Below are 168,204 nucleotides of genomic sequence, written 5' to 3' on the forward strand. Positions count from 1 at the left end.
ACGGCAACCCGTCGATGAGCGTCCTGCAGGCAGGACGGCTCGCGCTGTGCGACGCCGGAGCCGAGACTATCAACAACTATTGCTCGGACAACACGCGCACAATGCCTGTAAGCGGCACCTTCACACAGCGTCAGCTGGAGATATACAGCATAGTCGAGGTGTGCCATGACCACGTGCTGGAGGTGGCGAAGCCTGGAGTGAAATACTTCGACGTCCATCTTGCAGTGTGCCGCCTGATGACCGAACGCCTGAAAGAGCTCGGACTGATGAAAGGCGACACCGATGAGGCGGTGGCAGCAGGCGCGCATGCCATGTTCCTGCCGCACGGACTGGGACACATGATGGGCATGGACGTGCACGACATGGAGGGTCTCGGTCAGACAAACGTGGGCTTCGACGAGGAGACACGACCCAATCTTGAGCAGTTCGGGACAAACGCCCTGCGCATGGGACGACGCCTTCAGAAGGGCTTCGTGGTCACCGACGAGCCGGGAATATACTTCATCCCCGCGCTCATAGACGAATGGAAAGCCGACGGACACTGCAAGGAGTTCATCAACTTCGACCTGCTCGAGACCTACAAGGACTTCGGAGGAATACGCATCGAGGACGATATCCTCATAACAGAAGACGGATGCCGCTTCATCGGAGAGAAGAGAATACCTTATCATCCGAAAGATGTCGAGGCTTTCATGCAGAACAATCAATAAAAAACAAACCACATAACAACACACTATGAAGAAGATTATGACACTTGCGTTCCTCGCCATGGTGGCCATGGGAGTGAGCGCCCAGGACAAGAAAGAGAACAGTAACAAGCCTGTTTTCACCGTTGTCAAGGAGAATCCGATTACAAGTATCAAGGACCAAAGCCGCAGTGGAACATGCTGGGACTACTCTACGCTTGCCTTCTTTGAGAGCGAAATACTCAAGGCAACGGGCAAGACATACGACCTCTGCGAGTCTTTCGTGGCTAACAAGAACTACATGGAGCGTGCCATTCAGGTGGTAAGACTGCACGGCGACTGCCAGTTCTCACAGGGAGGATCGGCATACGACGTCTATCATGTGCTGAAAACATACGGCATCTGCCCCGAAGACGCGATGCCGTTCCCTGGTTCTCTCTACGGCGACTCGCTTAACAACTTCAACGAGTTCTTCTCTCTGATGGAACCGTATGTAGCCGCCGTTTCGAGGAGCAAGGCTAAGAAGATATCCGGACAGTGGAAGGTCGGACTGCAGGGCATACTCGACGCTTATCTCGGAAAATGCCCGGAGAGCTTCACATATGAGGGAAAGACATACACTCCGAAGTCGTTTGCGGCAAGCCTCGGACTCGACTGGAACAACTATGTCACCGTAACAAGCTACACACACCATCCTTTCTACACCAAGTTCCCGGTTGAGGTACAGGACAACTGGCGCAACCCGGGTTCATGGAACCTGCCCATCGACGACATGGCACGCATCATCGACAACGCCGTGATGAACGGTTACACAGTGGCATGGGGCGGTGACGTGAGCGAGGAAGGATTCACACGCTCTGGTCTCGCCTACTCTTACGACACCGACGCTATGCAGAGCTATGCAGGCAGCGACATGGCACGCTGGCTCAAACTGTCGTCTTCGAAGAGGACAAACATCATCGACTCGCTCGGATGCAAGGTTCCGGAGCTCACTCCGACACAGGAGAAGCGTCAGGAACGCTTTGACAACTGGGAGCTGACAGACGACCACGGAATGCTCATCTTCGGTATCGCGAAGGACCAGAACGGCAAGGAATACTACATGGTGAAGAACTCATGGGGTGAAGCCGGTGACTATAAAGGCATATGGTATATGTCGAAGAACTTCATCGTTGCCAACACAATGGACTACATGGTGAACATCAACGCCATACCTAAGGACATCCGCAAGAAGATGGAGGATGCTGTGAAGAAAGCCGGCATTGGTGAATAAAACCGCACGGCAGACGCTTACAGGACTGCGGAGCAGGGAAACGCACACACCGGCACATTCCGGATGGAATGGAAGGTGAGGCGGAACGGACCTGCCCCGCAGCCTTTTTTATACATGCCTGACCGAATAAGGCAATCTGAAAACATGGTCTCATCGCACTCGCTGGCACTGTTTTTGAATAAAACAGGCTGCGCTCGGCAATATGAAAGCAAGCTTTCATTGCCCTCGCTTGCACTGTTTTTTTTACAAAAACGCATTATCCATACAATGATTTCCATTTTTATTTTGTAACTTTACGGGCAGTTTGTGCGTGTCAATCCGCACATTCGCCTCATGCAGAATAAAAAAACTAAACTATATAATGCTTTTCAAATGGAATTACAAACCACCGACATCCGAAGAGATAAAGGCGGCTGAAGAGTTAGGAGAAAAGCTTAACATAAGTCCGATTCTTGCCGGTCTGCTCATAAAACGCGGCATAACGACCGAGTCGGCAGCCAAACGCTTCTTTCATCCGCAACTGTCTGACCTCATAAATCCCTTTCTGATGAAAGACATGGATGTCGCTGTCGACAGACTGAACGACGCCATGGGAAGGAAAGAACGCATAATGGTGTACGGCGACTACGACGTCGACGGATGCACGGCAGTGGCATTGGTGTACCGCTTTCTGCTTCAGTTCTACTCCAACATAGAATATTACATACCCGACAGATACGATGAAGGATACGGCTTAAGCAAGAAAGGCATAGACTATGCGCATGCAAACAACGTGAAGCTTATCATAATACTCGACTGCGGAATAAAGGCAGCCGAGGAGATAGCTTATGCCAAATCGCTCGGCATAGACTTCATAATATGCGACCATCACGTGCCCGACGAGGACATGCCGCAGGCAGTTGCCATCCTCAACCCTAAGCGCAGCGACGACACCTATCCCTTCAAGCATCTGTGCGGATGCGGCATCGGATTCAAGTTCATGCAGGCTTTCGCCAAGAACAACGGCATTCCGTTCTCACGGCTCATGCCGCTGCTCGACCTGTGTGCGGTAAGCATAGCAGCCGACATAGTGCCGGTGACCGACGAGAACCGCATACTCGCCTATCACGGACTGAAGATTCTCAACCAGAACCCGAGCACCGGACTGAAGGCGATAATAGACATCTGCGGACTGAACAACCGCGAGATAGCCATGAGCGACATCGTTTTCAAGATAGGACCGCGCATCAACGCGTCGGGAAGAATAGAGAACGGACGTGAGAGCGTAGACCTTCTTGTGGAGAAAGAGTTCTCGCACGCGCTGGAGAAAGCAAAGCACATAGACTGCTACAACGAACAACGCAAGGACATAGACAAGCAAATGACCGAGGAGGCAAACCAGATAGTGGCTCGCCTGGAAAGCCAGCGTCACCGCTCGTCCATCGTCCTTTACGACGAGAACTGGAAGAAGGGAGTCATCGGCATCGTAGCCTCGCGCCTCACGGAAATATATTTCAGACCCACAGTTGTGCTCACGCGCGACGGCGATCTTGCAACAGGCTCGGCACGGAGCGTCACGGGCTTCGACGTATATTCGGCTATAAAAAGCTGCCGCGACATTCTTCTCAACTTCGGCGGACACACATATGCCGCCGGACTGACACTGAAGTGGGACGACATACCCGAGTTCAGGAAACGGTTCCAGAAATACGTCGACAACCACATACAGCCCGAACAGACAGAGGCGATGCTCAACATCGACACCGTGATAGACTTCAAGGACATCACCAAAAGACTGCACAACGACCTTAAGAAGTTCTCACCCTTCGGTCCGTGCAACCCGAAACCAATCTTCTGCACGGTGGGAGTGTACGACTACGGTACGAGTAAGGTGGTGGGAAGGGAGCAGGAACACATCAAGCTTGAGCTTGTAGACTCCAAGTCGAGCAACGTTGTCAACGGCATAGCATTCGGTCAGAGCGCATCGGCAAGGTACATAAAGTCGAAGCGCAGTTTCGACATCGCCTACACACTCGAGGACAACGTATTCAAGAAAAACATGGTTCAGCTGCAGATAGAGGACATACGTCCGGCGGAAGAAGAGGATAACGTACAGGCGGAACAGCACACGTTCTAAAACAACATCACAAAACCCGACCTTCGTGAGCAACGGCTCTGACAGATACACAAGGATACTCCGGCAATACTGGGGGCACTCAGCGTTCAGGGGAATACAGCGTGACATAATAGAAAGCATCGGCAGCGGACACGACACTCTCGGACTGATGCCGACCGGAGGAGGCAAGTCGATAACCTTTCAGGTACCGGCTCTTGCCGCCGAAGGGGTGTGCATTGTCATCACCCCACTCATCGCGCTGATGAAAGACCAGGTGTACAACCTGCGCCGCCGCGGCATACTGGCTGCCGCAATATACTCGGGCATGACGCGCCACGAGATATTGCGCACGCTCGAGAACTGCATACTCGGAAGCACCAAGGTGCTTTACGTCTCTCCGGAACGCATTGCCTCAGAGCTGTTCAAGACAAAGCTGCGCCACATGAAGGTGAGTTTCATTACCGTGGACGAGGCTCACTGCATCAGCCAGTGGGGATATGACTTCAGACCGTCATACCTCCACATTGCCGACATCAGGCAGATAAAACCTGAGGCACCGCTGCTCGCCCTCACAGCAACGGCTACAAGACAGGTCGCCGACGACATTCAGGAGAAGCTGAAGTTCAAGGACGGCAACATGTTCCGCATGAGTTTCGAGCGCAAGAACCTTGCCTACATCGTGCGGCATGCCACAGACAAGCGCGGCGAGATGCTGCATATACTGCGCAGCGTGAGGGGAAGCGCCATAGTGTATGTGAGGAGCCGGAAGCGCGCCTCGGAGATAAGCGGGTGGCTGGAGGAGAACGGCGTGGAGGCGACATTCTATCATGCGGGGCTCGAACACTCAGTGAAGGACGAGCGGCAGAAACTGTGGCACGACGACGTGAAGCGCGTCATGGTGGCTACAAACGCCTTCGGCATGGGCATAGACAAGCCTGACGTGCGCGTGGTGATACACTTCGACTGCCCCAGCTCGCTCGAGGCTTACTTCCAGGAAGCGGGACGTGCCGGGCGCGACGGGATGAAGTCGTATGCCGTGATGCTCTATAACGGCAGCGACGACACCAAACTCCAGAAGCGCATAGCCGACGAGTTTCCGGAGAAGGAATACATCCGCAGCGTGTACGACCATCTCGCCGGATTCTTCCAGATTGCCGTGAACAACGGCTGCGGACACACATTCATGTTCGACATAAGGAAATTCTGCCGCACATACAAGCTCTTCCCGGTACAGACCGACGCCGCGCTGAAGATACTCGAACGTGCCGGATACATAGAATACAACACCGACCCGAACTCCGACCCGCGCATTGTCTTCCTCATTTCGCGCGACCACCTTTACATGCTCAACGAGCTCTCGCCGCTTGAGGACAGGCTCATAACCACCCTGCTGAGAAACTACGGCTCGCTGTTCATCGACTACACTTACATCGACGAGGACATGATAGCCGCGCAGGCAGGACTCACAAGCCAGCAGATATACCTCCTGCTGAAAGGGCTCACGCAGAAACGCATACTCCACTTCGTGCCGCGGAGCAAGACGCCTTTCATCACTTATACGCGCGACAGGGTGGACGGCGAGGACCTCATCATAACCCGCGACGTGTACGAAGACCGAAAGGAACAGTTCGCAAAAAGGATAAACACCGTAATAGGATATGCCACCAACGACAACGTATGCCGTAGCAGGCAGCTGCTGAGATACTTCGACGAGCCGCGCTCGACAGACTGCGGACAGTGCGACGTGTGCCTGGCGCACAAGAGGATGCCCGACACCGAGCGTCTGCTCAGGGATGCGAGGGACATGATAACCGCACTTCTCGACGACAGAAAGAGGCATCACCTCACCGAACTGCTCTCGCTCCGGCTGCCCTCTGACGCTCTCGACACGGCTCTTGAACAGCTTATAGCCGAGGAGACGATACACGTTGAGAGCAGTTATGTGTATATAGAAGACTGACACCGCGGCTTTGCATAAATATACGGAAACACACCTTGCGTCATGAATAAATATTCACCGTAACCTGAAAATACCGCCGTTTTTCTGTCCTGACGACTCTTCGGGCGCAAATACGCGAGTTTTCAGCGTTTCACATACATCATTGACAATCAGGCATTTGCATCATCCCGACAATCCGTACCGCCCATTCCGCCTCGCCAAAGAGCCTCTTTCGCATCCCCAAAGAGCCTCTTCCGCACCCTCAAAAAGCCTCTTTCACACCTCCAAAAAGCCTCTTTCACCCCCTCAAAAAGCCCATCCCATCCTCTCAAAAAACCTCTCCCGCGCCTCCAACCCCCGTCCCGCGTCCTCAAAAAGCCTTTTCCACACTCCCACCCCCTCACTTTCTCACCCTCTCACCCTTTCTCACTTCCTCCCCCTCTCACTCTTTCCCGTTTTTCGTTGTCAATATTTTTTACTTCCGGAATGAATAAATATACATTTCAAGCAGGTTAAACCCGAACAGAATATAAGGCTTCCATTCTCATTTCGTACTGCTGTCATCCGGATTGTATTCGGCTTTACAGAAGATGTAGAGGGCTACACCGGGAAAAAGCAGGAGACAATATGACGGCAGCGGTACGGAAGAATAATGAAGAGCTGACAATAAATCTTAAAGGTACAACCGGCGTTCTGATGACATATCTGGGTTAAAACCGGAATACGACACGGCGGAAGCGGTAAGGGAAAAGCATTGGCAGACGACAGTCAGACAGCAAGACAGCCACGGCGGCTGACGGCATGTAAGAGTTTAACCCCTACATGCTGCAGAACAGACTCACGAAGAACGGCACACTCATGTCCACAAGCATGCCGTGCAGGATGGCTACAGGCATCACCTCCTTGCCCGAACAGCGCGTGATGGAAGGCAGCAGCACATCCATCGAGTTAACCCCTGCGGCAGAGATGGGAGCAAGCTTTCCGAAGTAGCGGCGTATGAGAGGAGCCGCCACAAGCGACATCATCTCGCGCATGATGTTGCTCAGCAGGGCTATCGTACCGAGCTCGGTGGCTATCTGCATACCCACCGACGGTTCCTTGAACTGTGTTATCAGTATTGACGAAAGCGAATAGTAGGCGAACCCGCTGCCCACAGCCATGCAGTCGAACACGCTCCAGCGGCTCAGCAGAAGACTCGCGGCGGCAGAGAAAAGCAGCGTGCCCGTGATGGTGGCGACAGGCACAAGCAATATCTTCGGGCTGACATGTCTCAGGCTCTCACGCAGTTCCTTGTTGCCGCCGATGCCCATTCCCACCTGCAGCATGAGCGCATAGAGTATGCAGAGAGATATGCCGTGTATGTCGGCGTCTATCTCAAGATACGCTCCGGCGACACATCCGGCGACGAACATAGCCACAACAGACATACTATTTTTCATTCTTCTCACCTCCTTTCCTGAAAAACAGTCGCGTCACAACGCGCGCTGCGATGACGCTTCCGCTCATTCCGAGTATGGCAAGGACGGCTGCCTGCCATCCGAAACGTCCAAGATTTGATGTTATCACACTGTTTGAGCCTACTGAAAGACCAAGCACGAAGAGCAGCACGAAGATGGTTATGGAGGTGCTCTTCTCTATCTTCTCCAGTCTCTTTCCGTCGCGCAGGAAATGCCCTATAAGCATACCTGCCAACATGGTGAATACTATGCTGAACATGATTTGTGTTTTCTGTTTTGATAAAAATATATGTATAGGATGCCGACAACGGCGCGGCGCACCGGTCAAAGTGGCGGCGCCATAAAGTGTCATGCCTCATCCTGGCGGCACGACTCAATCATATGAAAAGACGGGAAGAAGAATCAGATGAATCCGCTGAACCAATGGACATGCACGGTATGACTGATGTCGGTGCCTCTGTAAAGCCCGCCGTCACGCCGCTTTCCACATATTATATATAATGTATAGTTCATCGGATATCTCTTTTTTTATATTTTCAGATTTCGCAATCGGACGTAAAGAAAACTTGCTTTTACTTTCCCGAGTGCAGTTTTTATTTCGCAAAGCTTATGCAAGCGAGAGGAATAAGAACTTGTTCTTATATTCCCGAGTGCAGATAAGCTTATGCAAAGCTAATGCAAACGAGAGGAAAGAAAACTTGCTTTCACTTTCCCGAGTGCAGATTAGCTTATGCAAAGCTAATGCAAACGAGAGGAAAGAAAGCTTGCTTTGACTTTCCCGAGCGCAGATAAGCTTATGCAAAGCTAATGCAAACGAGCGGAAAGAAAGCTTGCTTTTACTTTCCCGAGTGCAGATAAGCTTATACAAAGCTAATGCAAACGAGCGCAGTGAGAGCTTGCTCTTACACTGCCGAGTGCAGTTTAGCTTATGCAAAGGTAACCATTTTATGCATATTTCACAAATAAATATACAAAAACCATGCCATTAAGGTATATTATCACATGGCGGATATTTGTATAATTGACCCATAAGAAGTAATTTTGTACGTCTTTTCACAACTACGCCATGAGCCGGTTATACGACAAAGGAAATCTCACCGAAGGCGGCATCACCGTCACAATGCTCCGTTTCGCGCTGCCGCTGATGCTCGGCAACCTGCTGCAACAGTGCTACAACATAGCCGACACACTCATCGTGGGGCGTGTCCTCGGACCCGACGCGCTGGCTGCCGTAGGCTCGTCGTATGCCCTCATCGTCTTTGTCACGTCCGTATTCATAGGTCTGTGCATGGGCTGCAGCGCGCTATTCTCCATACACTACGGTGCCCGCGACCTGAAGGCATTGCGCCGCAGCGTGTACTCGTCGATGCTCATCATAGGCGGAACGACGCTCACCCTCAACGCGGCGGCACTCATTTTCCTCAATCCCATAATCCGTCTCATGCAGACACCAGCCGAGGTGGAGCGGCTCACATACGACTATCTGTTCGTCACCTTTTGCGGAATGGTGCCCGTGTGCGTGTACAATTTCTACGCTTTCCTGCTGCGGGCGATAGGCAACTCCGTCGTTCCGCTGGTGTTCCTCGGTGTCTCAGTGGTGCTCAACATCGCGCTCGACCTCACTCTCATCCTCTCGATGGGCATGGGAGTGGAAGGTGCCGCGCTTGCCACGGTGGCGGCACAGACCGTCGCGGCAGCCGGACTGTGCCTTTACACACGCCGGCGCTATCCGGAGCTTAACCTCACACGAGCCGACTGCAAGACCGACATGGAGTCGCTCAGGCGCGTCTCCTCATGGTCGTTTCTCACATGCCTGCAACAGTCTGTCATGAATTTCGGCATACTGATGGTGCAGGGTCTGGTCAACAGTTTCGGCACATCGGTGATGGCAGCGTTCGCCGCCGCGGTGAAGATAGACTCGTTCGCCTACATGCCCGTGCAGGATTTCGGCAACGCCTTCTCAACGTTCATCGCGCAGAACTTTGGCGCCGGGCGCGCCGGACGCATAAGGCGCGGCATCCGCAGTGCCGTCATCGTCACCACACTCTTCTCACTTGCCGTATCGGCACTGGTGTTCTGGCTGTCTCCATGGCTCATGTCGCTGTTCGTGTCTGAGGCTGAAAGCGGGATAATAGCAATCGGTGTGGAGTATCTCCGCATCGAAGGCAGCTTCTATGTAGGCATCGGCTGGCTGTTCCTTCTCTACGGACTCTACCGCGCCGTCGCCCTGCCCTCGATGTCGGTCGTACTCACCGTGGTGTCGCTCGGCACCCGCGTGGCTCTGGCATACGCTCTTGCCGCCATCCCGTCGGTGGGATACACCGGCATATGGTGGTCGGTGCCGATAGGCTGGGCACTGGCTGACATCATCGGACTGTGGTATTACCGTCGGCGGCGCGACACGCTGATGAGTTTCGGAGGATGCCGCATGACCGCTCCGCAATGATCATGGCATAGCGTTGACACAATACATATAAAACATCACTTCATGTTTTTTAAGACACGGCACATGGCAAGTCTTGAAAATATTGCTTATCTTTGAAAAACAGACAGGCACATGTCAAGCGCACAAGACATACGCCTGCACATTGGCATAACAGCGGCTGTGGCATACAGCGGAAACGTCACACGGAGACAGACATTATAATATTGTACAGGAAAAGAAAGGAGACAATCACAATGCTGGCATATACTTACATCGGAAAAGGGCACTTCGCACTGACTGAAAAACCCGTGCCCGAACTGCAGGACCCGCGCGACGCCATCGTGAGGGTGACGCTCGGGAGCATCTGCACGAGCGACCTGCACATAAAGCACGGCAGTGTTCCGCGCGCCTTACCGGGCATCACCGTAGGTCATGAGATGGTGGGCATAGTGGAAAAGACAGGCGCGGAGGTGACGAACGTCAGACCGGGCGACCGCGTGACAGTGAATGTGGAGACCTTCTGCGGCGAATGTATCTTCTGCCGTAAGGGCTACGTGAACAACTGCGAGGACCCCGACGGAGGCTGGGCTCTCGGTTGCCGCATCGACGGAGGGCAGGCTGAGTATGTCCGTGTGCCGCATGCCGGACAGGGACTCAACCGCATACCCGACGGCGTAAGCGACGAACAGGCTCTCTTCACGGGCGACATCCTCGCCACAGGATACTGGGCTGCGCGCATATCGGAGATTGATCCGGACGACACTGTGCTCATCATCGGAGCCGGACCGACGGGCATCTGCACCCTGCTGTGCGTCATGCTGAAGAGCCCGCGACGCATCATCGTGTGCGAGAAATCGCAGGAGCGCGCCGCCTTCGTGCGCAGCCATTATCCCGGAGTGGTTGTCACCGGTCCGGAAAACTGCGCCGCTGTCGTGTCGGAAAACAGTCTCCACGGTGGCGCGGATGTGGTGATTGAGGTGGCGGGGAGCGATGACACGTTCCGCATGGCGTGGCAGTGCGCGCGTCCGAACGCCATCGTCACGGTGGTGGCGCTTTACGACAGTCCGCAGACATTGCCCCTTCCGGACATGTACGGAAAGAATCTCACGTTCAAGACCGGCGGTGTCGACGGCTGCGACTGTGAGGAGATACTGCGCCTTATAGCCGAAGGCAAGATAGACACGACACCGCTCATCACCCACAGGTTCGGTCTCTCGCAGATAGATGAGGCTTACCGCGTGTTCGAGAACCGCCTTGACGGGGTGATAAAGGTAGCCATAAGCAACGACACTCAGACGGGTGTCACAACACCATAAGTACGTTTCGCGACGCCAATGACGGCATCCGCAGCCTGCTGACGCGCCCTACTGGGACACCGGCTCAGCCTCTTCCGCCGCCTTATAATAACGACAACATACATGCAGGACATCATGTCGGTAATGATGTCCTGCATTTTTTATTTTATATACAGCCCCGCCTGAAACAGCGTTTTTCCCATACCTGACAGCCAACACAGACCTTATTCCCAATCAGCCATCGGCATACAGCGCACGCCAAACTTACGATTTGTCATTCAATTTGGATATTTTATTACAATCAGAAAGTCGTTCCCGTCATATGAGAAAGCAACTGTAAGACAGCCGAATTATATTTTCCAAAAGTCAGAATAAATATTATTTCAATTTCATTTATTATTAATTTTGCATCAGAAACGATACAAAAAGACAGATATTATTATATTTTAGTTTCATAAAGACATACAAACCAAGACTCAGGAAACAACATATGCAATAACTTAAAAGGCAAAAGTATGATGAACAACCGTTTAAAAGAGACTACAGTCCTGCTGTTATCATTTATTGCGACCGTGCAGACGGCACACGCACAGGACAGACCCGAAGTATCAGTAGGTGCCGACATAGTGAGCGGATACATCTGGCGCGGTCAGGAACTTGGCGGTTTCAGTGTCCAGCCATCGGCTTCGCTGTCATGGAAAGGACTGTCTCTTTCCGCATGGGGTTCGGCAAGTCTTGAGAGCGAATACGCCAAAGAGTTCGACCTTACACTCGGTTATGCCACAGGAGGATTCAGCATTTCGCTGACCGACTATAGCTTCAGCAAAGGCACAAACTTCAAGAGCGGAAGCATGATAGAAGGCAAATATTTCCATTACGGCAGCCGTTCTACGCTCCATGTGTTTGAGGCACAGGTCGGCTACGACTTCGATGTGGTGGCTGTAAACTGGCATACCAACATCGGAGGGAACGACGGCAGACGCTCAAACGGCAAGAGAGCATACTCCTCCTACGTCTCCGCCACGGCTCCGTTCAGGCTCGGCGGCATAGACTGGAACGCCACAATAGGTGTCACGCCATGGGAGACGACCTTCTACAACAACGGCTGTGACGGTTTCGAAGTGTCCGAGCTAAGCCTCGGGGCGTCCAAGACCATCCGCGTGACCGACAGTTTCGGTCTGCCGCTGTCGGCAAAGGCGATATGGAATCCCGCTACCGAGAACGCATACTTCACCGTGGGTCTGAGTCTGTGAAACTCAATAACGATATCCGGCAACACATCCATACATTATATAATAATATAAAAAGACACATCATTATGAAGAAAATTGAAGCAATCATCCGCCGCACCCGGTTTGACGACGTGAAGGAAGCGCTGCTTGAGGCGGACATTGAATGGTTCTCATACTATGAAGTAAGAGGTGTGGGAAAGACACGAGAGGCGCGCATCTACCGCGGAGTGGCATACGACACAAGCTCCATTGAGCGCATCCTCATATCCATTGTCGTGAGAGAGAAAAACGTGGAGAAGACCATTCAGGCGGTCATGAAGGCGGCATATACGGGCGAGATAGGCGACGGACGCATATTCGTCATACCCGTGGAAGACGCCATACGCATACGCACGGGAGAGCGTGGCGACATCGCGCTCTACAACGCCGAGCACGAGAAATAGCGGCAGACGAGAGAGAAGAAAGCATAAGACAACAACAATAATAAAGTGAACGATATTATGACAACAGCAATACCACTCAATTCAGGAAACACTGCATGGATCATCATGGCGACCGTTCTTGTTCTGATGATGACCATTCCGGGCATCGCCCTGTTCTATGGCGGACTCGTGAGAAGGAAAAACATGCTCAGCGTTATAATGCAGAGCCTCTCCATAGTAGCCGTTATCAGCATCATATGGGTTGTCTTCGGCTACAGCCTCGCGTTCGGATCAGGATTCGACGGAAACCTTTTCCGCTATGGCATAGGCGGATTCGACAAGGTGATGCTCAAAGGAATAAGCCTCGACACCATCACTACGGGCGGCATACCCGAACTGCTCTTCGTCATGTTCCAGTGCATGTTCGCCGTCATAACGCCCACCCTCATCCTCGGAGCGTTCGCCGAGCGCGTGAAGTTCTCGGGCTTCCTGATGTTCACAATACTGTGGAGCGTGTTCGTATACATGCCGATGGCGCACTGGGTATGGGGCGGAGGATTCCTCATGGAGATGGGAGCCATCGACTTCGCGGGCGGTACCGTGGTGCACATCAACGCCGGAGTGTCGGCTCTTGTGATGGCTCTGCTCGTGGGACGCCGCAATGACTACCGACCGGGAAAGCCCATCACGCCCCACAACATACCGTTCGTGTTCATCGGAACGGCACTTCTCTGGCTCGGATGGTTCGGTTTCAACGCCGGCAGCGGACTCGCAGCCGACGGACTGGCAGCCAACGCTTTCCTCGTGACACACATAGCGACGTGCGTCGCGGCAGTCTCGTGGATGACTGTAGACTGGATTGTCAACAGGAAGCCCACCACCGTAGGGGCGTGCACCGGAGCAGTCGCCGGACTTGTGGCGATAACACCCGCCGCCGGCACGGCAGACATTCCGGGAGCCATATGCATCGGACTCGTCGCCTCACTCGTATGCTTCTGGATGGTGGCTGTGGTGAAACCGAAGTTCGGATATGACGACGCTCTCGACGCATTCGGCGTTCACGGCATGGGCGGAATGGTCGGTTCGGTGCTCACGGGGGTGTTCGCCACGAGAGCCGTGACGGGTGACGACGGTGTCCAGGGCGCGCTCTACGGCGACTGGCACCAGCTCTGGGTGCAGACAGCCACGACCCTCATATCAGTCGTCTTCAGCGCGGTGATGACGTTCGTCATATTCCGTATCACCGACGCAGTGTGCGGTATAAGGGTCATGAGACGCGTCGAGGAGGAAGGACTCGATGTCTACGAGCACGGTGAGGCGGCGTACGACATGTAGTATGCAGCACACAATATGATGGCAATTAATTTGGAACATCTGCTTATAAGCAGCTTATTGCAAAACAAGATAAATAACAACAACCAACAAAAACAACACAACAATTATGTCGAGTTTAAGATTCAGAGTAGTTGAAAAGGCTTTTCAGACCAAAGCCAGGGAATTTCCAATACCGGAGGAAAGACCGAGTGAGTATTTCGGAAAATACGTGTTCAACCGCGAGAAGATGTTCAAATATCTCCCGGGCGACGTGTTCGCCAAGCTCGTGGACGTGATAGACAACGGCGCGGCACTCGATAGCGGCATCGCCGACGAGGTGGCGTCGGGCATGAAACGGTGGGCTATGGAGCTCGGAGCGACCCACTACACCCACTGGTTCCAGCCTCTCACGGAGGGCACGGCAGAGAAACATGACGCCTTCGTGGAGCACAACGGCAAGGGCGGAATGATGGAGGAGTTCTCCGGAAAACTGCTCGTGCAGCAGGAGCCCGACGCCTCGTCGTTCCCCAACGGAGGCATACGCAACACGTTCGAGGCGCGCGGCTACAGCGCGTGGGACCCTTCGTCGCCCGTCTTCGTGGTGGACGACACGCTCTGCATACCCACCATATTCATATCATACACAGGCGAGTCGCTCGACTACAAGACGCCTCTTCTGAAGGCTCTCCGCGCTATGAACAAGGCGGCGGTGGACGTATGCCATTACTTCGACCCCTCAGTGAAGAAGGTGTTTTCCTATCTCGGATGGGAGCAGGAGTATTTTCTGGTGGACGAGGGACTCTATGCGGCGCGCCCTGACCTGCTTCTCACCGGACGGACGCTCATGGGGCATGAGGCGTCGAAGAACCAGCAGCTCGAGGATCATTACTTCGGCGCCATCCCGATACGTGTCGCCGCGTTCATGAAAGACCTCGAGATACAGGCTCTCGAACTGGGAATACCGGTGAAGACACGCCACAACGAGGTGGCACCGAACCAGTTTGAGCTTGCCCCGATATACGAGGAGTGCAATCTGGCGGTGGACCACAACATGCTCATAATGTCGCTCATGCGCAAGGTGGCGCGCGCCCACGGCTTCAGAGTGCTGCTCCACGAAAAGCCCTTCAAGGGCATAAACGGCTCCGGAAAGCACAACAACTGGTCGCTCGGGACTGACAACGGCACCGCCCTCATGGCTCCGGGAAAGACGGCTGAGGAAAACCTGCGCTTCATCACCTTCATCGTCAACACGCTTATGGCTGTCTACCGTCACAACGGACTGCTCAAGGCGAGCATCATGAGCGCCACAAACGCCCACCGTCTGGGAGCCAACGAGGCGCCGCCAGCCATCATCTCGTCGTTTCTCGGCACACAGCTCAGTCAGGTGCTCGACCATCTTGAGGTGAGCACCGACGAGGACATGGGTGTTCTGGTAGGCAAGCACGGCATGAAGCTCGACATCCCACAGATACCCGAACTGCTCATCGACAACACCGACCGCAACCGTACGTCGCCCTTCGCCTTCACAGGCAACAGGTTCGAATTCCGCGCCGTAGGGTCGGAAGCCAACTGTGCCAGCGCGATGATCGCGCTCAACACCGCCATGGCAGAGCAGCTCACCGACTTCAAACGCGACGTGGACGAGGCGATGTCTGACGACGTATCGAAGGAGACAGCCATCCTTCAGGTGCTCAGAAAATACATAAAGACATGCAAGCCCATACGTTTCGACGGCAACGGATACAGCGAGGAGTGGAAGGCGGAAGCCGCCAGACGCGGGCTCGACTGCGAGACATCATGCCCCGTGATATTCGACAACTACCTCTCGGAAAGCAGCGTCAGGATGTTCACCTCCACAGGCGTGATGACCAAAGTGGAGCTGGAGGCGCGCAACGAGGTGAAATGGGAGACCTACACCAAGAAGATACAGATAGAGGCGCGGGTGCTCGGCGACCTTGCCATGAACCACATCGTGCCCGTAGCCACGCACTACCAGAGCATGCTCATCAACAATGTCTACAGACTGAAAGAGCTGTTCGACGCCTCTGAGGCTGAGGGAATGTCGGCTGAAAACATCTCTCTCATCCGTGAGATTGCCGAACGCACGGCATACATAAAGAAGCATGTGGACGACATGGTGGAGGCTCGCAAGGTGGCGAACAGAATTGACAACGTGCGCGAGAAAGCCATAGCCTATCACGACACCATCGCTCCGATGCTCGAGCAGATACGCTACCACATAGACAAACTGGAGCTTATCGTGGACGACCAGATGTGGACTCTGCCCAAATACAGAGAGTTGTTATTTATCCGGTAAATAAAGATTCCTTCATTGTTAGTTATTCAACAAGTGATTCCGGGCTGCCGCGAGGCAGTCCGGTTTTTCTTTTCCGTCAGTCCGTTCCGCCTGTCGCGGTATGTAAATGAAATCCTTTTCTTCATACACCGACACGCTTTCAGAATGCCATACACTCATCCGCACACCGCTGTACGCCCTCCGTTCCTCATCCGCACACCCGTCCTCATCCTGTTTGAAGCCTTGTCATGAACGAACCCTCCGCGTATTCCGTAAAACAGGAAAGTGACATTGTTTTAAAAAACATAGAACAATAAAGAACCATGACAGCCGGTCATCACACAACAGACATGCTCCGGAAAATGCATAAACATTCATTTTCATGGTAAAAAAATTTGACAACGGAAAACTGGAAAAGGGGAGATGGGGAGAGAGTGAGGAGGGGGTGAGAAGGTGAGAAAGTGAGGGGGTGTGAGTGTGGGAAAGGCTTTTTGAGGACACGGGACGGGGTTTGGAGGCGCGGGAAAGGGTTTTTGGTGGTTCGGAAGAGGGTTTTTGAGGGGATGGGATGGGCTCTTTGGGGGTGTGAAAGAGGCTCTTTGAGGGTGCGGGAGAGGCTCTTTGGAGAGGCGGAATGGGCGGTACGGATTATTGGGATGATGCAAATGGCTGATTGTCAATGACGTATGCAAAACGCTGAAAACTCGCGTATTTGTGCCCGAAGAGGCATGAGGACAGAAAAACGGCGGTATTTTCAAGTTACGGTGAATATTTATTCACGACGCCACGGTGTGTTCCGTATATTTATGCAGAATCTCTTTCTCCGCCCGCACACGTCAGTTTACAGAAAAAGTCCTGTCCGAGCCGCACCGGAACATACCTCCGATGACAGTCACGTACAGGACAGACAACTATTGATGTATCACAAAATAAACAATCAGCCGTGCGGAGGCTGACCTCTAATAAGCATCCTCATGCACGCCGCTCACGGCTCTTCCGCTCGGCTCGTTTACGCCTGCGAACGAGTCGTCCCACGCAAGAGCCTCAGCCGTGGAGCACGCCACGCTCGGCACGCTGGGCACGCTGCGGGCGGCACTCTCGCTCGGAAAATACTCCTCGAATATGCTGCGGTAGTAGTATTCCTCCTTGTTCATCGGAGTGTTTACGGGGAAACGCTCCGCCGCGCGCGCCATCTGCCCGTCGCTCACAGCCTTCGACGTGACGTCCTTCAGCGTGTCTATCCAGCTGTAGCCCACCCCGTCGCTGAACTGTTCCTTCTGTCTCCACGCCACACTTTCGGGCAGCAGGTCGCAGAAAGCGTCTCTCACAATCTTCTTCTCAATGGTTTTGCCGGGGCACATCTTCACCGAAGGGTTGAGCCGCATAGCCGTGTCGAGAAACTCCTTGTCAAGAAACGGCACCCTGCCCTCCACTCCCCACGCCGACAGAGCCTTGTTGGCGCGCAGGCAGTCATACAGATACAGCTTCGAGAGCTTGCGCACCGTCTCCTCGTGGAAAGCCCGTGCGTCGGGTGCCTTATGGAAATAGAGGTATCCGCCGAACACCTCGTCGGCTCCCTCTCCGCTAAGCACCATCTTTATGCCCATGCTCTTTATCACCCTCGCGAGCAGATACATGGGGGTGGATGCGCGCACAGTGGTGACGTCGTATGTCTCGATGTAGTATATCACATCGCGCAAGGCGTCAAGCCCTTCCTCTATTGTGTAGTTTATCTCATGGTGCACCGTGCCTATGTGAAGAGCCACTTCGCGCGCCTTCTCAAGGTCGGGCGAGCCCTTCAGTCCCACCGCGAAGCTGTGCAGCTGCGGCCACCATGCTGCGTTGCGCCCGCCCGTCTCTATGCGGCGCGCGGCGTATTTCTTTGCCAGAGCCGATATCACCGAGCTGTCGAGACCACCCGAGAGCAGCACACCGTAGGGCACGTCGCTCATCAGCTGCCGCCTCACCGCACTGTCGAGAGCCTCGCGCAGGTCGGCGGTCTGCCTTGCGGCGGCATCCTCCCCTGGCGCGACGCGCGTATGGTTCACCGCCTCCGGAGTGTAGGTGAGCCTCACATTGTCATATTCCGTCCACTCTCTCCTGTACCAGCGTCTCATCTTCCCCTCGCGGCTCCAGTAATAGTGTCCGGGCAGGAAGGGCTCGTAGCTCTCGCACACACCCTCGAGAGCCTTCAGCTCACTGGCGCAGCAGACGCGCCCCTCGCTGTCTTTGCCGATGTAAAGCGGTATCACCCCGATGGCGTCGCGTGCGATGAGATACTCGTCCCTCTCCTCATCATAGAGCGCGAAAGCGAATATTCCGTTCAGTTCCTCGATGAAGTCCACGCCCTTGTCGCGGTAGAGCGCGAGTATCACCTCACAGTCGCTGCCCGTGCCGAAAGCGTATTTTCCGGCATAGCGCGCGCGTATCTCGCGGTGGTTGTATATCTCCCCGTTCACTGCGAGAATCTGTTTTCTGTCGGGAGAGAACAGCGGCTGTCCTCCGCTTTGCGGGTCGACTATCGACAACCGTTCATGACACAGTATGGCAGACCGTCCGCAGTAAATGCCGCTCCAGTCAGGTCCGCGGTGCCTTATCTTCCTCGACATGCCGAGAGCCTTTGTCCTCAGCGCGCCCACGTCGCCCTTTATATCAAATATGGCAGTTATTCCACACATACGCTATAGCTTTTTAAGATAATTGTCTATGTCCTGAGCGGCTTTCCGTCCGCCCGCTATGCATCTCACCACGAGGCTTGCTCCGGTAGCCGCGTCGCCCGCAACGAACACGTTGTCGGCATATTCGGGATGCTGCGGTCTGAGGAATCCCATTGCCAGAAGCACCATGTCGGCGTCTATCATTTCCTTCTTGCCCGTGGGTCTCATCACCGGGCGTCCGCCGTCGGAGGCAGGAGTCCACTCCACCTCCTCCACTTCCACACCGCTCACCCGTCCGTCCTCCGTCCCGACGAAGCGTGTCGAGGCAAGACACCAGCGGCGTTCGCAGCCCTCCTCGTGGCTCGAGCTGGTCTTCAGCACCTGCTGCCACTGCGGCCATGGAGTAGCCGGATTATATCCGACAGGCGGTTTCGGCATTATCTCTATCTGCATCACCGACACCGCACCCTGCCTGTTGCTCGTGCCGATGCAGTCGCTGCCCGTGTCGCCTCCGCCTATCACGAGCACCCGTTTGCCCTTGGCACTGATGTGGCTGTCGCCCTCGAAGGTCTGTCCGGCAAGCACCCTGTTCTGCTGCGAGAGCATCTCCAGTGCGAAGTGTATGCCTTTCAGCTCGCGCCCGGGAATGTCAAGGTCGCGCGCCTGCGGCGTTCCTGTGCACAGACACCATGCGTCGAAGCCGTCAGGAAGGTTCTGGGGGTCTATCGGAGTGTTCACACAGAACCTCACGCCCTCGGCTTCCATGATGCCGATGCGGCGGTCGATGACAGCCTTGTTGAGCTTGAAGTTGGGTATGCCGAAGCGCAACAGTCCGCCCACATACTCATCCTTCTCAAACACCGTCACCTCATAGCCCATGGCGTTGAGGCGGTTTGCGGCGGCAAGCCCTGCCGGTCCGGAGCCCACTATGCCCACCTTCATGCCGTTGCGCCCATACTTGTGCGGCTGCACATATCCTTCCCTGAACGCCGCCTCTATTATGGCAGCCTCGTCCTCCCTTATCGTCACGGGGGCGTCGATTGCCAGTTTGAGCACGCAACTCTTCTCGCAGAGCGCCGGACAGATGCGTCCGGTGAACTCGGGAAAGTCGTTTGTGGCAGTCAGTATCTCGTAAGCCTCGCGCCACTTGCCCTTATACAGTGCGTCCTGAAACTCCGGAGGACGGTTGCCCAAGGGGCACGCCCAATGGCAGAAAGGCACTCCGCAGTCCATGCAGCGCGACGCCTGCAGCTTGCGTTCACTCGTGTTCAACGTCTGTTCCACCTCACCGTAGTCGCTTATCCTGTCGTGCACCGGACGGTAGCCCGCCTCCTGCCGTGGTATGGTGAGAAATGCTTTAGGGTTTCCCATATATGTTTCTGTGATAATGTTCTGACTCTGTTTAATAATCTCTCTGCACGTCCGCTATCTTCTGTTGCAGCTTCCGCATCTGCTCTTCGGCAAGTACGCGCTTGTATTCGATAGGTGTCACCTGTATGAACTCGTCGGCATAGCGGTTCCAGTCGTCAAGCATGGTGCGCGCCAAGGGTGAGCATGTGTACAGATAATGCTGTCTGATGAGCTCGTGAAGCTCCTTTCTTGCAGTGGAACTCTCGAGCAGCGACAACTCCACCATCTCCATATTGCAGAAGTAGTCGAACGTGCGGTCGCGGTCCCAGACGTATGCCACGCCGCCGCTCATGCCCGCGGCGAAGTTGCGTCCGGTCTTTCCGAGCACCACGACCCTGCCTCCCGTCATGTACTCGCAGCAGTGGTCGCCCACGCCTTCCACCACTGCCACGGCGCCGGAGTTGCGCACCGCGAACCTCTCGCCCACGCAACCGTTGATGTAGACCTGTCCTCCCGTGGCTCCGTAGAGCAGCGTGTTGCCTGCGATGGTGTTCTTTCCGGCGTCGAAGTTCGACCTTATGGGCGGACGAACAGATATGAGTCCGCCGCTCAGACCCTTGCCCAGATAGTCGTTCGCCTCACCTTCGAGGCGGAAACTTATGCCGTGCTCGAGGAACGCCCCGAAGCTCTGACCCGCCGAGCCTTTGAATCTGACGTTGATGGAATGCTCGGGCAGTCCGTCGTTGCCGTATCTCGCGGCGACCGCTCCCGACAGCATCGCGCCGACAGAACGGTCGGTGTTGGCGATGGCATAGTCGAGCGACACCTCCCTGCCGTTCTCTATGGCGTCGCGCGCTGCGGCAATCATGCCGACGTCCATCACGCTGCCGATGTCGTGCCGCTGCTCTCCCGTGTGGCGGATGGCTGCTCCGTTGTCAACCATATGCAGCATACGGCTAAAGTCGAGCAGCGAAGCCCTGCCGTGTCCTTCGGTGTTCTTCAGCACGATAAGGTCTGTCCTGCCCACTATGTCGTCGAGTCTGGTGAATCCCATCTGCGCAAGATACTCCCTCACTTCCTGCGCGAGGAACCTGAAATAGTTCACGACGAACTTGTAATGACCGCGGAAATGCGCGCGCAGACGTTCGTCCTGAGTAGCCACTCCCACCGGACACATGTTGGTGTGACACTTCCTCATCATCACACAACCGAGCACAATGAGCACCGAAGTGCCGAATCCGAACTCGTCGGCACCGAGCAACGCCATGCTTATAATGTCGCGTCCGGTCTTCAGCTGACCGTCCGCCTGCAGGCGCACCTGCCCGCGCAGACCGTTGAGGACGAGCGTCTGCTGTGTCTCGCTGAGCCCTATCTCCGGCGGAACACCGGCATAGCGCATCGACGAAGCGGGCGAGGCACCCGTTCCACCCTCCGCTCCTGAGATGACGATGAGGTCAGCCTTCGCCTTGGCAACGCCCGCCGCGATGGTCCCCACTCCGCTTTCCGCCACGAGCTTCACGCTTATCCGTGCCTTGGGATTGACATTCTTAAGGTCGAAAATGAGCTGCGCGAGGTCCTCGATGGAGTATATGTCGTGATGGGGAGGCGGAGATATGAGCGAGATACCGGGTATGGAGTGGCGCGTACGGGCTATTACCTCGTCCACCTTGAAGCCTGGCAGCTGTCCTCCCTCACCCGGTTTGGCTCCCTGCGCCACCTTTATCTGTATCTCGTCGGCATTGACAAGATATTCGGCAGTCACTCCGAAACGTCCCGACGCCACCTGTTTTGTCCTGCTGTTGAGCGATATGCCGTCCGACGAACCGTGAAAACGGCTGCTGTCCTCGCCTCCCTCGCCGGTGTTGCTGCGCGTTCCCAGCTCGTTCATAGCAAGCGCGAGAGCCTCGTGAGCCTCCTTGCTGATGGCTCCGAACGACATAGCTCCGGTCACGAAACGGCGCACTATGTCCTCCACAGGCTCCACACGGTCTATCGGGATGGGACTGGTCTTGAAGTCGAAGAAGTCGCGGAGGAATATCTCACCGTCCTTCCGGTCGGCAAGAGAAGTGAACTCCTTGAACTTCTTATAGCTCCCCAACCTCGTGGCGAGCTGCAAGGCGGAGATGGTCTCAGGGTTCCAGGCATGCCTCACCCCGTCCTTACGATAGGAGAAAAGTCCGATGTGAGGCAGCAGTCCCGACACAGCGGCAGAGCCGAACCCGTCGTTGTGGAACGCCGCATAGTCGCGCGCTATCTCCTCCAAGCCTATTCCGCCGATGGTGGAGACATCCGTTCCGAAGCAGTCGTGCAGCAGTTCGGCTCCCACTCCCACCGCTTCGAATATCTTGGCGCCGCGATAAGAGCGGATGGTACTTATGCCCATCTTGCTCATTATCTTGTATAATCCCTTGCAGAGAGCCTTGACATAGTTCTTCTCAGCAGTGTCGTAGTCGAGCTGTATGGCGTTGCTTCTCACCAGAGAGTCGGTCACCGCGAACGCCATATAAGGATTGATGGCACTCGCCCCGTAGCCAAGCAACAGGGCGGCATGCATAACCTCGCGTATCTCACCGCTCTCCACGATGAGCGCGGTCTGCACTCTCTTCTGCACGGATATGAGGTGATGGTGCACGGCACTCACCGCAAGGAGCGACGGGATGGCTGCATGCGAGGCGTCCACAGCGCGGTCGGAGAGTATGATATAGTTAGCCCCCTCGTCCACCGACGCCTCCGCCTGGCGGCACAGACTGCCGAGCGCGGCGTGCAGGGAGGCTTTTCCGCCAGCCGGACTGAATACAGCCGACAGCTTCACGGTGTTGAATCCCTTGTAGCGTATGTTGCAGAGGATGTCGAGCTGGGTGTTTGTGAGCACGGGGTGAGGCAGTCTCACCATCTTGCAGTGCGACTCGTCGGGCAGCAGGATGTTCATGCCCACCGCACCGATGTACTCCGTGAGCGACATAACAAGCTCCTCGCGGATGGGGTCAATGGGCGGATTGGTGACCTGGGCGAACTGCTGCCGGAAGTAGTTGAAGAGCAGTTGGGGACGGTCGGACAGCACTGCGAGCGGCGTGTCGTTGCCCATGGAGGCAGTCGGCTCGGAGCCGTTGACACACATAGGCTGTATGACAAGCTCCACATCTTCGCGCGTATATCCGAATGCCCTCAGCTTTCTTGCGTAGTCGTCCACGCTGTTCTGCGCCTTGCGTCCGCTGCGCAGGGCGTCCAGCTCAATGCGGTTGGCTGACAGCCACTGCCTGTAGGGCTTCATAGAAGCCAGACTCTCCTTCAGTTCCCCGTCGTAGTATATCCTGCCCTCCTGTGTGTCCACGAGCAGAATCTTGCCCGGCTGGAGGCGTCCTTTCTCCTTTATGTCGCCCGGCTCGAAGCCTATGACGCCAGCCTCGCTCGCCACAACCATCATGCCGTTGCGCGTTATGAGATAGCGGGCGGGGCGCAGACCGTTGCGGTCGAGCATGCCACCGGCATAGCGACCGTCGCTGAAGAGGAGCGCCGCCGGACCGTCCCACGGCTCCATGAGGATGGAGTGGTACTCGTAGAACGCCTTCAGGTCCTCGCTGATCGGGTTCTTGTCGTTGAACGACTCGGGTATGAGCATCGCCATGGCATGGGGCAGACTGAGTCCCGACATGACGAAGAACTCAAGCACATTGTCGAGCGAGGCACTGTCGCTCATGCCCGGCTGTATGACGGGACGTATGCCTCTGACATCGCCCAGAGCCGGAGTGGAGAGCACACTCTCGCGCGCCTCCATCCACGCGCGGTTGCCCCTGATGGTGTTTATCTCGCCGTTGTGCGCGAGCAGACGGAACGGTTGGGCAAGGCTCCACGTGGGAAACGTGTTGGTGCTGAAGCGCGAGTGCACCACGGCTATGCCGCTCGTGAAATAAGGTTGGGTGAGGTCGGGGAAATATTCGCGCACCTGCACCGACGAGAGCATGCCCTTGTAGACGATGTTCTTGCTCGAGAGCGACACGATGTAGAAGTCCTTGTGCGTGATGCGACGCTCGATGCGCTTGCGTATGATGTACAGGGTGCGGTCGAAGGTGGCAGTGTCCGCCGCCCCCGTTATGAACACCTGCCTGATGTCCGGCTCCGTGGCGAGCGCGTCCTTGCCGAGCACCGACGAGTTGACGGGCACGCTGCGGAGGTGCATCAGAGTGAGTCCCTCGCGCTCAATCTCCTCTATCATTATGCTGAGCATGCCCGCCTGAAGGTCCGGGTCTTTGGGAAGGAACACCAGACCCGTGCCGTACTTGCCCTTCTCCGGCACAGGAATGCCTTGCAGGAGAATGAACTCGTGGGGTATCTGAAGCATGATGCCGGCACCGTCGCCGGTCTTGTTGTCAGCACCCTCGGCACCCCGGTGCTTCATGTTCTCGAGCACCTTGAGAGCCGAGTCCACCAGTTCGTGCGACTTGTTACCGTGTATGTCCACTATCATACCCACTCCGCACGCATCGTGTTCGTGTGATGCGTCATATAATCCGGTTCTTTCCGACATTGTCATATTATCAAAAGTTATCGTTTTACCCTATAATTCTTTCCTTGTGAAATATATTTATCACAAATCATTTACTTTGTCCTGCAAAAGTAATAATTTCCTTTCAGAATGACAGGAAAGACCATACTGATAATCAAAAAAAATAAAGCCATCTTACGATTTATAACATAGCAGCCATCCAAGGCACCGATATCACAATATATGTAAGCATAAAACCGGTATTTTATAACATATTGTAAATCGCGCGATATTTATATAATAAAAATGCCGGAAAAACGCTCCGGTTACGTTTATTCTGCCATAAAAGACTCCGGAACCGACGGCATGGCATGACGGGAAACAGCCTGTGCGCAAGCGTAAGCGTCAAAACGCACCGCCCGGGAATCCCATGCAGACACGACGGCAAGTGGATGAAACAGGGCGATGAAGGGGTTTGGTATTGGCGTAGAAACAAACATTGGGGAGGAACAACGGTGGAACGTCAACTCCGCGAGAACGGCGTGGAAGCGTGCAGGAGCAGTTCCCGGCGCAAATACGCGAGTTTTGCACGGTTTGGGTATCTCTCTGTCTGCCAGCCATTTATGCGATACAATCAAATAAAAAAGGATTTATCCTCGTGCGGAAAAGCCCATTCGGGCAGACGGAAGAGCCTTTTTGACACCACAGGAAAGGCTTTTCCGGATGCCGACAGAGCCTCTTCCGTACACCGGAAAAGCGGGTTTCGCCCGTCGGAAAACCTTTTTCAGGCTCATCATACGAAAGAAGCGGAGATATAGAACAACAGAAACGGTATCGCCTCCGGATAGACTCCGCGATGCCATTTCTGTTTTACAGCTTTCAGACTGTCAAAATTTTTTACTTCAGCCACAGCTTGTCCATCCATGCGAAGCAACTGCGGCGGCATGGCGGAAAGGCAACGTACCGTCCGCAGGCTGACCTGCATCAGAGTCCGCGCGCCGTCACCTCCTCCACTATCTCACGCGCCACGGCGGCTATGACGGCTGCATTGACAGCGTCGGTCTCGGCGGAATCTTTTATGAAGACGGTGATGTAGCAGTTGCGTCCCGACGGCATGCGCACCACGGCGACATCGTTGTCACCGGTCTTTATGCCTGCTATGCGGTCGGAGCTGCCCGTCTTGTGGGCTACATGAAGGCTTTCAGGCACTCCTGCGCGTATCTTGTCAGCACCCGTCACGGTGGCTGCCATCATGCTCCGCAGAGGCGCGTAGAGCGGTGTGGAGCCTTCGAAAATGATTTTCATGAGCCGTGTCATAGCCTCCGGGGTGCTCCAGTTGTCGTAGCAGCGGGTGATGTCGCGGTGCATGGCGTCCTCATCGTGCATCAGGCGGAAGCCGTCCACACCGAGCGAGCGCACATAACGGTCGACCTGCCCTATTCCGCCCGCCATGCGTATGAGTATGTCGCAGGCGTTGTTGTCGCTTTCCGCCACGCTGTATCTCATCAGTCCGGCAAGCGTGATGTCGACGTCTCCCGACGGACGGGCGTCCCTCAGCGGACTGTAAGTGTTCTCGCGCAGCATGGCTCTCTCAACATGCACCACGGTGTCGAGGCTTGTACCGCTTGCCGACATGTCGGCAAGCACCTTCATGGCGACATGTACCTTGAACACGCTCATGAGCGGAAAGCGCACCCGCGCGTTCCTTACATAACTGAAGTCACCGCATTCAGCCGACACTCCGACGGTCATCCGCCTGCCCGAAAGGATGGAGTCAATGCGCTCCGCGAGGGATGACGGCATGCCGGCACACCACAGACGGCAAGGCAGGAGTGTGACGGCGAAGAGGAAAAACAGACGTGTAAGATTTATCATATGTACCTTAATTCCGCAACACTATTATAAATTAAACTTTTTAAGTACCTGAGCAACAAAAAGTTGCTCAGGATTTTGCCATGTCGAAGAATTCACTTATCTTAGTGTTGCAAAAAATAAACAAGAAAATCCGACGATAGACATGGCAAAAATACAAATTAAATCTGAGAAACTCACTCCTTTTGGAGGAATATTTTCTATCATGGAGCAATTTGACTCCACATTGTCATCAGTAATCGNTAATGCTTACGCAGACATTTTTCAGACTGATTTTGGATAACGCCTACAACTTATGGGTATGATACTGCGTATTGCCTCAAGTCGCATTGTGGGGTAAGGGAATATTGAGGGTTGCAGTGGGGATTTCTACCTCAATTTATCTGCTAATTCAGTAAGAGAGGACATGTACACGCAAGAAGGACGTTGAAGGGCTTAGTTGAGGATTTGAGGATGTATATAAATATGGTGCAAAGATAATGCAAATGAGAGGAAAAGAAAGCCTGCTTTCAATTTCCCGAATGCAGCTTAGCTTATGCAAAGATAATGCAAGGCGAGTGCAACAGCAAGTCGTAAAAACGAAGTTTTGCCGGACTTGATACTGCCGAGCCGAAGCTTATCTTATGCAAAGATAATGCAAATGAGAGGAAAAGAAAGCATATTACAGAGGATAAATACAATGGCGCCAGCCTGTAGAGACGCAAAATCTTGCGTCTCACGAGGAAGGTATTGCAAGGTGAGGACACTGTTACGTGCTGTCCTTCAATGCGGTTTTCAATCGGGAGACGCAAGATTTTGCGTCTCTACTTTTGGGGCGCGAGTATTATATATATGATTTAACGATACATAAAAACTATGGCGCGAGCCTGTAATGACGCAAAATCTTGCGTCTCACGATTAATCCATTGCAAGGTGCGGACACTGTTACGTGTTGTCCTTCAATGCGGTTTTTAATCGGGAGACGCAAGATTTTGCGTCTCTACTCAGGCTCGCGCCATGATAATCACAAGCATGTCACAGTGCGTCAGTCGTCATATTCCTTATGCAGGAGCGTCCCCGCAGCGCTTATGACATACTGCACCTCCATGCGGGCGGTCTCTATCTCAATGGTGTAAATGGTGTCGGAAGGTTTCTCCTTGACCTCCATCTCCATGTTCACCTTACGGAAGTCCTTATCAGCCTCGAGCGTGGCGCGCACAGCCTGCGGCAGGGCGTCGTAGCTGTAAAGGTCGTACTCGGTCTCCACCCATTCGCTTCTGCCGTTGAACTTCACCTCCTTTATCAGTCCGTCGTGCTTTATCTTTATCTCCAGCAGACCGTCGTCATACTCCTTTCCTATCACTACCGCACCGTTGTATTTCTGTTCGATGAATGTCAGGAGGTCTTCGGCAACGGGCACCTTACCGTTCTCTCCGCCGGAGATGTCAGGATTCTGCGGACGGTCGATGAACGTTCCGTCGGCACTGATGTACACGTCGGTCTCGTCATCCCACGCGCTCCGTATGCGCTCAAGCTCAAAACAGTAGTAGTGGTTTGTGGCAGACAGGAACTCCTCGGCGTCGTCCACGCGCCACTCTCCGGTGCTGTACTTGCCGGTGAGGGCACTGAGCACCACCTCAGGAACGAGTCTGGCGTAGTTTCGTCCTAAGTCGGTCTTGGTGTAGACCCACTGTCCTGACGAGTCGAACACCGCCTCATACTTCAGTCCTCCGTGCACGAACTCTATCTCTGTGGAGTTGTGCTCGCGCTCCATATCCACCATGCGGGCTCCCGGATAGTTTTGTGTGAGCCATGCGCTGATGGCGTCAGACGGTGTCTGCGGCAAGTAGTCGTGATAGTCGTTGTCCTTCTCCACGTCGGCAATTTCCTTCACGAGTATGCCGTCGGCGGTGTAGTAGAGATCCATCTCGGTCTCGACGCCCGACTCCTTTTTCTCCACCTGTATCACATAGAGAGCCTCGGCGTTTCCAGGTCTTTGCAGATAGTCCACCTCATCGTCGGTCATCCACGGTGACTTGGAATAGTCGCTTGCCTCGAAAGCGGTCTTCACGGCATCGGGAATCATGGCGTAAGGCATCTCTATCTCGGTCATGTTCCACTTTCCTGTGCCCCATTCAAACCATGCCGTATGGTCTTTGGCAGCGGCTTTCTGTCCGTTTGTGGTGAAGCTGGCAACGGCATACGAGTTGTATTTCTTAGCCCACGTGACGTTCGTGGCGTCCGGATATTTCTGCTCAAACTCAGCCAACACAGCCTTGGGCACCTGACTCTCGCTCAGACGTCCGTCGTCAAAAGAATCATTGTTGTCACACGATAACATGATGAACATCGCCATCATGAGTGTCAGAATAGTGAATCTTCCTTTCATACGCATAAGTTTTTATTTTTACGTTATTATTATTCTGTTATGCCGCAAAATTATTACACGATTCTGAAAAGAATCTGAAATCCGCACCAGAATTCATTATTTTTATTTCAAATAGGATAATATATAATCATATAAAAGGTGGTACATCCCCCTTATTCCGACCGCGCGGACCAGTAGAGACGTAAAATTTTGCGTCTCACAAGGGAGAATTGCGATGACGGAGGGGATGATATTGATATAATATATTGGTGTGGGTGGGTCGGGAGACGCAAGATTTTGCGTCTCTACTTTTGGGGCGAGAGTATTATATATATGATTTTACAGATACATAAAAACGATGGCGCCAGCCTGTAGAGACGCAAAATCTTGCGTCTCACGAGGGAGAATTGAGCTGACAGAGGGGATGATATTGTGATTATATATTGGTATGGGCAGGACGGGAGACGCAAGATTTTGCGTCTCTACTTTTGGGGCGAGAGTATTATATATATGATTTTACCGATACATAAAAACGATGGCGCCAGCCTGTAGAGACGCAAAATCTTGCGTCTCACGATTAATCCATTGCAAGGTGCGGACACTGTTGCGTGCTGTCCTTCAATGCGATTTTTAATCGGGAGACGCAAGATTTTGCGTCTCTACTGAGGAAGAATGCGATGAAGGAAGGGAGGATGTTGATATAATATATTGGTATGGGTGGGTCGGGAGACGCAAAATTTTGCGTCTCTACTGGGGAAAACAAACAATATTAATTTGATTTTATCCATAACAGGAACGGAAACCGATATACACCAACCGGGCGTTGAAAGCACCATGGACATGCCGCCATAGACTATGCGATATATAAAAGTCCGGCAACCGGGAACCGGTGCCGGACCGTTTTTTACTGCCGTTATGAAAAATTGAACAGCAATGAAAAAACAAAGCAAACTATCTACAAATAATTATTTATCATGTCTTCCGCCGACTGACTCCCGGCATATCACAACCCGGAACATCACCACAGACTGTTGAGCTGATACCGGAACAGCCGACAATGAAGGCTGTTGAGCCAAGACTTATTATGCTCAAGACCTATATAAACGGAATAATGGACATCACCGTACGGTTTTGTACAGATTATTTCGGGAACTGGAATCCGCCGTCCTTAGAGTCTTCTGCTTTCGCTGAAACCCATATAACGTTCGACGGAATATTAAGACTGCCCTTCATTTTCCCTGTAAAATTACTATAATCAACGCCTATAATATCCTTCATATATAAATCTACCGACATCACACGTTCACTTGTGCAGCTCTCAGAAAAGGAATAAGCTATTATGGCAGACATATTAATCGGAGAGCTGTCCGCCGCATATTTATAACGACTACCAGGCTTTAGCTCATCTTTTTTGTAATACATTCTCAAACCTGTTGTGGAAAAAGCTCCTATATTATTACCGTAATAAGATAATCCAGGAAGCATATTATAAGTAGTTTCACTTCCAAACATATATATCGCACTAAGGTCATAACTTGCCTTTGGAGGTATGGATATAATACGCTGTGCATAAGTTGTTGTACTGCCACCGTTTGTACTGCCGCCTCCAACATTCACGCCTCCGGCAAGCTGACCTACCGTTCCACCTATACCCAAGGCATTGGCTACGCTACCAAGATTCACACCTGCGCCAGACGAAGAAGATGAAGTTGATGTAGTGGAAGAAGGCACATAATAACAAATAGACTTACCCATTCGTACGAAGAAACTATTGCCGAGGTCTACATATACCGTGCGGTCTGACTTGTTTTCAATCCGTACCGATATAGCGGGACCTTGTAATCCATACGCAAAAGTTTCTCCAATAGGATTAAATACATCCGGTTTGTTCTTAACTGAATACATTGTTCCGCGTACAAAACTTATCCTTATGTTACCGTCATCCAGCACAGAACCGTCTTTCACTCCCCAACTCAGCAATGCCCATTTAGCATCCTTATCCTCCTCACCTTCTTCCGGCTGATACGCTATCTCCGCATTCACCTGAGCCAACGCCTCCTCGTTGGCTTTCCTCGCGGCATCGTCCAAATCCGTCACCTTCACCATCACCGGACCCTCTCCCGCCGGTTCGGCTGCCGCCGGAGCCTGCTTTGCCGCCGGCTGCGCGTCCTCATACAGGTTCAACGTGGAGCCGTCCTGACGCTTCACCATCAGCACCTTGTCCTTCTCCATGCGCTTGATGTCGGCATCGGTCTTATTCTCCGTGTTGTAGAAAACATACTTGTCGCTCACTTCCACATTCCATCCTTGGAGCACGTCACCGTCCTTCGTGATGATCTTATCCTGTGCCACGGCAGGCATGAAAGCCATGAATGCCGCAAAGACAGTTGAGACCAGAATCTTGAAATCGTTCATATTATAATCGTTTTATATTGTCCCTGCAATCTGCTGACGGACATATGACTGCCCGACAACACGGGTAACATGAAAAAGGAATGCCCGAGTATCACCTCTGCCTGCACGAGTTTTTATTTTTCCATAGTGAATGCAAGCCGACAGTGACGTCAGACATTCCATATCAGGAAAGTCTCGCCATGAGAGGCGGATGAGAATACCGTCTCTGCGTATGTCCGCATACCTGATGCCGTTACGCGCTCCATACATGCCTGCGCAGCCGCTTCGGAGAAACGGCGGAGTCGCGTGAGACGCACGGCATCTGTATGCGCAAAGTTAGGAAAACAAAAGAAAAAATGCAACCACGGTCGGAGCGAACGTGCACCGTACGCGCTCCAACCGTGCCCGAACGGGAGAAAAACGTGACTATGCGGTAATTAAAAAACACCAGGAAAATAATCAAGGATTAACGCACACAATAGTCATAAGCCATACAGCCTGCCGCACTGTGCCGCCGAAGAGCCGCACCTGCTTCTCACAGCAGCTTCAGAGCCTCCTTTATCTCCGAATAGTGGCGGCGGCTCGCCATTATCTCAAGATTGTTGAACGGCGGGAAGAGCACACACCTGAGCGTGGTGTACTCCACCGATGCGAGGTAGTCGATGTTGAGAATACAGTTGGAGCTCACCTTCACAAACGTACTGCTCATAGCGAGTATTTCCTTCGCCTTGGTGGTGCGGCGCAGACGGTGCTCCTCCATGCTGGTAAGCACAATGACCCAGCAACGGCTCTCGTCATAGCGGAAAAAGAGAATCTCGCGACGCCGGAGCAGCATGAGACGGTCTACGGTCTGCACGGCGAAGCGGTCGCCAGAGACAACGTCGGGTGTCTGCGGTTGTGCCACACCTCTGCCGCTGCGCCTGTCGTCCCTCACACGCTCTATTATGGCGCGCAGCTCTTCGGTGGTATATGGTTTGAGAAGATAGTCGAACGCCGAGGCGCGCAGCGCGTCGATAAGGTACTTGTCGTATGCCGTGTAGAACACCACGTGCATGTTGCTGCCCATGAGAGGTCTCATCTCCTTCATCAGCTCTATGCCGCTCGTGCCCGGCATCTCCACGTCAACGAAAATAATATCGGGCTGATGGCGCATTATGCTGCGCCTCGCCTTCCCGACACTTGTCTGTGTGTCGGCAACGACAATGTCGTCGTAAGCCAGCAGGTCAGCCTCCAAGGCACGTATGGCTCCTGGTTCGTCATCGATGATGACGGCTGACATCACTTTGTTGTTCATAGGTCTTTTTATGTGTTATAGGTTGAACTGATAGCTATAAGGTATGTATATTGTGACGAGAGTGCCACGCTCTCCCGCATCCGAAAGGTTGCGTATGTCGAACCGCATCTTCACGGTGTTTCTCGCGTTGAGCATCTCCACCGTGCGGTAGAGCATCTTCAGACCGTTTCCAGTGCCGCGTTCCGAGTTGCTGTGCGCGCCGGGATTGTATCCGCATCCGTTGTCGCGGATGCTCACAAGCGCTCCCCTGTCCCTGCCGTCGATGCTCACCGTTATCTCCCCACAGCCTTCCATGCCGTCGAAGGCGTACTTCAAGGCGTTCTCAACGGGAATCTGTATGCACATAGTGGGCACGAGGATGCCCGTGTCCACAGTCTCGTCCACATGCCAAGAGACATGCGGCGTCACCGGATTGGTCTGCTCACGGAGACTCACGAAGTCCTTAACAACCTCCATCTCCTCGGCAAGTGTCATCGCCATCTTGTCTGATGCGAGCAGGTTTGAGCGCAACACCTTCACGAAGAGCTGCATCTTATGCGACAGTTCCTCATACTGCCTCATAGCCGGCATGATGGCGTTGAGCACGTTGAGCGTGAAATGCGGTGATATGCGGTTCTTCACATTGTCCATGCGAAGCCTTGTAACCAGAGCGAGCTGACGGGCATATATGCGCTCGTTCTTGCGCCGCACGTATACGAACACCAGCACCGCCCCGAGCACGACAATGAGGAGCAGGGCGACGATGAAGACGATGGTGGTGTGCTGTTCGGACAGCTGCACGTTCTTTCCGGCTATGAGTATGTCACGCTTCAGGAGCGTTGTGTCCTGCCGGTAGCGGTAGTCTATCTCCGCGATGCTGTTCATGTGTCGCTCGTTGCGTATCGAGTCGTTGTATTTCTCCACCATTTCCCTGTACATGTAAGCCTTGCGCCAGTCGCCCTGACGCTCGTAATACTCCATCAGACGCTTGTTGTGAAGATACATGTAAGAAGGTCCCACGCGCTCGGGATTGTAAGGCTTTGACAGATACCTGCCCGCCTCGTCGAGCCTGTGCTCGTTGAGTGCGAGCGCAGCCTGCAGGCTGTTGAGATAGAACATGGCGTCCTCGTTTGCCTGCGGAGCCTGAGCGAAATGCGCATACGACTTGTCCAGATAGAAGTGAGCGGAATCGTAACGTCCCAGTAGAGTGTATATCTCACCGATGTTGGCCTCCGTAAGCGCGTCGAGCGACGGTTGGCTGAACTTCCGGACTATGTCGTATGCCTTCATGAAGCACTCCAATGCCTCTGTGTAACGTTCCTCGAAGTAGTAGCAGTTGCCCTTGGAGTTAAGGAAGTAATACTCCTCATACTCCAGCCTTTCCTCCGGATTGCGCTCCGCCATGTCGAAGTAATGATGTGCCTGAGAGAAGTTATGCATGTCCGCATACACCTGTGCCAGACCGACATATATGCTGAACCTCACCTTCTCCGAGCCCAGCGAGTCAGCCACCCACAATGCTTTGCGGTAGTAACGTGCCGCACTGTCCCAGTCGCCTTTCTGTCTGTACTCGTCCGCAAGGTTTATGCAGATGTTCTCAAGCTCGCGCCGGTCGGAGGTGCGGTAGAGCGCGTCGTAGGCGTGATGAAGGCATGCTATGGACGAGTCGCGCATGTTCATGCCCAGCAACAGCGCGCGACGATGATTCCAGCACATGGCTTCCAGAGCCTCACACCCCTCGTGCGAACGGGCATAAGCCATCACCTTGCGGTTGATACTGACGGCATCCGGGGTGTTCCCCATAAGGTGGCGGCAGTATCCGGCAAACAGTTCCAGCCTGTAATACGACATACTGTCGGTCAGTCCTTTCTGTGCTTCGCGGAACCGTTTCTCCATCAGGTCAGGATTGGTATATACAGAATCGAAACGCGATATGAGCAGTGTGTCTATGCGTTCCCGCTCCGCAGTCACACCGGTCTGTCCGGCATGTCCGCACGACAGCATTCCGAGAAGCGTCATGCACATGCCTATGATTGTCTTGGAGTATCTCTTTTGTCTTTCCATACACGGTTCAAGGGTTTTCCCTTTTCTATTTATGGTTTGCTTACATCAGGCGGAGGAGCGCGGCGAATGTAGCATATCACCACGCTTAAAATGTTTCCCTCCATTAAAATAATAGTACAAATATACAACAAAAAATCGGAAAAATACAAACCAAACGTACTTCATCGCCTTTTTTTAAAGGCATCCGACACATGAAAACTCAAAATTAAGCCATATTATTACAGATTATACACGAAAATCGTTCATATAAATCCGCGCCAGCATAAATGCAAGAACAACATATGAAATATGCGCGCCGTTCACACCATATTATATATATAGCATGATGTAATAATATATATGGTATGATGTAATAATATATATGGTATAATGTAATAATATATATGGCATGATGTAAAGCCTAAGACGGCTCATCGGAAAACGGAGATTCATGGCGCGGAACCGTGCGTTCCGCGAGATGGAAAAGCACTGACGGGCAGGATGATGTTGTGATTATGTATTGGTATGGGGTGGTCGGGAGACGCAAGATTTTGCGTCTCTACAGGGTGGGCGGCACTATGACGGACGGGGAAAACACCTGGAATGAGGCGCGGTATGGCATTCATGGCATGAATATGAAATAAAAAAAGCGTCACAACCAAGCCTTAATGAAAAACAGGCATGGTTGTGACGGATTGTAGAATGAGAAGTATTATGCTCAGAGCTCCTCGTTCTCAGGACGGAGCTTGCGCACAGTTTCGGCAGCGCGCCACATTTCCTTCTCACGCATAGCCTTCAGTTCGGCATTGAGTTTCTCACGATAGTCGGGCTGCGAGTTGCTGTCGATGGATATCTGCGCCTCGTTGCCTGTCTTCACGGAAAGGTAAAGCCACTCCATGACAGGCTTTATAGCGTCGCGGAAACGGGGTGCCCAGTCGAGCGCGCCACGTTGTGCGGTGGTGGAGCAATTGGCGTACATCCAGTCCATTCCCTTAGCCGCGAAGAGCGGCATGAGGCTCTGGGTGAGTTCCTCCACAGTCTCGTTGAAAGCCTCCGACGGTGAATGTCCGTGCTCGCGCAGCACCTCATACTGCGCCTCGAGCAGTCCTTCGATGGCACCCATGAGCGATCCGCGCTCACCGGTAAGGTCGCTTGTAGCCTCGCGCTGGAACGTTGTCTTGAACAGATAGCCCGCGCCTATGCCTATGCCGAAGGCTATAGCCTTGTCCTCAGCCCTGCCCGACGCATCCTGATATACGGCATACGAGCAGTTCAGTCCGCGTCCCTCGAGGAACATAGAGCGCAGCGACGTGCCCGAGCCTTTGGGCGCAACCATCATCACATCGACATCATCAGGCGGCACAACGCCCGTGCGGTCGTTCCACGTGATGGCGAATCCGTGCGAGTAATAAAGAGTCTTGCCAGCCGTGAGATAAGGTTTCACCTTAGGCCAGACGGCTATCTGCCCTGCGTCGGAGAGAAGCATGCATATTATCGTACCCTTGTCGGCAGCCTCCTCTATGGAGAACAGCGTTTTACCGGGGACCCATCCGTCCTCCACAGCCTTGTCGTATGTCTTGCCCTGACGCTGCCCCACAATCACGTTGAATCCGTTGTCGCGCAGGTTGCATGCCTGTCCGGGACCCTGAATGCCATAGCCCAGAACCGCTATGGTCTCGTTCTTGAGCACTTCGCGTGCCTTTTCCAATGAAAACTCTTTGCTGGTGACAACTGTTTCCAACACGCCACCGAAATTCAATTCTGCCATATATTCAACTTGTTTTTATGCAACCCGAAGGCCACGGTTTATTATATTATTTAATCAAACGGGGGTGGCAAATATAGCAATTTATAAGCTATCAGCCAAATATTCTGTCACTTTTTCACAAATTTAATCTTACAACGGCATGTCTCCGACTCCTTTTCCGCGTCGTCGGAGAGCCTTGTCACGCGCACGCAATACTCACTTTCACCGGTCTGTTCAAGATAAATGTTGAGCCGGTCGCCCATGTATGCCTCCGCAACATAGGCAATGTCGATGCGGCGTATGTCGTTGCTGCGATACCACCCAATGTCCCACAGGTCGAGGATATGCTCTATATATTTCACGCTGTTGAAGTGTCCGTTCACGTCAACGTCGCTGTAGCGAGCCTCGATGGTACGCACCGGCTCAGCCACGGCGTCCATTTTCACGCGCGATGGCGGCTCTATGGGGCACGGCGTCACATCGTCGACATACCCTACAATGAGTCCGTCGCGCACAGCCATTATGTCAACCGGCTGCCGCGTCACGGTGTCGATCATCGCCCATATGCTCCTTCCATATCCGCACAGCCGTCCGCCGCTGTCCCTCACGACATAGTTGCGGCTTGTGAAATAGCGTTTCACACTCTCCACCCATGTGCTTACGGTGATGGTGTCGTAAGCCTCCGGCATGCGCTCCATCTCCATCACGAGGCGCGAGAGCACCCATGTGCGGTGTAAAGGATTGAGACAGTTCATGCCGAATCCCCTGTCGTTGGAGTGGAAGTCGGCTGCATTGAGCAGACTGTTTCCCAGATGTCCGAGGAACATACGGTGTGAGAAATCGCAGTGGAAAGGCTCCACCAGAAAATCATAATTACCTATCTTACTCTTCATTTCCATTGTCGTCGTTGTATTTCTGCCTGTGAAGATAGTCAGCCGCAGGCTCGTCGAAGCTCCTTGTCACGGCTATCCTGCCCGAGCGGCTGTATTGCAGCAGACATCCGAACTTGCTCAGACAATAATAAAGGTCGGTGACATCCTCGGTCAGTCCGGCATACTGCACGGTGCTGTAAGTAGGGTTCACCTCCATCATACGCGCCCCGTGCCTCCGTATGGTGCGCGATATCTCCGGATTGTCGAGCAGTTTCGGAGTGGATATCTTGTAGAGTCCCACCTCATGGATGAACAGTTCGTCGTCGCGGTAGAAGTCAGCCTTCACCACGTCTATCTTCTTCTCGATGAGCTTTGTTATCTTCTGTATCTGCTCCTCGTCGCTCCACGCCGTGATGGTGTACTTGTGTATGTCGCGTATGCTCGACGCCGACACGTTGAGACTCTCTATGTTTATCTGGCAGCGCGTGAACACAGAGGTTATCTGATTGAGTATTCCGGCGAGGTTCTCAGAATAAACAAGCAATGTATATAAGTTTTTCTCCATTTCCTTCCTGTTGATAGTTATTTTATTTCAAGGAGCATCTCGTCGACGCTGCAGCCCGGCGGCGTCATCGGCAGGACATTGTCCTCCTCCCTCACGGCGCACTCGAGCACGTAAGGTCCGGGCGTCGAGAGCATGCGTGCGACAGCGTCGTGCAGCGCGTCACGCTCCGTAACGACGGCGTAAGGGATGCCATATCCCCGGCAGACGTGCTCGTAAGAGGGGTTGAGCATGTGTGTGAAGGAGTATCGTCTGTTGAAAAACATGTACTGCCACTGGCGCACATTGCCCAGAAAACTGTTGTTGAGCAGTATTATCTTAACGGGTGCCTGCTGTTCCATTATGGTGCCGAGCTCCTGTATGCTCATCTGGAATCCGCCGTCGCCTGTGAAAAGACACACCGTGCGATGAGGCGTCCCGAACGTCGCCCCCACAGCCGCCGGCAGTCCGAACCCCATAGTGCCGAGTCCGCCGCTGGTGACGACGCTCCGCTTGGAGTTGTATCTGAAGTAACGGCACGAGAACATCTGGTTCTGCCCCACATCGTTCACGAGCACCGCGTCGCCGCCTGTCGCCTCAGCCACGGCATTGACCACCTCGCCCATAAGCAGCGGACCGTCGTGCGGATGTATGGCAGGCTGTATGACACGGGCGTCCTCCTCGTCGGCGAGCGGGCGGAAACTGTCTATCCACTCACGGTGACTGTTCTTCTCGAGCAGCCTTGTCACGGCAGGCAGCGACATCTTGCAGTCGCCCAGAACCGCCACATCGGTCTTCACGTTCTTGTCTATCTCGGCGTTGTCGATGTCGAAATGTATTATCTTAGCCTGTCGGGCATAGGTGTCGAGACGCCCCGTCACGCGGTCGCTGAACCTCATTCCGATGGCAATGAGCACGTCGCACTGCTGCTCCTTGACGTTTGGCGCATAGCTGCCGTGCATGCCGAGCATGCCCATATTGAGCGGATGGCCCGACGGCAAAGCCGAGAGTCCGAGCAGCGTGCGCGCCGCCGGTATGTCGGCTTTCTCAAGAAACTCCACCAGCTCGTTATGCGCGCCGCCCAGCTCGACGCCCTGTCCCACGAGGGCGAGCGGCCGGCGGGCAGAGTTGATGAGTGCGGCGGCACGCGCCACAGCCCCGTCGTCGAGCTTGGGGTAAGGCTCATAGCTGCGCACTGACGTCACCTTGACCGGCTTCCACTCCGTTGTTCCCACCTGCGCGTTCTTCGGGAAGTCGAGCACCACAGGTCCGGGACGTCCCGAACGGGCTATGTAGAACGCCTGACTCACAGCCCACGCAATGTCCTCGGGGCGTCTTATCTGATAGCTCCATTTGGATATAGGCTGCGCTATGCCCACGAGGTCGACCTCCTGAAAGGCGTCCGTGCCGAGCGCGCTTACGCCCACCTGTCCCGCTATGACCACTATGGGAGTGGAGTCCATCATGGCGTCAGCCACTCCGGTGAGAGTGTTCGTGGCGCCGGGACCGCTCGTGACCAGACACACGCCCACCTCACCGCTCACGCGGGCATATCCCTCCGCGGCATGGGCAGCCCCCTGCTCGTGGCGCACGAGCACATGGTTGAAGGCATGTCTGTCGCCTACTGTATAATCGTAAAGAGCGTCGAAAACCGGCATTATGGCTCCGCCGGGATAGCCGAAGATGGTTTTCACCCCCTCGTTCTGCAGCGAGCGCATGAGCGCCTCCGCTCCTGTTATAATTTCCTTTGACATTTATATTCCTTTTTACTGAGCCGCGCGGAGTGTGATGGAAACGGCTTCCGTCCGCCAGCCCATTGTTTCTAATCTATCAATCTCACTCCTCCCTTGTCCGCCGAGCTTACGCTCCGTGCGTATGCCTTCAGCGCGCGGCTCACCTCGCGGGTGCGTCTCAATGGTCTCTGCGGGCGCGCCTGCAGCACGGCATCGGTGAGGCGCACGTTTATGGAGCGCGAAGGTATGTCGATGTCGATGATGTCACCGTCCATAATCTTGCCTATGTTGCCCCCTGCGGCAGCCTCAGGCGATATGTGTCCGATGCTCAGTCCGCTTGTCCCTCCGGAGAACCTGCCGTCGGTGATGAGCGCGCATTCCTTGCCGAGATGCATGCTCTTGATGTATGACGTGGGATAGAGCATCTCCTGCATGCCCGGTCCGCCCTTCGGTCCCTCGTGTGTGATGACCACGCAGTCGCCCTTTCTCACCTTTCCACCCAGTATGGCGTCGCACGCCTCTTCCTGCGAGTCGAACACCCGCGCCGGACCGCTGAACTTCCACAGCGAAGGGTCCACGCCGGCAGTCTTCACCACACATCCGTCCTGCGCGATGTTGCCGAAGAGCACCGCAAGCCCCCCGTCCTTGGTGTAGGCGTGCTCCAGAGAGCGTATGCATCCTGAGACGCGGTCGGTGTCGAGCGTCTCCCACTCGCTGTCCTGACTACCCATGACGGTGGAGAACCGCCTGCCGGGCGCGCTGCGGTAGATGCGCAGAGCCTCAGCATCGGCATCACCGCGAGTGATGTCATATTTCGCCATCGCTCCGGCGAGCGTCATTCCGTCGACGCGCCTCACCGAGGAGTCGACCAGTCCGCCCTTGTCCAGCTCGTTCATTATGCCGAGTATGCCTCCCGCACGGTTGCACTCCTGCACGCTGTACTTCTGAGTGTTGGGCGCGAGCATGCAAAGGCAGGGCACCTTACGGCTTAGACGGTCGATGTCTTTCATGCTGAAGTCCACCCCAGCCTCGTTTGCCACGGCAAGCAGATGGAGCACGGTGTTGGTGCTTCCGCCCATTGCTATGTCGAGAGTCATGGCGTTGAGGAAAGCCGCACGTGTGGCGATGCTCCGCGGCAATACGCCCTCGTCGCCGTCCTCATAGTATGCCAGCGCGTTTCTCACGATGAGACGGGCAGCGTCGCGGAACAGTCTGACGCGGTTGGCATGCGTCGCGAGAACCGTGCCGTTGCCCGGCAGGGCGAGTCCTATCGCCTCCGTGAGCGAGTTCATGGAGTTGGCGGTGAACATGCCCGAGCAGCTTCCGCATCCCGGACAGGCGCACTCCTCTATACGGCTCATCTCCTCGTCGCTCACCGAAGGGTCGGCACCCTTCACCATGGCAGTGATGAGGTCGGCGTTCTCACCGCGCCACCGTCCTGCCTCCATCGGTCCTCCGGAGCAGAAGACGGTGGGAATGTTGAGCCTCATGGCAGCCATGAGCATGCCCGGTGTCACCTTGTCACAGTTGGATATGCATATCATGGCGTCAGCCTTATGCGCGTTCACCATATACTCCACGGAGTCGGCGATGATGTCGCGCGACGGAAGCGAATAGAGCATACCGTCGTGTCCCATGGCAATGCCGTCGTCGATGGCTATGGTGTTGAACTCGGCGGCATAGCAGCCCATGCTTTCTATCTCTTTCTTCACTATCTGTCCGATTTCGTGCAGATGCGTATGTCCCGGCACAAACTGTGTGAACGAGTTCACCACAGCTATCACGGGCTTTCCGAACTGCTCCCGCCTCATGCCGGCGGCGACCCACAGTGCCCTGGCTCCCGCCATGCGCCTGCCCTCTGTACATACTGAGCTTCTCAACTTGTGTTTCATATCTGTTCTCCCTTCCTGCCACATGCCGCGCTACGCGGAAATCTCCGATGCGGCGGCACGGCTATAAAATAAAAATGACGGACACATCCGTGAGCCTCACCACTCCGGCATGCCGGACGGTATGCCATATCACGGACGGTCCGGTTGCAAAGGTAGTCAGTTTTTGTGTAAAGAACAAACAAACCGTCATTATTTATTCTGCAAAACAATCAAATTAACAACAAAATGACGTAAAATATTACAATCAAGAAGAAAATAACGCACATTCGAAGGTTTTTTGTGCAATATACCGACCGGCTGAATAGCACACATGTGCCTCCTGCGGCGCTCCTCAGACAGCCCGTCGAAGGGCACGCACGTATATTGGCACGCCTTGATCCGAACAGGTCATCATACCGCCAGAGCAACCGTTCTGAACTGACTGCCAACCGCTCATTCCTCTTCCGCAACGCTGACGCAGCTTCTATCGCCAGCAAAAAGACGGCGGAAACGCATATTTATGCACTGTGCGGAAGTAAAATATTTTGACAACCGTTTTTCAAGAAACAGCTTACGGAAAACCGCCGTACACCGCTCCATACCCCCATAATGACGTTACGGACACCCCGAAAAACACTGCCGGAGCAACAGCGGAGCACGTTCGGAAAGCCCGAACATGCCTTACGGCACCCCAGGAAAGCCCGTCCGGCACCATGACAAAGACCGTATCGCACCGCCAAACAGCCTCTTCCGCAAGTCAATAAAGCCCGTTCGGTGACACGGAAAAGGCGCGACAATCTGACCATACCACGTAAACGGCTGTATATCAAAGCATTGCGAAAACCGCTTAAAACCCGCGTATTTCCGGCAGGAAATGCTTTTGAACGAAAACACACGATTCTCGCGAGGTTGACAACATATAAATATGCATACACATGACAATATCCGCATATTTATGCAAAAGCGGCGATTTGCCGTCAGCAGTATCACATGCCGGTGACAGACATACGGGTTTTGTCTTTAAACCTCAATCGGTCAATAGAACGCTGAATATACATCCAAGGTTTATCGTCAGCCCTTCATCCTTCTTCCGCACTGCTGCCGCCATCCTGTCTTTCGCTTTTTCACAGTGCAGCCCGCCACATATTCAATAAAGCTGAAGACAATCCGGCTGACAGCAGTATGAGTTATGAAGGGATGTCTAATGACCTGTTCGGGTAAAAAAGATGCGGCATACCACATTCAGATAAAGCAGGAAACCATATGATGGCAGCAGCACGGAAGATGTTATCGTTTCTTGTCAACAAACACCATGGCGTTACGCTCGTCGGCAATGATGCTTATATAACGGTCGTACTCACGCAGCACGTCTGCCGTAATCTCCTCTTTGCTGAGATACTGTATGTCATTTCCCGCGCGTCCGTCGGTATAATAGGTGACGGGGACATACTGCATACCGTCATCGACATCTGGTGTGTTGTCCTCATCTATGAGATAATCGGATATGCGCTGCTTCTCTGTAGTGACGCCATAACGGAAATTGCGTATGCGCTCATGAGGGATGTTCAGCTCTATGGAAAGCGGTCCTTTCCTGCCTCTGAGTATGTCTGCCTGTATGCCATACTTCGAGAACTCAGTCTGAAGTTCGCTGAACGCCGGCTCCACATTGTCTCTGAAGAAACGCTTTATGTCGCTTTTCTTATGGAAGGTGACAATCTGCCGCAGGCGCAGCTGCCAGTTCTCACCGTTCCATGTCCTGCTTCCGTAAGGCATGTGGGCGGAATTGTAGAGTCCGTCGGTGCGCAAAGCCTTGAACAGGCACAGACAGAGCACAAGCATAATCAAGCCGAATGGCAAGGCGGAGATGAGCGTCATGGTCTGAAGCGACTTCAGTCCGCCGGCATAGATGAGCGCCATCGTGATGATTGCCATCAACGCTCCCCAGAACACGTTCTGCCATTTGGGCGAGTGAGGATGATTGGATGTGGAGATGCTGTTCATGACAAGGATGCCCGAATCAGCCGATGTGACAAAGAAGATGGCAATCATCGCTACAGCCAGCACGCAAATTGCCTTAGCCATGGGGAAGCTCTCGAAGAAGGAGAACAGCAGGATGTCGGGATTGTCCACGAGCCTGCTCAACGCTCCGCCCACAACATTCCGGTCCATCCAGATGGCTCCGTTGCCGAACACAGTCATCCAAAGAAAGATGAACAATGACGGCACCAGCAGCACCGCCAGCACATACTCGCGGATGGTACGCCCCTTTGATATGCGGGCGATGAACAGACCCACGAACGGCGCCCAGCTTATCCACCACGCCCAGAACATCACAGTCCAGTTGGTGAACCATCCTCTGCCCGCCTTCTCGAAGGCGAAGGTGTTGAACGTGAGGGTGGCGAAATTCTCTATGTAATTGCCCACTCCCTCAAGGAAAGCGCTCAGGAGAAACGTGGTGGGACCAAGAAACAGCACGAAAAGCAGCATCACTATAGCCGCACCGATATTTATCTCGCTGAGCCGTTTCACCCCTTTGTTCACTCCGGCAACGGCAGAGCTTATCGCCAGCGCGCTGACAACGATGATGATGGCGCACTGGAAAAGGAAGTCGGAATGGCGCAGCAAGCCCAGATGAACAAGTCCGGCATTGAGCTGCATGACTCCGAAGCCCATCGAGGTGGATATTCCGAAGAACGTGCTTACCAGCGCGAAGATGTCGACAACGTCGCCTATCCAACCGTGTATCCTGTCACCCAGAATGGGATAAAGCCCGCTGCGGATGCTGAGAGGCAGTTTATAGCGGAATGAGAAATATGCAAGGACAAGCCCCATCACGGCAAATATCGCCCAAGCATGTATTCCCCAATGGAAGAATGTGGCGAGCTGCGCGTCCTTGGCATGGTTCGCAATCTCGGGAAGAGCGGGATATACATAGTGTGACATGGGCTCGGCAACACCGAAATACATCAGTCCTATGCCCATGCCTGCGGCAAAGAGCATGGATATCCATGAGAAGAAGGAGTACTGTGGCTCGGAGTTGTCTGCCCCAAGACGTATATTCCCCATCTTGCTGAACGTCAGAACAAGCAGAGAGATGACAAAAAACGACACCAGAAGTATATAGACCCAGCTCATGTGTCTGTATACGCTGTCCTGTATGTTTGTCAATGCCGTGTTGACCGTATCAGGGAAAAAAGCCGCCACCAGCGATAAAATGATAAGTACAAGCAGCCCGGGATAGGCTACATTTTTTGCAAATGTTGTTTTTGTATTAAGTGTATTCATCATGTCTGAAATATATTATCTTAAATAAAGAATGCAGCAGAATGAGCCGCATATCATACATGCAAAACAATGAAAGAACCCGAATGCGTTTCTTTCACACTGAATGCAAATATACAAAAAACATTTCAAAACAGACGGTTTAAGTGCATATAAAATGAAATAACATACTATATATAACAATATATGTGACACATAGAAAAACCGAAAGCATGAAAAGGAGCATGGCGTAATGACGTGTATTCATCTCCAAAAGTCATACATAATCCTGTTCGGGAGAAAAAGACATACCCTGCTATACGCCATAAAAGCCACGCTCATGGCACAGACGTCAGACGTGGCGCAATGTGGGGAAGCGGCGCAAAAGCACACATTCCTTTTCCATAAAGTAATTTTTCAGACACGTCAGCCCGGATTGCGAGACAGCGGCATGAATGAAACGGCATGCAAGGCGCGACGATGTGCGACGGCTGAACACGAACAGCCCGCCACACTACCGGCGACTCTTTTCCTTGGCGGGGAAGAGTCTGGCTTTCAGCCACGACCTTACAGGCAGGTCGTACAACTTGTATGCAGCCCATGCATTTGCCACTGCCATAACATAAACACACACAGCCACAGCCACATGTGTAGACAGCGGCGCGTCGGGATGATAATAAACCCACGACTTCTGAAGATATACCAGCGGGAAATGGGTGATGTAAAGCGGATAGGACAACTCTCCGAAAAACCGGCATACGGCAGAAGAGCGACCTGTAATGCGGCTTCCCGCTCCCACGGATACAATAAAGGGGAACAGCAGCAATATGACAACAGCCTCATAAACTCCGTTCATCCATAAACTGTCCGTACCTCCCACACGCAGCATCACGAGGACTGCGGCTATCAGTGCCGAGCACAGCCAGAAGCCTCCTCTCACCTTTATGAGCCTGTTTGCGCGAGAGAGAAGCAGTCCGGCAAAGAACGGATAAAGCAGTCGGGTGCTGCCTATAAGGAGCTGGTCCGGCGACAGACTCCATCCGCCTATCACAGTGAAAGCCTCAGCCGTGCGGTTTTCCCACACTCCCAGCCAGTCTACATTGAGACAAAGAAGCAGCGTCATCACACCGAAAAGCCACCACACATACCGTGAGCCAAAGTTTTGTAAACCTGCGTATGACAAGCGCATAAAGAATATTGGCAAGATACTCCCATTGCAAAGACCACACCGGTCCGTTCAGCGGATTGGTCTCAGCCCATCCGCGTATGTCCCACGAAGCGGGCATGGGAACGATGGTGCAGCACCACAGGAAGACAAGTATCAGCATCCACCATGGAGTCTGGTCGACAAGAGGGAACTTATCCTGACATCCCGTGAAATAAAACATAAGCGCACCGAAGGCGCAACCGTAAACAACCATAGGATGCAGTCTTATGACACGACGCTTGAAGAAGCTCCATACAGTCATCCTGTCCCAGCGGTCGTCATAGGCATATCCGATGACAAAACCTGAAAGAACGAAGAAGAAATTCACAGCGAGATAGCCATGGTTTATAATCTGACCGGCAGCGGCGAACGCATCATCGGCGACACATGCGAGAAGTTCAAGGCAGGGGAAATATGGCTGATTGTTCCCGGTATGCCGCACCAGTGGATATTCAATCCAGACGACACCGACAGCGAGGGCAACATAGAGAACATCACAATAATATATCCCGCAGACCTGCCCGAACGGCTCGCACGGCTCTTCCCCGAATATAATGTGCTTGCAGAGCGGTACGGACGCATGGACAAATCGGTCATGTTCGGCAACAAAGACAGTGAATTTATAGGCGCATGCCTAAGAAGAATGGAGGATGAGACTGCGGCTGAAAGAATGAGCACACTGATATTTCTGCTGACCGCAATACTGAAAAGCAGAGACCTCACATATGCCCGTCACCATCTGAAAGACTCGTCACCGGCAGAGAAAGCCAAGCAAATAAAGACTTTCATTAACTGTAACTTCCCGAAGGACATCACCATTGACATGATTGCCGCGCACATGAAGATGAACCGCAGCATTGTCTGCTCGACATTCAAGCGGCATACCGGCACAACCATCATCAGCTATCTCACAAAACGAAGAGTGCGTGAGGCGTGCGACCTGCTGATGTCTAAGAAATACACCGTGGCGGAATGCTGCTACAAAAGCGGATTCAACGATGTGCCGCACTTCAACAGGGTGTTCAGGAAAATGACAGGAATGACACCTAACCAGTTCAGAAAACAGAACGGCGTGAAAGGAAAACGAGACATGAACGATTCATGATTACGTCGAAACGCATCACAGTTCAGACTGATACCGCACGCTTGTCAGACTGCCTGTCTTCTGCTTTTACATTGGCGGACAACACCGGGATAAGTTCACCCACGCTCCGTCCTGCCCGGCAAAAGGGAGGAAAGCGTACGTGCGACCTTGAGTATATACAATGCAAAAACCGTGGTGGCGACCGCCATCGTTTTCTCAAAAACATATCCGGTACGGCATGAATGCAGAGCATGTGAGGAAATTAAGGACAATAGCGAAAGGATTGGGATGATTCAAACAATAAGTCATCATAAGAATATCAGTATCCAATCACAATAGTTCAAAATAAAACAAGCACAAAAGAATAAAGCAAACAAGCGCAGAAACACAAAGCGTTCCGGCGCAAAAACACAAAACAACGACGGTATGTATAGATAACAACCATTATCTTGGAGAGAAATGTTTCATAAAATGAGATACTTATACAGAATAGCAGATAAAATACTGCAAGAACATCTGGAAACGTTTGGAGTTGTACTGATAGAAGGTCCAAAATGAACCGGCAAAACGACAACAGTTGAGTAACAAGCCAAAAACGTGATTAAGTTACAGGATTCTGACAAAGCCCATGAATACCTGACAAAGGCGACAACCAATACTTCGTTATTTTTGAAAGGAGGTTTTGTTTCCAGACCCAGTAATGGTAGCTTGAAGCGAACAGTTTTATGATAAACTTTTTCATTATTTATATGTTTCTGCATTACATATATTCATCAAGTTTTTATTTCACCTCTGCCGACCCAATAACGACAGTTTACTGCCATTATTTTCTTTAATGTCAGTCGTATGCTGTTTTTAAGACAGAATTATTTACGTCTATTAATTCAGAACAAATCTGCCTATTTGTTTCCGGGCAGTACATGCAGGCATTTCCTATATTATTAAATTCATTACATCAAATACCGTAAAGAACCTGTTCGTTTTTACCGCATAGCGCGCTATACAGAAAAACAAAATAAGATTGGCATATAGCAACAAAAAAAAGAACGAGTGATAGAGATAATATCCCGCCTTAGTCTGTCTGCGCTCAACGAGGGCGACACATCTTACCGGGAATATACGCTTAAGCAGACGTCTGATAATCTCAACACTCACCACTACAGCTATTATCGGTGTTAACCAACCTATTTTAAGTGTTATATATAAAAGAAGTCCGCCTGCAAACAGGTCCAGATTCATACCCGTTAAGGTTAACACTAAAGCAATATTATAATATGTATCAATATGCGGGCTATGATTTCTTTTCTGTACCCTCAGCCAATAGTGATAATGTGCTGCTATTATATTTATGATAAACCTTTTCATTATATTTAATATCTGTATTATATATCCTCCCTGCTTTTATACATGAGTCTCTACATTTTTGCCGCAAGACGACATAAGTAGAATAACAAGAATAGGTTACCGTATTCTAATACAATGAATATTGTGTGATATATATAATATTCTGTCTTTGTGAGCCGTCGTTCGGCAAGGTCTATCCTTTTCACAGGAAACATCCGTTTAAGAAGGAGATAGTTGACCTCTATACCTACAAACGGTGCTATGAATATAGCCCACCCACCTATCTTAACAACTATAAAATAGAAAAGATGTCCACCTGTAAGTATATCTAAATTCGTTTCCAATAAAGTAAACGTAAAGGATATGAATAAGAAGGTTCTAGAATATGCATCCTCTCTCTTTTTTTCCAGAATACCCAATAATGATAACGTGAGGCGAACAGTTTTATGATAAACCTTTTCATTATTTATATGTTTCTGTATTACATATATTCCTCTATTTTTTCGGCTATCTTTTCTGATACGTAATCTACCGTGCCGCTCATGTCGAGAATGGTGAAAACAACCGTTCCTCCCGGACCTAAAACGGTTGCACTTACTGTAATCGCAGTATTTACGATGTTCTTAGGTGACGGATCATTCAAAGTCCGTGCTGCTGACAATGCAACTCCCGTTATACCACATCCTTTAAATGCTGCTTTTGTGAACCGAATATATCCTTGAGCAGTCTTCCCCATCTCACACCCTTTTATCATATCGAAAAGATATTTCTTTACCGAGAAATTGAGCGTGAATCCGTTCACTGCATCAGTCACCGTGTTCACGGCATCTTCATATGCTCCATAAAGATTACGATAGATTGAAGATGCGTCATCGAAAAAGGATATGACATTGTTGTTTGCGGAACTGCAGTTATTTGTGCTGCTATAATAAATGTTCCACTCCGGCATGAAATATCCCATCCCCATGACATATCCTCCCGTCCATGGGTGGTTGAGGTCTGCCATCATTCCCCAAAACTCCTCCTTAGTATACGGATCATTGAACGTGCCGCTGCCGCAGCCTACCAGTTCTCTCTGCTCTCCGTCGGACAGGACAACATAGCTCTGCCGCAGTCCAATGAGATTCATACGTGTTATCTTCTTTTTTTTCAACATTTTTCTTGTGTTTATTTCTTACGTTCAGTAAATATTATCGGTACTTTATATATCACATTCACCGGTGTGCCGTTGAGTGTGCCGGGGAAACTGAGACATAGTTTCCGGATTTATCTGGATTCGTTCTTACTGTCTCATTGTCCATGGCAACACGCTGCATTTTCAGAGTCCCGCATCCGTACGCAGTAATGACGAACACGGGCAATACAAATAAATTTCTCATAATCATAATATAATTTTATAAAGGTAGTCTGTTTTTTATAAAATACATGCCTGCGGCGGCAAGTTTCTGATTCACATTGCTTATATCATAAAAACAATCCATCATCTTCTTATTTACATAATTGATATACTTGTCTGTATCTGTTTTATATAACGACATGTCATACAGAATGTTCCACCATCCGTAATCATACCATAAATCGAGCGCATTGATGTTGCCTTCCACCCGTTTCTTTTCATTTAACACAATGCCATAACGATTGTCCGGATTTAATTTCTCGAAAGTTACAAGGTCACAATACCTGTATCTCTTGTTTGAAACCGACTGTTCCATACCCAAATCACACAGGTGTCTTATTTCTCCTGTCTTTGCTGTGAATGAGCTGTCTGTAGCGCATAACATGTTGCAGACAAACACAATGGAATTGATGAAAGACAGATGAAGTGCCGTATTGCTGTCATGGCATTTCTCCAGATTGTCTTTTACCAATGAGATTAAATCATCTGCACAGCCGACATCTAAACCTTCCGGATAAAACCTCAATCTGTATGACAGGTATATTCCTGGTGAGAACAGCGGAGCAGGATAATTGTCTTCTATAAGGAATTTATCCGGCATGTCTCTCAACAGAACAGCATCAACATGCCCCAATATGTCCTCTCCCTCCGGTTCGACAAAACCGTCGTGCAGCAGACTCACAATGCCACATCCTATTCCTGCCACTCCATCAGTCACACTTGGAGACATTGACGGGTTAAGACTCATGAACACTTCGTCAAGCAGGACGGATGCTGTTTTTGCATAATACTCACAACCCGTATACCTCGAACAATTATAGAAAAACAGACATAGCCCCATTTTCCCATCAAACAGACCCACCTTTTCCGTGTTATCATAATTCGCCATTACTGTATTGGCAATTCTCATCAACAGTGTGCTTTGCATTTTCCTCCGACTGTAATTTCTTTTCAAAGCTCCAATATCTCCGGTTTGAGAAACTTCATTTTCCGCATGCCTTATAGTCTATGGCATTTATGAATAAGTTGATTAACTCATTAACGTGATAGTCGAAAGAGAACCGCATACGGTTTGCCAGCATGTTTGCCGTGAGCGTACGGTGAGTTATCTCATCCTTAAGACTGGCAAGCAACTCGTCATAGTCATCATAGAACAATGCAGCTCCAGCTGCCCCCACAACCTCGTTCACGGCAAGCACATGTCCTTTGTTACGTGGTATGATGACAGGCAATCCGGCTGCGGCATAGGTACATACACGTGCCGGAATGTTGAAGTCGTCCCATGTGGTATGCAACATATTACCATTATTGTAGCTCTTGGCACAATGAAGCCATCCCGCGTCATATTTTGACAGCTCTTCCGTCCAGCGGTCGGACGCCACATGAGGATGGACATGGAAATGATGAGGAGCGATGCGATAACGGCTGATATTCTCACGCTCACGGTCGTCAAAGTAGTTCTCGGTATAGAGATGCACGTGTATGTCATGCTTCGCAAGCCACGCCAGCTGTGACCCGGAGATGCCAATCATTCGTCCGGTCACTACAGTGTGTATGCATCCGTCGGTGTCTGACAGTTTCGGTGAGAAACAGTCTTTGAAAATATCTTTCTTCGGCAGGTCTCCGTCCATACACAGCGTGGGTGCGGACGAAGGCGGAAGAAACTGAGAGAACCATCTTTTCACAGGCTCGTTGAGGAATATGCGCCCTGAGGCATTGTGGTAAAGCCACATGAGTTTCTCGAAGTTGCCCTGACGTAATGCGAGATGAGGACCTTCCTTAAAATGCCACACGAAAGGAATATCCCGGCACTGCCGCATCACCGACCACACAAAAGGAACGCTTCCGAAGTTGAGCATGGCATAGATAATGTCCGGCTTTATCTGACGTACTCTCTCAAGCCATCCGTCTTCAGGTATGTCCTCAACATGCCCGAACGGCAACGGTCCTACTGTAGAGAAAGAAAACACCGGTGATGTGTCCCACAGACCATAGAGTTTATGTCCTGCCTCTTCCAGAGCATATATGCGTTCAGGATTGTACGCAAGTTCGCCTACAAGAAGTATTTTCAAGGGACGCTCACAAAGCACGCATTCCTTTCTGTAGCGGGAATAGAAAGAACCTTCGTCAATGAACTTCTGTTTTGAGACTTTCATGCGGATGGGATTCTTCACCTTATAATAAAGGCGATATTTGTTAAGCCCACCGCCATAACGTTCGCCTGTGATTTTGTGCCGTTGGTGCGGGTGTTGTGTCCAAAAACATGTTATCTCATCAGTACGACCGAATGCGCCTTCTCCGGACACACGTCCCCAGAACATCTGGTATAGATCCTCGGTGACATATTCGTCACGCGTAAGCCATCTGTGAGCAGTTTTTCTGTGAGCAGTCTGAACAAGTTGCAGGCAATTGCCCCGGCGGAGTCCCTTGCTCTCCACATCCGGACTATAGAACAGAGAGTCGCGTGATTCGTATCTTACACCCGAATACACAAGGAACAGCTCATCATTGCCGGAAAAGGCACGGCTGAGACTTTCGAGATGGTTGTCAAAATAGAAATCATCTGAAGGCAGATAGGCTATATGATCGTAGCGCGCCACATCGAGTCCCTGATTCAAGGCATGTCCGAGTCCGGTATTATATGCGTTGCGGATGTACCTCACACGCCTGTCATTCATATAGTCGGTGATAAACGTCTCAGTCTCATCCGTGGAGCCGTCGTTTACTATTATCAGTTCCCAGTTTGTGTATGTCTGTTTGAACAGGCTGTCTATAGCCCTGCGTATGAACCATGACTGATTGAATGTCGGCATTATTACCGAGAAAGAAATCCGTGTTTCCATATTCATCTTGTGCTTATTTATCAATATTAAATTTATGCTACTGTATCATCAAGAATATAACACACTTGTTATGTCAAGAAACTCACGTATCATTTCCACTACAGTCCTGTTTCCGGCAATTCTTGATTTTATGGAGCGTACAGAAGACTCACCTACTCCCATGAAGTCGGAGATTCTCTTCGTACAGAATCACATACTGCTAAGAATGAGAAACATCTCCGAACTCGACCTCCTGATGTCATATACATGACGTATTCCTGTCATATGTTCAAAAAACGCAAACAATGCAGAACGTTGTCCTTCATTGAGCTCGCTCATTCGGTCTATTCTACCTTGAGCAATATTCACATAGACACGGAATCCGTCTATTATCGCATTTTCTATTTTTGTCATGACATGTTAAGTTTACTTATCAGATAAAAGCTTTAACCACAATCGGTCATTAGAACGTATATATTTGAATAAATCCTTATTTCACATACTCTCCAGTCCACTCGACATTAACGCACAACCAAACCGGAGTCCAATGACCGATTGGGGGTTAAACAGATGTTCCAAATTAATTACCATCATATTGTGTGATGTTCAGAAGATACAGATAACATATGTTTATTTTATAATATCAGTTAAATTTGAACAGCTACTTAATAGTTCAGTCATCCATCTTGTCTGACTGCGACGCAACAAGCTCATAATAATGTCCCTTACGTTCCATGAGCGAATCGTGATTGCCTACTTCCACGATGTGACCGTGATCCATCACGACAATCTGGTCAGCATTTCTTATGGTGCTCAGCCTGTGGGCTATGACAACTACAGTGCGATTCTCGAAAGCCGAGCCCAAAGCATCAACGATTTTTCTCTCGTTAATGGTGTCAAGAGAGTTTGTAGCCTCGTCGAGAAAAAGAAACTGTGGATTTCGATAGAGGGCACGAGCTATGAGCAGACGCTGTTTCTGTCCTCCGCTCAGTCCGCGTCCGCGCTCTCCTATCAGTGTATCAAAACCTTTTGGCATGGAATTTATCTCATCCTCTATCTGCGCTGTGCGACAGCATGTGAGCAAGCGTTCTTTGTCAATACGTTCATCATCAAGCACGATGTTGTTCAGTATAGTATCGCTGAATATTTTCCCGTCCTGCATCACAACTCCACAAAGGTTTCTCCACTGTCTCAGGTTTATTGCCATTACGTTCATGCCACCCATCTTTATGTCACCGAACGATGGCTTGTATAGTCTTACAAGCAGCTTAAGCAGAGTTGATTTGCCGCTACCACTGCCTCCAACGATGGCGGTCACCTTGTTTTCGGGAATTGTAAGATAGATGTGGTTGAGCACAAAAGGAGAGTTCATCGTGTACTGGAACATGACATTCTCCAGTGTAATGTCCCGGCTTTGCGGCAGTACAGTTGACGACCCCACAGAAAGAAACTCTTCCTCATCGTCGAGCTGACGAATCTCGTTCATGCGGAGGAAAGATATTTTGGCGTACTGCGCCGAAACCACGAAGTTGATGAACTGTACCAACGGTCCGTTCAGCATTCCTATGATAAACTGGGTGGATATCATCACTCCGAAAGTTATCTGTCCGTCTATAACGGCTGTGGCGCAGAAAAACACTATCGCCATGTTCTTTATGCTGTCTATAAACTGTGCTCCAAGATTCTGCATGTTGTTCACAGTAAGCACCCGTTTGTTTACATGATAAAGCCCCGCCTGGATCTCTTCCCATTTCCACCGCCGCGAACGCTCATAATTATATATCTTTATATCCTGTATTGCCGATACCGTCTCCACCCAATAGCTCTGGTTACGGGATATAAGCTCGAAATACTGCCAGTCGAGCTTTTTTCTTATCTTAAGGAAGAGCAGTACCCAAGCCACATATAACACAGAGCCACTGAGGAATATGAAGAATATGACATAGTTGTACACAAGAAGTATTATGGAGAACACAACAAATGTAAGCGACGAGAATACAAGGGCGAGAGAGTTGTTCATTATGAAACTCCTGATGCGCTCGTGATCCTGTGCACGCTGTAGGATGTCTCCAATCAGCTTGTTCTCGAAAAACGTCACCGGCAGTTTCATGAGTTTTATGAGATAATCTGAAATGAGAGCAATGTTAACGCGGGCAGTTATATGCATGAGAATCCAGTCTCTGAGAACATTGAAAATCATGATGCTCACAAGAATGCAGATATTCCCGACAAGCACCATGTTGATGAAATTGACGTCTGACGTACTTATTCCCACATCAATTACCGCCTTGGAAATAAAGGGCAGAATACCCTGCAGCAGGGTGACAAAAAGCATGATCATGAATACCAGCGCGAAGTTGTTTCTGTAAGGAACAAAATAGCGCATGATACTTACGAAACTGTTTTTCTGCTGTTCGCGCTCTTCCCTGGACGTATTGAAGTCTGCTGTAGGCTCAACGGCAAGCAGCACACCCATGCCACCGTCCTTCTCATACCATCCGTCGGCAAACTCTCGCACATTGTAACGCACATGACCTTTTGTGGGATCTGACACCCACACATGTCTTTTGTCAGCCTTATATACCACAACAAAATGGTTGCCGTGCCAGAATATTATGGCTGGGAAGGGAACTTTTTCCACCAAATCGTCCACTCCGCACTTTATGGCGAGACTGTGCAGTCCTATGCTCTCCGCACCTGTTCCGAGGTCAAGCAGCGAAACACCCTCTTTTGTCAGCCCGCACCTGTCGCGCAGATATTGCAGGGAGTAGTATCTGCCGAAATACTTGGCAACCATTTTAAGGCATGCCGGTCCGCAGTCCTGCGAATCCATCTGATATTCTATAGGAAACCTTCTGAACGCCATCACTTCACCGTTTTGGATTTAAGGTTATCAAATAATCTTTCTATGAGTCTTTTCTTTTTTGTTATCACATCGACAATACCTTTAGCCTCGAACTTGATGTCGAGTCTTTTCCCGTAGTTCGTAACTGTTCCGTCGGGAAACCTTATTGTTACGAGATAAGTCTCCACGTTGCCATCCTTGGACGACATCTTGTTGGTTATCGCCGAAACGCTCTCAACCCTTCCTTTGATGTAGCCGTACTCGTTATATGGGAAATCGTTAAGCTTTATATTGGCTTCCTGTCCAGTCTCAATCTTCCCGGCTCCTCCCGCCGGAACATACGCCTCACCCATGACATCGTTTTTATCAGGAATAACAGAGAACGCCTCCTGTCCGGACTGCACAAATGTGTTCTCATGCCAGAATCCAAGGTATTCCACGCGTCCGGTGATTGGAGACGCAAGGAGATATTTTTCTTTCCATTGTCTTATGTCACTTCTCAGGTTGTTGTAACGTGTGAGAAGTTCGGCATGAGCCTGCTGCAAATCGTCAGCCTGCTGTATGTCTATCTTGGCAAGTTCAGTTCTGTTCCGGCTTATGTCAGACAGCTTGGCAAGGCGCGTGCTCCTCAGTCCGCACTCCGCCTCAAGCTGCGACAGGAGATTGCCATATTGGCTATCATACTCCATCTCGCTTATGGCGTTGCGACTCTTCAACAGACTGTCTTTGGAAGTTCTCTTCCTTACTATTTCTATTATCCGTCCCTTTAAGTCAAGTTCCACATCAAGATTCACAGCTACTTTACTGTCAGCATCTATCTGTTTTTTAAGCGAGCTACGCATATTGTCATAGTTTGATGTGTTCAGCACAAGCTCATATTGTTTTAGTGCAAGAAGAAAATTGTTGTATGACGCGCTAAGGTCCCCAAGTCCCGGACAATCGGGCACCTGCGAACTGTTGATGTGTTGAAGTCTCTTTTCTGTGAATCTCTCAAGTTTAATTACATCTTCAAGTATTGCACCGTTCTCTATATATGCCAGAACCGTGCCTCCGTCCACAGGCATACGGTTGCGCACCAGAAGATGAAGTCTTCCTGAACTGCCCGCTACGAGTCTCACAGGAGCGTTTCCGGAGGTGAGCGATATCTGACCGCTCACGGTATCGGGATATTCTATCACAAAACCGAGAGCCAACACCACACCCATCAGCACTGTCACCACAAGAGCTGTCCATGCAGCCCATCGCGTGGGCATACGTTCCACTATATCATGTACCTCTTCCGACCGTTTTTCTATTTCTTCTTTCTCCATACGATATTTTTCTGATATATAAGAAACATGCTGCCCTCATCCGTTACACAAGCACTGCCTCTAAATCCCTGTCACCAACGAAATCATAAAGCGTAGCATGCCGGAGGCTGAAATATTGCGTATAAAGAGTGTTCATCGAGTCGTAGTATTTCTGCATGGCAGACATCTGTGCACTGTATGCGTTGAACAGTTCATATACGGATATTCTGCCAAGCCCGAACTTCTCCACCGAGAGCCCATATTGCTTTTGCGATAGCATATAAACCCTTTCTGCTGTGTCGAGAGTTTTTCTGGCGTGGTTGTAGTCATCGGCAAGTGTCTTTATTTCGTTTTCAAATTCCGCTTCTGCCTGTTCTAACTCAATCATCTCCGCATTATAACTGTTATCCGCCATACGCCTTTTGTTGTGGTTTATGCCCCATTGAAATGCAGGAATGGTAAGAGTGATGCCTACGGTCTGTCTGCGCTCAGGGTTTCGGTAGGCGCCTGAAAATGTAGGCGCATACTGGTTGAGACCATAGCTCAAAGATATGTTTCCGTTGAACCGTGTCTCCATCCTTTTCTCGTAACGTTCCAACTCTGCCTGTCTTTTTCTAAGCTCACCGTTCAGAGCCTGCGGATTGTTTTTCCTTATCAGTGTTGTCACGCTGAGCGGTTCAATGTATAAAGGCAATGAAGCAGCATGAGGACGTTCAACACAGATGCTGTCAACGCCCAGTTCTGTGCACAGGCTGCGCAGAGCCACAAGACGTTCCTGTGCGGCACTCTCAAGCATCATCCTCGTGTCGAGCTGCTGTAGTTCTATCTGATTGTAGTCATATGGCGTTATGTAACCGTTGTCGAGTTTCAGTCGCGCCATCGTGAGGAGGGTATCTCCTTTGCCTACATTACTAAGTGCGGTCTCATATCGTAATTGTCCGTACCACGCAGTCATATAGAGCGTCACGACCTTCTGTTGTTCCTCAGAAAGCGATGTGCACAGAACCTTACGTGCCAAAGCATTCTGAAGATGCATTATAGACCTGTTAAGACGGTATCTCTTCACGTTTCCTCGTAAAGGCTGGCTGTAGCTGAGGTATAGAGGTGATGTGTTGTAGCTGTTGCGGTTGCCAGAGAACTCACGCAGAAAACTTATGCTGCTGCTTGCCATAAGCGTACCTCCAGTGATTCCAATCTTCTGTATCACAGACATTTCTCCGGAGCTTGTGTTGGCGTTGTCCTTCACATATGAGTAAGAACCGGTCACAGGATCCTGCAGCAGACGCAGGGAGTTGTTGAAACTGATGGGGTTGAGGCTGAAGCTGAGCATCGGCAGGAAACTCTTCCTGTAGTTCTCGAAGTCAAGGTAGCTGTTCTCATAGTTCAGGCGCAACACTTTTGCCCTCGGCGAACGCAAGGCGTAAATGTTGACGGCGTCCTCTATGGATATAGCGCAAAGACATTGGCAGAAACAACATCCTGACAACACCAGAGCAAACAACATATATCTTTGCTTAGTCATAAAATAATTATTTTTACGAATAGTCTTTAGGTTTGTTGTTATTACACATCCTTCATGTTTTCGTTTATAGGCATATATCACCGCGAAGCCAGATATTCATTGAGATGTCGCAATCCCATAGAGACGCAATATTTTGCGTCTCCACCTTGTCTGGCAGTAGTGGGCTTATGACAGAAAGCCGTGCTTGCATGATGTTTCCTCATTGTCATTAATATATTTTGACGTCCGGTTAGATGAACCTCACAACCTTCGGTAAGTCTTTATATCATCCATAGTATGAATCTCTTTGATTATTTTGGTCTTCAAAAAACATATTTTCTTATAATGTTTTTCTAAAGTCACTTAAAGCGGAACATGCCCTTTACATCGTCAAGATACTTGTTGAAGCGTTCCGCGCCATCGTCTGTCATGAAGAATAAGAGCTATATGTCGTCACCGTGTCTGCCGGTCATCACACAACGGGCGTTGGTATATTTGCCTTCATATACCTTTTCCCGCAAGTCGAGCGGTATCCATGCAAGGAAGTCTGAGTTGAACATGCTTCGTGCCTTTGACGAAGGGAGGAACGTCATCATGCTAACAAGGTTGTCCGACTCCCATTCTTTTTCCACAGAGGTTGACGCTACATATCCGCCCCTCAGCACGGTCTTCAGTTCCCACAGATTCTCTTCTGTAGGCATTTTCATCTTTACGGTTCTGTCGTCATCTGTCATCTTTTCTCCTTTCTCGTCATACATCATAGGTATCATCGGACTGACATACATGCATACCCTACACTTACGGTCTTTGCTGTCCATAGACAGCATCACCCTTGGCAGGGCACGGCTTGTGTCCGCCTCGAATATCTTATGATATTTACCTTTCTGTCTGATGTCGAATCTGTCGTTAGGAGTGAATGTCATACCATACTTTTCCATCAGATCGTCAAACGCACTTTCCTCCTGTGCGAATGCCGGAATCGCGGCAAGAAACGTCAAAGCCGCGAATACAAAACCTTTTAATTTAATAGCCATAAGCACTGTGTTTTCTATTATTTACTTTCAGAATATAACCACGGCCAGAGCCACCATCACCTTCAAGATAACTTCTTTTGATTTTAGAATGTGCTCCTGTTTGAGGATCAAAAACCTCAAAATAATCTAGAGTGAATTTTTCTATGATAACTGCATGCATAGAATATCCATCGCCAGTCCATCCTGGTACATCATTAGGGTCAAATACAAGGACTCTAGTTGTAGAACCTGAATTGTCAGAAAAAAAATCTTTCGTAAAATTACTCAGTTCTGCCATACTGCCCTTAAACTCATAGTTGTTTTCATCAAAGGAAGTTCCATAATAAGCTTGTGCCAGCTTCATTGCCGCCTCCGCACCATAGTCTTGCCCATTACTGTTTATATACGCCAGACATCTCCATACGCAGTCTTTGTCATCATAGCCGCCATAATAGAGTTTCTGTTCCTCAAGGCTTACGACGGTCATCGCTTCCGCCAGTTCTGCCAATGAAAACTTTTTGTTTCTCATAAAATCAATTTTTTATTTAGTGAATTACATATTCTATTAGTTTTTACCATTACGCAGCAGACACAATCCCAATCCCGCCAGACGACTGTTGGCATTGTCAATATCATAGAACATGTCGAAACACACGTTTTTTATGAAGACATCTATGACATCATTGTCAATATAATCGAAAACATCCATACCATAAAGAAACATTTCCCAACTGTCTTTATACGCCATCTCCATATTGAATATGACTGGCTGTATGTCTGGTTTGGAAAGCAAATCCTTGCTGTAGCATAAATTTTCCTGAAACAAGTTTGCTATATGCCGCAGTATGACAATGTCTTTTTCGAGATAATGTCTTTTTCCGAAGTTGCCCGACAATATATCAAAACATTTATTTATAATATTCTCAATATCTCTATCATAATCAGACAAATCTGAACGCATCATGCTGAATGTATAAATTATAGAAAGGGTGACGCCTGTATCGAGTCTTTTGTCCTGTCCCTTCATCATCTTGTCAAGTAACGCCGATGTTCCGGTTATCAACATACTGTATAATGATGCTTCAGGCTTGAATTCTTCGCAATTCATCCTGTGATAAAGATACATACCCGGCTGATAAAGCCGTAGACCTCCCTGCCTACAATTTCTTGCAAATGCCTCAGGAAACCTTAATACAGTATTGTCTGACATTCCCATTTCAGAAGGGTCTGAATGTCTGTATTCAGAAAGCATGGCAGTACCCAGCGAAATACTTCCAAGCATATCCATTGTCTCAGGCGAACGATACAACTTTATGTTTTTCATAACGTCCGACATTAACTCCGAAGCAATGTCCGAATATACAGAACAACCGGAATATGAGCCGTATTCATACAAGAACAAAGCTACTCCTGTCTTGCCATCAATGAGGCTGTCATCTACGGTATTGTCAAGATTGGCAACGATTGTATTGGCAAGTCTCATGAGTATGTTTTTCATACTGTATGTCGCTATCTGCATCATTTATATAACCTTATATATTTTCGTATATGGACTATCATACATTGAAACGCCCCATATAAATGAGGTTGATCCGCTTTATATGATTGCGTGTATTTATCTTGTATAAGATATGTGGCGGCTCGGCAGTATCAAGTCTGGAAAACAGCGTTTTACCGCCTTGCTTTATGTTTGTTTAAGTTGTATTATCGATGCAAAGATACTTTTTTTTTTACATACTATACAATAGTCTCTAAAATAAGCGTTGCATATTGCGATGCATACCAGAAAAGATATGATAATGATTGTCAATATATTACTTTAAATATATAGAGTTTAAAAAAGCTATAAATGCAACGTTTTTTTTATGTGTCACAAACAATTTTATAAATATTATTATGTCATTATACCGCATGTCTCTACGTATAAAGTAGTATTTTTCAATATTATCACTTTATTTTGTCATTCCGTCGTCAAGCATATCTTGACAATGACACTAAGTAGCATGTTCTAAATTAACGTGAGTTCGATGAAATAAGAACAATGCTTATTGTGTTTTCCTAATCCTTTGTATCTGTATATGTGTTTCTTTGGAAACAAACGGTAAACAGTCAAACCACCTAAGAAATGACGATGAAGTTGTGAACCGGACAATGCCTTGAAAACTCTATCTGAGTGAGAGACTTGAACGTACATTTTCCCATCACCGCCTAAAAAACCGGAAGATGTCATACGCCATACAAAATAATTCCGTACCTTTGTAATAAGTGAACACGACGATTATCGTCTGTAATTCTTTATGATTAAGAACGTTTTCGATAAGCCAGATGAACAGAGTCAAGCTCGCTTGAACTATGTCATGGCGAGAAAAGGTGCGCGCAAGCGAACGATAATGACACAATAAATTCAGTCAACAACAAAGTTCACATACTGATATATTTCATCAGACTCACGTCAAACCATACAAATATATGCGACAATTAAGATTATTAACAACAGTGCTGTTCTGTCTCTGCTTTATTGCAGAGACGGATGCCCAGACGCCTGATGACAGTGAGGATGTTGTAACAGTGAGGATTGACTCCATCATCTATCCTCGCATAAAAATGAAAGAGGAGGAAGAACAAATATCAAGAAGCGATACTGTGTACGCTTACATGTACAACATATATTATCACTACTATAAGAATGGAGAAAAGACATGGCTGACAAACAATGTCTTGGGAAATGACGGCTCAAGTGCAGATGAGGTACGGTTCGATGTGTCAGACAGTGATTTCACCGGATATATGACGTTTGATGATGTAATGCGCGGGCTGAGATATGTTGTGGCAGATGCCAACAAGCGGTACGGCATAAGGAAAAGATTCCAGATATGGGTAAATACACTTGACTTCGGAGAGGAAAGTGTTGAGCTCTGCCGTATATATGACAAGAAGCGTCATAAGATAAGACATGATTTTTCTTTATTCAAAAGAGTCTTTCTCGAGAGCGGGATATTCAGGAGCATAAAGGATATGATGAAAGAGTATGGGATGGAGTTCGAGGATTGCGGGCATTCCGATTTTGCGCGATGGAATTATTTGAGTCCTGACGCTTATGTCAGGTCTTACGGATATAAGGGTGATAAGGAGACGCTTCCCGAGAAGATGATTTATTCATGGGACTATATAATAGAATTTGTAGAAAGGAAATAGGTTCCGGCTTTAATGAACGTTTTCGATAAGCCATATGGACAAGACGAAGACTGCTTCAGGCTTGCCTTGGAGAGAAAAAGAAGGATGCAATCCAACGTTTATATACCGGCATCATGACAATTAGAATAACAAAAGATATGCGACAAGTAAGATTTTTAATGATATTACTCTACCTCCTCGTTGTTGCAGAGACGTATGCCCGTACATCGGACGACAATGTGCAGGCAATATCGGTGAAGATTGACTCAACGTATTATGACCGTATTCATAAGGATGTATTTAACAAAATGACAGACTATTCCTTTTATAAATATGGGAAAAAGACAGGCAATACGGTTGAGGTATATACAGCCGACGAGGACGGTCTGGCTCATTCTATACGAATAGACTGCAAGGACGAGAATCTTGAGACCCTCGGCTGCTACATGTCCTTAGAGGACATGATGAGCGGACTGAAGTGTGTCATGGACGACATCTCAAAGAGGTATGGCATATACAAGGAACTTATAGTGAAGATAAACACGTTGGATTTCGGGGACGGGAGCGTGGACATTTGTCGGCAGTATGATAGGAAAACGGGCAAAAAAGGGACAGGCATCCATTCCGTATTCTCAAAAGTATGCCTTAAAAGCAAGCTCGTCAGAAGCCTGAGAGAACTGATGGCACAATACGGAAAAGAACATGCCACAGACCATCCTTTTGTCTCCGACGGCTTTACGTACAACACACTTGATTATGTAAGCCCGGAGATTTATACACAATTCTATAAATATGAAGGCAGCAAGGATGAGCTTCCCGAAAAAATGTTTTATTCCACAGACCTGTTAATGGTGTTCTGTGATAAGGAGAAGTAAAGGTAAGGATTCGCTTTTGTGCACCTTCTCGCCATGGCAAGCCTGGAGCATTATTCGTCTTGTTCATCTGGCTTATAGAATAAAAAAAATCCGCATCCCGGACGGCAGATGCGCGCGGGATGCGGAGACATAACGATATTGTCGTGAGACGAAAATATCAGGAATTCTTATGATTGATGCAGATGCCTTTCTGATACCACTCGTAGAGCCTGTGGATGCCTTCGTCTATCTCCACCTTATGATGCCATCCGAGGTTGTGGAGCTTGGTGACATCAGTCAGCTTGCGCGGAGTGCCGTCAGGTTTGGAAGCATCCCAACGCAGTTCGCCATGGAAGCCGATTTCCGCCACGACCTTCTCTGCCACCTCACGTATGGACAGTTCCTTACCTGTTCCCACATTGATGTGGCAGTTGCGTATCTCCTTGTCACCGGGCTTGTATGTATCCTTGAAGTCAACATTCAGAAGCACGTGCACACTGGCGTCCGCCATCTCCTCACTCCAAAGGAACTCACGCATCGGACTGCCGGTGCCCCAAAGAGTCACAGCCTCAGGCGTTATGCCGTATTTGGCAAGCGTGGCAAGAATCTCATCATCTGAACGGCTGCCATCCACACCCTCTACCGGACGCAGGCTGATGTCCTTACGCACAGCATCCCAGTTGTCTTCGTTGAGGCATTTTGCAAGATACACCTTGCGGATCATGGCAGGGAGCACATGACTGTTCTCCAGATGGAAGTTGTCGTTAGGACCATATAGGTTGGTCGGCATCACTGCTATGTAATTGCAGCCATACTGCAGCGAGAAACTCTCACACATCTTCAGACCGGCAATCTTTGCTATGGCGTAAGGCTCGTTGGTGTATTCCAGTTCGGAGGTGAGCAACGCCTCCTCCTTCATCGGCTGCGGAGCCATGCGCGGATAGATGCATGTGCTGCCGAGGAAGAGCAGCTTCTTCACCCCGTGACGGTAGCTCTCGCCTATGACATTCTGCTGTATCTGCAGGTTCTGATAGATGAAGTCTGCGCGATAGTTAAGATTTGCCATTATGCCGCCTACATGGGCAGCCGCCAGCACAACGGCGTCGGGCTGTTCCTCGTCGAAGAAACGTTTTACTGCGAGCGGGTCGAGCAGGTCGAGCTCCTTATGCGATTTTCCTACAAGATTGGTATACCCTCTGCCCATGAGATTGTTCCATATGGCAGAGCCCACCAGACCATGATGTCCGGCTACATAAATCTTACTGTTTTTATCCAACATCTTATTATATAATTGTAAAAACGTCAAGTAGCTGTTCAATATCAATCGATATTATGAAATTAATCAGATGTTATCTATATCTTTGCCGTCATCCTGTGCGCACAATGTCACACAATATGACGGCAATTAATTTAGAACATCCACTTATTTCACAATACCTTTCTCCAGATACTCGGCAAGGTTTGTCTTCACCTGTTCGCCGGCACGCTCCACAGCCACCTTTGCCATGTCGGCATCCACCATAATCTTTACAAGCTGCTCGAAGGTGGTCTTCGACGGGTTCCAGCCCAGTTCCTTCTTTGCCTTGGACGGGTCGCCCCACAGATTGACGACATCAGTAGGACGGTAGAAGTCTTTCGACACCTCCACGAGCACACGTCCGGTAGCCTTGTCGATGCCTTTCTCGTCCTCACCCTCGCCTACAAACTCGAGCTCTATGCCAACATGTTTGAACGCGAGATAACAGAACTCGCGTACGGAGTGCTGCACACCGGTGGCGATGACAAAATCCTCCGGCTTATCCTGCTGCAGTATGAGCCACATACACTCCACATAATCCTTGGCATAACCCCAGTCGCGCAACGAAGAGAGGTTTCCAAGATACAGCTTGTCCTGCTTGCCCTGCGCGATGCGCGCTGCGGCAAGTGTGATCTTTCGTGTGACGAATGTCTCTCCGCGACGCTCACTCTCGTGGTTGAACAGTATGCCGGAGCAGCAGTACATGTTGTAAGCCTCGCGATACTCCTTCACAATCCAGAAACCGTACAGCTTTGCAACGGCATACGGACTGTAAGGATGGAACGGAGTGTTCTCGTTCTGCGGAACCTCCTCCACCTTGCCGTAAAGTTCGGATGTGGACGCCTGATAGATGCGGCAACTGTCTGCAAGCCCACACTGGCGCACAGCCTCAAGCACACGGAGCACGCCCGTGGCGTCGACGTCAGCCGTGAACTCAGGCGAGTCGAAGCTCACCTGCACATGGCTCTGCGCGGCAAGGTTGTATATCTCAGTAGGTCTCACTCTGCCTACAACCTGAATCATGCTCATCGAATCGCTCAGGTCGGCATAGTGCAGATGGAAGTGCGGACGTCCCTCAAGATGGGCTATACGCTCACGAAAATCCACAGACGAGCGGCGGATGGTGCCGTGCACATCATATCCCTTGTCCAGCAAGAACTCAGCGAGGAACGAGCCGTCCTGCCCTGTGATACCTGTTATCAACGCTACTTTTCTTTCCATAAAAATAAGTTTATAAGTTTTATTGTTTATAATTCCAATCTATCTATAATATATGACGTCTGTTTGTTTCCTCTTGTCAGTGCTACTGGCATGGTTTGTCTGTTCTTATCATTACGACGCATGCCTTTATCTATACCACCGCGCATCCTATGGTGAGAATCTCACAGTCGGTCACAGCCTCCATCTCATGTGCGGTACCGGCAGGCACGCTCACAAATCCGTCGGCACCGAACACCTCTGTATCCTCCCCCACAGTGATGCGTATGCTTCCACGCCTTACAAGAAAAAACTCGTCCATCGTAGGATGGCTGTGCCTCTCAGCCCTCTCTCCCTTTACTAACGATGTAACCGCAATCTGAGTGACCGGCGACGACACGTCCCCGTTACTCACCAACACCCGCTTCATGCCACAGCCATGGGAGGTGGACTGAGGCGCGATGGAGTTCAAATCAGCTTTTCTCACAAATATATTTTTATAAATATCCGCAAATGTCCCTTACGCCCGACAACCGTTGGCAGACACCTTTTTGCGTTAACATTTTTATGTTAATCGTGACCACTAATGCAGAGTTGTCCAACCGTCTGATTTCCAGCGCGTTGTCAAACGTGCTTTTCGAGCGTCCGAAAAAGCCCGTTCCAGCTCACAATACAGGCTGTTTCACCGTTCAAAACAGCCCGTTCCAAGTCACCGGATGGCACATGCCGATAACCGGACGATTGATAACGTTTTTTAGTCGCATATTTGCAAGTATGAGCGGAAAGCGGATATTCGTATATATTTTTCTTTCTGCGGTCTCACGCTTTGGTGTGCCGCAACCGCCATCCGTTCCAATACTTACGATAGAAAAAGAAAAAAATCCGGTATGTTATTTCAGAGAAATATTCCTCCGTATAATTGCGCAACAGTCTCATGTTGTATCGCTCACGGCGGAAGAAACTGCCCAACGGGCTGTCTGCCTGACGTATCGCCTTCAGGGCATCATTATACATTCCGAAGTTTCCGCCTTTCAATATATTGTCCAACAACATCCTTCCGGCTTTCGCGTCAGGTGCGGCAATCATAAATCTATCATCCATGTTCAGCACGGTCTTCAACACATACATAACCGCACCGGCAAACTTTGTCATATGAAAGTCGCGCAGCCTGCCCGTCACCGCCTCACGGTCAAGCGTCCTACAGCCGCGCGTCAACAGATAATAATAATCGACAATCTGCCTCAGCCCCACGCCTTCCTCCAGAAAATGATGCATTATGTGTCCGAGCAAGGCTATGACATTAAGGTCATCTGTCGGTGCGGTTATCATCCCCTGCCCGTCAGGCAGTTCAACATTATGCTCCATCTGTCTCGGAGTCTCCTGCCTCCAGTATTGCATCATCTTTCTGTTGCGCCACGGATTAAGCAGAAAAGTCGGAAAGAAATGCACTTCTATGAGCGGATCCTTCACCATACGGAAATCTATATGATGATAGCTCACAGTCTCAAGCGGCGATATGCCGCGTATGTATTTTATTATTTTTTCGCGTCCGCCTTCAAGCCATATATCAATGTCACCACCCTGCCGTCTGAGCGGATGCGGATAATATGCCGCGACACCCACGCCCTTGAATATGCACGAGCGGAAGCCCGCCTTTGCAAAACGGCGCTGCACACCCATTGCCTGCATATTCTGACGGCGGCTCATCTGTTCAATACGAACAACAGTCATTGCCCAGCGCATCGCCAGCGAACGTGGAGGTCTCTGCTCCGCATCAAGCCTGTCAATGCCATCGGCACACACGCCTATCAGAGTCTGACGTGCCGCCATGTCATACAAAGCCTGCCATTCTTCCGCAGTAGGCACGACAGAGAGTCTGCTACGTGTGCCTACCGCCACCTGCAACAGTTCGAAAAAAATCCCGGTCACTTCCACTTTGCCGATATGAACTGCGGAACCTTCCATAACATTTTTTCCACCTTGGTAATTTGCGGACATTTGAAATGATGCGACGAATACACTCTGATGTCCTCGTCCCACATTTTTTTCCTCTTGGCGTTATCGGTGCTCAGTCCGCCCATACGCATCCTGACGACATAACGTCTCATGTAGTGTACTTTCAAATCGTTCTCCAAAAGGTAGCGCACCAGCAAGTCTGTGTCTGCCGCAATCTTATAACTCTCGTCATAAAGCCCGAGACGCATCATCACATCGCGTCGGATGTAGCACGTAGGATGCAGCGGCAACCAACCGTGGCGCACTTTCCACTTAGAGTATCTGCCGCCAATCCAATTGCGCACCACCTTATTTATATCATTCTCATCAACATAGATTCCATCGGCATATACGAAATCAGCACCTGTGCGTTCAAACGCCTCCATGACATCAGACACGACATGTTCATCATAAACAAAGTCGTCAGAATGGACAAGCCCTATCACGTCTCCTGTCGCCGCACGTATCCCCTTGTTTATCGCCTCATACATGCCATGGTCCGGTTCGCTTATTATCCTTCCGATGCGTCCTCTGTATTCGTTTATCACATCCAACGAGCCGTCTGTAGAGGCTCCATCCACAACAATATACTCCGTATTGTCATAATCCTGAGCCAGCACGCTTTCTATCGCTCCGCGTATCGTGGCATTGCGGTTATAACATGAAGTGATTATAGAAATTCTCATAGCCTGATAAAAACCAATGTTATTCCTTTATAATTCGTTTTCTTATACATACAGCAGGATTACCCTGATAAATCCCGTTCTCAGACAAATCCTTCGTGGCAACACTACCGACAGTCAATATTGCCTGTGTATGAACTGTGACCCCGGGACAGACCGTTGCCTGAGCGCCAATCCAAGCACCATCCTCAACACTTATCGGTGCATTGCGGTAAGGCATTGACGTCACGGTATAATCATGATTGCCTGTAAGAAGCATAGCTCCTTGTGATATACACACATTGTTTCCAATTACCACATAGTCCAGATTATCTATCCAACAATGCTCGCCAAGCCAACAGTTGTCACCTAAGGTAAGTTTCCAAGGAAACTTCACCGTAACATTATTCTTTATAATAAGCCCCCGCCCTATCTTAGCTCCGAAAGCACGGAGCAGAAAAATCTTTATCCCCATAAACGGATTCCAGGAAGCACGTACAAACATTGCACTTACGAAAAACCATAAGGCCTGCTTCATGCCCCCTGCTCCTTTATCGAAGTTTCCAGTTGTGAATGAAGCCAAATTAACTTTTTCCATAACTTTAGAATGAATAAAAACATGTAGATTATCTCCGCAACTTATCATACATCCTCACCATATCCTCTGCCATCTTCATTGAGGAATACTTATTCTCGACAAGTTTCCTTCCATTACGTCCCATGCGTTCGAGCTCATCGTCTGTCAGCGCGATAAAATTGCGTAATGCAGCCGTAAGCGCGTCTGCGCCAATCTCTGTCCACCATCCACAGCCAGCGGTCTCAAGTTCTTGCCACGGAGCGCCTTTTGTTGTGATGACAGGGGTTCCGCAAGCAAGAGACTCAGCCACCACAATGCCGAAATTCTCATTGTGAGTCGGCAACACAAACACGTCTGCATGTCTGAACAGTTCCCATTTACTGTCGCCGTATACTCCACCGACAAACTTAATCATATGCTCAACTCCGAGACAGACGGCAAGTTGACGCAATTCATTTATATAACTCTCATCACCCTCACCGGCGACTTTAACACAATAGCCATCCAGCTCATCCTTAAGAGAAGCAACCGCCTCAACAAGAAAGTTTATGCCTTTCTTCACATGGACTCTCGAAAGAAACAGAATCTCCCTGTTACGTCTCCACGAGCGTTTCATATCGACTTTGTCCACGTCAATGCCGTTGGCAATCACCTCTATCTTGTCGTTGTAGCCCAAGCGTAACAGATTGTCTTTCTCGCTGTCAGCGGTAGCATGTATACTGTCAGCCCTGAGCACAGCACGTTTCTGATAAAGCAACAGTGCCGGCAGCTTGCGCGTCCAATAATGACGAGACATTATCCATGGTTCAAGCATACCGTGAGGCGAGAGCACTACCTTCACGCCCATCTGCTGCGCCCACTTCTGCGCGAAGGCACATCCGGGCATCCAACAGCAGTTCACGTGAACCACATCCGGACCTATCTTTGCAATCATCAACTGCCATTCCCGTTTCATCCTCCCGGAGAAGAACGGACTGATATAATGAATGCGGCAATTGTCCAACGTTACAGGATTGTCCGACTCATGGCTAACCACGTGCAGCTCCACCAGTTTTCCAAGCTTGTCGGCAAGCAGCTGCATATAAGCCGTGGTGCCTCCGGAAGCCCTGTCTATACTGGGAATATAATGTATTATTTTCATTCTACACCTTATGTTATAACTGTTCCACAACAGAATAAGCCTTCTCCGCCATCTGTGCTGGCATGAGATGCGTCCTCACAAGTTCTTTCGCATTCTCTCCGAGCCTTCGTATCTCAGATTGTCCGATACCGCTTATAACAGATATGCATTCATCCATATCTTCGAATATCATTCCGTTATGAGAATTCCTTATATAACTGTATTCCACACACTGCTTGGTATGTTCACTTCTTCTGAACGTGAAAACAGGCAGTCCGTAAGCCATAGCCTCAACAATAGAGAGTCCCACCCATCCTGGCTGGAAATATATGTCGGCTATGGCAAACAGTTCACGCTTCACATTCGTGTCATACACTGCGCCGAAGTCATATACGTTATCAAACATGCTGAAATCCGGTTTGTTCTTTCCTGCACCTATTATTATAAATCCGAACTCTCTGCTGTCTAACCGTCGCATAGCCTCAACCAACAAATCCGTGCGGCGGTAGTTGGATTCAAAACGGGCACAGAAAATCAGTATCGTTTTCTCTTTTATGCCATATTTATCCTTCAGTGCTAACTTGTCACCATTATATGCCAACATATCGCTGACGCCCGACAAGGTGTTGTCAAGTGCCGCCATCTTTTTATTCGGAAACACCTTGCGCCATTGCTCCAACTCCTTCTGCATATACAGCCACACACCGTCAGCCAATGCCATCTGCCATCGTAGTTTCCAGTCGGGTTTGTGCTCTTCCTCTAAATAACGTTTCACTGAGATTCCCTGTCCCCACAATATTATCTTTTTTCGATGCAGAAACTTCGTGAGCAACAGCAGCCACGTAGTGATGTGTGCAAAGTGCAGCATCAGCACGATTACATCATACCTTTTGTCAAACAGCATCCTCGGGTCATAAAACAGAAAGCCCTTTACCTGTCTGTTCGGAATAAATCTCAGTTTTTCAGTATTTATCTTAAAGCCGTTCTTACGGGTTTCATCAAACGAGTTGTATACATATACATCCATCGTCTCACACTTCTGTCCCAGCAATTCGAAAAACTCCTCCCGATAATGAGGTACCTCCGGCTGCAATATGGCAACACGTTTCTTTTTCATATCCTGATTATTCTCTTTTTATCTTTACAGTTTCCTTGCCGGCTGCTTAAGATATTCATCATACATCTTCACCAACTGCGTTGCCATAAATCTCTGCCCCGCCTCGTTAAAATGAATCTTGTCATGATACATATTCTCCTTCTCTCCGGCTTTCAGTCCTTCCACAAGTCTCACCCCATGAGCCTCAGCCCACTCTATTATCATCTGCCCCATCTCGTTATAACTCCCGGCCTTTACCTCGTCCTGCTCAGCATGAAGATAAATAGCCATCGGAATGTTTTTCTCCCGTGAAATCTCCAGCAACTGGTCAAAACCTTTGTCAAACAAAGCAGACTTCTGTCTCACAGTATTCTTGAATTCAATATTCTTAACCACCTGTTGGTCGGGATCAAGCTTCACTTTTGTTCTCCACAACCACACCTTTATCCTCAATAAAACATATCTGTCGATAAGCTCAGCCCACGCCAGTTTATACTGTCTGTCGGGATATGTCGGCACAACGCCAACCACCGGAACGTGTGTCATCACGTCGAATGCATCATGGCTGCTGCACACCAGAATCATTGCGCTGGCACCAAAAGTTCCATTCTCCTTCAGGTAAGCAGCACAATTGTCCGGTCCCCAGCTTCCGGCTGAGATATTCAGCATCTGCGTACCCGTCGCCTCGGAGAACAATGTCGAGGCAAGCAAGTCCTGATCCATCCACGTACCACCGAATATCACAGAGTCGCCAAGTCCCAACACCCTCACCTTAGTAGAGTCCGGCTCATCGTTGCGCTGCGAATAAGAATTATAATATATATGCGCCCCAAATCTATGTCTGTCCTGATTGGGCTGTGCTATATATTCATATTTGTCACTTTCACGATAAAGTAGGGCGTCACAAAAGCCGAAAGCGAAACGAAGTATAAATTCTATACAAAAGATAATAAATAAAAATATATAAATAAATAGTGATATTTTTTTCATATATCTATTTTAGAAATTGAACATACTTCTAAGCCTATGCAATATAATAGCAAATGAAACATTATAAATTTTAAATTATCACTGTCTTACCAACATATTTAATATCTTCTTTATATAATGTTGAAAAGCAAAAAGACATCCAACTAAAAATGGAGATTTTAATAAAACACATATATAAAATAATTTATAATAAAAATTATCACTTGACCAATCATGAACTTTACATGATTCAATAAACTCTCTATTTTGTAAAAAAGATTTTATCCTCCTCACTTTCTTCAAAAATGATAGAGGGCATCCTTTTTTAAACATATTCCATATATACTGCCAAATTAAATAATACTGGATTTCTATACGTTCATGTTTTATTTGTATCTCATCTATATTACTTTTACGTTTAATTTCATCTTTGAGATCCAAAAAAACATTCCAACTATCTTCAATATTTTTATGATATCTGCTCATTGCACTTCCATATGATGCAATATATACATATCCCGTTCTAGGTATAAATTGTATATTTTTTGCAGATAAAAAAGCTTTCATTTTAAATATCCTATCTTCATTCATTGTAAATCTTGTATCAAATAAGATATTATTCTTTTTAAGAAAGCTTGTATTAAACAATGTATGCCATGGGGCATTCCCTACCTGATTGGCAATTTGTATATAATATTCTGTACCAACTATATTTTGTAATTTTATATTTTGTTCTTTTAAAATATTATAACTTTTATTACCATTAATACTTATTTGAGTGAATCCACCTTCTATGATTTCACTATCTGGAGTGATTGCATCTACAAAATATTGTAAATGCTCTTTTTCCAATCTATCATCTGCATCCACAAAGCACAACCAACGCCCATTTGCACTATTTATACCTAAATTTCTTGCATTACTTACTCCAGCCTGCTTAGTTTTTATTAATCTTATTCTTTTGTCTTTTAAAACATATTTATTTATTATATCAAGTTGTGATATTTGATTCTCACCATTACTAACTAATATAAGTTCCCAATCGGTATATGTTTGCGCACACACATCTAATAAAATGTTCTCCAAATATTCAGCAGCATTATAGCATGGTATTATAATTGATATCATATATATTATTATTTATGTTTGCTATATTAATTATGATGAAAAATAACATACCATTATCATCATTCATACAAATGATTATCTATAAATATCAACTATATTTTTATTAATATATGACAATATTTCTTTATAAAATTGCTTGAAACTTTCTCTTACAAAAAATATATATTCTTTTTAAAAAGCTGCCACTTCTCCATGAGCCCCAACAATAATGCACACCTATAGTATTTTTTGTCTTTTTAATTTGCAAACCATGTTTTAATATCGGGGGATTAAAGTACTCACGTGGAATAATTGTTACATCATCCTTATATTTATCCTTATTCTTTATATAAAATTCTGTTAGAGCTTCAGGACCAGTAACCCACTCCACCCTATTTTCATGTAGGTGTAATAATTCTTCTTTTTTAAATATACATTCTATAAAATCTTTATAAAAGGCGCCATTAGGAGCAGATCCCAAAACTGCATTTCCAAGTTTATATTCATCTGCAGAATTACGGCTTTCCATTAGCAACTGGTTTTTCTCAAGCATCCAGTCTGGAATTTCTTTTATTAATTTATAATCAGTATCAAAATAAAATCCTCCATAAACATAAAGATATATTAATCTGGCAATATCTGCTTTAGCAACACCTTTTGATATTGAAGAAAATACATTATAATATTCAGGGAAATATGTCTTTACCAATCTATCATTATCATCATCATCATGAAACATATAAGTCCATCCCTTTAATTTATTCTGCATTCTTCTTACGAGCACATTTTCTTCCCAAGAAATGTCTTTCGTTCGCGCAGTCTGATGTATTATTTTTGGTATCATATTCTGTGGGTGATATTAATTATACTATATTAGTATGTAACCTTTTTATAATCCTATCCATTATTTATTATAAGCCACATTTATTGGCAACATCAATTGTGGATATCTCTTACTTAAAGTTTTATGCTCTATCATAATTCCAACACTCAACCATATAACCAGACACATATACCATCCAGCCTGGAACATATAACCTTCAATAATTGAGTGAATGGACATAAAGATAAAGCCTGCATATATAAGTATCATGTCAGGATTGTTGCCTATCTTCTTCGGCATCATAATAGCGGCAATCCAAATTAATATGACAATAATAAAGCCTACTATTCCAGCCTGTGCCAGTACTGATATGAAACTTCCACCTGATTCATTTCTTCCTACTTGCTTATTATCACCTACTCCATGAGCAGCAAACCCAACTCCAAAAATCGGAGAAGACCGGAATTCTTCCATTCTTTGTGACCATAATGCATCTCTTGATGTATTTTCAACAGTAATTTCCAAACCATTCTTTTTATTTAACATCGCATCCGCATTATCTATTAACACCGGTGCAAAACATAATGCTGTGCAGCCTATTATAATAAGGTTCCGTATTAATGTAGTTACTTTTCTCGATTGCATCTTTATTATAAGCAACGAGCATGCCAGTGACAAGAAGAATGCAGAACGAGACGCTGAAATTATCGTTATATAAAGACTTACCAATATCATTGTATAACATATTATTTTTAATATTCTGTTCTGCAATGACTTACGGAAAGCCATACTCACAAAGAACAACGTACTCATAGCACCCGCACAACTTGTCCACATAGCAAAATTTGCAAAACCGGAGAATTCTCCGATTATACCCATAGCCTGCATATATTCATCTATATATATTTGATTTATACCGGTAATTTTTGCATAAAAATTTGCAAGTGTTGCTAGTCCGAAGCCCAAAAATATGCAATTAAATAATTTTATCTTATACTGATGCCATCCTAATGAATTTGAAGGCATTGACATATATAGAATTATTGTAAACAGCACCAATCTTAAATCCAATACCATATTGATGGTACTCGATAACCATAAAAACACACAAAATGCTATAAAAAGATTCCCATTTTTATGCATTGGTCTTTTATATCTGAATTCCTTAAATAGAATCATCAAAAAAGACAAATAATATACAAACTGAGGAAACCATTTTGGAAACAAATTGGTAAAGATAAAAAATACCGTTATCAATTCATAACTGTTCTTAGTAAGATATTGCCTAAAAATTTTTATCATATATTATTGTCTATTTTATCATTCACTATATTCTTTTTCTATAAAATCATTATTAAAAGGCTGCATATTTCAGTTTTTCTCATGCTTAAACACAAACATAAGACAATTCCAGATCAAATAAAGTTATTTAATTCTACCTGGAGATGAATTTAATGATTGCATCAATTTATAAATTGTAATGACATTTTTAGGAAAGATAGAAAATAAATATCCCTCAATCTTATATTTCAGAATTCTACTATTTAGTAGATTCTTGAATAAATATTTGTTTTCAAACAATAATCTGTTTATGTTCTTTTGTTCAGTCTTATCCATTTTAAATGTATTAAACAAAATTACATTAATATTCATTGCGATATAATCGCACATATTTTGTATTACTTCGTTTTCTTTTATTATCTCACTTTTAAAAGTATCAATATACTTTATAACACTTAACATGTCGTAAGCCCTTTTCGGATTTATTTTTCGTGTTGTTGATGTAGGATTTAAATACACATAATAACAAACCTTTGAGATTGCACCGATCCTTGATGCATTATAAAATAATCGTGGATAAAATTCCGTATCTTCATGGAAGATCCGTTCTTTAAATTTCAAATTATAATCCAGTAAATATTTTTTTTCCCATATTGCATAGGTCGGAGAAATAAAAAATCTTTTATCTGTTAAGACTTCTTTACCTGTTAAAATTTTATCCTCATCAAAATCACACCATTTCCCCATATGTGTTCTATAACATGTTGCGTGCGCAACCAAGACTCCTGTCAATGAAAAATTTTCCAGTCTGTTTAAAATTAATGAAAGGCAATCCTCTTCAATCCAATCATCAGAATCAACAAACCATATGTATTTACCCTGCGCCTTTGACAACCCATTATTTCTTGCAGCACCTTGCGCGGCATTATCTTGGTAATAATATTTTATACAATCATATTTCGCTTGTAATCTATTTATTATCTGCTTTGTATTATCTGTAGAACCATCATCTACGACAATTATCTCATACTTCTCCTGTGATAAATCCTGATTAATGCACGACATCAAGCATTTTTCTATGTATTTCTCAGAATTATATGCCGGAATTATTATTGATATATCTATCATCTTATTTTTTCTTATATATTATCATACATGGATTGCCTTTTACAAAGGAGTTTTCTGGAATATCTTCCGTAACTAAGCTATTCGCACTGATTGTAACATTATTTCCTATTTTTATTGCACCGGCAATTACTGCTCCTGTATATATTCTCACATTGTCCACAATAACAGGTTTACCTTTCTTTCCCCATCCAACCGTTACATTCTGATTAAAGCAAAAATTTTTACCAATCCTTTCTGCAACAATAATTGAAGAAAAGCCATGTTCAACTCTTAAACCTCCACCGATATTCTTTGTATGAATATAACATGTTCTTTCTCTTCTTAAAAATAAATTCAAAAAATGTCTTACAGCAAAAGGTAATCGATAATAAAAAATATTACGGTATTCCTTTTTCTTTAATTGTAAGACAAAAGTACTTACTGATACATCACCAGAAAAACTTTGCAGATCTTCATTTATTTCTGGGATTATTCTTCTATAATAAATGAAGCATATTATATGTGGGAAGCTTATAAACCAAAATAACGCATTCATCATAACTTTAATATAAAGTCCGCCAATTTCTTTTGTAATACCATCTTACGGTATCCCAATGTCTTTTTCTTTGGATTAGTAACATCCCGAAGGGTTTGTCCTTTAGCTTTTGGATTCCAGCTTTGAGCCACACGATGAATACAAACCACATCTTTCATAGAAGTATATCCCGGCTGGTCAAACCACTGATATGGATACACATGCACCCCGTTGCTCAGCACCTGCAACTTGTTCACACTATTACGCGAATCGAATCCATAATTCTCCGCCAGTCTCATTTGCACCATAGGTATTATTGTCATGTCATAGCGCAGTTCCTGAGGCAGTTTCTCATTATGCGAACGTATAAAATGCCTATGTTCATAATATTCAAGACACTCCTTTATAAAAGGATGTTCCTTCTCCGCCCCAAAACAATGAGACGTCAATGTAACAAAATCCTCCTTACCCGGCTCATGGTGTACATAATACTCACGTCCTATAAACATTCCGTCATTCAGGAATGGATCAAACGATTTGAACATATCAATGTCTGTATCGAGCCATATTCCGCCATAATGATATACAGCATATAGTCTTACGAAATCTGCGGCAAACGCCCATTTCCTTACACTCACAGCCTCGTTTGCGAACATATTATTACATTCCGCCAGCTTTTTGGCGTCCCATAACATAAACTCATAATCCGGCAAGACCTTTTTCCATGTGTCCATACACTCTTTCAGAAACTCCGGATATGGCTCGCCGCTAAACCATGAATAATGTATAAGTTTCGGTATCATAATTAAAATACTTTATTCCAATCCTTTGAATTTAAGATAGGTTCTATTAAGAACGAAATATAACGTAATATTAAAGAATGCAATACGCATATTGATATTTCCAGGGAAATAAAAACCAGCATTCTTATACTTTCTAATCACATTGCAAAATCTTGAATGAAAAATTTTCTTATCAAGATTCAATACGTGCCACGCATAGTACAACAACCGTTTAACAAATATATTAATCTTACTATCAATCCATGGTTCAATAGATATTTGTTCCTTTTTTATCCTTTCCAACCAATGATCAAGAACTACGAACGAGTCATCTATACCGTTTCTATACGAATTAGCATTACGTACAGCCGAGTCTTTCCTTATTATGTAATTATATAAATTCACATTCAACTGTATTGGTTTCTTAACATAGAGCTGATACAAGTACATAAATTCAAGGTCCTCCGCCATACGCAAGCCTTCAGAAAATCTCAGATTATGACGTTCTATCATCTCACGTTTATACCATACACACCAATGTGTATATATCACATATTTAATGAAGAAATCATTTTTCTCCTCACCTATAACATCACCAGTCTTTATTATTTGCCTGTTTCCGGTCTCCTCTTCGATACGCGTATGTCCAAATTGTACGTAATCGCTGTCACACCTTTTAATCTTATCAATACAATTATTTATTTCATTCCCAGTAATAAAATCATCTCCATCTACGAACCATATCCATTCTCCTCGCGCGACATCCAGGCCTGCATTACGAGCCGTTGAAACACCACCGTTCTTCTTATGTATCACCTGTACACGTTCATCTTTCTCTGCATATTCATCACACATTGCAGGGCAACCATCAGGACTTCCATCATCTACAAGTATCAGTTCCCAATCGCCTTTCTGAAAGATGATGCTTTCAATACATTCCCTAAGATATTTTTCAACTTTATAAACGGAAACTATGATTGATATATAGGGATAATTCATATTTATACAATTCTATTAATTCTTAGAATAATACATTATTAGGTTCCTCTATTATATTTATATCTTTACGTAAGGTCGTTTTACGTTCTACTTTATACAAACCCATTCTTTCCAAAAAAAATTTCAACTTCTGTTTCTTAGATAGATATTGTACCTTATGAATCAACTTTAATTCCGGCCACGGTGTCATCGCTATATACTTATAATAAAGCATCTTATAAGGATTAATACATTCATGGTGCCAAGGCTTTTGCGGCATACAGAAATGAATAATCGCAGGAGTTTTGCAAGCCTCTATTATCTCCGGATAATACTTCCTATCCAAATATAGCCACTCCTCTGTATATAAATAATATTCAAGTAGGTTATATTTAAACGGCAACATCTTTATCTGGCCGTGATATATCATATTAATAAGATCCTGATCGTGATTCTTCAACTTATCAGATTCTTTTCTTGCAATACTTATCGATTTTTCAAAAATATTATCCTGTCGCCATCTTTCTAAATTAATCAACAACACACCTGCATTAACATAACCATCAGACATAGGATAATTCAATCTGTTATATAAACGTATACTATCATTTATTCTATCTCTCACCCCAGCACAAGCATAACCAGATATATCGACATCCCATAAATCTTTTAACGACCGGTTTACAATGACATCGCAATCTAAATATAAGATTTTTTTAATATCAGGAAGTAAAGATGGCATTGCAAGACGGAAATATGTTGAAATGTTTATATATGCATCCTTTATAGGAAAATCTTTAAATGTAGAAATATCAATCTTATAAAAGATAACAGATATATCTTTATACGAAGACAACCAACCTTGTAATTTCTGTTTATTTTCATTAGTTATATTATCAGACAACAAATGAAACGTTATCTTCTCATTCTGGTTGTTATATATTATAGAGGCAATAACTACAGAACAATATTGAACATAATTATTGTCTAAACAAAAAGCTATATGCATATCTATATTTTTAATTTGTTCCTTTTAAAAAAGGAAAATATTCCATATACCTTTCTTGCAATCTTAACACTATATAGCATACACTTATAAAGTGCAGATCCTTCTTCAGCATGTGAGCACAACTCCTTCAACTCATTATCCCCCAAAGAATATTTCAACATACGTTTAGAAAAATATTCATTATATATTTTTAAACGTTCTTCTTTAACCTTATCTAAATTTTTACGTGACATGCCCTCGTCATTAAAAATACTAACAACTAATGGCAAATATTTATATGTTGCATCATGAAATACAATCTCATATAATTCTTGTTCCCAATCGGAAGCGATCCGAAGATCCTCTCTATATGGCCGTCGTTTCAATAATTCAGTTTTAATAAATGTTGACTGATGGCTTAACGCATACCTGATTATAATATAACAAGATAGAATTTTAGGTGCTCCCCAAAATTTTTTATGCCCATTATTATCTACACATATAGTATCACCTGATACAAAATCCGCATCATTTAAATATCTTTCAGCCTTTTCCAACACGTATTTGTCAGCAAAGTAATCTCCTGAATTTAAAAAAATACAATAATCTCCATTTGCGAATGCAATACCTTTATTCATTGCATTAAAGACTCCGGTATCTTTTTCGCTAACATATTTAGATATTATATTTCTATATTGCTCTATAATATTTTGGCTTCCGTCGTTAGAATATCCATCAATAACTATATATTCATAATTATTGTATGTTTGTTCCCGTACACTTTGTAAAGTCTTTTTTAAACCGTCTTTATTATTATAATTAATTGTTATAATTGATAATTTCATAATCTTTATATGGTATCCTTAATTATATATTACTTCTTTATTATTCGATTAATGTATTTAGATATTTTTATAAAAATAAATCCATATAAGATAGTACAATGAACGTATACTATAATCCTCATCAACAATTCCATATTATAGGAATCCGTGAGTTTTGATAATGTAATATAAGTTAAACCATTACTTAAAAACAACTCATAAGAATAAATTCCTAAATATGCCAAGAAACTGTTTATCCTTTTACTTACAATAGGTCGTTCACCTAGTACATTTAATCCAATTATTAGTAAAGCAGGACATATAGATGCTGATAAAAAATAAGGTGATCCACAATACTCTATTGCTACATTCCAGAATAATAAGGATATAATAAGTACTTTATTTAAAGTGTATTTATATTTATATCCTTGATATAATAGAATACCAAAAACAAATATTGGAATTCTAGAAACAAAACAATTATGATACCACTCAATCTTTATATATTTCAATATAAATAAAGTGATAGTAAAGTACGCAAAAAAAAGATATGTTTGGATATTTCTTGGATATCTTATATAATACAGGGAAAAACAAATAAAAGTAAACCAATGCTGAGACATACCAATTAGGTTCTTTACCTGTATTTACCCAAAAAGATAACGTTGTTAAACTATAAAAAAATTGCTTCAATGAATAATCACCATCTAGAATAAATCTATTACAAATAAAAATAATTATTAAACTAAACCAATACAAAGGAATAATTCTAATTATTCTATGATAATAAAAAGTTTTTATATTATATTTTTCATACGAAAAACAAAGTCCAAATCCACTTAAAATTAAAAATATATCAACACCTATATACCAATGTCCAAATATACGCAAAGGATTATTCCATTGAGGCCAACAGCATAAATGATATAATAATACCATTAAAATGGCTATCCCCATTAACTCTTTTCTTCTATCAATTATTGTATTATATATTTTTTCCATAGCTGTTAATTATTCTCATTTTAAAAAGGAAGTAAACCCAGCGAATAGTTCTTATTGGACAATATTTAAAGAGCTTCATAAGATCCTTTATCTTATCTTTAATTTTTTTGCGACTTTTAAATAATTCTATGGAATAATTATAAATATATTTCTTTATTATCTTTTTATCAATATTTGGATAGTTCTCAAGAATACATATATATTGATCTGGATATTTCTCTAATCTCTTTAAGAAAAATTTTGGATTTCTTGATATTCCACTCTCATGAACTCTATAAACTGTGGTATAATCACTCATTCCCCTTACTTTGCCCATTGCTGATGCATTTAAGTATAATTTAATATCTCCACTTATAAACCTTTGTTCACCTTTGATTTTATAATTAATTATTTCTTTTCTATATACAATTGATGCTGTAGGTACAATCCATGTGTTTATTAATTCGTTACCGGTATATTCTCTATCTTCAGTTTTATCAAAATGAAATTTAGTATTAAAATCCGTTTCATATATAACTTTAGCACGCGTAAAACACATCATATAGTCAGTATGACTTTCCATAAAATCAACCTGTCTTTGTAATTTATACGAATCTATCCAATAATCATCTCCTTCACAAACAGCAATATATTTACCTTTACAAGCCTCATTCATTATCTTTTGAATAGCTCCATTATGCTTTGAATATTGATTTTCCGTTTCAAATATCGGTTTTATGATGTCAGGATATTTCTCTGCATACTCTCTTATTATTGCAGCAGTACCATCCGTTGATGCATCATCATGAACAATAGCCTCAAACCTGAAATTTGTTTTTTGCATCACAAATCCTTCCAAAGCGTCACGAATATACTTTTCATGATTATATGTTATACATCTTATACTGACTATTATTGGTCTTGTATCCTTTTCTTCATTAACATTCATAACTAAAACGAGAATTTTATTTTACGAATAATTTCTTATCCAAGATATTAAATAACGGTTTTTCAACAAACCGCTGCCTAAACAAATCAAAGCCAATACAAATAATAAAAATCACAGTAACACTTATTAATGCATGTAGCACTGCATAATCGGTTGCGAACCATCCGACATTGTCCAACAGGTCCCGCCACAGCCACTGCCGCATTGTGTCGCTGTTTGCGTGAATCAACAGGACGCCGAACATGCATGAGGCGACAGTATTGATAAAGCGGCTGTTCCTTATCGGTAAATCCTTGAAATACATAAACAGGCATACAGATGTGATAACGGCCATAATATGGTTAGAGTCCGCAACCAGAATGAACTCCCGCCCCGGAGTATCAGTCATTGTAGAGAAAACCAGGACACTTGCCGCAGAAATTACAATTGATATTAAGGACATCCAACCCCATCTGATTTTCAGATTACCATATTCCAGACCATACATCCTGATGTAAGAAGATATAAAGTAAAGAATGCAAAACCACGTGACATAATTCATCGTAACGCGTATTCTTAATGTCGTTCCCAATACAGTATAAATGAACAGACACAAACCGATAAGGGCCAGATGTCTTTTCCTGTCCAGATTATGTACAAGCGCATTCAGAAAAGGTATGCACAGATAGAACAGCAAAAAGCATGATGTAAAACCGTCTGCAACACTTTTTATAGGCCAAAACATCTCATATAATACGTTTAATCCGAAGAATCTATAACCTGTCAGGACAAATACTGCATTAATCAATATGTTATAGAATTCTATTTGGAGAAGCAGCTTCAGGAATTTTCTCAACGTTATTTGTGACTTACACATGAAATACCCCGTAATAAGAACGAAACAGTTGATGCCCGTCTTGCCCCACATTCCAAACAGATAGAAAAAACATACCTTAAACGACAATTCATTACTGGGGGGGGGGGTGAGATTCTCAATTACTGGAAGTAAACCTGAGTTCACAAGATAATGATGTGACACGATAAACAGCATCACAATTATCCTATACAGTTCAATATTGGAATTACGTGCTTTATTCTTTATCATTTAATTTCTTTAAAATACGCGCAGGACTACCAACCATAACACAACCCGGTTCTACACTTTTTGTCAACAATGCACCAGCTCCTATAAAAGAATTTTTTCCTATTACGTCAACTTTCCCAGATATTGAAATAGAACCGATTCCCATAAATACGAAATCATCCACTTTAGTATAAGCTCCAATATGTGAATTAAAAGCCAAATAGCAATGGTTTCCTATATGAGAAGAGTGAGTTAAACTTGTATTGTAAGATAATACAGTATCATCTCCTATAGAAGTATCTGGATGAACTACTGAATTTATATGTACGATAACTCCAACTCCTAATTTAGCACGACTGGAAACAGTTGCTGTAGGATGTATCAATGTTGGTATTGTTCCTTTTGCATGTAATATTTTATAAAAAAGCTCACTTCTTATTTTATTATCTCCCTGACTTAATGCAAAGTTCATATTCTCCAATGATTTTAAAGAGAACAAATCATCAAATGATCCCAAGATCTTATAACCATAATAAATTTCACCGGTTCGTTCACGATTATAGTGATACAGCCCTTTTATGTGATATCCACAAGCCTCAGCTAAATCTATATAAACAACAGTATTGTGTCCGACTCCCAATATATATATATATTTCATTATTATTTAATTATAGTTAACAAAACTCGCTCTATATCCATACTATCCAACGCATGGTGCATCGGCAGACAAATAACTGTCTCCGCCATTCTGTGCGCATTCGGAAGATTCTCCGGTCTTGCACTCTCCAATCCGCGATATGTAGAGAACTCGCTGATGAGCGGATAAAAGTAGCGTCTTCCAAGTACATTACGTTCTTTCATCTTGAAATAAAGCTCGTCACGCGTCATACCGTATTTCTCTGCATCAACAAATATCGGGAAATAAGAATAGTTGTGCTTCACTCCCGGCATATCGTCAAAGAATGTTATGCCTTCCACCGGACGCAGAGCCTCACGGTATTTTATCGCCACCTTATGGCGTGCCTCTATCGCCGCATCCACCTGACGGAGGTTGAGCAGACCATAAGCCGAACGCACCTCATCCATCTTGCTATTGATGCCCGGGCCTACCACCGTAACCTCGTTTGCAAACCCGAAGTTTTTCAGATAGTCTATACGCTTTTTTGTCTCCGCGTCATGCATAACCAACGCACCGCCCTCAACCGTGTTATACACTTTCGTTGCATGAAAACTAAGTGTAGACAAATCTCCCGCATTAAGCACACTCTCTCCGTCAACTTCCACACCGAAAGCGTGCGCTGCGTCGTATATCACTTTCAGTCCGTAAGTGTCGGCTATCTCCTTTATGCGTTTTGTATTGCATGGCTTACCATACACATGCACCGGCATTATAGCCGTTGTTTTCGGTGTGATGGCCGCCTCAATCCTGTCCGGGTCAATATTACCTGTCGCAGGATCAATGTCAACAAACACCGGTTTTATACCATTCCACCACAGACTGTGTGTCGTTGCCACAAAACTGTATGGCGTTGTTATCACCTCACCCGTTATGCGCAGCCCCTGTAAAGCTGTTATAAGCGGAAGCGTTCCGTTTGTGAAAAGGCTTATATATGGAACTTTCAGATAGGTTGCAAGCTCTCTTTCCAGCTGCTTGTGAAACGTGCCGTTGTTAGTAATCCACTTGCTTGCCCATATTTCCTTAAGCATCGCATTGAATTCGTCAAGATCCGGCAACAAGGGTGATGTCACCGTAATAGTTTTGTTATCCATAACAGTATGTTTTTATTTTTGTCGTTGTCCTTTTATTATTTGCTTCTTTTCAACATGTATTTCACATCTTCCAACTCACTGAACTTGAACAGCATTGCTCCACCTAAGTAAACAACAGCACCGACTGCTCCGCCAACTATTATCTGTGCAAACATGTTTGGTATGGCATGTGTCATAAGAAGAACCACGCCAAACATAACTAGTCCTAATCCGACTATCGGCAGAAGGTCTCCCATTTGCCTGAAATATCCCACATTTATAAGCTTGCCTGTGTAATATGTGTTTATAATCAAAGATATAAGAGAAGCTACCACACTTCCGCAACAGAACACAACCAATCCATGGGGTAATGTAAACACAAGAATTGACAGTCCTACTATTTTCTTTATAATTTCAAGTCGTAAAAACAGATCAGACCGTCCCTTCACCTGAAGGAGATTGAGGTTTATTGCATGAACCGGATACCACATTAGCTGAAAGCATATTATCTGGAGCAGTACCACGCACGCTTCCCACTTAGCTGTGACAAGCGTTATGACCAAAGGATGTGCCAATGCCGAAAGCATCATCATTATAGGGAACACAACAAACGCCGTAGCTTTCAACATTTTTCGGTAATTGTGCGCCAGTCTCTCGTTGTCATCCTGTATCTTGCTCAACACAGGGAATGTTACATTCTGTATAACTCCTGTCACATTCTGTGATGGCATCTGGGCATACCCCTGCGCCCTGTTGTAAACACCGAGATCAGCCGGACTGTAGAATTTTCCAATAAACACAGGTGCTATATTCTGATACAATGTCTCAAGCAAACCCGACGCCATAATTTTATTGCCATAATCCCACAGATACTTGAAAGACTTTTTAGACCATCCGGTCTTTGGCAACCATCTGACAGCGTACCAATTGAGTATAAGTCCTAAAAAACTTGCAAGAACTCCGGAAACGACAAGTGCCCACAACCCATATCCCATGAAAGCCATCCCTATACCTACACAAGCTGAAAAAACTCTTGTTATTATAGATATTTTTGTCGGTGTCTTAAAATCAAGCCTTCTTTTCATGATGACAGACTGGGGTGTGCTCAAAGGTCCCCACAAAAAACTGAGAGCTGTGAAACGGATAAGAGGTACAAGAACAGGTGTATTATAAAAATCTGCTATCAACGGAGCTGTTAAGAACAGAACAACATACAAGAAAACTCCTACTGCTATACTATAATAAAATGATGTTGACAAATCTTCCTCCGTCAAATCTTTCTTGCGTACAAGCGCATCAGCCAGTCCCGCATTCTGAAGAATAAGTGCCACTGCCATAAATACCGCCGGAAGTGCCGTTATTCCATAGTCGCTCGGTGACAGCAGACGTGCCATGACAATGCCCACACAGAACTGCATGCCATAATTCGCAAATTGATTGAAAAAGCTCCAGTAAAGTCCTTTCTTTGTCTGTTGTTTTAAATTCCCTGTATTTGATTCACTCATTCTCTCCTCTTTTTCATAATATAATCCCACGCCGATACCGGCAATTGGATTTTATCCGGCATTTTTCTAAATCGCTTTACACCTATTTATCTTAATGTTTTCCGTACTTGAATACCGTCAAAACAAGTCCTATATATAAATCATAGTTTCGTCAACTACAAATTACATACCACTAAAGGAATCTTCAAACATTTATTTTTTTATCATATTCCATATTCACCGGTGTCACAATATGCATTGTCTTCTATAACTTTATTCACGCATTTCGATATTGTCATATTTATAAGCATGTCCGACAGATTCAGTTTGTCATGGCTTGAGAAAAATACAGGACTGCCAAGTCTGATAAAGCCTTCCGTTCTCTCGCAGCCTGTCTTCATTCCATAAGCGACTTTGTTATGCCATGAAGAAATTGCATAGCAAGCATGGAGCGGCTCGTTCCTGTATCTCCCACTATAGATATGGTCAGTGGACGCACGTCTGAAGTCTCCTCTCCTTTGCCTTGATAAGTTACTGTCTGCAACTGGAGTCCGCCATACAGAAGTTCGTCAAGACCGTTTATACCAGTCCTTACCTTCCCGTTATTATAATGTATTCTTATGTCATTCTCCATTCTCCAAACTAATGTCCTGTACAACAATATTATGCCATAACATTAAGCAAGGCTTCTCTGCTACGTCTCTTGTCACACTCTTCGGTAACTCTTCAAGAAAACATCACATAGTATTAAAGAAAATCTTTCTTACTTATAAGTCCGACTTCCAATCTGAGCTTTCTCCTCTGAAATTCACAGATTTCTTCTCACATGCATTCCGAAAAATGTTGTCCACATCTTTCTTATGGCTTATCTTCTGCCATCTCATCCGCCGCAACGGGCTGTGGAATATCCGTCAGCGACCTATGCAATAATACTCAAAGCCGTTTTGCCTGAGTTCCTCGGCGTCGTAGATGTTGCGGCCGTCGATGATAAGTGGTGTCTTCATCGACTTTGCCACCACGCCCCAGCTGGGCAGGCGGAACTGCTTCCATTCTGTGAGCATGAGCAGGGCGTCGGCATCGAGCACTGCGTCATACATGTCACCTGCATAATACACCTTATCACCTATACGGCGGCGACATTCATTCATGGCGACAGGGTCGTATACGCGGACGGTACATCCTGCCTCGAGCAGCAGACCGATGGTGACGAGCGATGTTGCCTCACGCATGTCGTCGGTCTCGGGCTTGAAGGCGAGTCCCCACATGGCGATGGTCTTACCTTTGAGGTCACCGCCGTAGCGTTTTGAGAGTTTGTTGAAAAGCACGCGCTTCTGGTTCTCGTTCACTTCCTCCACAGCCTTCAGCACACTCATGTTATATCCGTTCTTCTCGGCAGTCTTGATAAGTGCCTTCACATCCTTGGGGAAGCACGAACCTCCGTAGCCACAGCCGGGATAGAGGAATTTGCTGCCGATACGGGCGTCGGAGCCTATGCCCTTGCGCACCATATTGACGTCCGCGCCCACCAGCTCACACAGGTTAGCGATATCGTTCATAAAGCTGATGCGCGTGGCGAGCATTGAGTTGGCGGCATATTTTATCATCTCGGCGGAAGGAATGTCGGTGAATATCACACGGAAGTTGTTGAGCATGAACGGACGGTAGAGCTTCACCATAAGTTCCTTTGCCTTCTCCGACTCCACACCCACAACTACTCTGTCCGGACTCATGAAGTCCTTGATTGCTGCTCCCTCTTTCAGAAACTCCGGATTGCTTGCAACATCAAACGGCACGTCCACTCCGCGCTTGTCCAGTTCCTCGCGTATGGCAGCCTTCACCTTCTGCGCCGTACCCACAGGAACGGTCGACTTTGTGACAAGCACCGTATATTTCTTTATGTTCTGACCGAACTCGCGTGCCACGGCAAGCACATACTGCAGATCGGCGCTGCCGTCTTCGTCAGGAGGAGTACCAACGGCACTGAACACTATATCGACATTGTCAAGACAACTGGTGAGATCGGTGGTGAAGTTGAGACGTCCCTCACGATGATTGCGCAGCACCATCTCGTCAAGTCCCGGCTCATATATCGGCACCTGACCGTTCTTCAGTGAGTTTATTTTCTCCTCGTTCACGTCCACACAAGTAACGTTAACTCCCATCTCCGCGAAGCATGTGCCGGACACCAGTCCGACATAACCAGTACCTACAATTGCTATATTCATAAATCTATGTTTGTTTTGTTTTTTTTATCTTATGTTTTTATCCCAAGCAGATGTTCTAAATTAATTGCCGTCATATTGTGTGCTGTCCAAGAGCCGCATTTCAAAGTCCGAAGAGCGGGTGTATCGGGCTACACGACCGAGGAGACTTTTGTATGAAGCCCTGAACAACGCATAGTATGATGACAAAGATATATATGACATATGAATGATTTTATAATATCTGTTAACTTTGAACAGCTGCTTATTCATTTATTATCTCGATAAGACTCGGATGCACCTTGGTCATCGCCACAGCTATCACTCCCTGAATAGCCACCACCACACATTTCGACCTCTTGCCCGGCACACGCACGAGCACGCCTTCCTGTCCGGCGAACGGCCCGCCCACCACGCGCACCGCATCACCGCACGACAGATTCACCGCCTCGGGCGACAGCCACTCAAGCTGTTCTTCGTCTGTGCTGCTCACGGCGATGAACTGCTGCATCTGACGTTCGGGCACGACAATAGGCTCGCGGCGCAAACCGGAGTCACGGATGATGAAATGAAGGTAGGGCAGATTTTTCTTCAGCGTAGTTATCCTGTCTTTTGTCGTCCTTACAAACAGCAGATCTCGTATCACGGGGACAAGCTGCGGGGCTGTGCGCCGCGACCTTCCGCGACGGACATAATGCATGGGTATGAACGTCCGCAGACCTTCATCGGCAAGAGCCGTCTGAGCCATGAGATTACGTCCATACGTGGCACGCATGGCAAACCATTGCTCGTCTTCTATTATTTCGGACATTTAATTAAACTAAATTTAAACGACAAGACACGCCTCTGGGGCATTGAAAACCTTATAATGTATTGGTTTTCAATTACTTATAATATAAAGAACATAAATAAGAGACTCTCAGCAGACTTGTCAAGACCTGCCTTTACAGTCATAGTCTCCTATCCGTTGGCAAAATTACGAATTTTATTTGAAAAATAAAAGCATTTCTCATGACAATAAACAATTTTAATCTGAAACATCATGATTTGTCATAAACATGTAACGTCGCACCATCACATCGTCATAATCCCGATACAGGCATTCCACCACCGAAACCGCCTCTTCACCTCATTGGCTGCCCTTCGCTCCTCTTCCACAATGCCTCCGTCATCTTGTATTCTGCCTTTTATCCATGCAGTTCGTCACATCCTGTACAAAACTGTCAACCAACATGTCTGACAACAGCACCGAACAAGTATGAGATATTATGACCTGCGCGGGGCAATATGCCCTTGCCGGATGCATATGTTTTCATGTTCTTACATTCATGGTTGTCTCTTCCGGAACTTTAAAAATATCGCATATTACACGAGAATACTACACTTTAGAATGACAATACATACCATTCGCGAAAATAAATGACACTAAATCCGCTTATAACATTTCATTTACGATTTCATAAAAAAGCAGCTACGGGTCTGTCTTACACCGAAATTCCTGACATAAAACCATTATGCGCGCCACGGCTCACGCACCGTCTGTATGTGTCTCGGCAGCCGTCGCACCGTCCTTCCCCGGCACAGTCTTATCCGAATATTCCTTCCGTTCAGTGTCCGCTGACGGTTCGTCACCGAGAAAGCGGCGTATGTCGTCCATCATCCGTCCGCACGGTGCTGATGACGTAAAGGCAATGTTCTTCTTCAACATCAGCTCAACGTCAGCCACACTGCCAGAGTAGCACGACAGTTCGTTGTTCCTCTGAGTGGGATGAACGCTCTGCCGCGATATCTCGTTCTCACGCTCACGCACCAGCATATTGCATATTTTCTTCAGCATAGGCACCACCACCTTGTCGAAAAGATGGTGTCCCTGTACATACAGATAAGTGGTTTCCGGTGTCACACCGAGACGCTTTATGTCGTCCTTCACCTCCTGCCAGCTTTTTTTAGCCGACGGATAATGCCGCTGCAACTGCGTCACCCGGCGTGCCACCTTGCGCCTTAGATTGCGCAGCGAGCCCTCCGTATCATAGGGATTGAAGTGTCCCGTCTCTATCACATGCAGGAAGTCGCTTATTGTGAACTCCGTGTAATGCGGTGTGCGGTAGAACCATACGCTCCACACGAAGAGCGGGAAGATGGCGAGAGAGTACTCGCGGAAGTAGCTCACGAAGTCGAATATGGCGTGGTCGTTGAGCGTCACACCTACACACACGTCATGAAGCGACGGCGCATAACACTGCAGGTTCTCTATCGAATAGGCATATGTATGGAATATGTACGGACTGTCTATTATCGTCTCCGACATAGGCGTGGCACGCTGTATAAGGTAGTCGTAGTCGGCATCCACGCAGGCTATCATGTCTCGTCCCACCTTACCGTTAAGCAGACTCATCAGAGCAGCCTTCTTTCCACGTTCAAGATGCGGTACGCGCGAGGGCAGCATCACCTCGAAATAGCGGGTGGAGTCTTCAAACCGCGACAATACCGACCGCCAGAAAAACACGTCATCGTAGCTTTCCACATATGCCACTATGCGGCGGCGCGCCTTTTTTGAGGTCATGCGGTTGGCTGCCTCGAAGTAGCCAGACGACAGGTTGTCTTTCAGTCTTTTACTCATAGGGGCGCATTTATAAGGTTATCATAATGTGATGTCCGTCACCTCGGTCACACGGTCAGCCCATCCGTTCATTATCACGGCAGGGCTGTGCGTGGCAAGAATTATCTGCACGTTCGGGTTAAGTTCCAGAACAATATCTATGAGACGCTTCTGCCACTCGAAGTGAAGGCTCACCTCAGGCTCGTCCATGAACAGCACATAACTGCGGTTGTCCTCCACCAGGACTGTGAGCATTATGGCGAGCATCTGCTTCTCGCCACTCGACAGCTGGTAGGGCAGCAGGGTCTCACCTATCTGTGTAAATAGAATCTCGTTCTCCGTGCGTATTATCTTCTTGCCGGTCGCCTCGAACAGGTCGTCGATAAGGTCCTGGAAGCGTTTCTTAGGAGCCGATATTTCCCGCGCCTTTTCAGCCGCGTCGGGGCTGCCGCTCTGCAAAACGGATATTATCCTGTTGCCTATGTTCACCTGATAATCAAGATATTTGCGCTGCAAATGATATATCAGCAGGTCCAGTTCCGTGGCGAGCGGCGTTATACTTGCGTTTATCGCGCTCATTGCCTCCACGTTCACAAGCGGGCGGTCCACCGACCTTATGAGGTCATAGCGTATCCATTTGGCATCCTCCGGCACCACCTTTAGCCTCACACCCTTCAGCATATGGTTGGCGAACTCGCCTCCTGCCACAAGTCCTCGCACCACCTTATTAAGTATAGTGCTCTTCCCCACTCCGTTTATTCCGCTGAGTATGTTCACCTGACGGTCGAGATTCCACACCACATGATGTTTCCCGCTCCATAGCGAGTCAATCTCTATCTGTTCAATGTAATCGGCGTATTTCATATTAGTAGCGTTTTTAGACCGGCGGAAGACTGCGTCGATAACGTGCGGCAGTGCCGGTGATGGTTTCAACTTTTCTTATACAAAGATATTGCAAGGTGAGAGCAACGGCAAGGAGGGAAAACGCAGTTTTACCGGACTTGACACTGCCGAACCGAAGCATATCTTATACAAAGATATTGCAAACGAGCGGAATGAGAGCTTGCTCTCAAATTCCCGAGTGCAGCATATCTTATACAAAGATATTGCAAGGCGAGAGCAACGGCAAGGAGGGAAAACGCAGTTTTACCGCACTTGACACTGCCGAACCGAAGCATATCTTATACAAAGATATTGCAAACGAGAGGAAAGAAAGCCTGCTTTCAATTTCCCGAGTGCAGCATATCTTATACAAAGATATTGCAAGGCGAGAGCAACGGCAAGGAGGGAAAACGCAGTTTTACCGCACTTGACACTGCCGAACCGAAGCATATCTTATACAAAGATATTGCAAACGAGCGGAATGAGAGCTTGCTCTCAAATTCCCGAGTGCAGCATATCTTATACAAAGATATGAAATTAATCCATCACGGTATCTTTTTTTGACATTAAAAAATTTGAATAACACTTATTAGGCATAGAATTCATAAAAACAGCCTTTCTGACAATATATACATCCATGGCTATGAAATGTCTGAATTCCATCCACACATCCATATACGACGCACCATGCCATCTGTAGATTGGCGGATATAATATATAGGACGACATTATCTTTCTTTTTTTACGCATTAGATAATTGGATCTTTCTATTTTTCTTAACTTTGCACACCATTAAGGCAGAAACAATAAAAAATATAGTATTATGGATAACAACAAAGCTCTGACGGCTCATCTAAGCATGCTGGGAGCATGCGTCATGTGGGGACTGATGGCTCCCATCGGAAAGACGGCAATGATGAACGGCATCGACGGCATCAATCTCGTGTCGTTCCGCATCATGGGAGGCGCGGCACTGTTCTGGACGGCCTCGCTCTTCGCAAAGAAAGAACACGTGCCGCTGAAGGACGGTCTGCTGATGATTGCGGCAGGACTCTTCGCGCTGGTGTTCAACCAATGCTGCTTCACCATCGGACTGGGTATGACCTCTCCGTCCAACGCAAGCATCATAACTACGTCGTCGCCGATATTCGCACTCATACTCGCGGCAATCATACTGAAAGAACCTGTGACATGGAAAAAGGCATGCGGAGTGGCTCTGGGATGCTGCGGAGCTGTGATGCTGATAATGACAAGCGCGTCGGAAGGCAATGCCAAGGTGGGCAACATATGGGGAGACGTGCTTTGCATAACGGCACAGTTCTCGTTCGCACTGTACCTTACGCTGTTCAACAGACTCATAAAGCGATACAGCGTATTCACCATCAACAAGTGGATATTCCTCTGGTCGGCAGTACTTATAATGCCTTTCTCGGCAGGACACATCGTAAGCACACCGTGGTCTGCTGTGGCAGCAAAGGCATGGTTGTCGGCAGGCTACGTGGTGTTCTTCGGCACGTTCGTTGCCTATCTGCTCACGATGGTGGCGCAGAGGGTGCTCCGCCCTACGGTGGTGAGCACATACAACTATGTCCAGCCGATGGTAGCTGTGAGCGTGAGCCTGCTCACCGGCATGGCTGTACTTAAACCCATGCAGTGCCTGGCAATGGTTCTGGTGTTCTGTGGGGTTTGGCTCGTCATAAAGTCCAAATCAAGACACGACATCATCAAAGCCGGAGAAAGAGTGGAAAAATGCCTCAATAAGTAGGAATAATACATGTGGCAGTATGGCTGGCGTTATCATATTTTTTTTGTAAATTAGCACCCGGATAACAAAAACTACAGAATTATGAAAAAAATAGCAAATAGACTTACCGACCTCGTAGGAGGCACACCGCTGCTCGAGCTCAACCGTTTCGCGAAAGAAATGGGACTGGAGCAGCCTATAATAGCAAAACTGGAATATTTCAACCCGGGCGGAAGCGTGAAGGACCGCATAGCTCTTGCAATGATAAACCAGGCGGAGAAGGACGGCATCCTCTCTCCCGGAGCGACAATAATTGAACCGACAAGCGGCAACACAGGCGTAGGACTGGCTTTCGTGTCGGCTGTGAAGGGCTACCGGCTCATCCTCACAATGCCTGAGACAATGAGCATAGAGCGTCGCAAGCTTGTAAGCGCATATGGGGCGCAGGTGGTGCTCACACCGGCGGCAGAGGGCATGAAGGGTGCCATAAAGGAGGCTGAACGGCTGCGCGACAGCACAGAAGGCGCGGTGATTCTGCAACAGTTCTGCAACAAGGCAAACCCGGAGGCACACTACAACACTACAGGGCCGGAGATATGGAACGACACTGAGGGACATGTGGACGTGTTTGTCGCCGGAGTGGGCACGGGCGGTACCATATCGGGCGTGGGCAGATACCTTAAAAGCAAGAACCCCGCCATACGCATAGTGGCGGCAGAACCGGCGTCATCTCCGGTGTTGAGCGGCGGCAAACCCGGACCGCACGCCATACAGGGCATAGGTGCGGGATTCGTGCCTCAGGTGTTCGACCGCAGCGTTGTGGACGAAGTCATCACCGTGACTGACGAAGACGCAAAGTCCACTGCACGCCTGCTGGCTCAGCGCGAAGGCTTGCTCACAGGCATATCGTCGGGCGCGGCGGCATGGGCAGCGGCATCATTGGCACGCCGTGAGGACATGCGTGGCAAGACAATAGTGGTTCTTCTGCCCGACACAGGTGAGCGTTATCTCTCCACAGGAGTGTTCGGATGAGCACTTCAGTGCTAAATCTGACTCACCGCACCGATTGCGCTGATATGACACACGCAGCTCGCGGTGAATAAGAAAAAGATACGCAGTCAGTAGACATATGCATTATGTCCGTCATACTGCATGACAGGGTTCATGCAATGCTTTTCATTCCTTTATACAAAAGAAACGCCGGAGACGTCTGCACCCATATGTGAGGCAGCACGACTCCGGCGTTTATTATGGCGCAGCATACAAACGTGAAAGATACTCCACACACATGTGGGGAGGTAATGGATGAGAGGCATCCGTATTTCACGCCCATAACAGCAGACCGACGGACATAAAAAAATCCCTGCAGTCCCGAAAGACTACAAGGAAACACCCCTGTGGGCGTTGACGGATTCGAACCGCCGACCCTCTGCTTGTAAGGCAGATGCTCTAAACCAGCTGAGCTAAACGCCCTTGCTTCTTCTAAGCGATTGCAAAGGTAGGACTTTTATTTTATTCCACCAAATTTCGGAGATAATATTTTCAAAAAAATTGGTTCATTCTCACTTCTGCATCACATCACATATTGTCCGACATGGTTATTAAACCTGAACCAGCCTCCATGACGTCATAAATACGAACATATATCAAGGTGTTTTTTTACTATCTTATGTATAAATGCCGTAATACAGTGTTCCACCATTACTCAATTTGATTTTATATACTTAAAAAAGAAATGTAAGGAATCTGACTTACAGACACACGGAATACGGATGAAGCTTAATGTTCAATCCCAGATAAACACGTAGATATATGAAAATGATAATCAATAACATAAATAGCGCACAACTTACTCGGGAGACTCAAGATTTTGAGTCTCTACATGGCATACGCCGTCATTAATATTATTGGATACATACAAAAATATTATCCGTTATCACCAAAGTAGAGACGCAAAATCTTGCGTTTCACAAGCAAAACATCATACACGTTCATCAGCAGTCGAAACATTTGCTGACTGTCTTCCGACTCCTTCATTTCTCTCATGCAGCAATACCGCTATCCGGAGTCGCATCTTTGTCCGATACAGTCCGATATATCATTTACAAAACCCTGTAAACAACCAGTCAGACCATAGTGAGGAATAATATCAAGGTATAAACACCTATTCAATATTAGAACATGTCACACCCAACCACATATTCCGAATCGCTCCCCACAACTCCACTACACTACTGTCACCATATTGCCATAGACCTTTTCATTACGCATCCGACATAATATGAGACTAAAGCAGAAGCAAACATGCCTGACAACAGAATACATAAGGATGAATCACACGGAGTGAGTTGAATAATAAAAAAAGGACGTACCTCACGGTACGTCCCCTAAACAATTTATTAATAAATAGATATATTAGTCTTTAACCTGTACAGTTGCACGACGGTTGTAAGAAATCGGTGACAGGTCGTTTACACCACCCTTGGCAGCAGTAGATACGTTGTCACGGCTCATACCCATCTTAACGAGTTCGTTAGCAACTGTTTCAGCACGCTTCTCAGACAGCCACTGGTTGTAGTCTGGCTTACCTGTTGCGCTGTCAGCATAACCTGTTACGAGAAGGCTTGCACCATTCTCCTTAGCATACTTGGCAAGAGCCTCAACATTTACGAGATCCTTCTTTGAAGCGATCTTGTACTTGTTGATGTTGAAGAATACAGAAACCGGAGTGTTGATGAATTCCTTAACAGCCTTCGGAGTCTCGTCCTTCTTCTCTGCAAGAAGCTTCTTCAGACGTGCGTTCTCAGCGTTAGCGTCGTTGAGCTGTGCGTTGAGGGCGTCAATCTGAGCCTGTGAGAGAGCCTTGATAGCGTCTACATCAGGTACCTTGTTCCATGTAGCCTTGCCGAGGTTTACTGTAAGACCTACTTCAGCATAGAGGCTGTTGTCATGGCTGTCCCATCCGCGCTCACCGTTGTTAACGATATTTGTACTCATGAAGTCGTTCTCGTAGCGGTTCCAGCCAAGCTCGAGGTTGATGGCAACCTTACGGCTTACATAGAACTGATTCAAAAGACCGACACTCAGAGCCATTGCGTAAGTCTTGGCATCGCAGTTACGTGCGAATCCGGCACCTGCGAAAGGAACTACGTTCCATACACGGTCAGGATTGTAACCGCAAAGCATATTGCTCAGATTGAAGAGCACCTGCTCCTGAGCATTCCAGTACTTGAAGCTCTGGTCGTTAGCCTTACCCCAGATACCGGAAACCTTTGTACGGAGACCGATGCCCGGTGTGAACCATTTACCGATGGCGATTGAAGCCTGCGGATTTGAACGGAAGCTCTTGAACGGGCTTCTTGAAAGACCAAGTCCGTGCTCTGCTGATGTATAGAAAGCAGACCACTGGGCACCACCCTGAATGAACCAGTTGCTCCAGAATGAGTTTGTAGCAACGCTGTGCTTAAGCACAGGGTCAGCGTCCTGAGCCATTGATGTCATAGAGACGCCGGCAAAAGCCAAAACAATCAATAATTTTTTCATAACCTATATTTAATTAAATAAAAAATATCATACCAACGGACGCCGCAGCATCCGTTATGTGTACAAAGTTAGCAATAAAATCTTTACAGCAACACTTTTTAGCTAAAAATATTGCTTTAAGCATGAAAAAAAAGCTTAAATCAATTAAAATGGCACATAAAATTGCTGTTATCATGCAAACAGATGCTCTATTTCAGTCCCTTTAAGTATGCTTAATATCTTCTTGCCGTCGGGCGTATAGTTGAAGTTTGAGCACACAAAAAGAGCGTTTATTATGTTCTCCATCTCCTCATTACTAAGCACTTGTCCGTAGACAACCGCCGCATTGCGCGCAAGACCGGAGGCTATAATACGGCTCACTTCGTCCACATCGCCCGACGGGTTTTCGGTCGCCGTACTGACGATGTCGCGCACAAGATTCACATAATTGAGTCCGTCAATGCCGGAAGGCACAGAGTTTATGGCGTAAGAACCGTTTCCCAGATCGGTGAGCTCGAACCCGAGCGCGCCCATCTGTGGCATCATCTTGCCAAGAACATTGTTCTCCGCCACAGAGAAATGCACCACCTCGGGGAACAGCACCTTCTGGGGGAACGACTTGTTATCGCGCAGAAGCGACATGTACTTCTCATAAAGGATGCGCTCATGAGCCCTGTGCTGGTCGATAATCATCAGTCCCGACTTGACGGCGGTCATTATATAGCGTCCCTTATACTGATAATGTGCCGGTGACTTCTCGGCAATATCTCCTGCCGCCGGAGCAGGGTCCACACTGCCGGAATCCGGTTCGTCGTCAAACAGTCCGGCAGGATCATCGTCCTGCACAGGCTTGAGTCCGTCATAGAGCTGCTCCCATCCGGCAGGGGCGGCAGACCTTCTCGGTGACGGCGTTGACTCAAACGGATTGTATGAAGGGTTGTACTCCACTTTAGGCATTGGCAGGTCACCCTCGCCGTCAAACACCGGGATGTCGGGACGGTCCTGAGTATCGAAGTCGATTGCTGTGACATCATTGAACATTCCCACACAATCTTTCACCGCAGCAGTGAGAATCTGCCATATCGCCTGTTCGTTGTCAAACTTTATCTCAGTCTTCGTGGGATGTATGTTCACATCTATATTCTCCGCCGGAACCTCGAAATAAATGAAATACGGAACCTGCTCGCCTGCCGGGACAAGCCGTTCGAAAGCCGACATGACAGCCTTGTGGAAGTAAGGATGCTTCATGTAGCGGTCGTTGACAAAGAAATACTGATGCACGCCTTTCTTGCGGGCAGACTCCGGTTTGCCCACAAAACCGTGTATCTTGCATAACGACGTGTCGACGTCGACAGGCAGAAGACTCTGGTTTATTCTCTTTCCGAACACGTCGACGATACGCTGCCTCAACCCTCCGGGCTTCAGATTGAACAGTTCAGTGCCGTTGCTGTGAAGCGAGAACGCCACCGACGGGTTCACAAGCACGATACGCTCGAAAGACGCGATGATGTTGTTCAGCTCGGTGGTGTTCGACTTCAGGAACTTGCGGCGTGCCGGTACGTTATAGAAAAGGTTGTCCACCATGAAATTGCTTCCCACCGGACACGAGCACGGCTGCTGACTGTCGTAACGCGAGCCGGACACCGACAGATGAGTGCCCACCTCGTCCTCCTGCCTGCGTGTCTTCAGCTCAACATGCGCCACAGCCGCTATGGAGGCGAGAGCCTCGCCGCGGAAGCCCATGGTATGGAGCGAGAAAAGATCCGCCGCACTGCGTATCTTCGACGTGGCATGCCGTTCGAACGACATGCGCGCATCGGTCTCGGACATGCCCTTGCCGTCGTCTATCACCTGAATGGACGTGCGTCCGGCATCCGTCACCAGCACATTGACATGCGTGGCTCCCGCATCTATGGCATTCTCCACAAGCTCCTTGACGACGCTTGCGGGTCTCTGGATCACCTCACCGGCTGCAATCTGGTTGGCGACTGAGTCCGGCAGCAATTGAATGACATCACTCATATCAGAAATTTATGATAAAACTGATTAACGCAATAAACAATATAATAAGGAAAAGGAGAAGCATCAACAGTCCGGAGAAACCATGGCGCGCATACGGTCCTGACGTACGCATGATGTGAAAAGCGCCGTCCCGCCGCGCACCGTCCTTATCATGACGCGCCTCTCCGCGCTTTTCCGCCGACATACTCTCAGCCGCGCGCCGCTCGATATCGCGCAGACGCTCCCTCCTCTCGTCTATATATATAAAGGTGTGGGAGAAACGCCGTGGTCTGATGTTACGGAAGAGACTCATCGCTCACCGCCTCCTCCCCTGCCGCGCAGACGCTGGAGCGGAGCCTGCTGACGCTCCACTATCTTGAGCTTCTCATCCTCACTCTTTCCGCGCCAGTTGAACACGTCTGCCGGATTAACCGGACGTATCTCCTCAAACCACGCAAACTCCGGAAGCTTATATCGTTCCGGAGGAATCTGCGTCATGGGATATATGGTGCCGACAGCCTTCGGAGCCCATATCTTCTCGAGCTTCCGCTCTGCCGTCATGAACAGGCGCATGGTGTCGGTCTCTATATAATTGAGGTTGGAAAGAGTACTGTCATTGTCGTCGGAGATGTAATAGACCGACTTCACGTTGCCCGTCGACACCAGACGCCGCAACGCGCCGTCGGTGAAAAAGGCGTCCATGACGCGCGACGACACCTGGTCGTAATGGTTCTCCTTATCCACCAGCTCCACCGAAAGAGCCTGTCCGATGACCCGCGCGAGCCTTACGGTGCTGTCGTTCATGTAAACCTCTATTCTCTCTCCGAGCAACTGCCTGTTTGCGTTCCACACTATCGGGTCGTGATACATAGTGAGGCACGAGTCAGCAGAATTGAACACGAGCGAGTCGCACACCGCCTGGACGTCCGTCCGATAGACGCGCACCTTGCGGAATCCGTGCACCTTGCGGTAGACAGAGTCCGTATTAATATTATATGTATATATCTTCAGCGAGTCAGAATGCATGTAAAGCGTGTCGGGCTTCTGCGAGAAGTCCTTCAGCAAGACGTTATCCGTGGCATATCCGTAGCCCGTCTTCTCGTTGTAGAACAGGCGGTCGCATATCAGCTCGTTCTTGTTGAGCGTGTCGGTATACACCACATTGCCGAAGCCCTCGTTTATTCCCGTCTCGCTGTTGTGATAAAGACTGTCTCCGGTGATGGTCTTTTCCTTGTCGGTGATGGTGGAGCGGCTGAAGAAGCGCGCCTGGTCTGTCTCGGTGTTGAGATAAGCGTTCTCGGTGTTGATGACGCTTCCGTCCGACGTTATGCGCGAAGGACCTGTCACATGAGCCACAGACTGCTCTGTGTCGAAGTAGAGCGAGTCGGTCGTTATGACCTGTTTGTCACTCAGCATACGCACGTTATAGAAAAACGCCGCCTGCTTTGTGGCAGTATTGTATTCGCCCCAGTCAGCCACAAGCTTGTCTCCGCCGTCCACCAGCTCACCGCCTTCAAAGAAGTAAGCATAGCTGTAAAGACGGTCGTAATTGAGGCTGTCGGTGTAGAGCGTGCGCCCACGGTGCTTCATCACCACGTTGCGCCTCGCCATCATCATCTGCTCCATGCCGTCGTATTCGGCATAGTCGCACGTGAGCGAGAGGGTGTCGCCCTGCCTGAACCTCACATGTCCGAACGCCTGCATGGCATTGTTCTCCTGAAAGAAATAGGCGCTGTCGCACCACAGATTGGCTCCCTTATGTCTGAAATGCACCTTTCCCTTGGCTATCTGCGCGTGCGGATTGAGTCCGTAGGCGTCATATTTCAGTTCGTCGGCATGCACGAGATACACCCGCTCGTCGTCTGCGGCACGCTTCCCCTTTGTCCTTGGTACTACCGAAGATGCCACGAGACAAAGTCCAAACAGGCATAGAACCAACAACAAGATGATTCTATGCCCGTCCTTAAATAGGAATTTTATATTATTATACGTCATCTGACCCAACCTTCGTATTCGAAATCGCAGTTCTTGTATTTGTCGTTCATCCTGACGTATGTTTTACTTATTTTGTCGACAACCCAGTCATGCAGGAACTTGTCGCGTTCCTTCTGCAACACCACGTTCTTCATCACCTGATAGTCTTCGGTGATGGTCGCACGGTGCGACTCGGTGCGGCTCTTGAGCTTGATGATGGCACACACCGTCTTGCCATTGCTGTTGAGCATCTCGAAAGCGTTCGATATCTCGCCCACCTTCAGTTTCTCCACTTCGCGCGCCACCTCCGTGGGAAGGTCCTGCATACGGAAACGTGAGGTGCGTCCCTCAATGGATATGTAAGACATCACACCGTTGTTGTTGCGCGTATCCTTGTCGTCGGAAACGAAAGTGGCAGCCTGCTCGAAGGTGTATTTGCCTCCGCGTATCTCTCCGGCAAGCGAGTCGAGCTTATGGGTCATCTCCTTCAAGGCAGCCTCCGACACCTTCGGCTTGCGCAGGATGTGACGCACCTTTATCTTGTCGCCGCGCTTGTCGATGAGCTGTATGATGTGAAAACCGTATTCTGACTCCACTATCTTCGACACCTTCTTGGGGTCGGTGAGGTTGAACGCCACGTTGGCGAACGCCGGGTCGAGATATCCGCGTCCGATGTAATCCATCTCACCGCCCTGCCGAGCGGAACCCTCATCCTCTGAATAGAGGCGTGCCAGTGTGGCGAAAGTTGTCTCCCCGCTCATCACACGTTCCGTGTAAGAGCGCAGGTCATCCTTCACGCGGTTTATCTCCGCCTGCTCTATTTTCGGCTGCTTGGTGATGATCTCCACCTCAACCTCGGTCGGCACGAGAGGCAGACTGTCGGCAGGCAGGTCGCGGAAATAGCGGCGCACGTCGGCAGGAGTGACGGCGATGTCCTTCACAAGCTCCTTTTTCATCTGGTTGATGCGCAGGCTGTTCTTGAACTCGTCGTGCAGTTCCTGACGCATCTGGGCGATGGTCGCCTTGCGGTATTCCTCCAGTTTCTCGCGCGAGCCGGCAAACTGAATCCAGCGGTTTATCTGTGCCTCGACTTCCCTTGCCACGTCCGACTCCGACACCTCTATGGAGTCGAGCTCAGCCTGATGCAGGAACAGTTTCTGCACGGCGAGCTGCTCGGGTATGGCGCAGTCGGGATTGCCGTGCCACTTCATACCTTCCGCCTCTCCCTGAAGACGCATCATCTCAACATCAGACTTCAGAATGGGTTCGTCGCCCACTATCCATATCACCTCATCGGCTATGCTGCTCTCCGGTATCTCCACGTTACGGGCTGTCGCCACTGAGTCGTTTCCGGCATCGCCGCGCGCTACCGTTCCTGCCGTGACGCTCACGCCGGACAGGAACACCGCTGCCAGCACGCCGGTATAGATGTTAGTCAGTTTTCTCATTTCATTCTTTTTGTTTAATATATCGGCAACGCCACGTGTCAGTGTCTGTTGACTGTGGCGAGCACATCCTTGTTCACGGTCACGGCATATTTGCGTCTCAGTTCCGCAACCCACTGTTTCTCGAGCTGCTCCTGATAGTCTGCCACCACGAGCTCGCGCACGTCCTCATACGACTTCGGCGACTTCAGACGCTTGCCGTATACGGCTGGTATGGGATACTCGGAGGGCGGGGTGACGGTCGTGTCAGCCTTGAACACCATCTTGTCCACAAGAGCGTTGTCTCCTTTCTTGAAGATTCCCTTAACCACCCTCACACGTATGATGCTGTCGTTGAACGTCCGCCGCAGCGTGTCAGCCCAGTTTTTGAAGTCCACCTTCTTTATAGCGTCCTTCACGGCGTCGATGTCCGAAGCGTCTTTCACGAAATATGCGATTCCCTTGTAGCGCGGTTCGTCCCAACGGTATTTCTTCCTGTTCTTCTTGAACCAGCGTTCCAGTCCTTTCTCGTCAGCAGCCGCCTTCTCCCATACGGTGCGGTTGCTTATCTCATAAAGAAGCAGTCCGTCGTGATACTCGCGTATGAGATTCTTCAGGTCAGGGTCTGCCGCCTCCATCTCCGCCGCCCTGCGGTCGAGAAGTTCGTCGGGAGTGACGGGCGGCACCGACGCCTTTGCTATGGAGTCGATGTTCTGTGTGATGATGCGCTCGCGCACTCCGCGCTGGTCGATGAACCGCAGTATGTCGGCATGCACCGAGTCGTAGGGGAAGAACATGCCCTTGTCCTCAAGCAGCACGATGTGATATCCTGCCGGAGAGAGGAACGGTTTGCTCATCTCACCCTTCTTCAGCGAATACACCACGTCCTCAAACTCCTTCAGCGTCTGTCCCTTCTGCAGCCACGGCAGGCGTCCTCCATTCACTGCCGAGCGGTGGTCGTCTGAGCACTTGCGCGCCAGCGAGGCGAAGTCGGCGCCTCCCTTGAGGGCGTTGTATATCGAGTCGATGCGTTCCTTAGCCTTCTCCTGCGCGCCGGCAGGAGCGTTCTGTCTCAGTCCGACGAGAATGTGGGCGGGCTTCACAAGTCCTCCCAAGGAGTCAACGCGGGTCTGCGTTGCCTTATACACGTTCCACGCCTCCTTCTCTATGTCGGCGTCGCTGATGAACGACGGACGTATCTGCTGGTTGCGGTAAAGCAGGAACTCCGACCTGAAATTCTTCGTTGTGTCGATGCCTGCGTCTATGGCTGCCTGCACCTTCAGCTTGTAGTTGATGAACAGTTCGGCATATTCGTCCACACTCTTCTTGTCGACCACGGTCTCCGAATTGTTCTTGTTGTATGAATATTCAAACTCAGAGCGCGTCACCGGCTGTCCGTTTATGGTCATCACCACCGGGTCGTTCTGGGCGTTTGCGACGCTTCCGGAAAGAAGCGCCGCAAGCATCAGCATGCTGAATCTCATCATTCTCCAGTTGTTTGTTCTTAATGCCATCCGTTCCTTCGGTTTATTCAGGACGCGAATAGTTGGGAGCCTCGCTCGTAATCATGATGTCGTGAGGATGGCTCTCCTGCACTCCAGCGTTGGTGATGCGTGTGAAACGTGCGTTGTGCAGTTCGTCTATGCTGTGCGCTCCACAGTAGCCCATGCCTGAGCGCAAGCCTCCCACGAGTTGGTATATCACCTCCTGCACGGTGCCTTTGTAGGGCACACGTCCGGCTATTCCCTCCGGCACGAGCTTCTTCACGTCCTTCGTGCCCGCCTGGAAGTAGCGGTCCTTCGAGCCGTTCTCCATAGCCTCGAGCGATCCCATGCCGCGATAGCTCTTGAACTTACGACCGTTGAAGATGATGGTGTCGCCCGGACTCTCCTCTGTTCCGGCAACGAGCGAACCAATCATCACGCACGTTCCGCCTGCCGCTATAGCCTTTACAACATCGCCCGAGTAGCGCAGTCCGCCGTCGGCGATGAGAGGAACGCCTGTGCCCTGAAGGGCTGTGTAGACGTCGTATATGGCACTCAGCTGCGGCACTCCCACTCCTGCCACCACACGTGTGGTGCAGATGGAGCCCGGACCGATGCCCACCTTCACCGCGTCGGCGCCGTTGTCTGCCAGCATCTTCGCGGCGGCTCCAGTGGCTACATTGCCCACCACGATGTCCACACCGGGGAATGAAGCCTTCGCCTCTACAAGTTTCTCTATCACATATTTTGAGTGTCCGTGTGCGGTGTCTATCACGATGGCGTCGGCGCCAGCCTCCACAAGAGCCTGCATGCGGTCGAGCGTATCTGCCGTGACACCCACTCCGGCTGCCACGCGCAGGCGTCCCTTGTCGTCCTTGCATGCCATTGGCTTGTCCTTGGCCTTTGTTATGTCCTTGTAAGTGATGAGTCCCACCAGACGGTTGTCCTTGTCAACCACCGGCAGTTTCTCTATCTTGTTTTCCTGAAGAATCTGCGCTGCGGCACTGAGGTCGGTCTGCAGATGTGTGGTAACAAGATTCTCGGTTGTCATCACGTCGTCGATGAGCTTGTCGAGATGGCGTTCGAAGCGCAGGTCACGGTTTGTCACGATACCCACAAGATGCTTCTCCTCATCCACCACAGGTATTCCTCCGATGTGGTACTCAGCCATTATGTCGAGCGCGTCCTTCACCGTGCGTCCGCAGCGGATGGTGACAGGGTCGTAGATCATACCGTTCTCGGCTCGCTTCACGATGGCTACCTGACGTGCCTGTTCGTCTATCGACATGTTCTTATGTATCACGCCGATACCGCCCTCGCGCGCTATGGCTATCGCCATTGCCGACTCCGTCACAGTGTCCATGGCTGCTGTGACAAACGGAACGTTGAGCCGTATGTTACGTGAGAAACTGGTTTTCAAATCCACCGTCTTCGGTAAAACCTCTGAATAAGCCGGAATAAGAAGGACGTCATCGAAAGTCAGACCGTCCATTACAATTTTATCTGCAACAAATGATGACATATAATACATTGAAAATTTATTGCGTGCAAATTTAGCACAATTTTTTCACATTATAGATAACCGCACAACCTTTTCGCTCGCACGTTAACACTATTTATCCGAATGCACGCGCAGGCAGGCTCAATGACGGAGGGAGGCAGCGGTGTAAGGCGGCGCGCGCATGACAGTATGCGGCATGGCATGATAGGGATGGCACGCCATGACACGGCGGACGGGACGATAAGGATGAATAAAAGCTTGATTTTATTTTGACAATTAACATTTACGAAATAGAACGGAACAGCTACGTCTAACATCCCGTAACGCCGTATGCTGTCAACGGCACAGACTCCTCACAGCACGGAAGAGGCTTTATCACCGTGCGGAAAAGGCTCTTCCATCGTTCCGAAAGCACCGTTCCGCACAACGGAAGAGTGTTTTCCGGCAGCGTTTTTTGGCATTTCTGCGCCCAGCATTGGCACGTTTGTCTCCATGAACAAGGCTTTCCTGATGCACACACAAGGCGTCCGGACATCCAATACCTTATGATTCAAGCCATTGACTTTGCACATTCATTTTCACGATATTTGCAGGCAAAGACATTATTTTTCAGAAAACAGGCAGCCATGACGGGTTGGGCGGTATGCGATTAACACAATTAACAATCGTTCACACATACACAATCCGACTGTACACCACCCTTCCGGACACGGCTCACCCAACCGTCAGTTGCCCATTTCCGACATGAACTTTATCCGCACGAGGCGTATGTCGGTCTCCGTGCTGTCGTCACCGAGCTCCTCGAGCGCAGTCTCAATGTCGTCGGTCTCGCTTTCGCGGAAATACTCGTATATCTCATCTATGTGGTCGGCGTCCATCACATCGTCGAGGAAATAGTCTATGTTGAGCTTCGTGCCGCTGTATACGATAGCCTCAATCTCGTCGAGCAGCTCATCGAAATCGAGCCCCTGGGTCGACGCGATGTCGTCAAGAGGTATCTTGCGGTCAATGCTCTGTATTATCTTCACCTTGAGTATGGACTTCTTAGCCACCGTCCTCACGCGCAGTTCCTCGGGTCTTTCTATCTCGTTCTCCTCACAATGACGCTTTATGAGCTCACAGAACTCGCGCCCGTAACGCTTCGCCTTGCCTATGCCCACACCCTGTATGTTCTGCAGTTCCTCTATGGTGACGGGATACATCGTTGCCATCTGCTCGAGCGACACGTCCTGGAAAATGACATATCCGGGCAGTCCCATCTTCTTAGCCACCTTCTTGCGCAGGTCCTTCAGCATGACATACAGCTCCGGATCGAGCGCGGCTCCGGTACGGTCACCGCCTTCCTCGTCGTAGTTCTCGTTGAAGTCGTTGTCCTCGACAATCATGAACGACACCGGATTCTTTATGAACTTGCGCCCCTCTGCCGTTATGCGCAGCGCGCCGTAGTTCTCCACCTCCTTGTCGAGATAGCCCGCGATGAGTGCCTGGCGTATCACAGCGTTCCATATCTTCGGGTCTTCATCCTCGCCTGAACCGAACTCTTCCAGCCTGTCGTGCTTGTGTGACACAATCTCGTCGGTGGCTCTTCCCTTCACGAAGTCTGTGATATATGCCTGCTGGAACGGTTCCTTCATGGCTACGACAGACTTGAGCACGATGAGCAGAGCCTCCTTCCCCTCGCGCCGCTCCTTAGGATGCAGGCAGTTGTCGCAGTTGCCGCAGTTGTCCTCCTTGTACTCCTCGCCGAAGTAGTGCAGCAGCAGCTTGCGGCGGCATACCGACGATTCGGCATATGCGGCGGTCTCCTGCAACAGCTGGCGTCCTATGTCCTGTTCAGCCACAGGCTTTCCCTCCATGAACTTCTCAAGCTTCTGCAGGTCCTGATAGGCATAGAAGGCTATGCACAGTCCCTCTCCACCGTCGCGTCCGGCGCGTCCCGTCTCCTGATAATATCCCTCGAGGCTTTTCGGTATGTCGTAGTGTATGACGAACCGCACGTCCGGTTTGTCGATGCCCATACCGAAGGCTATGGTCGCGACAATGACGTCTATGCGCTCCATAAGGAAGTCGTCCTGTGTCTGAGAGCGTGTCGCCGAGTCGAGACCGGCATGATAAGGAGCCGCCTTTATCTCGTTTGCCTGAAGCACGGCAGCCAGTTCCTCCACCTTCTTCCGCGATATGCAATACACGATACCGCTCTTCCCGGCGTTGTGTTTTATGAATTTTATTATCTGTCTGTCTATGTCCTTGGTCTTCTGCCTTACCTCGTAATAGAGGTTGGGACGGTTGAACGAGCTCCTGAACTCGCGCGCGTCCGTTATGCCGAGGCTTTTCTTTATGTCTGTCCTCACCTTGTCGGTGGCGGTGGCGGTAAGCGCGATGACCGGAGCCGAGCCTATCTTGGATATTGTGGGTCGTATGTTGCGGTATTCGGGACGGAAGTCGTGTCCCCACTCCGATATGCAGTGAGCCTCGTCTATGGCGTAGAAAGAAATCTTCATCGACCTGAAAAACTCCATGTTGTCCTCTTTGTTCAGCGACTCCGGAGCCACGTAGAGCAGCTTGGTCCTGCCGCTGTGCACGTCGTCCACCACCTGCTGCAACGCCGCCTTGTTGAGCGACGAGTTCAGATAGTGCGCCACTCCGCTCTCCTCACTGAGTCCGTTGACCACGTCCACCTGGTTTTTCATCAACGCGATGAGCGGCGACACGACAATTGCCGTGCCCTCCATGATGAGCGACGGGAGCTGATAGCACAGGCTCTTTCCGCCACCCGTGGGCATGAGCACGAACGTGTCGTTGCCGTCGAGCAGGTTACGTATGATGGCTTCCTGGTCTCCCTTGAACTTGTCGAAGCCGAAATAGCGTTTCAGTTCCTTATTAAGATTTCCTTTATATGTCATAGAGTTTATTTAGAATGAAAGGTTGAGAGCTGTCGTGCATAGCTCTAAGCAACAGACGGTCATCATGCGCGGCAATCCGGTTCAGGCTACGACCGGTCCGCGCAGATGCGATTTGTCAAGCTGGCTCCTGGCATAGTCAAGAGTCACCTCAAACGTTTTCACGCGCTTGGAGGGCACCTCGAACATGGCGTCGGTCATGACCGACTCCACAATGGAGCGCAGTCCGCGCGCACCAAGCTTGTATTCCACAGCCTTGTCCACGATGAAGTCGAGAGCCTCCTCGGTAAAGTGGAGCTTTATGCCGTCCATCTCAAACAGCTTGCAATACTGCTTCACGATGGAGTTCTTCGGCTCGACGAGTATCCGGCGAAGCGCGGCGCGGTCGAGCGGGTCAAGGTATGTGAGCACCGGCAGGCGTCCGATGATCTCCGGTATTAGCCCGAACGACTTGAGGTCCTGTGGAAGAATGTATTTCATTATGTTCTCCTTGTCTATCCTGTGTGCGTTGCGCACGGTGTTGAATCCCACCATTCCGGTGTTCATCCTCTGCGCTATCTTGCGCTCTATGCCGTCGAACGCGCCGCCGCAGATGAAGAGTATGTTGTGCGTGTCGACGTGTATGTAGTCCTGGTCGGGATGTTTGCGTCCGCCCTTTGGCGGTACGTTCACCATCGTTCCCTCAAGGAGCTTGAGCAGTCCCTGCTGCACGCCCTCTCCGCTTACGTCGCGCGTGATGCTCGGATTGTCGCTCTTGCGCGCTATCTTGTCTATCTCGTCGATGAAGACGATGCCGCGCTCCGCCGCCGCGAGGTTGTAGTCGGCTACCTGAAGCAGCCTGCTCAGGATGCTCTCAACGTCCTCTCCCACATAGCCAGCCTCCGTGAAGACCGTCGCGTCGACAATGGTGAAGGGCACATCGAGCAGCTTTGCTATGGTGCGCGCCATGAGGGTCTTTCCCGTGCCGGTGCTTCCCACCATTATGATGTTGCTCTTTTCTATCTCCACACCGCCGTCGTCCTTCGGCTGCTGAAGCCTTTTGTAGTGATTGTATACGGCAACCGAGAGATAGCGTTTGGCTTCGTCCTGACCTATGATGTACTGGTCGAGGAAGTCCTTTATCTCCTTCGGCTTCGGCACTTTCTTTATCTTGAACTTGTCATCGGCTGCGGCAGGAGAGCCGTCCTTGTCGAGTAGTCCTGTAGACTCCACTATCTTGTATGCCGATACGGCGCAATCCTCACATATGAAACCGTTAAGACCGGTTATCAGCAGTCTGACATCCTTCTCGCCTCTACCGCAGAAGCTGCATGTTTTCTTGGGCATTATGTGTCTCTATGTCTTTATATATATGTATTGTTTTTATGATTCACGGTGTGCGCGGGTGCGGCTGCCAGCCGCCCGCATACCGTTTATTTGTCGGCGGAACTCTTGCGTTTCATCACCGCGTCAATCATTCCGTACTCCTTGGCTTCGGCAGCTGTCATCCAGTAGTTGCGGTCGCTGTCCTGCCATACCTTCTCGAAAGGAGTGTGGGAGTGTTCGGAGATGATGGTGTAGAGCTCTTTCTTGAACTTCTGTATCTCACGCGCCTCAATCTCGATGTCGGACGCCTGTCCCTGCACACCGCCCAAAGGCTGGTGTATCATCACGCGGCTGTGGGTGAGAGCAGTGCGCTTGCCTTCCTTACCGGCTACGAGTAGGACCGCCGCCATCGACGCCGCCATGCCCGTACACATTGTCGCCACGTCGCTCTCAACAAACTGCATGGTGTCGTAAATGCCCAGACCTGCAGTGACACTTCCGCCCGGAGAGTTGATGTAGATGTTTATATCCATCGAGCTGTCCACCGAGTCGAGGTAAAGGAGCTGCGCCTGCAGCACGTTGGCTGTATAGTCGTTGATTTCCGTTCCGAGGAATATTATTCTGTCCGCCATGAGCCTTGAGAAGACGTCGAGCTGCGTCACGTTGAGCTGTCTTTCCTCAAGAATATACGGATTGAGATATCCCGACTGCGCCCTCAACACCTCGTCGAGGGTCATGCCGTTCATTCCGAGATGACGGGTGGCATATTTTCTAAAATCGTTCATACTAATGACAATAATATATTTATTACATTCAAAATAACCGTTAACAAATATACAGAGAAAGAGGTTGCCGACTCTTTTCCGCAATATATCTTACACAAAGATAGCAAAAAAAGTCGACAACCTCTTAAAAAAGAAGTTTTTTTTCAAATTTATTTATTTCATCAGCTCGTTGAATTCATCGAGGGTGACTGTCTTCTCGTCGAGAGTGACAACGCCCTTGAGTGCCTGCACGAGCTTGTTCTCAACCGCGCTGTCGACGAAACCTGCCGCGCTGTCGCGCTTCTTCAGCATCTCACCGGCATAGTTGTCGAGATATTCGTCAGGCACATTGTTCATGCCATACTGTGCGAACTGCATGCGCGCAGCCTCCTTTGCGGCTGCCTTCACGTCGGCATCCTCCACCTTGATGTTGTTAGCAGCCACGAGCTGCTCCTTTATAAGATGCCATTTGAGCTGCCTGATGCTCTCGTCGTAGTTCTTCTCGACATATTCCTCGCCCTTGTCCTTATTGTTAAGGAGCATCACACGTTTGAGGAGAGCGTCGGGGAATGTGAGTTCGCCCACAGCGTCCTCGGCATACTTGCGCACGTCGATAAGGAACTTGTAGTCGCTGTTTGCCTGAAGCTGCGGCTTGAGATCCTCGGCTATCCTGGCGCGGAACTCTTCCTCGCTCTTCACTGCGTCCTTGCCGAACACGTGGTCGAACATCTCCTGGTTCACCTCAGCCTTCTTGAAGCGGCTTATCTCTATCACCTGATAGCTGAAATCGGAATCCATCGACTTCACAGCCTCGCGGTCTATCTTGAGCAGGCTTGCCACCTCGGCGTCGTTGTCCGGATAAGCCTTGCGCGGGTTGAAGGCGATGATGTCGCCCGGTTTTGCGTTGTCGAACAGCTTCTTCTGGTCTTCCACCTTAATATATTCGGGCATCATCACGGCTCCGTCCACCGTTATTCCGCCTTCCTTTGTGTTGCCGTCAGCGTCCAGCTCACGCAGGTCGCCCTTCAGCATGTCGCGCTGCTCGCCGTCGTAAGAGTCTGCCTTCTCATAGCTTCCCAGCTGACTTGCGAACATATCCACCTGCTGGTCGATGAGCTTGTCGTCCGCCTTGATGTTGTAGTAAGCGAGCTTGGTGTCGCCGTTGAGCTCTATCTTGAACTCAGGAGCCACAGCTATGTCGAACATGAAAGTGTACGGTCCGTCCTTCTCTATGTCCACCGGCTCCTGCTTTTCAGAAGGAAGGGGCTCTCCGAGCATCTGTATCTTGTTGTCCTTTATATAAGTATAAATCTTCTCTCCCACGAACTTGTTAAGAGTGTCCATCTTCACAGATGCGCCGAACTGCTTTTTAATAAGTCCCATCGGCACCATACCCGGACGGAAGCCCGGGAAGTTCGCTTTCTTACGGTAGTCTTTCAAAGTCTTCTCTACATCGTCCTTGAAATCTGCTTCTTCGACAGTGACGGTCATGAGACCGTTTACTTTGTCGGGATTCTCAAATAAAATATTCATTTCTGATTTGGTTTTCTTATATTTATTTACTGTTTATTATTCGTTTTGAAAGTGCAAAATTACTCATTATTAATGTAATAACCTAACATAAGAATGAAAATTTTGAAATTTTACCACTTGTCGGAGCCACCGCAGCAAGCCTCCCTGCGGCATGGCGGCGGCGGTTGTCAGGACGGCAGGACAGCCTCCTCCGGAGGGCATGACAGCCCGTGCGGGCGGAGCGTGTCATAGGGTGAGCTGCTCCACGACGCTTCCGTCGAGCCTGCGCACGCTCATCACTCCGTCGTCGTAAAGGGCGAACGTGGGTTCGCGTCCTTCCTTCGGGAAGGTGACAGAGCCTGTGTTGCACACCACACAGCCCTCGCGGCGCGTGAGTTTCCACAGATGTGTGTGTCCGTAGACAAACACACCGTTGCGCAAGACAGGCATATTGTCCTCATTATATATGTGTCCGTGGGTGATGAATATGCGTCTGCCGCCGTCCGTCACCACGGCATAGTCTGCCATGATGGGAAACTTCAGCAGCATCTGGTCTACCTCCGAGTCGCAGTTTCCCCTCACTGCCACGATGTCATCGCGCATGGAGTTGAGCCTCGCAGCCACCGCTGCGGGGTCTATGTCGTCGGGAATGCGGTTGCGGGGACCATAGTTTATTATGTCGCCGAGCAGCAGAAGCATGTCGCAGCGGGCGTCGGTGTAGAAGTCGAGGGCACGCCGCAGACTGCCTATCGAGCCGTGGATGTCTGAGAGAAACATGTATTTCATAAGTCCGTACGTATTGTCATCCGTTGTTCTGCGCGGCGTTCTCCCTTGCCCTGCGCTCCTCGTCGATGAGCTGGAAGTTCTTTTTCTTCAGCTCGAAACTGTTGCTCAGATACTTCTCGCGCACCACCTTGTTTGCCGCCAGCTCCTCGGGCGCGCCCTGAAAGAGTATCTTTCCTTCGAAGAGAAGATAGGCGCGGTCGGTGATGTTGAGCGTCTCGTGCACGTTGTGGTCGGTTATCAGGATGCCGATGTTGCGGTATTTCAGCCGCCACACTATGTGCTGTATGTCCTCGACGGCAATGGGGTCGACACCGGCGAAAGGCTCGTCGAGCATTATGAACTTGGGGTCGATGGCAAGACAGCGCGCTATCTCCGTGCGGCGACGCTCTCCTCCAGACAGCTGGTCGCCCTTGTTCTTGCGCACCTTATTGAGCCGGAACTCGCTTATAAGGCTCTCGAGTTTCTCCAGCTGACGCGCCCTCGGCTGTCCGGTCATCTCGAGCACGGAGAGGATATTGTCCTCCACGCTCATCTTTCTGAACACGCTCGCCTCCTGAGGAAGGTATCCCACACCCGCGCGGGCACGCTTATAGACGGGATAGTCTGTTATGTCCTTATCGTCGAGATAGATGTGTCCGGCGTTCGGCACGATGAGTCCGGTGGTCATATAGAATGATGTTGTCTTTCCGGCTCCGTTGGGTCCGAGCAGTCCCACAATCTCTCCCTGCCTCACGTTTATCGACACATCGTTCACAACCGTGCGCTTGCCGTAGCGTTTCACGAGTCCTTCAGTGCGCAGCACCATACTGTGTGTGGCGGCGGCACCGGCATTGTTGTCTGTTCCGTTCATATGCTTTATTATATCGGTTACAAAGTTATATGTTTTTATTTTTCCGTGCAAACTGTGTTTCAGGCTTTTTCACACGGCGGCGGAAAGGCACTGTCCGCGCACGGCGGCGCATGTCCTGAACGGGCGGCACAGACTGGCGCGGAAGCCTGCACTGCGGAGAAGCGGCGTGCCGGAAACCGGAAGACGTTAACATACGTTCACTTTAGAGGGTTCAAATTTAACATACCGTTTTTCACAATCCGCATAGTCGTCACGCCATGAAACGCTCCGGAAGAGCCTCTTCCGCACCGGTGGCAAGCCGTCGTCACACCCGTCCGACCGCAGAAGAGGCTTTCCTGTCATGCGTAAAAGCCTCTTCCGGCGTGCAGGAAAGCCCGTTCCGTCTGCCCGAAAAGCCCATATCGGAAGGCGGAACAGGCTTTTCCGTAAGACCGCCAAGACGGGACAGCGGGATGGAAGAACGCAAACGAATGTATATCAACGCATTACGCAAAACCAGAAATTACGCGATATTCAGGACGGAAATCCCGCCCGCACATTCTGACGCGCTGTTTTCGCTACAAGCGCGACGGATATTTAACATTCCGCCTCCGCTTTTTCCGTTTTTTTATATTTTCATTTATATGCCTCAGCCACGCCTTTTCCGGCACACACAGGCACAGCTCCGGATGTCCCAGTATGAAATAAACATAAAACTTCAAAGCTTTTGGCAGTTTTTAATCTTTTATTACTACTTTTGCAAGCGTACAGTCACAGACATATCAAAAAAGCACAATATGTTGATTACAAAATATCTGACAACACTCGGACGCTACCTGATGCTCATGGGACGGTCGTTCGCCCGCCCTGAGCGCATGCGCATGTTCCTCAAGCAGTACGTCAAGGAGATGTCGTCGCTGGGCGTGAACTCCATCGGCATCGTGCTGCTCATATCGTTCTTCATAGGAGCGGTGATATGCATACAGATGAAGCTCAACATCCAGAGCCCGTGGATGCCGAGGTGGGTATCGGGCTATACCACGCGCGAGATACTGCTCCTCGAGTTCTCCTCGTCCATAATGTGTCTCATCCTTGCGGGCAAGGTGGGCTCGAACATCGCGTCAGAGCTCGGCACCATGCGTGTGACACAGCAGATTGACGCGCTCGAGATAATGGGCGTAAACTCGGCTAACTATCTCATCATGCCTAAGATTCTCGCCCTCGTGACAATCATGCCGTTCCTCGTGATATTCTCTTCCGCCACCGGCATTCTGGGCGCTTACGGCACCGCATACATCGGTCACATACTGCCGCCCGACGACCTCACGCTCGGACTTCAGCACGCTTTCAACCCGTGGTTTGTGTGGATGAGCATCATAAAAAGCCTTTTCTTCGCGTTCATCATATCGAGCGTGTCGTCCTTCTTCGGCTATACGGTGGAGGGAGGATCGGTGGAAGTGGGAAAGGCAAGCACCGACGCGGTGGTGAGCTCGAGCGTGCTCATCCTCTTCTCCGACGTGTTCCTCACACAGCTGCTGTCATGAGCAGGCACTGCGGGGGACTTTTCACAGGAACATTACGGGGCATGACGCAAGACAACATAACTATAACTGAAAAGGAAAATGATTGAAATACAGCATCTATATAAATCGTTCGACGGTAAGGAAGTGCTGAAAGACATAAACGCGGTGTTTGATGACGGAAAGACAAACCTCATCATAGGACAGAGCGGAAGCGGCAAGACGGTACTGATGAAATGTCTCGTCGGACTGCTCACACCCACAAGCGGGAGTGTGCTGTATGACCACCGCGACTTCGTGGCTCTGAGCAAAGAGGAGCGCGTGAGCATGCGCCGCGAGATGGGAATGATATTCCAAAGCGCAGCCCTCTTCGACTCTCTCACAGTGCTGGAGAACGTCATGTTCCCGCTCGACATGTTCTCCACGATGAACTACCGCGAGAGAGTGAGACGCGCACAGGAATGTCTCGACCGCGTGAACCTCGCCGACGCACAGAACAAATATCCCGGAGAGATATCGGGAGGAATGCAGAAGCGTGTGGCGATAGCACGGGCGATAGTGCTCAACCCGAAGTATCTGTTCTGCGACGAGCCCAATTCCGGACTCGACCCGCGCACGTCTCTCGTGATAGACTCGCTGCTGAGCGGCATCACCAAAGACTTCAACATCACGACAATCATCAACACTCACGACATGAACTCCGTGATGGGAATAGGCGAGAACATCATCTTCATATATCAGGGCAACAAGGAATGGCAGGGAACAAAGGACGACGTGATGGCTTCAACAAACGAGAAGCTCAACGACCTTGTGTTTGCTTCCGACCTGTTCAGGAAGGTGAAGGACGTGGAAATGGAAAAGGCTGAGGAACAGAAGCAGGACTGACAGCACGTCACAAGGATAAGGAATGGTGACACATTAGTGTTAAAGACATAGAGACAGAGCACAAAAAAGACCGTCACCGGTTGTCACAACCAATGACGGACATCGTGTTTCTATGGTTTCAGAATATTGAATACCTTTGTGGATGTCGCCCTCCGGGCAATCGGCGCAGGCATCGTCATATGCCATTATGCGCGACAGCTACGGACAGGCGGCATTTTTTATTCATGTTATCGAGAGATCAGTTCTGCCTTGAATGTTTCGTTGAACACATCCACAGTGATGCGGTATGTCCCTTCCTTGCTTATTGTCCATTTGGTGTCCTTACCGTTTGTCCTCACCAGACGGGTGCCGAGAGGGTCTTCTCCCTGCGCGAACGGATGAATCTCCTTCATCCCCCAGTTTCTCAGACCCATTATCTTGAAGCTCGACGGTTCCTCCACGTCATTATGGGTACGCAGCTCGCCCGTCCACGTCCACACCATCTCGTTGTCCGGACTCTGCGTCATCGGCTCCACCTTGAAGGCGTCCCATCCGGCGGCAGTGGCTCCGCCGCCCACGTAAGCCTCCTCCCACGGCACGAAAAGCTCGCCCGTGAGCATCTTGCCGTCGGCACTGACACGGAAGCGGTAGCGGTCTTCGGCGAACGGAACGACCCACGACGCCTTGTCGGCATCAGCCGTAAGCACCGTTCCTATGCCCTTGTTTACGATATATGAGTCCTCATACGCCGGAGCGATGTATTTTGTTCCGTCACCCGGCTTCTCCGCCGTCATTATTCTGAGTTCCCCGTTTTTCAGCGCACCGGCGAACCTGAAGTCGCCGTCAGGAGTCTTCTGCAGCATGCGGGTTCCCTCCGGCACCGCGCTTCCTGTTATCCACAGGCTCTGATAAGTCTGCGCCTTGACTGTGTGTCCGAACAGTATAGACAATATGAATATGATGCTTAAATGTCTCATTTCCTTCTGTTTTTTGTTTTACAGTTCATTGTTTCTTCACGTCACGGCTTATTTTCCGACACTCACCTTCACCACCGTCTTCCTGTCGCATGGTATGCCCGTGAGGTTTATGCTCACAGTGCGCGTAGCCTTGTCGTACGTCCACTTCGAGCCGTCGAGCCTCTTTCCGTCAAGGCTAACAGCCTTGGGAGCGGAAGCGGCGAGCAGTCTGACGGTGTAGTCGCGTTTCTCCGGCATTCCCGGGAACGACCCCTCACGCGCGTTGATGGTAAGAGTTATGCTTCCGGAGGTGCGTTTCTGGTCGAACCTTGTGTTGGTGAACAGTCCCGACTTGTATCCTTCGGTGTTGTTCTCGTCCTCATACAGCGTGGACGAACCGTCCGCTCCGGGCACGACTTTAAGTATTATGCGGTCCGGACGACTGTTAAGGTTCATCACGTTCTCATAGTTCACGATGATGCTTCCGGCTTTATAGAAATACGGAATCTCGGTCTGTGTGTAGGAGTCGGTAAACTCCCTGTCGCCCTCAACCACCTTGTTGCGGCACACGTCGAACCATTTTCCTTCAGGAAGCCATATCTTCCGGTCGGTCTTCCCGTTTTTCCCGGCAGTCAGAACAGGCGCGACGAGAATGTCGTCACCGAACATGTACTCGTCCTCACAGCGGTATGCGTTGTTCTCCTCAGGATGGTCATAATACAGCGGACGGCATATCGACACACCGGTGTCGTAAGCCTGGCGCGCGGCAGTGTATATGTAAGGCATCAGCTCGTATCTCAGCTTGACCGTCTGGAGCAGATCCTTGAAGTTGGGATACTTCCATATGCGCATCTCTATCTTAGGGTCGTTCGTGGCGTGAGTCCTGAACAGCGGTGAGAACACGCCGTACTGCATCCACCTGAGATACAGCTCCGGATCGTTGTTGCCGTGCTGATGGCCGCCGAGGTCGTGTCCCCAGTAGCCGAAACATACGTTTGCCGCAGTCGCGGTGAAATACGGCTGGAAGGCGAGTGTGGGGAAAGTGGAGAACGAGTCGCCCGAGAATCCTATAGGATAACGGTGGCTTCCGAGTCCTCCCCAACGGTGGAATATGAGCGGACGGAGTTCGGGATGGGTTATCCTCATGTCGTTGTAGAACACGTGGTTGCACCAGAACGTCTCGCTGAGTCCGTCCATGCGCGGGTTGGTAAGGTTCTGCTGCCAGTCCAGCCACCAGAAGTCCACCCCGTCCTTCTCCCTGTGATGTATGATGTCCTTGAACATGTTCTTGTAGAAAAGAGGATTCTCCAGCTGCCATGGCACAACCTTTGCGGTCGCCGGATCCATGCCCATGTCCTTCGCGAGGAGGCTGAAGTTCTCCTCATCGCTGTCCACTCCGTCGGCAGGATGCAGGTTCATCGACACCTTCAGTCCCTGTCCGTGCATCCATCTGAGCAGTCCCTGCGGGTCGGGAATAAGCTCCTTGTTCCATGTCCAGCCCGTCCAGCCCTCCGTATGCCAGTCCATATCCAGAATCATAACATCTATAGGAATGTGGTTTTTCTTTATGTCTGTGACGATATCCACGAAGTCCTGCTGCGAGTAACGCTGATACTTGCTGTACCAGTATCCGAGAACGAAGAGCGGCGGCATGGGTTGTTTCCCGCCGATAAGGGTGTAGTCGTGCAACGCTTTCCTGTATTCATGCCCGTAACCGAGGAAATACCAGTCCACAGCCGTCTTGTCCACGAGGGGCGCAACCCACGGCATTCCGTTCACATTACCGTCGAACGCGAACGTGCGGCTGCCGTCGCCTCTGCGCGCGGAGTACGATTCGTCGATGACAGACCATCCTGCGCGCGAGAGCAGACCGTTCTCGAGCTCGGACCGTTTTGAGTCTCCTATGCATCCGTCAAGTGTCCTCGTAGTGCCTTTAAGGTTGAGTGCGTCGTCCTTTCCGGGATACCACACCACCTTTCTGCCGTTCAGTTTGAACGTGATTGAGAGCGCGTCGGGGTTCTTGTCGGCAGCGTTTATCTCCGCGTTCTTGCGGTATCGCAGTTCGAGAGCGTCCGTGCTGATGTACAGAAAGGTGTCGTCCTCACGCTTGCTGTACGAAGGCACGGGCAGACGACGGTTGACAACAGCGAATGTGGCACGGTCTTCAAACTTCCGTTCCTTGCTGTACTGGATACGTATCATCTGCGGTGTGAGCACCGTGAAGCGCGCGCAGCCCGACTCTACCACAGCCTTCGGGTCAGCCTTGGGCTCATAGTTGTCCTGCGCTCCTGCCGCAATGGCAAGACAGACAAAATACAGTAACAATAAAATCTTCTTCATATCTCCTTTACATATAATATAATGTATACTATAAAAAAAACATTGTGAATTTTCAAGGCACAGATTTTATTCGCATCACTGACACCGTCTCGCGGCATGGTTTGCCGCTCCGGCATGCCTCAAATCATGCCGGAGCGAAAACAGGACATTTATTTCACGAGTATCTTACGTACCGTTCCGTCGGTCATCCTCACCACATTCACGCCTTTCCGGAGTATCTGCAACCTGACGCCAGAGAGCGTCCACATGCTTTCCACATCAGCTCCGACAGTGTCCTTGACGCTGTCTATGGCGTCAGTGACGGGTTCGTTGACATATTCCTTGCCGTCGAAGAACACCACCTTGTGCGTCTTGTCGAGCACCGGATGAGCATCCTCACCGAGAGTCTGGAAGAAAACGGCGTCCTCACTCTGCCTTCCGTTGAGCAGATAGCACAGTTCTCCGTTCTCCAACTGGGTGGAAGTGACGCCATTGACCTGCTTTCCGTCGAGCTCGTAACAGTTGACGAACGCTGTCTTGTTGCCCCGTGCGAACGTGTTGGAAGCGTCAGGCGACTCAAGCACAATCTCACCGGCGTTGTAGCAGTTTTCCACTTTAGCCCTGTCGCCGAGCCATCCTGACAGTCCGGCACTCTCACGCTGAGCCGTTATGACACCCGTGTTGTAACAGTCGGATATGTATACGAGAGCCTTCTGTTGGTCGTTCACACCAAGTATTCCGCCCGCGTTGGCACCGGTGACAGTGACGTCAGCCTCGTTGCCGCAGCCCGAAATCTCAAGAAGTCCATTGTTTACGACGGTCCCGACAATGCCTGCCGCCCATGCCTTTGCATAGATATAGCACGACGCATCCATAACAACGTTTCTTATCTTTGCGCCTCCGTTCACGACACCGAAGAGTCCTTTGTTGCCCTCCAGACCATTCTCTACAGTAAGATTGAGTATGCGGTGCCCGTTGCCTTCGAACACTCCGGCATAAGGATAATCAGATGTTCCGATGCCGGGATAAGCATAGATGCCGCTCATATCGATGTCCGCGCCGAGCGTGATAGCCACCGTGCGGCTCACATTTCCCTTAGCCATGCCGTCGGCGACAGCCATAAGCTGCTCTCCTGTTGTGATGAGGCGCGCGCCGCAGTTGCGGCATACACCGTCGGCATAGTCGTGCTCAGGCACTGTGACAGAAGTCCCGTCGTTTGTGAATGTGGCGTCCGCGCCTAAAGTCCTGTCGCAGTTGACGTCTCCAGCCACACTTACCGTCTTATGACCGGTGAACGGAAGCGGAACGGCATCCTCACCGAGAGTCTGCGTCCAAGGCGAGCCGCATGAGCTGAACGCATTGAGCAGATAGCACAGCTCACCCGAGGCGGCAGACTGTTCCTTGCCGAGCAGTGTGGCGTCGCCGCTCTCCAGGAACGGTGTCCAGTAATAACAGTTGTCATACTGCACCCCGTTGCGCGCGAAGACATCACAATTTCCCGTCGTGGAAAAGTTGAGATTGCTTACCACATAAACATTCTGAAGCAGTATCTCCTTCGCTCCGTGGGCATATCCTATGATGCCCGCGCTTCCGTCACTCTGCGGCGCGTCAATCTTTCCGGCATATCCGCAGTTGCGGAAAACGATATTGTCATGAGTGTTGGACGCCAGTCCTCCGTGTGTCGCGTCACCCGAATAAGAAGATGTGATGTTGACCGTGCTCACGCAGTTCTCTATGAGCGAGGAGCCCCTTGAGGCACTCAGGATGCCACCAGCATAACGTGCCGTGGTGCTGACAGAGCCTGTTATAAGAAGATTGCGTATTGCCGCACCGTTTATGAAACGGAACAGAGCCACGTTGTCCTTGTCCGTGTCGTAGGCTATTTTTATGCTGTGCTCCCTGCCGTCGAATGTTCCAGAGTACGGCACATTCTCCACCTCGCCTATCATAACACCCTTTGCCGTATAGCCGCTGAAGTCAATGTCCGCCGTGAGATATGCTCCGGCAGCGGCGTCCACCTTGTTAGCGTATGCCGCAAACCAATAGAGCTGCTGCGGTGTGGAGACGGCATACAGCCCGTCGGCATCCGCTTTCATGAAGTCAGTGTCGACCGATCCGCACACCGAGCATACGCCGTCCACAAAATCGTGAGGCTCGCGCACAGACACATTCTCGTTAGAGTAGCCCTTCGCCTCGCCCGCCGGAGTGCCGTCGCAATTGAGGTTTCCCACGAGATAAACAGTGCCGTGCGTGCTGAAAGGCACCGGCTGGAGATCCTCGCCGAGCGTCTGATACCATATATTGTCGTTGCCGTGGTTGTTCATGAGATATGCCGCGGCACCGCTTCTGAAATCCTCCCCGCTTATCTTGGTGCCCTGATAGCCGTATATGTCATACAGTTCTGACGACGTGCACGTGTTGCGGTAGAGCGACTTTGTGCCGTCCATGCCGGTGACGTTGCCCGAGTTGAAGCAGTTCTTTATGACCGATCCGCCGCCTACCCAGCCCGAAATGGCTGCGCTCTCACGTCCTCCGTCAATCTGTCCGGCATTATAACAGTTGGTGATATTGAAGTTACAGCTTCCCAGATAGCTCACTCCGATGATTCCGGCGGCATTGGCACCGCTGGCATATACAGCCGCCTCGTTGCCGCAGTTCTCTATCGTCACCGTGCCGCCGCCCACCGAGCCGCCTGCTATACCGGCACAAAAATCCTTGCCTGCGACCGAAGAAGAGGCGTCCACTATCACATTCTTTATATAAGCACCGTTTGAAACCACACCGAAAAGCCCCACGTAGCTCTTTGCAGGAGAGTCGATTGTGAGGTTGCGCACATAGTTGCAGCCGCCGTCAAAGACACCGCTGAAAGGCACGTCGCCGCTTCCGATGGGTGAGAACCCGATGCCCGTCATGTCAACATCCCGGGTCATCACACCTTTGATATTGCCGTTGCCCTCAGCCACGAGGCGCGAGAACTCCGCGAGATCGGCTCCGGAGGAAATCTGGTAAACACCGTCCTTGATGTCTATAGCCGACGCATGGGACGCACCGCCAAGCCACAGTGCCGTCAACGCAATGCAAACAGATAAATGTCTTATCATACGTTTCAGTTTTTAAATTTAGGTTTAAATGATATTGCAATCGTACCATGCAAAAATAGGAAAAAACCATACAATAATATAGTTACGGCTCATTTGTATAACGATTTTATCAGTTGTATAAACAAAGGACAACTGATAATCAACGACTTACAAAACCGGATGTAACGCTTTTGTATTACCGTTAAAAAGCCCGTATGACGCCTGTCAGAGCCACGTACGGGCTCCGACAATGTGTTTTTCACGCTTTCCGGCGGTGTCGCGGCGACCTTTCCGTCATCCAGCCGCCGACATTCAGATTGCCATGATTGCCGGTTCGAACTTGCTGTTGTCGAGCAACGAGCGGTTTTTCACGCGCGTCTTGTATGTGTTCACCGTATGCACCGAATAGTTGAGGAAGTTGGCTATGCGCTCGCTGTCGCTTATTCCGAGACGTATGAGAGCGAATATGCGCATCTCCGAAGTGAGCGAGTTCTTGCGCGGCACGGTGCGGTATTTCTCCTCGAAGAGCATGTTGTACTTTTCTATGAAGTCGGGGAAGAGCTTCAGAAACGCCGCGTCGAACGCCGCATACATGCTGTCGCGCTCAGCATCGAGCACCGTACTGCCGATGATGTCGCGCAGTCCGCCATACTGATGTGCCGCTATTCGGTGGTCGAGTGTGGTGAAAAGCTTCTGCAGTCTCTGCAAAAGCTCGGAATTGGCACAGAAAGACGAGCCTATGTACTCGTTCTTTATCTTGTTTGCCTCGGTGAGCTGGCGGTTCACCTCCCGCAGTTGTGCCAGGTTGTCGCTTATGGTGTTGCGTGCCTGAAGAATCTTGGCGTTCTTGCGTCTGACAGACCACACCGCCGCCAGCGACACGGCGAGCAGCACCACGAAAAGCCCCGCGGCGAGCATAAAACTGTTGCGCTGGCTGCGCACAGCCTCATAGCGGTCCTGCTCTATGAGCGGAAGTATGGCACCGAGGTCTATCTTGCGCTGGCGAGAGTCGTAGAAAGTGATGTCATCCAATGCGAGATGTATGTAGCGGCTCGCGCGGTCGTAGTCGTCCTTATAGATGAGACTGGCGAGCTGGTAGAGCGCCGTTATCTCACGGGTGCACGAGATGTTGTCGCAGATAGCCGACTTCGCGAAGTACACCTTTGTGCTGTCCGTCTGCCCTGTCCCGCTGAACGCCCACGCCACTACGGCATAGGTCATAGCCTTACTGTGGATGTCCGCATCGCCGTATTTCTGGAATTCGCGGAACGCATCGACGCATCCGGCAAACTGTCTGGTGCGCATACGCTGCGTGCAGAGGTTCATCCAGTAGTCGGCGGTGTTTTTCGGAGTGAGCATCACCATCGTGTCGACATACGCAATGCTCTTCTGCCTGTACTTGTCGCAGTATGACGTGCCTGCGGCATAGTTGGCATACTCCTGCCACATCTTGGCGTACAGCCCGTAATACTGTCTCTTCAGCCTCGCGTCAAGCCGTTCCGGACTCACCGCCCCGAGCGTGTGCTGCGCCTCATTCATGATGCCTGCCGATATCTGACAGAAAGCGAGGGCAAACCGCGCCTCCGCCTCAATGCCGTAACTGCCTGTCTTTCCAGCCGTGTCCATGCACCGCCCGGCGTATATCATAGCCGAGTCATTGCGGTAGGACTTGTATTCCTCGAACAGACGGTATAAAATCTTGTATTGTCCGAGAGGGTCGGACACGGAGTCGAGCGAGCGGCGCAGACGTGCTATGCGCTGCTTTTTGGCATTCTCATAATTGTCTTTGCTCTCCAGACTCTTGTCCAACTGCCGCAGCCAGTACTCCACATTGTCGGAAGCACTTGCGTAAAAAGAAGGAAGAACTATTGTCAGTAGTATAATTGTCAGGGCTCTCATAGTGTGTCATTGTTTTTGTCCGCCCAACACCGTATATGCCTGATGCCGGTCTGTCAAGACTCCATCATGCCACGCCGACCGGCTTTCACACGCTTCGTCCACAGCATGCGTCACGCCGCAACGGCACTTCCTGCGGCATGTCAGGACTGCTACCACGGCAGACCACAGGCATCGTATGTCCGTGACAGTGCATGCGGAAGGAAACAAAAACCTCCGTCTGTATTACGGACACGGATTGGATTATACAAAGATACATATTTTTTGAAAATACATACCGCACGATTATATTTTTTTTAAAGACTTTATCACATTCTCGGGATGGCTTTACTCAATAATCCGATACATTACGGATACTGTCCGAAGCACATCATACATTTATTATATATTAAGTTAATGCCGTCATGATTTTAACATTCCGGTTTTCCCACATCCGTGTGACAATGACACAGGAAAGACACCGTAGGAAAGCCTCAACATGCGGTAAAGTAAGCCGCGAGCAGCCTGATAAAGGTGGAGAAAGAGGGGTATAGCGAACAAAAAGCGTTTTTTTCTGCCATCAGAGAGGCTTTCCCACTGTGCGGAAGAGACTCTTCGGGAGCACGGAAAAGCCTCTTTCGCGATGCCAAAGAGCCTGTTCCGCAAAGCGGCAAAGCACGTTCCGCGCGTCAGCAGAGCACAACCGGCTGGACATCAACGTCTTGCATAAAAGCCGCAAAAGCCGTCCACAGCCTGATAAAAAACATTTTCCGGCGTGCAGTCATGGTTATGACGGCGTATGACACAGCCGTTGCGTGACTATAGTTGAGAATAAGCAATTATACGGAAGCCATAATCATATTGCATGACTATTATAAAGTATGTGGCGTGCATAACAAACCGCATCTCACGGAAGGTGCGGCACGGCATATGAAAAAACGAGAGACGAGACACCGGCAAGGCGCATGAGGCGCGGTGCAGGCAGACAGGCAGGGCGTGATGAAGGACTTTGCCACGAGACAAAACAAGGAACGCCGCGTACGGACAGACTACTCCCGAGGACACATCTCAGAAACTGCCGTCCGTACCCGAAGGCGGAGGTATGACCGAAGGCGAGGGTGCCGGAGGCAGGTCGGGCATGATGGTGGGGTTGCGCGGCGGCTGTTTGCCGAAGACAGCCCTGTCCAGCACATCCTTCACAAGCCATCCCACCGGCAGCCTCACCACCACCCCGCGCCCGAAGTTTATAGCAGGCGTGACAATGGGGACGGTGGTCCAGCGGCGCAGATAGGGGTCGTACACACGCTCCACGCCAAGGTCTATGCCAAGCGTCTCGCCCATATAGCTGACATATCCTCCGTATGCCGAGCTGCCTATATAAGGCATTGCAGCCATGGAAACGAACGGTGAGCTGTTGTAGAATCTGCCGAAGACGGTGAGCGAGAGATGCTCGTTGAAGGAGTAGGTGGCAGATGCGCTGACGCCATAGACAGTCTGCAGCCCACGGGTGAGCAGGTAGCGGTCGGCTGTGACGCCTGCCGTGAGCATGAGGTTGCCCACAGTGTGCACCGCCTGCAAGGATGCTTTCTGCCGCGAGAGCAGTCCGGGCATCGTGACGCGGCTGCCGCTTCCCGCGAGCGCACCGCCCTTCCAGCGCATCAGGTCGCCGCCGGAAGAGTAGTCGTAGAAGAAAATGTCGCGTGAGAAATCCGCGCCCGTGCGCGGCAGGGCGGAAGGATAACCGTCCGCAGAAATGCCGGAGGCGACGCGCCGCATGAGTGTGTCGGCTATGGCGTCGGGCTGACGTCGCACCTCGCCGGGAAGCGTGGTGAACGGCTTGCGCGACACAGAAGTGCCGCCGGAATAAGGCTCAGAGCCAGGCGATAAATCCCTGACACCGGTTCCGACATTCGGTTTCCTCACCGGCTCCTGCGCCAGCGCGGCATTCACAGTGACGCACAGCGCAGCAGCAAACAATATGTTTCCGAGCCTTCCCATAAGCTTCCTAAAATATGTCTATCTCATCATCCACACACCCTTATGCTCCACCATAGGCACGACAATCTCCTCCTTGGTGCTGTCGCCGTAGCACAACAGGAGGTAGGCACTGCCCACATGGCGCGCCGTATCGGCTGACGCGCGCAACAGGCGCACTGAGGCTATGCCCCCGCGTTCCTCGCGCTGCTGCGCCGCGAACATCTTGGCGTTGGCTATGAGCTGCTCGCGATAGGAGCCGGGGATGCTGTCGGGACGGTAGAATCCGTCGACATAGGCATCGTATTTCTCCTCCGCGAGCCAGTCGTAATAGAGTTTTGCCGCATTGCCTGCAATCTCCCCGGCATGCGGCTCATGAGCCGAGCATCCGCACAACACGGCTGCCGTCATTGCCGCGAATATAAAAAAACCGCGCATACTGACCATTTGTTTTACAGCGTTATACCTTGACAACCGTCACTTCTGCCTTATGAAAACGTTTATCGGACAACCGTGCATAGGCCAGTTCTCGCGTATCTTGTTCTCGAGGAAGCGGCGGTAAGGCTCCTTGACATACTGCGGCAGGTTGGCGTAGAACACAAACGAGGGTATCTGAGTGTTGGGCAGCTGCGTGCAGTATTTTATCTTTATGTACTTGCCCTTTACCGATGGCGGCGGATAAGCCTCGATGAGAGGCAGCATCACCTCGTTGAGCTTTGCCGTGCCCACCTTCGACTTGCGGTTGAGATAGACGTTCTTAGCCATCTCAAGCACCTTGAATATGCGCTGCTTGGTGAGCGCCGAGGCGAAAATGATGGGGAAATCGACAAACGGAGCCATGCGTTCGCGTATGGCGTTCTCGAATGTCTTTATGACCACCTGGTCCTTGTTCTCCACCAGGTCCCACTTGTTGACCACGACGACAAGCGACTTGTTATTGCGCTGGATGAGCTGGAAGATGTTCATGTCCTGCGACTCTATGCCACGGGTGGCGTCGATCATGAGTATGCATACGTCCGAATACTCTATCGCGCGTATGGAACGCATCACCGAATAGAACTCAAGGTCCTCGGTCACCTTGTTCTTGCGGCGTATTCCGGCAGTGTCGACAAGGTAGAAGTCGAAGCCGAACTTGTCGTAGCGCGTGTATATGCTGTCGCGCGTGGTGCCCGCAATCTCGGTGACGATGTTACGGTCCTCGCCTATGAAGGCGTTTATCAGACTGCTCTTTCCGGCGTTTGGACGCCCCACGACAGCGAAGCGCGGGATGCCGTCCTCGAGAATCTCCGACTTGTCTGACGGCAGCTTTGAGAGCACGAGGTCGAGCAGGTCGCCCGTTCCGCTGCCCGTAGCTGAGCTGATGCACTGCGGGTCGCCCAGTCCGAGCGAGTAGAACTCGGCGGCGTCGTATATCTGGCTGTTGTTGTCGGTCTTGTTAGCCACGAGTATGACAGGGCGTTTCGTGCGTCGCAGGATGGATGCCACGTCCTCGTCCCAGTCGGTGAGTCCGGTAGTCACGTCAACGAGGAAAAGTATGAGGTCGGCTTCCTCCGTCGCCACAAGCACCTGCCGGCGGATGGCGTCCTCGAAGATGTCGTCCGAGTTGACCACCCATCCTCCGGTGTCGACGACCGAGAACTCACGTCCGTTCCAGTCGCACTTGCCATACTGTCGGTCGCGCGTTGTGCCGGCAGTGTCGCTCACTATGGCGCTGCGCGTCTTGGTAAGTCTGTTGAAAAGCGTCGATTTGCCTACATTGGGGCGTCCGACTATTGCTACTAAATTTGCCATATATCTGGTGTTTTTAATTTCAATGATAATATAAACGAGCAAGAATAATGCCTGTCTTCAGTTCTCGGAGTGCAGCCTATATTATACAATCATAATGTAATGTCGGGCAATGGCGCATACATCATACTTGTCTCAGTGCCGCATCCTCCGCCCAACCGGCATGCCTTATCCCGGATTATAGCCGAAGTTATCAAGCTCGCGCTTTGAGTTGCGCCAGTCTTTGTCAACCTTGACGAATATCTCCAGCCACACATTCTTGCCGAAGAACTTCTCCAAAGCCTTGCGGCTCTCGGTGCTGACCTTCTTCAGCGCGACTCCCTGATGACCTATGATGATGCCTTTCTGCGACTCGCGCTCTACATATATCACGGCTCCTATGCGTATGAGGCTGTCGGTCTCCTTGAACGACTCCACCCTCACCTCGACAGAATAGGGAATCTCCTTTGAATAGTAAAGCAGTATTTTCTCGCGCACTATCTCGCTCACGAAGAAGCGTGCGGGCTTGTCCGTGAGCTGGTCCTTGTCGAAATAAGGCGGCGAGTCGGGCAGAAGTTCCTTGACACGCTTCATGAGCATGTCGATGCCGAACTTGTTCTTGGCCGATATGGGCAGTATCTCGGCGGACGGCAGCAGACCGTGCCACTTCTCCACAAGGGCAACGAGGCTCTTGTTGTCGGTCTGGTCTATCTTGTTGATGAGCAGCAGCACGGGTATGGTCATCTTGGCAACCTTCTCGAGAAAGTCGCTGTTCTTCTCCGGATTCTCCACCACATCGGTGACATAGAGCAGCACGTCGGCGTCCTGAAGAGCCGACTCCGAGAAAGCGAGCATCGACTCCTGAAGCTTGTAGTTGGGCTTCAGCACGCCCGGAGTGTCTGAGAACACTATCTGCGCATCGTCGGTATTGACGATGCCCATGATGCGGTGGCGCGTGGTCTGCGCCTTGAATGTGGCGATGGAAATGCGCTCGCCGACAAGCTGATTCATCAGAGTGGACTTGCCGACGTTTGGATTTCCCACAATATTTACAAAACCTGCTTTGTGCATAAAATATATTTATGAGGAACAGGATAATGCAGACGGGCGGAAATAAAACTTGTTTTCTGCCTCCCGCGTGCTGTTTATCCGGGGACAAAGATACGTAAAAAATTCCGCACGGACAACATTACCAGTAAAGAATAAACGTAAAACGGAACGTACAATAAACTATGCGCGGGCACGTTAATTACATATAACAAGTAAACGATATGCGCTATGAGAAAACTATGTTTCATGCTTTTCACCGTCGCCGTGATGCTGTGCTCGTGCAGCAGCGAACCGCATCCTGCCGACCCGGAGGCGTACAAGGCACTGCAGGAACTGAAGGAGAAATATCTCGGACTGATTTACGGCGAGTGGCGGAACGAGATGCCTTACGACGACGAAGGCTCGAAGTGGCAGGTCAGCCTGAGGCTTGACGAAGACAACTCGTACGTACTCACCTACTCTATCGCCACTTACGGCAGTGACGGAGGACAGACTGTCGCCCGCAAGGACGTCACCAAAGGGACATGGTATCTGAGCGTGGTGCGCGACGACAACGACGGACTGCGTGAGGTGCTTGTGCTCAACGAGCTTCAGGAGAACGGCATTGTGAGTAGGCTTGTGGACTTCAGAGACGTTGACAACGACGTGCTTCACATAGACCTGTATCCTTTCAGCGAGCTAAGAAGAGCTGAATGACGGCTCAAAAAAGTCAATATTCGGCATAAAAAACGTATTTTTCACAATTTTGTATTATATTTGCAACTGAATCAATATAATATAAATAATGACTCACAATTTATTGAAAGGTAAGCGCGGCATCATTTTCGGCGCGCTTAACGAAGACTCCATAGCATGGAAAGTGGCTGTGAAAGCCGTTGAAGAAGGAGCCGCCATCACCCTGAGCAACACTCCGATGGCACTCCGCATGGGTACGCTCGACGAACTGAGCAAGAAACTCAACGCGCCCGTAGTGGCAGCAGACGCCACCAGCGTTGAGGATTTGGAAAAGGTGTTCACCGAATCGGTGAGACTCCTCGGAGGCAAGATAGACTTTGTGCTGCACTCCATCGGAATGAGCCCCAACGTGCGCAAACGCCGCACATATGACGACCTGGACTACGGTTATCTGCAGAAGACGCTCGACATATCGGCAATATCGTTCCACAAGATGCTTCAGGTTGCGAAGAAACAGGACGCCATAGCCGAATACGGATCGGTGGTGGCACTTACCTATGTGGCATCGCAGCGCACATTCTTCGGATATAACGACATGGCGGACGCGAAGAGTATGCTCGAGAGCATAGCACGCAGCTTCGGCTACATCTACGGCCGTGAGAAGAACGTACGCATCAACACCATATCCCAGTCGCCCACTCCCACTACAGCGGGAAAAGGCATCAAGGACATGGACAACCTCATGGACTTCTCCGACAAGATGTCTCCTCTGGGCAACGCATCGGCAGAAGAGTGCGCGAACTACTGTGTGATGATGTTCTCCGACTTCACCCGCAAGGTGACAATGCAGAATCTCTTCCACGACGGAGGGTTCTCCTCGATGGGCATGAGCCTTAGAGCCATGAACCAGTATGCGAAGGACATGGAACCGTATGAGGACGAGAACGGAAAGATAGTCTACGGATAAACGGCAGCGGAAACGCTGTATGGCAACAGACAAAAACGGCACCACGCATTATCGTGGTGCCGTTTTGTCTTTTCATATAAATATACGTCCGCATGGAAAAGTGCGCATGCGCGTCCGGCGCAAGATGGGTTTCCATATACTGACGGTACTCCTACCGGGCGACATACTTGCGTCCTCCCTGAATAACAACGCCTTTATAACCGTCACCGACACGCTGTCCGCACAGATTGTAGCGTGAGTCCATGCCGTCGTGAAAATCTGTAACGACTTCGGAAAGGTCCGTGCTTCCGGGCAGCGAATAGGTGTATACCTCATAAAAACCGCCCACCTTGGTGCCTGACGGCGACGACATCGTGACACTCACCTTGTCCTTACCGGCAGTAATGTCGCGAGGAATGCTGTACGTACGGAAGAAATAACGCCCCGGAGAATTGTGCAACAGCCGCTCGTCAGCAATCTTCTCGCCGTCCACGATGATGTCGAACGTACGGACATCCCATTCGTCTCCCCAATAAAGGAACATTATGCTATTGTCGCGGTCGGGACTTACAGCCATGTCGAAACTGATGCCGTCCATTCCCTTTCCGTCGACCCACGTGCGTCCGCGAGCCTCACCCGTCTCGCCGTTGCTCTTATAATTGTGCCTGGCTTTCTCGTCGCCCACCGGCAGGAAGAAGTCCTCCACATGTCCGCCGACAGCCATCTCGCTTGTACGGACGGTGCGCACGCCATACAGTCCGCCCACAATGTTGCCGGGCAACGACTGCATCCTGAACGTCACACGCCTCTTTCCCTTGGTGAGATTGAACGGAACGGGATGATGCATCTCATAATACCGGTTAGGCATGAAGTTGTCCACATGGTCGTAAGAGAACTTCTCGCCGTCGGCGTAAATGTCAAACTCACGGTTTCCTCCGTCGCTTCCCCAGTGCCTGAGCACCAGTTCGCAGGGATGGTCCGGGTCGACCTCCATCGTATAGGAAATCCATCCGTCAAGCGCGTCGCGCCATCCCAGACCGTTGTCACTGCGCATGCCCTCACCTTGCATGTCGTGGGCACGCTCCGACTCCTCGTCGCACACCACTACCTTGTCGATATATACCTGCTCGTCGGCTATAGTCTCCGTGTCTGACGGAATCCACACCTTCATCTCGCCATTGCCACGATAGGAGCGCGCGAAATAAGGAATGAGCTTTACAGTAGCATCCTCCACAGCGGCACCCTCACCGTCTGCCACCACCTTCTTGCCTTTACAGCTTATCATGCGGAAGTCGGCGAACAGGCTCTGCGACGGAGTCTCCACGGTGAAAGACGCTCCTTCGGGCACTGCCAGATTATTAACGGCACCTCCGTTATCGGCGAACTCCGCGCAATAGACAAGCGGTCCGCGCTCCACAGCAAGCAATCCGGCATTGGTCTCGATGTTATCATGCGACCTCACCTGATGCACGTCCATCGGAAAACCGACCACAATCTTGTCTCCGGCTTTCCATCCGCGGCTTATGACAGCATATCCGTCCTCCACAGCATAGTCGAGAGTCTCGCCGTTGACCGTTATCGACGGTTTGGCTGACGGTGCTTCCAGATATTGATAAAGGTCTGAGTCCACCGGTCTGCCGACAGCCCATCCCGGTATGCGAATCTTCATTTCGAGCTGCGGTGCGGTTATTCTGTCCACCGTGAATTCCACACGTCCCTCCCACGGATAGTCTGTGTTCTGGGTCAGAACCACGTCGCCGTCCTCTAAAGATATCTCACTTTCCGAACCGACAAACAGATTCACATAGAGAGTGTTTCCACGTGTGGCGTACACATATCCGGGCATCGAGGGGATGAGACGAGAGAGATTAGTAGGACAGCAAGACGTTCCGAACCACTCGCTGCGCTCCTGTCCGCGGCTGCTTGTCTCAAGACGGTTGGGATAGAAGAAATGATCGCCCTCGATGGAAATGCCGTCCAACACATTATTATATATAAGACGCTCCACGAAATCGAAATATCTGGCATCGCCATACATGCGGAACATACGCAGTCCGAACATGCATCCGGCAACTGAAGCGCATGTCTCGCAATAGGCAGTGGCATTAGGCAGCTCATAGTTCTCGCCGAAAGCCTCGTTCTCATCACGCGCTCCCAGTCCGCCGGTGATGTACAGTTTCTTGCTGACAATGTTCTCATAGATGGCGTCCACAGCCTTACGGTAGTCCTCATCTCCCGCATACCGCGCCCAGTCTGCCATGCCCGAATAAAAATACATAGCCCTTACGGCATGCCCGACAGCCTCACGCTGCTCCACCGCAGGCAGATGGTTCTGCCAGTATTTGCCGTTAACACGCAGGTCTGAAGAGCCGGGATCAAACGTGCGCGAGCCTCTGCAGTCGAGGAAGAACTTGCATTCATCAAGATACTTCCGGTCTCCCGTCACCTCGTAAAGACGCACGAGAGCCATCTCGATAACGGCATGTCCGGGAGCTTCCTTTATACCGTTTTCATTGAACACCTCACATATGAGGTCCGCGCTGCGTATAGCCGCATTGAGCAGTTTGTCCTTTCCCGTCGCCTGATAGTATGCCACGCCAGCCTCGATAAGCTCTCCCATATCGAACGTCTCATGGCTAAGGTTCCAGTCGTTCTTCCATTTCTCACCGCCCATCCATTCATGGAGAGGATTGCCTATGGTCCAGTTTGTGAAAAGATAGCCGTCAGGTTCCTGCGCCGAACAGATGACATCGATCACTCCGTCGACATATTTCTCGAGCTCCTCGTCACGTTCCACATTAAGCAGATAGGACGCCCCCTCTATCACCTTATATACTTCGGCATCGTCATAAGTAGTGCCCGACTGATAAGATACATCTCCCTTTCTCACCTCTCCGGAAAGAATCTTCCCCGCAAGACGGAAGTTCTCTATCTGTCCGGCATCGGTACACTTCTGAAAAGCATAACGTATGGTGCGCTTTCTGAGCACGTCCAGACGCTGGCGCCAGAACTTGTCGTTGACATGCACCTTGGTAAACGAGACCGGTTTTATGTCTTCCGCAGCACTAATGCAAGCACATGAGACCATAAAACACACAATAACAAACAACCGACGCATTCCAATCATACTGTCCTTTTTATTTTTCAAACTGACGTAATTATAAAAAACCATATATACTTATTCTGTTATAAACATCCTGTATCACTCACATTATCACTTTCCTGCCGTCTTCCTTTATATAAATTCCGCGCTGCGGAGAGGACACTCTCTGTCCTGAGACATTGTAATAGACACTGTCCCCGCCATCATCCGACGTAATGCCTCTTATATCATCAAGCACGTCACAGGACACTTCAAGCACCGTATAGCTCCTCGCTTCAAGCGTCATCCGCATGCCATCCGGCTTACTTTCGCGCGGGACAATCTTCTCCGGCTCGTGCGGAGTGTTCGTGTCTGTAAGGTCTCCGTAAAGAGACAGTCTCCTGATATTGACTGTCTTGCCGGCGTTCCGCATGTCTATCTCGACCGGTATGTCAGCAGAAGAAGTGTTCACAATGTGCATTACTACGGTGCGACCGTCCTCACTGCGTGTCGCTGTCATATTGATGTTGCGGTTTCTGCACGCACTTCTTATAAGAAGCGGCTGGTGATGTGAGGCAGCCATCTGCTGCGCGTAATACGGAGGCTGGCACCATGACATGTGGCTGTTGAAGAATATCTGCCCCTGATTCCATTCGTTGTCGTTCTGCAGATAAGGCTGCAAAGCGTTGGCGGGACTGTCGAGCTGCACGAATCCGTCCATCCTTCTGACGGTGTTGAGAACAATGGCATGGCTTAGCGCACGGTGCATATTGTGAGTATTGCCGTTCTCTTCAAGTATGGCACATTTCATTGTTGTCTGCGGATTCCAGCCGAGGAACATGCTCCGCATGGTCTTCAGCTCGGTCTCGACCGCACGCGCCTGGTCTGTCTCATCCGTCCATGGATGGTAGTCCCACAACGCCGCCTTACCGTCAAGAGCCCTGAACACATATTCCATAAGCTCCGGTTCGTCCTGCCGCCACCACGCCGCGTTTATGAACTGAAGCTCCGGATAAAGAGGACGTATGGCATTGTAGAAGGCGAGAAACCTCTCCACGTAATGCTCATATGCGGCAAACGACTCGTCACCGATGTTTTCCTCGTTTCCTATCTCGATATATTTCACACCGTAAGGTTTGAGCTCCTCCAGCAAGGCGAGGACATCCTGAGGGTCGTCTTCGATATTTATGCTGAACGTGGGTTCCGTTCCTATCTTACGCGCAAAGTCCACAAACTCGATTATTCCGAATCCGTTCGTACTGTAGCGATACCAGTGTCCCTTGTATGGAGGACGTTTGTCGCGCGGTCCCATCATGTTTTTCACTCTGTATTCCGGAGCGTTTATCATTGTCCCTCCGTATCTAAGGAAAGTAAGCCGCTCGTTAATGAAGTCCTGAGTAAGGTCAGCTCTGTAAGGATAACTTTCAGTATGGAGCACCGCCATGTCCACCCACATGGAGCCTTCCCCGCCAAGTGCCACGACGAAACGTGCGTTGTTGTCGGTCGCATCAGGTGTCATCCCGAAATCGAACCGTTTCCACTCCGTGCCGAGTCCGCTTATCTCCTTACGGCAATATTCCACACTTCCGTCCGCACTCTGCAATGCCACGTAAGCCGTCTCCGCATCACCTTTCAGATATACGTATCCTGACATACGCTCCCCGGCAGTTATTCCGATGCCCCACTTGTTCAGTCCGAAATTGCATATGCCGTCATCCTCGGAGCCGCTGACCTTCTGTGAGTACGTGCCGTTGAACGCCTGAGTGCCGTCGTGAGTGTAAACGCCGTCACCGACTGGCATCCACATGCCGCTGACACCAGTCGGAACGCTTCTCAGAGCGACCGTCTCACCATTGAGACTGATATTGCGGAAGCTCGCCGGACCGTCGAAAGTACGCAGTCCAACCTTGCCTTTCATCAGCGGACTGTGCTCATCCACATACTCATATACGTTCTTACCGTTGAGCCAAACGGAAAATGTGTTTCCTGAGAAATTGACCCGCAGCCTGTTCCAGTCAGATGAATCGAACGACAGCTGTACGTTTTCTATCGGCTGCCAGTCATGGTCGTGCTTTCCGATAACAAGCGCGTGGTCGTCCGCATCAAGACTTATCTCATATCCTCTGAAAGCGTCCGCACCGTCGTCCGCATCCGATACGCCTATTATAAAACCCGAAATGGAACGCTCACCGTCCATCCTCACGTCAGCCTCAACCGACCCTTCCTGCATGTCGCGGCTCTGATATACCGCCTTGGCAAATGCTGAAGTATATGTCCTCATGACGTTATCCTCAACCGTCCAGCAATCATCATAACGTCTGAAATTCTCGACATCGTCAGCCATCGCCATGAATTCTATCTTACTGCCGTCTACCTGCAGATTCCTGAAACTTGCCGAACCGCCATAGCTTCTCAACCCCACATATCCGCCTTCCAATGGATTTGACGAGTCCTCATAATCGTATATCCTGTCGCCGTTAAGGAAAACCGAGAGCCTGCCTCCGTCAAAATCCACACGCAGCCTGTTCCATTCCTCGGGGCTAACAGTCAGAGGCACCTCCGCCACAGGCTGCCAGTTGTTCTCATGCTTGCCCACAACGAGCCTGCGCTCCGCAGCATTTACGCTCACCTCATAGCCGTTGAAAGCGTCGGCTCCGTCCGCAGCACCGCTCACGTTGATGATGAAGCCCGCGATGGCAGACGCTCCGTCAACACGCATGTCCACCTCCACAGAGGCGTCATTCAGACTGCGCTCCTGCCAGACAATCTTCCCGAAACCGTCTGTGTCAAGCCTCAGCACACCGTCCTCCACAAACCATGGGGTGTCGTAAGACGCAAAACCGCTTACCGAAGAGAACGCGGGCTCCTCAAAACTCTCACCGAATATGCGCTGGTCATACAGTCCGCCGTATATCTCATGATTCACATCCTCGGCTCCGGCACCGTATATCAGTTTGGGAACAGAGCCTTCAATACGGGACGCGTCCACCGTGATGACGGTCTGTGCAGGCAACTTCAAAGTGGCTGTAAACGCCAACAAAGCAACAATAATATTCTTCATAAAGCTGTCTGGTTTTTGATTCTGTTATGAAAGTAACGGTTAATAATAACTCCAATCGCACCACAAATATAGCGGAAATATTCCATACTGATACGAACTGGTATGGTTTTTAATTTTTTATAACATTCTTATTATCAACCGGAATTATAATTACAATGTCTTATTTAAGCAAATTAAACAATGTGAATAAGTCCGCTTTACAGAATATTATACGTATATTTGCACACGACAAGATATGTGTATAACATATAATAAAGAAAGAATGATACAGAACGAATCCAAATACAAGCTGGTGGTAAACCATGTGATAGACGGCATAAACAGCGGTGAGATAAACAAAGGCGACCGTCTGCCGTCAATCAACGAGTACCGCCACATGTTCAATCTGTCACGCGACACGGTGTTCGCAGGTATAAAAGAGCTCAAGGCACACGGCATAATATCGTCCGCACCGGGCGTAGGCTACTTCGTGAGCAACGTGCGTCTGAACCTCAGACAGAACATTTTTCTGCTCTTCAATGAGATGAACTCATTCAAGCAGGAGCTGTACAACGCCTTCATGTCGGGTCTCGACAAAGACGACAAGGTGGACCTGCAGTTCCACAACTACAACAGGCGCGTGTTCGAGACACTTCTCCGCGAGGCAAACGGGAAATACACCACATACGTGCTCATGCCAGGCAAGTTTCAGGGACTGGCTCCGCTGCTCGACAGCCTCAACGGCAGAGTGTTCCTGCTCGACCATTACCACAATGAGCTTCGGGGACGCTACTCCGGTGTAGGACAGAACTTTGAGGACGACACATACAACGCCCTTGTCTCGGAACTGCCTCGCCTGCGCAGATACAAACGCATATGCATGATACAGAGCGAGGCTAAAGAGCCATACGAACGGTTCACCGGACTTCAGAGATTCGCACGCGAGAACGGTTTTGAATGCAGATACATGAACGGATTCAACGGCAAGCACATCACCATGGCAGACCTGTTCATAATAGCAAACGACACCGATCTTGTCAAAGTACTGAAACAGGCGGCGCGGCAGAACATGGAGCCGGGACGCGAATTCGGCATCATATCCTACAACGACACCACGCTCAAGGAGATTCTTGCCGGCGGCATAGCGACACTGTCGACAGACTTCAGGAAAATGGGAAAGACAATGGCGTCGCTTCTCAAACGCAAGGAGATAGTGAACATAGACAACGACTGGAACCTGACAATACGCAAATCGCTGTGACATAAGCATGAGTATATCCCTCAATGACCATTGTCCGGCACTGCCGTCCGCATCATTCTCCGCCGTGAGAGACACCCATCCGTGTAGGGAAAGCATCAGTCCGGACACAAAGAAAAAACGTGTGCACGGTATCACACCATACACACGTTCATAAAGTGTTTAATCTATGATTCACTAAAATTATCTTGCCTCAGCGACCTTGTCGCCGTCGTAAGCCCACTTATAGAATGACGCTCCGTGAACGAAACCGGCTCCGAACGCCGTGAATATCACATTGTCGCCTTTCTTGAGCTGCTTCTCGAAATCCCACAGAGCAAGCGGAATAGTGGCTGCACTCGTATTGCCGTAGTGCTGAATGTTCACCATAACCTTCTCCATAGGTATTCCCACACGTTTTGTCACAGCCTCGATGATGCGCATGTTCGCCTCATGAGGGATGACCCATTTCACGTCGTCGGCAGTCAGGTTGTTGTTCTCCATCACTTTGAGCACGTCGTCGCCCATGTTGGTCACGGCATAGCGGAACACCGTGCGACCCTCCTGATACAGGTAGTGCAGACGATGGTTCACAGTGAAATGAGAAGCGGGACAAACCGAGCCTCCGGCTTTCATGTGAAGGAACGGCAGTCCGAGCCCGTCGGTACGGAAGAAAGTGTTCTGCACACCTACGTTCTCCTCCTCCGTCGCCTCAACGAGTACGGCACCCGCACCGTCTCCGAAGAGCACACAGGTGGTGCGGTCGCGATAGTCGACGAGCGACGACATCTTGTCCGCTCCGATGACAATCACTTTCCTGTAGCGTCCGCACTGAATCATCGATGCCGCCTGGTCGAGTCCGTAAAGGAATCCGCAGCACGCAGCCTCGAGGTCGAACGCGAATGCGTTCTTAAGTCCCAGCTTACCCAGAACGATAGATGCCGTTGACGGGAACTTATAGTCAGGCGTTGTGGTGCACACAATGATGGCATCGATGCTGTCCGGATCTGTCCCGGTCTTTTTGAGCAGCTGCTTGGCAGCCTTGCGCGCCAGATAGCTTGTTCCCAGTCCTTCCTCCGTGAGGATGTGACGTTCCTTTATACCGACGCGAGTCATTATCCACTCGTCGCTCGTGTCAACCATGCGCGAAAGTTCCTCGTTGTTGAGGACATAATCGGGCACGTATCCTCCGATGCCGGTGATTATCGCGTTGATCTTTCCCATCTATTATTCAGCAACTTCCTTTACGATAGCCACCTTGCCTCTGTAATATCCGCAAGTCGGGCATACTGTATGATAAACATAATAAGCGCCGCAGTTGGGGCATACTGCCAGTGTCGGTGCCACTGCCTTATCATGGGTTCTTCTTTTAAGTGTACGAGTCTTTGACTGTCTTCTTTTAGGATGTGCCATTTTCTTTTAATCTTTAATTATTGTTTTTAATTTTTCCAGTTCACTCCAGCGCGGATCCACCGCCTTGACGCCGTCCTCCTCGCTGCTTCGGGCAGCCGAGTGCTCTTCGAGAGCCTTTATCATGACAGGATTGCATTTGCCAGGTGCATGCACGTGTCTGACGGGAACGGCAAGAGCAATGAATTCGTATATGAGCCACGCCACGTCGAGAACGCCTTCGTTCTCATCCACTATGACGAGGTTTTCGTCTTCCGAACATTCCTCACCAAACTTAGCCACGATGTGTCTTTGCGCCTCAACAGGCTGTTCCATATCATCAAGGCACAGGTCGCATGCTACTGTAACCGTGCCTGAAATGGAGAAGTCCAGCTCGTAATGAACGGACGAGCGACGCACGTCAAGACGCACATGCACATTGCCTCCGCCTACTTCCGAACCGCCAACGGCACTGAAGTAAGCATCGCCGAGGTCATACTGAAACGTCGTGACACCGGTCTCCAACCCTTTCAAATCTATTTTAAAAGACTCCAAGCTGAACATCGGGCTATAAGGATAGTCTGTGCAGACACTGCCGGAACTGTGAAACAGCATGCCTCACGGGCACGTCGGGCGATGTCTGCCTTTGGGATGCAAAGTTACAAATTATTTTCATACCAGCATATAAAAAAGCGAAAAATCATGTTATTTAAGTATCTGACACCGATAACGGGCCGTGTTTGCCGCTCCTTTTCGCACACTTGGGCAGAAACGTGCAACCAAAACCGGCCGCCCGAACGTCAAAAACAGCCAAACGGTAATGACGCGCCGGCAGGAGCATCCCCCACCCTGCGTGCGCACGTATTTGCAAATTTCCGTTAACATCCATTCACATTCCGTACACTGGATTTAACACATTATTTTCCCGATTACAGAGAAATTCCGTACGCCGGTCGCTCTCCGGAAAGCCCGTTCCGTACATTCCGCATAGCGACACCGCGCTGACGGTCTTGCGAAAGAGCCCGTTTCACGCTCTGATATTAACTGTTTTAGGGCCTGATATGCACCATATCACCACCTGAAACGGCCCGTATCGGAGTGCAATAAAGGCTCTTTCGCAGGACGAAGAAAATACCATCGGAATATCATCTCCGGTAAATCACTATCTGTCAACAACTTACAAAGACTCGTCATTTTTACGATTTTCCGCACAAAATCCTGTCACGGACGATTTCACGAGAATTTTACGCAAATTTCTCGATGAAAATTTAACTTTTCCGACCGTGCTTTTTGTTTTTTTATATCTCTGCGGATGGTCTGACGGAGAATGTCCACCCGTGCCGTCGCTGTCACTCACCGGCCGCACATCATGAACAGAAATGAGAGCCGTATGAAGCCATACGGATAATTTAAATTAAAAAACATATCATCCTTTTGCGCAAGTTGTTGTATTTCATTACCTTTGTATAATACACAAGACTGCGGGCGGAAAGACACAGAACAGAACACCATTCCGCCAAGATGCACGCATCTTTTCATGCCGATAAAAGGAAACCAACATACTAACCCTCAAAAACAATAATGCCAACATGAAACCAGAACCTATCAGAAAAAGACGGACGGCAATGCTCGCCGCGCTGTTAGCAGGCGCGCTGTGCGCGTTCGGACAAGCAACGACAGACTACAACGAACTGCCCAACCCCACCGCAACAGACGCCAAGGCATGGAGCGCGGTGAAGAAAGTCACCGCAGGATGGGGCGACACCGACACCCGTTACAACAAGGAACTGCCCGCAAAGGCCACCGCCGGGAGCATCAGTCTCACGGCATGGCGGGGCGAGAAAGTGTCGGCGCAGCTCGCCGTGAGCACGCCGGAGAAACTTTCCGCGCTCACCTTCGAGGCAGGCGACCTCACCGGCTCAGCCTCAACAATAAGCAAGGCGAACGTACGGACGGCCTTCGTGAGATATGTCATGGCGGACGAACTGCAGAAGGACGGACAGAACACGTGCGGCGGACGCAATCAGGATGAGTACAGACATTTTCTCGTGGCCGACCCGATAGACCATATTACGCGTCAACTCGACATGGAGCCCAACACCACCCGCTGCGGATGGGTGAGCATAAGCGTGCCGCAGAATGCCAAGGCAGGCACATATCGCGGCACCGTAGAGGTGAAGGCCGACGGCAAAACGATAGCGTCACTGCGCCTCAACCTGAAGGTGACTAACCGTACACTGCCTTCAGCCAAAGACTGGAAATTCCACTTAGACCTATGGCAGAATCCTTACGCCGTGGTCCGTTACTACAACGTGGAGCCGTTCAGCGACGAGCACTTCAGACTCATGCGCCCGATAATGCAGCTCTACGCCGACGCCGGCGGCAAGGCCATCACCGTGCCGATGATGCACCGTCCGTGGAACGGACAGACCTACGACGCCTTCCCGAGCATGATAACGTGGATGAAGAAGGCCGACGGCACATGGGCGTTCGACTACACGGCGTTCGACAAATGGGTGGAGTTCATGATGAGTCTCGGCGTGAAAAAACAGATAAGCTGCTACTCCATGATTCCGTGGAAGCTCTCTTTCTCTTACCTCGATCAGGCCACCAACTCGTTCAAAGCCATCGACGCCAATCCCGGCGACAAGGCCTACGAACAGCTGTGGACGGAGATGCTTCGCTCGTTCGCCGCTCATCTGAAAGAGAAGGGATGGTTCGACATCACCCACATAGCCATGGACGAACGCCAGCTGAAGGACATGCTCGCAACGCTCGAGGTGATACGCAAGGCAGACAGCGGCTTCAAGGTGGCGCTCGCAGGCTCATATCACAAGGAACTTGAGGACAAACTTGACGACTACTGCGTGATAATAAACGAGAAATTCCCTGCCGAAACCGTAGCCAGCCGCCGCGCCGCAGGCATGAACACCACGTTCTACACATGCTGCACACCGCCACGCCCCAACACCTTCATACAGAGTCCGCCGGCAGAGTCGGAGTGGCTGGCATGGCACAGCGCAAAGGAAGACCTCGACGGATATCTGCGCTGGGCGTTCAACAGCTGGACCGCAAGTCCGCTCACCGATGCATGCTTCACCGCATGGCCGGCCGGCGACCCGTTCCTTGTCTATCCCGACGGCCGCAGTTCCATAAGGTTTGAGCGTATGGCAGAGGGCATACAGCAGTATGAGAAAGTGCGCCTGCTGAAGGAGGAAGCCCGCAGCAAAGGCAACAAGTCGATGCTGAAGAAGATAGAAAACATACTGTCGGCGTTCGACGAGAAACTGCTTGACCAGACAACGGCCACCGAAGCCGTGAACAGGGCGAAGGCTGCCATAAACAGACTATGACGCCGCCGGCACACTGCGACAATATGCGAAGACCGTGGCACTGAGGTTCTCAGCCCGTGCCACGGTCTTCTTCGTTATACATTCCGCAGCGATATGCATGCCGCCACCGTGCCGCAGCCATGCCCGTATCGCGCAGAATAAATATTATGACCTACTATGATGAAACGTAAAATCCATCTGTCCGTCCCATACGCCGTGCGCCGGAGACAGACAGATGTTGCAGGGTTCCGATCAACGGAATTGCGGATTATTCGCCTGTTGTTTTCTTTTTAAGAAATATATTCACTGTGTTCTCACCCGAGGTGCCGCCTTTATTCACCACCACCGACTCTATGTCGTTCGGCAAAAGGGCTTCAACCTCTTCCTTTGTCACGGTCTTGCCGTCAATCATATAGGTGGGTTCTTTCTCCATATTGTAAACCTCGACAGTCGTTGGTTTCTTTCCATCACTGCTCAACTTGACAATTCTCATATCCTTCACGTCACCCACTGTCACAGGATTGCCCTTCTGGTGTATCGTAATAGTATTCACCTTGCCTGCTGTTGCCTTATTTTCTGAAGATGCGGAAGAAGCAGAAGACTCACCGGCAGACTTTTTCATGGTCACCACAATTACTCCATTCTTCGCCTTATCACCATATATCTTAGTAGCAGAATCATCCTTAAGTACAGTCACCGAATTTATTTTTGACGCGTCAAGACCATTCAACTCGTTCATGTTTGTCTCACGGCCATCAATCACCACAAGCACATCGTCTGAGACAGACTTTGCTTCCACTCTTACAGATTGTTTCACTGAGTCAGCCGGCACAGCCATTTTTCCGGTGGCGGAAACCTTCACCGATGTCATATTCTCACTCTTTGCGTCTGCCTTCACAATCATTGCGCCGGCTTCAGACACAACCTTGTCACTCTCCAGTGCCACCTCACCGGCCATCTTTGTGGCTGCCGGAGTGGCGAAAACAAGCACTGACACTGCCGCCAAAGGAAGCACTGCGGCTGCCTTGACACGGTTCCACGGATTTGATTTTTTCATTTTCATCATAGTTATACGTTTTTTTAAGTTGGTTTGGTTCAGATTGTTTGCCATGGCGAACAGGCGTTCGCCCACTGCCTTGCGTATGAGAAGGAGCTGATAGCCGGATGCATCGACACCCCGGCGGAGCACAGCCTCATCCGCCTCATATTCGTGAACGTCGCGCAGTTCGGCACGCAACAGCCACGCCGCCGGCGAGAACCAGCAGAACATTATTATGGTGTTACACAGAGCTATATCGACGGAATGGAGGCGGGACACGTGTGCCTGCTCGTGTATCACTATCTCCCGGGCTCCCGCCGCGTAGTCTTTCTCACTGATGACTATGCGCCGGAACCAGCTGAAAGGAGCTCTGTCGCCGGGCACTACGGTCACCATCGCACCGCAGGTCTCACACCGCCGGCCGCCACGTAGAAGCATCGTAAGGCGCAACAGCGACACCACCGAGCGCAACAGAAGCAGCGCGAAACCGGCCATCCACACCAGCGTGAGCACTTGCACGAGCGTCAGCCCCGCCCCGTCGCCCTCCGCTTCGACCACAATCTGTACGAAGGCGGCTTCGGCAAGGGCGATGGTCTGATGGACGGGAGCAGGTGTCTCCAGCGTGATGTGCATGAGAGGCAGCAGGAGAGCGGCTGCCTGCATCGTGAGCAGCACACCGCGGTTGAAGGCATGAAAGCTCTCGCGGCTGAGCAGCAGTTTGTATGTCAGATAGAATATGGTCTGAAAAACTGCCACCTTTATTATATATACGAAGAACATTCCCATTGTGATAGTGTTTACAGGTTAGCTTTGTCTGAATGTCTGACGGGCGCACGGCAACGGCCTGCACGCCATGGAGAGAGCGTATAATGGCGTGGAATTATTTGTCCTTCACCATGTCTATTAGTTTCTTCAGGTCTTCCACGGTGAGGTCTTCCTCCTTCACGAGCGACGACACAGCGTCGAGATAGGAATTGCCGAAGAACTTGCTGATGACGTTTTTAAGCGATCCGCGGCTGTACTCATCGCGGCTCACCGTGGCGAAATACTGGAAACAGCGTGCCGACAGAGCGCGGTGCGACAGGAAACCTTTCTCCTCAAGTATGCGCACGAGCGTCGAAAGAGTATTCACATGCGGCTTCGGGTCGTCATAACAACTTTGAAGTTCGCGTATCTGCATGTCGCCGCGACTCCAGTAATGATTCATTATCTCTTCTTCCTTGTTTGTAAGTGTCTTCATAACGGTTTCTGTTTTTTACAATGGCAAAGTAACTAAAACTTTTAGTTGAGTGCAAGAAAAGAGAGTTAATAAAACTAAAACGGTTAGTTATTTAACTAATTCTCTTAGTCAATAAAGACTTTACTGTATGTCGACGGCTTAACTTTTCATTAACCACACGTATGCGGCGGGATGTCATACCGTGACATACAAAAACAAAAAAACAGGTGCCGCACGATGCTGTCATTTCGATAAAGAGAAATGACAGCCATGCGACACCTTATTATATATATACCCCGAACCCCATAAGACCGTCAAAACAGCCATTTCGTCCTGCCGTTGACCCATCACAGTCCTTCGCTGTTTACAATATCATCCTGTCCCGTTATTATCTCTGATGCAGCCCTCCGCATCTTCTACAGAACCGTAAAAACAGCCTGTGTGAAATCATCATGAAGCACGTATGAGGTCTGACGGCGGATTCAGGCAAGACAGTTCACAATACCACCTTGCAGCTCTTATTGCCTATTTTCACGACAAACACGCCCTTTCCCAAATCAGGAAGCGTCGTCAGTGCCGTTCCGTCGCCTTTCAACGAGCATACTACCTGTCCGGAAATGTCAGTAACCAGAATCCGCATTCCTTCCGGTATTCCCTTTAATACAAGGCGTCCGTTGTCAACAGAGACACTGCCATCAGCGGCAACACCGTCTATTCCGGTCAGACCGTCATCGGCTTTGACGACACAACTTGCCATATAACCTCCGTCAACCGTCGTCACATACACAATTGCAGAACCGTATCCCGAGCAAAGCACCCTACCGTTACTTACAATAGCGACAGACTCATCTGAAGAGCTCCAGTTCAATTCCTTGTTTGTGGCATCGGCAGGCTGTACGCTCGCGACGAGCTGTTCAGCGTCCCCTATCTTACTGAATGAGAGTTCAGACTTACTTAATGAGACACCGGTCACAGGCTGGTTTACGGTCACCACACAGAAGTCGCTGATGCCCTCATCCTCGCTTGTGGCACGGATAACAGTCTGTCCGGCTTTCACACCTGTCACTACACCCTTGCCGTTTACGTCCGCCACATCCGGATTGTCAGAACTCCATACAATGCTCTTATTGTCCGCATCATAAGGAAGGATTGTCGCCGTGAGCTGTATGTCATCCCCTGTATCCACTGTCACACTCCTGTTGTCCATCCTCAATTCTGTCACAGGCTGATAAACACGCACCCTGCATTCAGCGGTATAGCCGCCGTCAACGGCAGTGACAGTTATGACAGCCTCACCTTTTGACTTTCCGCTGACCACTCCTTCCTCATCAACAGAAGCAACACTCCCGTCACTGCTGCTCCACACAAGCCTTCCGTCAGTCTTTCCCTCAGGCTGAGCGACAGCAGCAAGCGTCAGTCTGCCGCCTTTCCTCACCCTTGCCTGCTCTGTCTCAAGGCGAATTCCCACGGTGTGTTCATAAACATCAAACTCGCAGACATCGGTATACCCGCCGTCTTCTGTCGTAGCCTGTATTCTCGCCTTCCCGTATGATTTCAGCACTACGAAGCCCTCATCATCCAGTGCAGCCACACGTTCGTCCAACGACTTGAGCGTGTAATTCCTGTTCAGTGCGTTTTCGGGAACTATCGCTACATCAGGTTTGAATCTGTCTCCAACATACATACATTCCTCAGGCTTGCCTATAGAGACGCCTTTCACCGGTATCTCCTCTATTATGGTGGCGTATTTCCAATATTCAGCCTTTTCATAGTTTGACTTTGAGCCTTGCGGCACATGCACCACACAACCGCTGAGTTCCCTGCCTCCACTATACCTCCTGATGAATTCCGGAGGCACCGCGCTTTCCATGAAGAAATGTATATGCTTGTCCGACTCAATCTGTTCTCTGTTTCCATACCTGTCACTCTCATTGTCTATGACGGTCAATCCCGCAGGTATATGAATGACGGTTCCCTCTTTCCTTATAAGAAACGAACTTGTATACCATACCTTCATTCCGGACGGGAGTCTTATGGTGTCACACTTCAGATATAAATCCCTGAAAGCGGTACGGGCGATTCCCTCTATCGCGTCAGTAAGATTAATGTCTATCTCATCTGTAGTCTCACCATACCTCTCTTCCCGTTTCATAAAAGCGTTACGCGGAAGATATCTCACAGTGGAAGGCAAATGAATCTTCTTTACTGATAATGCGGAGTATGTATCAAGTGTGTCCACGCCCTCCCGCAAATACAGATAATTGGCAAGAAAATGATTCTGGCGATAGAGAGTAAAGCTCTTGTAAGAAGGTCCTCCCAACACCAGCGTGTCTATGACATTGTTCCCTGGCTCGTCAAAGCCCGACGGACCGCTCCTATAAAAATTATTTATCACCTCCGCATTCACAGGCAAGGACAGGTAGGTGCCTTGCTTCTGCTCTTGGAAATAAAACCCATAGCTCACCTCGTTGTCCTTCACTCCTCCGCCCGACACGATATTGGCGTCAGACAAATCCACATGGACAAGACTCTTGTTCTTCATCATCCCTTTCACGAAAGCAAGGTCCGTACCGTTGATATAGCCTGTCACCTTAAGGCTCTTCAGCGACACCTGGTCTGTGTAAGCTATCTTGCTCGACAGCCAGCCGGGCATCTGATTGTCCACAGTCATGGCTTCCGACTGCGCCGAGACACCGATACTGCAGAGCGACAGCATGATTAAAACAATATATTCCCTCATATATCATTAATTTAATACGCCTATAAACTCCCGGATTCGGCATTATAACATAATACGGAAAATAACAGGTTACACAATAAAAAAGACGTGGGAGTCTAAACTTCATGCTTATCCCAGTCTCAGGCCTTCGCATTGCCTCCACAGAAGGATAAGCAACGCAGCCAGCCCACGTCATGACATATCATACTAATACATCCCATCATGACCTGCATGACGGGATGGTGTACAATACACCCCACGCAGACGCTTCCGTTGCCATATCTTCTTCTGTGTCAAGTTTGCGAAGTTTGAGACTAGAAGATAACGCTCGTAAACGTCATTTTATCAGTAAAACCACCCGCCAGCCCATAAGAGCCGGCTGTAATCGGAAGCAAAGATAGCGATTTTTTATTTATCCTCAAAATAAAACAAAGCATCTCACGCGCATAACGTCAAAAACATTATGGCATATGGAAAAAGGCGATACGGGATGGCTGTAATCGCCGTTGATGCAGGCATAAACATCCGACCAGCCACATCATCACGCCTGACGCAGAGTAAGACTGTGGCGGGGAAGCAAGGAGACAACGTGCCCACACAGAAGTAGAGACGCAAAATCTTGCGTCTCACGAGGAAAAAAATGCATTTATAATCACCGAATCATTACACACGTTTATGGTGATGGAGAGGACGGGAGACGCAAGATTTTGCGTCTCTACAAGGCGGACGCCATTGGGATGGAAGGATGGGATATGGGGGATGACGAATAAACAACGCGACACACAAACAGGCATGAGCTGGGATGCCGCATGGCGCACTAAAATCCGTGACGTGCCGTGTCTGCCATAATGCGGGCGTCATCTCCGCCTCTTGCCCAGCTCTATGCGGAACGTCGTGCCGCGTCCAGGCTCCGAGCTTTTCACGAATATGCGACCGTGATGATACTCCTCCACGATGCGTTTGGCGAGCGAAAGCCCGAGTCCCCAGCCCCGTTTCTTGGTGGTGAAACCCGGTCGGAACACGTTGCCGATGTTTTTCTTGGGTATGCCCTTGCCCGTGTCGCTCACCTCGATGGCGGTGCGTCCCGGTCCGTCGGAGACGGTTATGGTGATGCTTCCCTCACCGCTCATGGCGTCGACAGCGTTCTTGCAGAGGTTTTCTATCACCCACTCGAAGAGCGAGGCGTTGATGTCCACCGTGACATCTGTATCGGGGAAGCGGCACTCAATGCTTATCTTCGTTGACGTGCGGCGGTTCATGTAGCTCACCACATTACTCATTACGTCGCGCAGGTCGGTGGGAACGAGCTCCGGCAGCGACCCTATCTTTGAGAAGCGGTCGGCTATCAGCTGCAGACGGCTTATGTCGTTGTACATCTCAGGGATGAGTTCGTCCTCCGGATAAGTCTCCTTCAGCACCTCCACCCATGCCATGAGGCTCGATATGGGCGTGCCGAGCTGATGGGCTGTCTCCTTGGAGAGCCCCACCCACACCTTGTTCTGCTCAGCCTTCTTCGACGTGAGCAGTGCGAAGATGGCTATCACCACGAATATCATCACCACCCCAAGCTGCACGTAGGGATAGGACGACAGGCGGCGCAGCATCACCGAGTCGTCGTAGCACACATACACGTAGTCGGACGGGACATTGTCAGACAGCGCCACCTTTATCACCTTGTCGGAGCTGAGCAGGCGCAGTCCCTCCGCCCTGACATAGGCGAGCGTGTCGGCATAAGTGTCGCATGAGCTGATGCTGAGGTTGCGGAATGTCTGCACGTTGCGGCTCTCGTCCATCACGATGACGGGTATGGTGGTGTTGCCGTTGAGCACCTTGAGCACGAGGTTGAGGTCGGCGTCGCTGTCGGCGTTGCTGAATGTGCGCATCGCCTCCGCCCACGTCTCCATCTTCTTGTGCTCCTCCGCCGAGAGGTCGCGTATGAGAAAATGTGACACGAGCAGCGATGCCACTGCTATGATGACGGCTGCCAACACAAGCAGAATCTTCACACGGCGTATCTGGTCTGTCCATTGCATACTGATATGATAACGAGATTACGCGCGGTTTATTGCCTCGACAGGCTCCGCAGGGGACTATGGAGAAAGACGTACTTACGATTTTTCTTGACTTTATTTTGACAAAATATTTTCGCGAAAGAGATGTAAATGAATGTTAAATCGGGCATAATGATGGCTATTTAGGCCATACCGGTCTTATGATATACCCCGTAACATAGTCCGAAAATATACATCCCGCGTTCTGATATTGCCCATTTCGCGGTGCGATAAAGCCTATTTCAGGGGACGAAAAGCACCATTTCGCACTCCAATATAGGCCATTTCGCAGGCCGAAATGGTGCTTTTTGCAAAACGAAAAAATGTCCTTTAAACATAAATCATTGATATTCAACGCCTTATAAAAAAAACTCTCATAATTCGCGTATTTGCGCCCGAGGAAGAGTCTGTCCGCAAATACGCGCTTATTTTTCGGGGTATATCAGTAAACTAAGACGTAAAAATCAAAAACCGCTTACAATTTGAAAGTTGCCCGTATCGTTTTCTTTTCGGCATAAGTAAACAACGCTCATCCGTAAGCAAAAGCCACGGTCAGGATGTCTTCCCACCGTCATATCACAGCCATCCGCTTTCAAAAAAATCAAAAAAAATGATGCTCCGCATGTCACAAATACGAAATTGCTGCGTAATATAAATAAAACGCGAAGCAGAATTAAAAACATATATATTATGAAAATGAAGACTTTGGCATTGACAATTCTTATCTCGACATTAGGCATGACATCATGCAGCGGTGCCAACAAAACCACAACGGATAATCATCTTACTACCGTGACTGAGCCGACGGCTAATGATGATGTGGAAAAGACACTGAAATTCAGTAACTTCGACGGAATAAAGTCGGATGTGGATATAGAAATACACTACGCACAGGACGCAAAATACAGTGTTAAGGTGAGCGCGCCACAAGACCTGCTTGCCAACACCGACATATCGATGAACGGTTCTACCATCACGCTTAAAGCAAAAGACGGCAACCGACAGAGCCACCCGAATATCATAATGGACAACGGTCAGATATATTATCTGAACGGCGACGCCAACAGCAAAATCAAGATGTATGTCACGGCTCCTCAGATAAGAATGCTGAATAACGATGGAGGCGGCATGGAATTCTACGCAGTACACATGGACAACGATGAACTGGCAATAAACACTACCGGCTTATTCAAGATGAACGTGCAGAGCATTAAATGTACGGGTGAGAACGGTATGAGCGTAAGCAACACAGGAAGCTTCACGGCGGAGGTGCCGACAGTGGACGCGAAACAGTTGTCACTGGACAACACGGGAACTTTGCTGTTCAACGGCAAAAGCATAAACGGTTCGCTGTATATAGACAATTCGGGACAGACAACGTTCTCTGGCGACGTGAAAGGTGCTGATTTCACACTCGACAACAGCGGAATGTGCAAACTCAGCAGCACGTTCGTACTGACAAACGAATATGATTTTGACAACAGCGGATTGGCTTCCGGCGATGGAGACATCACGGCAAAGACCATCAACATATCGAGTTCCGGACAGGAACAGCGCTACGGTGCGTTTAAAGCAGACCGTATGTCGATAGACATCAGCGGCAACAGCAAATATCAGATAAGTTTCACCGGCGGAGACGTTTTCCTCGACTGCAGCGGCGTCGGCAACTTCAATCTTTCTCTCGACTGCCGTAGCATCGACGTTGACTCAGGCGGATTAATCGACGTGACGCTCTCTGGCACGGCCGACAAGACGTCGTTCGAAGGTTCCGGTTCATCGCATCTGAACACTTCCAAACTTAACAAGTTCTGACCGTCACCCCACTACCGCCGACAGACAACGGTGACGACGCACAGCCACAACGCCAAGACAGCGTGCTTTCTTTCGTCCATCCGTCCGCCGGTCATAGCTTTATCACAAAAAACAATGCCCCGCATATCACAAACACGACGACGATGCGTTATATAAACGACAATACTTCGCTATCGGTGACCGTAGATTTATATCTTTCTGATTTCAGGTAAAATGACGATAGAACCATCTCAGCCGATTGCCGGACTTACATACTTTTACAATTCGTCTGACCACGTCAAATCAATTATATTCACATATTATGAAAAGATTTTTTTTTGCCTTTTTACTTACCTTCGTACTTACCGGTATGTCTTTCGCCGGTGATTTCTCAAAACATCGCGGCGTCTGGGCCTCAAACGATGCCGAAGCTGTCATAACAGACAGTGTATGTATGTTCTTCGAGAAGACTCCAGCGGGTTTGAGAGCGTTTCTCAACGTTCCTACGCAAGACATATACAGCTGCACCACTTACAGGGATTCGGCATTTGTAGTTGAGACGGCCGCGCCTCTCGTACTCACCGATGGGGTTAAGATTGTTAACGGAGTAACCGTCAAGACTCTGCGTATCGGAGACAAGGTGATGTCTAAAGTGGAGGAGTTAGAGACCTGCAAACCTTATGAAAAATCCCGCGCAACAAGCAAGTCTGACGTAGGCAAGTGTTTACAGGAATGGAGGCTCGGTGCCAAGTTCGGAAAAGACGGCGATATCTTTATGTGTGAGGTCAATACCAACCGCCACATGTTTATCTATCTGATTAATCCTAACATGACATATATCCGGGCAGCAGCAACGGCGAACAACGATAACGGCACATTGTTTTTTCAGAACATCCGTATGATGCGCAACAATAATACCGGAGGACTGACATCGTATATGGCATCTGATAATTATAATATCGCCGCAGACAATCTGCAGATTGACAACAGCAAATTCAATCCTAATGCCTGCGTATTCAATCCTGACGGAGGAATATATTGGTCACTCATCTCGTTTACGGCAGACCAGATTAAGATAAACGGTTGCGGCGAGACTTATTATGTAAACCGTATTGATCAGTTTGAAGAATACTTTAAGTATGTCCCATACGAAACAGCGCACATACAACAATAGTCTGTCCTTGGTATAAAGGGCTTCACCGTGCCTTCGCTGATTGGCAAAAGCTGTATTTCCATTCGACAGACAACCGGCCCGATGAGCATCTCGCGTAAAAGCATATCTCCATAAAAGTCCAATCCGGAAGGGCAACGGTTTCCGCTTATCACCGGCATTACAAGCCTCAACGAACCACCGGACTCACGTTAAATAAAATACGAAACAAGATTAAATTACATATTATGAAAATTAAAACTTTGGCATTGTCCATCCTTATCACCACTTTATGCATGGCTTCATGCAGCAGTGCACGCAATAGCACTACCGACAACGACATGACGGTCGTGGCAGGACTGTCCGGCAAAGGCGAGGTGGAAAAGACCCTGAACCTGGGCAAATTCAACGGCATAGAGTCGTCCGTGATTGTGGACATACACTATACGCAGGGCTCTAAACGCAACGTGAGGATGCGCACGAGCAAGGAACAGATTGACAGATACGACATATCGGTGAACGGTTCGACTCTCGTTCTGAAAAAGAAAGACATCAAGTCCGGCTCCGGCAGAGGCTCCAAGGAGGATAAAATCACACTGTATGTCACTGCCCCGGATATAAACTTCATAGATAACCGCGGCATAATGAAGTTTTACACTAAGCTGATCGGCAGTGGCGGACTGCAGATAAGAAACAAGGGAATACTCGATATGAACATTCAGAACGCGCACGGCAAAGGCAGCAGCACACTGAGCATAGACAACAGCGGAAGGATGACGGCAGAGATGCAGGCGGTGGACGTAAGACTGTTCTCGCTGGACAACAAGGGCATGCTGACATTCAGAAGCACCGGCATAACAGGAAGTCTGAAACTGGACAACTCCGGACAGCTGACATTCTCAGGCAATGTTGAGGGCTCTACAGCCGAACTGGAAAACAAAGGGGTGTGCAACTTGACAAGCGCGTTCAACCTTACCGACGACTATTCATTCAGCAATGGCGGACAAATGAGCATGTCAGGCGACGTGAAAGGCACGTCGGCAACACTGAAAAACACGGGTGTGTACAGGATGGAAGGTTCGTTCAGACTGAACGGTGACTATACTTACGACAACTCCGGACAGGCGGACAACAACGGTGATGTGACGGCAAAGACCATCAGTATGTCCAATTCAGGAATGGACAGCAGGGATGGTAGTCTGAAAGCAGACCAACTGACAATGAGCGTAAACGGCCAAAGCAACTACAAGATGAGTTTCACCGGTGGCGACGCAAAGCTCAAATGCAGTGGTATGGGAGAATTCAGACTCGCACTCGACTGCCGTAGCATAGAGGTGAACTCGAACGGACAGATAAACATAGAGCTCTCGGGTACGGCCGACAAGACATCGTTCGACGGCTCCGGAATATCGCATCTGAAAACATCCAGGCTTAACAAGTTCTGACCGTCTCCCCACTCCTGCCGGCAGATAAAGGTGGCAACGCGCAGCCGCGACGTGCAAGACTACGTGAGCAAGTCCGCACACAGATAAGCCATGATAGCGAAAGAATCCGCCCACTGAACCCATACGGCATATCGAAACCGCCGGAACAGCGTGTTTCCTTCCGCCCGTCCATCCGTCGGTCACCGCTTTTTCACAAAAAGCAATGCCCCAAGTGTCACAAAAACGACGCTGATGCGTAATATAAATAAAACATGAAACAAAATTAAAAACACATATTATGAAAACTAAAACTTTGGCTCTGACAATTATTATCTCTATATTATGCCTTACTTCTTGCAGCGGTGTGAGCAAGAACACGACGGATAATGACATGACAGTCATGGCCGGAATGACGGACAATAACGAGGTGGAAAAGACTCTGAACCTTGGCAAATTCAGCGGTATAAAATCGGAAGTGAGCCTGGACATACACTACACGCAGGGCTCAAAACGCAGCGTAAGGATAAGCGCAAGACAGGATGTGATCGACCAGACAGACATATCGGTGATGGATGGTGTCCTCGTCCTGAAAAAGAAAAATGACGACCCGGAGTATAAGAACAACAACGAGAAGAATAAAATCACGATGTATCTCACGGCTCCGGATATAAATTCTCTGGAAAACAGCGGCATAATGGGATTTTATACGGGGACATTCAACAGCGACGGACTGCTGATAAGAAACAAAGGTATATTAAACCTGAAGACACAGGACATACACGCCAACGGCGCGAACGGAATGCAGATACACAACAGCGGAAAGCTTAATGCAGACGTGCCGACGATAAACACGACGCTCATGTTGGTGGACAACAACGGCATAATGAGCTTAAATAACAGCGACATAAAGGGCGGAAGCCTGACAATAGACAATTCAGGAAAGATTGACTTGTCGGCAAACGTGGAAGGAAGTTCGGCAAAACTGAAGAACAGCGGAATAAGCAGAATGGAAGGTTCGTTAGCTCTGACCGGCGATTATGACTGCACCAACAGCGGGAAACTGACCATAGAAGGCGGCGTGAAAGGCGCGACGGCAGAACTGAAGAACAGCGGAATATACAAGATGGAGGGTTCGTTCAGCCTGACCGACGCTTATACTTATACCAACAGCGGCAGGTCTGACATCACCGGAAACGTGACGGCACGCACCATAAGCATGAAAAACTCGGGCATTGACGACAAGCATGGCGCGCTGAAGGCCGATCAATTGACCATGAGGACAAACGGAAGGAGCAATTACGACATGAGCTTCAAGGGCGGCGACGCACAGGTAAACTGCAGCGGTGTAGGCAACTTCGTCATGGCACTCGAATGTCGCAGCATCGAGATAAAATCGAGCGGAAGAATAAAAGTAACGCTGTCGGGAACGGCAGACAAGACAACTTTCGACGGATCGGGAGTGTCGCACATCGACACATCCAAGCTGAACAAGTTCTGACCACAGGTCTGACGACAGACAGAGACAACAATGGCGGACGACAGTCGTGCGCACGGCTGCAACGAGTTACGCACAGAGAGAAAACAACACTGAGAGATACATGACAACGGAAGAATTCGAAAACGAGGCCGAACTGGTGCGCCCCATACTTGTGGCAACAGCCGCACACATGCTGGGCAGCGACAGCGAGGCCGAGGATGCGGCACAGGAGACGCTTGCGAAACTGTGGGGCATGCGCGGCGAGCTGCGCAGTCCGATGGCGGCTCTGGCACGCGCCGTTGTCAGAAACCTTTGTGTTGACACCATAAGGAGACGCCACGCGGTGATTGTTCCGCTGTCTGACAAACAGCGCAATATGGCTGAGACGGTGACAGACAACGACCCTTTCAGTCACGTGATGAAGGTCATCGACCTGCTGCCGGAGGCACAGCAGATAGTAATCAGGCTGCGGCACATCGACGGAATGAGCACCGCAGACATAGCACAACTTACAGGAACGAGCGAGGCCGCCGTGCGCAAGACGCTCAGCAGGGCTCGTATGGCAGTGAGGAAACATTATCTTGAGGACATCAGAAATGAACAATAAGAAGACAAAAGAAATAGAACGGCTCGTGGAACGCTTCTTCGACGGCGAGACAACCACGGAGGAAGAGGCACGGCTATACAAGGTGTTCAGACGCAAAAGGCTGCCCAACAGCCTGGAACGTATGCGCCCGGTGATGGAGGCTTTCAGCTCGATGAGCGAAGAGAAGCCGCAGCGGGCAAAGACAGTGAGCATAGTGCGGCGTGCGCTTATGGGCGCGGCGGCCATGCTGGCACTGATTGTGGGAATAGCCATCTATTCGAACTATCACGAGGAACAGTCGCTGGCGCGCATATACGGAGGCAGCTACGTCATAGAGAACGGCTGGCGCATAGACGACCTGAGCGCCATACAGGACGACATAGAGCGGGCCCTGGCCGACTCGCGCCGCATAGAACAGCACGCCGAGCACAACGTCATAGACCGTGCCGAGCAGGATGTACTCGACAACATATCGGACCCTGACATGCGCGACGAGGTGGAAAAAATGTTGAACGAATAAATAAGCACAGATATGGACATACGCAGAATTATCATAACGGCGGTGATACTTGTCACGTCAATGGTGAATGTAGCGGCGCAGAACAGGATAGACGAGATGATAGAGAACTACTCGTCGCGGGGCACAAGCAGATTTACCTCGGCCGTGGAACGCGATCCTAAGACACGCAAGGTGCTGAAGGTGGTGAATGTGCTTGAGCTGAACCAAATGGGAATAAACGAATTCATCAACGTGTTCAGAGGCGAATCGAAGAAAGGAAACTTCACCGAGAAACGCACGGAAGGCAGTCTGACACTCATGCTTACGGTGCGCGGCGAACGGCAGAACCGCATATACATGATGCACTGCACCGACCCCTACACGCCATACAGGAAAAATACGCACTATGGTCAGGCTAAGATAACGGTCATCATAAAATACGGATGATTGTCACCCGTGGGCGAAACAATCGACGACCAAAGACATACAATAAACAAAAAGCTCCTGATTTGTACCTGAGAGCAGTCCGCACAGCGGTGACGCACGGCGGGAAAAAGCGACAGGCCACATGAATATATACATGGAAAAATAACAGAGGAGGCGATGGACATCATCGCATCCTTTTTTCGTTTATTCCCGACCGTCAGTCTAAAGTCCTGTGAATTACGCTATATTGCAAAGCCGTCCGTCGGGCGTAATTGCCGAAAGCGTGGCGGGACTGGCCATGATACAGTGTCGGACGGGATGGCGCATAGAGTGCGTCATACGTAAACCGCCAACCATATGGCGCAGTGTTTGTCGCAGCTTGAGTGCATGCGCGCCACCTGCTCCGGTGCTCATGTGGCAACGACAAATGAAAAAAGCCTTCGCCTTACGGCCGATGGCGGAGTATCATGCGGCTCCGGTGTCAGCCGTAAGGCGAAGGAAAGATAAGGCATTCATGGTCTTACACGGCTTTTACGCCATGTATCATACGACTCATTTCTGCACTCTCGTGTATGTCTTTTTGTCCGGACCAACGCCCGTTATGGTGAGTTTCTTCCAGTGGGGAGGCAGCACCGAGGGCAGCTGGCGTATTCCCCTGTCGGTTATCTCCAGTCCGCAGAAACCGTTGATCACAGCCTGGAGCATTCCGCCTGCGCCTGTGGTGAAGTAAGGATTGGTTCCGCCGGCACCCTCGGAGATGACACCGAAGGGAGGCAGTTTGTTGGGGCGGTAGCTCTGGACGAACATCTCGTAAGCCTTCTGAGGCTGCATAAGACGGGCAAACTGCACGGCGAAGATGGAGAACGACATCGCCGGACCGTTCTTGTCTATACGGCTTTCGTAGTAAGAAAGGTTTTTCCTGATGTCGCGCTCATCCGTAACAAGATGCAGAGGATAGGCAAGAAGGTTGACGTCGACCTGTTTTATGCCGCGCCCGTCATAGCCTTCGTGCTCCTTGATGACCCCGTCCTCGAAACGCGGAATGCGTATCTTGCCTGCCACCTCGCTCCATATCCGTGGACATTTCATGCCGCAAAGCTCCGCAGCCTTACATGCGTTTTTCAGCGAGATGACCGCCACGCCGTTGGTGAAGGCGTTGTCGTCCACACCCATGGCATATTCGTCCGCGCACACTACGTTGTCTATCGAGTATGTGCCGTCGGCGTTACGTGTGGCGCGGCTTATCCAGAAGTCGGCTATTTCCTTTATGAGCGGATAGCCTTTCTGCTCAAGCCATTTCCTGTCCTGCGTCATGCAGTAGTAGTTCCATGCCGCAATGCCTATGTCGCCGGTTATGTGGTGCTCGAACGGACCGGTGAGCGCCCACGTCGGGCAGGCTTCCTCGCCTGCGTCATCGCTCTCCCATGGGAACATCACTCCCATATATCCGTTTGCCTCCGCCTTCTTGCGGGCGGCAGCGAGACGGTCGAAACGGTAGTCAATCATCGACTTTGCCATACCCTGATTGAGGAACAGCAGCGGAGGATACATCCATATCTCAGCATCCCAGAATATGTGTCCGTTGTATCCCTGTGACGACAGCCCGAACGGGGGAATGCTGAGACGGCTGCCAGCACGCACAGAAGAGTAAAGATTGTAGAGGGCGAGACGCACGCTTGTCTGTGCCTCGTCGTCTCCGTCTATGATGATGTCGCTCTTCCACATCTCGTTCCACTGAGCCTCATGTGCGCTCACAAGCCGGCTGATACCGTTGTAGACACCGTATATTACCTGACGGTTTGACTCGTTGCACGGGTCGATGAAATCGCGGTCTGTGCATATGGAGCCTATCAGACAGAAGCTGAATGTGTCGCCTGCTGACAGATGTCTGTATATCTCCGCACTGTTTTGGGAGGTCAACACACTCGCACCGCTGTTCTTGGGAAGAACGAATGCCGACGACGCCGACACCTCGTTGTCTCTGTATAATGAAAAGGCATGGGTGCGCATGATCTGCAACGCGGTGCCCTCAACGTTGATGCTCTGCACCTCTGTGAGAGGCTGCCTGTACTCATCCGGCACCACCGGGACGTTGCGTACGTCAAGAACAATGTCGTCAAGAGCTTCTACGCATACATTTATAAGTCCGGCATAAGGCATGTTCCGCAAGGCGCGGACCTCATATCTCACCTTCGCCTTCTTCATATAAGAGAATGACGTGCGGTGGACAGCGTCTCTCATGCTGAGCGTCTGGGTCCAGTCATCCACGTCGTTAAGCGCGACATTTCTGCCGTCGATGTACATCTGCATCTGGAAAGGATTGATGCCGCGCAGCACGCGGCTTACTCCGTTCCTGCCGTCAGCATCGAACACATGGTTCAGGAAAACGTCTCTCACCGCAAAAGGCTCGCGCCACGGCAGTATGCCGATGCGCCCGTTGGCGACCACCGCGCCGTAATAATCACCTCCTTTTTCGGATGTCGAGATTTCCCATCCGGTTTTGTTGTCCGCAAAAGTCAGGACAATCCTACTGAAAAGAAACAGTAATAATAGTGTCTTTTTCATTACATTAAATTATTTGACATTAACTTTTATGCTTCAGCGCGCACTTACCGGCTTATGGCAAACGAATATCACGACACACCGGAAACGCACTGCCGCCTGACAGCAGCACGGAATAAGAATGGAAGTCAGATGTTATTCGGGCTGAACGAAAGTCAGACCACACCATGATTTCGTGCCAATGACGTGTAAAACCGTTATCAGCCTTATGATTACCGATTTAGGTCCAGCAGTTCATCATCGGCAAAAGTAAATAAAAATAACAATATCCTAAAGCTTATAAATATAAATAATGTCAAATAAGACCGATAACGCAAATTATTCATACAGACGTTACTCTGACGCCCATATCAGCGGATAAGGGTAAGACGGAACGGCATCAGAGCTCCGGAGACGTCCTTTCACCTGCCTGACGGGGCTTCATCCGTATCACACGATGATGAGTGACAGAGGGATATGTAGCCTTCCTGATCGTATGCCTTACGCTCATGATGAATCATATCTATCAGCCGCTGCAATTCACAGACATCGGTCCTTATGTCCTTGAAACGTTGGTACTGCCCGTCATATCTCTTGGAAGAGCCTGTTCTGAGGCGACTTCCGATGTCGCCGGGAATAAGGAACGAGGAACGTTGCTTGCCGAGATACTGCTGAAAGTCGAAGAGAAAAATGCTTATACCAGCCAAATCGAAATCGCCGAAGTGGACATAATGGTTCGGTATGGAGCAGAGCCATCTTCTCAGGTCGGATGACTGCGGATATCTGGACACGAAGAGCACTTTAGAGGGAAGCCCGTGCGCATGAAGGTATTTCTCAAAGAATGTCCTCTGCCGACGTATCATCCGGAAATTCTCCATATTCTCAATACCCATCACGACCACGTCCTCCGGTATGGCGAACCGCTCCCATTCGGAGACAAACAGGAAACTGCCTTCCTGAGGATTTACCGTAAAAGGCTTTCCGCAAAGGGAGCACTCCACCGGCTCATAGCTGTTCACAGGGAATCCCGGGCATGACCGCACGGCGACAAGCTTGGAGTTTCCTGTCACGGAAGCCATTGAGGCACGCGAACCGGAAGCCCCGACATCAAGCATACGGTAGCTCTCGTCACGGTCTGTAAGAAATCTTTCCAGAGCCACGACATCGCGTGCGCGATATGATTTACGTGACCCTCGGGATGTGACCAGAAGCAGTCCCTCAGCCAGAAGCTCGTCGCGCAGCCTGCCGTCAAGCTTTGAGTCTGCCACCTGGCCGCCTGCCATCAGAGTCTTTACGGATGCATTTATAGTCATGATACCTATACTGTTTTTATGCGTTTCAACAATTTCTCCACCCTTGTCTTGACTCCGTGTTTACTCAGCAGATAGGTGTAACGGTAGTCGTAAGGATTGTATGACGTCGGCGAACTGTTGATGAGATAGATGTTCCTTGAGTTGGCGAACTGAAGGATTCCCTTGATGTTGTCGGGATGAAGACGCCCTATCTCGTCCATCATGCAGTGTACGATGAAGTCGCCGCTGCGCCGTGCAGCCTTTTTCTTGAACACATTGATGAGCATGATGTTTACCATTGCCTTCACAAGAATGTCTGTTCCGTCAGACCCTACATTGTTGATGCGCTCCACCCAACCGGTGTCGTTGTCGTTCTCCCTCACTCGGAACTGAAGCCGGAAGGCGTCACTCAAGGAGACGGACGGGCGGTTGGGCTCGTTCTGCAACTGATGGGAGAGACTCTTCAGATAGTCCACGACCTTACGGTTGACCTCATCACGATTGTCACCGGAGAAAAGATTCAGCTCGCCGATGGACAGAGCGTTTTCCACCGCATAGTCGTGTATGGACATGAGAAGCTGCATGAGCTTGTCTGACGACTCGTTAGCACGGAGCTCTATGCTCCTGATTACGCCCGCGAAATTCTTCTCAACGAAATCGCGGTTGATGTCGAGTATCACCCCGTCCACGTCAGACCTGCGTTTCATAAGCGAGCCTATCTCAGCTGAGATGCGTCCGAGAATATCCTTATAATGTTCGCTGGTGCGCCTGCGGAACTCTTCTATTTTGTTGTTGTCCATGAACTCCTGCAAATCGACGGCAATCTGCAGATAGTCGTTGTCGGTCACAGGCATTGTGTTGAAATGGAACGCATTCTGAGGCTTGAAATTACGGTTGAAGCTGACGACGGTTTCTTTAAGTGTGCCGATTGACTCACGCTTCTGGTTGACAGTGCCTCTGAGGCGGCTTATGAGCTGCTGGCATGACATGTCGGTAGCCAGCATGCTGCCGTCGGAAAGGAACTCATCGGGCACCAGACGCTCGTTCTCCACTATCTGGCGGTAGGCATCGAGTCCGTTTTTCCTGTCATTCAGCTCCTTGAGAACAGCTCTATGGCGTTCCTCCATTTCCCTGTACTTTTTCACTATACGTGCACGTCTGTCCTCATATCGCTGGCGCAAGAGGGACAGCCGCGTGCCTATAGCCTTGACCGTCTTTTTGATTTCAGGCTCTTTGGAGAAAAGGTTTTTCTCGGCGTCACGGTATCTGATGACTGTCGGACGCTCCCTCTCAATCTTTTCCAACAGCGAATTCAGTTCGTCCAATGTCCTGCGATACTGTTCGAGAAGAGCGGTGTCGACGCCTTTACCGGCAAGTTCAGCATTCTGCTGTTCGTCAAGCTGATTCTTCTGAGTGTCGAACTCCTTGTTGCGTTCCGCCGCCTCAGTCTGTTGTGACTCCTTGAACCGGCGCAGCTCCTCATTGAGAGCCTTTGACGACTTGTTGAATACGGAGTCGAGTTCTTTAAGCTCTTTTTTATGCTTTGCCTCGTTTTTGGCACGGGCATCCTTCTCTGACTGCACCTTCAGCAATGCCTCGTTGAATGAGCGTTCCCTGATTTCCTTCTCATCAGCGATGAGCTTCTGCTCTTCCATCTCCAGCTTATGCCGTAGGTTTTGCAGATTCTGCCGTTCTGTCGGAATCTGTCCCTCTCTCACTCTCAAGGCGGTCGTCTCCTGACGGAGCGGATTGAGCTGGGAGGTATACTTCTTTGTGAGTTTGGACGTTTCGTCCTGAAGGTTCTTGTCTGATTGGTCGAGCCGGATGCCAATCTGCCTGTCCTGTTCTTCCAGTTCCTTTTTCTCCGCCCTGTAATCGTCAGGCGTGCGATGGACAGAAGCGATGTTGTCCAGGTTAAGCCTTACACCGAACAGGCTGTCGGATGCCGCGTCAGACTGAGGCTCCATGCCTTGCGCATACAGGATGCGCTCAACGTCAACAACCTTGCCTATAGTGTTCTCCCAGCCTTCCTTGTTCTCGCAAAGCCAGTTGTATAAAGAGCCGTCCAGACGGGAAAGCAACTCTCCGATCTTCGCAATTTGCTCACGGATATGCCTGCGGTCAGCCTCAAGCCGCTCCTTATCGCGCTGAAAGGCTTGCCTCATCTCATACTCTTTCATCTCATACTCTGCTGAAATACGGTCTATCTGGCTTTTCACAGATTTCTGTTCTAAGGCTATGGTCTTCTCCGTGGAGTCCAACTGCATAAGCTGTTCATCCACATGCTTCATCTCATCAGCCAGAGGACGCCACTTACGGAGTTCCTTCAGCGCACTGTCAGCCCTGTTCTGCTCAGCGATAAGATTCTGCAGACGTTCGTCAGACTCACGCCGCCAGCCATCAAACTCTTCCGTGACAATATTCCTATTCTTTGTACGTTCCTCTTCAAGAACGTCGCGTTTTTTCTGAATCTCGGACAATCTATGACAGTAAGCCTCCTTCTGAGCGTTCTCAAACGACCGTCGCGCATTCTCCAGTTTGCCTCTTGCGACGTTATACTTCTCCTCTATCGTCTCATGGGTTTTCAACAATCCGTCCAACAATGTGCGTGTGTCTTTCTCTTCCTGTCTGACGGTTGTCTCCCTGTCTGCAAGGGCGAGCATAGCGTCTATGCCTTCAGCCTCGAACATCTTCCTTGTCTGTAATATCTCCTTCAGTTTGCTTCTGTTGGCACCGAGTTCCTGATTGAGCGAGTCTTTCTCCTTTTCATATTCTTCCGTAAGCTCTTCCTCGCGTTTGCGCTCCTTACTGATGTCGGTCCTGATTTTATCTGCCTCGATTTCCAAAAGAGGTATGCGTTGTCCGCTATAGTCCATCGCATGGTTCAGCATACGCCATTCATCAGACATCTGCCGGTCGAGCGCGACAATCTTACGGCCCTGTTCCGCTATGGCCATCGCCTGTCGGCGCACCGGATAGACACCGTCCCGAGTCTGACGGAACCAACAGTCAATCTCATCATACTCACGTTCGAAGTCGGTGACAAGCCGACGGTAGGTCTGCAAGTCAATCGGCAGTTCCTCGTCGGTCATCGACTGTATGATTGTATTCTTCACAAAGTCTGCGTCCAACTTCGTATTGAGGAACACATTCTGGATGCTTCGCGGAATGTTCTGATAATGCGAGCTCGTCACCAATGCATAGCGCGCATATTTGCCGTCATGCGTGTTGCCGAATATAATATCCTTGAACATCACTCCCGACTCCACCCTCGCCGAGACAGAGATGTTCTTGTCTATGCGTTCCCTTATCTTCACCCAGTCGCCCAGTACTTTGTTTTCGTCGGTAACAAGCCATTCGCGCCGGTATGGAGCATCGATGAAACGCCATGAAGCGCGCCCCTGATATCTGCTGACCAATATGGTGTATGCCCCATTGTCACGCGCCACCTCATAGAGGATGTAGGAGTTGGACTGCCGGAAATAGAATTCGTCAAACGGCTTCTGACCATGCTGTATGCCCAAGCGATGCTTGTCGGCATTGTAGAAAAACAGCAATGCCCTCAATATGGTGCTTTTGCCTACGCCCTGCGTTCCGGTGAAATGCACATTGCCGTCTACGGAAATCTCCGCATAAGGAATGTTGGCGCTATTTATAAAAACAATCTTATTCAGGCACTTCATCTTCGTTAGCTATTTGAATGATTTCAACCAATTCCTCAACATAACGGAACGCCGAGGTGACCTTAAAGGTCTCGTCAAGCTCGCTTACACACTCTGCGAAGCCCATATTCTGCATTTCCTGAAGCAGCTTGCCGACTATCTCTATATTAGAGCCGGCTCCGTACTTACGGAAAAGATGGTTAGCCTTTTCCTTCAGTTCGATATCCAGACTGATCTGTTCTATCAGATGACTCTTGCGGAACTGGTATCCGGCGGTGCACGACTGGTTGTAACACTTAAGGAAATCCAGATAGTCGAGCCACTTGGAGAAGCTTTCCAGCTTTTGCTCTATGGTCTGCCTGCTCTCTCCTATGCGAGAGAAATAGAAATAGCCATTCCCCGATTCGAGTTGCAGACCTATCTCACGGAAGTAATCAGCGTAGTCCTCCAGATTCTCCTCAATGTCATCATACAGATGTCGGACAGTGGAGTCTGCGCTGTCTACCGAAAGAAACTCTCCACGGCTTAAGCGGTCGTATATCCTTTTAGTATTATTTCGCATATATTATAGGGTATTCGATATCTTGATAAACGGCATATTCGCCGGTCATCCTGCATTCGTCCGGATGTAAGATGACCAACTGACAAAAAAGGAACGCATAGTCTTCAATGCTGCGTATGGTCTTATAGTCATATCTCAAAATAAACTCAAACAGATTGTATCCTGAAGCCAGAAATGCGTTCCAAACCTCTGTGGAATCCATCTCTTTCAGCTGTAGTACGTGCTCCTTTAAATCGTCCTCCGTCAGAGGAGCGGCTTCGGTCCTTGTGGTTTTATGCATTCCGTTGCGTCTGGCTATCCTGTTCAGCAACGCTACGACCTGCTCATTCTCTCTCAGCATTTCTAAAGACAGACGTATCTTGTTGTACTGGCGGGATTCCATCCATATATGATTTCTCTCTTCCAGCACGTGAACGAGATTGGTATCGGTCTTTWTTAGCAGTTGGTCCTGCAGATATTTCAACTTCCGTATTTTTATGTAAAGCTTGTTCTGACGGTCAATCTGATTGATATAGGATATGATCTGGCGGTCAATCTCCATCAGCGCATGATAGGCTTCGACGAAATCATGTCTCACGTCGCTGCATGTCTTAGCCATGTGCGGGTCGTTTGCCATGATGAAAAAGGCATGCTCATTGTCCATCAGCTTTTCACACTCGCCTATCATTTCGCGGATGCCATGGCTCTTCTCATCCAGATTCTGCAGTTTCTTCTTTTTGATGATATAGTTAGGTTCCTGCTTGTATGTATTGTCCATATTGCGTTTCAGGTCCACCACATTCTTCAATGTCCTGAATCCGGTCTTTTTCAAAAGCTGTCTGACATTGTCCTGATAGCCTGCCTTACGGTTGGGATTGGACTCCTGCAGGAAATATCCTATGTTTTCCTTCAAAGTATTGACGCATTCCTGAACACTCAGAACACTTATCTCTTCGTTAACATTCAGCACCTCTTCAAAAAAGTTAAGGTAGTCGCTCTCAATCTCCAACGTACTGCCTGCCTCTACAAGCACACCATAGTCGACAAGTTTTCTGAGTCGGGCTTCACTCCCTCCCACAAGCTCCAAGGCAAGCCCAACCGGAAACTTCATGAGTTTTCGCTTTTCAAACATCTCACTCAACAGTCGTTGCTCTCGTGAGAGTGTCTTGGTCAGTTCTTCTATACTCCTAAAATGTGTCAGGACATCCATATGTTAAAAAAGGCTCTTCGGATATACATCATCCCGCGTCCTATCAACAATATCAGCATCCGCTGGTTCCGGCAACTTATTATCAGATAAGTTATATTTGAACGGTTGTCATAACGTAAATCATACATTTATATTATATCATCATCTTTATATGCAGTTAGCTTACCTATAACAATTCTGTTCTCTGGATGTTATTAGTTATCAGATACGGACAAACATCTGCCGGACTCATTCCGACCGCGAATTCAGGATCATTGTTTTTCATATCCTGTCTTGTTATTAGAATACAATATTACTATTTTTTATTCAAATAAGCAATATATATTTTACAAAATGTATGAATCCTGTCTGTTTTATATTAGAACCAGTCGTATTGACTGGGAGCATAAGTATGGAAGTGAATGACGCACCAAATGTAAGACCGGATATAACGTTTCTATTGAACAGAAACAAAGAATCATTCCGTGTTTGTCGTGTAATACGACACGAAATAAGACCTGTATGTCACCGCAAAACACCCGTTTCCGACATGACAAAAAAAGAGGGACGTCTCTCGGCTCACTGCCGGAAACGTCCCTCATGTGAAAAAAGGCGGCTGCCTACTCTCCCGCATTGCATTGCAGTACCATCGGCGATGACGGGCTTAACTTCTCTGTTCGGGATGGGAAGAGGTGGAACACCGTCGCTATCACCACCATAAATTTCTTTTCCGAATGTCCGGACTCCACCGGACAACGTATGGCATGACATCCTCATACAAGCAAAACCTGAACAACTCAAGGAATAAGCCCATACACGGAAAGTTTCGGGCAATTAGTAGCGCTCGGCTTTGACGTCACCGTCTTTACACCTGCGCCCTATCGACGTCATCGTCTCTGACGACCCTCAAAGGAGTTCTAATCTTGCGGAGGGCTTCGCGCTTAGATGCTTTCAGCGCTTATCCCGGCCAGACACGGATACCCGGCGGTGCCCCTGGCGGAACAACCGGCAAACCGGAGGTCTGTCCATCACGGTCCTCTCGTACTAGTGACGGAGCCGCGCAAAACTCCAACGCCCACGATAGATAGAGACC

The 168,204-nt window shown here is 49.4% G+C and carries 122 protein-coding genes, 1 tRNA gene and 2 rRNA genes (1 of these 125 only partly in view); 32 read left to right on the forward strand and 93 right to left on the reverse strand.

What is annotated here, in order from left to right:
* From BN4609_RS08215 to BN4609_RS08230, 4 genes are all read left to right on the forward strand, one after another.
* On the forward strand, positions 1-710 hold the 3' portion of the coding sequence (locus BN4609_RS08215; protein ID WP_068856109.1) for an aminopeptidase P family protein. 694 nt of this gene lie to the left of the window's left edge; the window shows 710 of its 1,404 coding nt (coding positions 695-1,404); its start codon lies off the left edge, out of view; it ends in the stop codon at positions 708-710.
* 25 nt (positions 711-735) lie between these two features.
* Positions 736-1,959, forward strand: coding sequence for a C1 family peptidase (locus tag BN4609_RS08220; RefSeq protein WP_068856111.1), 1,224 nt, complete (start codon positions 736-738; stop codon positions 1,957-1,959).
* Between the two features lie 361 nt (positions 1,960-2,320).
* Positions 2,321-4,075, forward strand: a complete 1,755-nt coding sequence (gene recJ, locus BN4609_RS08225) for a single-stranded-DNA-specific exonuclease RecJ (protein WP_068856113.1) — start codon at positions 2,321-2,323, stop codon at positions 4,073-4,075.
* A 25-nt stretch (positions 4,076-4,100) separates the two neighbouring features.
* Entirely contained in the window at positions 4,101-6,014 is a 1,914-nt protein-coding gene (locus BN4609_RS08230; RefSeq protein ID WP_068856115.1) for a RecQ family ATP-dependent DNA helicase, read from the forward strand.
* Between the two features lie 797 nt (positions 6,015-6,811).
* On the opposite strand, the gene BN4609_RS08240 is transcribed toward BN4609_RS08230, so the two are convergent.
* Positions 6,812-7,432 (reverse strand): LysO family transporter, encoded by a 621-nt coding sequence (locus BN4609_RS08240; protein WP_068856119.1) that lies wholly within the window; start codon positions 7,430-7,432, stop codon positions 6,812-6,814.
* Positions 7,422-7,709, reverse strand: coding sequence for a LysO family transporter (locus BN4609_RS08245; RefSeq protein WP_068856120.1), 288 nt, complete (start codon positions 7,707-7,709; stop codon positions 7,422-7,424). Before BN4609_RS08245 ends, BN4609_RS08240 begins: the two co-directional genes overlap by 11 nt.
* Before the next feature lie 807 nt (positions 7,710-8,516).
* On the opposite strand from BN4609_RS08245, the gene BN4609_RS08250 reads away from it, so the two are divergent.
* The 6 genes from BN4609_RS08250 (at position 8,517) to BN4609_RS08275 (ending at position 16,455) form a co-directional block, all read left to right on the forward strand.
* Positions 8,517-9,896 (forward strand): MATE family efflux transporter, encoded by a 1,380-nt coding sequence (locus BN4609_RS08250; RefSeq protein WP_068856121.1) that lies wholly within the window; start codon positions 8,517-8,519, stop codon positions 9,894-9,896.
* A 233-nt stretch (positions 9,897-10,129) separates the two neighbouring features.
* Complete coding sequence (locus BN4609_RS08255; protein WP_068856374.1) at positions 10,130-11,191, forward strand: alcohol dehydrogenase; 1,062 nt, start codon at positions 10,130-10,132, stop codon at positions 11,189-11,191.
* A gap of 497 nt (positions 11,192-11,688) precedes the next feature.
* A complete protein-coding gene (locus BN4609_RS08260) occupies positions 11,689-12,423 on the forward strand; it encodes a hypothetical protein (RefSeq protein ID WP_068856375.1) in 735 nt (244 codons plus the stop codon).
* Between the two features lie 65 nt (positions 12,424-12,488).
* Positions 12,489-12,845: a P-II family nitrogen regulator gene (locus tag BN4609_RS08265; RefSeq protein WP_021992590.1), complete on the forward strand. Its 357-nt coding sequence runs from the start codon at positions 12,489-12,491 to the stop codon at positions 12,843-12,845.
* A gap of 57 nt (positions 12,846-12,902) precedes the next feature.
* On the forward strand, positions 12,903-14,159 hold the full coding sequence (locus BN4609_RS08270) for an ammonium transporter (RefSeq protein ID WP_068856122.1): 1,257 nt from the start codon (positions 12,903-12,905) through the stop codon (positions 14,157-14,159).
* Positions 14,160-14,265: 106 nt separating this feature from the next.
* Positions 14,266-16,455: a glutamine synthetase III family protein gene (locus BN4609_RS08275; RefSeq protein ID WP_068856124.1), complete on the forward strand. Its 2,190-nt coding sequence runs from the start codon at positions 14,266-14,268 to the stop codon at positions 16,453-16,455.
* 938 nt (positions 16,456-17,393) lie between these two features.
* Here BN4609_RS08275 and asnB read toward each other — a convergent pair.
* From asnB to BN4609_RS17180, 16 genes are all read right to left on the reverse strand, one after another.
* Entirely contained in the window at positions 17,394-19,112 is a 1,719-nt protein-coding gene (asnB, locus tag BN4609_RS08285; RefSeq protein ID WP_068856128.1) for an asparagine synthase B, read from the reverse strand.
* A 3-nt stretch (positions 19,113-19,115) separates the two neighbouring features.
* Positions 19,116-20,462, reverse strand: a complete 1,347-nt coding sequence (locus BN4609_RS08290; protein ID WP_068856130.1) for a glutamate synthase subunit beta — start codon at positions 20,460-20,462, stop codon at positions 19,116-19,118.
* Positions 20,463-20,493: 31 nt separating this feature from the next.
* Positions 20,494-24,972, reverse strand: a complete 4,479-nt coding sequence (gltB, locus tag BN4609_RS08295; RefSeq protein ID WP_068856132.1) for a glutamate synthase large subunit — start codon at positions 24,970-24,972, stop codon at positions 20,494-20,496.
* Between the two features lie 936 nt (positions 24,973-25,908).
* Positions 25,909-26,799: a class A beta-lactamase gene (gene bla / locus BN4609_RS08305; RefSeq protein ID WP_068856136.1), complete on the reverse strand. Its 891-nt coding sequence runs from the start codon at positions 26,797-26,799 to the stop codon at positions 25,909-25,911.
* A 1,021-nt stretch (positions 26,800-27,820) separates the two neighbouring features.
* On the reverse strand, positions 27,821-29,164 hold the full coding sequence (locus tag BN4609_RS08310; RefSeq protein WP_164071613.1) for a PepSY-like domain-containing protein: 1,344 nt from the start codon (positions 29,162-29,164) through the stop codon (positions 27,821-27,823).
* A gap of 1,119 nt (positions 29,165-30,283) precedes the next feature.
* Positions 30,284-31,558, reverse strand: a complete 1,275-nt coding sequence (locus tag BN4609_RS08315) for a hypothetical protein (protein WP_068856140.1) — start codon at positions 31,556-31,558, stop codon at positions 30,284-30,286.
* A gap of 514 nt (positions 31,559-32,072) precedes the next feature.
* Complete coding sequence (locus BN4609_RS08320; RefSeq protein WP_068856142.1) at positions 32,073-32,831, reverse strand: LytR/AlgR family response regulator transcription factor; 759 nt, start codon at positions 32,829-32,831, stop codon at positions 32,073-32,075.
* A 15-nt stretch (positions 32,832-32,846) separates the two neighbouring features.
* On the reverse strand, positions 32,847-34,874 hold the full coding sequence (locus tag BN4609_RS08325; RefSeq protein WP_068856152.1) for a tetratricopeptide repeat protein: 2,028 nt from the start codon (positions 34,872-34,874) through the stop codon (positions 32,847-32,849).
* 697 nt (positions 34,875-35,571) lie between these two features.
* A complete protein-coding gene (gene ilvC / locus BN4609_RS08335) occupies positions 35,572-36,621 on the reverse strand; it encodes a ketol-acid reductoisomerase (protein ID WP_021992525.1) in 1,050 nt (349 codons plus the stop codon).
* A 107-nt stretch (positions 36,622-36,728) separates the two neighbouring features.
* Complete coding sequence (locus BN4609_RS08340; RefSeq protein WP_068856156.1) at positions 36,729-37,499, reverse strand: acyl-[acyl-carrier-protein] thioesterase; 771 nt, start codon at positions 37,497-37,499, stop codon at positions 36,729-36,731.
* The gene (gene ilvN / locus BN4609_RS08345; RefSeq protein ID WP_021992527.1) at positions 37,483-38,037 is read right to left on the reverse strand and encodes an acetolactate synthase small subunit; all 555 of its coding nucleotides are present in this window, start codon (positions 38,035-38,037) and stop codon (positions 37,483-37,485) included. Before ilvN ends, BN4609_RS08340 begins: the two co-directional genes overlap by 17 nt.
* Before the next feature lie 17 nt (positions 38,038-38,054).
* Complete coding sequence (gene ilvB, locus BN4609_RS08350) at positions 38,055-39,767, reverse strand: biosynthetic-type acetolactate synthase large subunit (RefSeq protein ID WP_068856158.1); 1,713 nt, start codon at positions 39,765-39,767, stop codon at positions 38,055-38,057.
* A 68-nt stretch (positions 39,768-39,835) separates the two neighbouring features.
* Positions 39,836-41,638, reverse strand: coding sequence for a dihydroxy-acid dehydratase (gene ilvD, locus BN4609_RS08355; protein ID WP_068856159.1), 1,803 nt, complete (start codon positions 41,636-41,638; stop codon positions 39,836-39,838).
* Between the two features lie 1,266 nt (positions 41,639-42,904).
* Positions 42,905-44,905 carry a BCCT family transporter gene (locus BN4609_RS08365; protein WP_068856163.1) on the reverse strand — a complete coding sequence of 667 codons (2,001 nt, stop codon included), beginning with the start codon at positions 44,903-44,905 and terminating at the stop codon, positions 42,905-42,907.
* A 487-nt stretch (positions 44,906-45,392) separates the two neighbouring features.
* On the reverse strand, positions 45,393-46,022 hold the full coding sequence (locus BN4609_RS17175; RefSeq protein WP_306455823.1) for an acyltransferase family protein: 630 nt from the start codon (positions 46,020-46,022) through the stop codon (positions 45,393-45,395).
* On the reverse strand, positions 45,940-46,413 hold the full coding sequence (locus tag BN4609_RS17180) for an acyltransferase family protein (protein ID WP_068856167.1): 474 nt from the start codon (positions 46,411-46,413) through the stop codon (positions 45,940-45,942). Before BN4609_RS17180 ends, BN4609_RS17175 begins: the two co-directional genes overlap by 83 nt.
* A gap of 12 nt (positions 46,414-46,425) precedes the next feature.
* Here BN4609_RS17180 and BN4609_RS08380 point away from each other — a divergent pair, with 12 nt between their 5' ends.
* The 3 genes from BN4609_RS08380 to BN4609_RS16515 all read left to right on the forward strand — a co-directional run bounded on the left by BN4609_RS08380 (position 46,426) and on the right by BN4609_RS16515 (position 48,845).
* A complete protein-coding gene (locus tag BN4609_RS08380; protein WP_068856169.1) occupies positions 46,426-47,190 on the forward strand; it encodes an AraC family transcriptional regulator in 765 nt (254 codons plus the stop codon).
* A gap of 1,029 nt (positions 47,191-48,219) precedes the next feature.
* Positions 48,220-48,348 carry a hypothetical protein gene (locus BN4609_RS17080; protein ID WP_262503283.1) on the forward strand — a complete coding sequence of 43 codons (129 nt, stop codon included), beginning with the start codon at positions 48,220-48,222 and terminating at the stop codon, positions 48,346-48,348.
* 311 nt (positions 48,349-48,659) lie between these two features.
* Positions 48,660-48,845, forward strand: a complete 186-nt coding sequence (locus BN4609_RS16515) for a hypothetical protein (RefSeq protein ID WP_164071614.1) — start codon at positions 48,660-48,662, stop codon at positions 48,843-48,845.
* 149 nt (positions 48,846-48,994) lie between these two features.
* On the opposite strand, the gene BN4609_RS08400 is transcribed toward BN4609_RS16515, so the two are convergent.
* The 3 genes from BN4609_RS08400 to BN4609_RS08410 all read right to left on the reverse strand — a co-directional run bounded on the left by BN4609_RS08400 (position 48,995) and on the right by BN4609_RS08410 (position 52,758).
* Complete coding sequence (locus BN4609_RS08400; RefSeq protein WP_068856179.1) at positions 48,995-49,669, reverse strand: hypothetical protein; 675 nt, start codon at positions 49,667-49,669, stop codon at positions 48,995-48,997.
* A gap of 238 nt (positions 49,670-49,907) precedes the next feature.
* Positions 49,908-50,819: a hypothetical protein gene (locus tag BN4609_RS08405; protein ID WP_164071615.1), complete on the reverse strand. Its 912-nt coding sequence runs from the start codon at positions 50,817-50,819 to the stop codon at positions 49,908-49,910.
* 73 nt (positions 50,820-50,892) lie between these two features.
* Positions 50,893-52,758 (reverse strand): glycosyltransferase family 2 protein, encoded by a 1,866-nt coding sequence (locus tag BN4609_RS08410; protein WP_241033229.1) that lies wholly within the window; start codon positions 52,756-52,758, stop codon positions 50,893-50,895.
* A 64-nt stretch (positions 52,759-52,822) separates the two neighbouring features.
* On the opposite strand from BN4609_RS08410, the gene BN4609_RS16520 reads away from it, so the two are divergent.
* Positions 52,823-53,002, forward strand: coding sequence for a hypothetical protein (locus BN4609_RS16520; protein WP_164071616.1), 180 nt, complete (start codon positions 52,823-52,825; stop codon positions 53,000-53,002).
* Positions 53,003-53,404: 402 nt separating this feature from the next.
* On the opposite strand, the gene BN4609_RS08420 is transcribed toward BN4609_RS16520, so the two are convergent.
* The 6 genes from BN4609_RS08420 to BN4609_RS08445 form a co-directional block, all read right to left on the reverse strand.
* Entirely contained in the window at positions 53,405-55,597 is a 2,193-nt protein-coding gene (locus BN4609_RS08420; protein WP_068856185.1) for a peptidase domain-containing ABC transporter, read from the reverse strand.
* Positions 55,597-56,886 (reverse strand): HlyD family secretion protein, encoded by a 1,290-nt coding sequence (locus tag BN4609_RS08425; protein WP_241033230.1) that lies wholly within the window; start codon positions 56,884-56,886, stop codon positions 55,597-55,599. Before BN4609_RS08425 ends, BN4609_RS08420 begins: the two co-directional genes overlap by 1 nt.
* 43 nt (positions 56,887-56,929) lie before the next feature.
* A complete protein-coding gene (locus BN4609_RS08430; RefSeq protein ID WP_084791434.1) occupies positions 56,930-58,387 on the reverse strand; it encodes a TolC family protein in 1,458 nt (485 codons plus the stop codon).
* Between the two features lie 422 nt (positions 58,388-58,809).
* A complete protein-coding gene (locus tag BN4609_RS08435; protein ID WP_068856192.1) occupies positions 58,810-59,400 on the reverse strand; it encodes a hypothetical protein in 591 nt (196 codons plus the stop codon).
* Positions 59,390-59,908, reverse strand: a complete 519-nt coding sequence (locus BN4609_RS08440; protein WP_068856194.1) for a hypothetical protein — start codon at positions 59,906-59,908, stop codon at positions 59,390-59,392. Before BN4609_RS08440 ends, BN4609_RS08435 begins: the two co-directional genes overlap by 11 nt.
* Positions 59,909-59,944: 36 nt before the next feature.
* Positions 59,945-60,877, reverse strand: a complete 933-nt coding sequence (locus BN4609_RS08445; protein ID WP_164071617.1) for a hypothetical protein — start codon at positions 60,875-60,877, stop codon at positions 59,945-59,947.
* Between the two features lie 971 nt (positions 60,878-61,848).
* On the opposite strand from BN4609_RS08445, the gene BN4609_RS08450 reads away from it, so the two are divergent.
* Complete coding sequence (locus tag BN4609_RS08450) at positions 61,849-62,574, forward strand: hypothetical protein (protein ID WP_164071618.1); 726 nt, start codon at positions 61,849-61,851, stop codon at positions 62,572-62,574.
* A 158-nt stretch (positions 62,575-62,732) separates the two neighbouring features.
* Entirely contained in the window at positions 62,733-63,428 is a 696-nt protein-coding gene (locus BN4609_RS08455; RefSeq protein WP_068856200.1) for a hypothetical protein, read from the forward strand.
* Positions 63,429-63,585: 157 nt separating this feature from the next.
* On the opposite strand, the gene BN4609_RS08460 is transcribed toward BN4609_RS08455, so the two are convergent.
* From BN4609_RS08460 to BN4609_RS08595, 29 genes are all read right to left on the reverse strand, one after another.
* Positions 63,586-64,686 carry a GDP-L-fucose synthase family protein gene (locus BN4609_RS08460; RefSeq protein WP_068856202.1) on the reverse strand — a complete coding sequence of 367 codons (1,101 nt, stop codon included), beginning with the start codon at positions 64,684-64,686 and terminating at the stop codon, positions 63,586-63,588.
* Between the two features lie 144 nt (positions 64,687-64,830).
* Positions 64,831-65,925: a GDP-mannose 4,6-dehydratase gene (gene gmd, locus BN4609_RS08465; RefSeq protein WP_068856204.1), complete on the reverse strand. Its 1,095-nt coding sequence runs from the start codon at positions 65,923-65,925 to the stop codon at positions 64,831-64,833.
* A 130-nt stretch (positions 65,926-66,055) separates the two neighbouring features.
* On the reverse strand, positions 66,056-66,388 hold the full coding sequence (locus tag BN4609_RS08470; RefSeq protein WP_164071619.1) for a cupin domain-containing protein: 333 nt from the start codon (positions 66,386-66,388) through the stop codon (positions 66,056-66,058).
* 332 nt (positions 66,389-66,720) lie between these two features.
* Entirely contained in the window at positions 66,721-67,866 is a 1,146-nt protein-coding gene (locus BN4609_RS08475) for a nucleotidyltransferase domain-containing protein (RefSeq protein ID WP_068856208.1), read from the reverse strand.
* Complete coding sequence (locus BN4609_RS08480) at positions 67,827-68,582, reverse strand: glycosyltransferase family 2 protein (RefSeq protein WP_068856210.1); 756 nt, start codon at positions 68,580-68,582, stop codon at positions 67,827-67,829. Before BN4609_RS08480 ends, BN4609_RS08475 begins: the two co-directional genes overlap by 40 nt.
* Before the next feature lie 19 nt (positions 68,583-68,601).
* Positions 68,602-69,156, reverse strand: a complete 555-nt coding sequence (locus tag BN4609_RS08485) for a WcaF family extracellular polysaccharide biosynthesis acetyltransferase (protein WP_068856377.1) — start codon at positions 69,154-69,156, stop codon at positions 68,602-68,604.
* 28 nt (positions 69,157-69,184) lie between these two features.
* Positions 69,185-70,276, reverse strand: a complete 1,092-nt coding sequence (locus BN4609_RS08490; protein ID WP_068856212.1) for a glycosyltransferase — start codon at positions 70,274-70,276, stop codon at positions 69,185-69,187.
* Positions 70,277-70,289: 13 nt separating this feature from the next.
* Entirely contained in the window at positions 70,290-71,372 is a 1,083-nt protein-coding gene (locus BN4609_RS08495) for a glycosyltransferase family 4 protein (protein ID WP_068856214.1), read from the reverse strand.
* A gap of 24 nt (positions 71,373-71,396) precedes the next feature.
* On the reverse strand, positions 71,397-72,341 hold the full coding sequence (locus BN4609_RS08500) for an SGNH/GDSL hydrolase family protein (RefSeq protein ID WP_068856216.1): 945 nt from the start codon (positions 72,339-72,341) through the stop codon (positions 71,397-71,399).
* Positions 72,342-72,419: 78 nt separating this feature from the next.
* On the reverse strand, positions 72,420-73,448 hold the full coding sequence (locus BN4609_RS08505; RefSeq protein ID WP_068856218.1) for a glycosyltransferase family 2 protein: 1,029 nt from the start codon (positions 73,446-73,448) through the stop codon (positions 72,420-72,422).
* Between the two features lie 124 nt (positions 73,449-73,572).
* Entirely contained in the window at positions 73,573-74,271 is a 699-nt protein-coding gene (locus BN4609_RS08510; RefSeq protein WP_068856221.1) for a glycosyltransferase family 32 protein, read from the reverse strand.
* Between the two features lie 60 nt (positions 74,272-74,331).
* Positions 74,332-75,552: an O-antigen ligase family protein gene (locus BN4609_RS08515; RefSeq protein WP_068856223.1), complete on the reverse strand. Its 1,221-nt coding sequence runs from the start codon at positions 75,550-75,552 to the stop codon at positions 74,332-74,334.
* Between the two features lie 123 nt (positions 75,553-75,675).
* The gene (locus tag BN4609_RS08520) at positions 75,676-76,659 is read right to left on the reverse strand and encodes a glycosyltransferase family 2 protein (protein WP_068856225.1); all 984 of its coding nucleotides are present in this window, start codon (positions 76,657-76,659) and stop codon (positions 75,676-75,678) included.
* A 1-nt stretch (position 76,660) separates the two neighbouring features.
* On the reverse strand, positions 76,661-77,197 hold the full coding sequence (locus tag BN4609_RS08525; RefSeq protein ID WP_084791442.1) for an LbetaH domain-containing protein: 537 nt from the start codon (positions 77,195-77,197) through the stop codon (positions 76,661-76,663).
* On the reverse strand, positions 77,194-77,976 hold the full coding sequence (locus tag BN4609_RS08530) for a glycosyltransferase family 32 protein (protein ID WP_068856227.1): 783 nt from the start codon (positions 77,974-77,976) through the stop codon (positions 77,194-77,196). The genes BN4609_RS08525 and BN4609_RS08530 overlap by 4 nt, the downstream gene beginning before the upstream one ends.
* Positions 77,977-77,988: 12 nt before the next feature.
* Positions 77,989-78,954: a glycosyltransferase family 2 protein gene (locus BN4609_RS08535; protein ID WP_068856229.1), complete on the reverse strand. Its 966-nt coding sequence runs from the start codon at positions 78,952-78,954 to the stop codon at positions 77,989-77,991.
* Positions 78,955-78,976: 22 nt separating this feature from the next.
* On the reverse strand, positions 78,977-79,942 hold the full coding sequence (locus tag BN4609_RS08540; protein ID WP_068856231.1) for a glycosyltransferase family 8 protein: 966 nt from the start codon (positions 79,940-79,942) through the stop codon (positions 78,977-78,979).
* 2 nt (positions 79,943-79,944) lie between these two features.
* Positions 79,945-80,766 carry a glycosyltransferase family 2 protein gene (locus tag BN4609_RS08545; protein ID WP_068856233.1) on the reverse strand — a complete coding sequence of 274 codons (822 nt, stop codon included), beginning with the start codon at positions 80,764-80,766 and terminating at the stop codon, positions 79,945-79,947.
* 471 nt (positions 80,767-81,237) lie between these two features.
* Entirely contained in the window at positions 81,238-81,747 is a 510-nt protein-coding gene (locus tag BN4609_RS15770) for an acyltransferase family protein (protein WP_084791445.1), read from the reverse strand.
* Positions 81,731-82,675 (reverse strand): glycosyltransferase, encoded by a 945-nt coding sequence (locus tag BN4609_RS08550; protein ID WP_068856235.1) that lies wholly within the window; start codon positions 82,673-82,675, stop codon positions 81,731-81,733. The genes BN4609_RS15770 and BN4609_RS08550 overlap by 17 nt, the downstream gene beginning before the upstream one ends.
* 16 nt (positions 82,676-82,691) lie before the next feature.
* Complete coding sequence (locus BN4609_RS08555) at positions 82,692-83,759, reverse strand: acyltransferase family protein (protein ID WP_068856237.1); 1,068 nt, start codon at positions 83,757-83,759, stop codon at positions 82,692-82,694.
* Positions 83,746-84,396 (reverse strand): PglD-related sugar-binding protein, encoded by a 651-nt coding sequence (locus BN4609_RS08560; RefSeq protein WP_241033231.1) that lies wholly within the window; start codon positions 84,394-84,396, stop codon positions 83,746-83,748. The genes BN4609_RS08555 and BN4609_RS08560 overlap by 14 nt, the downstream gene beginning before the upstream one ends.
* Before the next feature lie 2 nt (positions 84,397-84,398).
* Complete coding sequence (locus BN4609_RS08565; RefSeq protein ID WP_068856241.1) at positions 84,399-85,508, reverse strand: DegT/DnrJ/EryC1/StrS family aminotransferase; 1,110 nt, start codon at positions 85,506-85,508, stop codon at positions 84,399-84,401.
* A 35-nt stretch (positions 85,509-85,543) separates the two neighbouring features.
* Entirely contained in the window at positions 85,544-86,992 is a 1,449-nt protein-coding gene (locus BN4609_RS08570) for a lipopolysaccharide biosynthesis protein (RefSeq protein ID WP_068856243.1), read from the reverse strand.
* Positions 86,993-87,368: 376 nt separating this feature from the next.
* Entirely contained in the window at positions 87,369-87,605 is a 237-nt protein-coding gene (locus BN4609_RS08575; RefSeq protein ID WP_068856244.1) for a hypothetical protein, read from the reverse strand.
* Between the two features lie 277 nt (positions 87,606-87,882).
* On the reverse strand, positions 87,883-89,196 hold the full coding sequence (locus BN4609_RS08580) for a UDP-glucose dehydrogenase family protein (RefSeq protein WP_068856245.1): 1,314 nt from the start codon (positions 89,194-89,196) through the stop codon (positions 87,883-87,885).
* A 241-nt stretch (positions 89,197-89,437) separates the two neighbouring features.
* The gene (locus BN4609_RS08585; RefSeq protein WP_068856246.1) at positions 89,438-89,983 is read right to left on the reverse strand and encodes a UpxY family transcription antiterminator; all 546 of its coding nucleotides are present in this window, start codon (positions 89,981-89,983) and stop codon (positions 89,438-89,440) included.
* 717 nt (positions 89,984-90,700) lie between these two features.
* Positions 90,701-91,792, reverse strand: coding sequence for a DUF4435 domain-containing protein (locus BN4609_RS08590; protein WP_068856247.1), 1,092 nt, complete (start codon positions 91,790-91,792; stop codon positions 90,701-90,703).
* Between the two features lie 21 nt (positions 91,793-91,813).
* Positions 91,814-92,635, reverse strand: coding sequence for an AAA family ATPase (locus tag BN4609_RS08595; protein WP_021992607.1), 822 nt, complete (start codon positions 92,633-92,635; stop codon positions 91,814-91,816).
* An 841-nt stretch (positions 92,636-93,476) separates the two neighbouring features.
* Here BN4609_RS08595 and BN4609_RS08605 point away from each other — a divergent pair.
* Together BN4609_RS08605 and cysK are read left to right on the forward strand one after the other, a co-directional pair.
* A complete protein-coding gene (locus BN4609_RS08605; protein WP_068856250.1) occupies positions 93,477-94,418 on the forward strand; it encodes a DMT family transporter in 942 nt (313 codons plus the stop codon).
* Positions 94,419-94,499: 81 nt separating this feature from the next.
* Positions 94,500-95,429 carry a cysteine synthase A gene (gene cysK, locus BN4609_RS08610; protein ID WP_068856252.1) on the forward strand — a complete coding sequence of 310 codons (930 nt, stop codon included), beginning with the start codon at positions 94,500-94,502 and terminating at the stop codon, positions 95,427-95,429.
* Positions 95,430-95,795: 366 nt separating this feature from the next.
* Here the strand turns inward: cysK and BN4609_RS08615 are convergent.
* The 13 genes from BN4609_RS08615 to lptB all read right to left on the reverse strand — a co-directional run bounded on the left by BN4609_RS08615 (position 95,796) and on the right by lptB (position 114,420).
* Positions 95,796-95,870: transfer RNA gene (locus BN4609_RS08615), tRNA-Val, on the reverse strand.
* Positions 95,871-96,812: 942 nt separating this feature from the next.
* Complete coding sequence (locus BN4609_RS08620; RefSeq protein ID WP_021993502.1) at positions 96,813-97,940, reverse strand: OmpA family protein; 1,128 nt, start codon at positions 97,938-97,940, stop codon at positions 96,813-96,815.
* A gap of 171 nt (positions 97,941-98,111) precedes the next feature.
* Entirely contained in the window at positions 98,112-99,941 is a 1,830-nt protein-coding gene (gene mutL / locus BN4609_RS08625; RefSeq protein ID WP_068856254.1) for a DNA mismatch repair endonuclease MutL, read from the reverse strand.
* 288 nt (positions 99,942-100,229) lie between these two features.
* Positions 100,230-101,915 (reverse strand): OstA-like protein, encoded by a 1,686-nt coding sequence (locus tag BN4609_RS08635; protein ID WP_068856256.1) that lies wholly within the window; start codon positions 101,913-101,915, stop codon positions 100,230-100,232.
* Positions 101,912-103,342 carry a peptidylprolyl isomerase gene (locus BN4609_RS08640; RefSeq protein ID WP_068856258.1) on the reverse strand — a complete coding sequence of 477 codons (1,431 nt, stop codon included), beginning with the start codon at positions 103,340-103,342 and terminating at the stop codon, positions 101,912-101,914. The genes BN4609_RS08635 and BN4609_RS08640 overlap by 4 nt, the downstream gene beginning before the upstream one ends.
* 38 nt (positions 103,343-103,380) lie before the next feature.
* Positions 103,381-104,802, reverse strand: coding sequence for a peptidylprolyl isomerase (locus tag BN4609_RS08645; RefSeq protein ID WP_068856379.1), 1,422 nt, complete (start codon positions 104,800-104,802; stop codon positions 103,381-103,383).
* Between the two features lie 43 nt (positions 104,803-104,845).
* A complete protein-coding gene (gene guaB, locus BN4609_RS08650; RefSeq protein ID WP_068856380.1) occupies positions 104,846-106,324 on the reverse strand; it encodes an IMP dehydrogenase in 1,479 nt (492 codons plus the stop codon).
* Positions 106,325-107,028: 704 nt separating this feature from the next.
* Complete coding sequence (gene recQ, locus BN4609_RS08655) at positions 107,029-109,206, reverse strand: DNA helicase RecQ (protein ID WP_068856260.1); 2,178 nt, start codon at positions 109,204-109,206, stop codon at positions 107,029-107,031.
* An 81-nt stretch (positions 109,207-109,287) separates the two neighbouring features.
* On the reverse strand, positions 109,288-110,529 hold the full coding sequence (gene clpX, locus BN4609_RS08660; protein WP_068856263.1) for an ATP-dependent Clp protease ATP-binding subunit ClpX: 1,242 nt from the start codon (positions 110,527-110,529) through the stop codon (positions 109,288-109,290).
* 86 nt (positions 110,530-110,615) lie between these two features.
* A complete protein-coding gene (gene clpP, locus BN4609_RS08665; protein ID WP_021993493.1) occupies positions 110,616-111,293 on the reverse strand; it encodes an ATP-dependent Clp endopeptidase proteolytic subunit ClpP in 678 nt (225 codons plus the stop codon).
* Positions 111,294-111,446: 153 nt separating this feature from the next.
* Entirely contained in the window at positions 111,447-112,805 is a 1,359-nt protein-coding gene (gene tig, locus BN4609_RS08670; protein WP_068856265.1) for a trigger factor, read from the reverse strand.
* Between the two features lie 225 nt (positions 112,806-113,030).
* Entirely contained in the window at positions 113,031-113,570 is a 540-nt protein-coding gene (gene yfcE, locus BN4609_RS08675) for a phosphodiesterase (protein WP_068856267.1), read from the reverse strand.
* Between the two features lie 16 nt (positions 113,571-113,586).
* Positions 113,587-114,420, reverse strand: coding sequence for an LPS export ABC transporter ATP-binding protein (lptB, locus tag BN4609_RS08680; RefSeq protein WP_021993490.1), 834 nt, complete (start codon positions 114,418-114,420; stop codon positions 113,587-113,589).
* Between the two features lie 776 nt (positions 114,421-115,196).
* On the opposite strand from lptB, the gene BN4609_RS08690 reads away from it, so the two are divergent.
* Together BN4609_RS08690 and BN4609_RS08695 are read left to right on the forward strand one after the other, a co-directional pair.
* Complete coding sequence (locus BN4609_RS08690) at positions 115,197-115,943, forward strand: MlaE family ABC transporter permease (RefSeq protein ID WP_021993489.1); 747 nt, start codon at positions 115,197-115,199, stop codon at positions 115,941-115,943.
* Positions 115,944-116,021: 78 nt separating this feature from the next.
* Complete coding sequence (locus BN4609_RS08695; protein ID WP_068856271.1) at positions 116,022-116,804, forward strand: ABC transporter ATP-binding protein; 783 nt, start codon at positions 116,022-116,024, stop codon at positions 116,802-116,804.
* 227 nt (positions 116,805-117,031) lie between these two features.
* On the opposite strand, the gene BN4609_RS08700 is transcribed toward BN4609_RS08695, so the two are convergent.
* The 8 genes from BN4609_RS08700 to era all read right to left on the reverse strand — a co-directional run bounded on the left by BN4609_RS08700 (position 117,032) and on the right by era (position 129,825).
* The gene (locus BN4609_RS08700) at positions 117,032-117,760 is read right to left on the reverse strand and encodes a SusF/SusE family outer membrane protein (protein WP_068856273.1); all 729 of its coding nucleotides are present in this window, start codon (positions 117,758-117,760) and stop codon (positions 117,032-117,034) included.
* 48 nt (positions 117,761-117,808) lie between these two features.
* Entirely contained in the window at positions 117,809-120,079 is a 2,271-nt protein-coding gene (locus BN4609_RS08705) for a glycoside hydrolase family 31 protein (protein ID WP_068856275.1), read from the reverse strand.
* A 149-nt stretch (positions 120,080-120,228) separates the two neighbouring features.
* Positions 120,229-123,159, reverse strand: coding sequence for a hypothetical protein (locus BN4609_RS08710; protein WP_164071620.1), 2,931 nt, complete (start codon positions 123,157-123,159; stop codon positions 120,229-120,231).
* Positions 123,160-123,450: 291 nt separating this feature from the next.
* On the reverse strand, positions 123,451-125,037 hold the full coding sequence (locus BN4609_RS08715; protein WP_068856279.1) for a SusR-related protein: 1,587 nt from the start codon (positions 125,035-125,037) through the stop codon (positions 123,451-123,453).
* A gap of 1,044 nt (positions 125,038-126,081) precedes the next feature.
* Entirely contained in the window at positions 126,082-127,011 is a 930-nt protein-coding gene (locus BN4609_RS08725) for a hypothetical protein (RefSeq protein ID WP_068856283.1), read from the reverse strand.
* A gap of 18 nt (positions 127,012-127,029) precedes the next feature.
* The gene (locus BN4609_RS08730) at positions 127,030-127,425 is read right to left on the reverse strand and encodes a hypothetical protein (RefSeq protein ID WP_068856285.1); all 396 of its coding nucleotides are present in this window, start codon (positions 127,423-127,425) and stop codon (positions 127,030-127,032) included.
* 39 nt (positions 127,426-127,464) lie between these two features.
* Positions 127,465-128,778 (reverse strand): ribosome biogenesis GTPase Der, encoded by a 1,314-nt coding sequence (gene der / locus BN4609_RS08735; protein ID WP_021993481.1) that lies wholly within the window; start codon positions 128,776-128,778, stop codon positions 127,465-127,467.
* Positions 128,779-128,943: 165 nt separating this feature from the next.
* Complete coding sequence (gene era / locus BN4609_RS08740) at positions 128,944-129,825, reverse strand: GTPase Era (RefSeq protein ID WP_068856287.1); 882 nt, start codon at positions 129,823-129,825, stop codon at positions 128,944-128,946.
* Positions 129,826-130,032: 207 nt separating this feature from the next.
* Here era and BN4609_RS08745 point away from each other — a divergent pair, with 207 nt between their 5' ends.
* Both BN4609_RS08745 and BN4609_RS08750 read left to right on the forward strand, forming a co-directional pair.
* Positions 130,033-130,500 (forward strand): hypothetical protein, encoded by a 468-nt coding sequence (locus BN4609_RS08745; RefSeq protein WP_164071621.1) that lies wholly within the window; start codon positions 130,033-130,035, stop codon positions 130,498-130,500.
* An 88-nt stretch (positions 130,501-130,588) separates the two neighbouring features.
* The gene (locus tag BN4609_RS08750) at positions 130,589-131,446 is read left to right on the forward strand and encodes an enoyl-ACP reductase FabI (protein ID WP_068856291.1); all 858 of its coding nucleotides are present in this window, start codon (positions 130,589-130,591) and stop codon (positions 131,444-131,446) included.
* Between the two features lie 151 nt (positions 131,447-131,597).
* Here BN4609_RS08750 and BN4609_RS08755 read toward each other — a convergent pair whose 3' ends face one another.
* Positions 131,598-134,513: a glycoside hydrolase family 127 protein gene (locus tag BN4609_RS08755; RefSeq protein WP_068856293.1), complete on the reverse strand. Its 2,916-nt coding sequence runs from the start codon at positions 134,511-134,513 to the stop codon at positions 131,598-131,600.
* 118 nt (positions 134,514-134,631) lie between these two features.
* The gene (locus BN4609_RS08760) at positions 134,632-137,568 is read right to left on the reverse strand and encodes a 3-keto-alpha-glucoside-1,2-lyase-like domain-containing protein (RefSeq protein ID WP_068856294.1); all 2,937 of its coding nucleotides are present in this window, start codon (positions 137,566-137,568) and stop codon (positions 134,632-134,634) included.
* A gap of 262 nt (positions 137,569-137,830) precedes the next feature.
* Between BN4609_RS08760 and BN4609_RS08765 the strand changes: the two genes are divergently transcribed.
* Complete coding sequence (locus BN4609_RS08765) at positions 137,831-138,808, forward strand: GntR family transcriptional regulator (protein WP_068856296.1); 978 nt, start codon at positions 137,831-137,833, stop codon at positions 138,806-138,808.
* Between the two features lie 180 nt (positions 138,809-138,988).
* On the opposite strand, the gene BN4609_RS08770 is transcribed toward BN4609_RS08765, so the two are convergent.
* From BN4609_RS08770 to BN4609_RS08775, 3 genes are read right to left on the reverse strand one after another with little or no spacing between them, the layout of a single operon-like run.
* Positions 138,989-140,008: a beta-ketoacyl-ACP synthase III gene (locus BN4609_RS08770; RefSeq protein ID WP_021993473.1), complete on the reverse strand. Its 1,020-nt coding sequence runs from the start codon at positions 140,006-140,008 to the stop codon at positions 138,989-138,991.
* 3 nt (positions 140,009-140,011) lie between these two features.
* Positions 140,012-140,197: a 50S ribosomal protein L32 gene (rpmF, locus tag BN4609_RS15775; RefSeq protein WP_021993472.1), complete on the reverse strand. Its 186-nt coding sequence runs from the start codon at positions 140,195-140,197 to the stop codon at positions 140,012-140,014.
* 6 nt (positions 140,198-140,203) lie between these two features.
* Positions 140,204-140,737: a YceD family protein gene (locus tag BN4609_RS08775; RefSeq protein ID WP_068856381.1), complete on the reverse strand. Its 534-nt coding sequence runs from the start codon at positions 140,735-140,737 to the stop codon at positions 140,204-140,206.
* A 1,025-nt stretch (positions 140,738-141,762) separates the two neighbouring features.
* On the opposite strand from BN4609_RS08775, the gene BN4609_RS08780 reads away from it, so the two are divergent.
* On the forward strand, positions 141,763-143,526 hold the full coding sequence (locus tag BN4609_RS08780; RefSeq protein WP_084791447.1) for a DUF4091 domain-containing protein: 1,764 nt from the start codon (positions 141,763-141,765) through the stop codon (positions 143,524-143,526).
* 247 nt (positions 143,527-143,773) lie between these two features.
* Here the strand turns inward: BN4609_RS08780 and BN4609_RS08785 are convergent, their stop codons facing one another.
* The 3 genes from BN4609_RS08785 to BN4609_RS08795 form a co-directional block, all read right to left on the reverse strand.
* Positions 143,774-145,330, reverse strand: a complete 1,557-nt coding sequence (locus BN4609_RS08785; protein WP_068856300.1) for a M56 family metallopeptidase — start codon at positions 145,328-145,330, stop codon at positions 143,774-143,776.
* Positions 145,331-145,424: 94 nt separating this feature from the next.
* A complete protein-coding gene (locus BN4609_RS08790) occupies positions 145,425-145,784 on the reverse strand; it encodes a BlaI/MecI/CopY family transcriptional regulator (RefSeq protein ID WP_068856302.1) in 360 nt (119 codons plus the stop codon).
* A gap of 475 nt (positions 145,785-146,259) precedes the next feature.
* On the reverse strand, positions 146,260-148,503 hold the full coding sequence (locus BN4609_RS08795; protein ID WP_084791448.1) for an Ig-like domain-containing protein: 2,244 nt from the start codon (positions 148,501-148,503) through the stop codon (positions 146,260-146,262).
* 442 nt (positions 148,504-148,945) lie between these two features.
* On the opposite strand from BN4609_RS08795, the gene BN4609_RS16525 reads away from it, so the two are divergent.
* Complete coding sequence (locus BN4609_RS16525) at positions 148,946-149,089, forward strand: hypothetical protein (RefSeq protein ID WP_164071622.1); 144 nt, start codon at positions 148,946-148,948, stop codon at positions 149,087-149,089.
* A 250-nt stretch (positions 149,090-149,339) separates the two neighbouring features.
* Here the strand turns inward: BN4609_RS16525 and BN4609_RS08800 are convergent, their stop codons facing one another.
* On the reverse strand, positions 149,340-150,515 hold the full coding sequence (locus BN4609_RS08800) for a sensor histidine kinase (RefSeq protein WP_068856306.1): 1,176 nt from the start codon (positions 150,513-150,515) through the stop codon (positions 149,340-149,342).
* Positions 150,516-151,223: 708 nt separating this feature from the next.
* Here BN4609_RS08800 and BN4609_RS08810 point away from each other — a divergent pair.
* From BN4609_RS08810 to BN4609_RS08840, 7 genes are all read left to right on the forward strand, one after another.
* On the forward strand, positions 151,224-152,345 hold the full coding sequence (locus BN4609_RS08810; RefSeq protein WP_164071623.1) for a GIN domain-containing protein: 1,122 nt from the start codon (positions 151,224-151,226) through the stop codon (positions 152,343-152,345).
* Positions 152,346-152,646: 301 nt separating this feature from the next.
* Positions 152,647-153,498 carry a hypothetical protein gene (locus tag BN4609_RS08815; RefSeq protein ID WP_164071624.1) on the forward strand — a complete coding sequence of 284 codons (852 nt, stop codon included), beginning with the start codon at positions 152,647-152,649 and terminating at the stop codon, positions 153,496-153,498.
* Between the two features lie 224 nt (positions 153,499-153,722).
* A complete protein-coding gene (locus BN4609_RS08820; RefSeq protein WP_164071625.1) occupies positions 153,723-154,919 on the forward strand; it encodes a GIN domain-containing protein in 1,197 nt (398 codons plus the stop codon).
* A gap of 277 nt (positions 154,920-155,196) precedes the next feature.
* Positions 155,197-156,396, forward strand: coding sequence for a GIN domain-containing protein (locus tag BN4609_RS08825; RefSeq protein ID WP_164071626.1), 1,200 nt, complete (start codon positions 155,197-155,199; stop codon positions 156,394-156,396).
* 100 nt (positions 156,397-156,496) lie between these two features.
* The gene (locus BN4609_RS08830; RefSeq protein ID WP_068856382.1) at positions 156,497-156,982 is read left to right on the forward strand and encodes a GFO_1088 family ECF-type sigma factor; all 486 of its coding nucleotides are present in this window, start codon (positions 156,497-156,499) and stop codon (positions 156,980-156,982) included.
* Entirely contained in the window at positions 156,972-157,481 is a 510-nt protein-coding gene (locus BN4609_RS08835; protein WP_068856317.1) for a PG0215 family putative anti-sigma factor, read from the forward strand. Before BN4609_RS08830 ends, BN4609_RS08835 begins: the two co-directional genes overlap by 11 nt.
* 12 nt (positions 157,482-157,493) lie before the next feature.
* A complete protein-coding gene (locus tag BN4609_RS08840) occupies positions 157,494-157,907 on the forward strand; it encodes a DUF5024 domain-containing protein (protein WP_068856320.1) in 414 nt (137 codons plus the stop codon).
* Positions 157,908-158,438: 531 nt separating this feature from the next.
* Here the strand turns inward: BN4609_RS08840 and BN4609_RS08845 are convergent.
* From BN4609_RS08845 to BN4609_RS08875, 7 genes are all read right to left on the reverse strand, one after another.
* On the reverse strand, positions 158,439-160,451 hold the full coding sequence (locus BN4609_RS08845; RefSeq protein ID WP_068856322.1) for a kojibiose hydrolase: 2,013 nt from the start codon (positions 160,449-160,451) through the stop codon (positions 158,439-158,441).
* A gap of 398 nt (positions 160,452-160,849) precedes the next feature.
* Complete coding sequence (locus BN4609_RS08850) at positions 160,850-161,740, reverse strand: DUF7281 domain-containing protein (RefSeq protein WP_068856324.1); 891 nt, start codon at positions 161,738-161,740, stop codon at positions 160,850-160,852.
* Positions 161,741-161,745: 5 nt separating this feature from the next.
* Positions 161,746-165,402 (reverse strand): ATP-binding protein, encoded by a 3,657-nt coding sequence (locus tag BN4609_RS08855; protein WP_068856326.1) that lies wholly within the window; start codon positions 165,400-165,402, stop codon positions 161,746-161,748.
* Positions 165,386-165,943 (reverse strand): condensin complex protein MksE, encoded by a 558-nt coding sequence (locus BN4609_RS08860; protein WP_021992949.1) that lies wholly within the window; start codon positions 165,941-165,943, stop codon positions 165,386-165,388. The genes BN4609_RS08855 and BN4609_RS08860 overlap by 17 nt, the downstream gene beginning before the upstream one ends.
* Complete coding sequence (locus tag BN4609_RS08865) at positions 165,933-167,033, reverse strand: hypothetical protein (protein ID WP_241033232.1); 1,101 nt, start codon at positions 167,031-167,033, stop codon at positions 165,933-165,935. The genes BN4609_RS08860 and BN4609_RS08865 overlap by 11 nt, the downstream gene beginning before the upstream one ends.
* A gap of 685 nt (positions 167,034-167,718) precedes the next feature.
* Positions 167,719-167,831 (reverse strand): 5S ribosomal RNA (rrf, locus tag BN4609_RS08870).
* A gap of 93 nt (positions 167,832-167,924) precedes the next feature.
* A 23S ribosomal RNA gene (locus BN4609_RS08875) occupies positions 167,925-168,204 on the reverse strand; the annotation flags it as partial.

This window comes from Leyella lascolaii (genome assembly GCF_900079775.1).
In the GTDB taxonomy this organism is placed as follows: Bacteria; Bacteroidota; Bacteroidia; order Bacteroidales; family Bacteroidaceae; genus Prevotella; species Prevotella lascolaii.

Excerpts from the sequence above, each read along its gene's own strand:
- BN4609_RS08725 (WP_068856283.1), bottom strand. The coding sequence starts at position 127,011 with ATGGGAAGGCTCGGAAACATATTGTTTGCTGCTGCGCTGTGCGTCACT.
- BN4609_RS08620 (WP_021993502.1), bottom strand. The coding sequence starts at position 97,940 with ATGAAAAAATTATTGATTGTTTTGGCTTTTGCCGGCGTCTCTATGACA.
- BN4609_RS08290 (WP_068856130.1), bottom strand. The coding sequence starts at position 20,462 with ATGGGAAACCCTAAAGCATTTCTCACCATACCACGGCAGGAGGCGGGC.
- BN4609_RS08820 (WP_164071625.1), top strand. The coding sequence starts at position 153,723 with ATGAAAATTAAAACTTTGGCATTGTCCATCCTTATCACCACTTTATGC.
- BN4609_RS08410 (WP_241033229.1), bottom strand. The coding sequence starts at position 52,758 with ATGAATATGGAAACACGGATTTCTTTCTCGGTAATAATGCCGACATTC.
- BN4609_RS08520 (WP_068856225.1), bottom strand. The coding sequence starts at position 76,659 with ATGATAGATATATCAATAATAATTCCGGCATATAATTCTGAGAAATAC.
- BN4609_RS08460 (WP_068856202.1), bottom strand. The coding sequence starts at position 64,686 with ATGTTGGATAAAAACAGTAAGATTTATGTAGCCGGACATCATGGTCTG.
- BN4609_RS08795 (WP_084791448.1), bottom strand. The coding sequence starts at position 148,503 with ATGAGGGAATATATTGTTTTAATCATGCTGTCGCTCTGCAGTATCGGT.
- BN4609_RS08400 (WP_068856179.1), bottom strand. The coding sequence starts at position 49,669 with ATGTTGAAAAAAAAGAAGATAACACGTATGAATCTCATTGGACTGCGG.
- BN4609_RS08745 (WP_164071621.1), top strand. The coding sequence starts at position 130,033 with ATGAGAAAACTATGTTTCATGCTTTTCACCGTCGCCGTGATGCTGTGC.
- BN4609_RS08545 (WP_068856233.1), bottom strand. The coding sequence starts at position 80,766 with ATGAAATTATCAATTATAACAATTAATTATAATAATAAAGACGGTTTA.
- BN4609_RS08310 (WP_164071613.1), bottom strand. The coding sequence starts at position 29,164 with ATGAAAGGAAGATTCACTATTCTGACACTCATGATGGCGATGTTCATC.
- tig (WP_068856265.1), bottom strand. The coding sequence starts at position 112,805 with ATGAATATTTTATTTGAGAATCCCGACAAAGTAAACGGTCTCATGACC.
- BN4609_RS08830 (WP_068856382.1), top strand. The coding sequence starts at position 156,497 with ATGACAACGGAAGAATTCGAAAACGAGGCCGAACTGGTGCGCCCCATA.
- ilvD (WP_068856159.1), bottom strand. The coding sequence starts at position 41,638 with ATGAAACACAAGTTGAGAAGCTCAGTATGTACAGAGGGCAGGCGCATG.
- BN4609_RS08515 (WP_068856223.1), bottom strand. The coding sequence starts at position 75,552 with ATGATAAAAATTTTTAGGCAATATCTTACTAAGAACAGTTATGAATTG.
- BN4609_RS08550 (WP_068856235.1), bottom strand. The coding sequence starts at position 82,675 with ATGAATGTTAATGAAGAAAAGGATACAAGACCAATAATAGTCAGTATA.
- BN4609_RS08315 (WP_068856140.1), bottom strand. The coding sequence starts at position 31,558 with ATGAACGATTTCAAGATTCTGGTCTCAACTGTCTTTGCGGCATTCATG.
- der (WP_021993481.1), bottom strand. The coding sequence starts at position 128,778 with ATGGCAAATTTAGTAGCAATAGTCGGACGCCCCAATGTAGGCAAATCG.
- BN4609_RS08320 (WP_068856142.1), bottom strand. The coding sequence starts at position 32,831 with ATGAACAACAAAGTGATGTCAGCCGTCATCATCGATGACGAACCAGGA.
- gltB (WP_068856132.1), bottom strand. The coding sequence starts at position 24,972 with ATGACAATGTCGGAAAGAACCGGATTATATGACGCATCACACGAACAC.
- lptB (WP_021993490.1), bottom strand. The coding sequence starts at position 114,420 with ATGAACGGAACAGACAACAATGCCGGTGCCGCCGCCACACACAGTATG.
- BN4609_RS08500 (WP_068856216.1), bottom strand. The coding sequence starts at position 72,341 with ATGAAAAAAATATCACTATTTATTTATATATTTTTATTTATTATCTTT.
- BN4609_RS08525 (WP_084791442.1), bottom strand. The coding sequence starts at position 77,197 with ATGATGAATGCGTTATTTTGGTTTATAAGCTTCCCACATATAATATGC.
- BN4609_RS08425 (WP_241033230.1), bottom strand. The coding sequence starts at position 56,886 with ATGGAGAAAGAAGAAATAGAAAAACGGTCGGAAGAGGTACATGATATA.
- BN4609_RS08485 (WP_068856377.1), bottom strand. The coding sequence starts at position 69,156 with ATGGAAAAAGTTAATTTGGCTTCATTCACAACTGGAAACTTCGATAAA.
- BN4609_RS08585 (WP_068856246.1), bottom strand. The coding sequence starts at position 89,983 with ATGTCCGAAATAATAGAAGACGAGCAATGGTTTGCCATGCGTGCCACG.
- BN4609_RS08765 (WP_068856296.1), top strand. The coding sequence starts at position 137,831 with ATGATACAGAACGAATCCAAATACAAGCTGGTGGTAAACCATGTGATA.
- BN4609_RS08775 (WP_068856381.1), bottom strand. The coding sequence starts at position 140,737 with ATGTTCAGCTTGGAGTCTTTTAAAATAGATTTGAAAGGGTTGGAGACC.
- BN4609_RS08405 (WP_164071615.1), bottom strand. The coding sequence starts at position 50,819 with ATGAGAATTGCCAATACAGTAATGGCGAATTATGATAACACGGAAAAG.
- BN4609_RS08855 (WP_068856326.1), bottom strand. The coding sequence starts at position 165,402 with ATGAAGTGCCTGAATAAGATTGTTTTTATAAATAGCGCCAACATTCCT.
- BN4609_RS08220 (WP_068856111.1), top strand. The coding sequence starts at position 736 with ATGAAGAAGATTATGACACTTGCGTTCCTCGCCATGGTGGCCATGGGA.
- ilvN (WP_021992527.1), bottom strand. The coding sequence starts at position 38,037 with ATGGAGAAAAACTTATATACATTGCTTGTTTATTCTGAGAACCTCGCC.
- BN4609_RS08255 (WP_068856374.1), top strand. The coding sequence starts at position 10,130 with ATGCTGGCATATACTTACATCGGAAAAGGGCACTTCGCACTGACTGAA.
- BN4609_RS08275 (WP_068856124.1), top strand. The coding sequence starts at position 14,266 with ATGTCGAGTTTAAGATTCAGAGTAGTTGAAAAGGCTTTTCAGACCAAA.
- BN4609_RS08790 (WP_068856302.1), bottom strand. The coding sequence starts at position 145,784 with ATGAAGACACTTACAAACAAGGAAGAAGAGATAATGAATCATTACTGG.
- BN4609_RS08510 (WP_068856221.1), bottom strand. The coding sequence starts at position 74,271 with ATGATACCAAAAATAATACATCAGACTGCGCGAACGAAAGACATTTCT.
- BN4609_RS08785 (WP_068856300.1), bottom strand. The coding sequence starts at position 145,330 with ATGGGAATGTTCTTCGTATATATAATAAAGGTGGCAGTTTTTCAGACC.
- BN4609_RS08325 (WP_068856152.1), bottom strand. The coding sequence starts at position 34,874 with ATGGAAAGACAAAAGAGATACTCCAAGACAATCATAGGCATGTGCATG.
- BN4609_RS08445 (WP_164071617.1), bottom strand. The coding sequence starts at position 60,877 with ATGAAAAACATACTCATGAGACTTGCCAATACAATCGTTGCCAATCTT.
- BN4609_RS08810 (WP_164071623.1), top strand. The coding sequence starts at position 151,224 with ATGAAAATGAAGACTTTGGCATTGACAATTCTTATCTCGACATTAGGC.
- BN4609_RS08250 (WP_068856121.1), top strand. The coding sequence starts at position 8,517 with ATGAGCCGGTTATACGACAAAGGAAATCTCACCGAAGGCGGCATCACC.
- clpP (WP_021993493.1), bottom strand. The coding sequence starts at position 111,293 with ATGAACGATTTTAGAAAATATGCCACCCGTCATCTCGGAATGAACGGC.
- BN4609_RS08480 (WP_068856210.1), bottom strand. The coding sequence starts at position 68,582 with ATGAGAATTTCTATAATCACTTCATGTTATAACCGCAATGCCACGATA.
- BN4609_RS08380 (WP_068856169.1), top strand. The coding sequence starts at position 46,426 with ATGGTTTATAATCTGACCGGCAGCGGCGAACGCATCATCGGCGACACA.
- BN4609_RS08700 (WP_068856273.1), bottom strand. The coding sequence starts at position 117,760 with ATGAGACATTTAAGCATCATATTCATATTGTCTATACTGTTCGGACAC.
- BN4609_RS08705 (WP_068856275.1), bottom strand. The coding sequence starts at position 120,079 with ATGAAGAAGATTTTATTGTTACTGTATTTTGTCTGTCTTGCCATTGCG.
- BN4609_RS08595 (WP_021992607.1), bottom strand. The coding sequence starts at position 92,635 with ATGAAATACGCCGATTACATTGAACAGATAGAGATTGACTCGCTATGG.
- recJ (WP_068856113.1), top strand. The coding sequence starts at position 2,321 with ATGCTTTTCAAATGGAATTACAAACCACCGACATCCGAAGAGATAAAG.
- BN4609_RS08540 (WP_068856231.1), bottom strand. The coding sequence starts at position 79,942 with ATGCATATAGCTTTTTGTTTAGACAATAATTATGTTCAATATTGTTCT.
- BN4609_RS08475 (WP_068856208.1), bottom strand. The coding sequence starts at position 67,866 with ATGGAAGGTTCCGCAGTTCATATCGGCAAAGTGGAAGTGACCGGGATT.
- BN4609_RS08635 (WP_068856256.1), bottom strand. The coding sequence starts at position 101,915 with ATGACGTATAATAATATAAAATTCCTATTTAAGGACGGGCATAGAATC.
- BN4609_RS08845 (WP_068856322.1), bottom strand. The coding sequence starts at position 160,451 with ATGAAAAAGACACTATTATTACTGTTTCTTTTCAGTAGGATTGTCCTG.
- BN4609_RS08575 (WP_068856244.1), bottom strand. The coding sequence starts at position 87,605 with ATGGAGAATGACATAAGAATACATTATAATAACGGGAAGGTAAGGACT.
- BN4609_RS08420 (WP_068856185.1), bottom strand. The coding sequence starts at position 55,597 with ATGGCGTTCAGAAGGTTTCCTATAGAATATCAGATGGATTCGCAGGAC.
- bla (WP_068856136.1), bottom strand. The coding sequence starts at position 26,799 with ATGATAAATCTTACACGTCTGTTTTTCCTCTTCGCCGTCACACTCCTG.
- ilvC (WP_021992525.1), bottom strand. The coding sequence starts at position 36,621 with ATGGCAGAATTGAATTTCGGTGGCGTGTTGGAAACAGTTGTCACCAGC.
- BN4609_RS08770 (WP_021993473.1), bottom strand. The coding sequence starts at position 140,008 with ATGGGAAAGATCAACGCGATAATCACCGGCATCGGAGGATACGTGCCC.
- BN4609_RS08505 (WP_068856218.1), bottom strand. The coding sequence starts at position 73,448 with ATGATATCAATTATAATACCATGCTATAATGCTGCTGAATATTTGGAG.
- BN4609_RS08565 (WP_068856241.1), bottom strand. The coding sequence starts at position 85,508 with ATGGATAACAAAACTATTACGGTGACATCACCCTTGTTGCCGGATCTT.
- cysK (WP_068856252.1), top strand. The coding sequence starts at position 94,500 with ATGAAAAAAATAGCAAATAGACTTACCGACCTCGTAGGAGGCACACCG.
- BN4609_RS08730 (WP_068856285.1), bottom strand. The coding sequence starts at position 127,425 with ATGCGCGGTTTTTTTATATTCGCGGCAATGACGGCAGCCGTGTTGTGC.
- BN4609_RS16525 (WP_164071622.1), top strand. The coding sequence starts at position 148,946 with ATGGCATATGGAAAAAGGCGATACGGGATGGCTGTAATCGCCGTTGAT.
- BN4609_RS08490 (WP_068856212.1), bottom strand. The coding sequence starts at position 70,276 with ATGAAAATAATACATTATATTCCCAGTATAGACAGGGCTTCCGGAGGC.
- clpX (WP_068856263.1), bottom strand. The coding sequence starts at position 110,529 with ATGCCCAAGAAAACATGCAGCTTCTGCGGTAGAGGCGAGAAGGATGTC.
- mutL (WP_068856254.1), bottom strand. The coding sequence starts at position 99,941 with ATGAGTGATGTCATTCAATTGCTGCCGGACTCAGTCGCCAACCAGATT.
- guaB (WP_068856380.1), bottom strand. The coding sequence starts at position 106,324 with ATGTCATCATTTGTTGCAGATAAAATTGTAATGGACGGTCTGACTTTC.
- BN4609_RS08860 (WP_021992949.1), bottom strand. The coding sequence starts at position 165,943 with ATGCGAAATAATACTAAAAGGATATACGACCGCTTAAGCCGTGGAGAG.
- BN4609_RS08695 (WP_068856271.1), top strand. The coding sequence starts at position 116,022 with ATGATTGAAATACAGCATCTATATAAATCGTTCGACGGTAAGGAAGTG.
- BN4609_RS08645 (WP_068856379.1), bottom strand. The coding sequence starts at position 104,802 with ATGAGATTCAGCATGCTGATGCTTGCGGCGCTTCTTTCCGGAAGCGTC.
- BN4609_RS15770 (WP_084791445.1), bottom strand. The coding sequence starts at position 81,747 with ATGGAAAAAATATATAATACAATAATTGATAGAAGAAAAGAGTTAATG.
- BN4609_RS08495 (WP_068856214.1), bottom strand. The coding sequence starts at position 71,372 with ATGAAAAAGAAACGTGTTGCCATATTGCAGCCGGAGGTACCTCATTAT.
- BN4609_RS08560 (WP_241033231.1), bottom strand. The coding sequence starts at position 84,396 with ATGAAATATATATATATATTGGGAGTCGGACACAATACTGTTGTTTAT.
- BN4609_RS08435 (WP_068856192.1), bottom strand. The coding sequence starts at position 59,400 with ATGGCTATTAAATTAAAAGGTTTTGTATTCGCGGCTTTGACGTTTCTT.
- BN4609_RS08640 (WP_068856258.1), bottom strand. The coding sequence starts at position 103,342 with ATGAGAAAACTGACTAACATCTATACCGGCGTGCTGGCAGCGGTGTTC.
- yfcE (WP_068856267.1), bottom strand. The coding sequence starts at position 113,570 with ATGAAATACATGTTTCTCTCAGACATCCACGGCTCGATAGGCAGTCTG.
- gmd (WP_068856204.1), bottom strand. The coding sequence starts at position 65,925 with ATGGAAAGAAAAGTAGCGTTGATAACAGGTATCACAGGGCAGGACGGC.
- BN4609_RS08440 (WP_068856194.1), bottom strand. The coding sequence starts at position 59,908 with ATGAGAAACAAAAAGTTTTCATTGGCAGAACTGGCGGAAGCGATGACC.
- BN4609_RS08590 (WP_068856247.1), bottom strand. The coding sequence starts at position 91,792 with ATGAGTAAAAGACTGAAAGACAACCTGTCGTCTGGCTACTTCGAGGCA.
- rpmF (WP_021993472.1), bottom strand. The coding sequence starts at position 140,197 with ATGGCACATCCTAAAAGAAGACAGTCAAAGACTCGTACACTTAAAAGA.
- BN4609_RS08530 (WP_068856227.1), bottom strand. The coding sequence starts at position 77,976 with ATGATACCGAAACTTATACATTATTCATGGTTTAGCGGCGAGCCATAT.
- BN4609_RS08605 (WP_068856250.1), top strand. The coding sequence starts at position 93,477 with ATGGATAACAACAAAGCTCTGACGGCTCATCTAAGCATGCTGGGAGCA.
- BN4609_RS08240 (WP_068856119.1), bottom strand. The coding sequence starts at position 7,432 with ATGAAAAATAGTATGTCTGTTGTGGCTATGTTCGTCGCCGGATGTGTC.
- BN4609_RS08365 (WP_068856163.1), bottom strand. The coding sequence starts at position 44,905 with ATGATGAATACACTTAATACAAAAACAACATTTGCAAAAAATGTAGCC.
- BN4609_RS16520 (WP_164071616.1), top strand. The coding sequence starts at position 52,823 with ATGTCAAGAAACTCACGTATCATTTCCACTACAGTCCTGTTTCCGGCA.
- BN4609_RS08270 (WP_068856122.1), top strand. The coding sequence starts at position 12,903 with ATGACAACAGCAATACCACTCAATTCAGGAAACACTGCATGGATCATC.
- BN4609_RS08760 (WP_068856294.1), bottom strand. The coding sequence starts at position 137,568 with ATGAAGAATATTATTGTTGCTTTGTTGGCGTTTACAGCCACTTTGAAG.
- BN4609_RS08430 (WP_084791434.1), bottom strand. The coding sequence starts at position 58,387 with ATGACTAAGCAAAGATATATGTTGTTTGCTCTGGTGTTGTCAGGATGT.
- BN4609_RS08800 (WP_068856306.1), bottom strand. The coding sequence starts at position 150,515 with ATGCAATGGACAGACCAGATACGCCGTGTGAAGATTCTGCTTGTGTTG.
- BN4609_RS08840 (WP_068856320.1), top strand. The coding sequence starts at position 157,494 with ATGGACATACGCAGAATTATCATAACGGCGGTGATACTTGTCACGTCA.
- BN4609_RS08835 (WP_068856317.1), top strand. The coding sequence starts at position 156,972 with ATGAACAATAAGAAGACAAAAGAAATAGAACGGCTCGTGGAACGCTTC.
- BN4609_RS08570 (WP_068856243.1), bottom strand. The coding sequence starts at position 86,992 with ATGAGTGAATCAAATACAGGGAATTTAAAACAACAGACAAAGAAAGGA.
- BN4609_RS08710 (WP_164071620.1), bottom strand. The coding sequence starts at position 123,159 with ATGATAAGACATTTATCTGTTTGCATTGCGTTGACGGCACTGTGGCTT.
- ilvB (WP_068856158.1), bottom strand. The coding sequence starts at position 39,767 with ATGTCAAAGGAAATTATAACAGGAGCGGAGGCGCTCATGCGCTCGCTG.
- BN4609_RS08690 (WP_021993489.1), top strand. The coding sequence starts at position 115,197 with ATGTTGATTACAAAATATCTGACAACACTCGGACGCTACCTGATGCTC.
- BN4609_RS08580 (WP_068856245.1), bottom strand. The coding sequence starts at position 89,196 with ATGAATATAGCAATTGTAGGTACTGGTTATGTCGGACTGGTGTCCGGC.
- BN4609_RS08535 (WP_068856229.1), bottom strand. The coding sequence starts at position 78,954 with ATGAATTATCCCTATATATCAATCATAGTTTCCGTTTATAAAGTTGAA.
- era (WP_068856287.1), bottom strand. The coding sequence starts at position 129,825 with ATGCACAAAGCAGGTTTTGTAAATATTGTGGGAAATCCAAACGTCGGC.
- BN4609_RS08450 (WP_164071618.1), top strand. The coding sequence starts at position 61,849 with ATGCGACAATTAAGATTATTAACAACAGTGCTGTTCTGTCTCTGCTTT.
- BN4609_RS08265 (WP_021992590.1), top strand. The coding sequence starts at position 12,489 with ATGAAGAAAATTGAAGCAATCATCCGCCGCACCCGGTTTGACGACGTG.
- recQ (WP_068856260.1), bottom strand. The coding sequence starts at position 109,206 with ATGACATATAAAGGAAATCTTAATAAGGAACTGAAACGCTATTTCGGC.
- asnB (WP_068856128.1), bottom strand. The coding sequence starts at position 19,112 with ATGTGTGGAATAACTGCCATATTTGATATAAAGGGCGACGTGGGCGCG.
- BN4609_RS08850 (WP_068856324.1), bottom strand. The coding sequence starts at position 161,740 with ATGACTATAAATGCATCCGTAAAGACTCTGATGGCAGGCGGCCAGGTG.
- BN4609_RS08780 (WP_084791447.1), top strand. The coding sequence starts at position 141,763 with ATGAAACCAGAACCTATCAGAAAAAGACGGACGGCAATGCTCGCCGCG.
- BN4609_RS08755 (WP_068856293.1), bottom strand. The coding sequence starts at position 134,513 with ATGGTCTCATGTGCTTGCATTAGTGCTGCGGAAGACATAAAACCGGTC.
- BN4609_RS08815 (WP_164071624.1), top strand. The coding sequence starts at position 152,647 with ATGAAAAGATTTTTTTTTGCCTTTTTACTTACCTTCGTACTTACCGGT.
- BN4609_RS08715 (WP_068856279.1), bottom strand. The coding sequence starts at position 125,037 with ATGAGAGCCCTGACAATTATACTACTGACAATAGTTCTTCCTTCTTTT.
- BN4609_RS08260 (WP_068856375.1), top strand. The coding sequence starts at position 11,689 with ATGAACAACCGTTTAAAAGAGACTACAGTCCTGCTGTTATCATTTATT.
- BN4609_RS08340 (WP_068856156.1), bottom strand. The coding sequence starts at position 37,499 with ATGGAAATGAAGAGTAAGATAGGTAATTATGATTTTCTGGTGGAGCCT.
- BN4609_RS08455 (WP_068856200.1), top strand. The coding sequence starts at position 62,733 with ATGATATTACTCTACCTCCTCGTTGTTGCAGAGACGTATGCCCGTACA.
- BN4609_RS08555 (WP_068856237.1), bottom strand. The coding sequence starts at position 83,759 with ATGATAAAGAATAAAGCACGTAATTCCAATATTGAACTGTATAGGATA.
- BN4609_RS08825 (WP_164071626.1), top strand. The coding sequence starts at position 155,197 with ATGAAAACTAAAACTTTGGCTCTGACAATTATTATCTCTATATTATGC.
- BN4609_RS08750 (WP_068856291.1), top strand. The coding sequence starts at position 130,589 with ATGACTCACAATTTATTGAAAGGTAAGCGCGGCATCATTTTCGGCGCG.
- BN4609_RS08245 (WP_068856120.1), bottom strand. The coding sequence starts at position 7,709 with ATGTTCAGCATAGTATTCACCATGTTGGCAGGTATGCTTATAGGGCAT.